Origin of the sequence: Phyllobacterium myrsinacearum, assembly GCF_002980555.1 — a bacterium.
In the GTDB taxonomy this organism is placed as follows: Bacteria; Pseudomonadota; Alphaproteobacteria; order Rhizobiales; family Rhizobiaceae; genus Phyllobacterium; species Phyllobacterium myrsinacearum.
Genome location: NZ_PVBT01000002.1, coordinates 115343 through 346028, shown reverse-complemented (window position 1 = coordinate 346028; position 230686 = coordinate 115343). Strand labels below are relative to the sequence as shown.

Annotated in this window: 211 protein-coding genes (2 of these 211 cut by a window edge); 102 read left to right on the top strand and 109 right to left on the bottom strand. The window is 58.8% G+C overall.

Annotated elements, in window-relative coordinates:
* A protein-coding gene (locus C5750_RS08525; protein ID WP_105733439.1) for a class I SAM-dependent methyltransferase crosses the window boundary here: on the bottom strand, window positions 1-31 show its 5' end (the start). Its footprint begins 449 nt before the window's first position; 31 of the gene's 480 nt are visible here — the first part of the coding sequence; its start codon is at window positions 29-31; its stop codon lies off the left edge, out of view.
* 323 nt (window positions 32-354) lie between these two features.
* Between C5750_RS08525 and C5750_RS08520 the strand changes: the two genes are divergently transcribed.
* The gene (locus tag C5750_RS08520; RefSeq protein ID WP_158531312.1) at window positions 355-873 is read left to right on the top strand and encodes a sigma-70 family RNA polymerase sigma factor; all 519 of its coding nucleotides are present in this window, start codon (window positions 355-357) and stop codon (window positions 871-873) included.
* 1 nt (window position 874) lies between these two features.
* On the opposite strand, the gene fhuB is transcribed toward C5750_RS08520, so the two are convergent.
* The 7 genes from fhuB to C5750_RS08485 all read right to left on the bottom strand — a co-directional run bounded on the left by fhuB (window position 875) and on the right by C5750_RS08485 (window position 10446).
* Window positions 875-2869, bottom strand: a complete 1995-nt coding sequence (fhuB, locus tag C5750_RS08515; RefSeq protein ID WP_105733437.1) for a Fe(3+)-hydroxamate ABC transporter permease FhuB — start codon at window positions 2867-2869, stop codon at window positions 875-877.
* Window positions 2870-3742 (bottom strand): ABC transporter substrate-binding protein, encoded by an 873-nt coding sequence (locus tag C5750_RS08510; RefSeq protein ID WP_105733436.1) that lies wholly within the window; start codon window positions 3740-3742, stop codon window positions 2870-2872.
* 13 nt (window positions 3743-3755) lie between these two features.
* Complete coding sequence (locus C5750_RS08505) at window positions 3756-4535, bottom strand: ATP-binding cassette domain-containing protein (protein WP_199538039.1); 780 nt, start codon at window positions 4533-4535, stop codon at window positions 3756-3758.
* 13 nt (window positions 4536-4548) lie between these two features.
* Window positions 4549-6711, bottom strand: coding sequence for a TonB-dependent siderophore receptor (locus C5750_RS08500; protein WP_158531310.1), 2163 nt, complete (start codon window positions 6709-6711; stop codon window positions 4549-4551).
* Window positions 6712-6896: 185 nt separating this feature from the next.
* Window positions 6897-8084 (bottom strand): PLP-dependent transferase, encoded by a 1188-nt coding sequence (locus tag C5750_RS08495; protein ID WP_105733433.1) that lies wholly within the window; start codon window positions 8082-8084, stop codon window positions 6897-6899.
* Window positions 8081-9508 (bottom strand): MATE family efflux transporter, encoded by a 1428-nt coding sequence (locus tag C5750_RS08490; protein WP_105733862.1) that lies wholly within the window; start codon window positions 9506-9508, stop codon window positions 8081-8083. The genes C5750_RS08495 and C5750_RS08490 overlap by 4 nt, the downstream gene beginning before the upstream one ends.
* Window positions 9505-10446, bottom strand: a complete 942-nt coding sequence (locus C5750_RS08485) for a GNAT family N-acetyltransferase (protein ID WP_165403439.1) — start codon at window positions 10444-10446, stop codon at window positions 9505-9507. The genes C5750_RS08490 and C5750_RS08485 overlap by 4 nt, the downstream gene beginning before the upstream one ends.
* Before the next feature lie 260 nt (window positions 10447-10706).
* On the opposite strand from C5750_RS08485, the gene C5750_RS08480 reads away from it, so the two are divergent.
* From C5750_RS08480 to C5750_RS08470, 3 genes are read left to right on the top strand one after another with little or no spacing between them, the layout of a single operon-like run.
* A complete protein-coding gene (locus C5750_RS08480) occupies window positions 10707-10913 on the top strand; it encodes an MbtH family protein (protein ID WP_245421046.1) in 207 nt (68 codons plus the stop codon).
* A gap of 39 nt (window positions 10914-10952) precedes the next feature.
* Complete coding sequence (locus C5750_RS08475) at window positions 10953-14936, top strand: non-ribosomal peptide synthetase (protein ID WP_105733431.1); 3984 nt, start codon at window positions 10953-10955, stop codon at window positions 14934-14936.
* Window positions 14937-14972: 36 nt separating this feature from the next.
* Window positions 14973-16319: a lysine N(6)-hydroxylase/L-ornithine N(5)-oxygenase family protein gene (locus C5750_RS08470; protein ID WP_105733430.1), complete on the top strand. Its 1347-nt coding sequence runs from the start codon at window positions 14973-14975 to the stop codon at window positions 16317-16319.
* Here the strand turns inward: C5750_RS08470 and C5750_RS08465 are convergent.
* Together C5750_RS08465 and C5750_RS08460 are read right to left on the bottom strand one after the other, a co-directional pair.
* Window positions 16316-17083, bottom strand: a complete 768-nt coding sequence (locus C5750_RS08465; RefSeq protein ID WP_158531309.1) for a 4'-phosphopantetheinyl transferase family protein — start codon at window positions 17081-17083, stop codon at window positions 16316-16318. The genes C5750_RS08470 and C5750_RS08465 overlap by 4 nt on opposite strands.
* Window positions 17084-17111: 28 nt before the next feature.
* A complete protein-coding gene (locus C5750_RS08460) occupies window positions 17112-18011 on the bottom strand; it encodes an alpha/beta hydrolase (RefSeq protein ID WP_105733428.1) in 900 nt (299 codons plus the stop codon).
* 441 nt (window positions 18012-18452) lie between these two features.
* On the opposite strand from C5750_RS08460, the gene C5750_RS08455 reads away from it, so the two are divergent.
* The 11 genes from C5750_RS08455 (at window position 18453) to C5750_RS08405 (ending at window position 31356) form a co-directional block, all read left to right on the top strand.
* A complete protein-coding gene (locus tag C5750_RS08455; protein ID WP_105733427.1) occupies window positions 18453-18725 on the top strand; it encodes a hypothetical protein in 273 nt (90 codons plus the stop codon).
* 459 nt (window positions 18726-19184) lie between these two features.
* Entirely contained in the window at window positions 19185-20207 is a 1023-nt protein-coding gene (locus C5750_RS08450; protein WP_170111933.1) for a helix-turn-helix transcriptional regulator, read from the top strand.
* 78 nt (window positions 20208-20285) lie between these two features.
* Window positions 20286-21473, top strand: coding sequence for a polysaccharide biosynthesis/export family protein (locus tag C5750_RS08445; RefSeq protein WP_245421045.1), 1188 nt, complete (start codon window positions 20286-20288; stop codon window positions 21471-21473).
* Window positions 21474-21582: 109 nt separating this feature from the next.
* Window positions 21583-22446: an FkbM family methyltransferase gene (locus C5750_RS08440; RefSeq protein WP_105733425.1), complete on the top strand. Its 864-nt coding sequence runs from the start codon at window positions 21583-21585 to the stop codon at window positions 22444-22446.
* A gap of 54 nt (window positions 22447-22500) precedes the next feature.
* Window positions 22501-23832, top strand: coding sequence for a glycosyltransferase family 4 protein (locus C5750_RS08435; protein WP_245421044.1), 1332 nt, complete (start codon window positions 22501-22503; stop codon window positions 23830-23832).
* Between the two features lie 9 nt (window positions 23833-23841).
* A complete protein-coding gene (locus tag C5750_RS08430) occupies window positions 23842-24984 on the top strand; it encodes a hypothetical protein (protein WP_130502092.1) in 1143 nt (380 codons plus the stop codon).
* 147 nt (window positions 24985-25131) lie between these two features.
* Window positions 25132-25836, top strand: a complete 705-nt coding sequence (locus tag C5750_RS08425) for an outer membrane protein (protein WP_105733423.1) — start codon at window positions 25132-25134, stop codon at window positions 25834-25836.
* A 60-nt stretch (window positions 25837-25896) separates the two neighbouring features.
* Complete coding sequence (locus C5750_RS08420; RefSeq protein WP_105733422.1) at window positions 25897-27075, top strand: Hint domain-containing protein; 1179 nt, start codon at window positions 25897-25899, stop codon at window positions 27073-27075.
* Between the two features lie 213 nt (window positions 27076-27288).
* The gene (locus tag C5750_RS08415) at window positions 27289-29556 is read left to right on the top strand and encodes a glycosyltransferase family 4 protein (protein WP_245421043.1); all 2268 of its coding nucleotides are present in this window, start codon (window positions 27289-27291) and stop codon (window positions 29554-29556) included.
* Window positions 29534-30514, top strand: coding sequence for a hypothetical protein (locus C5750_RS08410; RefSeq protein WP_105733420.1), 981 nt, complete (start codon window positions 29534-29536; stop codon window positions 30512-30514). The genes C5750_RS08415 and C5750_RS08410 overlap by 23 nt, the downstream gene beginning before the upstream one ends.
* Window positions 30511-31356: a tetratricopeptide repeat protein gene (locus tag C5750_RS08405; RefSeq protein ID WP_105733419.1), complete on the top strand. Its 846-nt coding sequence runs from the start codon at window positions 30511-30513 to the stop codon at window positions 31354-31356. Before C5750_RS08410 ends, C5750_RS08405 begins: the two co-directional genes overlap by 4 nt.
* A 23-nt stretch (window positions 31357-31379) precedes the next feature.
* Here the strand turns inward: C5750_RS08405 and C5750_RS08400 are convergent, their stop codons facing one another.
* Window positions 31380-32441, bottom strand: coding sequence for a KpsE/RkpR family capsule polysaccharide export protein (locus tag C5750_RS08400; RefSeq protein ID WP_205317734.1), 1062 nt, complete (start codon window positions 32439-32441; stop codon window positions 31380-31382).
* A gap of 275 nt (window positions 32442-32716) precedes the next feature.
* Between C5750_RS08400 and C5750_RS08395 the strand changes: the two genes are divergently transcribed.
* On the top strand, window positions 32717-33526 hold the full coding sequence (locus C5750_RS08395; protein ID WP_105733418.1) for an ABC transporter permease: 810 nt from the start codon (window positions 32717-32719) through the stop codon (window positions 33524-33526).
* Window positions 33527-33580: 54 nt separating this feature from the next.
* Window positions 33581-34339: a class I SAM-dependent methyltransferase gene (locus tag C5750_RS08390; protein WP_105733417.1), complete on the top strand. Its 759-nt coding sequence runs from the start codon at window positions 33581-33583 to the stop codon at window positions 34337-34339.
* Window positions 34340-34355: 16 nt separating this feature from the next.
* On the opposite strand, the gene C5750_RS08385 is transcribed toward C5750_RS08390, so the two are convergent.
* The gene (locus C5750_RS08385; protein ID WP_105733416.1) at window positions 34356-35102 is read right to left on the bottom strand and encodes an ABC transporter ATP-binding protein; all 747 of its coding nucleotides are present in this window, start codon (window positions 35100-35102) and stop codon (window positions 34356-34358) included.
* Window positions 35099-36301, bottom strand: coding sequence for a KpsE/RkpR family capsule polysaccharide export protein (locus tag C5750_RS08380; protein WP_105733415.1), 1203 nt, complete (start codon window positions 36299-36301; stop codon window positions 35099-35101). Before C5750_RS08380 ends, C5750_RS08385 begins: the two co-directional genes overlap by 4 nt.
* A gap of 366 nt (window positions 36302-36667) precedes the next feature.
* On the opposite strand from C5750_RS08380, the gene C5750_RS08375 reads away from it, so the two are divergent.
* From C5750_RS08375 to fae, 5 genes are all read left to right on the top strand, one after another.
* Complete coding sequence (locus C5750_RS08375; protein WP_245421042.1) at window positions 36668-38098, top strand: capsular biosynthesis protein; 1431 nt, start codon at window positions 36668-36670, stop codon at window positions 38096-38098.
* Window positions 38095-40218: a capsular polysaccharide biosynthesis protein gene (locus tag C5750_RS08370; protein ID WP_105733414.1), complete on the top strand. Its 2124-nt coding sequence runs from the start codon at window positions 38095-38097 to the stop codon at window positions 40216-40218. The genes C5750_RS08375 and C5750_RS08370 overlap by 4 nt, the downstream gene beginning before the upstream one ends.
* Window positions 40215-41480 carry a glycosyltransferase family 4 protein gene (locus tag C5750_RS08365; RefSeq protein ID WP_105733413.1) on the top strand — a complete coding sequence of 422 codons (1266 nt, stop codon included), beginning with the start codon at window positions 40215-40217 and terminating at the stop codon, window positions 41478-41480. The genes C5750_RS08370 and C5750_RS08365 overlap by 4 nt, the downstream gene beginning before the upstream one ends.
* Before the next feature lie 299 nt (window positions 41481-41779).
* A complete protein-coding gene (locus C5750_RS08360) occupies window positions 41780-42541 on the top strand; it encodes an FkbM family methyltransferase (protein ID WP_245421041.1) in 762 nt (253 codons plus the stop codon).
* 72 nt (window positions 42542-42613) lie between these two features.
* Window positions 42614-43096, top strand: coding sequence for a formaldehyde-activating enzyme (gene fae / locus C5750_RS08355; RefSeq protein ID WP_105733411.1), 483 nt, complete (start codon window positions 42614-42616; stop codon window positions 43094-43096).
* A 14-nt stretch (window positions 43097-43110) separates the two neighbouring features.
* On the opposite strand, the gene C5750_RS08350 is transcribed toward fae, so the two are convergent.
* From C5750_RS08350 to C5750_RS08335, 4 genes are all read right to left on the bottom strand, one after another.
* Entirely contained in the window at window positions 43111-44217 is a 1107-nt protein-coding gene (locus C5750_RS08350; protein ID WP_105733410.1) for a (5-formylfuran-3-yl)methyl phosphate synthase, read from the bottom strand.
* Window positions 44218-44318: 101 nt separating this feature from the next.
* On the bottom strand, window positions 44319-45356 hold the full coding sequence (gene tdh / locus C5750_RS08345) for an L-threonine 3-dehydrogenase (RefSeq protein WP_105733409.1): 1038 nt from the start codon (window positions 45354-45356) through the stop codon (window positions 44319-44321).
* Window positions 45357-45366: 10 nt separating this feature from the next.
* The gene (locus C5750_RS08340; protein ID WP_105733408.1) at window positions 45367-46557 is read right to left on the bottom strand and encodes a glycine C-acetyltransferase; all 1191 of its coding nucleotides are present in this window, start codon (window positions 46555-46557) and stop codon (window positions 45367-45369) included.
* 79 nt (window positions 46558-46636) lie between these two features.
* A complete protein-coding gene (locus C5750_RS08335; RefSeq protein ID WP_105733407.1) occupies window positions 46637-47815 on the bottom strand; it encodes an ROK family protein in 1179 nt (392 codons plus the stop codon).
* A 124-nt stretch (window positions 47816-47939) separates the two neighbouring features.
* On the opposite strand from C5750_RS08335, the gene C5750_RS08330 reads away from it, so the two are divergent.
* From C5750_RS08330 to C5750_RS08320, 3 genes are read left to right on the top strand one after another with little or no spacing between them, the layout of a single operon-like run.
* Window positions 47940-48677: a glucosamine-6-phosphate deaminase gene (locus C5750_RS08330; protein WP_105733406.1), complete on the top strand. Its 738-nt coding sequence runs from the start codon at window positions 47940-47942 to the stop codon at window positions 48675-48677.
* Window positions 48674-49693 (top strand): N-acetylglucosamine-6-phosphate deacetylase, encoded by a 1020-nt coding sequence (locus C5750_RS08325; RefSeq protein ID WP_105733405.1) that lies wholly within the window; start codon window positions 48674-48676, stop codon window positions 49691-49693. Before C5750_RS08330 ends, C5750_RS08325 begins: the two co-directional genes overlap by 4 nt.
* 30 nt (window positions 49694-49723) lie before the next feature.
* Window positions 49724-50920: an ABC transporter substrate-binding protein gene (locus C5750_RS08320; RefSeq protein WP_105733404.1), complete on the top strand. Its 1197-nt coding sequence runs from the start codon at window positions 49724-49726 to the stop codon at window positions 50918-50920.
* 5 nt (window positions 50921-50925) lie between these two features.
* Here C5750_RS08320 and C5750_RS08315 read toward each other — a convergent pair whose 3' ends face one another.
* Entirely contained in the window at window positions 50926-52776 is a 1851-nt protein-coding gene (locus C5750_RS08315) for an ABC transporter ATP-binding protein (RefSeq protein WP_105733403.1), read from the bottom strand.
* Window positions 52777-52816: 40 nt separating this feature from the next.
* The gene (locus C5750_RS08310; protein WP_105733402.1) at window positions 52817-54028 is read right to left on the bottom strand and encodes an aminotransferase class V-fold PLP-dependent enzyme; all 1212 of its coding nucleotides are present in this window, start codon (window positions 54026-54028) and stop codon (window positions 52817-52819) included.
* 113 nt (window positions 54029-54141) lie between these two features.
* Between C5750_RS08310 and C5750_RS08305 the strand changes: the two genes are divergently transcribed.
* On the top strand, window positions 54142-54975 hold the full coding sequence (locus C5750_RS08305) for an IclR family transcriptional regulator (protein ID WP_374042759.1): 834 nt from the start codon (window positions 54142-54144) through the stop codon (window positions 54973-54975).
* On the opposite strand, the gene C5750_RS08300 is transcribed toward C5750_RS08305, so the two are convergent.
* The 7 genes from C5750_RS08300 to C5750_RS08270 all read right to left on the bottom strand — a co-directional run bounded on the left by C5750_RS08300 (window position 54972) and on the right by C5750_RS08270 (window position 63663).
* Window positions 54972-55469 (bottom strand): RidA family protein, encoded by a 498-nt coding sequence (locus C5750_RS08300; RefSeq protein ID WP_105733400.1) that lies wholly within the window; start codon window positions 55467-55469, stop codon window positions 54972-54974. The two genes, C5750_RS08305 and C5750_RS08300, sit on opposite strands and share 4 nt — an antisense overlap.
* Before the next feature lie 9 nt (window positions 55470-55478).
* Window positions 55479-56690 carry an amidohydrolase/deacetylase family metallohydrolase gene (locus C5750_RS08295; RefSeq protein ID WP_105733399.1) on the bottom strand — a complete coding sequence of 404 codons (1212 nt, stop codon included), beginning with the start codon at window positions 56688-56690 and terminating at the stop codon, window positions 55479-55481.
* A gap of 2 nt (window positions 56691-56692) precedes the next feature.
* Window positions 56693-57562, bottom strand: a complete 870-nt coding sequence (locus C5750_RS08290) for an ABC transporter permease (protein ID WP_105733398.1) — start codon at window positions 57560-57562, stop codon at window positions 56693-56695.
* Complete coding sequence (locus tag C5750_RS08285; protein ID WP_162800202.1) at window positions 57562-58503, bottom strand: ABC transporter permease; 942 nt, start codon at window positions 58501-58503, stop codon at window positions 57562-57564. Before C5750_RS08285 ends, C5750_RS08290 begins: the two co-directional genes overlap by 1 nt.
* Window positions 58504-58584: 81 nt before the next feature.
* A complete protein-coding gene (locus C5750_RS08280; protein ID WP_105733397.1) occupies window positions 58585-60114 on the bottom strand; it encodes an ABC transporter substrate-binding protein in 1530 nt (509 codons plus the stop codon).
* Window positions 60115-60257: 143 nt separating this feature from the next.
* Window positions 60258-61550, bottom strand: coding sequence for an L-rhamnose catabolism isomerase (gene rhaI, locus C5750_RS08275; protein ID WP_105733396.1), 1293 nt, complete (start codon window positions 61548-61550; stop codon window positions 60258-60260).
* A 22-nt stretch (window positions 61551-61572) separates the two neighbouring features.
* Window positions 61573-63663, bottom strand: coding sequence for a bifunctional rhamnulose-1-phosphate aldolase/short-chain dehydrogenase (locus tag C5750_RS08270; RefSeq protein WP_105733395.1), 2091 nt, complete (start codon window positions 63661-63663; stop codon window positions 61573-61575).
* A gap of 213 nt (window positions 63664-63876) precedes the next feature.
* Between C5750_RS08270 and C5750_RS08265 the strand changes: the two genes are divergently transcribed.
* From C5750_RS08265 to C5750_RS08235, 7 genes are all read left to right on the top strand, one after another.
* Window positions 63877-64689, top strand: a complete 813-nt coding sequence (locus C5750_RS08265) for a DeoR/GlpR family DNA-binding transcription regulator (RefSeq protein WP_105733394.1) — start codon at window positions 63877-63879, stop codon at window positions 64687-64689.
* Between the two features lie 44 nt (window positions 64690-64733).
* Window positions 64734-65729 carry a rhamnose ABC transporter substrate-binding protein gene (gene rhaS / locus C5750_RS08260; RefSeq protein ID WP_105733393.1) on the top strand — a complete coding sequence of 332 codons (996 nt, stop codon included), beginning with the start codon at window positions 64734-64736 and terminating at the stop codon, window positions 65727-65729.
* Window positions 65730-65797: 68 nt separating this feature from the next.
* The gene (locus tag C5750_RS08255; protein WP_105733392.1) at window positions 65798-67318 is read left to right on the top strand and encodes a sugar ABC transporter ATP-binding protein; all 1521 of its coding nucleotides are present in this window, start codon (window positions 65798-65800) and stop codon (window positions 67316-67318) included.
* Window positions 67319-67329: 11 nt separating this feature from the next.
* On the top strand, window positions 67330-68328 hold the full coding sequence (locus C5750_RS08250; protein ID WP_105733855.1) for an ABC transporter permease: 999 nt from the start codon (window positions 67330-67332) through the stop codon (window positions 68326-68328).
* The gene (locus C5750_RS08245) at window positions 68325-69326 is read left to right on the top strand and encodes an ABC transporter permease (protein WP_105733391.1); all 1002 of its coding nucleotides are present in this window, start codon (window positions 68325-68327) and stop codon (window positions 69324-69326) included. Before C5750_RS08250 ends, C5750_RS08245 begins: the two co-directional genes overlap by 4 nt.
* Entirely contained in the window at window positions 69323-69646 is a 324-nt protein-coding gene (rhaM, locus tag C5750_RS08240; protein WP_105733390.1) for an L-rhamnose mutarotase, read from the top strand. Before C5750_RS08245 ends, rhaM begins: the two co-directional genes overlap by 4 nt.
* A gap of 6 nt (window positions 69647-69652) precedes the next feature.
* On the top strand, window positions 69653-71014 hold the full coding sequence (locus C5750_RS08235; RefSeq protein WP_105733389.1) for an FGGY-family carbohydrate kinase: 1362 nt from the start codon (window positions 69653-69655) through the stop codon (window positions 71012-71014).
* Between the two features lie 51 nt (window positions 71015-71065).
* Here C5750_RS08235 and C5750_RS08230 read toward each other — a convergent pair whose 3' ends face one another.
* Window positions 71066-72391 (bottom strand): dicarboxylate/amino acid:cation symporter, encoded by a 1326-nt coding sequence (locus C5750_RS08230; protein ID WP_105733388.1) that lies wholly within the window; start codon window positions 72389-72391, stop codon window positions 71066-71068.
* Window positions 72392-72637: 246 nt separating this feature from the next.
* On the opposite strand from C5750_RS08230, the gene C5750_RS08225 reads away from it, so the two are divergent.
* Both C5750_RS08225 and C5750_RS08220 read left to right on the top strand, forming a co-directional pair.
* Complete coding sequence (locus C5750_RS08225; RefSeq protein WP_245421040.1) at window positions 72638-74494, top strand: sensor histidine kinase; 1857 nt, start codon at window positions 72638-72640, stop codon at window positions 74492-74494.
* Window positions 74495-74496: 2 nt separating this feature from the next.
* Window positions 74497-75861, top strand: a complete 1365-nt coding sequence (locus C5750_RS08220; protein WP_105733386.1) for a sigma-54-dependent transcriptional regulator — start codon at window positions 74497-74499, stop codon at window positions 75859-75861.
* On the opposite strand, the gene C5750_RS08215 is transcribed toward C5750_RS08220, so the two are convergent.
* Window positions 75830-76981 (bottom strand): LacI family DNA-binding transcriptional regulator, encoded by a 1152-nt coding sequence (locus C5750_RS08215; protein ID WP_162800203.1) that lies wholly within the window; start codon window positions 76979-76981, stop codon window positions 75830-75832. The two genes, C5750_RS08220 and C5750_RS08215, sit on opposite strands and share 32 nt — an antisense overlap.
* Before the next feature lie 176 nt (window positions 76982-77157).
* Between C5750_RS08215 and C5750_RS08210 the strand changes: the two genes are divergently transcribed.
* The 7 genes from C5750_RS08210 to C5750_RS08180 all read left to right on the top strand — a co-directional run bounded on the left by C5750_RS08210 (window position 77158) and on the right by C5750_RS08180 (window position 84765).
* Complete coding sequence (locus C5750_RS08210; protein WP_105733385.1) at window positions 77158-78138, top strand: ABC transporter substrate-binding protein; 981 nt, start codon at window positions 77158-77160, stop codon at window positions 78136-78138.
* A 103-nt stretch (window positions 78139-78241) separates the two neighbouring features.
* Window positions 78242-79780 (top strand): sugar ABC transporter ATP-binding protein, encoded by a 1539-nt coding sequence (locus tag C5750_RS08205; protein WP_105733384.1) that lies wholly within the window; start codon window positions 78242-78244, stop codon window positions 79778-79780.
* Window positions 79777-80778, top strand: a complete 1002-nt coding sequence (locus C5750_RS08200) for an ABC transporter permease (RefSeq protein WP_105733383.1) — start codon at window positions 79777-79779, stop codon at window positions 80776-80778. Before C5750_RS08205 ends, C5750_RS08200 begins: the two co-directional genes overlap by 4 nt.
* A complete protein-coding gene (locus C5750_RS08195) occupies window positions 80775-81752 on the top strand; it encodes an ABC transporter permease (protein ID WP_105733382.1) in 978 nt (325 codons plus the stop codon). Before C5750_RS08200 ends, C5750_RS08195 begins: the two co-directional genes overlap by 4 nt.
* A 2-nt stretch (window positions 81753-81754) precedes the next feature.
* Window positions 81755-82777 (top strand): aldose epimerase family protein, encoded by a 1023-nt coding sequence (locus tag C5750_RS08190; RefSeq protein ID WP_245421072.1) that lies wholly within the window; start codon window positions 81755-81757, stop codon window positions 82775-82777.
* Window positions 82778-82846: 69 nt separating this feature from the next.
* The gene (locus C5750_RS08185; protein WP_105733381.1) at window positions 82847-84163 is read left to right on the top strand and encodes an NAD(P)H-dependent oxidoreductase; all 1317 of its coding nucleotides are present in this window, start codon (window positions 82847-82849) and stop codon (window positions 84161-84163) included.
* A gap of 242 nt (window positions 84164-84405) precedes the next feature.
* The gene (locus tag C5750_RS08180) at window positions 84406-84765 is read left to right on the top strand and encodes a hypothetical protein (RefSeq protein WP_105733380.1); all 360 of its coding nucleotides are present in this window, start codon (window positions 84406-84408) and stop codon (window positions 84763-84765) included.
* 17 nt (window positions 84766-84782) lie between these two features.
* Here C5750_RS08180 and kynA read toward each other — a convergent pair whose 3' ends face one another.
* Genes kynA through C5750_RS08165 form a run of 3 tightly spaced genes read right to left on the bottom strand, consistent with a single transcriptional unit; the run spans window position 84783 to window position 87620 of the window.
* Window positions 84783-85622, bottom strand: a complete 840-nt coding sequence (gene kynA, locus C5750_RS08175; RefSeq protein WP_105733379.1) for a tryptophan 2,3-dioxygenase — start codon at window positions 85620-85622, stop codon at window positions 84783-84785.
* Window positions 85619-86854, bottom strand: a complete 1236-nt coding sequence (kynU, locus tag C5750_RS08170) for a kynureninase (protein WP_105733378.1) — start codon at window positions 86852-86854, stop codon at window positions 85619-85621. The genes kynA and kynU overlap by 4 nt, the downstream gene beginning before the upstream one ends.
* Window positions 86855-86876: 22 nt before the next feature.
* Window positions 86877-87620, bottom strand: a complete 744-nt coding sequence (locus tag C5750_RS08165; RefSeq protein ID WP_105733377.1) for a GntR family transcriptional regulator — start codon at window positions 87618-87620, stop codon at window positions 86877-86879.
* 117 nt (window positions 87621-87737) lie between these two features.
* Here C5750_RS08165 and C5750_RS08160 point away from each other — a divergent pair, with 117 nt between their 5' ends.
* The 4 genes from C5750_RS08160 to C5750_RS08145 all read left to right on the top strand — a co-directional run bounded on the left by C5750_RS08160 (window position 87738) and on the right by C5750_RS08145 (window position 91438).
* Window positions 87738-88712 (top strand): ABC transporter substrate-binding protein, encoded by a 975-nt coding sequence (locus tag C5750_RS08160; RefSeq protein ID WP_105733376.1) that lies wholly within the window; start codon window positions 87738-87740, stop codon window positions 88710-88712.
* 110 nt (window positions 88713-88822) lie between these two features.
* Window positions 88823-89605: an ABC transporter ATP-binding protein gene (locus C5750_RS08155; RefSeq protein WP_105733852.1), complete on the top strand. Its 783-nt coding sequence runs from the start codon at window positions 88823-88825 to the stop codon at window positions 89603-89605.
* A gap of 5 nt (window positions 89606-89610) precedes the next feature.
* Window positions 89611-90525 carry an ABC transporter permease gene (locus C5750_RS08150; protein WP_105733375.1) on the top strand — a complete coding sequence of 305 codons (915 nt, stop codon included), beginning with the start codon at window positions 89611-89613 and terminating at the stop codon, window positions 90523-90525.
* Window positions 90526-90607: 82 nt separating this feature from the next.
* Entirely contained in the window at window positions 90608-91438 is an 831-nt protein-coding gene (locus C5750_RS08145) for an alpha/beta hydrolase (protein WP_105733851.1), read from the top strand.
* Between the two features lie 88 nt (window positions 91439-91526).
* On the opposite strand, the gene C5750_RS08140 is transcribed toward C5750_RS08145, so the two are convergent.
* Window positions 91527-91793 carry a helix-turn-helix domain-containing protein gene (locus C5750_RS08140; RefSeq protein ID WP_105733374.1) on the bottom strand — a complete coding sequence of 89 codons (267 nt, stop codon included), beginning with the start codon at window positions 91791-91793 and terminating at the stop codon, window positions 91527-91529.
* 265 nt (window positions 91794-92058) lie between these two features.
* On the opposite strand from C5750_RS08140, the gene C5750_RS08135 reads away from it, so the two are divergent.
* The 4 genes from C5750_RS08135 (at window position 92059) to C5750_RS08120 (ending at window position 95792) form a co-directional block, all read left to right on the top strand.
* Window positions 92059-92244, top strand: a complete 186-nt coding sequence (locus tag C5750_RS08135) for a hypothetical protein (RefSeq protein ID WP_105733373.1) — start codon at window positions 92059-92061, stop codon at window positions 92242-92244.
* A 145-nt stretch (window positions 92245-92389) separates the two neighbouring features.
* Entirely contained in the window at window positions 92390-93742 is a 1353-nt protein-coding gene (locus C5750_RS08130) for a sensor histidine kinase (RefSeq protein WP_105733372.1), read from the top strand.
* Between the two features lie 124 nt (window positions 93743-93866).
* Window positions 93867-94781 carry a 4-hydroxybenzoate octaprenyltransferase gene (gene ubiA / locus C5750_RS08125; RefSeq protein ID WP_105733371.1) on the top strand — a complete coding sequence of 305 codons (915 nt, stop codon included), beginning with the start codon at window positions 93867-93869 and terminating at the stop codon, window positions 94779-94781.
* Between the two features lie 378 nt (window positions 94782-95159).
* The gene (locus C5750_RS08120; RefSeq protein ID WP_105733370.1) at window positions 95160-95792 is read left to right on the top strand and encodes an outer membrane protein; all 633 of its coding nucleotides are present in this window, start codon (window positions 95160-95162) and stop codon (window positions 95790-95792) included.
* A gap of 648 nt (window positions 95793-96440) precedes the next feature.
* On the opposite strand, the gene C5750_RS08115 is transcribed toward C5750_RS08120, so the two are convergent.
* From C5750_RS08115 to C5750_RS08095, 5 genes are all read right to left on the bottom strand, one after another.
* Window positions 96441-97640: an ABC transporter permease gene (locus tag C5750_RS08115; RefSeq protein WP_105733369.1), complete on the bottom strand. Its 1200-nt coding sequence runs from the start codon at window positions 97638-97640 to the stop codon at window positions 96441-96443.
* Window positions 97641-97642: 2 nt separating this feature from the next.
* Window positions 97643-98362, bottom strand: coding sequence for an ABC transporter ATP-binding protein (locus C5750_RS08110; protein WP_105733368.1), 720 nt, complete (start codon window positions 98360-98362; stop codon window positions 97643-97645).
* Window positions 98359-99618, bottom strand: coding sequence for an efflux RND transporter periplasmic adaptor subunit (locus C5750_RS08105; RefSeq protein WP_245421039.1), 1260 nt, complete (start codon window positions 99616-99618; stop codon window positions 98359-98361). Before C5750_RS08105 ends, C5750_RS08110 begins: the two co-directional genes overlap by 4 nt.
* Before the next feature lie 295 nt (window positions 99619-99913).
* On the bottom strand, window positions 99914-100555 hold the full coding sequence (locus C5750_RS08100; protein WP_105733366.1) for a 3-oxoacid CoA-transferase subunit B: 642 nt from the start codon (window positions 100553-100555) through the stop codon (window positions 99914-99916).
* A 1-nt stretch (window position 100556) separates the two neighbouring features.
* Window positions 100557-101303: a CoA transferase subunit A gene (locus C5750_RS08095; RefSeq protein WP_105733365.1), complete on the bottom strand. Its 747-nt coding sequence runs from the start codon at window positions 101301-101303 to the stop codon at window positions 100557-100559.
* An 82-nt stretch (window positions 101304-101385) separates the two neighbouring features.
* On the opposite strand from C5750_RS08095, the gene C5750_RS08090 reads away from it, so the two are divergent.
* Window positions 101386-101973 (top strand): LuxR C-terminal-related transcriptional regulator, encoded by a 588-nt coding sequence (locus C5750_RS08090; protein WP_165403437.1) that lies wholly within the window; start codon window positions 101386-101388, stop codon window positions 101971-101973.
* On the opposite strand, the gene C5750_RS08085 is transcribed toward C5750_RS08090, so the two are convergent.
* Entirely contained in the window at window positions 101974-102522 is a 549-nt protein-coding gene (locus tag C5750_RS08085) for a cupin domain-containing protein (RefSeq protein ID WP_105733364.1), read from the bottom strand.
* 149 nt (window positions 102523-102671) lie between these two features.
* Here C5750_RS08085 and aptA point away from each other — a divergent pair, with 149 nt between their 5' ends.
* Window positions 102672-104000 carry an omega-aminotransferase AptA gene (gene aptA / locus C5750_RS08080; protein WP_105733363.1) on the top strand — a complete coding sequence of 443 codons (1329 nt, stop codon included), beginning with the start codon at window positions 102672-102674 and terminating at the stop codon, window positions 103998-104000.
* Here the strand turns inward: aptA and C5750_RS08075 are convergent, their stop codons facing one another.
* Window positions 104001-105215 carry an ROK family transcriptional regulator gene (locus tag C5750_RS08075; protein ID WP_105733362.1) on the bottom strand — a complete coding sequence of 405 codons (1215 nt, stop codon included), beginning with the start codon at window positions 105213-105215 and terminating at the stop codon, window positions 104001-104003.
* A gap of 223 nt (window positions 105216-105438) precedes the next feature.
* Here C5750_RS08075 and C5750_RS08070 point away from each other — a divergent pair, with 223 nt between their 5' ends.
* From C5750_RS08070 to C5750_RS08045, 6 genes are all read left to right on the top strand, one after another.
* Complete coding sequence (locus C5750_RS08070) at window positions 105439-106677, top strand: extracellular solute-binding protein (protein WP_105733361.1); 1239 nt, start codon at window positions 105439-105441, stop codon at window positions 106675-106677.
* Window positions 106678-106892: 215 nt separating this feature from the next.
* Window positions 106893-107774 carry a carbohydrate ABC transporter permease gene (locus C5750_RS08065; protein WP_105733360.1) on the top strand — a complete coding sequence of 294 codons (882 nt, stop codon included), beginning with the start codon at window positions 106893-106895 and terminating at the stop codon, window positions 107772-107774.
* Window positions 107774-108619, top strand: a complete 846-nt coding sequence (locus C5750_RS08060) for a carbohydrate ABC transporter permease (protein ID WP_105733359.1) — start codon at window positions 107774-107776, stop codon at window positions 108617-108619. The genes C5750_RS08065 and C5750_RS08060 overlap by 1 nt, the downstream gene beginning before the upstream one ends.
* The gene (locus tag C5750_RS08055) at window positions 108616-109638 is read left to right on the top strand and encodes an SIS domain-containing protein (protein WP_105733358.1); all 1023 of its coding nucleotides are present in this window, start codon (window positions 108616-108618) and stop codon (window positions 109636-109638) included. Before C5750_RS08060 ends, C5750_RS08055 begins: the two co-directional genes overlap by 4 nt.
* Window positions 109639-109642: 4 nt before the next feature.
* On the top strand, window positions 109643-110578 hold the full coding sequence (locus tag C5750_RS08050; RefSeq protein ID WP_105733357.1) for a PfkB family carbohydrate kinase: 936 nt from the start codon (window positions 109643-109645) through the stop codon (window positions 110576-110578).
* Complete coding sequence (locus tag C5750_RS08045) at window positions 110575-111651, top strand: ABC transporter ATP-binding protein (protein ID WP_105733356.1); 1077 nt, start codon at window positions 110575-110577, stop codon at window positions 111649-111651. The genes C5750_RS08050 and C5750_RS08045 overlap by 4 nt, the downstream gene beginning before the upstream one ends.
* A 3-nt stretch (window positions 111652-111654) precedes the next feature.
* Here C5750_RS08045 and C5750_RS08040 read toward each other — a convergent pair whose 3' ends face one another.
* From C5750_RS08040 to C5750_RS07985, 12 genes are all read right to left on the bottom strand, one after another.
* Window positions 111655-112557 (bottom strand): AraC family transcriptional regulator, encoded by a 903-nt coding sequence (locus tag C5750_RS08040; RefSeq protein ID WP_105733355.1) that lies wholly within the window; start codon window positions 112555-112557, stop codon window positions 111655-111657.
* Between the two features lie 136 nt (window positions 112558-112693).
* Window positions 112694-113620 (bottom strand): ABC transporter ATP-binding protein, encoded by a 927-nt coding sequence (locus tag C5750_RS08035; RefSeq protein WP_105733354.1) that lies wholly within the window; start codon window positions 113618-113620, stop codon window positions 112694-112696.
* Window positions 113617-114432, bottom strand: a complete 816-nt coding sequence (locus C5750_RS08030) for an ABC transporter ATP-binding protein (RefSeq protein WP_105733353.1) — start codon at window positions 114430-114432, stop codon at window positions 113617-113619. Before C5750_RS08030 ends, C5750_RS08035 begins: the two co-directional genes overlap by 4 nt.
* Window positions 114429-115307: an ABC transporter permease gene (locus C5750_RS08025; protein ID WP_105733849.1), complete on the bottom strand. Its 879-nt coding sequence runs from the start codon at window positions 115305-115307 to the stop codon at window positions 114429-114431. Before C5750_RS08025 ends, C5750_RS08030 begins: the two co-directional genes overlap by 4 nt.
* A 15-nt stretch (window positions 115308-115322) precedes the next feature.
* Entirely contained in the window at window positions 115323-116300 is a 978-nt protein-coding gene (locus C5750_RS08020) for an ABC transporter permease (protein WP_105733352.1), read from the bottom strand.
* Between the two features lie 55 nt (window positions 116301-116355).
* Window positions 116356-118008 (bottom strand): ABC transporter substrate-binding protein, encoded by a 1653-nt coding sequence (locus C5750_RS08015; protein ID WP_105733351.1) that lies wholly within the window; start codon window positions 118006-118008, stop codon window positions 116356-116358.
* Between the two features lie 33 nt (window positions 118009-118041).
* Window positions 118042-119067, bottom strand: a complete 1026-nt coding sequence (locus C5750_RS08010) for a glycoside hydrolase family 3 N-terminal domain-containing protein (RefSeq protein WP_105733350.1) — start codon at window positions 119065-119067, stop codon at window positions 118042-118044.
* Window positions 119068-119104: 37 nt separating this feature from the next.
* Complete coding sequence (locus C5750_RS08005; protein WP_105733349.1) at window positions 119105-119584, bottom strand: GNAT family N-acetyltransferase; 480 nt, start codon at window positions 119582-119584, stop codon at window positions 119105-119107.
* A 163-nt stretch (window positions 119585-119747) separates the two neighbouring features.
* Window positions 119748-120119 carry a YbaN family protein gene (locus C5750_RS08000; protein ID WP_105733348.1) on the bottom strand — a complete coding sequence of 124 codons (372 nt, stop codon included), beginning with the start codon at window positions 120117-120119 and terminating at the stop codon, window positions 119748-119750.
* 96 nt (window positions 120120-120215) lie between these two features.
* The gene (locus C5750_RS07995) at window positions 120216-120641 is read right to left on the bottom strand and encodes a hypothetical protein (RefSeq protein ID WP_105733347.1); all 426 of its coding nucleotides are present in this window, start codon (window positions 120639-120641) and stop codon (window positions 120216-120218) included.
* A 168-nt stretch (window positions 120642-120809) separates the two neighbouring features.
* Window positions 120810-121856, bottom strand: coding sequence for a glutamine synthetase beta-grasp domain-containing protein (locus C5750_RS07990; protein WP_105733346.1), 1047 nt, complete (start codon window positions 121854-121856; stop codon window positions 120810-120812).
* 352 nt (window positions 121857-122208) lie between these two features.
* Complete coding sequence (locus C5750_RS07985) at window positions 122209-122463, bottom strand: hypothetical protein (protein ID WP_105733345.1); 255 nt, start codon at window positions 122461-122463, stop codon at window positions 122209-122211.
* A 238-nt stretch (window positions 122464-122701) separates the two neighbouring features.
* On the opposite strand from C5750_RS07985, the gene C5750_RS07980 reads away from it, so the two are divergent.
* From C5750_RS07980 to C5750_RS07970, 3 genes are all read left to right on the top strand, one after another.
* Window positions 122702-123259 carry a TetR/AcrR family transcriptional regulator gene (locus C5750_RS07980; protein WP_245421038.1) on the top strand — a complete coding sequence of 186 codons (558 nt, stop codon included), beginning with the start codon at window positions 122702-122704 and terminating at the stop codon, window positions 123257-123259.
* 301 nt (window positions 123260-123560) lie between these two features.
* Window positions 123561-124493: a helix-turn-helix domain-containing protein gene (locus tag C5750_RS07975; RefSeq protein ID WP_105733343.1), complete on the top strand. Its 933-nt coding sequence runs from the start codon at window positions 123561-123563 to the stop codon at window positions 124491-124493.
* Window positions 124494-125082: 589 nt separating this feature from the next.
* Window positions 125083-126195: a porin gene (locus C5750_RS07970; protein ID WP_105733342.1), complete on the top strand. Its 1113-nt coding sequence runs from the start codon at window positions 125083-125085 to the stop codon at window positions 126193-126195.
* Between the two features lie 66 nt (window positions 126196-126261).
* Here the strand turns inward: C5750_RS07970 and C5750_RS07965 are convergent, their stop codons facing one another.
* Genes C5750_RS07965 through C5750_RS07950 form a run of 4 tightly spaced genes read right to left on the bottom strand, consistent with a single transcriptional unit; the run spans window position 126262 to window position 132673 of the window.
* Window positions 126262-127314 carry a CaiB/BaiF CoA transferase family protein gene (locus C5750_RS07965; protein WP_105733341.1) on the bottom strand — a complete coding sequence of 351 codons (1053 nt, stop codon included), beginning with the start codon at window positions 127312-127314 and terminating at the stop codon, window positions 126262-126264.
* A gap of 45 nt (window positions 127315-127359) precedes the next feature.
* Window positions 127360-130449: an efflux RND transporter permease subunit gene (locus tag C5750_RS07960; RefSeq protein ID WP_105733340.1), complete on the bottom strand. Its 3090-nt coding sequence runs from the start codon at window positions 130447-130449 to the stop codon at window positions 127360-127362.
* Window positions 130446-131531 (bottom strand): efflux RND transporter periplasmic adaptor subunit, encoded by a 1086-nt coding sequence (locus tag C5750_RS07955; RefSeq protein ID WP_105733339.1) that lies wholly within the window; start codon window positions 131529-131531, stop codon window positions 130446-130448. Before C5750_RS07955 ends, C5750_RS07960 begins: the two co-directional genes overlap by 4 nt.
* Window positions 131528-132673 (bottom strand): efflux RND transporter periplasmic adaptor subunit, encoded by a 1146-nt coding sequence (locus C5750_RS07950; RefSeq protein WP_245421037.1) that lies wholly within the window; start codon window positions 132671-132673, stop codon window positions 131528-131530. Before C5750_RS07950 ends, C5750_RS07955 begins: the two co-directional genes overlap by 4 nt.
* 103 nt (window positions 132674-132776) lie before the next feature.
* Between C5750_RS07950 and C5750_RS07945 the strand changes: the two genes are divergently transcribed.
* Window positions 132777-133430: a TetR/AcrR family transcriptional regulator gene (locus C5750_RS07945; protein WP_158531303.1), complete on the top strand. Its 654-nt coding sequence runs from the start codon at window positions 132777-132779 to the stop codon at window positions 133428-133430.
* Window positions 133431-133462: 32 nt separating this feature from the next.
* Here C5750_RS07945 and C5750_RS07940 read toward each other — a convergent pair whose 3' ends face one another.
* The 6 genes from C5750_RS07940 to C5750_RS07915 form a co-directional block, all read right to left on the bottom strand.
* Entirely contained in the window at window positions 133463-134437 is a 975-nt protein-coding gene (locus C5750_RS07940) for a beta-ketoacyl-ACP synthase III (RefSeq protein WP_105733337.1), read from the bottom strand.
* The gene (locus tag C5750_RS07935; RefSeq protein ID WP_105733336.1) at window positions 134434-135714 is read right to left on the bottom strand and encodes an adenosylmethionine--8-amino-7-oxononanoate transaminase; all 1281 of its coding nucleotides are present in this window, start codon (window positions 135712-135714) and stop codon (window positions 134434-134436) included. Before C5750_RS07935 ends, C5750_RS07940 begins: the two co-directional genes overlap by 4 nt.
* Entirely contained in the window at window positions 135711-136349 is a 639-nt protein-coding gene (gene bioD / locus C5750_RS07930) for a dethiobiotin synthase (RefSeq protein ID WP_105733335.1), read from the bottom strand. Before bioD ends, C5750_RS07935 begins: the two co-directional genes overlap by 4 nt.
* Window positions 136346-137491 carry an 8-amino-7-oxononanoate synthase gene (locus C5750_RS07925; RefSeq protein ID WP_105733334.1) on the bottom strand — a complete coding sequence of 382 codons (1146 nt, stop codon included), beginning with the start codon at window positions 137489-137491 and terminating at the stop codon, window positions 136346-136348. Before C5750_RS07925 ends, bioD begins: the two co-directional genes overlap by 4 nt.
* Complete coding sequence (gene bioB / locus C5750_RS07920; RefSeq protein ID WP_245421071.1) at window positions 137488-138447, bottom strand: biotin synthase BioB; 960 nt, start codon at window positions 138445-138447, stop codon at window positions 137488-137490. Before bioB ends, C5750_RS07925 begins: the two co-directional genes overlap by 4 nt.
* A gap of 220 nt (window positions 138448-138667) precedes the next feature.
* Window positions 138668-139336, bottom strand: coding sequence for a GntR family transcriptional regulator (locus C5750_RS07915; protein ID WP_105733332.1), 669 nt, complete (start codon window positions 139334-139336; stop codon window positions 138668-138670).
* Between the two features lie 375 nt (window positions 139337-139711).
* Here C5750_RS07915 and C5750_RS07910 point away from each other — a divergent pair, with 375 nt between their 5' ends.
* Window positions 139712-140788 (top strand): porin, encoded by a 1077-nt coding sequence (locus C5750_RS07910; protein ID WP_105733331.1) that lies wholly within the window; start codon window positions 139712-139714, stop codon window positions 140786-140788.
* A 141-nt stretch (window positions 140789-140929) separates the two neighbouring features.
* On the opposite strand, the gene C5750_RS07905 is transcribed toward C5750_RS07910, so the two are convergent.
* The 13 genes from C5750_RS07905 to C5750_RS07845 all read right to left on the bottom strand — a co-directional run bounded on the left by C5750_RS07905 (window position 140930) and on the right by C5750_RS07845 (window position 154792).
* Window positions 140930-142330 carry an amino acid permease gene (locus tag C5750_RS07905; RefSeq protein ID WP_105733330.1) on the bottom strand — a complete coding sequence of 467 codons (1401 nt, stop codon included), beginning with the start codon at window positions 142328-142330 and terminating at the stop codon, window positions 140930-140932.
* A 265-nt stretch (window positions 142331-142595) separates the two neighbouring features.
* Window positions 142596-144749 (bottom strand): carboxy terminal-processing peptidase, encoded by a 2154-nt coding sequence (locus C5750_RS07900; RefSeq protein ID WP_105733329.1) that lies wholly within the window; start codon window positions 144747-144749, stop codon window positions 142596-142598.
* Between the two features lie 195 nt (window positions 144750-144944).
* Window positions 144945-145844 (bottom strand): ribokinase, encoded by a 900-nt coding sequence (locus tag C5750_RS07895; protein WP_105733328.1) that lies wholly within the window; start codon window positions 145842-145844, stop codon window positions 144945-144947.
* An 18-nt stretch (window positions 145845-145862) separates the two neighbouring features.
* Window positions 145863-146510: a TenA family protein gene (locus tag C5750_RS07890; protein ID WP_105733327.1), complete on the bottom strand. Its 648-nt coding sequence runs from the start codon at window positions 146508-146510 to the stop codon at window positions 145863-145865.
* Window positions 146511-146514: 4 nt separating this feature from the next.
* Window positions 146515-147357, bottom strand: a complete 843-nt coding sequence (locus C5750_RS07885) for a BtpA/SgcQ family protein (RefSeq protein ID WP_105733847.1) — start codon at window positions 147355-147357, stop codon at window positions 146515-146517.
* A 52-nt stretch (window positions 147358-147409) separates the two neighbouring features.
* The gene (locus C5750_RS07880) at window positions 147410-148174 is read right to left on the bottom strand and encodes a glutamine amidotransferase (RefSeq protein ID WP_105733326.1); all 765 of its coding nucleotides are present in this window, start codon (window positions 148172-148174) and stop codon (window positions 147410-147412) included.
* A gap of 42 nt (window positions 148175-148216) precedes the next feature.
* Complete coding sequence (locus C5750_RS07875) at window positions 148217-149239, bottom strand: phosphotriesterase family protein (RefSeq protein WP_162800185.1); 1023 nt, start codon at window positions 149237-149239, stop codon at window positions 148217-148219.
* 50 nt (window positions 149240-149289) lie between these two features.
* Window positions 149290-150294 carry an ABC transporter permease gene (locus C5750_RS07870; protein ID WP_105733325.1) on the bottom strand — a complete coding sequence of 335 codons (1005 nt, stop codon included), beginning with the start codon at window positions 150292-150294 and terminating at the stop codon, window positions 149290-149292.
* The gene (locus tag C5750_RS07865; protein WP_105733324.1) at window positions 150291-151106 is read right to left on the bottom strand and encodes an ATP-binding cassette domain-containing protein; all 816 of its coding nucleotides are present in this window, start codon (window positions 151104-151106) and stop codon (window positions 150291-150293) included. The genes C5750_RS07870 and C5750_RS07865 overlap by 4 nt, the downstream gene beginning before the upstream one ends.
* Window positions 151103-152056, bottom strand: a complete 954-nt coding sequence (locus C5750_RS07860) for an ABC transporter substrate-binding protein (RefSeq protein WP_105733323.1) — start codon at window positions 152054-152056, stop codon at window positions 151103-151105. Before C5750_RS07860 ends, C5750_RS07865 begins: the two co-directional genes overlap by 4 nt.
* A gap of 39 nt (window positions 152057-152095) precedes the next feature.
* On the bottom strand, window positions 152096-153118 hold the full coding sequence (locus C5750_RS07855) for a LacI family DNA-binding transcriptional regulator (protein WP_105733322.1): 1023 nt from the start codon (window positions 153116-153118) through the stop codon (window positions 152096-152098).
* A gap of 186 nt (window positions 153119-153304) precedes the next feature.
* The gene (locus C5750_RS07850) at window positions 153305-153802 is read right to left on the bottom strand and encodes a GAF domain-containing protein (protein WP_105733321.1); all 498 of its coding nucleotides are present in this window, start codon (window positions 153800-153802) and stop codon (window positions 153305-153307) included.
* A 93-nt stretch (window positions 153803-153895) separates the two neighbouring features.
* The gene (locus C5750_RS07845) at window positions 153896-154792 is read right to left on the bottom strand and encodes a LysR substrate-binding domain-containing protein (RefSeq protein ID WP_105733320.1); all 897 of its coding nucleotides are present in this window, start codon (window positions 154790-154792) and stop codon (window positions 153896-153898) included.
* Window positions 154793-154981: 189 nt separating this feature from the next.
* On the opposite strand from C5750_RS07845, the gene C5750_RS07840 reads away from it, so the two are divergent.
* Entirely contained in the window at window positions 154982-155758 is a 777-nt protein-coding gene (locus C5750_RS07840) for a class I SAM-dependent methyltransferase (RefSeq protein WP_245421035.1), read from the top strand.
* 11 nt (window positions 155759-155769) lie between these two features.
* Here the strand turns inward: C5750_RS07840 and C5750_RS07835 are convergent, their stop codons facing one another.
* The 4 genes from C5750_RS07835 to C5750_RS07820 form a co-directional block, all read right to left on the bottom strand.
* Complete coding sequence (locus tag C5750_RS07835) at window positions 155770-156942, bottom strand: ABC transporter permease (RefSeq protein WP_105733845.1); 1173 nt, start codon at window positions 156940-156942, stop codon at window positions 155770-155772.
* 195 nt (window positions 156943-157137) lie between these two features.
* Window positions 157138-158148, bottom strand: a complete 1011-nt coding sequence (locus C5750_RS07830) for an ABC transporter substrate-binding protein (RefSeq protein ID WP_425350442.1) — start codon at window positions 158146-158148, stop codon at window positions 157138-157140.
* 52 nt (window positions 158149-158200) lie between these two features.
* Window positions 158201-159067, bottom strand: coding sequence for an ABC transporter permease (locus C5750_RS07825; protein WP_105733317.1), 867 nt, complete (start codon window positions 159065-159067; stop codon window positions 158201-158203).
* A 14-nt stretch (window positions 159068-159081) separates the two neighbouring features.
* On the bottom strand, window positions 159082-159858 hold the full coding sequence (locus tag C5750_RS07820; RefSeq protein WP_105733316.1) for an ABC transporter ATP-binding protein: 777 nt from the start codon (window positions 159856-159858) through the stop codon (window positions 159082-159084).
* A gap of 115 nt (window positions 159859-159973) precedes the next feature.
* Here C5750_RS07820 and C5750_RS07815 point away from each other — a divergent pair, with 115 nt between their 5' ends.
* The 6 genes from C5750_RS07815 (at window position 159974) to C5750_RS07790 (ending at window position 165841) form a co-directional block, all read left to right on the top strand.
* On the top strand, window positions 159974-160639 hold the full coding sequence (locus C5750_RS07815; RefSeq protein ID WP_105733315.1) for a response regulator transcription factor: 666 nt from the start codon (window positions 159974-159976) through the stop codon (window positions 160637-160639).
* Window positions 160626-161990: a sensor histidine kinase gene (locus C5750_RS07810; RefSeq protein WP_245421034.1), complete on the top strand. Its 1365-nt coding sequence runs from the start codon at window positions 160626-160628 to the stop codon at window positions 161988-161990. The genes C5750_RS07815 and C5750_RS07810 overlap by 14 nt, the downstream gene beginning before the upstream one ends.
* 103 nt (window positions 161991-162093) lie before the next feature.
* Complete coding sequence (locus C5750_RS07805) at window positions 162094-163608, top strand: sensor histidine kinase (protein ID WP_245421033.1); 1515 nt, start codon at window positions 162094-162096, stop codon at window positions 163606-163608.
* A complete protein-coding gene (locus C5750_RS07800) occupies window positions 163605-164231 on the top strand; it encodes a response regulator transcription factor (protein WP_105733312.1) in 627 nt (208 codons plus the stop codon). Before C5750_RS07805 ends, C5750_RS07800 begins: the two co-directional genes overlap by 4 nt.
* Window positions 164232-164313: 82 nt before the next feature.
* Window positions 164314-164850, top strand: a complete 537-nt coding sequence (locus tag C5750_RS07795; RefSeq protein ID WP_105733311.1) for a DUF1003 domain-containing protein — start codon at window positions 164314-164316, stop codon at window positions 164848-164850.
* A 55-nt stretch (window positions 164851-164905) separates the two neighbouring features.
* The gene (locus C5750_RS07790; RefSeq protein WP_105733310.1) at window positions 164906-165841 is read left to right on the top strand and encodes an alpha/beta hydrolase; all 936 of its coding nucleotides are present in this window, start codon (window positions 164906-164908) and stop codon (window positions 165839-165841) included.
* A 22-nt stretch (window positions 165842-165863) separates the two neighbouring features.
* On the opposite strand, the gene C5750_RS07785 is transcribed toward C5750_RS07790, so the two are convergent.
* The 3 genes from C5750_RS07785 to C5750_RS07775 all read right to left on the bottom strand — a co-directional run bounded on the left by C5750_RS07785 (window position 165864) and on the right by C5750_RS07775 (window position 170341).
* Window positions 165864-168164: an FdhF/YdeP family oxidoreductase gene (locus C5750_RS07785; RefSeq protein ID WP_105733309.1), complete on the bottom strand. Its 2301-nt coding sequence runs from the start codon at window positions 168162-168164 to the stop codon at window positions 165864-165866.
* Between the two features lie 109 nt (window positions 168165-168273).
* Complete coding sequence (locus tag C5750_RS07780) at window positions 168274-169497, bottom strand: oxalate decarboxylase family bicupin (protein WP_105733308.1); 1224 nt, start codon at window positions 169495-169497, stop codon at window positions 168274-168276.
* 325 nt (window positions 169498-169822) lie between these two features.
* Complete coding sequence (locus tag C5750_RS07775) at window positions 169823-170341, bottom strand: DUF992 domain-containing protein (RefSeq protein WP_105733844.1); 519 nt, start codon at window positions 170339-170341, stop codon at window positions 169823-169825.
* Between the two features lie 301 nt (window positions 170342-170642).
* Between C5750_RS07775 and C5750_RS07770 the strand changes: the two genes are divergently transcribed.
* The 9 genes from C5750_RS07770 (at window position 170643) to C5750_RS07730 (ending at window position 180523) form a co-directional block, all read left to right on the top strand.
* Entirely contained in the window at window positions 170643-171551 is a 909-nt protein-coding gene (locus tag C5750_RS07770) for a LysR family transcriptional regulator (protein WP_105733307.1), read from the top strand.
* A 188-nt stretch (window positions 171552-171739) separates the two neighbouring features.
* Complete coding sequence (locus C5750_RS07765; RefSeq protein WP_105733306.1) at window positions 171740-172684, top strand: ABC transporter permease; 945 nt, start codon at window positions 171740-171742, stop codon at window positions 172682-172684.
* Window positions 172681-173499 (top strand): ABC transporter permease, encoded by an 819-nt coding sequence (locus tag C5750_RS07760; RefSeq protein ID WP_105733305.1) that lies wholly within the window; start codon window positions 172681-172683, stop codon window positions 173497-173499. The genes C5750_RS07765 and C5750_RS07760 overlap by 4 nt, the downstream gene beginning before the upstream one ends.
* Complete coding sequence (locus C5750_RS07755; protein WP_105733304.1) at window positions 173496-175127, top strand: ABC transporter ATP-binding protein; 1632 nt, start codon at window positions 173496-173498, stop codon at window positions 175125-175127. Before C5750_RS07760 ends, C5750_RS07755 begins: the two co-directional genes overlap by 4 nt.
* Window positions 175128-175149: 22 nt before the next feature.
* Window positions 175150-176694 (top strand): ABC transporter substrate-binding protein, encoded by a 1545-nt coding sequence (locus C5750_RS07750; RefSeq protein WP_105733303.1) that lies wholly within the window; start codon window positions 175150-175152, stop codon window positions 176692-176694.
* A gap of 60 nt (window positions 176695-176754) precedes the next feature.
* Window positions 176755-178203, top strand: coding sequence for a M20 family metallopeptidase (locus C5750_RS07745; protein WP_105733302.1), 1449 nt, complete (start codon window positions 176755-176757; stop codon window positions 178201-178203).
* A 183-nt stretch (window positions 178204-178386) separates the two neighbouring features.
* Entirely contained in the window at window positions 178387-179016 is a 630-nt protein-coding gene (locus C5750_RS07740; protein WP_105733301.1) for a DedA family protein, read from the top strand.
* Between the two features lie 66 nt (window positions 179017-179082).
* Entirely contained in the window at window positions 179083-179745 is a 663-nt protein-coding gene (locus C5750_RS07735) for a GntR family transcriptional regulator (protein ID WP_105733300.1), read from the top strand.
* A gap of 88 nt (window positions 179746-179833) precedes the next feature.
* Entirely contained in the window at window positions 179834-180523 is a 690-nt protein-coding gene (locus tag C5750_RS07730; RefSeq protein ID WP_105733299.1) for a nitroreductase family protein, read from the top strand.
* 16 nt (window positions 180524-180539) lie between these two features.
* Here C5750_RS07730 and C5750_RS07725 read toward each other — a convergent pair whose 3' ends face one another.
* On the bottom strand, window positions 180540-180806 hold the full coding sequence (locus tag C5750_RS07725) for a helix-turn-helix transcriptional regulator (RefSeq protein ID WP_105733298.1): 267 nt from the start codon (window positions 180804-180806) through the stop codon (window positions 180540-180542).
* 259 nt (window positions 180807-181065) lie between these two features.
* On the opposite strand from C5750_RS07725, the gene C5750_RS07720 reads away from it, so the two are divergent.
* From C5750_RS07720 to C5750_RS07690, 7 genes are all read left to right on the top strand, one after another.
* Window positions 181066-181788, top strand: coding sequence for a FadR/GntR family transcriptional regulator (locus C5750_RS07720; RefSeq protein ID WP_105733297.1), 723 nt, complete (start codon window positions 181066-181068; stop codon window positions 181786-181788).
* Window positions 181789-181896: 108 nt separating this feature from the next.
* Window positions 181897-183402, top strand: a complete 1506-nt coding sequence (locus C5750_RS07715) for an ABC transporter substrate-binding protein (protein ID WP_105733296.1) — start codon at window positions 181897-181899, stop codon at window positions 183400-183402.
* Window positions 183403-183474: 72 nt separating this feature from the next.
* Complete coding sequence (locus tag C5750_RS07710; RefSeq protein WP_105733843.1) at window positions 183475-184422, top strand: ABC transporter permease; 948 nt, start codon at window positions 183475-183477, stop codon at window positions 184420-184422.
* Entirely contained in the window at window positions 184419-185294 is an 876-nt protein-coding gene (locus C5750_RS07705; RefSeq protein WP_105733295.1) for an ABC transporter permease, read from the top strand. Before C5750_RS07710 ends, C5750_RS07705 begins: the two co-directional genes overlap by 4 nt.
* Window positions 185295-185313: 19 nt before the next feature.
* Window positions 185314-187095 (top strand): gamma-glutamyltransferase family protein, encoded by a 1782-nt coding sequence (locus tag C5750_RS07700; protein ID WP_105733294.1) that lies wholly within the window; start codon window positions 185314-185316, stop codon window positions 187093-187095.
* Between the two features lie 4 nt (window positions 187096-187099).
* Window positions 187100-188932, top strand: a complete 1833-nt coding sequence (locus tag C5750_RS07695; RefSeq protein ID WP_425350428.1) for an ABC transporter ATP-binding protein — start codon at window positions 187100-187102, stop codon at window positions 188930-188932.
* 410 nt (window positions 188933-189342) lie between these two features.
* Window positions 189343-190503 (top strand): helix-turn-helix transcriptional regulator, encoded by a 1161-nt coding sequence (locus C5750_RS07690; RefSeq protein ID WP_130502091.1) that lies wholly within the window; start codon window positions 189343-189345, stop codon window positions 190501-190503.
* Between the two features lie 159 nt (window positions 190504-190662).
* Here C5750_RS07690 and C5750_RS07685 read toward each other — a convergent pair whose 3' ends face one another.
* The 3 genes from C5750_RS07685 to C5750_RS07675 form a co-directional block, all read right to left on the bottom strand.
* Complete coding sequence (locus tag C5750_RS07685; RefSeq protein ID WP_105733292.1) at window positions 190663-190938, bottom strand: type II toxin-antitoxin system RelE/ParE family toxin; 276 nt, start codon at window positions 190936-190938, stop codon at window positions 190663-190665.
* The gene (locus C5750_RS07680; protein ID WP_105733841.1) at window positions 190938-191198 is read right to left on the bottom strand and encodes a CopG family ribbon-helix-helix protein; all 261 of its coding nucleotides are present in this window, start codon (window positions 191196-191198) and stop codon (window positions 190938-190940) included. The genes C5750_RS07685 and C5750_RS07680 overlap by 1 nt, the downstream gene beginning before the upstream one ends.
* Before the next feature lie 182 nt (window positions 191199-191380).
* Window positions 191381-192034, bottom strand: coding sequence for a Crp/Fnr family transcriptional regulator (locus tag C5750_RS07675; RefSeq protein WP_245421032.1), 654 nt, complete (start codon window positions 192032-192034; stop codon window positions 191381-191383).
* A gap of 247 nt (window positions 192035-192281) precedes the next feature.
* Between C5750_RS07675 and C5750_RS07670 the strand changes: the two genes are divergently transcribed.
* Window positions 192282-193502 carry a hypothetical protein gene (locus tag C5750_RS07670; protein WP_105733840.1) on the top strand — a complete coding sequence of 407 codons (1221 nt, stop codon included), beginning with the start codon at window positions 192282-192284 and terminating at the stop codon, window positions 193500-193502.
* A 77-nt stretch (window positions 193503-193579) separates the two neighbouring features.
* Here C5750_RS07670 and C5750_RS07665 read toward each other — a convergent pair whose 3' ends face one another.
* The 5 genes from C5750_RS07665 to C5750_RS07645 all read right to left on the bottom strand — a co-directional run bounded on the left by C5750_RS07665 (window position 193580) and on the right by C5750_RS07645 (window position 198553).
* Window positions 193580-194377 carry a hypothetical protein gene (locus C5750_RS07665; RefSeq protein WP_105733290.1) on the bottom strand — a complete coding sequence of 266 codons (798 nt, stop codon included), beginning with the start codon at window positions 194375-194377 and terminating at the stop codon, window positions 193580-193582.
* A 48-nt stretch (window positions 194378-194425) separates the two neighbouring features.
* The gene (locus C5750_RS07660) at window positions 194426-195247 is read right to left on the bottom strand and encodes an acid phosphatase (RefSeq protein ID WP_245421031.1); all 822 of its coding nucleotides are present in this window, start codon (window positions 195245-195247) and stop codon (window positions 194426-194428) included.
* Between the two features lie 62 nt (window positions 195248-195309).
* Window positions 195310-196338, bottom strand: a complete 1029-nt coding sequence (locus C5750_RS07655) for a DUF1254 domain-containing protein (protein WP_105733289.1) — start codon at window positions 196336-196338, stop codon at window positions 195310-195312.
* A gap of 244 nt (window positions 196339-196582) precedes the next feature.
* Window positions 196583-197581, bottom strand: a complete 999-nt coding sequence (locus C5750_RS07650; protein ID WP_245421030.1) for a helix-turn-helix transcriptional regulator — start codon at window positions 197579-197581, stop codon at window positions 196583-196585.
* Between the two features lie 114 nt (window positions 197582-197695).
* A complete protein-coding gene (locus C5750_RS07645; protein ID WP_245421029.1) occupies window positions 197696-198553 on the bottom strand; it encodes a transporter in 858 nt (285 codons plus the stop codon).
* Between the two features lie 25 nt (window positions 198554-198578).
* Between C5750_RS07645 and C5750_RS07640 the strand changes: the two genes are divergently transcribed.
* The 4 genes from C5750_RS07640 (at window position 198579) to C5750_RS07625 (ending at window position 200436) form a co-directional block, all read left to right on the top strand.
* On the top strand, window positions 198579-198842 hold the full coding sequence (locus tag C5750_RS07640) for a hypothetical protein (RefSeq protein WP_105733288.1): 264 nt from the start codon (window positions 198579-198581) through the stop codon (window positions 198840-198842).
* A gap of 174 nt (window positions 198843-199016) precedes the next feature.
* Window positions 199017-199355 (top strand): ArsR/SmtB family transcription factor, encoded by a 339-nt coding sequence (locus C5750_RS07635; protein WP_105733287.1) that lies wholly within the window; start codon window positions 199017-199019, stop codon window positions 199353-199355.
* The gene (locus C5750_RS07630; RefSeq protein WP_105733286.1) at window positions 199352-199792 is read left to right on the top strand and encodes an SRPBCC family protein; all 441 of its coding nucleotides are present in this window, start codon (window positions 199352-199354) and stop codon (window positions 199790-199792) included. The genes C5750_RS07635 and C5750_RS07630 overlap by 4 nt, the downstream gene beginning before the upstream one ends.
* On the top strand, window positions 199789-200436 hold the full coding sequence (locus C5750_RS07625) for a glutathione S-transferase family protein (RefSeq protein ID WP_105733285.1): 648 nt from the start codon (window positions 199789-199791) through the stop codon (window positions 200434-200436). Before C5750_RS07630 ends, C5750_RS07625 begins: the two co-directional genes overlap by 4 nt.
* 382 nt (window positions 200437-200818) lie before the next feature.
* Here the strand turns inward: C5750_RS07625 and C5750_RS07620 are convergent, their stop codons facing one another.
* The 4 genes from C5750_RS07620 to C5750_RS07605 form a co-directional block, all read right to left on the bottom strand.
* Complete coding sequence (locus tag C5750_RS07620; protein WP_105733284.1) at window positions 200819-201814, bottom strand: zinc-binding alcohol dehydrogenase family protein; 996 nt, start codon at window positions 201812-201814, stop codon at window positions 200819-200821.
* Between the two features lie 12 nt (window positions 201815-201826).
* On the bottom strand, window positions 201827-202639 hold the full coding sequence (locus C5750_RS07615; protein WP_199538024.1) for an ATP-binding cassette domain-containing protein: 813 nt from the start codon (window positions 202637-202639) through the stop codon (window positions 201827-201829).
* A gap of 62 nt (window positions 202640-202701) precedes the next feature.
* Window positions 202702-203643: an ABC transporter substrate-binding protein gene (locus C5750_RS07610; RefSeq protein WP_105733283.1), complete on the bottom strand. Its 942-nt coding sequence runs from the start codon at window positions 203641-203643 to the stop codon at window positions 202702-202704.
* Window positions 203644-203676: 33 nt separating this feature from the next.
* Window positions 203677-204699, bottom strand: coding sequence for an ABC transporter permease (locus C5750_RS07605; protein WP_105733282.1), 1023 nt, complete (start codon window positions 204697-204699; stop codon window positions 203677-203679).
* A 132-nt stretch (window positions 204700-204831) separates the two neighbouring features.
* Here C5750_RS07605 and C5750_RS07600 point away from each other — a divergent pair, with 132 nt between their 5' ends.
* Complete coding sequence (locus tag C5750_RS07600) at window positions 204832-205734, top strand: GntR family transcriptional regulator (protein WP_105733281.1); 903 nt, start codon at window positions 204832-204834, stop codon at window positions 205732-205734.
* Between the two features lie 20 nt (window positions 205735-205754).
* Here the strand turns inward: C5750_RS07600 and C5750_RS07595 are convergent, their stop codons facing one another.
* Together C5750_RS07595 and C5750_RS07590 are read right to left on the bottom strand one after the other, a co-directional pair.
* Window positions 205755-206594, bottom strand: a complete 840-nt coding sequence (locus C5750_RS07595) for a methyltransferase domain-containing protein (protein ID WP_105733280.1) — start codon at window positions 206592-206594, stop codon at window positions 205755-205757.
* A 229-nt stretch (window positions 206595-206823) separates the two neighbouring features.
* Window positions 206824-207531: an FMN-dependent NADH-azoreductase gene (locus C5750_RS07590; protein ID WP_207223274.1), complete on the bottom strand. Its 708-nt coding sequence runs from the start codon at window positions 207529-207531 to the stop codon at window positions 206824-206826.
* 46 nt (window positions 207532-207577) lie between these two features.
* Between C5750_RS07590 and C5750_RS07585 the strand changes: the two genes are divergently transcribed.
* Both C5750_RS07585 and C5750_RS07580 read left to right on the top strand, forming a co-directional pair.
* Window positions 207578-208528, top strand: coding sequence for a LysR family transcriptional regulator (locus C5750_RS07585; protein WP_105733279.1), 951 nt, complete (start codon window positions 207578-207580; stop codon window positions 208526-208528).
* A gap of 100 nt (window positions 208529-208628) precedes the next feature.
* Window positions 208629-208934: a hypothetical protein gene (locus C5750_RS07580; protein WP_105733278.1), complete on the top strand. Its 306-nt coding sequence runs from the start codon at window positions 208629-208631 to the stop codon at window positions 208932-208934.
* A gap of 407 nt (window positions 208935-209341) precedes the next feature.
* On the opposite strand, the gene C5750_RS07575 is transcribed toward C5750_RS07580, so the two are convergent.
* The 8 genes from C5750_RS07575 to C5750_RS07540 form a co-directional block, all read right to left on the bottom strand.
* A complete protein-coding gene (locus C5750_RS07575) occupies window positions 209342-210643 on the bottom strand; it encodes an energy transducer TonB (protein ID WP_105733277.1) in 1302 nt (433 codons plus the stop codon).
* A gap of 163 nt (window positions 210644-210806) precedes the next feature.
* A complete protein-coding gene (locus C5750_RS07570) occupies window positions 210807-211583 on the bottom strand; it encodes an anti-sigma factor family protein (protein ID WP_105733276.1) in 777 nt (258 codons plus the stop codon).
* The gene (locus C5750_RS07565; protein ID WP_105733275.1) at window positions 211580-212110 is read right to left on the bottom strand and encodes an RNA polymerase sigma factor; all 531 of its coding nucleotides are present in this window, start codon (window positions 212108-212110) and stop codon (window positions 211580-211582) included. The genes C5750_RS07570 and C5750_RS07565 overlap by 4 nt, the downstream gene beginning before the upstream one ends.
* Before the next feature lie 145 nt (window positions 212111-212255).
* Window positions 212256-213719: a YncE family protein gene (locus C5750_RS07560; protein ID WP_105733274.1), complete on the bottom strand. Its 1464-nt coding sequence runs from the start codon at window positions 213717-213719 to the stop codon at window positions 212256-212258.
* A gap of 1 nt (window position 213720) precedes the next feature.
* The gene (locus C5750_RS07555; protein ID WP_105733273.1) at window positions 213721-214233 is read right to left on the bottom strand and encodes a DUF305 domain-containing protein; all 513 of its coding nucleotides are present in this window, start codon (window positions 214231-214233) and stop codon (window positions 213721-213723) included.
* Window positions 214234-214368: 135 nt separating this feature from the next.
* A complete protein-coding gene (msrQ, locus tag C5750_RS07550) occupies window positions 214369-215034 on the bottom strand; it encodes a protein-methionine-sulfoxide reductase heme-binding subunit MsrQ (protein ID WP_105733272.1) in 666 nt (221 codons plus the stop codon).
* Window positions 215034-215981 carry a protein-methionine-sulfoxide reductase catalytic subunit MsrP gene (msrP, locus tag C5750_RS07545; RefSeq protein ID WP_105733271.1) on the bottom strand — a complete coding sequence of 316 codons (948 nt, stop codon included), beginning with the start codon at window positions 215979-215981 and terminating at the stop codon, window positions 215034-215036. The genes msrQ and msrP overlap by 1 nt, the downstream gene beginning before the upstream one ends.
* A 371-nt stretch (window positions 215982-216352) precedes the next feature.
* The gene (locus tag C5750_RS07540) at window positions 216353-217267 is read right to left on the bottom strand and encodes a LysR family transcriptional regulator (RefSeq protein WP_105733270.1); all 915 of its coding nucleotides are present in this window, start codon (window positions 217265-217267) and stop codon (window positions 216353-216355) included.
* 96 nt (window positions 217268-217363) lie between these two features.
* Between C5750_RS07540 and C5750_RS07535 the strand changes: the two genes are divergently transcribed.
* The 8 genes from C5750_RS07535 (at window position 217364) to C5750_RS07505 (ending at window position 226036) form a co-directional block, all read left to right on the top strand.
* Window positions 217364-218557, top strand: a complete 1194-nt coding sequence (locus C5750_RS07535) for a MalY/PatB family protein (protein WP_105733269.1) — start codon at window positions 217364-217366, stop codon at window positions 218555-218557.
* A 162-nt stretch (window positions 218558-218719) separates the two neighbouring features.
* On the top strand, window positions 218720-218953 hold the full coding sequence (locus C5750_RS26520; RefSeq protein ID WP_146215449.1) for a hypothetical protein: 234 nt from the start codon (window positions 218720-218722) through the stop codon (window positions 218951-218953).
* Window positions 218898-219599 (top strand): creatininase family protein, encoded by a 702-nt coding sequence (locus tag C5750_RS07530; protein ID WP_105733268.1) that lies wholly within the window; start codon window positions 218898-218900, stop codon window positions 219597-219599. The genes C5750_RS26520 and C5750_RS07530 overlap by 56 nt, the downstream gene beginning before the upstream one ends.
* A gap of 85 nt (window positions 219600-219684) precedes the next feature.
* The gene (locus tag C5750_RS07525; RefSeq protein ID WP_105733267.1) at window positions 219685-220659 is read left to right on the top strand and encodes an ABC transporter permease; all 975 of its coding nucleotides are present in this window, start codon (window positions 219685-219687) and stop codon (window positions 220657-220659) included.
* Window positions 220656-221546 (top strand): ABC transporter permease, encoded by an 891-nt coding sequence (locus tag C5750_RS07520; protein ID WP_105733266.1) that lies wholly within the window; start codon window positions 220656-220658, stop codon window positions 221544-221546. Before C5750_RS07525 ends, C5750_RS07520 begins: the two co-directional genes overlap by 4 nt.
* Window positions 221543-223252, top strand: coding sequence for a dipeptide ABC transporter ATP-binding protein (locus tag C5750_RS07515; RefSeq protein WP_105733265.1), 1710 nt, complete (start codon window positions 221543-221545; stop codon window positions 223250-223252). Before C5750_RS07520 ends, C5750_RS07515 begins: the two co-directional genes overlap by 4 nt.
* A gap of 108 nt (window positions 223253-223360) precedes the next feature.
* Entirely contained in the window at window positions 223361-224938 is a 1578-nt protein-coding gene (locus C5750_RS07510) for an ABC transporter substrate-binding protein (RefSeq protein ID WP_105733264.1), read from the top strand.
* 183 nt (window positions 224939-225121) lie between these two features.
* Complete coding sequence (locus tag C5750_RS07505) at window positions 225122-226036, top strand: LysR family transcriptional regulator (RefSeq protein WP_105733263.1); 915 nt, start codon at window positions 225122-225124, stop codon at window positions 226034-226036.
* Window positions 226037-226054: 18 nt separating this feature from the next.
* Here C5750_RS07505 and cuyB read toward each other — a convergent pair whose 3' ends face one another.
* The 5 genes from cuyB to C5750_RS07480 form a co-directional block, all read right to left on the bottom strand.
* Window positions 226055-226780 carry a cysteate racemase gene (gene cuyB / locus C5750_RS07500; RefSeq protein ID WP_105733262.1) on the bottom strand — a complete coding sequence of 242 codons (726 nt, stop codon included), beginning with the start codon at window positions 226778-226780 and terminating at the stop codon, window positions 226055-226057.
* Entirely contained in the window at window positions 226773-227777 is a 1005-nt protein-coding gene (gene cuyA / locus C5750_RS07495; RefSeq protein ID WP_105733261.1) for a D-cysteate sulfo-lyase, read from the bottom strand. Before cuyA ends, cuyB begins: the two co-directional genes overlap by 8 nt.
* Window positions 227778-227945: 168 nt before the next feature.
* Window positions 227946-228611, bottom strand: a complete 666-nt coding sequence (locus tag C5750_RS07490) for a GNAT family N-acetyltransferase (protein ID WP_105733260.1) — start codon at window positions 228609-228611, stop codon at window positions 227946-227948.
* Window positions 228612-228706: 95 nt separating this feature from the next.
* On the bottom strand, window positions 228707-229888 hold the full coding sequence (locus C5750_RS07485) for an ABC transporter substrate-binding protein (protein WP_245421028.1): 1182 nt from the start codon (window positions 229886-229888) through the stop codon (window positions 228707-228709).
* A 363-nt stretch (window positions 229889-230251) separates the two neighbouring features.
* On the bottom strand, window positions 230252-230686 hold the 3' end of the coding sequence (locus C5750_RS07480; protein WP_105733834.1) for a GlxA family transcriptional regulator. It continues 504 nt past the right edge of the window; only the last 435 of its 939 coding nucleotides appear in the window; its start codon lies off the right edge, out of view; the stop codon is at window positions 230252-230254.

The window sequence follows — 230686 nt, the reverse complement described above, 5'->3', positions numbered from 1 at the left end:
CGCGGCGGATGAAGCTGTCAAGACGGCTCATGATGATCGGGTATCCATTGTCAATTCACTACCCGCTTGGCTTAGCAGGCCGATGCGGCCGGGTCGACCGCGCCAAGCGGCATATCCGGTAGATTCTTTTTGATCGCTTCGGGCGGAATCACGCTCGAATTCCCCGCTTGCGTCCGCTTTGAAGACGCCTCGTCAAATCGCATTTTCTTTAACTTGACTCTTTTTCTCATGTTCTTGTATAGCTGCACTCGCGATAGTTGCAAAGCTGGATATTTCAAAATTTGAAATATTTCTGGCGGTGTCTCATGTTGCCATGAACGGCAATACAATCCTATGCAAAAAAGAATAAAGATCATGCCAAAAGAAAAAAGTCTTTATGATGAAAATGTTCTTGTTGATGCACTGGTTAAATATAAAAATAAACTGATAGTTATTGCCGAAAGTGTAGTGCACTCCCATGCACAGGCAGAGGATATATTTCACGACGCCATCGTCAAAGCTTGCACAATGCAGACCAGTTGCATTCATTGCCCGGTCGGCTATGCCTGCCGCATGGTCTATAATCTTGCCCTCGACGAGGCACGAAAGCGCCAGCACGAGAAGAAGAACCTCATGCCGATGGATGGCGTGGATTCCGTGCCGGCCCCTTGCGTCAACGCGCTTGATTGTATCGTGATGACAGAGGCCCTCAACCGGGTCATGACATCGCTGAAGGATCTGCCCAAGCGCACCCATGACGCGTTCATCCGGCACCGCATCGAAGGTGTCCCGCAGAAGGACATTGCCGAAGAACTGGGCGTGTCGCGAACCCTGGTGAACTTCATGATCAAGGATGCGCACCGCTACTGCGAGCAGTCACTCAAGGCGGCCTAGGTCAGGACTTTGCGGCCTTGCGCGGGCGCAGGAGCAGCAGCGCAAACACCGGACCGCCCAGAAGCGTCGCGATCAATCCCGTCGGCAATTGCCACGGGAAATACGCCGTGCGGCCGATGAAATCCGCGATCGCCATCAAGAGCGCGCCGAACAAAGCCGTACCGAGAAGATGCGCAAATCCACGTGTCAGTCCGATGCGCTGGGCAAGGTGCGGTGCCATCAGACCGACAAAACTCAACGGCCCGACGACGAGCGTCGCGATAGCTGTCAACAGGGCGGCAAAGCCGAGGATAAGGATGCGGAATGTCCTGACATTGACACCATGGGAATGGGCGGACATTTCACCCAGAGCGAAATGCTGCAAGGGCCGCAGGAAAACCGGCACCACCGCCATTGCCACGACGGCGCAGACCAGCGATATGACCGCTGCGGAGGCCGTAACGCTATAAGTCGACCCCGTCATCCAGCTGATCAGCGACATGGCGCGCGGATCGCCCGAGGCCAGAATGACTGAAACAACCGCTGTCAGGAAGGCACTCAGCGAGACGCCTACAATGAGGAACTGGTTGCCCGACTGCGCCTTGCGCCAGCTCATGGCAAAGAGGGCAATAAGGACCGCAGACGCGCCGAGAAAGCCGCCAAGCAGCCTGTCGATGTAATCGGGTTGCGCCACCACGAACAGCACGCACAGCAGCCCGAAGGCCGTGCCCGCGCTCACACCGAGCACCTCGGGGCTGGCCATGGAATTGCTGGTCAACCGTTGCAGCAGGCTGCCGGCGAGCGCCAACATCATGCCGGCCGAAACGGCCGCAACCAATCTCGGCAATCGCCATGGCAACAGCGTATCCAACACGGCGCCCGTATGAATGGCCCAGGCGGAGTCGATGCCGCGGCCGACAAAGATGGCGGCAACACAGGCAAGCAGCAGCAGACCGGCCAGTGTGGTCAGGAGCATCACCGGATTCCGGCTCCTGCGCACCGGCGATGCAGCAGCTGTCGGCTGCCCGGCAGCCTTGCGCCGCAACATCACGATCAGCAAGGCCGGCACGCCGATCAGCGCCGTCACCGCACCGGTCGGAAGCAGAATGCCGGTCACCGCCGCCTGCATCTGCAGAATCTGGTCGATCAGAACAAGCAGCCCGGCACCGATAAGGGGCGCGACAATCAGCCGGTCGCGGATACGCCGCGCGCCGATTGCACGGGCAATGGCCGGCGAGGCAAGGCCGAGAAAACCGATGATGCCGACGACGCTCACCGTGAATGTCGTCAATGCAACGGCAACCATCAGGGTCAGGGCACGCGTGGTGTGAAGCTTCATGCCGAGCCCCTGCGCTGCATCACCGAGGGTCAGCACATTCAGTTGCCGGGCGAGAAGAAACGCCAGAAATGTGAAGAGAGCGATTTTGGGCATGAGCGCGCTGACGTCGCGCCAGTCGTTCTGATTGAGCGAGCCGCCGCCCCACACGAACAGGCCGGCGAGATAATGATCATTCATCAGCACCATGATGGTCGTGATCGCGGTGCAATATAGCCCCATGACAAGACCCGTGAGGATAACGGTGACCGGCTGGAACTGGAAACGCCAGGCCACGGCGAAAACGGCGGCCATGGCGGCAAACCCGCCAATGGCCGTGGTGAGGTCCCGGCTCCAGCCAAGCAGGGCCGGAAACCACAGGATCGCCACGCCAAGCGCCAGTTGCGCCCCGGCCTCGATACCCAGCGTCGAGGGCGATGCCAGCGGATTGCGCAATACGTGCTGGAAAAGCGCGCCGGAAAGCCCGAGGGCAAAGCCGCACACAACGGACATGGCCAGACGCGGCAGCAGGCTGTAATGCAGGAGGACAGCGTCGCCATCGCTCGCCAATGGAGGCAGGAAGACTGCTTGAACGCCAAGCCTGTTGATCATCGGCCACAGATTGAATGCCGCGGCTCCAAGCGCAAGCGACCATAGAAGGCATGTCCAGATGAGCCGTTGAGATGAGGATGTGCGCAGCATCTAGACCTTGACCTCTGCCAGGAGACGGGCGAAGCGGGAGACCGATGGCAAGGCACCGAACATCAGAACACTGGCCATGCGCTGCGCATGGCCCTTTTGAACAAACGGCATGGCCTGCCACAAAGGGCTTCCCGCCAATCCGGCGAGAACATCCGCTGGAACCGGGTCCATGTAGAAAATACGGCTGTCGCCGATGCCGATGAGATCGGCAAGCCCGGCATCGCTGAAACCCCATTCATTGGTCCGCCGTGTCCAGGCATTTTGCAGCTCAAGCCGGTCGAGAACGTCCTGAAAGATACCGCCCGGACCATAAACCCGAATGTTGCGGGCATCCATGAACGTCATGATGGCCAGCTTCTGCTCGGCAAGACGGCGGGTTGCCGCCTTTGCCGCCAGCAGGTCCCGCTCGGTGCGGTCAATCAGGGCCTGCGCTTGCTGCGGCTGCCCGACGATCTGCCCCAGCTCCAGCGTTGCCGCGATGATATGCGGATAGGGTGACGACCCCACCGCGTGGATGGGAAAGGATTTGACCGGCGCGATTGTCTCAAGCTGCGGCCTGATCCACTCGAGATAGGGTGTCGAAATGATCAAGTCGGGCTGCAGCAGCTGCAGCATTTCCATATTGATCTCGTAGTTGGAACCGACATTGGCGATGCCCGGCGGCAAGGGCGGCTCCATCACCCAGTCATACCAGCCCGGCGTGTCGATCAGGCCGACGGGCGGCGTGCCGAATTCGATCAGCGTCTGCGCCAGGCCGTAGTCCAGCGAAATGATGCGCGGCGACGCGGCCCTGGCGGCGCGCATGAAGAATGGCGATGCGAGCAGAAGGCTTGAGCCGAACAGAAAATCGCGGCGGCGCAGCGCGGCCATCATCAATATCCGATCCTTAGAGAACGTAGCTTATGGGCGATTGCGTTTCCGGATGGCGGAAAATACCCATGCGGACCCCGTAAATGGCATTGAGTTTGTCGGCCGTGATCAGCGCATCGGTTGCATCGTGAGCCACCAGCCTGCCGCCCGACAGGGCGATCAGCCTGTCGCAGAAACGCGCGGCCATGTTGATATCGTGCAGGACGATCAGGACCGAGCGATCATGCTCATGCGCCAGCATGCGGATGAGGCTCATCACTTCGATCTGGTGGTTGATATCAAGCGCCGAGATCGGCTCATCCAGCAGCAGGCACTCCGTATCCTGCGCAATGAGCATGGCGAGAAAGGCGCGTTGCCGTTCGCCGCCCGACAGCGTGTCCACGATACGATCGGCAAACGGCGTCAGCCCCGTCAAGTCAAGGGCTTCGGACACTTTGGTCCGGTCGGTAAGTGAGAAGCGGCCAAGCGCCCCGTGCCATGGATAGCGGCCGAGCGAAACCACTTCCCGCACGGTCATGCCATCGGTGTCCGGCGTCTGCTGCGGCAGATAGGCAACCTTCCTGGCATAGTCTTTGGGGCGGAACGATGTGAGCGGCTGACCGCGATAATCAGCCCGCCCCCGCGTCGGCGCCTGGAACCGGGCTAGGATTTTCAGGAGCGTCGACTTGCCGGAACCGTTATGGCCCAGAATGCCGACGACCTCCCCTTTCGGAACGTCCAGTGTCAGCGGATGAAGCAGAGTTCTTCCGTCGATGTCAAAACCGACACCACTGAGGGAAAAGGACGTTCCGTTCATTTTATCTTTGACCTTAGAATTTGACCGACAAGGTCCCTTTGATTGTCCGGCCTTCGCCATAGATGCACATCGGTGCATTGTCATAGTCGGTCGAGCAGGTGGAGTAGTAACCCTTGTCGAAGAGATTGCTGACCTTGAGAGCCCCCTTCCATCCGTTCTTCTCATAACTGACGGCGGCGTCGACCAGCGTATAGTCAGGAACGTTCACCTGCTTGCCATTGGCGCCGCTGCCGACGGAACTGCCGATATAGCGGATGCCGGAGCCGACGTTGAGCCCCTGAAGAAGGCCGGAGTCAAAGGTGTACTTGGCCCAGAGCGAGGCCTGGTTCTTGGGCACCATCGGCGTGCTATTGCCGACTTCAGGCAGGGAACTCGCGGTGATTTCAGCGTCAAGATAGGTGTAGCTGCCTGTCAGGCTGACATTGTGGAAAAGATCCACCGTGGATTCGAATTCAAAACCGCGATGGCGCACTTCCTCGATCTGGCGATATGCACCGTCGCTGACAAAGGCCAGAACATTGGTTTTGGTAATGTCAAACAAGGCGGCCGTAAAATGCGCCGGCATGAAATCAGGATCATATTTGACGCCGACCTCGTATTGCCGCGCCTTTGACGGCGCAAAAGGCGAACTGGTCAGGGCATCCTGGCCGATATTGGTCACGAACGACGTGGAGTAGCTGGCATAGGGCGTAATGCCATTGTCGAAGAGATAGCCGAGGCCGACATTGCCGGTGAAGGCATTGTCCGATGTATCCGTTCTCGTATTGCTCAGGCGGTCATCCGTCCTTTCCTCGAACCAGGACTGCCGCCCGCCGAGATTGAGCAGCCAGTGATCGTTGATCTTGGTCTGCGTCTGCGCGTAGATGCCGATCTGATCGGTCGTGGTCTTCCGGTCGACAATCGTGCCCGGCATCGGCACATCGATGCCGTAAACCGGGTTCTCGAAATTGAGACCGGGGCCGGCTGCGTATCCATTGTGACCGTCAACCGTATAGCGGCTGTAATCGAGGCCCATCACCAACGTGTTTTTAATGTGATCGGACTGGTAGTCGTACTGGGCGCTGTTATCGACGCTGAAGATGGTCGCCGTTTCGTCAACCGTGAAGGCGGCTCTGCCCAAAGTCTGCTCATCCAGCATCTGGGTGTAATACAGGTGCCGGTAATCCGTATCCTGCGAGGTGTAGCGCAGGTTCTGGCGAACCGTCCATGCATCGTTGAAACGATGCTCGAAGGAATAACCGATCGAGCCATGATTGGCGTTGAAGCGGTCGAAATCCGGGTCCGACGTGGTGAAATTGCGCGAGAATTTCGGCAGATTGGGATGAAGCGGGCTCGCAACGGGCAAGAACGCGTTGGGCGGAAGCTTGTCCCACTGATAGTTGGCGAAGACCGTCAGGGACGTGTCGGCGCTTGGCGACCATGTGATCGCCGGCGCGATGAACACACGGTTGTTCTTGGAAAAATCAATCGCCTCATGCCCCTCGCGGAAAAGACCGGTCAGGCGATAGGTCCACACACCTTCCTTGTCCAGGGGACCGCCGGCATCGAGACCGACTTCGTAGGTATTGTGCGAGCCGTAGCCGGCATAGGCACTATAGAGCGGGTCTTTGGTCGGCCGCTTGGTCGTCAAGTTGACGAGACCGTCAGCGCCGTTCTGGCCATAGAGCACCGATGCCGCGCCCTTGATGACCTCGATGCGCTCAAGACCGTACGGCTCGGCCTTGAAACCGGAGAAATCGACAGTTCTCTGCGGCAACCCGTCCCGGAACACGGAATAAGGGCCGACGTCAAAACCACGGATCATGAACTGGTTGTAGCGCTCGTCAACACCCCAGGGCGAACTGGTGACACCGGCCGTATAGGCCAGCGCGTCCTCGATTCGCTGCGACGGACGGTCGTCGAGCTGCTCGCGCGTGATAATGGAAACAGAACGGGGAACTTCGCGCAGCGGCGTGCTGGTCTTTGTTCCTGTCAAAGTGCTGTTGGCAAGATACCCCTTGCCGGGGCCGGTGGCATCGTCGCCGCTGTTGATGATGATCGGATTGAGTTCAATGGTGGGTGCCTGCTGCGCAGAGGCGAGATTGGCAGTCATGAGCGTTGCCAGCGATGTGGTCACCAGCAGACATTTGTGCGAACGCTGTTTGCGTCCGGCTGAATTGACCCCGTTCCAAATCATCGTCCTGCAACCCCGCATGACCTAACCCCCGTTAAAACCCTGAGACTGTTTGATATTTAATATGAGTATTATTCTCATATTCAAAACATGACTACATTTGTCATGTTGCCGGAGTCAAGGCACGTTCGACGAAATGTCCGTCTTTTTCACCCGCCTTGACCAACTTTGTTTTGCCAGCGCCTCGCTTACAACTTGGCGGTGTGGAGGGCTTGCTGGATGTCGGTCCAGATGACCTCGGGCTCTTCGAGACCGACAGCGAAGCGGATCGTCTGCGGATTGACGCCAAAGCGCACGAAGGAGGTCATCCGGTCGGGAATCTGCAAGGCGGCCTTGGCAGGGACCACCAGCGTTTCCGGTCCGCCCCAGCTGACACCGAGCCGGATGTGGCGCAGCGCATTGACGAAACGCGCGACATCGATGTCGGGGTTCAGATCAAAGGCAAAGAGGCCGGAAAAACCCGTCAGCGTCTTCTTGCCCGGATGGTCTGAAAAAGCGGGATGACGGACAAGGGCGATGTCGTCGTGCTGCTGCAGGTGCTTGGCAAGGACGAGCCCGTTGTGCATGTGTTCCTTCAGCCGGACTTTCAGTGTACGCATGCCGCGCAGCAGCAGCCACGCTTCGAACGGCGAGAGCTTTGCGCCGATATAGGGATAGGTCGAGCTGTTGATCTTGGCGATCAGGTCACGCGGCCCGACAACAACGCCCGCCACCGTATCGCTGTGTCCACCGAGATATTTCGAAGCGGCGTGGATGACGATGTCGACGCCGTGCTGAATGGGTTTCTGGAACAGCGGCGTTGCCCAGGAATTATCGATGACGGTCGTCACGCCATATTCCTTGGCCATCGCCGTCAGGGCTTCGATGTCCTGCAGTTCGAACACCATTGATGTCGGGTTTTCCAGATAGAGCAGTTTCGCACCGGGCAAGGCGGCGCGCACTTCGTCATGATTGGACGGATCGACGAAATCCACCGTGACGCCAAACCGGGCGAGCAGTTTTACGAAGAGCCGGTAGATATCGTTGTAGAGATGCTGGACGGCAACCACGCGGTCGCCGGACTCAACCAGACTGAGAATCGTCGCAGTGATCGCGGCCGTACCGCTGGAGAAGCCGCGGCCGTCTTCCGCGCCCTCCAGGCGGGCGGTCAGCAATTCGAATTCGCGTACCGTCGGGTTGTCGCCGCGCGAATAGATGTAATTGCGCGCGCGCCCGGCAAACACATCTTCCATGGCTTCATAAGTGTCATAGGTGAAGAGCGATGTCTGGAAGATCGGCGGCGAAACCGCATTGAAGGCAGCGGTATCGACCGGCGAAAACAGATCGTCCGGCATTTCCATTGGGTCGAATTCATGGGGTGGCATGGATTTGTTCATGATGCCCTCTCAGACACGGTGTTGGTGAAGGTTGCGATGGGAAGATCGGTATCGCCGCGCAGCTGGCGCAGCGTGGTGAAAAGAATGACGGCGGAGAGAAGTGCGGTCAGCGCCGGAGCAAGGAACAGACTGGCAAGAAGGCCTTCAAAGCCGAGGAAATGCGGCAGGACAAACAGCAGCGGCAGGAGGAAATAGCCGTTCTGCGCGATGCTGATCGTGGCGGCGAGCCGCGCCCTGCCCTGTGCCTGCAGCAGAACGACAAGGATTTGCCGCATGCCGAAAAAGATGAAGGGAATATGGGTGACGACGATGGTCAGCGCGGCGATCCGGGCGATCTCCAGATCATCGGTGAAAATGGCTGCAATGGGATAGCGCAGGAGAACGGCACCAAGCCCATAGGCCACGCAGAAAGCGGACGTCAGCAGCAGGAGCAGGTTCGATGCCGCCAGCAATCGCGGCGTCTTCCCCGCGCCCCATGCAAAGCTCAGGACCGCCTGGCCGCCCAGCGACAGACCGATGACGGGAAGCATACCCAAAGTGAGAACCCGCAGCGCGATACCAACACCGGCAATACCGGCGTCGCCGCGATAGAACCCGGCATAGGTAAACAGCACGGCAAAGCTGATGCTGCTCAGCATGCTGGTCAGCGTCGTCGGCAGGCCGATGGACAATACCGGCTTCAGTATATCCGCCCGGAACGCGGCAAAGCGCGCAGACAGGTGCAAGGTGCCGATCCGCTTGCGGAAATACAGCGCATAGGCCGCTATTGCCGCAATCTGCGAGAGGATGGTTGCCATGGCTGCGCCTGCAAGCCCGAAGCCAAACCCGAAGATCATGATCGGATCAAGAATGATGTTCAGGGCAAAACACCCGAGCAGCGTCCACATGCTGAAACGCGTATTGCCTTCCGAGATGGCGATGAAATCCGACAGTATCTGCAGCATCGTCAGCGTCACCGAGAAGGCGACGATGATCAGATAGTGTTCGGCCAGCGGCATGATCGCTTCGCTGGCACCGAACAGGCCGAGCAATTCGCGCCGGAAGACAAGGATGCCTGCGGTGAGCGCGATACCCATCGGCACGGCCAAAACCATGAATGTCGATGCCGTCACATTGGCGCGCTGCGGGCTGTTGCTGCCCAGGGCACGCCCGATGGCGGTCGCCACCCCCACACCAAGCCCCTCGCCGATGGCGCCGATCATCATCAGGATCGGCAGGACAACGGTGATGGCCGCAATCTCATGGGCGCCGATCATGCCGACAAACACCATGTTGATCGTGTGGTGCACCGCATTGATCGACAGGCCCGCCACGGCCGGCAGGCCGAGCCGGAAGATCAGGCGTGTCAGCGCCGGATCGTTGAGATCGTCGGGCGCAAAATAGGCACGCCCTGGCTTTTCCAGCCCGATTTCTTCGGGATTCATGGTGCGGGCACCCAAAGCCTGTCATCGAAAAAGCGTTCGCGCAGCAGCATGACCAGCATGGCCCGTTTGTGCGGGAAGTCGAAGTGCTTCACCTTGGAAAAACCCGAGCGGTCGAGATTGCGGATCTGCTGCTCATGGCTGGCACGCGGCTCGCCGACAATGCGCTGGGTGCGCGGATCATCGAGAAACATGAAATGCATCAGTGATGGCAGCCACGCCGTGATCCATTGCTTGCCGCGATAGGCCGGTTCGCCAATGGCCACATGCCAGCCGCGGTCGTAATCCTGCGCGTCGTAATAGGGCCCAAGACGGTTTTCCTTGGCCCAATAGACTTCGAAATAGCCGAACGGCACGCCGTTGAAACAACCGATCAGCGCAAGCACATGCGGATCATGCAGCCGCTCCTCAAGAATGGCCGCGTGCTTCTCCCTGTCGCCGCCATCTTCCCAGATCACATTGACCTGCTCATCATTCATCCAGCGATGGAAATGCTCGATATCCGTCTGCGGATCCGCAGCCCTGAACGAAAGCACCTGATCGAGCCAGGGAATGTAGCGTTCATAGACGACGCCGACCGGCTTGCGCCGGCGTTTGGGGTGATACTGGCCATTGGTCATGACGTGCACCTGCGGCTGCGGCCAGACGGGATTGGCAATCCACGGCATCGGCCATTGCCAGAATTCCCTGGTATCGACGGTCAAGGAATTGCCGCTGCACGACCCCAACGGAAAATCCGATGGCTGCACATTGTCGACGTCCACCACACCGATATTGCGCGACTGCGCCGACAGAAATTCGATAGCCGAGGCCAGAACTGAAACGGTTTCATCCGCATTCAAATCCGGCAAGCGAACCCGGACACGTCCGGCCCCCGGCTCAACATCCGCGAGATAGCGCCCCGCCACGGTCGAGATCAGCATCTGACCCGGCGTTTTCATTTCGGCAGATTTCAGGAAGCACGAGAGACCCGAGGCTGGAAAAGGCGAAACATCGGTTTCTCTGGAAACATTGGAAACAAGGGTCATGGTGCACTCCGCAGCCCGTTTGCTGGCAAGATTTGACAGGGTGGTTTCCAAAGAGACGGCTGAAGCAGGTGCTGATTTAGCCAAAACTTTGAAAAATTTTTCTCCCGTTCCGCTTAAATCGGCTGCGGGTTCATCCGTCTCTTGGGCATGTCTTTATTCTGCAAGGAGCCCGCATGATGTCGAATACCGAGACGTCGCCAGAAACCTGGAGCATCGTTCGCGATCAGGAACACCGCTATTCCGTCTGGTCCAATGACAAGGCTCTCCCGGCCGGCTGGAGCAAGGAAAGCTTCAGCGGCACCCGCGAGGAATGCCTGAGCGAAATCAAGAAAATCTGGGTTGATCCGCGGCCGCTTGCCCTGCGGCAAGCCATGGCGTGATTGCCGGATACCCCTTTCAGACAACAGATCGGTGACACCATGAACAAACTCTTCGCTCAACCCGAAACCAATGAACCGGTTTGCGTGGACGGCATCGCCAGCGGTGCGGTCGAAAGCTTTCCGCTGACACTCGCGCAAAAGCGCATCTGGTCGCTGGAGCAGATCGGCAACGCAACGGTTTTTCCGTTCCAGGTGCTTTGCCTGCAATGGGAAAAGGGCGTTACGCCTGATCAGGTGCAGAGCGCCCTCGACCGGCTGGCGCAACGGCACAGCGCCTTGCGCACACGCTTTCGCCGGTTTGCCGGTGGCCGCATCGAGCAGTTTTCCGTGCCGGGCGACGTTCCCTCCGGTGAGATTGTCGGCAGTGACAGCAATCCTCTGAGCGCGACGGAAGCCGAAACGGAAAAGGCGGGCTTCATTGCCCGTCCCTTCGATCTCCTGAACGGTGTTTCCGCCCGTTATCAATTGATTGCCGGAAACAACGGCCAACTGATCTCGACAATCGTGCTGCATCCCATCGTCTGCGATGAGGCAGCGCTTGCCACCCTGCGCAGTGATCTCATCGCGCTGGCCGAGGGCAAGGAATTGCCCGTGCTTCCCGGCGACAGCCTGCAGCGCGGCATGCGCGAAGAGGAAGCGCTGGAAACGCCGCACTTTGCGGCGGCCCTCGCGCATTGGCGCGATCTGATTGGCGAGGAGTACAATGCGACGACCCTGCCCACACGCTTCAATGCTGCTGGATATGCCGGTGCCAGACGCAAACGCATCCCGTTCACGATGGCGGCTGACCTCTGGGCAACCGTCGAATCCTATGCCCGTTCCAAAAGCCTGAACGCCGAGCATCTGCTTTCCGCGGCCTTTGCCATTCTCCTGGCCCGCTACAGCGGCACCTATTCGCTGCAATATGGCATTTTGCTTGGATCCACGAGCCAGCAGACCGTAGCGCGCAGCGAGCAAATCCTGCCGTTGAAGCTTGAGCTGACGTCCCGCGCTGCCTTCCTGGATGTTTGCAAGGCGCTTGCATCGGCGGTTGCGCTAGGAACGGAAAACCTTGTTCCGTTCGAGCGTCTCGTGCAGGAAATCCAGACGCATGAGGAACGCGAACAGGACGCCATCGTCAAATCCCTGTTCGAGTTCCGCCAGCCGCCCCGGCATTCCGCAATGGCGCAAGACCATGTGCCGGCCGTCGCGCCGCGCTCGGATGCGGAACTGGCACTGGTGCTGACCCCGAAGGCGGACGGCGCGCTTGCCGGCCTGTTCGATTATGCCGAAGACATTTATGAGCCGGCACTGATCGAGCGCGCCGCCATTCATTTCCAGCGCGTTCTCTCCCAGGCCATTGCCGGGGACGAGGTCCGCATCAAGGATATCGACCTCATCGCCGAGGATGAACTCGATGTTCTCTCGGCTCCCTATGAGGATGACGCTATCAACGACGACCGGGCGGTGCATGAACACATCGCCGCCCATGCCCAGCGCACGCCTGACAAGACCGCCATCATCTTTGCCGATGAAGTCTGGAGCCATGCCAAGCTTGACCGCAGCGCCAACCGGCTGGCGCACCGGCTGATCAAGCTCGGCATCGGTGCCGACATCAGCGTGGCGATTGCCGTCAAGCGTTCTCCCGAAGCCATCGTCGGCATTCTCGCCACGCTCAAGGCGGGCGGCGCTTATATCCCCGTTGAGCCGGATCATCCCACCAGCCGCAACCACCACATCCTGCGCGATGGCAGCGTGAAGGTCATCCTCACCCACAGCTGGCTGCTTGACCGCATTCCGGAAGGCCTTGATGCAGTCATCCTCGAACTCGACAAACTCGACCTGTCGGACGAGCCGGACAGCGTCCCCGACGTCAAGGTCCACAAGGATCAGCTCGCCTACATCATGTATACATCGGGCTCGACCGGCCTGCCCAAGGGCGTTGCCGTCGAGCACGGCCCCTTGACCCATCACATGCAGAACACATCGCGCGTCTACGGCATGAGCGCGGACTCGCGCGAGCTGCCGTTCCTGCCTTTCAGCTCCGATGGCGGACACGAACGCTGGATGAACCCGCTAATGGAAGGCGGCAGCATCATTCTGCCGGACCAGCCCCTGTGGACCCCGGAGGAAACATTGACCGCCATGCGCAAGCACGGCGCCAACAATGCCAGCATTCCCACCACCTATCTGCAGCAATTGGCCGAATGGGCTGATCTCACCGACAGCGCGCCGCCGATGCGGCTCTATTCCTTCGGCGGCGAAGGTTTGGCCCAGCAGACCTTCGATCTCCTCTCCACGGCTCTGAAGTCTGAATGGCTGATCAACGGGTACGGCCCCACCGAGACCATCATGACCCCGATGGTCTGGAAAGTGCGTGCCGGGCAGAAGTTCGAAGGCACCTATGCACCGATCGGCCGTGCCGTCGGCAACCGGCGCGTCTATGTTCTCGATCCCGACCTCAATCCCTGCCCCATCGGCGTGACGGGCGAGCTTTATATTGCCGGTGAAGGCATGGCCCGCGGCTATATCGGCAAAGCCGATACAACCGCCGACCGCTTCATTCCGGACCCGTTTTCCAAGGAAGGCGGGCGTCTTTATCGCTCCGGCGATCTGACCCGCTGGCGCGAAGACGGCACCGTAGAATTCGTTGGCCGCGTCGACCATCAGGTCAAGCTGCGCGGCTACCGCATCGAGCTTGGTGAAATCGAAGCAGCGCTGCTTGAGCTTGAGGGCGTCGGCGAGGCGCTTGTGGTCCTGCGGGACGACGAAGCCACCAGGCAAAAGATGCTGGTGGCCTATGTCGTGCCGAAACAGGGCATTGAGCTTGACGTGGCGCAAATGCACGCGGCGCTGGAACGCATGCTGCCCGCCTATATGGTGCCTTCGGCCATTGTTCCGCTGAAAGCCATGCCGATCAATCCCAACAGCAAGCTCGACCGGTTCGCCCTGCCCGCGCCAACACCGATGAAGCGCAACATCATCGAACCGGAAAACGCCATCGAGACAGAAATCCGCGATATCTGGCAGGACATCCTGAAAACCGGCCCGATCAGCGTCGAGGACAATTTCTTCGCCATCGGCGGCAATTCTCTTGGCGCCATCCGCATCCTCACGGCCCTGCGGCAGCGCAAACCGCAGAACCGCACGACCATTGCCGATCTCTTCAACAATCCGACGATCCGCTCCTTCGCAGAGGTCGTTGAAAACGGCAATAGCGAGGCGGGCAGCGAAGTCATCGTCCTGCGCGCATCGGGAACCAAGCCCGTGCTCTATTGCTTCCCCGGCCTTCTCGTCAGCACGCGCGAATACGTCAAGCTGGTCGACTATCTCGGCGCCGATCAACCGGCGACAGGCTTCATCTGCTATTCGCTCTCCGAACAGAAGGAAATCGGCTCATCCGTTGACGATATCATTCAGGGCTATGTGGACTACATCCGCCGCGAGAGCAAAGGCCAGCCCTGCTATTTCCTCGGCTGGTCCTGGGGCGGACTGCTGGCCTATGAAACCGCGCGCAAGCTCGGCGACGAGATCGACCTGCGGCTGATCACCATGGTCGATGTCTGCGATCTGGGCACTGAGTTCGCCATCGGCGCCAAGCCGCGCTTCAAGCCGGGCGAACGCGACCAGTTGCATGCGACCGTGCAGGAATGGTTGTCGCGCACCGCCATGCGCGCCGAATGGGACCGCCTGCTCAACGTCATGGACGAGGATACCTATGAGCAGTTCCTGCGCTTTGTCGGCGACGAGAAAGACACATTGCCGACGGACGGTCCGGATATCAGCAGCCGCGAACATACGTTCTGGATCCTGATCGACAATGCCCTGATTTTCAGGCGTCACGAACTGAAGCCGCACGACGTGCCGATCCATTCCTGGGCCGCCGACGACAGCCTGAATCGGGGTCTCAACCTCATCGACTGGCGGCGCTACTCCCCCCGGGCCAATCCGGCGGAAATCATCTCTGGCACCAACCATCTGCACGTAATCGGATCACAGGCATTCCACAGCCGTCTCTCCCACCGGCTGGACGAGGCCCGCTAGGGCCCTTTGGAATCAAGATCACGGAAAGGAATTCTGATGACTGCCATGTTTGCGAACAATGATCATACGCGCCAGCCGAACGAGACCCTTGATCTGGCGGGTATCGGTGTCGGACCTTCCAACCTGAGCCTTGCGGCGCTGCTCGACAGCGTCGGCGGCCTCAAGGCGCATTTCTACGAGCGCCGGGCAAATTTCGACTGGCATCCCGGCATGATGCTGCCCGACGTCGAATTGCAGTCGTCCTATCTGAAGGATCTGGTCACACCGGTCATGCCGACGAATCCATGGTCGTTCGTGTCCTATCTCGTCGCGCACAAGCGCCTCTATGCGTTTCTCAATGCCCATTATGACGCCGTGCCGCGCCGGGAGTTTGCGCAATATCTCGCCTGGGTTGCCGGACAGCTCGACAATGTCTCATTTGATGCCGCCGTGCGCGAGGTCAAACACGACAAGGACAGGTTCGTGGTGCAGTTCGACAATGGCAGTGTGGCGGCAAAGAACATTGTGCTGGGAACAGGAACCAGCCCCTTTGTCCCGTCATGGGCGACACCGTTCCTCGGCGAGCGCTGCTTCCACAATTCCGAAGCAAAGTTCCGGCTGCCGGAGCTCAATGCCGAGCGGATCGCGGTGATTGGCGGCGGCCAGAGCGGCGGCGAAGTGGTTGAATCCCTGCTCAACTCCAAAGCCAATCTGAAACAGCTCAACTGGTTCAGCCGCCGGCACAATTTCGAACCGATCAACGACACGGCTTTTTCCAATCAGGTGTTCTCGCCGGAATATGTCTATGCCTACCTCAACCTCAACAATGACCAGAAGCTCGAAGCATTGAAGGCTTCGATCCTGACCAGCGACGGGCTTTCGCTGTCGACGATCAATGCGATCTACCGGCGCCTTTACAGCCTGCGCTATCTCGAAGGCCGCAGCATCGAGGCAAAGCTTTCGCCCAATCGCGATGTGATTCAGGTAGAAGCGGACAAGGACGGCTACCGGCTGATCGTGCGCAACCGCTTTGACGGCGGTGTCGAGGTTGCCCACGCCGATGCCATTGTCCTCGCCACGGGTTACCAGTTCAAACTGCCCGAGGCACTCAGCGGATTGCAGGACCGTATCCAGTTCGACCGTCACGGCCGCCCCGCCCTCAATGACGAGTACTGCCTCAACTGGAACGGTCCGAAGCAAAACCGCATCTTTGCCCAGAACGCCGGGCGCTACAGCCATGGCATCGCCGATTCTCAATTAAGTCTGATGGCGTGGCGCAGCGCCCACATCATCAATACGCTCACAGGCCACGAGCACTTTGATCTGGAGCCGCATGACTCGCAGGTCAACTGGCTGTCGAGCGGACATGAGACTCTCGGCCAGTCCATTGCCGTAGATTATTAGAACCGGAAAATCGGATCGGGCAGGCTTTGCTGGCGAAAGACCAGCCCTGCCCGATCCGATTGCGCGGAAACCGCAATCATGTGCCCGCTTGGGGATCGAAACAGGCGGTGGTGCCATCCTGCTCCGTCGCCCGGCAGATCATGCTCTACGCGGATTGCCCGGCTTGCCGGATCAACCCGCACAGTCAGCCGGTGCGGTTCGACAGTCAGCCCATGGCCCGTCGCTTTCAAAAGGCTCTCCTTCAGCGTCCAGAAGGCGAGCAGCAGCGCCTGCCGCTCGGCGCCTTGAAGCATCGAGAGCGTCGCAGATTCAGCGGCCGAACAGATGATCTCCGCCGTTCCAGCCTCCAGCGCGACCGAATGCGCCTCGGCATCCATGCCAACAACGGAACAATCGCGGCTGACTGCGAGCACAGCAAGGCCGCTCGTATTGCTGAGATTGAATGCCAGCGCCGTTTCTCCGGCAAGATACGGCTTGCCGTGGTCGCCGGTAACGACGTTCAAATTCTCCGCTGCTTTTCCCGTATAGAGTGAAAGGACGCTGCGCTGGAGGTGGCGACCGGCCATGAACCCGATGGCATCCCTGTCGAACCTGAAAGACGACGTCCGTTCCTGTTCCGGCACGGTAAGTGCGGATCTGACCTTTCCCCAATCCGTTTGACTTTCGGCATAGGCCCACCACCAGATATCGATCGTTGGCGGCCTCCCGCTGATCCAGGCTGGGCTGGCCTCCGGCAAATCCGCGAGAAGATCGTATGGCAGCATCGGGCCTTCTCCCTCCAACGGGCGGTGTTCACCCGTCCTGGCGCGGCTTTGCAACGGCGAAGGCAGCCTGAATGGCACGATTGACCGCCACCGGCAGCAGAGACATGTGATTTTCACCGGCATGAATCTCGAACTGTGTTCTGACCGGCCGGTCAGGCAGGGCGTTCAACCGGCGCATGAGTTCAATGGAGTGATCGTCATTCAAGGTGATTTTCTTCTGCGCCAACCGCTCCGCCTCATCGGCCGCACCGCGCTGGAATGGTGCCAGCTTGCCGGTTTCATACTCGCCGCAGGAGAGATAAAGCGCAGCTCCCGGCCGGGTTGCATGTGCCGCTTCGAATTGGGGAAGAAAGGCGTTGATTGCGCAATTCTCCCAATAGATCGACGCGCTGGCCGCGATCCATGTGGTGAAGGCCGACGGACGGGTGAAGAGACTGTAGAGAACGAACAGCCCGCCAAAGGAATGGCCGAAGATCGCCTGGCGGCTGGGGTCGATTGGAACATCCGCCTCGATCATCGGCTTGATCTGGTCCTCGATGAACGACAGGAATTCCTCGGCGCCACCGGTCTTCACCTCGGGAGTATTCTCATAGAATGGCGGATAGGCCTGTCCGGGGGGCGGCCCGAGATCCCAGGAACGCCGCAACGGATCATAGGCGCCGTCTGTGGGATAGCCGATGGTGACAATCACGCCATAAGCCACATTGGTGCCGCTGGGGTAACTGGCCTGCGCCCGCATCGCGTCAACGGCCGTACCGATCACCGCATTGCCATCGGTCATATAAAGCACCGGCCATCCATTGCTTGGCGGCTCCCCGCCGGGACGGTAGACGAAAATGCGGTACACGAGGCCATTCCGGTTCGAGACCACGTCGTGAAAGGTGGTGTTGCCAATCATGGCCGGTGATGAATTGGAGAAGGCTGTCATTGGTCCGTATCTTGCGTGGAGAACGGAAAATCCTTCCGTCATTCTGCCAGTCTACAAAGTGTAGACACGGCCACCCTGTTATTAAACATGACTGTATTGGTCAATATTTATTATCCGCGACACCGGAAAGGCCGCGGAAACACGGGCCGATGGCCGTCTCTCACGCACAGATGGGTATGCAGCCGCGGGAAAGCGGAGGATGCATCAAGGAACATAACATCGCCAAATTGATTCGAAAGCATAGGATTTTGGGATATCAGAAAGCTGCGCTAACCATATATCCCATTTCCTATATGACATTTATGGAAACCCCTTGCGGCAATGCAGTTAATTTCCGATGTTTACTCCGATATAGGATTACTCTCTCTTCAAATGTATAACTAAATTACATATTGATTATTCATTTTGCCTTGGAGTGATCAAAGAAGTGAGAAGAAATATATGAGTACACATGAAAAGCTAATCGAATCCATGGCAAAGGCTATCCATGCCCAGAAATATACTGGGAACCAGAACTGGGACAGCATTCCGGACTTTGTCCGTCAGACATACCGGGAATATGCCAAGGCTGCGATTCCCATCGTGTATAATGTCATGCGGGATCCGACCAATGAAATGATTGATGCCGCCAACAGAGCGCGTCCGTCCGTCACGTCACGAACAATTCAGGCAGCTGTCGATGCATCGCCCCTCAATCCGAACGGCAAGCTCTAGGGTCCTCGACCAGTAGAATCGGTGCCGTCGGGCGCCCCTGCCGCTCAAAGGCGCCGATATTTTCATCGTGCAAAATGACCCGACAGAGCACCGGCAGGTGCCGCCATGATGGACTATCCAAGCATTTCATCCATACAAGATGACGCCGCCCGCATCGCGCGCGGTGTCGTATCACGCGTGTAATTTATACACATCGCGACAAACAGATATAATAAACGTCAGTTTCTTCCCGTTTACACTAATATATATATTGAAAAGAATGTTCAAAAATCTCATGCTTTGAACAATTGTTGTGTATTGTATGGGATATGTAAACTTGTATTTAAATTTCAAATTAATCAAAAAAAATGAAAAACTTGTGAATGCGATTTCTTTAGTTGCTATTTCTGCAAAACTTCTCGTAATCTGAATTACCTTGAACGTCTAAAGTTGATCTTCAACTACCTTTTCAGGAGTTGCTTGAGGTATTTGGGTTTTTTGGGGGAGTACATGTATAAAAATCCGATGGAACGTTCTGAATACAGATCTCTTTCGAGCTCGAGCGATGATACGTCCAGTAACGTTGAAAAGATGGACGAGAACTGGCGCTGGTCGAGCTTCCCCGACGAACAGGGTCGTTATGGTTTCAAACGCCAGGTGTGTACATTACAGCAGACATCCATCGTTTACGGCGAAACAAGTGGCCGGCTGGAAGTCGCCTCCAATGGTATCGGAGCGACCTTGAGCTTTGTATTCATGCTCAAGGGTGCGGTTGATCTCATCGATACCAAGAATCGCAAAATACAGAATATTGCCGCGGGAAGCGCCACCAGCGTGTTTGACCGCCCGGGGGTCAAGGCGAAGCTGTACTCCGGCAGCTCCTGGGTGAGCTATCTGGTTCCGGTGCCGACATTGCGCGAGCACTTCGAACGCTTGATGCGCCGCCCGTATTTTCAGGAGCTGGCATTCTCGCCCCTGCATGATTTCCGCACAGGCAGCGCCTCCGCTCTCTATCAGACACTTTGCTACGTGAGTGAGGATATAGCGGCGGCCACCAATTCGGGCCGCGATGTGCTGGCCGGCGTGTATGAGCGGTTGCTGCTTGCCAAGCTGTTCATGACAAAGCCCGACAATGTCAACGCCTTGAGCAACCAGTCCTCCCGGAGAATTTCGCCGCGTTATCTGCAGAGCGCCGAAGCCTTCATGCGCGAAAACATTCACAATTCGATTACGCTGGATGAAATTGCCGCGGCAGCGGGCTGCAGTTCACGCGCGCTGCAACGGATGTTCAAGGAGTATCGCGACACCAGCCCCATGCATATTCTGTGCGAGTACCGATTATCGGCGGCCCATGACGCAATCGTCAGCGGCAGTGCGCGGAATGTCACCGACCTGGCCATGCACCTGCAGTTTTCAAATCCGGGGCGTTTCTCATCCCTGTATCGGAATGCCTATGGAATGAGCCCGTCGGCAATGATGCGATTTCATGAAAAGAGCGCGTAAGACATGCTGAAAAGGCAAGTTGGACTTTCACTGCCAAGCAACATGATGCCGCTCTCTCCCTTACACCGGCATTTTGACGTGAGACGGTCGGCAACGGCCGGTCTGGTTCTCGTCATGCTGTCTGCAGGCATCCTCTCCGGCTGCGCACTTCCCGGCTCAGGCCCTTCGACCAAGCAGATCATTGAACAGCGCAAGACCGAAACCCACACCAATTATGCCATGGTTGATGTCAATGACGCCGTGCTTTCCTATGCGGCAACACGGCCGCGCGAAAGCCTCATCAATCGCTTTGGCGCGGGGCCGCGGACAAGCGATCTGCGTATCGCCGTGGGTGACGTGGTGGGCGTCAATCTGTGGGAAGCGCCTCCCGGCAGCCTGTTCGGCAGCAATATCACCGCAGCAGGCTTTCAACAATCATCCGGCGGCTCAACGGTCATCCCGCCCCAAACGGTCTCGGGCGACCGCACGATTGCCGTTCCCTATGCCGGACGCATTGCCGTTGCAGGGCGGACGCCATCCGAAGTGGAACGCCAGATTGCAGCGGCCCTCGAAGGCAAGGCGGTTCAACCCCAGGCTCTCGTCACCATTCAGCGCAGCACAGCCAACTCCGTCACCGTCACTGGTGAAGTTGCCTCCGGTGCGCGGATTTCATTGACCGGGGCGGGCGAACGCATCCTGGATGCCATCGCTTCGGCGGGCGGCATCCGGGCCGCGGCAAGCGAGAGCATCATCCGGTTGACGCGCAACGGCGTGACCGCGCGCATTCCGTTCGACGTGCTTATCGAAAACCCGGCCGAGAACATACGCCTGAAATCCGGGGACCTCATCACCGTCGTGCGCGAACCACGTACCATTCTCGTGCTGGGTGCGGCGGGGCGCAATGCGGAAATTCCATTTGAAGCATCGCGGATTTCGATGGCCGATGCGCTGGCCAAGGCGGCAGGCCTCAATGACAATCGCGCGGATGCCAATGGCGTCTTCATCCTGCGGTATGAACTGGCTTCCGTTGCCAGACGTTTTCTTCCCGCCGGCAGCCCGCTTCTCAACTCCGGGGAATATATCCCCGTGGTGTACCGCTTCAACATGAAGAACACGAGCACGATGCTGGCGATGCAAAGATTCGAAATGCAGCCGCGTGATGTCATCTACATCGCCAATGCATCCGGCGCCGAATGGCAGAAGGTCATGGCCATCTTCCAGGGCGTGGCATCCCCTGCCCTGTCTGCCACCTCGATTGGCATAAGTGCAGCGGCGGCAACGAAATGAAGCTGACAGGAGTGAGTGATATCTGATCCGTTGATGTGCGGGCACCGGCACAATCGAGACCATTACCGTCCTATTCCCCCTCGGGGAACAGCTGTCATGAGAGTAAACAATGTCATCCCAATCGTTGCTTCACCTGCATGAGATTGCCAGCCTCAAGCGGCCGGATTTGGAGCTGGCGGTTCAACGGCTCGCACGCAACGCCTATCTCGGCGACTACACGGCGGTTGCGCGCATTCTGGGCCGCTACAAATTCTATATCGACACCCGGGACCGCGGTTTTGGATCACACCTTCTCCTGGACGGGTACTGGGAAATCTGGTTGACGCAGTTTTGCGCGCGCAACGTGCGTGCCGGAATGGTCGCTGTCGATGTCGGGGCAAATTTCGGTTATTACTCGGTCCTGCTGGCGGAGCTTGTTGGCGCGTCGGGACATCTGCTTGCGATCGAACCCAATCCCCATGCCATGGATTTTCTCAGGCGCAGCATCGATCTCAATGGATTCTTGCGCCGTACTCGCCTCGAACAAGTCGTGCTCAACGATACGGACGACAAGCTGGCCTCCCTCTACATCCCTCATAATGAGCCCAAGAACGCGTCGGTCGTCGAACCCGGTTTCGTCGCAGACGCTGTCTTGGGATCGCTCATCAATGTTCGCACGGCGACACTCGATCAGCTTTGTCAGTCCTGCGAGCGGGTGGACTTCATAAAAATCGATGCAGAAGGCGCCGAGGAACATATTTTTGATGCCATGCAAGAAACCATAGAACGCCATAAGCCCATGATTGTTATGGAGTTTAACGTGCGCCGGTATCCAAACAGTGCTGAATTCGCTCGCCGGTTGAAGGCGGTTTACGGCACGTTGCGCCACCTCGATTTCAAGGGGCAGACGCATGTTGTGACACTTGAACAGCTCTCTGCAAACGACACTGGCGATGACTGGCTGCTTGTATTGTCTGCCCATGAACCGGCATGATTGCGCGATTTTGGGCTGATTTGCATGTCTGTGCTGCCCTGAAAGGAAGCCGATTTGGCAAGAACCATACTGTATGATGGTCTCAATCTCTCCATGCAAAAGGGCACAGGCGTGGCCACCTATACACGCGGTCTGATTCAAACCGCGCGCCAGCTCGACTACCAGACGGGCATTGTGCATTCGGTTCGCGGAAAGCTTCCCAAAGATCTGGCACTGAGGGAAGTTATCCTTTTCGACGACAATTCAAACAGAAAACTGGCGCCGGTTGCGTTGGCGAAGCGCTGGCTGCGCCGGCAGATTGGCGCCCCGCTGGGGGCGACCCCTACACCCATTCCGCTAACTGGCACGGTCATCGTCAAATCGCTGCAGGGAAACCTGATGGATTCAGAGTTTCTCTATGCGCACAATGATATCTTTGCGTTAGCCCGTCAGCACTTCAAGACTTTCGGGAAAAGCCTGCCGCTTTCGTTCGACAAGGCTCCAGATCTCCTTCACTGCACATACCCGCTGCCGCTCAAAGCGCGCAAAAGCCTGAACATCTGCACCATTCATGATTTGGTTCCATTGCGCCTGCCCTACCTGACCGAGGACAATAAGCGATACCACTACAAGCTGCTGCGTCATCTGACCAAATCGGCCGATCACATCGTCACCGTATCCGAGACCTCCAAGCAGGACATCATTCGCATTCTCGGGGTAGACGAGAAACGCATCACCAATACGTATCAGGCCGTGCACGTCCCTCTGGATTTACGTGAAAAGCCGGAGAGCGTAGCGGCCGATGAAATTGCCGGCATCTTCAATCTCGACTGGAAGAAATACTTTTTGTTCTTTGGCGCCTTTGAACCGAAGAAAAACCTGTCCAGACTGGTTGAGGCCTATCTGTCAGCCAAGGTGGATTTTCCCCTGATCATCGTCGGCGCGCCAGGCTGGAAAGGCGACCAGACACAGCTCCTCATCGACGACGAGCGATTTCGCTTCTACACACAAGTCGAAAACCGGGTTGTTCCTGGCCGCCGCATCCATCGCTTCGACTTCGTTTCCTATTCTCTTCTCATCAGTCTTGTGCGTGGTGCCCGCGCGGTGCTCTTCCCATCCCTCTACGAAGGCTTTGGTCTCCCGGTCCTTGAATCCATGCAGCTCGGTACACCGGTTCTGACATCGACCGAAGGATCCGTTCCAGAAATTGCCGGCGATGCTGCCCTGTTGATCGATCCCTATGATACCGATTCCCTGCGCAATGCGGTCAAGGCGCTTGCCCGCGATGACGATCTCTGCAACCATCTAGCCGATCTCGGACCGAAACAGGCTGAACTTTTCTCGCCTGAACGTTATCATCAGGCTGTCAGTTCGCTGTACGACAACGTCTTCAACGGCGGGAGGTAAACAGGCCAGATGACCCTTCAGATTGTTTTGGGGATACCAGGTCTGATGTCGACCTGGGGAATCCATGCCCTGAAAGTCATAGCTGACGAAGCATTCGATGATTACAATTACGCGTCCGTGGAAACATTGGACGACATGCGCAATGCCTGGACAGGCCGGAGCAGCCAGAACGTCATTCTGTCTTCACTCTATCCCGATGCGGATTTGTGCGCGTTTCTATGCCGGTCCAAGACTCCCTACATGATCTTTAGCGAGAGCGCTCTGGATTCCATTACGCACCTCATCCATCAGTTTGCGAAGGAGGATATAGCGCTGGTTCGCTCTCTTTCGGCCAGCATTGCCTGCATTTCGCAAATGCACCCGCATCCCTTTCTCGTCCATTTGGACCGCTCAAAAATCGGTGATGTGCGCATCCACCGCGTCATCGCTCAAATGTGCCGGCAGCTTGGTGTCTCGCTGACACCCGCCGGCATGATCCGGTGCCTGGAACAATTGGGCATGGACAGCACCGGTTCAACCACGCAAACCGGGCATATTCCGACCCTTGAGGAGTCTGCCGCCAAGATCAGCCCGCCCTGTGAGGATCAGCCGGATAAGCTAGAGGGGCTGTTGACGATTGCACGGCACGCGATTGAACCATTTGATGGTAAAATACTTAAGGGACAGGTCTCCTCTCTCACCTGGCCACAGGAAAGCTTCCTGCTTGCCGACAAGGGAGGCGAGACGGCCATTGGCGCAATCGAACTTGTCGGAAAGGCCCGTTGCCTTGTCTATGGCCCCTATTTTCATCTTCCGGCCGGCCGATGGAACGCCAGATTTTTCCTGGATATCGATGAGAATATCTACGGACAGATTTTTACGATCGAAGTCTTCAGCGAAGACATACTGGGTAAAATCCGCATCCTGCCATCGGGAACAGGGTCGTTTGCAGCCGAAACGACCTTCCGGATAGAACGGCCAAAAGCGCCAATTGAAATCCGCCTCTTTACAGAAACAGGTTCCATCGAAGGCGCAATCGCGCACTGGCATGTCGAGTTGCGGCCAATTGATAACGAAATCATTGCTCCGGATGACAGCCAATTCGAGTCGGGTTCGGAACCCGATCGGGATGCGCCCGCAATGGAACAGGAATTCGTTAACCATCAGAACTGACGCGCTATTTGCCAATGCAATACAGAACGCGACAAACATAGACATACAGCGACTATATTTAGATAAATCAATGTAATTAAAGTATATATCGTAATTATAATCTATGGCAATCTTCACCTCGAAGTTGGTCTCTTGAAGGTGAAAGTTATGCAGAAATTTGGTCCTATCGGTCTATTCTTTGCAGCCGCAGTTTTATCGGGCAATGCTTATGCCGCCGATGCCGTCACTGATACAGCTCCCCCGGAAGCAGTATTCACGGCACCGGCTTTTACCTGGACGGGTTTCTATGCCGGTGTGAACGCTGGCTATGCATTTTCTGGAAATGATCGCGTTGGATTCCGTGAGCGCGGAAACTTCCTCGGCAGCATCGGCACCCTGGAAGATAACGGCTTTCTCGGCGGCGCGCAGGTCGGCTACAACTATCAGATCAACAATTTCGTTCTCGGCCTGGAAGCGGATTTCCAGGGCGGCGACATCAGCGACAGTATTTCCGGTCCGCTAGGCAATCTGAACTTCAATGCCCATTCAAAGATTGACTGGTTCGGCACCGTTCGTCCGCGGCTTGGCTATGCATTTGACCGCACGATGATTTACGGAACGGGCGGCCTGGCCTACGGCAACGTGAAATACTCGATTTCCGACAATGTCGGCAACGCCGCCAGCGAGAGCAAGACACGGGCAGGCTGGGTCGCAGGTGCCGGTATCGAACATGCCTTTACAGACCACCTGACAGCCAAACTCGAATACCAGTACATCAATCTCGGCACGCACACGGTCGGGAATGATTTTATTTCGACAGACGCAACGTCTGACTTCCACAGCGTGCGCGTCGGTCTGAACTACAAGTTCTGATCCGCCCGCTCTGGGAATACAAGAAACGAACACTCAGCTCTTAATAGAGAGGGATTTGTCATGGCTCTCGTACATCTTGATCTCATAAACAATTCTACAACGACTATCGATAGTAGCTGGAATTCCAGTAATACTCTTGAACTTGGACTTGTATCGAGCGGAACGCTGATCGTTAACGGCGCAACGGTAAATCTTACAAGCCTTGTTGGCGGTGGTGTTGTTACCAACACGACAATTCAGTTGGAGAATGGCGCAAACGTCACCGTAAACCCGGCCCTTGCTGGCGTATCTGCGGGGTCTACATTTCATTACTTGATTGGCGCTGGAACCACGCTCACATTGCAATCCGGCCTCATCAGCGTAGATCTTATTCAGAATACGACCGTTGATTTTCTCGGTTCAGGAGGGACAGGGCACTTCGTCTTCACACCACCGGTACTCGGACTTTCCCTCAGCGCCGCGCCGAATATTATCAATGCCAATGCTGGAGATCAGGTAACTGTAACGGGCTCATCCAGCGTTACCCAAAACGGCAATGTCATCACTTTCCACGGTGGACTGGGTGGCTTGGTTACACTTGCCCAATATACTATTCCTGCTGGAGCGCAGTACACGTACAGCGATGCTTCAGATACGCTGACCTTTACACTCCCTTGCTTCGTGCGAGGCACGCGTGTGGCTACTCCTGAGGGGGAAGTTCCCGTCGAGTATTTGAACGTTGGCGATAAGATCCTCAGCTTCAACAATGGCGCTACAGAAGTAAAATGGATAGGAAAGCGGATAGTCGATCCGAAACTGATGGATAAGCCACGCGATGAACTCCCGGTGCATATCCACGCTGGCGCCATCGCTGACAACGTCCCGCATCGAGACCTCTTCGTTTCACCGGATCATTGCATGTTCATCAACGGCTCGCTCATTCCTGCGAAACTGTTGATAAATGGAACGACGATTACCCAGGAAATTGTTCTTGATCCGATTGAATACTTCCATATTGAGCTTGAAGAACACGATGTCATTTGGGCCGAAGGTGCCCAAGCGGAGACGTATTTGGATCTTGGAAATAGAAAAGCATTTCTCGAACCAGGTATCCTGCAATTCACGTCGATAAAGGCCAAGGAAGTAAAATCCAACTTCCCTCTTGCTTACTGGGGCCCTGCCGTCGACATGGCACGCGCACTCATCGCTGAACGCGAAACAGCCCTTGGTTACATCACAGACGAAGCAAAAGCGTCTTGATATCAATACAAAAGTACAGATCGCAGCGACATATGTTGCTGCGATCTGTCATTTTAACCAAAACCAATAATAATCTTCTGACAACGAGTAATATACTCCATTTACAAACTCTATTTTTCAGTATGAAATAAATTTCAGATATACCCTGGAGAGCAGTGAATGCGCAGTGAACTATTTGCTTCACCTTACTCGCTCGATGAAAATATAAACGATATGAGAGGTTTGCTTGGCAAGTTTGCGGGCAAGCGCATTTTTTTTGATGGCGTGTTCAAAGGCGACTACAGCCTGGCCATCGTCAACCGCTGCCTGGCGCAAGCACTGATTGCAACCGGCGTTGAAGTCGCCTGCTATACGCCGGAATCCGACTGGCAAACCGATACCCGTCTGGATGCCATGCCGGAGGTCAAGCGCCGGCTGCTCGCCCATTATCCGGCCGGCGAAACATTCGATATCCATCTGCGCAATACCTGGCCGCCGGCGACCCATGACATGGTCGGGCGGTTCAACGCCTATGTCAATTTTGCCTGGGAGGAACTGGAAGTTCCGCAATATCTCGTCTCGCGTTTCAACCGTGATCTCGACCTGCTGATGGTCACGTCCAACTTTGTCAAACAGGCCTTCATCCAATCCGGCTTGACCATTCCGGTCGAAGTTGTCGGAAACGGGACGGACCACATCCAGGCCCATGCGGGACTTGCCGCGGAATCGCCGCTGCCGCCCAATGGCAAGGCGCGGATTCTGCACGTGTCATCCTGTTTCCCGCGCAAGGGCGTCGACGCGCTTATCGAGGCTTACGCCGGGACATTCAAGCAGGATGAGCCCGTCGAGCTCGTCATCAAAACCTTTCCCAACCCGGACAATATCCTCAAATCCGTCATGGCCCGCTTCGACGAGCAGTTGAAACAGGCGCCACCCGTCATTCTGATCGAAGACTATTGCGATCCCGAGCAGCTGCTTGCGCTGTACCGGACCGCGTCGCTTGTCGTAGCGCCAAGCAGAGGCGAAGGATTCGGCCTGCCGCTGGCGGAGGCGATGCGGCTGGGCATCCCCGTCGTCACTACCGGCTATAGCGGCCAGGTGGATTTCTGCACCCCTTCCACCGCATGGCTGGTCGACTATCATATGGCGCCGTCACTGGCCCATGTATCGGGTTCATTGAGCTTGTGGGCCGAGCCTTCAACCGTGCATCTCGGCGCCCAGATGCGCGCAGCGCTCAATAATGAGGAGGAGGCACGCATGCGCAGCAAAAATGCGCAAAGATTTCTGGATGAGCACACCGGATGGAACTCGGTGGCTGCCAGGGTTCTTGCCGCAATCGCCAAACCGGTGAAGCTGATCGTCTCCCCCAAGCGGCCATGGACCGTCGACCTCGTCTCATCATGGCAACAGCAATGTGGCCTTGCCACCTATTCCGGACACCTCTTTTCCACCCCCGCACTGTCCGGCCGCTTCTCGCATATTTATGCACGCCGCATTCTCGACGATGCCCTGCCGGATAGCGCAGCCGCCAAGACGGCTGAAACCGCCGATATCACGTCGCGGCCATGGGGTTATGATCTCGCCTCGCTCATGCGGTTTATCGCGGAAATCGAAGAGGCGAAGGGTGACGTCCTGTGGATGCAGCATCATCCCGGCCACTTCTCGACCCCGGACATGGAACTGCTGCTGAAAACCCTGCTGCAGACCGGTCACAAACTGCGCGTCATAACCATGCACAGCGTGAAGGAAACGCTTCGCGGCGGCAATCTCGACTGGACGAAGAGTTTCGACGTCGTGTTTGTTCATTCCGCCGAGGATGCTGGCCTTCTGGCCAAGGCGGGACACCCCAACGCCGTTGTTGTTCCCCACGGGGTGCGTGAGGCTGGCGACGGAGAGTTGCAACCGGACCCATCTGCATTCACCGTCGGCTCGTTTGGCTTTTTAATGCCGCACAAGAACATCGATGTCCTGGTCCAGGGATTTGCAAAAGCGCGTCTTTTCGAACCGCGATTGCGCCTCAAACTGCTCAATTGCATGGTTCCGAACGATGAATCCCGGGCATCCAGGGTGCTGATCGAGAATCTCCTGACCCACTTTGGCTTGCATGACGTTGCAACAGTCCGCTTTGATTTCATCGACGAGAATGAGCTGAGCGATGAGCTGGCTCAATGCAACCTGCTGGCTTTCCTCTACGGCGCTTCAACCGAGACGGCGACGGGCGCTGCCCGGATCGCCATGACGGCGGATCGCCCTCTCCTGTGCTCCCGTTCATCCGTGTTGCGGGACATGTGGCCCATCAGCCACGTCGTGCGCTCGGTGGATGTGGATTGCGTTGCCGAAGCCCTGGTCAGTCTCGCCCAGAACCCGGACCTTCTGGGTCTGCGCGATGCCGACCGCCGGCAGGCGACGGAATGGAATTCCTATCCGCGCGTGGCTGCGCGGCACGTTGTGATTATCGAACAGATGTTGGGACGCAAACATGACAATCGCCGAGCTGCATAAGATACCGCTGCAAGCCTTGCCCAAGGACGTCTTTTCTTTGCCGGCGGACGCATTCGTCGACGCCTGGGCGGCTGCGTTCAACCTGGCAGAAACGGATTTGAGCGCCGATGAACGGCATGATCTGGCTCAGGCCATTCGCAATGGAACCAACAGGATGAAAGTCATCGATGCACTTCGGTCAGCTGCCCCCGAGACCACTGGGAAGATTGGCGACTTCTCGGCACAGGTCATACGCCGGCCCGCCGATCAGTTCGCCCTGATTGAAAGTTTTGCCCGTTTCGCACCCGACAGCGACGTGGCATTTCTGCGCTACAGCTTTTCCAAGATTCTCGGGCGCGAGCCGAGCGACAAGGAACGGCTTGCATTCGAATTCGACCTTCGGCGCGGCACGACGACGCGCGAAGAGGTCATCAAGATGATCGTGGGAATCGCCCGCCGCGACGGCCGGGTTTCACTTTGGGATACCCTTGCGGAAACCGGCGAGGCACAAGCGATGCAGGACGACAGCAGTGCCGCGCGAACCATGCCTGCGGGCCTTTCCTATGATCTGAATGGGCAGGAAACCCTGATTTTCGTGCGCGAAGTTCCGGGATCCGGCTGGATGATCGGGCCTGATCTGTTGCGCCAGCCGGTCAACGTTGTCGACAATGGATGGAAGGTCAGCTCCGGCTGGCTGCTCGTCGGGCCAAAACGCGGCTTTCAAGCGGGACCATGGCGTATTCAGATCGATCTGGTTCAGGAATTGAACGCCAAGCTGGCCATACAGCTGGTTGCCAATTCCGGCCTGGATATTCTCCAGGAAGTCACCATAGCAGGATCGTTCACCGGCAACCTTTCAACCGAAATCCGCGCCGAACACCGCTTTGTTGAGCTGCGTGTAAAAGTTATCGACACCGGGAGCGAGACGTCCTGGGTGCGGCTGCGTGATATATCGATGGTTCGTGAGGTACAATCATGATCCGCCTGCCATTCTCCGGGCAAGCAGCCAGGCGCCAACCCAAACTGGCAGACAACGGCACGGCAGCCGAGATGCCGCAGACCGCCGTGGCGCAGGCTGACGCCGCCCGCAATCGGGGTGACTGGCAAAATGCAGCGACGTTCTACCGGCGCGCCGTTGCCGACAGCCCGGCACGCACGGATCTGCTTGTGCAGCTTGGCCACGCCGAAAAGGAGCTTGGAAACTACGACCGCGCAGAAACGGCTTACCGCAAATATCAGGGCCTGCATCCGCGCAATGTGGATATTCACGTTCAGCTCGGCCATCTTTTCAACCGCAAGGGCGACATGAAGGCTGCGTTCACCTGGTATGAAAAAGCCCTTCAGCTCGCCCCCGATGACAGGGAAATCGTCCGCCACGTCAATATTGCGCGCAACGGCTCCAGCCGCCCCGGTCTCGACCAGAGCCGCCGTGATGCCATGCGGCTCGTGGAGGAAAACAAATGGTCACAGGCCCGCGCCGCCCTGCGTGAACTGGTCGTCGGCAACGGCCAGATCGACATGATTGCCGTTTATGCCAATGTCACGAAGGAAGACGGAGACTTTGACGAGGCGCTGACGCTTTATGGCCAGTACCGCGACTATGCCAGTTCCTTCAACCCCGACAGTCTGGAAGATGTGGAGATTCAGCTCGGGCATCTGCACAAGATTGCCGGCGATTACCGGACAGCCCTCGCGCACTACATCAAGGCCCGCAACCATCAGTTCAAACGTGCCGGTTACGTTGATCCATCATCGTCGCATGAGCACGAAATTCAAGCCTGCATCAGCGAGATATACACCTGCTTTTCGGCAGGCGCATGATTGGGCACTAAGCTCGAAACACCCTAGTTGCTGTGATCGCGGATTGCGGTGAGCAGCAGCCAGGCGAGCAGATAGCCGATAGACGTGACAAGCAGAACGATCGTGATGTTCCGTATTGCTGTCGGCAGTTCCGCCTTGTCAGGACGATTGGCAGGCACGACAACCTCCAGATAGAGCTGCTGGCGCCTAGCATCGGCTCTTGCGGTCTTGAGTGAATCAAGCGCGGAGAGAAGTGCCTTGTTGGAAAACTCCCGCTGCAGGATCAGCCCCTCATAATCCGCGATCCTGGGAGCGATGGAGCCGTCTGTTCCCGCAACTTTTTGCTGTTCGAGTTTCAGCTGTTCTTCCAAGGCGCTGATGCGGCTGGTGATGAACGGTATGGAGCTGGAATCCGGCGCCGTTTCCCGCGTCTCGGCAAGACTGGCGCGCGAAGCGGCCAGCTCGGCGCTCAGCCGGCTCATCAATTCAACCAGGGATACGGAATTCTGCCCCGGATCGATCATCAATTCCTTGTTGCGGAACAGCGTGATCGCCTTCTGCGCATCGATCATGCGGCGCTCGGCATTTTCCACTTCCGTGGCGGCGAAGCGAATGGCATCACCGCGAGCCCGCTCGTTCATTTTCGAGAGCCGTTCGCTGCCCAGCTCAATCAGCTTCTGGTTCATCTCATACGCATCTTCCGGCCGGAATGCCGATGTCTTGAGAACGGTGATGCCGGTTGTGTCGTTGTGAATAACCTGCACGCGCTGCGAGAAATACCGGTAGAGTTCCTCGAACAATCCCGTTTGCCAGGGCGCTGGAAAACGCGCGAGCACATCCGCTTCCGGACGATCGAAATAGGTGCGGATGGGCAGGTCATCGCTCATCCGCTGCAGGGCGTCGCGGGACCGTATGTACTCCTGCGCGGAAAATGTGTCGTCCTGCGATCGCGTGATCCCGCTGTTCTGCAGCAGATTGCCAAAACTCGACGATGAGGGCGGTGCTGAAACGCGCACGACAAAGGATGATTGTGAAACATAAATCGGCGCCGCGATGAGTGCGTAGTAGATGCTGACCAATAGAACAGGAAGCACAATGACGGCCAAGGGCAATCGAATTTGCCATAACTTGGCAAATATGCGCCGGTTTTTACTTCTTGATGCCGGAACGAAAGAACTGGGTGCCAGACTATTTATGATTTTAATCCTTTGCAGCAATGGAGCAAAATCTTACAGAACCCCATTTCATTCAAAATGAAACAAAAAGAGTATATGTCTAAAACATATGACTTGTGAAGTATTTAGATCGACCTTGCGTCATCGGAAAGAACGTATATTGTTTATTTTGACGCTCAGTAGATATAATTTGAAGAAGACATTCGATGAAGGCTGTTTTGTCTCAACCCAACAAAAGATATCTATTTTTGACGGGGTTGCGCGCGCAGGCGCGTGTCTTGGGCGCACTGGTCATGCGCGAGATGATAACCCGTTATGGGCGTGAAAATATCGGCTTTCTCTGGCTGATACTTGAGCCCATGATTCTGACATGCGGCGTCATGATCGTGTGGACCCTGATGCGTCATGAAGCGCATGGCCTGACGGTAATCGCCTTTGTTTTGAGCGGATACATGCCCCTGACCCTGTGGCGGCACGTGTCGTCTTACATGGTCAGTTGCCTGCGTCAAAACCTGCCTTTGATGTATCACCGGCAGATCGGTCTCGCCGATGCGTTGATTGCCCGGGCCCTGCTGGAGATTGGCGGAACGACTTTCGCTCTGCTGGTTGTCTATTATGGTGCCTATCTGGCGGGGTTCATCGAACCATTTGCCGATCTTGGCCTCATTCTGGCCGGCTGGCTCTTCATGGCATGGTTCGCGTTTTCCGTCGGGCTCGTCTTGGCCGCACTGGCGGAAATGTTTGAAGTCATTGAAAAGCTCGTCGCACCTTTTCAGTATCTGATGCTGCCTATTTCAGGCATGTTCTTCATGGTCTCCTGGCTCCCCCACGATGCCCAGAAGCTCGCACTTTATGTACCGACTGTGCATTGCTACGAGATGTTCCGGGCGGGCACTTTTGGCAATACAATCAAGCCCTTTTATGATGTCTCATACATTTTCACGGCGTGTCTGCTCACAAACGCGGTGGGCCTCTACCTCGTTGAACGCGTTAAGGCACATATCAAGTTTGAATGATGGCAAAGGCTTCCGTTTTGCCAGGTAATTTCAACAGCAACTGTGGAGGATCCCATGCGCGATACAAATGAAGATTGGGAAAAACTAGCGCAAGACAATGCCTATTGGGCGGTACTGACCGAAGACGAATTCAAATCGAAAAAACTGACGAAGAAACATCTGCAGACGTTTTTTGCCACGGGCCGCGCCGATATCGCGAATCTCAGGGCGAAGATCAAAAGCCTCATTCCGTCATTTTCGACGCCGGTGGAATCCGTCATCGATTTCGGCTGCGGCGTCGGGAGACTGCTCATTCCGCTGGCCGAGCAGGCCAAAAGCGCCATCGGCATCGATATCTCGGAGACCATGCGCTCGATCACCCTGCAGAACGTTGCCCGCCACGGCCTCGATAATGTCCGTTGCGTTGAAAGTGCTGAAACGCTCGTCAGGGAAGGCGTCAAAGTCGATTGGTTGAACAGCTACATCGTGTTGCAGCACATTGAGCCGCGCCGCGGCTATTTCATCATCAACGACCTGTTGCAATGCGTGAAAAGCGGCGGGGTTGCCTCGCTGCACATCCCGCTGTTCAAGACCGCGAACCGGGCCGAATATTACAATGACCGGGTCATGTATTTTCGCAATGACTACTACAAGAACGAAACAGTCTTTGTTGACCGGGATAATTACAGTCATCCGGACATACAGATGTATGATTATGACGCGAATACGGTTTTGGCTCTGTTCCACAAGAACCAGATGACAAATGTCCACCTTCTCCACGATCATTCGACAACGGGCATCCATGCCTATTACTTCATTGCCAGGCGCGCTTGACGTGCCGTCCCGGCGCTTACAATGAAGCGTAGATACTGAAGGCGAACTTGACGTCGTCGAAGACCCGCCCTCGCCCGCTTTTAAGGACAAGCGCCGATTTGCACTGGTCCGAGATGATATCCAGGCTGTGGCCAACGATAATCATCGCGCGATCCCTGCGCTTGACGAACAGCTCATCAAATGACCGGCGCTGAAAGCGCTGGTCGCCAACAGCAATGACCTCATCGATGAGATAGCAGTCGAAATCGATCGCAAGGGACAGACCGAAGGACAGGCGCGCGCGCATCCCGGAAGAATAGGTTTTGATCGGCATCTGCAGGTATTTGCCGAGATCGCTGAAGGTCTCGACACAATCGCGAATCTCGTCGAGTGGCCTGTTATAGATGCGCGCGAGAAACCGCATGCAGTCGAAGCCGGTCATCGACCCGCCAAAACCGCCGCTCAAGGCGATAGGCCAGGACAGCGACATGGAACGCACCACGCGGCCGGCCGTGGGCGGCTCTATACCTGCAATCAACCTGACCAGGGTGGATTTGCCCGCGCCATTGTGGCCGAGTATCGCGATCTTCTCACCGGGGCGCACTTCGAAGCTGATATCGTCGAGGACGCGCCGGGTTCCGCCACGGACCGGATATTCCTTGACCAGATTATAGACCCCGATGGTGCCGTCCTTCGACAATCCGCCGGGCGATGGGATATTGGCAGTGAACTGACGCGGCACATCGCCAGGATTGGAGAATGTGAGGGTGTCCAAAGGGTTCATGTCTCGGCGTGCTCGTAAATTTGGTTGAACATGAAACGGACGATCCAGAATGCGGCAAAGCACATCACGAAGGTAAGCAGGATCGACCGCAGGCGCTTTGGATACAAGGCATAGTCCGGTCGATTCGGGTTGACGATCCGCTCCAGGTAAAGCTGCTGCCGTTGCGCTTCGATCTTGGCGTTCTCAAGCGACGCCGATGATGATTCCAGCATGCGCATGCCGAGTTCGCGCTGCAGGAGCAGTTGTTCATACTGAGCGATCAACGGCGCCATGGACGCATCGCCGCCCACGACCCGGGCCCGCTCCATGCTGATCTGCGTCTCCATCGCATCGATGCTGCTGCGAAGCGACTGTATCTGCGGGCTTTGCGGCGCCTGCTGGATAAGCGCCGTATACTGGGCCTTGTTCTTCGCCACCTCATCCGACAACTTCGCAATCATGTCGAGCATGGCCGCCGATTGCTTGCTGGGATCGATCATGGCCACCTTGTTGCGGAATTCCGTCAGCGACTTCTGCACCTGCGTCATCCGGCCCTCGCTGTCGGTAACCTCAAGCTTGGCATAGCGTATGGCATCCTGACGCGCCCGCTCATTGAGCTGATTGATCAAAGCCTCCGCGCCATCGAGCAGCGCCTCCGCCAGCTGTTGCGCGTCCTCCGGGCGGGAGGCGCGCACTTCAAGGGTGGTTATGCCGCCGCCGGAATCCGTATCGATCTTCATGATTTTGAGATAGTGCTGATAAAGCGCTTCTTCCGTCGCATCGCCCCAGATACGGGGGAACCGGCTAAGAAAATCGAGGCCGGGCCGGGACAATATCTCGCGCAGATTTGTTTTCTCTTCGAGCGTGGCAACGGCTGCGCGCGACTCAATATATTCCATCACCACGTAGCTATCGTCCTGAGCGCGAACGAAGCCCGTGCTCTGCAGAAATCCGCTCAGGAGACCCGCTGCATTCCTGTTGGGACTGCGCACCACAAAGCGCGTTTCCGATACATATTGGGGTGAAGCAATGACACCGTAATAGACCGTGGCAAGCGTCGTCGGGAGTATCACCATCAGAACCAGCAATGCATGCCGGCGCAACAGTGCCACCAGGCGTATCGTCCAGTGGTCTTTGCGGGCCTTCTCGACCTCGGACTGACTGAGATCAACCAGCGTCAGGTAATCAAGGAATTCGTCGTTGGGACTGAGCCGCGTCATGCGAGGAGGCACCCGGCTGTCGAGAGTCCGGATTCAGAATCTTTGCCGGATAATGCCAAACCCATCGTCGCCTCCGCCAGCAGCCTCATGCCATCCATCACAAGACCAAGATATAGTGAAAATAAACATTCCGCAATTACAACTGCATGTAACTATTGGTATAATTAAAGTTATTAGAATACAAATGTACAACAGCAACCATCAAAAAACAAATACACACCTTATTGTCGTAAATATATCTGTTCTGGCGGAATTAGTATAGCGCCGCAAAAATCCCAATGAAATAACTATCTGAAATTGCGTTTGTTTTGGGTTCTGTTGGCGTAACGTCAATTGTGAACCGATTGCGAAGGGGCGTGACGACCTGTGAAGGAGAAATCCGGGCAATCTGGCACAATCGTTCCATTTCCGATCCGCGGACGTACAAGCCGTTGCATCTCCTCGCAAAAGCCCCTTATCCTGCTGCTTCAGGGTCCCGTCGGCCCCTTTTTCCGCACCCTTTCCGGCACATTTGAAGCGGAGGGCTTTGATGTCCTCAAGGTCAACTTCAACGGGGGCGACTGGCTGTTTTCGCACGGGCCCGGAACGCTGAATTTCTGCGGCTCCATGGATGCGTGGTCAGACTGGCTGGCGGCGTTCATCCGCAGCAGGCGGCCGGAGGCAATCGTCCTGTTCGGCGACAGCCGGCCCTACCACCGCCAGGCGATCATGGTTGCACTGCGCGCCGGCGTACCTGTCTCCTGTTTTGAAGAAGGCTATGTGCGCCCCAATTTCATCACCTGCGAATGGGATGGGAACAATGCGCTGTCACCTCTCCGCAGACCCCAGCCTGCGCGGTCCGCATCGTCCTCACTCCCGGTGGAGCCCGTCAGAGGCAACCTTTTCCGCGCCATGACGCTGTTTGCCGTCCGCTACTACCTGGCAAAGACGGCCGGCGCCGTTTTCTTTCGCGGCAATATCCATCATCGCAGCCGTGGCATTCTGTCGGAGACCATTCTCTGGACCCGGAATTTCTACCGGAAGATCCGTCATTATCCCGCAAACAACGAGCTGATGCTCAATCTGATCGAGAATCTGGAGAATCAGTATTTCGTCGTTGCCTTGCAGGTGCACGATGACCAGCAGCTCCTGCGGCATGGCCGCGGCTGGACCATGGAAAAGCTCATCACCGAAAGCATCCGCTCATTCCGGCGGTATGCCGCCCCGGCGCATCATCTGGTGATCAAAGTGCATCCGATGGACCGCGGCCACAAAAGCTACCGGCCATTTGCCATGGAACTGGCGCGGATCGCCGGCTGTGCCGAGCGCGTCCATATTGTCGACGATGGTTCCATCGGCTTGCTGATACGCCATTCCCTGGGCCTGGTGACGGTCAACAGCACCTCCGGGCTGCTGGCTTTGAACCATGGCAAACCCGTGCTTTCCCTCGGCGAAGCGATCTACAACAAGCGCGATCTGGTCTGGGGCCGTCACAGCGGCGACCTGGACGATACGGCTGGAATGGATGATTTCTGGACATATCCGGTTCCGCCGCGCCGCGACGCCGTCAAGGCATTCAATGCGCGCATGCATGAGGAAAGCCTCGTCAATGGCAGCTTCTACCTGCGCAATCTGATCGATGCCACAAGCAAGCGCGTCGTGCAACGCATTCAGCGGGACCTGAAGGTGATCCCTGTCGATATCCCCTCGCCGTCCTCCGAACCGTTGGCGGAAAAGCCAACCGAAATTGCGGGAGCCTCGCCACAACGCGAACCCTTCCCCCCGCTGTCGCCCGATATTCCGAACGGATCACCATGAATTTTGTGCGGTCGCTCCCCTTCCACGCAGCAGGACCGGCAAACGCCGGCGAGGCAGCAATTGCGGCGGCGATACAGGCGAACTGGCTGCCGCCGCAGGGTGCCACGCTGCTGGCATTCCTGCCGACGCGCTTGCGGTTCCCGCTGATTGGACCGGTGCTCGGTGCCGCCTCGATAAAACCGGCGGAAATTGCCTGGAGCGACGCCGATGGTGTTGTCGGCTGGGGCGAGAAGCCGCTCGCCCGCCTCGGAAGACGATTGGCAGCCATGCGCGGCATTCCCTATTGGTCGCTGGAAGACGGCTTTCTCCGGTCGGTGGGCCTCGGCAAGGCCGGGGCGCCGCCGGTTTCCATGGTGGCGGACGATCTCGGCATCTATTTCAATGCCGCGCAGCCATCGCGCCTGGAAGAATTGCTGCAGCGGGGTGCCGGAAAGCCGGATCTCGCCCGCGCCCGCACGCTGCGCGCCATGATCGTTGAACATCGGCTGACCAAATACAATCATTTTCCGGACCAACAGATTGCCCTGCCCGCCACCCATGGCAGGCGGATCCTGCTCATTGATCAGGTGGCCGGCGATTATTCGGTGACGGGAGCGGGTGCCGATGAACATGCCTTCCGGCATATGGCCAATGAAGCCTGCGCCGTGCCCGGGGCAACGGTCCTGGTCAAAAGCCATCCGGACATTGCTGCCGGTTATGCCAGGGGGTATCTCGGCCATCTCGCGGGAAGGCCGAACATCCGCTTTATCGATGAGGCCATATCGCCGCATGCCTTGCTCGACGTCGTCGATGAAGTCTGGACAGTGTCCAGCCAGTTCGGCTTCGATGCGATATTGCGGTCCATCCCCGTCACGACATTTGGTGTTCCCTTTTACGCCGGCTGGGGTCTGACGCGGGACTGGGCCGAGGGAGCCGTTGCCGATGCGGCATTGCGCCGCCGCAGGCGCCCGGTCAGCCTCGATGCCTTTGTCGCGGCAACATTGCTCCAGTATGCCCTCTATGTCGACCCGGTGACAAAGCAGCAAACCACGGCCGAAAAGGCCATCGACAGGCTGGTCGCCTGGCGGCACCGTGCGCTGCAACGGCGCGGCATCTATCTTTGTGCGGGGTTCTCGCGTCACAAGCGGCCCACGATCAGGCATCTGCTGCAGGGCCCCTGGTCAACCGTCAGTTTCTGCGGCGACAAGCCGACGAAAAAGCAGCTGGCACGGGCAGACTATCTCGTGCGCTGGGGCCAGAATGCCGAGATGCCGGGAAAGGGCGAGGCCCACGCCGCCACATTGCCTGTTCTGCATATCGAGGATGGCTTCATCCGTTCCGCCGGACTTGGCGCCAAGCTGACACCAGCTTCTTCGCTTTGTATCGACCGGGAGGCACTCTACTACGATGCCACCCGCGAAAGCGGCCTGGAGAGGCTGTTGCGCACGGCATCGTTCGATCCATTGCTGCTTGCACGGGCAGCCCGACTGCGCCAGCGGATCGTTCAATACGGGATCAGCAAATACAATCTCAACGCCACCGCGTCGCCGGACTACCGCACGCTCGCCGCCGGTCGCCGCATCATTACCGTGGCCGGACAGGTGCCGGACGACGCCTCCCTGCGGTTTGGCCTCACCGGCGGCCTCTCGAACCTCCAATTGCTGCAGATGGTGCGGGCACGCCGCCCGGACGCGTTCCTGGTGTACAAGGAACATCCCGATCTGCTGGCGGGAAAGCGGCAGGGCCTTTGCGATGCCGCCGCGCTTGACACCCTAGCCGACCTTGTCGCCGGCAATGTCGGGCTCGACGCCCTTCTGGACGCCAGCGACGAAGTGCATGTCGCCACGTCGCAGCTGGGCTTTGAAGCCTTGATCCGGCAACGGCCGGTCTGGTGCTACGGATTGCCGTTTTACGCGGGCTGGGGCCTGACCCATGACGCCGTCACGCCGCTGCGCCCGCGGCGCGCGCTCCCGCTCGATGCACTCATTGCAGGGGTCCTCATTCTCTATCCCAGCTATCTCTCCGGCGACACCGGTCTGCCCTGCGAGGTGGAAGACATTATCGATGAAATTCACGCGACACGACACAACAAGACTGGCCTTTTGCGCCGGTCGTTACGCCGGATTGGGTGGGCACGATGAATGCAATAGCCATGGACATCTCGCGCCTGATCGGGCGCTCGCATTATTCGACGCCGACCGGCATTGATCGTTTTGAACTGCAATACGCGCATTGGGCGAGAGCACGCAGCTCGCTTTTTGTCGAGATGGGCCGGAACAAGCCGATTGCGATCAATGAGGGGCGTGCGGCGGGATTGATAACCGACCTGAGCGCGCGCTGGTCCGGTACGGCATTGAGCCCAAAGCAGTCCGCCGAGCTGGAACAGATTTACGCGGCCATCGATGGCCGCATTTCCTGGTGTGATATCAGGCCTGCTCCAGCCGGATCGCAACCGGCGAAGGCGAAACAATGGGCGCTGGCGGCCAGAAAGACCTTGCGGACGTTGCTTCCGGCCGGACCGATGGTGCGCAACACCCCTTTCGTCCATGTATCCCACACCAATCTCGACAGGCCTGCCGCCTTTTCATGGCTCGACGGCAAACGCCGCAGCGGCGTTTTCTACGTCCATGACCTCATCCCCGTGACCCATCCGGAATTCGTCCGCAAGAACGAACCCCAGCGCCACCTGCAGCGGATGGAGACTGTTTTGCGACATGCCGGTCTCGTCCTGTGCAATTCCCAGACAACGGCCCGCTCGCTGCGTTCGTTTGCCGACGAACGCGGGCGCGTCGCACCGCCCACGGCGATACTGCCGCCGGGCATCGAGAACAGCTTTCGCCAGGTGCGCCGTGCGGGCGTCTCCCGTACCCGAAATCCCTATTTCGTCATTGTCGGAACCATTGAACCGCGCAAGAACCACATCCTGCTTCTGCAATTATGGCGCTGGCTCGTCGACCGCGATGGCGACAGCGCGCCGCGCCTGGTGATAGCCGGCAAACGCGGCTGGGAAAACGCGCAGGTCTTTGCCACGTTGGACCGATGCCCCCAGTTGCGCAATATGGTGATCGAAGTGTCGGATCTGGGGGATGCAGCTTTGGCCGATCTGATGTCCGGTGCCGCCGCCCTGCTCGCCCCGTCCTTCGTCGAGGGATATGGCATGCCGGTCGCCGAAGCCATGGCCACGGGCACACCCATCATCGCATCCGATATTCCCTCCCATAAGGAAATTGTCGGCGACCAGGCAACGCTGCTCGATCCCTGCGACGGCCTGGGCTGGCGGGCGGCGATTGAAGCGCATACCCGTGAATACCGCAGTCAATCGCGTCATGCATCGCAAGATTGGAGTGGACATTTTGAAGTATTGGATGAATTGTTGGCAAGTGCTGTTCAGACTGCGCGCTAGCAGGTTGAATTTCATTTCCGTAGCAGGTCAATCCGAATGAATGTGAAGGCGTCATGACGAGTTACAATGACATTATGAGTTGCTACAAATTTATCCTTGGACGTGAAGCAAATTCGGAAGAAATAAAACTAATTACCGATAATTTACTCGACATCTCGGATATAGCATTTGACGAACACCGGCGGCGCTTCCTGTCATCCCCGGAATTTCACCACAGGCATGCGGATGTTGTTTTCGAGAATTTCGTGCGCGAAAGCGTGGAGATACTCTATGAAACAAAAAATAACTTCAAAATTTATTTGGATCTTCGCCAGTATTACATGACCTTCGGCATTTTCAACGGCCAGCACAAGAAATTCGACCTCGAGATCATCAAGGCGATCACGCCGGATGACGGCCTGTTCATCGATGTGGGTGCCAATGTCGGATATTATTCATTGTCGCTGGCAAGCAAGCCCGGCTTCCGCGGCAAAATCCTGGCGTTTGAACCATTGCCGCATTTGTGGAATCTGTTCAGCAAATCGATTGCTGAAAACAGGCTTGCAAAGACCATAACGCTGCACAAGCTGGCACTTGCCGACGCGCCCGGCACCATGCAACTGAATGATGCCGAATATACGATCAATGCCGGGGCGACGAGCCTTGTTCCCGGTTCCAGGGATACCGATTGCACACGCAGCACGCGGGTGGAAACGCTCGATGCCATGGCAAAAAAACGCAAACCCGATTCCATCAAGGTTGATATTGAGGGCGCCGAAGGATTGTTCTTCGCCGGCGCCGCCGCCACGATAGCCGCTTCAAAGCCCGCGATCCTTGTCGAGATCAATCGTGAACTCCTTGCCAATCTGTCAAAATCGACACCCGGCAGGATTTTCGAACAACTGGCCGATCATGGTTACGACATGTGGGAGGTTCGTCCCGGAGCGCTCGCGCCCCTGCCGACCGCCCATGCTGCGAGCATGGCTTTTCCAGCCGAACACGTGGCGAACATCCTCGCCGTCCATCCCGATCGCAAGCCGGACATCGCGCGGCGGCTGCAGGCACTCGATCTGACGCTCTGACGGGCCGCCGAATACAGGCCGTTTCCCGCATCGGCATCTTGGGCTATAGCTGCGCGAGATGGAGGAATCGGCATGCAGATCATCAACAGAGTCATGGTGGGAGAATCCCTGGTCGGCGAAGGCAATGAGGTTGCCCATATCGACCTGTTGATCGGCCCGCGCGGCAGCGCGGTGGAAACCGCGTTCTGCAACGCCCTGACCAACAACAAGGATGGGTTCACGTCGGTGCTTGCCGTGATCGAGCCGAACCTGCCGTGCAAGCCCAATACGGTGATGTACAACAAGGTTACGATCCGCGGGTCCGGTCAGGCCATGCAGCTGTTCGGGCCGGCGCAATCGGGTATTGCCAAGGCGGTGCGCGATTGCGTTGCGGAAGGCGTGATCCCGCTCGAGGAAGCCGACAATCTGTTTATCTGCGTCGGCGTATTCATTCACTGGCAGGCGCGCGACGACAGCAGGATACACGACTACAACTACCAGGCGACCAAAGAAGCCATTCAGCGCGCCGTAACGGGCCGTCCGACGGCTGCCGAGATACTCAGCCTGAAATCATAGCGCAAGCCTGATGCTCAATGATCGCGCCTGCGGTGCGATGCGGGCACGTTCGCGGGCAGGACCGGCGCGATCTGCGTCTCGCGCCTGCGCTCGATCTCGACACCCACGCCCCCCGGCCCCAGCTCCAGCTTTTCGGCCCGTACCACCACACGGGTGACACGCGGATTCTCGAGGATGAAGGCGGCAATACGCTCGGCCAGTGTTTCCGACAGCTCGACATGACCACGGGCAACGATGGCGCGAATGCCATCCATGATCAGGTCGTAGGACACGATATGGCGCATGTCCTCAGGGTTGCGAGTGACACGCAGGACTTCCGCCGTTACGTCAAAACGCATCTTCTGGGCAATGCCGTGCTCGAAACTGTAAGCGCCGATATGAACAGGCAGGACGAAGTCACGCACGAAAATCTTGTCCGTACCAAGCCCCTCTTCGGCCGGATCGGGGAAATAGCCGCGCGCGGCCAGCAATTGATAGTCGACACCCGGCGCAAGACTGCCCTGCCGCTCCTGAGGAATGAGCTCGCGGATTCGCGACGCCGCCTCAACACTGATCGCGCCCGCATGTGCCGTGTCGAAAAGGGCTTCCCTGAAACCCAGAATATCGAGCTGGAAGCTAAGAAGCCGCGGAATATCCGGCGTTTCAAGCGCACCGGCAATGCCGACCAGAATCGAAAGCGCATGGCACTCCCGCACATAGGCGTCGATTTGGGCAAGCGACACATGGTTTAAAAGCCGCGATCCGTTGCTGGTATCCAGCATGATCGCGGCAAAACCCTGAGACGACAGGCCGGATATATCGGGCAGATCGCGCGTCCGGTCCACGTGAACGACCGCCATCCATCGTGTCGAACCGGGCAAATCGGGCAGCGAATGGAGCGGCGTGGACGCTTCGACCGGAATGCCGATGAAACCGAGCCCTGCACCGGCCAGTTCCCCGGCACGGGATGCAAGCGGCGCCTGTGGCAGCGTTGCACACAGCACGGCCTTGCCGCGCGCCGCCTTTGCATAGGGCTGCAGCGCTTCCAGATCAGATGCTGGTACGTCAATGATATCGGCACCGCACTGAAGGGCGATATCCGCTTCTTCAGGACTACGGACGGTGGCAAGCATCTTGGTCATGGGCAAAAACCTCCGGATGCACCATGAACTACATGTATCGGCGCATTGCTGCGCCGATCATGACGCCATGAAATGGCGTCATTGCGAAACAGGGCACTATTTCAGTGCCAGCTCAGGACAACCTTGCCCGAGCTTCCCGAGCGCATGGCATCGAAACCCGCCTGGAAATCATCGATCGGCAGGCGGTGGGTGATGATCTGGCTGAGATCAAGCCCCCCTTGCACGAAGGCAATCATCTTGTACCAGGTCTCGAACATTTCCCGGCCGTAAATGCCCTTCAGGTTGAGCATCTTGAAAATGACCTTGTTCCAGTCGATCTCGAAGCCCGTCGGCGCGATGCCGAGAATGGCAATCTTGCCGCCATTGTTCATCTTGTCGATCATGTCGCGGAAGGCCGGCGCGGCGCCGGACATTTCGAGGCCGACGTCAAAACCTTCCGTCATGCCGATCTGGCGCATGACGTCGGCGAGGTTTTCCTTCGATGCATCGACCACGTGATCGATGCCCAGTTTCTTGGCAAGCGCAAGGCGGGACGGATTGATGTCGGTGATGACGACCTTGCGGGCGCCCGAACGCTTGGCAACCAGCGCACCCATGATGCCGATGGGCCCGGCGCCCGTGACCAGCACATCCTCGCCCACCAGATCGAAACTCAGCGCGGTGTGAACCGCATTGCCGAACGGATCGAAAATCGCGGCGATCTCGTCGGAAATATCATCGGGAATCGGCACGACATTGTATTCCGGAATGCACACATATTCGCCGAACGAGCCGGGACGATGGACGCCGACACCCAGCGTGTTGCGGCAAAGATGGCCCCTGCCCGCCCGGCAGTTGCGGCAGGTGCCGCAGACAATATGCCCCTCGCCGGAAACCCGCTGCCCGACCTTATACTTTGTGACCGCCGAGCCGATGTCGGCAATCTCGCCGCAGAACTCATGCCCGACAACCATCGGCACCGGAATCGTCGCCTGCGCCCACTGATCCCAATTGTAGATATGAACGTCGGTGCCGCAGATGGCAGACTTCTTGACGCGGATCAGCACATCGTTGGGACCGGGCTCCGGCACGGGAACGTGTTCCATCCAGATGCCGGGTTCGGCCTTTGCCTTTACCAGTGCCTTCATCATGTTCGACATGGTGTGTTTCCTATTTGATGATGCCGAGATCACGCCCGACTTCGGCAAAGACGTCTATAGCGCGGGCGACATCTTCGGTGGTGTGGGCAGCAGACATTTGCGTGCGGATGCGCGCCTGGCCTTTCGGGACGACCGGGAAGGCAAAACCGATGACATAGACGCCCTTTTCCAGCATGCGCGCCGCCATGTCTTGCGCCAGCGCTGCGTCGCCCAGCATGACCGGGATGATCGGATGATCGGCGCCGGCAAGGGTAAAGCCGAGCTTGCTCATATCCCTGCGGAAATGCGCGGCGTTGGCGCTGAGGCGCGCCCGCAGCCCGGCACCCCCATCGATCAGGTCAAAGACCTTCAGCGAGGCAGCGGCAATGACCGGCGCCAGCGTGTTGGAGAAGAGATAGGGCCGCGACCGCTGGCGCAGCCAGTCGACCACCTCGGCCTTCCCGGAGGTATAACCGCCGGATGCACCGCCCAGCGCCTTGCCGAGCGTGCCGGTGATGATATCGACCCGGCCTTCGACGCCGCAATGTTCGGCCGAGCCGCGGCCATGCTTGCCGACAAAGCCGACCGCATGACTGTCATCGACCATGACCATGGCGCCATATTTTTCGGCGAGATCGCACACGCCGCCGAGATTGGCGATAATGCCGTCCATGGAGAAGACGCCGTCGGTGGCGATCAGCTTGAACCGGCTGCCTTCGGCTTTCTTCAGTTCTTCTTCCAGCGCCGCCATGTCGTTGTTGGCATAGCGGAAGCGCTTCGCCTTCGACAGGCGCACGCCGTCAATGATCGAGGCATGGTTCAGCGCATCGGAAATGATCGCATCCTCTTCGCCCAGAAGGGTCTCGAACAGGCCGCCATTGGCGTCAAAGCAGCTGGAATAAAGGATCGTGTCTTCCAGTCCGAGGAAGCTGGAAATACGCGACTCAAGCTGCTTGTGCTCTTCCTGCGTGCCGCAGATGAAACGGACGGAAGCCATGCCATAGCCGTAACGGTCGAGCGCGGCTTTCCCGGCCTGCGCCAGTTCCTCATTGTCGGCAAGACCGAGATAGTTGTTGGCGCAGAAATTCAGGACCCTGGCACCGCCGGAAACCTCGATTTGCCCGGCCTGCTTGGAGGTAATGACCCGTTCGGACTTGTAAAGCCCGGACGCCTTCAAGCCTTTCAGCTCGCTCGTGAGGTGATCGATGAATTGCTGGGTCATGATCCGTGTGGTGTCCTGCTGTGTTCTTCCGGCGGGGCCGTGGCGTTGGTGCAATCGGATGTTCGCAGCCAGTGTCATCTCACGATCGGATGAATGTCTCAAGCCCCAGATTGAACAGCGGCCGCACGGCACCGAGAATGGCGAACTCCTCGCTCGATTTGTCCGCGATCAGAACCGGCAGTTCCAGCGTGCCGATCAGCCCTTCCGCCCGAAAGGCCTGTTCGAACGCCTGCCAGACATCCGCATTGGCAATGAATGGTCCGGTCACAATAACCCGCTTGGGAAAAAGCAGGCGGCAGACATTGGCGAGGGATCGCGCCATCAGCTCGACCCCGGTGCGCATATCGTCCATGTCGAGCAGGGGCCGCCGGGCCATTTGCCCGGCCAGCACTTCCTCGTTCTCGGACAGGGACGGCCACCGTTCGAGCATCCGCGGCAGCAGCGCCCAGAGCGATGCCGCCGTTTCAAGACAGCCATGATTGCCGCAGCCGCAGGGGCGCTCTCCCAGCCGGTTGAAACGCCAATGGCCGATTTCACCGAACGGACCGCCCGCACGGATGAACGGATCGCCGTTCACGCTGTAGGCCAGGCCAATGCCCCAGCCCCAGTGCAGGAGCAAGGTATTGTCAGTGCCATAAATGGGGTCCTGCAGCATGCGGGCATTGAGTTCGGCATCAAGATGACGGCAGACGAGAACCTCCGGGGTCACCGGGGCCAGCGCCGCCGCCAGGTCAAAATCACGAATCTTCGGCCAGCGCGAGGTGAGCAGCCAGGTGCGGCTTTCGACATCGACAACGCCGGACACCGACACGGACGTCCCGATATGCTGCATATCAGCCGGGCATTTGCCCGCTAGAAACGTGACCAGATCACGCATGGCGGCCGTCATCTGGTCGCGGTCGGCGTCGGCCCGCATATCGAGGCTGAGGCGTTCCAGCGTCCGGCCGCCGAAATCCACCAGCGTGCCGCGCAGCGAACGGCTCGACACGTGAATGACCGTTGCGGCGAAACGCTGCGTGTTGAGGCCGATCCGGATGGCCGGGCGGCCCCGCCCGCTTTTTTCGCCCGCCGTTTCCACCAGCAGGCCGCGCACGATCAGGTCCCCCACCACCTTCGATGTCGTGGTCGAGGTCATGTCGAGCGCTTCGGCAATGCCCGGGCGGGAATGCTGACCGCCGCCGGAGACAAGCGCCACGACCCGGGCGCAGTCACGCTGGTGGGCATCGTCATAATGTGTCTCGTCAACCGTCAGAATCATGCGGAAACGCCCTCGTTCTTATTTTTGAACAATATTATTCTAAAATACCTTGCGGTGCCATGGACAGCTATGCTTACAATGGCGGCCACGGTGAAAAGCATATGCAAGAAGGTTGGTAAAGCCCATGGTCGATACGCGTATTTTATCTGACAAGCAGGCCCTCGGCGCGGCCGGCGCCGCGCTTGGCGCAGCGGCGATCCGCCAGGCCATTGCGCAGAAGGGCAAGGCGTCGATCATTGTGGCAACCGGCGCCAGCCAGTTCGAACTTTTGCAAAATCTCGTTGCGGCGGAGGGCATCGACTGGTCGCGGGTCACGGCGTTCCATCTCGATGAATATGTCGGCATGGACATCACCCACCCCGCCAGCTTCCGCAAATATCTGCAGGAGCGGTTTATCGCACCGCTCGGCGGCGATGTAACGTTTCATCCGGTCAATGCCGAAACCAATGCGCAGGCAGAAGCGGCGCGCCTTGGCGCTGTGATCGCCGAACACGATATCGATGTCTGCTTTGCCGGCATCGGCGAGAACTGCCATCTGGCGTTCAACGATCCGCCCGCCGACTTCGAAACGGACGAGCCTTACGTTGTGGTGACACTGGACGAGGCCTGCCGCAGGCAGCAGATGGGTGAAGGCTGGTTCCCGTCGCTGGATGCCGTGCCTGAGCAGGCCATTTCGATGAGCATCCGGCAAATCCTCAAGAGCCGCCTCATCATCCTTTCCGTGCCCGACGCGCGCAAGGCGCAGGCCGTCAAGGACGCACTGGAAGGTCCGGTCGACCCACGCCATCCCGCCTCGATCGTCCAGACCCATCCGCAGACAATCCTGCTGCTCGATCCGGACTCGGCGTCGAAACTGTCATGATCACTTCGGGCCTCGTCGATATCCAGGTCAACGGGTTTGCCGGGGTGGATTTCAACGCCGCAGACCTGACGCCGGACGCGCTTGATCACGCCTTGGAGGCCATGCTGGCAACGGGCGTCACCACATGCCTGCCGACGATCATCACCGCCCATCCCGATGAACTGGACGCACGCTTTGCCGCGCTCGACCGCTGCGTCAGCACGAGCCGTCTCGGCCCGCTGATGTGTCCGGGCTATCATCTTGAGGGGCCGTTCCTCAATCCGGCACAGGGCTTTTCCGGGTGCCATCCGGCGGGTGCGATGACGGCGGCTGATCCCGCATTGGTCACGCGCCTGCAGGACAGGATCAAACGGCCCATCCTGCTCGTGACCCTCGCGCCCGAAATATCCGGCGGCCTCGATTTCATCCGGGCCATGGCGGCGCGGGATATTCTGGTTGCAATCGGCCATTCGGCTGCAGATTTCGCCATGGTCGAAGCGGCGGCGCTGGCCGGTGCAACCCTGTCGACCCATCTCGGCAATGGCCTGCCGCAGATCATGCCCAAGCTCGACAATCCGCTCTTTGCCCAGCTTGGCGAAGACCGGCTGCTGGCGACCTTCATTGCCGATGGCATTCATCTTCCGCCCAAGGCGCTGAAATCGCTGATGCGGGCCAAGGGTTTCGAACGTTGCGCCCTGGTAACCGACGCCATCGCCGCAGCCGCCGTTCCCGCAGGCACCTATGATTTCGCCGGCATGCGCATCGAGCGCAGCGCAGACGGCACGGTGCGCCTGCCCGGAACGACGGGGCTTGCCGGATCGTCCCTCTGTCTCGATGACGGGGTGCGCAACCTTGTCCGTTGGGGCATCGCATCCTTCGAACAGGCCGTTGAAATGGCATCGACGCGGTTGCTGGTTGCACTGGAACCGGCCCTGCGTGCCCGCAACATCACCCTGCCGCATGCGGAAATCGACTGGTCGGACAGCATGGCCATCCGCAGCGTCCGCATCGGCGACGAGATCAGAAATTACCACTGAAATATCCAAGAACAATAAAGGGGAATGCAAATGGGAAATGACCAGTTTCGAATCAACCGCCGGGTGCTGCTCGGCGGCATGACCGCATCGGCGATGGCAGGCGCGATGCCCGCCTGGGCCAAGGCGCCCGCCCTGCCCGCGGCACCGGTTGTCATCACCGTGATGGATGTGGGCGGTGCACTGGCGTTGATCCAGCCTGCATTCGAGGACTATGCCAAGACCTATCCGGAGCGGGCATCGCGGATCATCTTCACCAAGGCGCCGGTGACGGAACTTGCCGGCAAGCTCAAGGCGCAGCAGAGCGCGGGCCGCGTCGATATCGATATCGTTCTGACCGGCAGCGATGGATTGGCGGCCGGGCTTGCCAATGAAACATGGCTGAAAATCCTGCCGGATTTCGCCGACACGTTTCCAGGCATCGAGGAAAACTACGAACCCGCCGCGCTCGCCCTGCACAAGGCGCAGGGCGACGGCTACGGTGTCGTCGTCAACTATTACCCCTCGGGCCCGCTGATCGAATATGATCCGGAACGGGTCAAGAAGGTCCCGACCAGCGCGGAAGAACTTCTGGCCTATGCCAAGGAAAATCCCGGACGCTTCATGTATGCCCGCCCGACCAATTCCGGTCCCGGCCGCACATTCATGATGGGGCTGCCCTATATTCTCGGCGACAAGGACCCGCAGGATCCGGTCAATGGCTGGGACAAGACCTGGGCCTATCTCGCCGATCTCGGCCAGTACATCGATTATTATCCGGCCGGAACCGGCGCGACGATGAAGGAATTCGGCGAGGGATCGCGCGACATCATCATCAGCACCACCGGCTGGGACATCAATCCGCGCGCGCTCGGCATCGTGCCCGAAACGGCGAAGATCGGCACCCTCAAGGGGTTCCATTGGGTTTCCGACGCCTTCTTCATGTGCATGCCCAAGGGCATCGCCGACGACAAGGCGGCCGTGGTCCTCGATCTGATGGCTTTCCTGCTCACCCCCAAGGCACAGGCCTACTCCTATGATGAGGGCTATCTCTATCCGGGTCCGGCGGTGAAGAACGTGCCGCTGTCCATGGCACCGCAGCACAGCCAGGACGTGATCAAGCAGTTCGGCCGGGAGGAATATGCCGGGCTTATCGCCAACAACCCGATCGAGCTGCCGCTGAAGCCGGACAAGATGGTCCTCGCCTTCCGCAAATGGGACGAACTGGTCGGTTCCAAGAAATCGAAGTAAGGGCGCTACTGCACCTGAACCAGATGCCCCGCCGAGACTTCATTGTATTGCCGCACTGGCACAATGAAGTCCGGCGTGCGCACCGGGCTCTTGATCTCGTCATTGGAGACCGGCCGCTTGATGCCGCGCCGTGACGGATCGGGCACTGGCACGGCTGAAATGAGCTTGCGCGTATAGGGGTGTTGTGGATTCTCGAAGATGGCTGCGCGCGATCCAATCTCGACGATTTCACCGAGATACATCACCGCAATACGATGGCTGACCCGTTCGACCACGGCGATATCGTGCGAGATGAAGAGATAGGCGAGGTTGAGGCTTGCCTGCAGATCGAGCAAAAGGTTGATGACCTGCGCCTTGATCGACACATCCAGCGCCGAGACGGATTCATCGGCAACGATCAGTTTCGGATCGAGGGCGAGTGCGCGGGCAATGCACACGCGCTGCCTTTGGCCGCCGGAAAATTCATGCGGATAGCGGCTTGCCATATCCGCCGTCAGCCCGACCCGCTCGAGGAGATCGGCGACACGCTCGCGGGCCTGCGTGCGCGTTCCCAGCCTGTGTTCGAGATAGGGCTCGGCAATCGCCGCACCTACGGTGATGCGAGGATTGAGGCTGGCAAAGGGGTCCTGAAAGATCATCTGCATGGTGCGGCGCATATCGCGCAGCCGCTTCGGCTCCATGGTCAGCACGTCTTCGCCGTTGAGCAGCACCTCGCCGCTGAGCGGCTGCACCAGGCGCATGATCGAACGCCCGGTCGTCGACTTGCCGCAACCGGATTCGCCGACGAGCGACAGCGTCTCGCCAGGCTGCAGGGTGAAAGACAGGTTTTCCACCGCATGCACGCGGCCTTCCAGCTGGCCGAACATGCCTGAATGGATATTGAAGCGCGTGGTGAGATTCTTCACCTCGAGCAATGGCCTGGCATCCGTCTTGACGGTGTCGGCGGCCTCGACAGGCACATCCGACGTGCCGGTTGCACGGTCCACCACCGGAAAGCGCAATGGACGCCTGTGTCCCTTCATCGAGCCGAGAATGGGAACAGCCGAGAGAAGCGAACGGGTATAGGGATGCCGGGGACGGGCAAAGATGTCCTCGGTTTTTCCGGTTTCCACCGCCTCGCCATTATACATGACAACGGTGCGGTCGGCGATCTCGGCGACGACGCCCATATCGTGGGTGATGAAGAGGACGGATGTGCCCTCCTCTTCCTGCAGCAGCTTGATCAGGTCGAGAATCTGGCCCTGGATCGTCACGTCAAGCGCCGTCGTCGGCTCATCCGCGATCAGCAGTTTCGGCTTGCTGGCCAGCGCCATGGCAATCATCACGCGCTGGCGCATGCCGCCGGAGAAGCGGTGCGGATATTCGTCGAAGCGCGATTGCGCGGCGGGAATGCGCACCTTTTCCAGAAGCCGGATCGTTTCGGCCTTGGCTTCCGCCCGCGACATGGCGGAATGGCAGAGCAGGGCCTCGCTGATCTGCTGACCCACGGTGAACAGCGGATTGAGCGAGGTCATCGGCTCCTGAAAGATCATGGCGACGTCATTGCCGCGCACCGCCCGCATCTGGTTTTCAGGCAGCGCGAGGATGTCCTTGCCGCCCAACACGATCCGGCCCTCGATGCGGCTCTTGTCCTTTTGCAACAGCCGCATGATGGACAGCGATGTCACGCTCTTGCCCGAACCGGATTCGCCGACGATGGCCACCGTCTCGCCCGGCGCCACGTCGAACGACACATTGCGCACGACCGGCCGCCACTTGCCGTCGGACTGGAAGGATGTCGTCAGATTGGAAACCGACAGGACCGGAGCAAGTGCATTACTCCCCTTGTCAGAAGGAGAAGGCTGACGGTTTTCCATGCTTATAAATCCTTTCCGTTGGCTGAGGGCGACGCGCTGATCAATCGGGCCAGCGCATGAGACCGGCCATGCGGCGGGTGTAGCGGTTTTCAACCGGGGTCGAGATGATCGCGTTGGATGCGCGTGCCTTGCCGAGTTCTTCGGTCAGGCGGCTGGCAACGATAGCCTCTTCGCCGGGATGCAGATTGCACGGGTCCATATAGAAATAGCCGTGCTCAACCTCGTGGTCCCGGACGATCACCGGGCGCGAGCCCTGTGCCAGCGCATCGGCGAGATCCCAGGCGGAGATATGAGCGGCCTGCGGATCGATGGTGACGCGCAGGCGGTCGAGCGGATTGTGTGTCGGATCGGGTTCGATGACTGCCGTGACGCCCGGCTTGCCCGCAAGCGTCTGCTGCCAGAGGTTGAGATAACCGGTTTCCCGCTCACGGATACCCGCATGGTCACGCTTTTCCCAGGCTTCCAGCGCGGCGATGGTTCCGAGAATGCTCTCCTTGCCCACTTTCATGCCACGGCCGATGCCCATGTTCTGCAGAAAGGTGTTGCGGACGAAATCCTTGGCACCGGCAACGATACCGCCCGTCGGGCCGCCGAGAAACTTGTGCGACGAGTAGAGCGCGATATCCGCCCCCTGCTCCAGAAAAATCCTGAGGTCATATTCGGAGGCCGCATCAACGATGACAGGCACGCCGCGGGCATGGCAGACTTCGGCAAATTTCTTCAGCGCAACCAGGCCGTATTGGACGGTGTGATGCGAGACAACGAACACTGCGGCAGCGGTGCGCTCGTTGATCGCCCCATCCAGGTGATAGGGATAGCAGGATGTTGCCTGACCGACCAGAATGGCCTTGGCACCGGCGAGCCGGATACCCTGATCGACCGGCGCGCCATAGCTGACCACGTGGCCCATCTGGATGATGACTTCGTCCTTCAACCCCGTGGTGTCGGGCAGGCGTTCGATGGCGGCAAGATCATTTCCCGTCATGGCTGCCGCCACCGCGAGGCTGATGCCGGCGGAGCAGGACGCCGTGACAAAGCCGGCTTCGCCGCCTGTCAACCGGGCAATCACCGGGCTTGCCTTCTTCTGCAGGTCGTTGACCTCGACGAACTGCGGAAGAATGCTTGTCATGGCGGCGACGGCTTGCGGGACCACGATCGACGCCCCCAGCGAGGTCATCGTGCCGGACACGTTGATAACGGGTCGCAAGCCGAGCGTTTCGCGAATATCGTCGGGATTGTGAGAGTCTGTCATGCTAATCTCCTCGAAATGTTGCCGCTTGCAACACATTCCATTTTCTAGGCATATATGCCATTATAATGTAATAAACTGTTTGACGATCAATCGAGCCTGCCAGGAGCCTGAACGTGGACGCAAAGACATCAGACATGGGCGCTGCCCCCGGTCTTGAGACAACCGAACAACCGGAAGCGACGGGCCGCCGTTCCCGTGTCAGCGGCATCGACCGTGCCTTGCAGGTCCTGGATTACCTCTACGAAACCGGCAGTCCGGCCGGTGTCTACGGCATTGCCAAGGCCATCGGGGCGCCGCTGTCGACCGTCTACGTCATCATTGACGATCTGGTTGAGAAGAACCTTCTCTCCCGCAACAATGACGGCTCCGTCTGGCTGGGTGCACGGCTTTACCACTACGGCCTCGCCTATGCCCGCTCGCTGGATTTTCTCGACGTCGCCAACCACGAAATGCACAATCTCAGCCGCGTATCGGGTGAAACGGTGCAGGTGTGCGGCCGCGACGGCGACCACATGATGGTTCTGGCCATGGCCGATGGTCCCGGCCATTTCCATGTCACCTCGCGCGTCGGCACCCGCGTGCCGCTGAACTGGACCGCATCCGGCCGCCTGCTTGTCGGCCATCTGCCGGAAGCCGAACGGCTTGATCTGTTCAAGCGCTGCGCCAAATCCTCGCCCACCGGCCGCGCCGTCATCGAACCGGCAGCGCTGTCGAAAGCCGCTGCCGAGGCGCTGCAATCGCGCATTTCCATCCAGGCGGGCGAATCCGACTACGCCGTCGCCTGTGTTGCCTCGCCCGTCTGCGACGACAAGGGCACCTGCGTTGCCACCATCTCCATCGTTCTGCCCGAGCAGAAGATTGCCGACGACCCCGAGCGCTATACGGCCGAGGTCAAGGCATCTGCCGAACGGATCGAAACGGTGATGGGCTGGCGCAGTCATTCCTAGTCCCTCAAGGCGATGATCGCCTCGATCTCCACGGTGATGTTGCCCGGCAGTGAGCCGAAGCCGACGGCCGAGCGGGCATGCTGTCCCGCGTCGCCGAACACGTCGATCAGCAGATCGGAGCATCCGTTGATCACAAGCGGATGATCGGCAAAGTCAGGCACGGCATTGACCATGCCCAGCAGCTTGACCACCTGCTTGACGCGGCCAAGATCACCCAGGGCGGAATGCAGGACCGCCAGCAGGTTGATGCCGGTCAGCCGGGCATGGGCATAGGCGTCCTCGATGCTGACGGTCTCGCCCACCTTGCCCGTATGCATGAAGCCATCATCCTCGCGCGGGCCCTGGCCCGACAGGTACAGCATATTGCCTTCCTGGATGTGGGTGACGAAATTGGCAATCGGACGCGGTGCCGGCGGCAGCACGATGCCCAGCGCCTTCAGCCTGGTGTAAGGAGATGTGCCGGCGTCGACAGCCGGACTGGATGAAGGATTCACGCGAGCTCCTTAGCGGTATGAATGGGTATGGCGGTGATTGACCAGTTCAGGCTTCACCGGTTGATAGCGGCTCGCCGCGATGGTTTCGGTGCCCAGAACCACCATGCGCGGTTCGAACAGTTTGTGCAGCGTCGCCTCGTAGCCCAGGGAATCGATGACGCTGAGATCAGAATCGACCAGTTCAAAGATGGTGAACTCGGCCGGCTTGCCGACGGAGAGGAGATTGTCGGTCGGCAGGCCGATGGCCGATGCCGGCGAAAGCGTCACGGCCTCGACAACCCTATCGAACGGCATGCCGACGCTCAGGAGCTTCGACATCGTCGTTCCCAAATCCCACACGGAATAGTTCAGGCTGTGCAGGTGGATATCAGTCGAGATGGAGAACGGCAGCAGGCCGCGGCTGATGGCAACCTCCGCCACGCGGAACGAGAACGACGCGCCGCCATGACCGATATCGAGCCGGATGCCTTCTCCGGCGCAGCGCTCCGCCAGTTCGAACAGATCCTCGTCTTCAATGATGCTGGCGCCGACCTTGCCGTTGAAGCAATGGGTGATGATGTCGCCCGGTCCCAGAATCTCCAGCACTTCGTCGTAGAGCGCGGGCGGTTCGCCCACATGCACCATCATCGGCAGTTTCAGAATCTTTGCCACCTTCTTGCCGACCTTGACCGGCGTTACGCCCCAGGAGCCGGTGATGACGTGGCTGGCTCGCACCTTCAGGCCGACAATGTGGTCGCGGTTCTCATTGACGCAGGCGACAGTGCGGTCGAGATCGATGGAGCGGATATCGCTGAGTTCGCTGACGCGGTTGCAGGCGACAAGACCAATCGAGCCGAGATTGAGGAAAGCCTTGATGCGCTCCTTTGCTGGTTCGATGATGTATTCGCGCAGGCCGTGGAAATTCGCTTCACCGGCCGAGCCCGCATCGACGATGGTCGTCACGCCGCGCTCGACACCGCAGATTTGCGGGCGAACCGAGATATCGGTTCCGCCATGCCAGACATGGGCATGCAGATCGGTCCAGCCGGGCGAAATCCAGGCACCCTTCAGGTCGACGCGCCTGATGTCGCCGGCGACGTTCAGGGAGGGGCCGAATTCGGCGATTTTTCCGTCTGCGCCGATCAGGATATCGATGCTGCCGGAAGGCGTGTTGGGGCCAAAGGCAACCGGCTTGACATTGGTCAGCAGCAAACGGCCATCGGTTGCGGAGGGGGCGGGCATGATCAGAGATCCTTTCTGAGGCGGGGGTCTAGGAGGTCGCGGAAGCCATCGCCGACCATTTGCAGGGAGAGAACGGAGAGCACGATGGCAATGCCGGGAAACAGGGTCATCCAGTCGGCCTGACCGACATATTGCCGGCCGGCGGCAATCATCGTGCCCCAGGTTGGCACCTCGGGACTGACACCGAGACCGAGGAAAGACAGGCCCGCCTCCGCCAGCATGGCATGGGCAAACAGGAACGTTCCCTGGACGAGGATGGGCGAGAGCAGATTGCGCAGGATATGGCGCGTCAGGATATGCGGCGTCGAAATGCCGAGCGCATGGGCGGCTTCCACATAGGGCAATTCGCGGATGACCAGCGTCGAGGCCCGCACCACGCGCGCCAGCCGCGGCGCATAAACGATGCTGAGCGCGATGATCACCGTCGTCAGCGAGGGGCCAAGCGCCGCAACCAGCGCAATGGCGAGCAGGATGTCGGGGAATGCCATCATCGCATCGATCAGCCGGGTGATCGGCGCATCGAGCTTGTGGAAAAAACCGGCGAGAATGCCGAGGGTCACGCCGATGAGCGAGGCAAGCACCACCACGGCAAAACCAACCAGCAGCGACAGCCGGGCGGAATAGATCGTGCGCGAGAACACGTCGCGCCCGAATTCATCGGTGCCGAAAATCCATTGGGCACTTGGCGGTTTCAGCCGGTTGACGATCGACAGCTTGTTCGGCGCATAGGGCGCAATGAGCGGCGCGAGAATGGCCAGCGTGATGAAGATTGCCAGAACGATCAGGCCAAACAGGACAGTCTTGCGGCGCAGGAGAACCCGCAGGAACTTGCTGCGCTCGCTGGCGGGAACGGGTGAAACGATATCGGTCATCAGTAGCGCACCCTTGGATCAACGACGAGGTAAAGCATGTCAATGGCGAAATTGATGAGGACGTAGAGCCCGGCGATGATGAGAAGCGCACCCTGAATGACCGGGTAATCGCGGCGCAGAACGGCAGAGACGACCAGATTGCCGACGCCGGGCAGGCCGAACACCGTCTCCGTCACCACCGCGCCGGAGATGAGCACGGCAGCCGTCAGGCCGACGACGGTGATGATCGGGATCAGCGCATTCTTGAACGCGTGCTTGAGAACGACGCTGCGTTCGACAACGCCCTTGGCACGGGCGGTGCGGATATAGTCATCGCCCAGCACGTCCAGCATCGACGCGCGGGTAAACCGCATGATCAGCGCCGATGAAACGATTCCCAGAGCAAAAGCCGGCAGGACAAGGTGATACAGCCGCACGCCCAGCGTCGTGTCCGGTCCGCCGTAGCCCGAGACCGGGAAAATGCCGAAACGGACGGCAAAGACCTGCATCAGGATCAGGCCGAGCCAGAAGCTTGGAATGCTGGCGGCCAGCATGGCAAGCGCCGTTGCGGCCTGATCAAAGACCGATCCGCGCCGGTAGGCGGCATAGACCCCGATGGGGATCGCGATGACACTGGCGATGAGGATCGAGAAAACCGTGAGGAAAAACGTCGGCTCGGCGCGCTGCGCCAATGCCGTCAGCACGGGCTGATCGAGAAAGATCGACCGTCCGAGATCGCCCTGCAGCAATTGGCCGATGAAATAGACGTACTGGACGAGGATGGAACGGTCGAGCCCGAGCGCTGTCCGCAGCTGCGCGATATCGGCGGCGGTTGCTTCCGGTCCGAGCATGACGGCCGCCGGATCGCCGGGCGTGACGCGCACGATGATGAACACGATGGTCACCACCAGGAACATCACGACAATCATGCCGACAAAGCGTTGGAAGATGTAACGAAGCATTGGGTCGGTTCTATCCTGCTACAGCGATGAGAATGGACTGCCAGCGGACGGCTTGCGCCGCCCGCCTTTGTTCACCTCGGATTACTGCTTGAGCGATACGTTCCAGAAATAGGGCCAGGGCGCCGGGGTAAAGTGCTCCAGCTTGGGCGATTTGGCCGACAGCGCATTGAAATCGCCGATCTTGATGATCGGTGCTTCCGCGTAGATCACCTTCTGCACCTCGGCCCACAATGCGATGCGCTTTTTCGGGTCCGTTTCAGCATTGAAGGCATCCACCGCCACCTTGCGGGCCGGCGTATCCCAATTGCCCGGCGCACTGGTCGACAGCGCTCCGATCAAGGCAGGCTCCGGCAGGAACGGGCTGTGGCTGATATAGATATCCCAAAGCGTAGGGTCGGCCCGGCGCTGGGTCAGCGTTGCCCAGTCGACGACCTGCAGATCGACATTGATCCCGGCGGCCTTCAGATATTCCGCCGCGACCTGCGCCATCTTGTAGTGGAATTCATACTGGCGGCTGGTGAGAATGCGCACCGGCTTGCCGTCATAACTGGCCTTCTTCAGAAACGCCGCAGCCTTTTCGGGATCGCCGATATTATAGCCATCCTTGACACCGGCATCGCTGGCCCAGCTATAGGATGCCGGATAGAACGATCCATTGAGCGCATAGAAATCCTTGCTGCCGAACGCGGCGGCCAGCATGTCTTCGACGTTGAGCGCAGCGCGGATCGCCAGGCGCATGTCCTGGCTCTTGGTCAGGCCCTGTGCCGTGTTCAGCACGAAGACCGGCCAGCCGAACGGCTTCAGCAGCACCGGCTCGGTGACCTTCTGGCCCTTCAGGCGGTCATAGGCCTCGACAGGCAGACTGTCGGCATAGTCGAACTGGCCGGAAATCGCGCCTTCAACCCGGGTATTGGCATCGGGGACGGGAACAAAGCGGATTTCGTCGAGATATTGATGGCGCGCGCCGCCATAGCCATTCTCGCGCCCTTCGGGAGACTTGTAGCCGTCGAAGCGCACGAGCTGGATATACTGGTCCGCCTTGCGCTCCTTCAGCTTGTAGGGGCCCGTTCCGACCGGCTCGGTCATCGGGTTCTGCTGCTTTTCGCTTGGGAGGATGATCGCTGCGGCATTGTTGAACGCCAGCAGCGACAGCAGCGGTGCATGCGGGGCATTGAGCGTGATGCGGACCGTCGAGGCATCAACCGCGTCAATCGACGTGATCAGGGGCGCAACCTGCTTGCCGCGCGAGGCGATCTGGGTCCAGCGCTTCAGCGACGCAACGACATCGGCCGAATCCATGTCGGTGCCGTCGTGGAATTTGACGCCGGTGCGCAGTTTGATCGTGTAGATTTTGCCATCGGCCGAAATCTCCGGCAGGCTTGCCGCCAGCAATGGTGTCGGGTTCCAGTTTTCATCGAAGGTGTAGAGCGTCTCGAAAATGTGCTGCGAAACAATGCCGACCAGATCCGCCGTCGATGCCATGGCATCGAGTGTCGGCGGCTCGCCGATGGTCGCGACATTGATGACGCCGCCCTTGGTCTGGGCAAAGGCGGCTGGGCTGAGGGCAACCAGCGCCGAACCCAACAGGAGTGCGAGTTTCAGTGATTTCATGACAGTCCCCTTTGTTATTCTATTATTATGTTATATAATGTTTTATAGTAGAATAAGACCAAATGTATAGGGCGCTGTCAAACAAAAAAGAAAAGGCAGCGCGAGGGGCGCTGCCTTGATCGTGCAACCGGCCGGTAATCCGTTCAGACAATGCCGCCGCTGCCGCCAGTGCTGGCCGGCCGGATTTTTCCAACCTTTTGCCGGTAACCGCTGGCCCGGTACGCTGCAATCGGATCAATGGCGCCCCCGGCCCGGCGGCGGGCTTCGGCGAGTATCGGCTCGACATCCGTCCGGTAGGCGCGCTTCAGCACATCCGACGCCATCAGCGCATCGTTGCCGTCCTGATAGCCATCGAGCGCCGCCCGGTCGACCAGCAGCGCCTGTGCATAGGCGCGGCGGATTTCATTGGCACTCGAGATCAGGCTTTCAATCGGGTCGGTCACATTGTGCGACTGATCGATCATATGCGCGGGGTGGAAATTCTCCGCGCCGCGCTCCTCCGCATCGACCAGTTCGTTGAAAACCAGAAACAGCCGGTACGGATCGATGGAACCCGCATCGAGATCGTCATCGCCATATTTCGAATCGTTGAAGTGGAAGCCGCCCAGTTTTTTGAACTGGATCAGTCGCGACACGATCATCTCGATGTTGGTGTTCGGCGCATGATGGCCAAGATCAACCAGGCAAAAGGCTTTCGGCCCCAGTGTCTGGGCGATCAGATAGTTGCTGCCCCAGTCCTGCACGACGGTCGAATAAAACGCCGGTTCGAACATCTTGTGCTCGGAGAAAATGCGCCAGTCGTCCGGCAGCGCCTTGTAGACCTGCGCCATGGCGTCGAGATAGCGCTCGAACGACCGGGCAAAATGGCTCTGGCCGGGAAAATTCGATCCATCGCCGATCCACACCGTCAGGGCCTTCGAGCCGATGGCATCGCCGATTTCGATGCACTCGATATTGTGCGCGATGGCCTGCTTGCGCGTTGCCGCATCCACATGGCTGAGCGAGCCGTATTTGTAGGAATGCGCCTGATCCGGCACATCGGAAAAGGTGTTGGAATTCATCGCGTCGAAGCCGAGACCGAGCGCATCCGCATGGGCTTTCAGCTGCTGCGGATCGGCCTTGTCCCAAGGGATGTGCAGCGAGACATTGGGTGTCGCACGGCTCAGCTGATGGATGACCGCACAGTCATCGAGCTTGTCGAAAATGCCGCGCGGCTCGCCCTGCCCCGGAAACCGGGCAAAGCGTGTGCCGCCGGTACCGACGCCCCACGAGGGAACGGCGACGAAGAAATCGGCCACCTTGGCGGTGATCGCCTCGATATCGATGTTGCGGCGGGCAAGATGCGCACCCAGCGCCTCGAAATCGCTGCTGTGCGCCGCACCGCGCCTGTCGTTCTCGGATGCGATGAGATCGCCGGAAATATGCTGTTCAGCCATGTTGTCCTCCCCAGGACTGTCTTTATCGCGTGAAGCTCTGCACGTTGCCAGCGTCGACATTGATGATGTTGCCCGTCGATTTGGCGGACGCATCGGAGGCCAGGAAATAGATGGCCTCGGCGATATCTTCCGGCAGCACGTTGAGCTTGAGCAGCGACCGCTTGCGGTAATGCTCTTCCAGCTCATCCACCTGCAGGTTGGACGAGGCGGCACGCTGTTCGCGCCATTCGCCGTTCCAGATTTTCGAGCCGCGCAGCACCGCATCGGGATTGACGGTGTTGACGCGGATGCCGGCTTCCGCTCCCTCCAGCGCGAGGCAGCGGGCGAGATGGATTTCCGCCGCCTTGGCAGCGCAATAGGCGCTGGCATTGGGCGAGGCGGCAAGCCCGTTCTTCGATGCGACGAAGACCACGTTGCCGCCGATCTTCTGGCGCCGGAACAGGCGGAACGCTTCGCGCGATACGAGGAAATAGCCGGTCGCCAGAATGTCCATGTTGCGGTTCCACATGGCAAGCTCGGTCACCTCTATCGGCGCGGACGAGGCGATGCCGGCGTTGGAAACCAGAATATCGATGCCGCCGAACTCGATCGACGCTTCGGCGAAACTCGCAATCACCGCCGCTTCGTCCGTCACGTTGAGCTGCACGCCGCGCACCGCGTCCGCACTGTAGCGCGCGGCAAAATCCTCATGCGCCGCCTTCAGGGCCTCCGCATCGATATCAGCCAGCACCACGCAGGCGCCCTGCCCGAGCAGCCGTTCCGCCGTGGCGCGGCCGATGCCACCGGCACCGCCGGTGACAAAAGCCACGCGGCCCGCCAGCGATTTCGGCTTCGGCATGCGCTGCAGCTTGGCTTCTTCAAGCAACCAGTATTCGATATCGAAGGCCTCCTGTTCGGGCAGACCCTGATAGTCCGAGACAGACGACGCGCCGCGCATCACATTGATGGCGTTGACGTAGAATTCCCCGGCAATGCGCGCCGTTGCCTTGTCCTTGGCAAAGGACAGCATGCCGACGCCAGGAATGAGAAAGATGACCGGGTTGGGATCGCGCATGGCTGGCGAATTGGCATGCTTGCAGGCGGTGTAATAGCGGGCATAGTCGGTGCGGTAGGCTTCCAGCGCCGCATCAAGTGCTTCGACAGCGGCTTCGGGATTGGCCGGATCGACATCCAGCACCAGCGGGCGAATTTTGGTGCGCAGGAAATGATCGGGGCAGCTTGTTCCCAGCGCCGCGAGCGGACGCAGGTTGCGGGCGTTGACGAATTCCAGCACCGCGGGCTGATCGTCGAAATGGCCGAGCTTACGCTCGGCTACACCGATCTTGCCGCGGATTTCCGGCATGAGCCGCGCGGCGATGGCGCGGCGCGCCGATGCGTCGAGGCTCGCTGTTATCTCCCCGCCGAATGCGGGCTTTCCCGCCGTCTTGGCGTCGAACCAGACAATCGCCCTGTTGATGATATCGAGCGTGAGCTCGTAGCATTCTTTGGCGTCATCGGCCCAGGTGAACAGGCCATGGCTTTCCAGCACGACACCCTTTGAACTCGGATGCGCGGCCGCGTATGCGCCGAGATCGAGGCCGAGCTGGAAGCCGGGGCGGCGCCAGGGCAGCCAGCCGATTTCATCACCAAACACCTCTTTCGTCAGCGCGCGCGAGTTCTTCGACGCAGCAATGGCGATGATCGCATCGGGATGCATGTGATCCACATGCCTGAACGGCACGAAACCGTGCAGGGGCGTATCGATCGATGCGGCACGGCTGTTGAGATTGAAGGTGCAATGGGGCAGGAAACCCACCATGCGGTCTTCGTCCGCAACACCCGTGTAGATGGACTTCAGCGATTCCAGCTTTTCCATATAGAGCGTGGCGAAACCGTCGAGCTTGATCGTGCCGACATCGCCGCCCGAGCCCTTCACCCACAGCACCTCCACCGGCTTGCCGGTAAGCGGATCGGTTTGCGTCACTTTGGCCGAAGTGTTGCCGCCGCCATAATTGGTGATGCGCTTGTCGGCGCCCAGAAGATTGGAGCGGTAGAGCAGCTTGCCGGGCTCATCCAGCGTGGCGGCCTTTTGATCATCCCAACGATTATCCAGAAGTTGGACCTTGTTCGCCATGCTTGCCTCCCGAAGACGATCTGATGGCCTGACAACACGCCGCAGCCATGTGAATTTTCTCTAGCTATGAAGCAGGGAGCGATTTGCTGTCAATCATAAATGATCAAATTCAATCATAAAATTGCAGTTGTGCAGTGCAATATGAATAATTTTGACTGAAGTTGATTGACATGATCGTTGTATTTGCGCAATGTTTGCGGTGTGGAGGGAAAAATGCACGAACGTGAGCGCCAACGAATTATCCTGAGTGCCGTTCAGGAAAAGCCGTTCATCACCATTCAGGACATTGCCGAACTGACGGAAGCGTCGGAAGCAACGATCCGTCGTGACATCGCCTCCATGCATGTCCAGGGCAAGCTGCGCCGGGTGCGCGGCGGCGCGGAAGCCATTCACCCGCCGCAGCAGACCGCGCTGGCCGGCCGTCCATTCCGCGTCTCGGAAGCCGAGAACATCGACAAGAAGCGGGCGATCGCCCGTGAAGCCGTGGGCCTGTGCAGCGAGGGCGACGCCATCATTCTCAACGGCGGCACCACGACGTTCCAGATGGTGCATTATCTCGCCACCCGCCGCCTGCAGATCATGACCAATTCCTTCGCCATTGCCGAACATCTGGTGAAGAACTCGAAGAGCACCGTCATCATACCGGGCGGCATGATCTATCGCGAGCAGAGCATGATCCTCTCGCCGTTCGACAATGACGTGACCCGCAATTTCTACGGCAAGCGCATGTTCATGGGCGCCGTCGGGGTCGGTCCGTTCGGTGCCATGGAATCGGACCCGCTGATCATTCAGGGCGAGCAGAAGCTGATCAATCAGGCGGATGAACTGGTGCTGCTGGTGGATTCCAGCAAGTTCGAGCGCCGGTCGAGCCTGATTTTGTGCCCGTTGCAGCGGGTTGCAACAATTATCACCGATGACGGCATTGCGGATGCCGACCGGAAGATGGTGGAGGATGCCGGGGTCGAGCTCATCGTCGCAAAGGTGGGAGCTCAGGACAAATCAAGGGATTCCGCTTCGATCGCATAAAAACCAGGCGCCGAAGCGGCGTATTTCAATCTAGGGAGGATGAAATGAAACTGTTGAAGACACTCGCGCTGGGATCGGCCTTGGCCCTTGCCATGCTCGCATCGCATGCACAGGCGGAAACGATCAAGATCGGTCTCGTCGCCAAATCACTCGGCAACGGCTTCTTCGAAGCGGCCAACAAGGGCGCGCAGGAAGCCGCCAAGGAGTTGGGCGGCGTCGAAGTCATCTATACCGGACCGACATCGACGACGGCCGAAGGCCAGATCGAGGTTATCAATGCGCTGATCGCCCAGAACGTCAATGCCATAGCCATTTCCGCCAACGATCCCGACGCTGTCGTCCCGGCTCTGAAGAAGGCCATGGCGCGCGGCATCAAGGTGATCTCGTGGGATTCCGCCGTCGCCAAGGACGGCCGCATCGTCCACCTCAACCCGTCATCGAACGAGCTGATCGGCAAGATGTGCCTGCAGCTTGCCGCCGCCCACCTGCCCGATGGCAAGGGCGACTTCGCCATCCTCTCGGCCACGACCACATCGACAAACCAGAACACCTGGATTGCCGAGATGAAAAAGCAGCTGCCGAATTTTCCCGGCCTCAATCTCGTCACGACGGTCTATGGCGATGACCTCGCCGACAAGAGCTACCGCGAAGCGCAGGGCCTTTTGACCTCGCAGCCGAATGTGAAGGTCATCGTTGCGCCAACCACGGTGGGCGTATTGGCCGCATCGCAGGCGGTATCGGATGCCAAGAAGATCGGCACGGTCTACGTGACCGGCCTCGGCCTGCCCTCGGAAATGGCCGGCGCCATCAAATCAGGCGCCACCAAGGAATTCGCCATCTGGAACCCGATCGATCTCGGCTACTCCGCCACGCAGATCGCCTATCACCTCGTCAAGGGCGATACCGATGGCAAACCCGGCAGCGACATCAGCGCGGGCCGCATGGGCAAGATCAAGATCGGCGACAATGGCGAGGCTGCCATGGCTGATCCCTTCGTCTATGATGCGAAGAACATCGATCAGTTCTCCAAGATTTTCTGATCCGGCAATCGCGCCGCAAAGCCCGGCAGGCCTTCTGCCGGGCATTTTTTAACCCTCCGGTATTGCCCATGATGACCGCAGCCCTTGCTGAATCACACCCGATAACCCCCATTCTGGAAATGCGGGCCATCTCCAAGACCTTTCCAGGCGTGAAAGCCCTTGACGACGTCAACATCGCCCTGTTTCCCGGCGAGGTGACGGCGCTCATCGGCGAGAACGGGGCGGGCAAATCCACGCTCGTCAAGATTCTGACCGGCATCTACCCGTCCGACGAAGGCGAGATCCATATCGACGGCAGGCCCGTCACCTTCGGCAACGCGCAGGCTGCCATCGATCACGGCGTGACCGCCATCCATCAGGAAACGGTGCTGTTTGACGAACTCTCGGTCGCGGAAAACATTTTCATCGGCCATGCGCCAAAGACATCGCTGGGTCTGGTCAACTGGAAGGGCGTCAACGCCAGGGCGCTCGCCCTTCTCCATTCGCTGGAAAGCAACATCGATCCGCGCACACGGCTGAAGGACCTGTCCATCGCCCAGCGCCATCTCGTTGCCATTGCCCGCGCGCTGTCGGTCGACGCGCGCATCGTCATCATGGACGAGCCGACGGCCGCCCTGTCGCGCAAGGAGGTGGATGACCTCTTCCAGATCGTCAAGCGGCTGAAAGCGCAGGGAAAGGCCATTCTCTTCATCAGCCACAAGTTCGACGAGGTCTATGAGATCGCCGACAATTACGCCGTGTTCCGCGACGGCAAGGCCGTGGGCAGCGGGGCTCTCGCCGACATCAGCCAGAACGACATTGTCCGCCTCATGGTCGGCCGTTCCATCGAGCACGCCTTCCCGAAAGTCGATATCCCGCTCGGCGAAACAGTGCTCAAAGTCGAGAACTACAGCCACCCCACCGAATTCCGCGACATTTCCTTTGAACTCAGGAAGGGTGAAATCCTTGGCATCTACGGGCTGGTCGGCGCGGGCCGCTCGGAAATCTGCCAGTCCCTGTTCGGTGTGACCCGCCCGTCCGGCGGCAGGCTGGAACTGGATGGCAAGGAGATCCAGATCCGCTCGCCCGGCGATGCGATCCATGCGGGCATCGTCTATGTGCCGGAGGAGCGTGGCCGCCATGGCGCCGTGCTGCAATTGCCGATCTACCAGAACATTTCATTGCCTTCGCTCGGCCGGACATCCCGCTCGGGTTTCCTGCGTGCTGCCGAAGAACTGGCGCTGGCACGCACATATGCCGAGCGCTTCGATCTCAGGGCTGCGGCGCTTTCGGTGCCGGTCGGCACGCTTTCCGGCGGCAATCAGCAGAAGGTCGTCATCGGCAAGTGGCTCGCCACGCAACCGAAAATCCTCATTCTCGATGAACCGACCAAGGGCATCGACATCGGCTCGAAGGCAGCGGTCCACGCCTTCATCAGCGAGCTTGCCGGCGAAGGCCTGAGCATCATCATGGTGTCGTCGGAACTGCCGGAAATCCTGGGCATGTCGGATCGCGTGCTGGTGATGCGCGAAGGCCTGTCCGCCGGTCTCTTCGAGCGGGCCGGCATGAGCGCCGAGACGCTGGTTCGCGCCGCAACGGGCAATGCGTGAGGATCGGGATGATCAAGCAACTGTTCAAATTTCGCGAAATGCTGCTGGTGGTGATCATCGCCGTGCTGCTCGGTGTTTTCTCCTCCCGCTCGCCCGGCTTTGCCAGCCCGTCGAACCTGTCGAATATTTTCAACGACACGTCGATCCTGATCATTCTGGCCCTCGGGCAGATGACCGTCATCCTGACGAAATCCATCGACCTGTCCGTCGCGGCCAATGTTGCCTTTACCGGCATGGCCGTTGCCATGCTCAACGCCGCGCATCCCGGCCTGCCGCTGGCACTAATCGTTCTCATCGCGCTTGGCATCGGCGCGATCCTCGGGGCCATCAACGGCCTGTTCGTGTGGAAGCTCGGCATTCCCTCGATTGTCGTCACGCTTGGTACGCTCACCATCTATCGCGGCATGGCCTTCGTGCTCTCCGGCGGCGGCTGGGTCAACGCCCACCAGATGACCGAGCCATTCCTGCAAACGCCGCGCCAGCTTTTCCTCGGCCTGCCGGTGCTCGGCTGGACCGCCATCGTCATCGTCGCCATCATCTATATCGTCATGTCGCGCACCTTCCTCGGCCGGGCGATCTACGCCTCCGGCGGCAACCCGACGGCGGCGGTCTATGCGGGCATTGATGTCGGGCGCACCCGCTTCTTCGCTTTCGTCCTGTCCGGCACGCTTGCCGGGCTCTGCGGCTATCTGTGGGTATCGCGCTATGCGGTGGCCTATGTCGACATTGCCGCGGGCTTCGAGCTCGACAGCGTCGCCGCCTGCGTCATCGGCGGCATTTCGACCCTTGGCGGCATCGGCTCGGTGGCCGGGGCGGTGCTTGGGTCGCTGTTTCTCGGCGTCATCAAAAATGCCCTGCCGGTCATCAATATTTCGCCCTTCTCACAAATGGCAATTTCGGGCGGCGTGATCATCGCCGCCGTAATCTTCAACGCGCGGCAGGAACGGCGGCGCGGCCGCATCATCCTGCGTGACCGCGGGGCATCGGAAACAATCGAGGGCATCGCATGAGCGCGGTCACTGAAAAACGTCATATCCCGGACCGGCTCGGCACCTCTGCAACGCGGCTGTTTGCCAGCTGGGAAGCGCTGCTGCTGGTTGTCGCGATCCTGATCTTCATCGCCAACTCCTTTGCATCCCCCTATTTCCTCAACGCATGGAACCTGTCGGACGCCACGTTCAACTTCACCGAGAAGGCGATGGTGGCCTTTGCCATGGCGCTCTTGATCATTGCCGGTGAAATCGACCTGTCCGTCGCGGCGATCATTGCGCTTGCCTCGACGGCCATGGGCGCCGCGGCGCAGATGGGCGTGGGCACGCCAGGCCTTGTTGCCATCGGCCTTGGGGTCGGCATCGGCTGCGGCGTGATCAACGGCATTCTCGTGGCCGGGCTGCGCCTGCCGTCTATCGTCGTGACCATCGGCACGATGAGCCTGTTTCGCGGCATCGCTTATATCGTGCTTGGCGACAAGGCCTATGGCGGCTATCCCGCTTCCTTCGCCTATTTCGGCCAGGGCTATGCCTTCTGGGTCATTTCGTTTGAATTCGCCCTGTTTGCTGTCCTTGCCATTCTCTTTGCCGTTCTCCTCCACGCAACCAATTTCGGCCGGCGCGTCTATGCCATTGGCAACAACGAGTTTGCCGCGCGGTTCTCCGGCATCAGCGTCGAGCGCATCAAGTTCACGCTGTTCCTGTTGACCGGGCTGATGTCCGGCATCGCCGCGGTCTGCCTCACCTCGCGTCTCGGCTCGACACGGCCGTCGATCGCGCAAGGCTGGGAACTTGAAATCGTCACCATGGTGGTTCTCGGCGGCATCTCCATCCTCGGCGGCTCTGGAACCATCGGCGGCGTGGTCATCGCCGCCTTTGTCATGGGGCTGGTGACATTCGGCCTCGGGCTTCTCAATGTGCCCGGTATCGTCATGTCGATCTTCATCGGCCTGCTCCTGATCATCACCATCACCCTGCCGATCATCATCCGCCGCTTCAGGCACAGGAAACACGCATGAGCACCCAGGAAACCCATGCATTCAAGATGACGCTCCTTCCGGGCATGGAAGAGGAATACCGCCGCCGGCACGATGCCATCTGGCCGGAACTGGCCGCACTCCTGCGCGATGCCGGTATCAGGAATTATTCGATCCACCTTGATCGCGACACCCGTACCCTGTTCGGTGTCCTGACCCGCCCGAAAAAACATGGGATGGCTGATCTTCCCGATCATCCCGTCATGAAGAAATGGTGGGCGCACATGGCCGACATCATGGTGACGAACCCCGACAATTCGCCGGTGCAGTCCGATCTGGTCTGCCTGTTTCATCTGGCCTGAACCGGCATGAGCAAACCGCGCCATATCGCTATCATCGACGTCGGCAAGACCAATGCCAAGATCGTTGTCGTGGATGCGGCGAGCGGCGTGGAACTTGCCGCACGCAGCACGCCCAACCGCGTGCTCACCGGCGGCCCCTACCCGCATTACGACGTAGACGCCCTCTGGGCCTTCTTCCTGGCCTCCCTGGCGGAACTCGCCGCAACACCCGGCTTCGATGCGATATCCGTCACCGCCCATGGCGCAGCGGCAGCCCTCATGGGCGATGACGGCCTGGCCATGCCCGTCATCGACTATGAACACAGTTATCCCGATGCGGTGCGCCGCGCCTATGCGGAGCTACGGCCGGACTTTACCGAAACCGCCTCGCCCTATCTGGCGGGCGGACTGAATGCCGGTGCGCAAATCCACTATCAGAAGACGCAGTTTCCCCAACGGTTCGGGGATGTCAGAACCATCCTGACCTATGCGCAATACTGGGTGTGGCGGCTCACCGGCATTGCGGTCAATGAAGTGACGTCGCTCGGATGCCATACGGATCTGTGGAATCCGCGGGAAGGTGATTATTCCAGCCTTGTCGACACGCTCGACCTGCGCCCGCTCCTGCCGCCGATCCGTAGGGCATTCGATCATATCGGCGATGTGCTGGCCCCTCTTCAACATCAGCTGGGCATTAAAAATCCTGTGCCGGTCTTTTGCGGCATCCACGATTCCAATGCATCGCTGCTGCCGCATCTGATGACGCGCAGCTCGCCGTTTTCCGTGGTCTCCACGGGTACCTGGGTGGTGCTGTTTGCCGTGGGCGGGCGGCTGGACAGGCTCGATCAGCAGCGCGATACGCTTGCCAATGTCGACGCCTATGGCAAGGCGGTGCCCTCCGCCCGGTTCATGGGCGGGCGGGAGTTTGACCTTTTGACGGGTGGCAATGCCGTCGCGCCCGATACCGTAACGCTCGACCGGGTCATCCGCGATCGCATCATGCTGCTGCCCAGTCTTGTCAAGGGAACAGGGCCCTTTCCGCACCGGGAGGCGATGTGGCCGAACGGCGAGGCCCGGACACCGGCCGAACGCACCGCCGCAGCCTCGCTCTATGCCGCTTTGATGACCCATGTCAGCCTGGGATTGATCGGGGCTGAGGGCACCACGATTGTCGAAGGTCCCTTCGCCCGCAATGCGGTGTATCTGTCTGCCCTGCGCAGCCTGACGCGGCGCGGCGTGGCGGCCTTGCCCGGCTCAACTGGCACCAGTCTTGGCGCGGCCCTTCTGGCGGGCGCGACAATCCCCGTTCAGGCAGAAGCCGGAAACGGGCAGCCGCTCGATGCCGCATTCGACACCTATGCGGCGATATGGCGGGACCACCTCGCATGAAAAAGGCGGGCTAAAAAGCCCGCCTTTCCCTTACATTCACTTATCCGGCTGTCAGCCGGCATAGGCAAGCGCCTCGTCTTCGCTGACGCCGCCATGCAGCGCGCGGTCAAGCTGGCCCTTGTCCAGTTCGCCTTCCCAGCGGGCGACAACGATGGTTGCGACCGCATTGCCGACGAGGTTGGTCAGGGCGCGGCATTCCGACATGAAGCGGTCGATGCCGAGGATCAGCGCCATGCCGGCGACCGGAACGGCGGGAACCACGGACAGCGTTGCCGCCAGCGTGATGAAGCCGGCACCGGTGATACCGGCAGCGCCCTTGGAGCTGAGCATGGCCACGAGCAGCAGCAGAACCTGGTCCATCAGGGTCAGCGGCGTGTTGGTTGCCTGGGCAATGAACAGCGCAGCCAAAGTCATGTAGATATTGGTGCCGTCCAGATTGAAGGAATAACCGGTCGGGATGACGAGGCCGACGACGGACTTCTTGCAGCCCGCCTTTTCCATTTTTGCCATCAGCGTCGGCAGCGCGGCTTCCGACGAGCTGGTGCCGAGAACGAGCAGCAGTTCTTCCTTGATGTAACGGATCAGGGCGAAAATCGAGAAGCCGTTATAACGGGCGACTGCACCGAGGATGATCACCACGAAGAGGATCGACGTCAGGTAGAAGGTTCCGATGAGGAACAGTAGGTTGGCAACCGAGGAAATGCCGTACTTGCCGATGGTGAACGCCATGGCGCCGAAGGCACCGATGGGAGCAGCCTTCATCAGAATGGCGACCAGCTTGAACACCGGTGCGGACAGCACATGCAGGAAGTTGGTGACCGGCGCGGCGCGATCGCCGACCATGGCCAGCGAGACACCGAACAGAACCGAGAAGAACAGCACCTGAAGAATGTCGCCCGAAGCAAAGGCACCGACGATGGTCGTTGGAATGATGTTCTGCAGGAAGCCGATGACGCTCTGTTCATGCGCCTGCTGCGTGTAGGTGGCGACCGAGGCCGGATCGAGCGTTGCCGGATTGATGTTCATGCCGGCACCGGGCTGCACGACATTCGCAACGATGAGGCCGACGATCAGCGCAAGGGTCGAGAAGGTGAGGAAGTAGATCATCGCCTTGCCGGCGACGCGGCCGACTTTCTGCAGATCGCTCATGCCGGCGATGCCGGTCGTCACGGTCAGGAAAATGACCGGAGCAATGATCATTTTCACCAGCTTGATGAAGGCATCGCCGAGCGGCTTCATGCTGGTGCCGACATCGGGATAATAATGGCCAAGCGCAATGCCGATGGTGATGGCAACGATGACCTGGAAATACAGATGGGTGTAGATAGGTTTCTTGACGCGCGGCTGCGGTGCTGCGCTGATGGTCACAGGACTCATGTCTTCCTCCATGGTGCGAGCCGCGTCTGGCAGAAACCCTGTCAGCCTCCCGGGCCCTCTTGTTCTCGAGAACAACCAGTTCGTTCTCTCAAAAGGCATAAGCAAGCACCGTGCCAGTCTCGACCTATTTATTAAACTATTGATTTTATTACATATTATCTTCACCCACCGACAACACTTCCTGAATATGTGCGGAATTTCGCACAAACTGATTGCCAATCGTGCGGATATATGCACAAATTATTCATGGACCGACCCACGCCACACGATGCCGATATGCTGCCCCGCACCGGGAGATTCAGCGCGTTTGGCAAAATCATCTACGGGGCTCTGGCCGTCATCATCATCCTTGGCGCCCTGCTGGCCGCCAATGATTACGGCCGCAACCGCGCCTATGTCGCGCTGGAAACCCGGGCGAGAAGCGCGGCGGAGCTCAATGCCGTCCTGCTGCGGACCGTGTTGGAGAAGCAACGCTCCCTGCCCTTCGTTCTCTCGCAGGACCGTGACCTCATCAGCGCCCTGTCATCCCGCAGCGAGAGCATGCTGCATCTTGTCGACCGCAAGCTGGAAAGCCTGATCGACGGCACGCATGCGTCCGTCATCTATCTCCTCGATGCGAAGGGCACTGCCCTGTCGGCCAGCAACTGGCAGGAACCGACAAGCTTCGTCGGCGTCGACTACAGTTTCCGCCCCTATTATCTGCGTGCGCTTGCCAATGGCAGTGCCGAGCACTACGCGCTCGGCACCATCAGCAAACGGCCGGGCCTGTATATTTCGCGGCGTATCGACGGTCCGTCCGGCCTGCTCGGCGTGATTGTGGTCAAGGTCGAGTTCGATGAGCTGGAGGCCGACTGGCGCCGGAGCAGCGACCCGTCCTATGTCATCGACCCCCGCGGTATCGTGCTCGTCACCAGCTTTCCTGAGTGGCGCTTCATGGTGCAGGCACCAATCCCGGCCGAACAGCTCGGCCCGATCAGAGAAAGCCTGCAGTTCGGCAGCGCGCCGCTCGCACCCTTGAGCGTCGCGCCCGCCCTGACAACCGCGACGCCGGACAGGGTGACGGCCCAGATGCCGGGTTCCAGCCAGGACGCCGAATATGTCCGGGTCCGCGTTCCCGTGCCGACCACCAGCTGGACGCTGCAGCTGCTGACCCCGGCCGGCGCGGCGGTGAGCGAAGCCATCCGCGCCGCGCAACTCGCCGCGCTGGCGGTCATTGCGCCTATCCTCGGCTTCACCGCGTTCTTCCTGCATCGTCGCGGCCTCGCGCTGCAGCGCCTACAGGAGCAGGAACTGGCGCGCCTGGAGCTTGAGCGCCGTGTGACGGAACGCACCGAAGCGCTGAGCACCGCCCATGCGGAACTGGTGATGCAGGCGGAGGAGCGGCAGAAAACCGAGAACAAGCTGCAAACGGTGCAGCAGGAACTGGTGCAGGCCAACCGCCTTGCCATTCTCGGGCAGGTGACGGCGGGCGTTGCGCATGAGATCAACCAGCCCGTGGCGGCCATCCGCGCCTATGCGGACAATGCCGGAACGTTTCTGTCGCGCAATCAGGTCGAACCGGCCAGGGAAAACCTGTCAGCCATCGCGGGCCTCACCGAGCGCATCGGCAGCATCACCGATGAACTGCGCACCTTCTCGCGCAAGGGCACCGGCGATGCCGGTCCGGCAGATGTCGGCGACGTCATCGAAGGCGCGCTGCTGCTGCTCGGCAGCCGTTTCCGCCAGACCGTCGGCAAGATCACAACCGAGACGCCGCCAGCCGGCCTGAAGGTGCATGGCAATCGCATCCGGCTCGAACAGGTGCTGATCAATCTGATGCAGAATGCGCTGGAGGCAACCGAGGGCGGGCCGTCCAGCCGGATCAGCGTCGGCTATGCGGTCGGCGATGACGAGGTGCAATTGAGCGTGGCCGATAACGGCCCCGGCATTCCCGAGGACATCATGCAGGCGCTGTTTACCCCCTTCAACACCTCCAAGGACCGCGGGCTCGGGCTTGGCCTGGTCATCTGCCACGACATCGTCGCCGAGTATGGCGGACGCATCGAAGTGGACAGCAGCAGCGCCGGAACCCGATTTACCGTTCATCTCAAAAGGGTTGCCTGATCATGGGATTCCAGCCGCAAATCGCCTTTGTCGACGATGATGACGACCTGCGCAACGCCAACAGGCAGACGCTGGAGCTTGCCGGATTCAGCGTGATTCCGTTTGCCGATGCCATGAGTGCCCTGCGCTTCCTGACGCCGGAATTCGCGGGCGTTGTCGTCAGCGATGTCCGCATGCCGCATGTGGACGGGCTGGAATTTTTCCGGCGCCTGCGCGCGATGGACGCGGACCTGCCCGTCATCCTGATCACCGGGCATGGCGATATCGAAATGGCCGTGGAGGCCATGCAGGAAGGCGCCTATGATTTCATCGCCAAACCCTATCCGGCCGAGCGCCTGGTCCAGAGCATCCGCCGCGCCGCAGACAAGCGCCAGCTTGTCATGGAAAACCGCCAGCTGCGGCAATTCATGGAAGCCTCCGATGAGACCGTGCCGCTGATCGGCCAGACACCCGTCATGCAGAATCTGCGCAAGACGCTGCGTCATGTGGCCAATGCCGATGTGGATGTGCTGATCGCCGGCGAGACTGGCAGCGGCAAGGACGTGGCCGCCGGTCTCCTGCATGAATGGAGCCGCCGCAGGCAGGGCAATTTCGTTGCGCTCAATTGCGGCGCCCTGCCGGAATCGGTGATCGAGAGCGAGCTGTTCGGCCACGAGGCCGGAGCCTTCACCGGCGCGCAGAACAAACGCATCGGGCGGATCGAACATGCCAGCGGCGGCACCTTGTTCCTCGACGAGATCGAAAGCATGCCCTTGGCCACCCAGGTCAAACTGCTGCGCGTTCTGGAAATGCGGGAAATCACGCCGCTTGGCACCAATGAACACAGGCCCGTGGATCTGCGCGTCGTCGCCGCGGCGAAGGTGGATCTCGGCAGCCCCGAACAGCGGGCGAATTTCCGCGAGGACCTGTTCTACCGTCTCAACGTCGTCACCGTCTCGATACCGCCCTTGCGCGAGCGCAAGGAGGATATTCCGCTGCTGTTCACGCATTTCCTGCACCGGGCGGCCATCCGCTTCAAGACGGAACCGCAGGACATAAACACGGCGATGCGCGCACGGCTGATGGACCATGACTGGCCCGGCAATGTGCGCGAACTCGCGCATTTCGCCGAGCGGGTGGCGCTGGGGCTGGATGAGATGGTCAGCGAACAGAGCGCGCCGCAGACCAGCACGCTCACTTTGCCCGAGGCGATGGAGCGCCATGAGGCAAGGCTCATCCGCGAGGCCCTGACGGGCAACAATGGCGATGTGAGGACGACAATCGAGGCCCTCGGCATTCCGCGCAAGACATTCTACGACAAGCTGCAGCGCCACGGCATCGACCGGGCCGATTATGTCAAAGGAAAGTCAGCCCCGGACCAGATCTAGCGGATGCCTGCTTGGTGCGCTCCGTCACCGAGAGACGTTCGACCAGCGGGCATTCGAGCTTGGTGATGGGATAGCGCGTGCCACTGCCCGCGGCATAGCTGTCGAGCTGTTCAATGGCCCAGCGGCCCATGGCCCGGTGCGGCAGAACGGATGTGGTCAATTGCGGGTGCAGGTGCCGTGAGATTTCCTCATCGTCATAACCGATGACCGAAATATCCTCCGGGATGCGGATGCCCGCTTCCTTCAGCGCTTCATAGCAGCCGATGGCGGTCCGGTCATTCTGGCAGAAAATGGCCGTGGGCCTGTCCTTCAGCGCCAGCAGCGTCTTCGTCGCCTTGTAGCCCGCGCTTGCCGACCAGTCGCCCTCGATCACCAGTTCCGGATCGAAGGGGATATCGGCGGTCGCCAGCGCCCGGCGATAGCCGCGCAGCCGGTCCTTTGCCGCCTCCATCCACGGCTCGCCGGTGATGATGCCGATGCGCCGGTGGCCGTGCTGGATCAGGTGGCGGGTCGAGTGCTGCCCGCCTGCAATCTCACTCGGAACAACCGCGGGAAAGGCATAATCGGCGGTATAGCAGTTCAGGAGCACCAGCGGAATGTCGAGGGTGTAGAGGTAGTCCGGCAACGTCACCTCGCGGGTAAAGATCGCCATATAGATCAGCGCGGAAACCCCCTGCTCGCGCAGGGCGCGGATGGTGCGCGGCTCCATCTCGGGATCGTTCAGCGTCTGGGCAACCAGAATGATGTTGCCGGCATTCCATGAGGCCTGCCGCGCGCCTTCAATGGCAACCACCGCTTCAGGACTGGTCGCCAACTGGTCGACCACGAAGCCGATCTTGCCGTCGACCGCGGGCGCATAGGCATCATGGCTGTCCAGATGGGCAAAGTTGGGCGCGGCATAGCCGAGCGAGCGGGCCGCTTCGATCACCCGTTCGCGCGTTTCCGCCGCCAGCTTGATGCCCGGCGTCTTGTTGAGCACGAAGGAAACCGTTGCCTGCGAACAGCCGGCGATGCGCGCGATATCGGTCATCGTCACGCGTTTGTTGACGCGTTTGCGCCGGGGCGTGACCCGGGCGGGCTTTTTCTTTTCAGTGGTCGTATCATCCACTGTATCATTCATTCGACAATCGCCCTTTGCCACGCTGCAGCGCCTCTGAATCAATCAGACGGCATGGGAAAGATTATGCAGCGAAACACCGACTAATCAACATAAATAATTATTGACTAATTTTTATAAATGAAGATGATCAGGCCAGTGGAATTTCCACGCTCTGAATTTCTGGGAGGAAAATTCGTATGTCCATCACCCGTCGTACCCTATTGCTCACCTCGGCCGCAGGCCTCGTCGCCGCCATGGCTGCGGGCAGTGTTTTCGCCGCGTCGCCGCCGCTGAAGAAGAAAGACACCTACAAGGTCGGCTTTGCCCAGACGGAAAGCAACAATCCGTGGCGCCTGGCCCAGACGGCCAGCATGCAGGAAGAGGCCAAGAAGCGCGGCTGGCAGCTTGTCTATACGGACGCGGCAAGCTCCGCGGCCAAGCAGGTCGCCGACGTCAATTCGATGATCGCACAGGGCGTTGACCTGATCTTCCTCGCCCCGCGCGAGGAAAAGCCGCTGATTCCGGCGATCAAGGCCGCCAAGAATGCCGGCATTCCGGTTATCCTGCTCGACCGCAGCGTCGATCCGTCCCTTGCCAAGGCAGGCGACGACTACGTAACCTTCATCGGCTCCAACTTCATCGAAGAGGGCCAGCGCGTTGGCGAATGGCTGGTGGCCAATGCCAAGGGCAAGACCAAGATCATCGAGCTGGAAGGCACGACCGGCTCCTCGCCCGCCAATGACCGCAAGAAGGGCTTTGACGACGTCATCGCCAAGCATTCGGATTTCTCGATCGTTGCCTCGCAGACCGGCGATTTTGCCCGTGACAAGGGCCGCCAGGTCGCCGAAACCCTGCTGCAGGCGCATCCCGACGCCAATGTCATCTATGCCCACAATGACGAGATGGCGATCGGTGCCATTTCCGCCATTGAAGCGGCGGGCAAGGTGCCCGGCAAGGATATCCTCGTCCTGTCGATCGATGGCGGCAAGGAAGCGGTCCAGGCCGTGGTCGACGGCAAGATTGCCGCGGTGGTCGAATGCAATCCGCGCTTCGGTCCCAAGGCCTATGATACGGCAGCCGCCTATGCCGCCGGGGAGAAAATCGCCCCGAAGATCATCAATCCGGACCAGTTCTACGATGCCGGCAATGCGGCAAAATTGTTGAGCTCCGCCTATTGATATCTGATGAAGCCAGCGCTTCCATGGGGCGCTGGCTTTTTCATGTCTGGTGCAACCCCGCATCCAGGCAAAAGCTCCGGATGATTTCAGAAACGGCTTTGCAATGGACACCGATATTCTTCTGTCGATGACAGGCATCGACAAGCGCTTTGCGGGCATCCCCGCCCTTTCCGCCGCCTCGTTCACCGTGGCCCGCGGCGAGGTGCATGCGCTGATCGGCCAGAACGGCGCGGGGAAGTCGACGCTCATCAAGGTGCTGACAGGCTATCACCGGCGGGATGCGGGCGAGGTGACGTTCGACGGCAAGCCGTTCGAAGTATCCTCGCCGCAGCAGGCGCAGGCAAACGGCATCAGCACCATCTACCAGGAAATCAATCTGGTGCCCTACCGCTCCCTGACGGAAAACATCTGCCTTGGACGCGAGAAGCGCCGCTTCGGCCTGCTCGACTGGGCGAGCATGCACCGGGAGGCTGAAAACCTGTTGCAGCGCTTCAATATCCGCGCCGACGTCCGCCGTCCCCTCATGGAATTCAATACGGCAACCCAGCAGATGGTGGCCATTGCCCGCGCCATCGGCTTTTCCGCCAAGCTCGTCATCATGGATGAGCCGACCTCCTCGCTCGACGAGCGCGAAGTCGGTGTCCTCTTCAACGTCATCCGCCAGTTGAAGCAGGACGGTGTTTCCGTGGTGTTCGTCAGCCACAAGCTGGATGAACTCTATGCGGTATGCGACCGCGTGACGATCATGCGCGACGGCAGAACGGTCAAAACGGCCCGCATGGATGACATTGAAAAGATCGATCTCGTCTCGTCCATGCTGGGGCGCAGCATGGAAAAGACCGAGGGCCACGCCACCGCATTCACCGCACGCGATGAAAAGAACATCGGCAAGGTCCTGCTGTCCGCCGACAATCTCGCCGTCGGGCAGATCGTTCAGGACGTCTCCTTCACCATCCGCAGCGGCGAGATTGCCGGTTTTGCCGGACTGCTCGGCGCAGGCCGCACGGAAACGGCGCGGCTGGTCTTTGGCATCGACCGCCTGAAGGCGGGCGCCATGACCTATGGCGACAAGCGTTTTGAACCCCGGCGGCCCTCCGACGCCATCGCCGCAGGCATGGGTTTCTGCACCGAAGACCGCAAGAGCGAAGGCATCGTGCCGGATATGAGCGTCGCGGAAAACATGATGCTGGCGCTGATGCCGAAACTCGCCAAATCCGGGGTGATCGACGAGAAGGCGCAGCAGGAGATCGTGAAACGTTTCATCAGGCAGCTTGGCATCAAATGCTCCGGCCCGGACCAGAAGGTGCGCGAGCTTTCCGGCGGCAACCAGCAGAAAGTCCTGCTTGGCCGCTGGCTGGCGATGAATCCGCGCCTGCTCATTCTTGACGAGCCGACGCGCGGCATCGATGTCGGCGCCAAGGGGGAAATCCAGTCGCTGATCAAATCGCTGGCGGATCAGGGCCTGGCGGTGCTGATGATCTCCTCGGAACTGGAGGAAGTCATCGAGGGTGCCGATCGGGTGTTCGTCCTGCGCGACGGCATCAGCGTCGCCGAATTCGGCCGCGCCGCCGCCACGGAAGATGCGCTCATGGGCGCCATGGCCCACGGCAATGCGCCTGTAGTCGCGGAGGCCCGGATATGACCGGCACTTCCCCCATGACGCGCACGACAGCCCGGCGTTTCGATCCCTTCGACTTCCTCGCGCGCTACGGCACGCTGATCGCATTGCTGCTGCTGATCCTGTTCAATCTGGTATTCACCCGCAATTTTGCAACGATACAGACGCTGAATGTCAATCTCACCCAGGTCTGCACCATCGTCATCGTCGCGGTCGGCATGACGCTGGTCATTGCGACGGGCGGCATTGATCTCTCCGTCGGTTCGCTCATGGCCATCTCGGGCGCCCTGGCGCCGATGATTTTCCTCGGCAAGATCATGCCCATCGGCAATATCTATCTCGCCGTTGCCGCCGCGATGCTGGTTTCCATCGCCGTTGCCGGGCTGTTCGGCCTGTTCAATGGCTGGCTGATCTCCGCCTTCCGCATCCAGCCCATCGTTGCCACGCTTGTTTTGTTCATTGCCGGGCGCGGCATCGCGCAGGTCATGACCAACGGCAATCTGCAGACATTCCGCGTGCCGCAGTTCCAGTTCATCGGGCTTGGCCGGGTGCTCGGCATTCCGGTGCAGGTGATCCTGATGCTGCTGATCGTCCTTGCCGCCGCGTGGATGCTGAAACGGACGGTGTTTGGCCGCCAGATCATCGCCATCGGCGGCAATGAGCGGGCGGCGGAATTGTCGGGCATTGCCGTCGCCAGGGTCAAGCTGCTGGTCTATGCCATCAGCGGCCTGTGCGCCGGGCTGGCGGGGCTTGTCGTCATCGCCATCAACTCCTCCAGCGACGCCAATCTGGTCGGCCTCGGCATGGAGCTTGACGCCATCGCCGCGGTTGCCGTCGGCGGCACGCTGCTGAGCGGCGGCAAGGCCACCATCATTGGCACGCTGATCGGCGCCATGACGATCCAGCTGGTGCGCTACACGCTGCTCGCCAATGGCGTGCCCGATGCCGCCGCGCTGGTGGTCAAGGCGGGGATCATCATCCTTGCCGTCTGGATCCAGCAGCAAGGCAGGGCGCACGCATGACCCGGACACGATGGATATCCCTGCTCGGCAGGTACGGTGTGGTGGTCGCGCTGCTGTTGCTCATCCTGTTCGGCTGGCTGCGCTACGATTATTTCCTCGGCTTTTTCAACATCTCCAGCGTGCTGCGCTACAATTCGATGTTCGCCCTGGTGGCGCTTGGCATGTGCTTTGTCATCATGACCGGCGGCATCGATCTCTCGGTCGGATCGACCGCGGCGCTCGGCAGCGTCGTCGCCGCGCTCTTCAGCCCGCAGGGCACCTGGATCGGTCTCGGTGCCGGGGTCGGTGCCGGGCTCTGCGTCGGTCTCGTCAATGCCACGCTGGTCACCCGGCTCAAGATCATGCCGTTCATCGCCACGCTTGCAACCATGCTGGCGGCCAGCGGCACCGCCCTGCTCCTTGCCGACAACCAGTCGGTTTCCGTCTCCTATGACAGCGGCTTTACCAGCATCGGCCAGGACAACTTTTTCGGCTTCCCCATCCCGGCATGGATTGCGCTTGCCGCCTATGTCGCCGGCTGGATCATCCTCAACTTCACCAGCACCGGACGCGGCGTGCTGGCCGTCGGCGGCAATGAGGATGCAACGCGCATGATGGGCCTGCCGGTGGGGCGGATCAAATTTCTGGTCTACCTTGCCAGCGGCGGGCTCGCCGGTCTGGCCGGCGTCATCCTCGCCTCGCAGTTCGGTGCAGGCCAGCCGATTGAGGGCGTCGGCTGGGAGCTTTTCGCCATTGCCGCCGTCGTCGTCGGCGGCACCCTTTTGACCGGCGGCGTCGGTTCGGTCGGGGCCACGCTGGCGGGCGTGCTGCTCCTCGGCATCCTTTTCAACGTTCTCAATTTCGAGAACGGCAAAGGCTGGATATCACTCTCCGCCTACTGGCAATCGGTCATTCGCGGCCTGTTTCTGCTCATCGTCGTTGTCCTGCAGGCGAAGCTCGCCGCGCGCGGCGATGCGGCCGTGCGGGATCATTGAGCGTGCGCGCGCTGCTCGGGCCCCAGCCCTTCGCCCTGTTTGCCGGGGAACCGGTGTTCCAGGCGACGATTCAGTCGCCGTCGGGGGCGCTGGCGCATGTGCTCAATTGGGGCGCGGTCATCCGTGACCTGCACATCCCCCTTACGGACGGCACGCCGCAACGGGTGGTGCTCGGCTTCGACCGCTTCGATCCCTATCCGGCCCGGTCGCCCTACTTCGGCGCGCTGGTCGGACGCTATGCCAACAGGATCGCCCATGGCCGCTTTACCCTTGACGGCCGGGAATACCAGCTCGACCGCAATGAAGGAGGGAAGCAGACCCTGCACGGCGGCGCGATGGGCACGTCGCAACGCCTGTGGGCCATCACCGGCTGGAGCGCCTCGTCGGTCACGCTCGCCTTGCGGCTGCCCGATGGCGATCAGGGGTTTCCCGGCGCAATGGAGGTGCGCTGCACCTACAGCTTCACTGCGGATTCGACGCTGCGCATGGACATCGAGGCAGCAACCGATGCGCCGACGGTCGCCAGCTTCGCCCAGCACAGCTATTTCAACCTCGACGGGTCGGACGATATCCGCGGCCACCGGCTGCAGATTTTCGCCGGCAGCTACACGCCGGTCTCGGACGGCCTCATTCCGACCGGCGACATCCTGCCGGTCGACGCGACGCCCTTCGACTTTCGCGCGTCACGCCGGATCGGTGCGCACCCGTCCACGGCCTATGACCACAATTTTGTGTTGAGCGGCGCGGCCGGGGACGGGCTGCGCCATGCCGCGTCGCTCGCCGCGGATAATGGCCTCGAATTGCAGGTCCATACCAGCGAACCCGGCCTGCAGTTCTATGACGGCCGCATGATCGATCCGTCGCTGACCGGCCTTGGCGGCAGGCGTTACGGCGCGCATGCGGGCCTGTGCCTGGAAGCCCAGCACTTTCCCGACAGCCCCAACCAGCCGCATTTTCCAAGGACCGTGCTGCGGCCCGGCGAGACCTACCGGCAGCACACGGAATTCCGCTTCTTCAACCGCTAACCTGTTGCCAAGCGCCCGCTCCCGTCCTATGCCGGAATGCAAAACTGCCTTTTGAGGAGCGATTTCAGCATGGCGAGCAATGTAGCATTGACGGGACTGGCGCGGGACATGCAGGCGCGGGCGGATGCGGGTCGTCCGATCCGCATCGGGCTGATCGGCTCGGGCGAGATGGGCACGGACATCGTCACGCGGGTGGCGCATATGCCGGGCGTCGAGATCGGCGCGATTTCCGAACTGAACCTGCCCAATGCGCTCAAAGCCGTCGACATCGCCTACCGGGAACCCGGCCATGCCAAGGAAGTGAGCACCGCCTCGGCCCTGACCGCGGCAATGGAGGGCGGCAAGATCGCCGTCACCGGCAATGCCGACCTCATCCTCGAAAACGGCCTCATCGACGTGGTGATCGATGCGACCGGCGTTCCGGCGGTCGGGGCCGAGATCGGCCTTCGCGCCATGGAGCACGGCAAGCATCTCGTGATGATGAATGTCGAGGCTGACGTGACCATCGGCGCGTACCTCAAAAGCGAGGCGGACCGCCTGGGCGTCACCTATTCGCTCGGCGCGGGCGACGAGCCGTCCTCCTGCATGGAGCTGATCGAATTCGTCTCGGCCATGGGCCATCCGATCGTGGCCGCCGGCAAGGGCAAGAACAATCCGCTCAACATCGACGCCATTCCCGACGATTACCAGGAAGAGGCGGCGCGCCGCCACATGAATGTGCGCATGCTGGTGGAATTCGTCGACGGCTCGAAGACCATGGTGGAAATGGCGGCCATCGCCAATGCCACGGGTCTCGTGCCCGACAGAGCGGGCATGCACGGCCCCGCCGCCACGCTGGACCAATTGAACAAGACGCTGATCCCGCAGAGGGATGGCGGGCTGTTGTCGCGCGTTGGCGTTGTCGACTATTCCATCGGCAAGGGCGTGGCGCCGGGCGTGTTCGTCGTTGCCGACATGTCGCATCCGCGCATTTCGGAGCGGATGGAGGATCTGAAGATGGGCAAGGGCCCGTATTTCACCTTCCACCGGCCCTATCACCTGACCTCGCTGGAAGTGCCGCTGACCTGCGCGCGCGTCGTGCTCTACGGCAAGGCCGACATGGTGCCTTTGGCCAAGCCCGTCGCGGAAGTCTGCGCGGTGGCGAAGAAGGACCTGAAGGTTGGCGACACGCTCGATGCGATCGGCGAATATTGCTACCGCGCCTGGATCATGACGGCGCCGGAAGCGCGCGCCGCCGGAGCCATCCCCTGCGGCCTTCTCCAGGGCGGCACGGTGACGGCACCCATCGCCAAGGGCGCGCTCATCACCAGCGCCAACGCCGCCCCCATCCCCGGCTCGAAAATCGTCGAACTCAGACAACGGCAGGACAAGCTCGTTTATGGCTGATCCGCGTCAAGCCGATTGACGCCATTCTTGCGCCGTTCTGACCCGAGGTCAGGACGGCTTTTTATTTCGGCCATGGAACAAATTCGTTTTATCGTTTCAAAACAATATGTTGATGAAAGTGCGGATAGGGATAACCGCATGCAAATAAATCTGTATAAAACCCGGCTCTCCTTGAAAAAACCGTGTCAAGCGCCAATATTAATAAATGGTTAACGACTGAGTCTTTGGTACAGGAGAATGAAGTGCCAGCGTATCAAGTCAAATTCGCCTATCTGACCAAGTACAAACAGACACGTCATCTGTTTCATCAGCTTGTCATTGCCGAAGACGAGGCCACTGCCCTCGCCGAAGGCCGCAAGATGATGAACAGGCGCTCCCCCAATGCCCGAATCATGCATGAGTCCTGCGTGCTGCGCCCCGACAGCCAGGAGGTTGAAAGCGCCACCGCCCAGGGCTGGGTGCTCAACGACAACTGGTGGTCACGGCCGATCAAGCCGGACGACGATCTGGCGGCCATTGCCAAGCATGGCTTTGCCCACAGCAACCACATTCACGCCAAGTCGGCGATGGACTGCGTTGCCATCGACAAATTCGCCGCCTGAGTCGCCGCGGGCCGCGCTTACAGCTCGGTCCGCATGCTCCACAATTCCGGAAACAGCACGACATCGAGCATCTTGCGCAGGTAGTTGACGCCGGATGTTCCGCCCGTGCCGGTCTTGAAGCCGATGATGCGCTCCACCGTGGTGACGTGGTTGAACCGCCATCGGCGGAAATAGTCCTCGAAATCCACCAGCTTTTCCGCCAGTTCATAGAGCGGCCAATGGGCCTCCGGCGCGCGGTAGACCACGAGCCAGGCATCGCGCACGCTGTCGTTCGCCTCGTAGGGCAGCGCACAATCCCGCTCCAGCACCGCCGCGTCGATGGCAAAGCCCTTGCGCGCCAGCAGGCGGATCGACTGGTCGTAGATGCTGGGCGCACGCAGAATACCCTCAAGCCAGGCATGAATCTCGGGTCTGTGCACGTGCGGGCGCATCATGGCGGCATTCTTGTTGCCGGCCAGAAACTCGATGGCCCGGTACTGGAACGACTGGAAGCCCGAGGACATGCCAAGCGCCTCGCGGAAGGTCGTGTACTCGCTCGGCGTCATGGTCCGGAGCACGTCCCAGGCGGAGTTCAGCTGGTCGAGAATGCGCGAGACGCGGCTCAGCATCTTGAATGACGGCGCGAGATCGTCCTTGGCAATGTGTTCGCAGACCGACATCAGCTCATGGATGACCAGCCGCATCCAGATTTCCGACGCCTGGTGCTGCACGATGAACAGCATCTCGTCATGGGCATGGGAGAGCGGCGCCTGTGCCGTCAAAATCTTGTCGAGGCGCAGGTAGTCACCATAGGACATGCGCCCGTCGAAGGACATCTGCGCGCCTTCCGTCTCCGGGTTGTAGGGTGTGCGGCTCATGTGACGGCCTCCCTCACCTTGTATTTCGGCGCATCCCAGGCCCGCGTGGACAGAATATCCCGCAGGATGGCAACCGCTTCGGACACTTCGGCAAAGCTGAGATACAGCGGCGTAAAGCCGAAGCGGATGATATCGGGTGCGCGGAAATCACCGATGACGCCGCGGGCAATCAGTGCCTGCATGATGGCATAGCCATTGTCGCAGGAATAGGAGACCTGGCTGCCGCGCTGATCGGCCTGGCGCGGCGTGACCAGCGTCAGGCCGAATTCTCCGGCAAAACTGTCGACTTCCTGAATGAAGAAATCGCACAGCGCCACGGACTTGGCCCGCAGCGCATCCATGTCTACCTCGTCCCACAGCGCCAGCGCCTCATCCATCGCCACCATGCCAAGCACGGAGGGCGTGCCGCACAGATACTGGTCAATGCTGTTCGACGGCGCATAGGACGCCTCGAAGGCGAAGGGCGCGCGATGCCCGAACCAACCGGACAGCGGCTGGCGAAAGCCGCCGTGATGGCGCGGATTGACATAGAGAAACGCCGGGGCACCGGGACCGCCATTGAGATATTTGTAACCGCAGCCAATGGCAAAATCCGCGTCCGCACCCGTGAGATCCACCGCCATGGCACCGGCGGAATGGGCGAGATCCCAGATGACGAGAATGCCCTTGTCATGCGCCGCTTCGGTGATCGCGGCCATGTCATGGCGATAGCCCGTGCGATAGTTCACGTGGGTGAGCATGAGAACCGCAACGTCGTCCGCCAGCATCGCCGGGATATCGGCAGGTTTGTCAGCCAGAACCAGCCGGTGGCCCTGGCCGATCTGCCTGGCAACGCCCTCGGCGATATAGAGATCGGTCGGGAAATTCTCCCGTTCCGAGACAATCTTGCTGCGGCCGGGATTGAGGCTGAGCGCGGCGGACAGCACCTTGAACAGGTTGATGGAGGTGCTGTCCGCAGCCACGACAGAATTCTCCTGCGCCCCGATCAGGCGGCCGATCCTGCCGCCGACCTTTTGCGGCAGATGCACCCAGCCCGCCGTGTTCCAGCTGCGGATGAGCTGAGTGCCCCATTCCTCGCTGATTGTATGGGCCACGCGGGCTTTCACCGTCTTCGGCAGGGCGCCCAGTGAATTGCCATCGAGGTAAATCACCCCATCCGGCAGATCGAACCGCTCGCGGAAATGGCGCAGGGGATCCGTCGCGTCCGACTGTGTTGCATTGATCCTTGTCATCGTCACTCTTCTCTTTGATCTGTCAGGCAGCCGTATCGAATCCGGCGATGCCACTGGCTTTGGCGAGTTTCAGAAAGGCGTCCTTGGCAAGCCGCACATGGTCCAGCATCAAGGCCGCCGCCCTGGCCTTGTCACGGGCCAGCGCCGCTTCCATCAGCGCGGTATGGGCATCGATCCCCAGCGCTTCACGCGACAGGTTGCCAAGCGATTTGTCGCTGTTTTCCTGCGCAACGCGGGTCAGGTGATCGATCCGCAGGATGATGTGGCGGCGATAGCGGTGCAGCTGTGCATGCAGCTGCTGGGCAAAGTTGAGCAGCCACTTGGATGACGCCCCGGCGATGAGCGCCATGTGAAATTCGGTGTGGGCGATGTCCCAGATATCGATCGCCTCGAACTGGGAAAAGGAATTGGGCACCTCGCAGGTCGACAAGCGGTAATGGGCCCCGACAAGATTGGCTTCCCAGTCCCGGTCGCCATTCTCTATGGAACTGACGAGAAGCTGGGTTTCGATGACGGAGCGCGCCGCTTCGAGATCCTGCAGTTCCTCCAGGGTGACGATGGCCACGCGAAAGCCCTTGTTGGCCTCGGTGGTCACAAAGCTCTCCGCCTGCAGCCGGTTCAGCGCTTCCCGGACCGGCGTGGCACTGCTGCCGAGTTCGGCCGCCAGCGTGCGCAGGCGCAGGGATTGCCCTGGCTGCAGGTCGCCGTTCAGGATGCGCGAGCGCAACGCTGCATAGAGGTTTTCCGACTTGATGCTTTCGGCCATTGCGTTCCCTCGGCCTTTGCCATTTTCTGTTTGTATATCATTTCACGTTTGTTATATTATTTTCAAGCCTGAGGAGGCGAGGCCAATAAAAAGCCAACAAAAAATGGAGAACAATCGATGATCGGTGTGAAACACGTCGTGCGGACAGCGCTTGCTGCAGCACTGGGAATGGGGCTTGGGCTCAGCGCAGCCTATGCGGAGACGAAGATCGGCATTGCGCAGTTCGGCAAGCATCCGCAGCTGGACGAAACCGTTACCGCTTTCAAGGCCGAGCTGGTCAAGCTTGGCATTGCCGATGCGGTTTTCGATGAGCTGCAGGTGAATTTCGATGCGACGCTCATCCCGCAAATGGTGACAAAACTGGCTTCAGCCAATCCGAAGCTGATCCTCGCCGTCACCACGCCGGTGGCACAGGGCGCCCGCCAGATCGTCGGCAACACCGGCACGCCGGTTGTTTTCGCCGCCGTCACCGATCCGGTCGTCGCCAAGCTGACCCCGTCCTGGGAGGCCGGCGACAAGAACATGACCGGCGCGTCCGACCTGCAGGATGTCAATTCCGTCGTCAAGTTCATCAAGCAGCTGCTGCCCGATGCCAAGCGTCTCGCCTATCTCTACAATCCGGGCGAAGACAATGACGTTGCCGTGCTGAAGCTGATCAAGGAAGCCGCGGCCGCCCAGGGCCTGACCGTCGTCGAAGTCGGTCTCGACAACACCAATGACATTCCGATGCGCGTAAGCTCGCTGGCCGGCAAGGCCGATGTCATTTACGTACCGGCCTCGAACCTGGTGCAGCCGGCCGTTCCTGCTGTTGCCGCCGCAGCGCTCAGCATCAATATCCCGATCGTCAATGCCTCGGCCCAGGCCGTGCGCGACGGGCTTGTCGCCGCTGCCTTCGAAGTGTCCTACACCAAGGTTGGCCAGAACGCCGCCAAGCTTGCCGCCGAGATCATTGCCGGCAAATCCGTCGCCACCCTCGCACCGATCAAGCCGTCCTATGCGGATCACACGGCACTGATCAATGAGAAGGTTCTGGAAAAAGCTGGGCACAAAGCCCCGGATTCCTTCAAGGATTGCGGCTGTTTCGTCAAATAAGCCTTCTCCTATCGTCTGCAAACATATAGTTCCTGCGCCATCACAGGCGCAGGAACTTTTGACACGGGGCGTTTCGTCCTGGTTTGAGGGGCTCAAACATGACCACCGACATGCTTGCCGTAACGGGCGGCACAAAGATTTTTTATCGCGGCACGCTGGATGAACGCCGGGCGCTTGACGGCTTGAACATCGCGCTCAAACCGGCAGACTTCTGCATCGTCATCGGCAGCAATGGCGCGGGCAAGTCCAGTTTTCTCAATGCCGTCTCCGGCAAGCTGCCGCTCGATGCCGGACGCATCAGCATTGACGGGCAGGATGTCACCAAGCTCAACGCGCATCGCCGCGCCCAATTCATTGCCCGCGTGTTCCAGGACCCGATGATCGGCACGGCGCCGACCATGACCATCGGCGAGAACATGCTGCTGGCCGAACTGCGCGGCAAGCCGCGCGGCTTCTCCTACGGGCTGACCACGCCGCGCAAGGCCCGGTACCGCGAGCAGCTTTCCGAACTCAATCTCGGCCTGGAGAACCGGCTGGACATGCCGGTCGGGCTTTTGTCCGGCGGCCAGCGCCAGTCCCTGTCCCTGGTGATGGCGGTGTCGACCCGGCCCAAACTGCTGCTGCTCGACGAGCATACGGCCGCGCTCGATCCGCGCACCGCCAAGCTGGTGATGGACACCACCGTGCGCGCCGTCGAGGAACTGAAGCTGACCACGCTGATGGTCACGCACAATATGGAACATGCGATCAAGTACGGAAACAAGATCGTCATGATGGATGCGGGCAAGGTTCTGCTGGAGATCGGACAGGAAGAGAAACGCGGTATCACCGTACCCGACCTCATCGACCGGTTTCACACCAAATCCGACGCCATCGCATTGCAGGGGAGTTGAGCAGCATGCTGGACATTCTTACCAGTTTCTACGGTCTCATCCCCGTCACGATAGCGCAGAGCCTGATCGTCGCCTTCGTGGTGCTCGGCGTGATGCTGCCGTTTCGCATTCTGAATTTCCCGGACCTGACGTCGGAAGGCGCATTTCCGCTCGGCGGCTGCGTCTGCGGCACGCTGATCAGCATGGGCGTCAATCCGTTCCTTGCCTGCGGTGTAGCGCTGGTCTGCGGCTTCCTTGCCGGTTGCACCACGGCGTTCATCCATCTGCGCTTCAAGATCAACACGCTGCTCGCCGGCATTCTGGTCATGACGATGCTCTACAGCATCAATCTGCGCATCATGGGCCGCACAAACATTCCGCTCTTCACTTATGACACCGTCTTCACCATTCTTGCCGGCCCTTCGGCCAACGTTCCCTGGGTGAAAATCCTGATCGTCGGCGCGCTGATTGCCCTGGTTGTCGGCCTGATGCTGTATTTCTTCATGTCTGAAAAAGGCACGTCGATGCGTGCCGTCGGCGCAAGCCCCGACATGGCGGAAGCACAGGGCATCAATGTCGGCATCGCCACCATCATGGGTGTCGGCGTTGCCAGTGCGCTTTCGGCAACCGGCGGCAGCATCATGGTACAGACCCAGGGCTTCGTCGACGTCAATATGGGCTTCGGCATCCTGATCAACGGCCTTGCCGCACTGATCATCGGCGAAGCGGTCACCGGACGGCAAACGATCCTGCGTCAGGTCATGGCGCCCGTGGTCGGTTCGATCGTCTATTACCAGCTGATCTCCTTCTGCCTGACGCTTGGCCTTGCCCCCGCCGATCTGAAGTTCGCCACCGGCGCATTCGTTCTGCTCATGCTGGCCCTGCCGAACCTGCGCAAGTCCGGCTCGGGCACGCAGATTCGCGAAAAGGTGCGGGAATAGGCATCCGCCTGACGGGCCCGGCATTTTGCGCCGGGCGCGGCCTCTGATAGGCTTGGGCAACGGCATCGATGGGGGAACCGTCATGGTTGCAATGAAGAAAATCGACTGGGACGCAGCCTATTCCAACGGCGCCTATATTCCCGGCGGCAATGATTTTCCGCCGAAATGGAAAACGCTGGCCGCGGATTTTCGCGCCGAAATGACGGATGCCGGCCGGCTCAAGGCCGATATCAGCTACGGTCCGCACACGCGCAATGTCCTGGATCTCTTCATGCCGCGCGGCGAGATGAAGGGCCTTGCCGTGTTCGTGCATGGCGGATACTGGATGAGTTTCGACAAGTCGGCGTGGTCGCATCTGGCAAGAGGCCCGCTCACGCACGGCTTTGCCGTTGCCATCCCCTCCTATGAGCTGTGTCCGCAGGCCCGCATCAGCGACATCACCGTGCAGATTGGCACCGCCATCACCCATGCCGCAGCAGAAGTCCCCGGCCCGATCCATCTGACCGGTCATTCGGCCGGCGGGCAGCTCGTCGCGCGGATGGTGTCGTCCACCTCTCCGCTCGGGCAGCCGATTCGCCATCGCATCCGCAAAACCGTGCCCATATCGGCACTCGGCGACCTGCGCCCCCTGATGAGGACGCGGATGAATGAAACGTTTCATCTCGATGCCGTCGAGGCACGGCTGGAGAGCCCTGCCCTGCTCGAACCGCAGGAAGGCATTGATGTGACGGCCTGGGTTGGCGGTGCGGAACGGCCGGAATTCCGGCGCCAGAGTGCGCTGCTGGCCAATATCTGGTCAGGCTTCGAGTGCTGCGCCGATATGGTGGAAGAGCCGGGCAAACATCATTTCGATGTCATTGACGGCCTTGCCGATGGCGAGCACCCGCTGACGCGCGCACTGCTCTGCCTGTAGCCAGGGAGCCACCGGAATCAAAAGACTGCCAGAGTTGGGATTTAGCTCTGGCAGTCTTTTGGATTTTTGATTTAAAAAATCAGTTATTTCATGCGCTTAGACGTTTTGAAACGTCAGGCGTCATGGCATTTGCCGGCAGCCCGAGGGCATGGGCAATGCGTTCCAATTTCGTCGGGTCCGAATTCTGCCCGCTCTCAATTGTATCGATTTCGAGGGTTGTAAGACCGCACGCAACGGCCAAATCCTCTACGGAATATCCGAATTGTTCGCGGAACGCCCTAACAATGTTTGTACCATTGGCTATCGCCGTGGAAATGGCTTCTGGCAATGAATAGTCGCCGACGGTTGTGCTCATCGCTTTGCTCCTAACGTGAATGGTTGGTTAACAAATCGGAAGGCAGAACTTATACGTCCATCATCTTCGATCAAGCCTTTTATCGGCGATCACAGAAAACGTGATCGCAAAGGTCCGCCCGACCATGCCTTATTTAGGCACCAGATGTCCGTAGAATACTGTAATTCGTGGAATGTTAACTCGACCAATTCCTAAAGAATATCAGTGGATTGTTACGCCACTGTGTCACATGTGACAGGCTATATATAGGAAAGATGCGACGGAAATGAACCATCACGCCCTGAAATATTTCAAACCGGTATTTTTGACGCTGGCTGCAAGCCTTCCCCTGCTGACAGGATGCGCCGGCGGTGTTTATTACGATACATTCCGCTACGATGCGACCTGTGTCGACACGGATTCGCGCCATCCGGACCGGGGTCCGGTCTGCGTGGTGAAAAAGACCCGTTAAGCCCTTCCGGGAATGACAGCGCCAGCGGGGACAAGGCGCAACTTGCGTCATATTGCGGCAATGGTGCGCACTATGATGCGCCCCAACGAGTCCAGCGACGGGAACAGGGAATGCGCATTTTCCCCACAGATTTTCGAACAATACGATGAGGTTTTTCCGCAAGCGTTCGCTCAAGCGGCGGCTCATATGGCAGCTCCTGTTTCTGCAATCGGCCATCCTGATCGCGGTTGTCGTCGCCCTGATCATGCTGCTGGTGCGCGCTGATCTCGGCGGCAAGTTCATGGATACGGACGGTGTCGACGTGATCGGCGCGGCCATAGAACGGCATCCGGACGGCAAGCTTGTTGTCACAGACACGGCTGATGTGCTTGCCCTCAAGCAAACCTCGCCCAATATCTGGTTCATCGCCCGCAACAAGGCTGGCGAGGTCATTACCGGCGGTGCCGTGCCCGAAACCTACCGCCCCTTTGCCGCGGTCCTCGATCGGCTCAGCTATGGCGAAATGCGCGATACGGTCGAGCCGTACAATCTGGCGGTGGTGGTGCGCACGGTCAGCACCGATATTGGCGACTTCACCATCCTTGCCGGCAATGGCTCCATGGTGAGTACGCTGTTTGTCATCGTCCTGCTGTCGCACCTGTTCATGGTGCCGATCCTGCTGCTGCTGACCCTGGTTGCCCTGATTGCCATTCCCATCATTGTCAGCCGCGCGCTCTCCGGCATTGCAACGGTGGCAGCGCGGGCCGAACAGATCGATATCGACCGCCGGGGAACGCGCCTGCCTGAAGACAAGATACCCGTCGAGGTGCAGCCGATGGTCAAAGCCATCAATGGCGCGCTCGGGCGGCTCGACGACGGTTACCAGCGCCATCAGCGCTTTCTCATCGACGCGGCACACGAACTGCGCACGCCGATAGCCATCCTGCAGACGCGCCTAGAAACCATGCCCTCCGGCGCGCTGCGCACCCGCCTTTTGCTGGATGCAAACCGCGTCGCCGGGCTGGCGGAGCAGATGCTGGATCTGCAAAGGATCAATCAGCCCGGTGAAACGTTTCACGACGTCAATCTGGTGGAGCTTTGCCAGCGTGTCGCTGCGGATCTCGCGCCGATTGCCATCACTGCCGGTTATGAACTTTCCCTCGAGACGACGGAAAGGCGGGTGATTGTGCGGGGCGATTCCGGAGCGCTGGGCCGCGCCGTGACCAATCTCGTGCAAAATGCCATTGAACACGGAGAACACCGCGGGGCGATCATCATTCGCGTTGAGCAGGATGGCACCCTGGAGGTTGCCGACGAGGGTCCCGGCATACCCAGCGCGGAACGCGCATTGATATTCGAACCGTTTTACCGGCTGCATCCGCGCGAGCGCGGCGCCGGACTGGGCTTGAACCTTGTCCGGGAAATCGTCACGCGCCACCAGGGGCATGTGGCCGTGGTCGAAGAAGAGACTGCAGGCGCCTGCTTCCGTATCACCCTGCCGCTTGCGCCGAAAGGCTAGGTCCAGACCCATTAATCTGGACCCTCGGCCGGTGCTGCGACGTTGCGGCCCTCACATTGGGCTGGAAAGGCAGTTCCAACCCGGAATAAGATCGCCAATCGGGATTGCAAAGGGGGAGTCCAGCATGCCTGCAATGAGCCGCCCTGACCTGAGCGATATCCATCCCGGCGACTGGGTTGATCGCCGGCTGCCGTCCGCCTGGCGGCCCTATACGCGGCTTGCACGCCTCGACCGGCCGGTCGGCGTGTGGCTCACGCTGTTTCCTTGTCTCGCCGCACTCATCCAGGCGGCGCACGGATTTCCAGCGCTCTGGCAGCTCACCGTCTTTTGCCTCGGCGCCCTGCTGATGCGCAGCGCCGGTTCCACGGTCAACGACATTGCTGACCGCAGGTTCGACGCGCATGTCGAACGGACACGCTTTCGCCCCCTCGCCAGCGGCCAGATCGGCACGGGACAGGCCGTGGCATTCCTGCTTGCCGAATTGGCGCTCGCTGCATCGCTGCTGGTGTTTCTGACACCCTATACACGTCTGATTGCCATCGCCGTCGTGCCGCTCGTGTTCCTCTATCCGCTGTGCAAGCGCTTCACCCACTGGCCGCAGGCGGTGCTGGGCGCGGCATTCAACTGGGGCATGCTGATGGCATGGGCCGAGGTGGCAGGACACATCCCGGCTGCCGCCATTCTCATGTGGATGGGCGCCATCGCCTGGCAGATCGGTTACGACACCGTCTATGCCTATGTGGACGTAAAAGACGACACGCGCCTCGGCTTGAAGTCGACAGCCATCCTGTTCGGGCGGAGAGGAAAGGCCTGTATCGGCCTGTCCTACGCCTTCGCCATCCTGTGCTGGTCACTGGGCGGCTGGCTGTCGGGCATGTCGGTGGGCTATGCCATGGGAATGACGGTCATCGCCGGGCATCTGGCCTGGCAGGTCTGGCGTCTCGACCTTGGGCGCCCGGAGCTGAATTTCAGGCTCTTCCTGTCGAATATTCTGACCGGTGTGCTTCTGGCGTGCACGGCGCTTGCCGGAACATGGTAGCTGCCCGCTGGTGTGCCCAATCGGCCCAAAGACCAATTTACTTAAGAAATCGTAAACAAAAAGTATTATAAATTATTGAAATATATAATAAAATACTCGACTTCTCAATTCTGTGCAATGTGCATGCAATCTTCAATTGCAAAATAAACCATGTCTTCCGGCACAAGAGTCATTGCTGGAAATGGGGTGGTCGATTGCAGGGGTTTTGCGTCAGTTTCGGTGGCCATTTCATGGATCAGGCGACCAGTGCGCCGGAAGACACCTGTACCAGAGCACGATCAGCCCACGTGTATCAGGCTCTCAGGAGTTGAACCCGCGCATCAACATGTCGCCGGACAGTTCGGTGGATCATGCGCTTGTATGTTTGGAGTAATGCGAATGTCCTCTCAGAGAACGACTGTCTTGCTTGCCGGCGCCTTTGCGCTGGCAGCCTTATCAACCGGGTCGGCGCGAGCCGCCGATCTCTACAATTCCGCACCGGCCTATATTGACCCGCCCGCATTCCAGTGGAGCGGTGCTTATATCGGCGCCCATGGCGGAACCGCCTTCACCAAGTTTCCCAACCCCTTTGCCGACAGAAACGGCTGGAGCGGCGGCATCCAGGGCGGCTACAACTACCAGATGGGACCGGCTGTCCTCGGTGCCGAACTGGAAGGCTCCTATCTCGGCGGCGCCGAACACAAGGTCCTTGGCGGCAAGGTCGAGGAAAAATGGCGTGCTGCAGCCAAGGCCAAAGCGGGCCTGACCTTCGACCGGACGCTCGTTTTCGGAACGGCCGGCGTGGCCATGACCAAATTCGATTCCGGTGACGGCGTGCGCGACACCAGCGGCTGGAAGACCGGTTATCTCGTCGGTGCCGGCGTCGAACGGGCCTTTGCCGGCGGCATCTCCGCCAAGGTTGAATACAACTACATCCGCACACCCAATGTGAAGGCAACATCGGACCTCGGCCGCAGCGAGACCGACATCGGCAGTCACGAGCTTAAAGCCGGTCTCAACTACCGGTTCTAATGACGATGCATGATCCCGGCGGCGCCAGTCCTGCCGGGATCATGTCTGACTACACTCCGCAACGGTGTGGATTTCAGTCCCGTTCACACGCTTGCGGTGTAGAAGTGCCTATCCGTGATGGGCACTGTTCGGAGAGAGAATGGTCAAAGTGCCGGCAGCGATCCCGCCCATCAGTCCCTGCCCGCCTGAGACTGTTTTCTCTCCGTTCATGTTTAAAGCAGGTTTCGCCATGACAGAAAAACGAACAGCGCAGCTGTCCTGTCTCGGGAGCCATGAGTGCGGGGGAAACTCCGAAAAGAGCGCTTGAAAAATATGTCCGGCAAAGATCTTTAAAACGATAGAATCGCCCGGATGTTAAATCTTAACATCCGGGCGAAGATATTAGATTGGCAGGCTGCCGAGTATACCAGCGATAAGATGGGCAACAGCCTCAAGAACACCTTTAATGAGATCTCCAAACATTAACATTCCTCCATGTTAATAAATTTGCGCCTCCATTATTACTCAATAGTAATCCTCATCTCTAACAAATTGTTATAATTCATTTTTGCTGATAATTTTGAATTACTTTGACTTAACCGTATGTTTTGAACAGTAAATACCAAAAATCCGCATTTTGTATTTTCAAGACCACATCATTTTATTTGATTACTCGTAGCGCAATGCATCGATGGGGTTCATTCGCGCCGCACGGCGTGCCGGGAAATAGCCGAAGAGCACACCGATCAGGGCGGAAAAACCGAAGGCGATAAGAACGATCGACGGATCGAACACGAACGGCGCGCCCATCAAAGTCACCGCCGTGAAGGCAAGCGCCAGCCCGATAATCATGCCGATCAGGCCGCCGAACAGGCAAAGCACGATGGCCTCGACCAGAAACTGCGTCAGCACCTGCCGTTCCGTCGCGCCGATGGCCAGGCGCACGCCGATCTCACGCGTGCGCTCGGTGACGGAGACCAGCATGATGTTCATGATGCCGATGCCGCCGACGAGCAGGCTGACCGCAGCGATGGACGATAAAAGCCCGGTCAGGATCACCGTGGTCATGGAAACGATGCCGAGGATCTGGCTGAGATCGGTCACCTCGAAATCCCTGTCGCCAGACTGGCGGATTTTGCGGCGCTCCTTGAACAGGTCCTCAAGTGCCGCCTTGACCGGCGCCGTCGCTCCATCTCTCGCCGATATCGTTATCAGGGAGACGTCGGTCGAGCCGGCAATACGCCGCTGGAACATGCGGAACGGGATGAGGACTATATTGTCCTGATCCTGCCCATCGATCGCCTTGCCCTTGGAAAGCAGCGTACCGATGACTTCGCAGGAAATGCGGTTGATGCGGATCCGCTCGCCATCGGGCACGCTGTTGCCGAAAAGCACCTTTTGCACCGTCGGGCCGATAATGCAGACGGAGCGGCCGCTGCGCTCCTCCGATTCCAGGAAGTTACGGCCCGTGGCAAGCTGCCAGTTCATGGTGGTGAAGTAGTCATTGGTGGAACCGACGATCGATACGGTCCGGCTGCTGCCCTCGCGGATGGCGGTGCCCGAGACCTGGCCGAGCGGCGCAACTGCAGCCACGCCCGGCACCTGGTCGCGGACCGCATCGATATCACGGATATCAAAGGGGCGCGGCGGAAGGGTTGACCGGCGTTCGGGATTGCCCGGCGACACGAAGAGAAGATTGGTCCCGAGCTTGGAGATTTCGCCGGTGACCCTCTGGCGGGTGCCATTGCCGACGGTGACCATGGCGATCACCGCGCCGACGCCGATGACAATGCCCAGCATCGTCAGGAAGGAGCGCATCATGTTGCGCGACATGGAGTGCAGTGCCAGCCGGAACGCTTCAAGCAGCATGGTTATATATCCTGTCTGCGTTCGTCGCTCTGGATGTGGCCATCGACAAAGCGGATGATGCGCTTGGCATAGGCGGCAATATCCGGCTCGTGCGTGACCATGATCACGGTAATGCCGTTGTCGCGGTTAAAGCCGGAGATCAGCTCCATGATCTCGACGCTGGTCTTGGTATCGAGATTGCCGGTCGGCTCGTCGGCAAGCAGCACCTGCGGGTTGGTGACGATGGCGCGGGCAATCGCCACGCGCTGCTGCTGGCCGCCCGACAATTCCGAAGGGACGTGATTGGCGCGGCTGGCCAGCCCCACCTGCCGCAACGCCTCCAGCGCCCGCTTTCGCCGTTCCGCACCGCCCATGCCGCGATAGATGAGGGGCAGCTCGACATTCTCCACGGCGGATGTGCGCCGCAGCAGATTGAACCCCTGGAAGACAAAGCCCAGCAATTCGCGCCGCAGCGTCGTCTGCTGATGCCGGTCGAGCTGGTCGATGCCGGTGCCGCCGAACAGATACTGCCCCGTGCTCGGCCGGTCGAGACAGCCGATGAGGTTCATCGCCGTCGACTTGCCGGAACCGGAAGGCCCCATGATGGCCACGAAATCCCCCCGTTCGATGGCGAAGTCCACCCCGGCCAGCGCGTGGACTGCCGCCTCGCCCGCACCGTAACTCTTGGTAATCCGGCGGAATTCGATCAGCGGCACGGTCTTTTGCACGGACTGGATGGTCATTTGGGCGGCGTGCTCGCTGCCACGATGACCTGATCGCCTTCCTTGACGCCGCCGGACAGAACAATCGTGTTGCGCCCATCCGTCGACCCCGCCCGTACCTCGATTTTTTCCGGCTTGCCGGCACGCAGCACCCAGACCGACCGCTGCACGCCGGCTTCCTTCTTCGCCGTATCGGGCGTGCTTGCCGTCTGCTCTGGACTGACGGCCGCCTCGGTTTTCGCCGGCTCGTTGGGCGGCGTGAAGCGCAGGGCGGCATTCGGCACCAGCAGGGCATCCTTGACCTCCCTGACCTTGACATAGGCCGTCGCCGTCATGCCCGGACGCAAGGCCAGATCGTCATTCTCCACGGCCAGCATCGCCTTGTAGGTTACGACGTTCGACACGGTTTCCGGCTGGAAGCGGATATTGACGATCTTCGCCGGAAATGTCCGGTCCGGATAGGCATCGACGTTGAAGGTCGCGTCCTGCTGCGGCTTGACCAGACCAACATCGGCTTCATCGACATTGACCTGAAGCTGCATCTTCTTCAGGTTGCCGGCAAGCTTGAACAGAACGGGCGCCTGGAAGGCGGCCGCCACCGTTGCCCCCGGATCGACCGAGCGGCTGAGCACGACACCGTCAATCGGCGAAACGATCTTGGATTTGCGCAGGGAGGTCTCGTTGACCTGCAGGTCCGCTTCCGAAACCGCCACCTCGGCATTGGCGACATCGAGCGCCGCAACTGCAGAGTCATATTCCGACTTGGCCACATCCAGCTCGCGCACCGATGAAACCTTGCTGTCCTGCAGCGAGGTCATGCGCTCGAACGCGTTCTTCTTGGCCTCAAGCGTTGCCTGCGACTGCACGACCCGCGCACGCGACGCCAGAAGTTTTGACTTCGAGCTCTCGATGTTGGTCTTGATCGTGTCGATATCCAGCGTTGCCAGCACGTCGCCCTTGGCGACGAAACTGTTGTAGTCGACCAGAACGGTGCGCACGGTGCCGGAAAGCTCGCTTGATACATCCACCTGTTCCGTGGGCTGAACGGTACCGGTCGCCGACACGGTGATGGACAGGGTGCCCTTCGTCAGCGGCTTCTGGGTATATTCATAGTGTGTTCCGCGTGAAAACCAGCTCAGGCCCAGCAAAGCCAGGATGATGAGAAATCCGCCGCCAAACAGAATGGGATGCCTGCGAACGATATTGCGCCGGCTTTTGTTGTCGACAATGGACGCCAGAGTCTTGCTCAGATCAGGTTGATTGCTTGAGGAGTCCACGCCGTTACGCCATTCGCTTGATGGGTTGCACAATGCGCCTAAGCGCTCGGGGTGACATAAGCGCATAAAAAACCGACTTCAATGCGATGAACCTTTTTACTATCGACCGCGCGCCGGGGCAACGGCCGTCATTCTATCCTGGTTTCGATCATCGCAGGACGAGATTGCGGCAGCATTGCAGACCAAATGCCGATGGAATCGAGATAAAATGGCGTTAACGCCCGCCAGGAAAGAAAAGAGCCGGCAAAGGCTGATGCCCTGCCGGCTCGCATATCGCACCGAAGATCGGCCGCCTTTACAGGGCGACGTCGAATGCCGCCTGTGTCTTTGCCTTGATTTCGTCCACGGTGACGCCAGGCGCAATCTCGATGAGAGTCATTTTCGGCTCGCCGCGCCGTTCAAGGGTGAAAACACCAAGATCGGTGATGACGAGATCGGTGACGCGCTGTCCCGTGAGCGGAAGCGTGCACGCTTCCAGAAGCTTGGCTTCGCCCTTGGCCTCATGTTCCATGACGACCACGACCTTCTTGACACCGGCCACCAGGTCCATGGCGCCGCCCATGCCCTTGACCATCTTGCCCGGAACCATCCAGTTGGCCAGATCGCCATTGCGCGCCACCTGCATGGCACCAAGGATCGACAGGTCGATGTGTCCGCCGCGGATCATGCCGAAACTGTCGGCACCGGAGAAATAGCTGGTTGTCGGCAGTTCGGTGATGGTCTGCTTGCCGGCATTGATGAGGTCGGCATCTTCCTCGCCCTCGTAGGGGAATGGCCCCATGCCGAGCATGCCGTTCTCGCTCTGCAGTTGAACGCTCATGCCGGTCGGGATGTAGTTGGCGACAAGGGTTGGAATGCCGATGCCGAGATTGACATAAAAACCGTCCTGCAGTTCCTTCGCGGCCCGTTCGGCCATCTGATCACGTGTCCAGGCCATCTCAGTTCACCTCGCTTGCAGCGACAAGACGCGGACGTGTCGTCCGTTGCTCGATATGTTTGACGGGGTTCGGCACATGCACGATGCGCTTGACGAAAATGCCCGGCGTATGGACATGGTCGCCGTCGATCTTGCCGGCATCGACCAGGTTTTCCACTTCGGCGATCGTCACCTTGGCGGCTGTCGCCATGATCGGATTGAAATTGCGTGCCGTCTTGCGGTAGACAAGATTGCCTTCAGTATCGCCCTTGAAGGCATGAACGATGGACAGATCGGCAAACAGGCCGCGTTCCATGACATAGGACTCGCCATCGAACTCGCGTACATCCTTGCCATCGGCAATGATGGTTCCAACGCCTGTCTTGGTGAAGAATGCCGGAATACCGGCGCCACCGGCGCGGATGCGCTCGGCCAGCGTGCCCTGCGGATTGAATTCCAGCTCCAGTTCGCCCGAGAGATATTGCTGGGCGAACAGCTTGTTTTCGCCGACATAGGACGAGATCATCTTGCGGATCTGCTTGGTTTCCAGGAGCACGCCAAGACCGATGCCATCAACGCCCGCATTGTTGGAAATGACTGTCAGATCCTTCACGCCGGAATCGCGGATCGCATAGATCAGGGCTTCCGGAATGCCGCACAGGCCAAAGCCTCCCGCCATGATCGTCATGCCGTCAAACAGCACGCCGTCCAGCGCATCGCTTACATTTGATCGAACTTTTTTCAAGAACACTCTCCCATTGTTCTGCATCCTCTGCGGCAGGGTCTGAACGCTGCCGTTGCCGCAACGGTATGGCTTGTCTTGATGGCACTGGTAGTCGTATTAATACTGCATGACCACAGCCGAGTTTCCTATCTCCGACATTGCCGTTGCAGGAAGCGCAAAACGCTTCGTACTGACCGACATGCCCGTGCCGATGGTCTATGCGACACACCGTATCATACGCGATTGCAATTTCGAATTCGCCGAGACCTTCGGCTATGAACGCGGCGAACTGATCGACCAGAGTTTTAGCCGCCTCTATCCCAAGATCACCGATTTCGTTCGTACCGGAGAAATGTGGCGAACAAATTTCGCCGGCGGCCGCGTCTATTACGACGAGCGGGTGATGCGGCGGCGCGACGGCGCCAGCTTCTGGTGCCGGGTGCGCGGGCGTAGCGGCAACCACGCCGATCCCTTTGCCGAGGCGCTCTATTGTTTCGAGCCCATGAACCGGACGGTGGCTGGCAATGCCAACCTCATTTCAGACAGGCAGAAGCAGGTGCTGACGCTGGTCTCGCAGGGCAAGACCAATGCGCAGATCGCCCAGGAAATAGGCCTGTCCAAACGCACCATCGAGGCGCATCGCGCCCGCATCATGCGCGCGTTCGGGCTGCGCAACAGTGCCGAGCTGATCGCCTGGTTTTCCTCCCTGCGCTGATCAGAATGTCGGCGGCGTGCAGGCGCTGACGACTTCGCAGGGATTGGGGCCGACACAGCGGAAGCGGTGCGGCTGGCGGCTTTCAAAATAATAGGCGTCGCCCGGACCGAGAATGCGCCGCTGGTCATCGACGGTGACTTCAATCCGGCCGCTGATGACGACGCCGCCCTCCTCCCCCTCGTGCACGAGCATGATACGGCCGGTATCGCCGCCGGGTTCATAGCGCTCTTTCAGGATCTGCAGGGCACGGCCGAACAGGTTCTCGCCGATTTGCAGATAGGAGATGTTGCCCTTGCCGATTTCGACCAGCTCGCCTGCCTCGTAGAACACCTTCTGCTTGCGGTCCGGTTCAAGGGCGAAAAATTCAGACAGGCCGATGGGAATGCCATCGAGAATGCGCTTGAGCGCACCGACGGACGGATTGGTCTGGTTGGACTCGATCAGCGAGATGGTGGAGTTGGTCACACCCGCCCGCTTGGCCAGTTCGCGCTGCGACAGGTTGTGCCTTTGCCGCAGGAAACGCAGACGCCCGCCCAGATCTATTTGCACCGGATGCTCCTTTGGCTGTTCTATATGTTCGATATAATGAATTTATGAAAATCAATATAAGTAAAATCAATATCTTACGTCAACGCAGAAAAGGACTTGTTGGTCAATAGAAAGCATGGCTCCCTGTGATAAGAAGAGGAGAAACCCGTATGCTCATGAGCAATACCCCATCACTCGAAAACTATTGGATGCCATTCACGGCGAACCGGCAGTTCAAGGCAGCGCCGCGCCTGCTCGCCTCCGCCAAGGGCATGTACTACACCGACGTCGATGGCGGACAGGTGCTCGACGGCACGGCGGGCCTCTGGTGCGTCAATGCCGGGCACGGGCGCGAAAAGATCGCCGATGCCGTGGCGCGCCAGTTGATCACCATGGATTATGCGCCGTCCTTCCAGATGGGTCATCCCCTGGCCTTCGACTTTGCCGAAAAACTAGCGGCGCACGCACCGGGCGGCAAGAAGGCCGGCCTGACAAAGGTGTTCTTCACCGGCTCCGGCTCGGAATCCGTCGACACTGCGTTGAAGATCGCCATCGCCTATCAGCGCGCCATCGGACAGGGCACGCGCACCCGGGTCATCGGCCGCGAGCGCGGCTATCACGGCGTCGGCTTCGGCGGCATTTCCGTCGGCGGCCTTGTCAACAACCGCCGCGTCTTCCCGCTCCTGCCGGGCACCGACCATATCCGCCACACGCACGATCCCGTCCGCAATTCCTTCGTCAAAGGGCTGCCTGAACACGGTGCCGATCTGGCCGACGATCTGGAACGGCTGGTCGCGCTGCATGGCGCGGAAACCATTGCCGCCGTCATCGTCGAACCGGTTGCCGGGTCGACCGGCGTTCTTCTGCCGCCGAAGGGCTATCTCGAGCGTTTGCGCGCCCTCAGCCAGAAACATGGCATCCTGCTGATTTTCGATGAAGTCATTACCGGCTTCGGCCGCCTCGGCACCCCCTTTGCCGTCGATTACTTTGGCGTGGTGCCCGATCTCGTCACCACGGCCAAGGGCCTGACCAACGGGGCGGTGCCCATGGGCGCCGTGTTTGCCAGCGAGACCATCTACGGCGCACTGATGCACGGCCCCGAGAGCCAGATCGAGCTTTTCCACGGCTATACCTATTCCGGGCATCCCGTCGCCTGTGCCGCCGGTCTGGCCACGCTGGAAGTCTATCAGGAGGAAGGGCTCCTGACCCGCGCTGCCGCCATGGCCGACCATTGGCAGGACGCGATCCACAGCCTCAAGGGCCTGCCCGGCATTGTCGACATCCGCACCATCGGCCTTGTTGCCGGCATCGAACTGGCATCGCGTCCAGACGCTGTGGGTGCGCGCGGCTACGATGTCTTCACCGACTGCTTCAAAAACGGCCTGCTGGTGCGTGTCACCGGTGACATTGTTGCTCTTTCTCCGCCCTTGATCATCGAGAAAGAGCAGATCGACACCATCGTCTCCATGCTGGGCGACGCCATCAAGAAAGCAGCCTGATCAGGGCGTTTTCAGAATTGCCGAGAAGCGCGGGTCAAAGGCCCGTGCAATCGGTTCCGCTGCCGCTCCCAAGGCGACCGACCAAGGATCAGCGAGCCCTGCCTGAAGGCGGGGCTCAGGGTAACGCTGGGCCCGGTCCGCTATCGACGGCATCAGCGGTCCCATCCGCTCTATCAGCCGGTCAATCAGTGCTTGCGGTGCACCGCCGCACAGAATGGTGGTCTGCGGATCGAAGATCGATTCCAGCATCTGCACAGTCCGGCGCAAGCGGTCCGCCGCATTGTTGATCCAGCGCTCCACCGCCGGGCCGCCATCGGCCACCGCATCGGTGACGAGGGCAAAGAGCCGGGGATCGGAGGGGTCGATACCCAGCACGTTGCACAGGGAGGCCATGGATGTGTAGTGCTCCAGCGGCTCGACATTCGCATCGTCGCCGGGAGCCAGCGCCAGCATCATGCCGATCTCACCGGCATTGGAATAGGCGCCGCCGTAGATCTCGCCATTGAGGATCAGTCCGGCGCCAAGGCCATAGCCGAGATAAATGCACACGACGTGGTCAAGGCCGTGGGCAGCGCCCAGCAGCCTTTCCGCCGTTGCGGCCGCCGAGGCATCGTTCTGTAGCGCAACTTCGAGGCCGGTGCCCTCCGCGATCCGTTCGGCCAGCGGAAAGTTCTGCCAGGCCGTCATCATCCACGGATCGTCATAAAGTTCATTGATGCCGAAGGGGCCGGGCATGGCAAGGCCAAGACCGACAAGCTTGCCCGCCGCATGCGGGAACTGCGCCATCAGCGTTTCGCAGGCCTTCCCAACGATATCGAGAATGACAAGAACCCCTTCCGCAGGACCGCCGGAGGGCAGCTTGGATTCCGTCTGCACCAGCACGTCGCCAACCAGGTTGACGATGACGGTGCGCGTGACATGCCGGTCGATCTGCAGGCCGATGGCAAAAGCGCCATCGGGCACGAGATGATAGGGCGTGGCGGGCTGGCCCCGCCCTTTGCGGACACTGGCCTGCGACTGCACAAGCCCGTCGCGGGCCAGTTCCTCGATGATGTTGGACACGGTCTGCGGGGTCAGCCCCGTGGCACGGGCAAGGTCGGCGCGCGACAAGGCGCCATTGATCCGCAGCGCATCGATCATGATGCGGCGGTTATGCGCGCTTGCGCCACCCAGATTGGTTCCGCTCTTGGCCCGGATCGATTTTCTCGCGTCCATTCCGCCCCCTCTTGACACCAGATCAATATTGATCAAGAAATAAGTCAAGACAATTGATTTAATACAAAAGACCGCAAGAGTCTTGGGGGAACGTGAGCACTGGCTGGACGTTGGCACGTCGCGGACAGGTCCTGAACGACAAAGCTCCCGCGCATAATGACCATCAACCGGCGCCGGTTCGTCACGGACAGGTTCCGGCCACAAGAGCCAAATAGGAGGTACCATGTTGAAATCCATCCAGACCGCGCTGCTTGGCGCAACACTTCTGGGAGCCGCACTTGCCTCTCCCGCCCATGCAGAGACCAAGATCAATGCGCTTTTCATGGCGCAGGCTGCCTATAGCGAAGCCGATGTCCGCGCCATGACCGAGGCCTTCACCAAGGCCAATCCGGATGTCACCGTCAATCTCGAATTCGTGCCCTACGAAGGCCTGCATGACAAGACCGTGCTGGCCCAGGGTTCGGGCGGCGGTTACGACGTGGTTCTGTTCGACGTGATCTGGCCGGCGGAATACGCCACCAACAAGGTGCTGCTTGACGTCTCGGACAAGATCACCGGCGACATGAAGACCGGCGTGCTGCCGGGTGCATGGACCACGGTCGAATATCAGGGCAAGCGCTACGGCATGCCGTGGATTCTTGACACAAAATACCTGTTCTACAACAAGGAAATCCTCGAAAAGGCCGGCATCAAGACGCCGCCGAAGACCTGGGCGGAACTGGCCGAGCAGGCCAAAATCATCAAGGACAAGGGCCTCCTGGCCACGCCGATTGCCTGGAGCTGGTCGCAGGCGGAAGCCGCGATCTGCGATTACGCCACGCTGGTCAGTGCCTATGGCGGCAGCTTCATCAAGGACGGCAAGCCCGTCTTCCAGTCGGGCGGCGGCCTCGATGCGCTCAACTACATGGTCGACAGCTACAAGTCCGGCCTGACCAACCCCAACTCCAAGGAATTCCTCGAAGAGGATGTGCGCCGCGTGTTCCAGAACGGCGAAGCTGCCTTCGCGCTCAACTGGACCTACATGTACAACATGGCCAATGATCCGAAGGACAGCAAGGTTGCCGGCAAGGCCGGCGTTGTTCCCGCTCCGGGTATCGACGGCAAGAGCACTGTCTCCGCCGTCAACGGCTCGATGGGCCTTGGCATCACCTCCACCAGCAAGCACCCCGATGAGGCGTGGAAATATATTGCCTTCATGACCTCGCAGCAGACGCAGAACCAGTATGCCAAGCTGAGCCTGCCGATCTGGACGTCATCCTATGCGGACCCGGCTGTCTCAAAAGGTCAGGAAGAACTGATTGCGGCGGCCAAGCAGAGCCTTGCGGTCATGTATCCGCGCCCGACGACGCCGAAATATCAGGAGCTGTCGACCGCCCTGCAGCAGGCGGTGCAGGAATCGCTGCTCGGCCAGGCCAAGCCGGAAGATGCGCTCAAGACAGCCGCCGCAAACAGCGGCCTGTGATACCGCGACGTGCTGCTTCACCCCCCTCTGCCCTGCCGGGCATCTCCCCCACAAGGGGGGAGATCACATCGACATGAAGCTCTTGAGCGATTTGTCATGGTGAAGTGTGCTTGATGTCGCTTAAGCTGGCTGATCTCCCCCCTTGTGGGGGAGATGGGCGGCAGCCCAGAGGGGGGTGAATTGACACCACGAATTGATGAAACAGGCGTTCCTTCATGACGAGCAATTGGATTACGACACGCGCGTGGCTCCTGATGCTGCCGCTCCTTATCGTCATGATTGCGATTATCGGCTGGCCGCTGGTCGATACCGTACGCCTCTCCTTCACCGATGCCAAACTGGTCGGCACGGCGGGCAGCTTCGTGGGCCTCGACAATTATGTGAAAATGCTGTCCGGCTCGAATTTCCAGCGAACCCTTGTTACCACCACGCTCTTTGCCGTGCTTTCGGTCGCGGCGGAAATGGTGATCGGCGTTCTCGCCGCCCTCCTCCTCAACCAGCAGTTTTACGGCCGCTCCGTCTTGCGGGCGCTGATGATCCTGCCATGGGCTCTGCCGACGGTGGTCAATGCCACGCTGTGGCGGCTGATCTACAACCCGGAATATGGCGCGCTCAATGCGGCGCTCACACAGATCGGCCTTCTCGACACCTACCGCTCGTGGCTCGGTGAGCCCGGCACGGCGCTGACCGCCCTGATCGTTGCCGACTGCTGGAAGAATTTTCCGCTGGTGGCGCTGATCGCGCTGGCCGCGCTGCAGGCCGTGCCGCGTGATATCACCGCCGCATCGATGGTGGACGGCGCCGGTGCCTGGGCCCGGTTCCGTTTCGTCATCATGCCCTATCTCGCCGGTCCGCTGATGGTGGCACTGGTCCTTCGCACCATCGAAGCATTCAAGGTTTTTGACCTCATCTGGGTGATGACGCGCGGCGGCCCGGCCAACAGCACCCGCACGCTGTCCATCCTTGTCTATCAGGAAGCCTTCTCGTTCCAGCGCGCGGGGTCCGGTGCCTCGCTTGCCCTGATCGTCACGCTTCTCATCACCATTCTTGCCGTCGCCTATGCCGCCCTGATCCGCAAAAGCGCAGGAGCCTCCTGATGGAACGCCGCAGCCTGACAGCCACCATCCTTGTCCATGCCGCAGCGCTTATTCTGGCGGCGGTCATCCTCGCGCCGGTGGTCTGGCTGTTCATCATGAGCATTTCCTCGACCACCGACCTCATCACCAAGCCGCTGCGCTGGTGGCCCGAAACCATCGACCTCTCACGCTATGGCGTTCTCCTGTCGAGCGTTGCCAACAGTGCCGGAGAAGCGTTCGTCGCCTCGCTTTTCAACAGTCTCAAAGTGGCGGGGATGGCAACTGCGGCAGCGCTTGTCGTCGCCATACCCTCGGCCTGGGCGGTCTCGCGCACGCCAAGCGTCGGCTGGTCGCTTTATGCGGTTATCGCCACCTACATGCTGCCGCCGGTGGCGCTCGCCGTCCCGCTCTATATGGCCCTGTCAGCCCTCGGTCTTCTCAACAATGTTTTCGGGCTGGCTCTTGTATATCTGACCATCCTTGCGCCCTTCACCACTTGGCTGATGAAATCCGGTTTCGATTCCATTCCGCGCGAAATCGAAAGTGCCGCGACGGTCGATGGCGCGCGGCTTGACCAGATACTGCGCCTGATCACCCTGCCATTGGCTGCGCCGGTCATGGCGACCGCGGCGCTCTTTGCCTTCCTGCTCGCCTGGGATGAATTCTTCTACGCGCTGCTGTTCACCTCCGACCAGCGGGCCAAGACCCTTACCGTCGCCATTGCCGATCTGGCGGGCGGCCGGGTTTCCGATTACGGACTGATCGCCACAGCGGGTGTGCTGGCCGCCCTGCCGCCGCTGATCATCGGTCTGTTCATGCAGCGTGCCCTGATTTCGGGCCTGACCAATGGCGGCGTCAAGGGATGAGCATGACATCTGACCCGAACCTGCCCGCCGGCCTTATGGCGATTGAACGGGAAATGGCGCGGCAGAATGCCGATGCAATCGCGTCCTTCGAAGCGGCAAAGCCGCTTGCCGCGACAATCGCCCAGTCGCTGCGCCAGACCGGACGTCTCCTGCTGCTCGGCATGGGCGGCTCCCACGCGGTCAGCCGGGCCGTCGAGCCGCTCTATCGCAGCCTGGGCATCGATGCGGTGGCACTGCCCCTGTCGGAACAGCTTGGGCAGCCGCTGCCGACAAGCGGCAAGACAGTGTTTGTAACCTCCCAGTCCGGTGAAAGCGCCGAAGTGCTGCGCTGGTTCGCCGAGACAGGCGTGGCGCCCGATACGTTCGGTCTGACGCTCGAAGGCGGATCGACGCTGGCCCGCACCGTTCCCTCGCTTGTGGGCGCGGGCGGCACGGAAAACGCCTTTGCCGCCACCCGCAGCCTGACTGTCAGTTTTGGCCTGCATCTCGCCATCCTCGCGGCGTTGGGCGATGATCCCTCGGCGGCGCTCGCGCGCCTTGAAGGCGGCAGCACAGCGCAGATCGATGCGGCGGTCAAAGCCCTCTCCCATGTTTCCTCGGTTGTAACCTCCGGCCGCCGGTTGCAGGGTGTCGCCGAAGCCATTGCATTGGGACTGACCGAACTGTCGCGCATCCCCTGCTTTTCCCTGGAAGGCGGGCAACTGCGCCACGGGCCGATGGAAATGCTTGGGCCAAGGGTCGGTGTCGTGCTGTTCCGCGGCAAGGATGCCACCGCCGGACTGGTTGCCGGAATGGCTGTGTCCGCGTGCGAAGCAGGATCGCCTGTCGTGGTGTTCGACGCCTTGGGCGAAAAGCCGATTGATGGCGCCACCACCGTCAGCACAGGTGAAGCCGCCGGCATCGCCGCGATTTTCGCCCTGCTGCCTGCCGCGCAGCGTTTCATGATCGCCTTTGCCGGTGAACGGGTTGCCGACGTCGGAACGCCTGTCCGCTCGACCAAGATTACGCGGAGCGAATAGGATCATGCGCCCGCTGGCCGTCATTGGAAATGTCAACGTGGACCTGATCCTCGGCCCTGCCGATCCATGGCCGACGCCCGGCACGGAGATCATGGTCGACTACGACGAACTGCGCGTCGGCGGTTCGGCCGGCAATTCGGCTTTGACCTGGGAAGGGCTCGGCATCGACTTCCAGATTGCCGCCAATGTCGGCAGCGACCAGTTCGGCCAATGGCTGCGCGAGGAATTCGGCGTGCGCGGCCAGCGCTGGCCTGTCGCCCCGATGGGAACAACCCTGTCCGTCGGTATTACCCATCCCAATGGCGAACGCACATTCTTCACGACGCGCGGCCATCTCGGCGCGCTTTCCTGGCCGGATGTCCTGTCGATGCTGGACACGCACCGGCTGCGTGGCGGCTATGTCCTCCTGTGCGGCTCGTTCCTGACCGATACGCTGGTTGCGGATTACGACGCGCTGTTCGACTGGGCCGATGCCAACGATATCCGCGTCGCGCTCGACACCGGCTGGCCAGCCGGCGGCTGGAGCGAAGCCAACCGTGCGGCAGCACGTCAATGGCTGTCGCGCTGTCACTGCGCCCTGTTCAACGAGGTGGAAACGACGCGGCTTGCCAACAGGATCGAGCCCGCAGACGCGGCGCACGCGCTGAAGGCGCTGATGCCGGAAAACGCCATCATCGTGGTCAAAAGCGGAGCGGATGGCGCCCTGGCCGTCGGTCCGGACAATCAGCTGGTGACAGCCGATGCGCCGGTGGTATCCGTTGCCGACACGATTGGCGCGGGCGACGTTTTCAATGCAGCTTTCCTCGCCGCCCTCGCCCGGGACATGCCCTTGCAACACTGCATCGCCGCCGGTGTCCATGTGGCATCCAAAGCCATCTCCACCGTACCCCGCCGCTATGACAGCCATGACCTCGACACCACGCCGGAGAATGCGCAATGAGCGCCCTTGAACTCATCGACATCAGGAAACGCTATGGCGCCATTGAAACCCTGAGAGGTATCGACCTGTCGCTTGCCAGTGGCGAGTTCCTGGTGCTGCTCGGCTCCTCCGGCTGCGGCAAGTCCACGCTTCTCAACATCATCGCGGGGCTGGCGGAAGCAACGGAAGGCGATGTGCGCATCGGCGACCGCTCCGTGACCGGCGTGCATCCGAAGGACCGGGACATCGCCATGGTCTTCCAATCCTACGCGCTCTATCCGAACATGTCGGTGGCGCGCAACATCGGCTTCGGGCTGGAAATGCGCAAGGTTGCGGCGGCCGAACGTGCGGACGCCGTGCACAAGACCGCGAAAATGCTGCAGATCGAGAATCTGCTCGAACGCAAGCCTTCCGAACTTTCCGGTGGCCAGCGCCAGCGTGTCGCCATCGGCCGGGCTCTGGTGCGCGATCCGCAAATCTTCCTGTTCGACGAGCCGCTGTCCAACCTCGATGCCAAACTGCGCATGGAAATGCGCACCGAACTGAAGCGCCTGCACCTGATGCTGGGAACGACGATTGTCTATGTCACCCACGACCAGATCGAGGCGATGACGCTGGCAACCCGCATCGCCGTGATGCGCGACGGCCAGATCGAGCAATTGGCAACGCCCGATGAGATCTACAACCGCCCGGCCACCCGTTATGTCGCCAGCTTCGTCGGCTCGCCGCCGATGAACATGCTGGAAGCCACGGTGGCCGAAGGTATCGCCCATATTGACGGATCGCTGAGCGGCTTTGCCCTTCCCGCCGATATCCGGGAAAAGGCCGGTCAGGTACGCGATGTCATCATCGGTATCCGCCCTGAAAGCCTCAGCCTTGCTCCGGCGGGTGATGCAGCGCTTGGCATCGATGCCATGGTCGAGGTGGTGGAACTGACCGGCCCCGAGCTGGTGGTCACGTCGACCATCGGCAGCCAGCGCCTGACCGCCAGCCTGCCGCCGAAATCGACGGTGACAGCCGGGATGGCCCAACGCTTTGCCATCGATGCCGGTGCCTTGCACATATTCGACAAGGCAACCGGCAAGCGGCTTTAATCTTCAGCCTTCCAGCAGATAGTCCGGCATGTCCTTCAGCCGGGCGATATCGCGCAGCGGCGGCTGGCCAAAGAGGCGCGCATATTCGCGGCTGAACTGCGACGGGCTGTCATAGCCCACCGCATGGCCCGCCGTTGCCGCGTCCAGCGACTGGCTGAGGATCAGCCGCCGGGCTTCCTGCAGCCGCAGCTGCTTCTGGTATTGCAGCGGGCTCATCGACGTCACCGCCTTGAAATGCTGATGGAAGGAGGACGGGCTCATATTGGCTTCGGAGGCCACATGCTCGATGCGCAGCGTCTTGCGAAAATTGCGCTTGATCAGTCCGATGGCCTTGTTCACCTGATGCAGGCGGCTTTCCGACTGGGCGATCTGGCGCAGGCGGCCGGACTGTTCGCCCGTCAGGAGCCGGTAGAGCAGTTCACGCTCGGTCAGCGGCGCCAGCATGGAAATGTCCTTCGGCGTATCGAGAAGGCGGACCAGCCGCACGACATTGTCGAGCAGGTCCGGCCCCATCGGATTGAGCGACATGCCGCGGTCGGGCAACTGGTTGCTGAAACTTTCCTTCGGCGCTTCCAGCAGCAGTGCGCTGAGCATGGTGGGATCAAGGTCAAGGCGCAGCGACAGATAGGGCTCGTCTTCCGACGCTTCGATGACATGCCCGACAATGGGCAGGTCAACGGAAACGGTCAGATAGGTTGCCTTGTCGTAATAATAGACCTCGTCACCCAGCATGGTGCGCTTGCGGCCTTGGGCGATCACACAGACCGCCGGTTCATGCACCACATGGTTCGGCTCGGTCGGCGCCGTGGCACGGGCAAGGTTCAGGCGCGGAATATCCGTCGAAAACAGCCCATCGGCACCCGTGTGCTTTTCGATCAATTGTGCAAGCTCGGTAATTTTGTCCACGGCAGCTCTCCTCGGATAATGCCCACCCTATCTAGGTGTCATCCCGCGCGCGCACCAGTGCCGAACCGCCAGCTATGATCCGCTTTGGAGGATTGTGCAATCATCCGGCAGTTTTGGTCAATCGCGACCGCGCGTCTTACGCCGCCCTGCCGCTCGCGATCTGGCGGATGAAATGGCCGGGCTCGACAGCGACGATGCGATCCTGCGGCACCGCCGATAACCGCCGGACTTCGTCGACATCGGCCGCCTTCAATTGCGCCTTCGGATCGTCAAACCGCATCTCCGGATCGGGCACCGCCGAGAGGAGAAGCCGGGTATAGGGATGCTGCGGGTTGTCGATCACCTTGTTGACATCGCCCCATTCGACGATCTGTCCGGCATACATGACGACAATATCCTCGGCGACGTAGCGGGCAGTGGCGATATCATGGGTGATGTAAAGCAGCGCAAGTTTCATGTCCCGCTTCATCTCGTTGAGCAGATTGAGAACACCGAGACGCACCGACACATCGAGCATCGAGGTCGGCTCGTCTGCCACGATCACTTCAGCACCGACCGCCAGCGTGCGGGCGATGTTGACGCGCTGGCGCTGTCCGCCCGAAAGCTCATGCGGGTGTTTGCGCGCGACGATTTTCGGGTCGAGCTTGACCCGGCTCAGCAATTCCTCAACGGCCGCATCGATCTGTTTTCCCCGGAGGTCGCGCCGGTGCAGCTGCAGCGGGCGGCGCAGGTGATAGTCGATGGTATGGGCCGGGTTGAGTGAGGAAAACGGATCCTGGAAGATCATCTGCACCGAACGGCGATAGGCGGCGAGCGCCTTGGCATTATCGGTCGAGACAGGTTTGCCCTTGAACAGCAGCTGGCCTTCGCTTGGCATATATTCCCGCATCACCAGCCGGGCACAGGTGGTCTTGCCGCTGCCGGATTCACCGACAAGCGCAAGGGTCCGGCCGGCATGCAGTTCGAAGGAAACCGACTGCGCCGCATTCACCTTGTAGGGCGCCGTGCCGAAGGACTTCGATACGCGGTCGAGCGCAAGGATAGCCGTTTGCGGATCGCTCATATCGATACCTTTTCCATCACGGGTTCTCCATGCAGCGAGGGGAAGGAAGCCCAGAGCTTTCTGGTGTAGTCGTGCTGTGGCGCGCCATAGATGTTTTCCGCCGTGTTCTGCTCAACCAGTTTGCCCGCCAGCATGATGCCGATGCGGTCGCAGAACTGCACCATCAGGCCGAGATCATGGGTGATGAACAGCACGGAAAAACCGAAGGTGCGGCGCAACTCGTTGATGCGCTGCAGGATTTCGCGCTGCACCACCACATCGAGCGCGGTGGTCGGCTCGTCCATCACGACAATCTTCGGGTTAAGCGCAAGGCAGATGGCAATGACGATGCGCTGGCGCATACCACCGGAAAACTGGTGCGGATAATCCTTCATCCGGTCGGGCGGAATATCGACAAGGCGCAGCATTTCCGCCGTCCGCTCGCGCGCCTGCGCCCGGTTCATCTTCTGGTGCGTGCGCAGCACGTCATAAAACTGTTCCTGGACACGCAGCACGGGATTGAGCGAATTCATGGCGCTCTGGAACACCATGGCGACTTCGCGCCAGCGGAAATCCCGCAGCTGCGCGGGGTTGAGATCGAGCACATCCCTGCCCTCCAGCAATATCCGGCCCGAGCGGATCAATGCCGGCGGCTTGTGCAGGCGGCTGATGGCAAAGGCAATGGTGCTCTTGCCGCATCCGGACTCTCCGGCAAGACCGAAGACTTCCCCGCGGGCGACGTCGAAGCTGACATCGTCCACTGCGCGGAAATCCGTGCTGTCGCCGATATAATCGATGGTGAGGTTCTTCACCTGAAGCAGCGGCGCGGTCACAGGCGGCCCTCCCCGGAGCGGATCAGCGCCGACCAGCGGCTCATGCTGTTTCCCGTGCGAAGGCGCGGATTGGCGATCTCGTCGACGGCAAAGTTCAGCAGCGACAGGCCGATCCCCAGCAAGGCGAGAGCAAAACACGGCGTCAGGATATCCCACCAGGCGCCGACGGACAGGGCCGACGCTTTTTGCGCGTTGTACAGCATCATGCCCCAGGACACGGTCTTGGGATCGCCGAGGCCAAGGAATTCCAGCGTTGCCTCCGTAATGATCGCAAAAATCACGCTGCCGATGAAATTGATGCCGACAATGGAAATGAGGTTCGGAAAGATTTCAAAGGTCATGATGCGCCAGCGCGGCTCGCCCATCATTTCGGCCGATTTGACGAAATCCTTCTGCTTGACCGACAGGGTTTCGGCGCGGGTGACGCGCGCGCCCCAGGCCCAGGATGTGCAGCCGAGAATGACGGCGATGACCAGCGGGCTGGCCTGTCCGATAAAAGAAGCAAGCACCAGCAGCAGCGGCAGGTTGGGCACCACAAGCACCATATTGGTGAAGAAGCTGATGGCCTCATCCGTCTTGCCGCCGCGGTATCCGGCAATGATGCCGAGCGCCGTGCCCAGCACCGTGATCAGGAGCCCGGCGCCGAAGCCGACGGCAAGCGATGTCCGCGCACCGTAGATCAGCCGGGCAAACACGTCCTGACCGATACGCGTGGTGCCGAGCCAATGCTCGGCCGATGGCGGCTGGTGCGGCCGGCCCACGCGGGCAGCGGGATCATATTCCGTCAGCAGCGGTGCAGCGAGCGCAATCAGGACAATGATCAGGAGGATGATCATGCCAACCAGAGCTTTGCGGTTGCGGACAAGTCCGGCGATGAGAGGTTGCATGGCTCATGTCCTCCGCAGGCGTGGATCGAGCAGCACATAGCTGATATCCACGATGAAATTGGCGACAAGCATGGCGATGGTCATGATCAGGAGCTGGCCCTGGATGACGGGATAGTCGCGGGCGAGAATGGCCTGGTAGAGGATATTACCGAGGCCGGGATAATTGAACACGACTTCGGTCACCAGCGAGCCACCGAGCACGGTGCCGATGGCGATGGCAAGACTGCTGACCGTCGGCAGGAGCGCATTGCGCGCCGCATACCAGATCATCACCCGGCTATCGGAAAGCCCTTTGGCCCGCCCCATGACAATGTAATCCTCGCCAAGAAGATTGATCATGTTGTTGCGCATGGTGACGGCAAAGCCGCCGGTCAGCACCGTACAAAGGGTCAGCATCGGCAGGATGCCGTGATAGAGCACGCTGAGGATATAGGTCAGGGAGAACGCGGGATCGAGCGCCGGATCGGCGGAATAGCCGGTCGGAAACCAGTTAAGCGTGAAGCCGAAGAAGAAAAGCACGATCAGCGACGTGACCACCGCCGGAACCGAGGTGGCAAAGATCGCGCCAACGGACACGACCACATCAAAAACACTGCCGCGCCGCCAGGCGGCGAGAATGCCGAGGAATGTCCCAAGCGTGAAACTGATCAGCGTGGCGGTTCCCATCAGCGCCACGGTCCAGATCAGGGCATGGCCGAGCACCTCTGTGACCGGCAGCGGGAAATACTTGATCGACCGACCGAGATCGCCGGTAAAAATGCTCTTGAGATAAGTGAGATACTGCTGCCAGAGCGGCCCGTCGACAAAACCGAAGGTCAGTTTCAGCGATGCGAGGTTTTCCGCCGACAGTTCCGTGCCAGTGCTGGAAAACATGATCTGGATCGGATCCCCCGGCATGAGGCGCGGCAGGAAGAAATTGATCGTGGCAGCTGCAATAAAGGCAGCCAGATAGAATCCGAGGCGTCGAAGCAGAAAGGCCATATGCATCTCCCATCGCAGCGGGGACAGGTTTTACCCGTCCCCGCCTGTGCGATGCCTATTTGACCGGCTCGAGCGCCAGGAGGTGAATGAGACGCGCCGGGTTGTTGCGGGTGATCGACGGATTGACGAAGGGGTGCTCCTTTGTCGACCAGCCGGTGAACCGCTTGGTGTTGTACTGATACCAGTTCGGATTGTTGAACACCGGCATCATCGGCAGGTTTTCCGCAACAATGCGCTGGGCCTTGTTCATCACGGCCTTCTGTTCGGCCGGATCGGCGGTGCGTGTGAAATCCACCAGCAGCTTGGCAAGATCAGGGTTGAACCAGCGCTGCGCGGTAAAGCGGGTCTTGCCCTTGTCCTGTTCGTTATAGGCGCGCTGATAGGGATAATAGGGCGAGGCAGCCGCCGGCAGGCTGTTGATGGCCATGTCGAAATTGCCATTGATCAGGCTACCCGACCACACGGCTTCTTCCGGCGTCGCAATCTTCACGTCGAGCCCGGCTGCCTGCATGCCTTCAATGGCGATCTGCACCGTGTCGATCCAATCCGTCCAGGCATTGGGCACGATCAGCGAGAACGACAGCTTGGTGCCATCGGGATTGTCACGGAAACCGTCGCCGTCTTTGTCCACATAGCCCGCCTCGTCGAGCAGAGCCTTGGCCGCATCCGTGTCATATTTGCCGTATTTGCCGAAATCGGCGAGCACGGACGGATCGGACCAGTTCTTGTACAGTTCGCCCATGCCCGAGGGATCGTCGTTCAGCGTGGGATAGCCATAACCGGCCACGTCGATCATGCCCTTGCGGTCAAGCGCCATGCTCACGGCACGGCGGAACTTCACGTCGTTGAAAGCCTTGCGGTTGTTGGCATTGGCCGTTTCCAGGTTGAACAGGAAGGCAACCATGCTGCCCGGCGTGTACCAGTAGTGGAAGTTCTTCGGGTCCTTTGCCACATAGGTGTTTTCGATATCCGGCAGGAACGACACACCCCAATCGAGCGTACCATTCGCGGTTGCGGTCAGGATCTGGTTGTTATCGGCCAATTGCGGGAAGCGCATGCAGTCGATCTTGAGGTCCTTGGCATCCCAGTAGTTTGGGTTGCGGCACTGGTCGTAGGTCTGGCCGGTAAACCGCGCAATCTCGGTCATCGGGCCGCTGCCGACCGGGTTCTCGTTGGCGAAGGTCACCGGATCGGCAATCTCCTTCCAGACATGTTCCGGAATGATCGGAACCTGCACCAGCTGGTCGGCGGCCAGCGAGCTGGGATTGACCAGCGTGAACCGAACGGTCTGCGCATCGACAACCTCGACGCCGCTGATGAATTTCCAGATGCTGACGAAATCCAGCGCCGGGAACTTCTGCAGATAGTCATAGGTGAATTTGACGTCGGCGGAGGTCAGCGGCTTGCCATCCGACCATTTCATGTCCGGCCGCAGCTTAAACTCGATGCTCTTCAGATCGTCCGCCAGCTTGAAACTTTCGGCGAGGCGATAGTTCGGCTTGTTGTTGTCGAAGCGGTTGAAGATGACAAGCGGCTCGTAGATGAAATCAAGCGTGCTCTGACGCGCCGATGTCTGATTGAACGGATTGAAATTGCGCACCCAGGTGGTGGCCGGCTCGATGTTGACGGTCAGCACTGTCTGCGCCATGGCAGGCGCAGACAGGAGCATCATTGCAGAAGCTGCTGCAAACAGACGGTTTCTCGACATGCGTATTCCCCTATTTTTATTGATTAAAGACGATCAGCTGACCTGCGCGCCGGCAAACATGTCTTCGACTTCGGCGTGCACTGCCTTGACCTCCACTTTCAGCGATCCAAGGCGGGCATTGGCCGTGGCAATGCGGCGGGCTGCGTCATCCGTCAGCGGACGCGATGCCTTTGCTGCCGCTTCGCTGTCGGCGAGATCGCCGTGACTGTGCAGGGCAATGTCAAAGCCCGCATCGAGAACCTGCGCAACCCGCTCCGGCATGGTACCGCTCAGAGAATTCATGAAAATGCAGTCGGAGATAAGGACGCCGTCATACCCCAGATCCTTGCGGATGATATCGAGCATGACGGGAGAGACGGAAGCGGGCCGCTCCTTGTCATAGGCCGAATAGACCACATGGGCCACCATTGCCCAAGGCGTATCCTTGAGATCGATGAAGGGTTTGAAGTCCGTGGCAAGGAGGGTCTCCCTGCTCGCATCGACAACAGGCCGCTCCTTGTGCGAATCCAGCGTGGCGCGGCCATGGCCCGGAATGTGCTTCATAACCGGCATGTTGCCCGTTTCCAGCAGACCGTCGATCACCTCGCGGCCGAGCAGCGTCACGAGTTCCGGATCAGCCCCGAACGACCGGGCGCCGATGACATCGCTTGTGGTATCGAACACCAGATCGAGCACTGGCGAGCAGCCGCTGGAAAGACCAAGCTCGGTCATCATCGTGCCCATCGCACGTGAAGACAGACGCAGCGCCTTTCGCGCCACCTCAAGGTCATGCCGCGCGAGGCGGGCAAACTCGCCAAAACTGCGGAAGAGCGGCCATGGACCGGCATCAAGGTGCTGAACGCGGCCGCCCTCCTGATCGGTGAAGACCGGCGCATCGGCGCGCCCGACAGCCTCGCGGAAACTTTCGATCAATGCCTTGACCTGTTCGGGTTCGCGCTGGTTGCGGCGGCCAACAAAAAGGCCGAGCGGATTGGTCTCGCGAAACAGCGCGATCTCATCGGGCGACAGGACCGGATTGGGGATGCCGACGAACAGGGCGAGAGGCAATTGGCTGGACACTGTATTCACTCCATGGAAACTGTGATTGGGGAGAGGCCTATGTCCGCTTTACGCGCAACATGCCCTGATAGATGCCTTTGTCGTCGGCCGGGATCTCAATGGCGCCGGCGGCTTTCACATAAAAGTCCACCGGACCCGCATCGCCGATGAACGCATAGGCATGGCCGAGCGCCTTCATGGTTTGCAGAGTTGCCGAGAAAAGCGCCAGTCCGATACCTCTGCCCTGCTTGTCGGGATGCACGCCCGTCGGGCCGAAAAAGCCGCGCGCAATCGCGTCGTAACAGGCAAATCCTGCAAGCGCGCCATCCTCGATGGCGATAAGACAGGCGGAAGGCTGGCGGGTGATAGCAACCGTGACTTCGCTCGCCCAGTTGGCGCTGAAATGCTCGCGGACCCAGTCTGTGACCAGTTGCGCCTCGGGCGCAAGCACCGGACGGATGGTGACAGCCACAGCTTCAGCCCGGTTCTTCAGGTCGGCCAGCTTGCCGGTGTACAAGCTTACAAGTAAATCAGACACCGCCGCTCCTCATCCAATAATTCCATTACAATGGAATATATCCCCTTTTAATGTAATAGAGTTGGATTTTTGCACGCGCTTGTCAACTGTTTTTCGGGACGGCGCTGCTCCCTCATGCCCAATGTCCACCCGTTTCCTGCACCTTTTCGTTCACCGGCGCGGGTCATTGTCCGTTCGGACGGGACGCGACATACAGGGCGCAGGCGATGAAGAACAACGCCACAACGGCACCCAGAAGCGGCGTTGGCCGGGCGAAATACCAGAACGTGGCAAAACCGAATGCCATGCCGCCACAGGCAATCCATTTTATCCGGAGCGGAATGGCGCCATGGCGCTGCCACTGCACCAGGGTCGGGCCGAAGACCGGGTGTTCCAGCAGCCATTTCTCGAAACGCGGCGAAGAACGGCCGAAACACCAGGCGGCAATAATCAGGAAAATGGTGGTGGGCATGACGGGAAGCAATGCGCCGATAAAGCCGAGCGCAACCATCACCCAGCCAAGCGCGAAGTAAAACGCGCGTCGCGTTCCGTTCATCCTGCCCGCTCCTTCGCATAACCCGTGGCGATACGAGAAGCGGTTTATCCGGTGATGCGGCGGTTGTCAGCTGGCAACCGCATCAAAGCGTTTGCTTCACAGGCCAAAATGCCCTTTCAGGCCGGGGACCGATGCAACAATCTTGTCGACCAGCTGCGGATCGGCGGATTGTTTGGCATGGGCGATCACGGCGGTACCCGCCTGTTGAATCTGCTCAACCGTCAAGCCGCTGGCCTTGAGCGCAGCCATGCCATTGACGAGCGCGCCGACTTTTTCACCCGCAGCGCCGCCGAGAAACCCGGTTATGCTGGAGATGAGCCCGCCCGACTGGTTGCCCGGAGCCATGACATCAAAACTCTGCGCCAATTGCGCGGCGCCCGGCATTTTTGCAAAAAGGCTGGCGGCCTGTTCCGGGGCTTCATGCTGGAGCACGGACAGCACGGTTCCCGCTGCCTTTTCCGCGGCCTGCGGATCGAGATTGGCTTGGGTCGCGATGGTGGTCACCAGATCCTGGATCGGCATGGCATTCTCCTGTTTGCGCGAGCAGAGCCGGATACTATACGGCCTCTGTGAGCATTGGATGACGCCAGAAAAGGCGTGAAGTTGCAAGCAGAAACGCCCGGACAGGCAATTGAACTGTCCGGGCGCACAAGCCACTATAGAGCCGGTAATCTGCTGCCGTTCATATAATCAAGCGACGGCGGCGAGCCTGTCTTCGACCGGTTCAGGAACCGATCCGATCGTGCGCAGAATCTGCGCCGCGATCTGGTAGGGATCGCCCTGAGAATTGGGGCGGCGGTCTTCGAGGTAGCCGCGATAGCCATTGGCGACAAAGCTGTGCGGTACCCGGATCGACGCGCCGCGATCGGCAACGCCATAGCTGAACTGATGGATGGACTGGGTCTCGTGCTTGCCGGTCAGCCGCAGGTGATTGTCCGGCCCATATACGGCGATATGATCGTCGCAGGCGCCTTCAAATGCCGCCATGACCTGTTCGAAATATTCCTTGCCGCCGACTTCGCGCATATAGGCGGTCGAGAAGTTGGCATGCATGCCGGAGCCATTCCAGTCGGTATCACCAAGCGGCTTGCAATGGTATTCGACGTCAATGCCGTACTTTTCGCACAGACGCTGCAGGAGATAGCGCGCCATCCAGATTTCATCGGCGGCCGTCTTGGAGCCCTTGCCGAAAATCTGGAATTCCCACTGTCCCTTGGCCACTTCCGCATTGATGCCTTCGTGGTTCAAACCGGCAGCCAGGCAGATATCGAGATGTTCTTCGACGATCTTGCGGGCGACGTCGCCGACATTGCTGTAGCCAACACCCGTATAATAGGGGCCTTGGGGTGCAGGAAAACCGGTTTCGGGGAAGCCGAGCGGACGGCCATTCTTGTAGAGGAAATATTCCTGTTCGAAGCCGAACCAAGCGCCCTCATCATCATTGATGCTCGCGCGCATATTGGAGGGATGCGGTGTCTTGCCGTCGGGCATCATCACTTCGCACATGACGAGAACGCCATTCTTGCGTTCGCTGTCAGGATAAACCGCAACCGGCTTCAAAACACAATCCGAACTTCTGCCCTCGGCCTGCATTGTCGAACTTCCGTCAAAGTTCCAGAGAGGCAGCTGTTCCAGCTTGGGGAAAGCATCGAATTCCTTGACCTGCGTCTTGCCGCGAAGGTTTGGGACCGGCGTATAACCGTCGAGCCAGATGTATTCGAGTTTGTATTTTGTCATTATGGCTTCTCTCATAGGTAGGTGTGCGTGCTGATCCTTTTTGCGGGTGCTGCGCCCAATCGTGCGCCATCACCTGCGGATACACTACCCAAAGCAATTTGCGTGCCACTTTCAGCGGAGACTTTATTGCGGCCCTGCCCGCACGCGCAAAAACAGCACATGATAGCTTGCCAGCAAACAAAACCAGGCCGCCAAGGCAAAAACCCGCGCTCACCGATTGCACAGTGTCTGCCGATATTTTGTGCAACTGCGAAAATCCTGTGCAGCAGCGCTCGCCGCAAAACAAAACCGGCAGCTCCCGTGGGAACTGCCGGCGATCATTCACATTGGCAATCCGCGGACTGCCCGAACGCTAAACGGAACCTTCGCAGCAGGCGGAGCGAACGCGCGCGCCCATGGCAAGCAGGCTCTTGGATACGGCGGGCTGGTCTACCGTAAACGGGCGTTGCCACGTATTGGATGTGGCAGCTTCAATATTTTTTCGCGCCACAGACTTCATAAGGAGTTCAAGCTCGCTGCGGGTCACATGGTCAGCGCGCATGACGGCGTTGATCATGGGATCTGATAAAGCTTCAGCAAGGGTAAGATCGGCATATGTCTGTGGCATGATGCTCTCCTTCTCAGCGGCAATCGCGCCGCAACAACGAATAGAATGGTAAATCAGTACTTTTGTAAGGCGCCGGCCCGAACACCAATTTGAAAAATTGACATGAGAACCAAATGCGTGTTACCGGTAAGTAACAACCCACAGTTACTGGACGGTAACATCTATGTCAAGCGCGCCTACGCAGGAAATTTCGAAACCTCACGATACTGTTATATCAGGGGAATCCGACGGCGGCCGAATGCCGCCGCGCGCCCGCATCGTGGCCAGCGCCATTGAGCTGTTTCGCCAGCAGGGCATCAAGGGTGTCGGTGTTGACGCCATTGCCGAGGCCGCCGATTCCAACAAGATGACGCTCTATCGCCATTTCGGATCCAAGGACGATCTGATCTGCGAATGCCTCAAACAGGTGTCCGCACGGCGTGAACAGATCTGGCGCGATCTGGAAGCGGCCTTTCCGGATGATCCGCTGGCGCAGATACGCGGCTGGATTCATGAAGCCGCCGAATGCGTGTTCAGCGATCCGCGCGGATGCGACCTGGCCAATGCCGCCATTGAACTCAAGGAAGCGAATCATCCGGCGTTCAAAGTGATCGTCGATGCCAAGCAAGTGCACAAGCAGCGCCTGATCGATCTTTGCCGCATGGCAGGCATCAGCCAAGCCGAACAATTGGCGGATGCCCTTGTGCTGCTTGTCGAAGGCGCGCGCGTGTGCGGCCAAAGCGCTGGCGTGGAGGGCCCCCAGCAACAGTTGAAACGGGCGTGCGATGCCATGATTGCCGCCTACTCCGCCAAATGACGGCCGCGGGCGCCCAGCCTTCGCCGCCATAACCCTGATAATCCAGCCGCGAAAAGCCGCGCGCCAGGCAAGATCGATTGCCTGGGGCTGGAGGCTGTTCGCCCTATCCCCGGGAAGCCGGACAACCTTCAAATGAGCCCGTTCTGATTCACGCACTTGTTATCAGCGTTCGTCGCAGGAGCATGTACATTACGCAATCAGGACAGGGCTTCCCGACACCCGCCGAACCAACTGCCCGCAAGGGGCAAAATCATACTGGTGCGAATCCAGACGGAGTGGCAATCGAATGGGAATAGCCTTCATGAACGACCGGATGCCGGAAACCCTTCCTTTCATAAGCCATGAAACACGGTCCCAGTGGCTGCTGCAGCGCGTTGCGATCCTGCGCCAGCATCCGAACTTCAGCAAAGCGGCGGCTGACTATGCCGAGGATGCCGTCGGAATTTTTGAAGGCCGGTACATGGCCAACAAGGTTATGGCCAATGTGGCCCGCCAGGTCATCTGCATGTCGATTCTTGCGCTGCATTTCACCCGTGACAACGGCCATCACGGCGCAACCATTTCCAGCATCCAGAACATCACATCGAGCCTGAAGCTCTGCAGCAAGAATACCACGTCCGCGACGATCGATCTCCTGGAGAATATCGGCCTTGTCAGCCGCGTCCTTGATGAAACCGACCACCGGAACCATCTTATCCAACCAACCGACAAGCTGATATCCGGCATGCGCAGGATTGTCGGCGTTGCCATCGCTGCGGCCGACAAACTGTTTCCTTCGCGGCACTACAAGCAGTTGATTGATGGCACCGACGGTTTCGTTGAGCGCTATTTCGCCTCCAGCCTGCACTCGCTGCTCAATGTCAGCACCATGATTTCCAATCTGCACAGTTCCCAGCTCTTCGCCATCAGCGATGGCGGCGGAGTCCTTCTGTGCAAGCTGATGACAATGAAGGAACAGCAAACGGCAGACCGGGAGAACATTGTCAGCTTTCCCTATGATGAAATCGGCAATCTCTTCGGTGTGTCACGCACCCACATACGCCGGCTCATGAAACGGGCTGAAGCGGAAGGGCTCGTCCGTCTGCTGGAAGATGGCGGCCGGCAGATCGAGATATTGCCGGCCCTTGATGATGTCTTCGAAAACATGGTCGCCGCCCACATAGCCCGCGCCCAATTCGACCTTCATCTCGCCAACGAGGATTATGATCTGCTGCCCATAGACCGCAACGCCTGAGTGCGGCCGCTCTGACAGAGCAGATTCTCCGGCCACCCAACCTCTTCACGCTCAAATGAAATGACCCCGCCTCAAGGAATGGGGCGGGGTCGCTGAGCATTGACTGGAGATCAATTAAACTCATTTGCCTTCCGTCCGACGCAGTCCTTCTACGCGGACGAGAATTTGCCTCGTCACGTTGCATCCGATTTCCAAGGCAGTCAAAGGATAAAACTGGTGGCTTTTTGCTACCAATTTTGCACCGCACAATCGTTCCAAACACCGCTTTCCCGCGCCATTTACCGAAAACTGCGGTTTTCATATGCGGGTTCTGTTGGCATCCCCTGGCGTGGCTCAAGCCTTACAAAGATTTGATTTGCATCGAAAAACTCTAAGCCGGCTGGGCGTTTCGCTCGGCCTGAAAACCAAAACAGGTTCGCAATGATGCCATTTTGGACATGAGCGATTGATGCAAATTGGCAACAATGCTTCTAGTAGCAATATACCACCAGTTATGTCCTTTGACCAAAAGGGTACCAAAGTAAGACATAAGTGAGGCATTGCGAATTTGGCTTGCCCCTAAAACAATGATCCTTAACTGGAGATCAACATGAATATCAAAAGTCTTCTTCTTGGCTCCGCTGCTGCGCTTATCGCGGTATCGGGGGCCCGCGCTGCCGATGCAGTCGTTGTCGCTGAACCGGAAGCCGTCGAATACGTCAAAGTGTGTGACGCATATGGTGCCGGCTTCTTCTATATTCCGGGCACGGAAACATGTCTGAAGATCGGCGGCTATCTGCGTGCTGACGTTCAGGGCGGTGACAGTGTTTACACCGGCGGTCACGTCAATCAGGGCAGCGATCCCAACGGTGACGGCACATACGACTTTCTGACCCGTGCCACGATCCGCTTTGATGCCCGTACGGAAACTGAACTTGGCACATTGCGTTCGTACATTGAAACCCGTTTCAACTACCGGAACGGTTCCAATGGCACTTCCATTCCGCAGGCCTTTATCGAACTGGGCGGTTTCCGCATCGGCGTCGCCGATGAAATCTTCGGTTCGTGGGTTGGTTATGCCGGCGATATCATCAACGACGACGTGATCCAGTACAACAGCTTTGCCAGCAACCAGGTCAGCTACACCTATACGGGCGGAAACGGCTTCTCGGCCATCATCGCCGCTGAACAGGGCGAAGCTGAAACGCTGAATGGTCAGAGCTACGACTACCGCATCGATGACTACATGCCCCATGCACTCATTGGTGCGAAGTGGGAACAGAGCTGGGGCAAGATCTCCGGTATCGCCGGTTATGATTCTGCCGTCGAAGAGTGGGGCTTCAAGGCTCGCTTGGACGTGAAGATTACCGATGCCGTTACCGCATGGGTAATGGGTGCCTACCAGACCAACTATGACGACAGGTCTTTCAACACCAACGTCCATCGCAACTGGTTCGGTACGTGGGAAGGCGATTACGCCATCTGGGGCGGCTTGGCTGCCAAGGTTTCCGACAAGGCAACGGTCAATGCACAGGTTGCTTACGAAGAACAGGGCACCCTTGCTGCTGCTTTGAACGTGGCCTACGAACTTGTTCCTGGCTTCACGATCACACCGGAACTCAACTACACCAAGTTTGACGGTGCGCGTAAGGACTACTCGCTTGCCCATGGCGGCAACGACGATGCCTTCGGCGGTATCATCCGCTTCCAGCGCAACTTCTAATCATCGCAAGATGGGACAGTCCGGGGCCGCAAGGCCCCGGATTTTTATTGGCGCCAATTTCGTCTGTCAGTCGGGTTTGGAATAGGAAAACCGCGGCGCCGGAGCGGTTTCTATCAGGCCGGAAGACATCTGCCTGTAGATTTCACGCGCCTTGTTATGGGGGTGACCGACGGCTTCGGCGATGCTGAGGACCGGTGCGAAACATACATCGCTTCCCTCCAGAAGTGCACACCAGTGCTCGCGCGGCTGGCTCGCGAACAGGTCAGTGAATCTTCTTTTCAGCCCTGCCCATTGCGTCCGGTCGTATTGGGACGCGGGATCAATATCGGCAAGCCCGAGTTTGGCAAGCAGCAAAGCATAGAACTGGTTTTCAAGCGCCCCGACCGTGATGAAGCGCCCGTCGGCACAGATATAGCTGTCGTAGAAGGGCGAGTCGTGGAACGGGCTTGCGGAGGCGCTGTCGATCTGTCCGCTCGATCGCGCCAGCTGAACAATTGTTCCGAGCATGGCAACCACGTCGACGATGGCCGCATCAACCACCCTGCCCTTGCCCGACACGCGCGCATCAAGCACGGCGCTGACGATACCGAAACACAGGCCAAGCGCGCCCGCAGCGTCACCGGTAACGGTTGGCGGAACCATGGGCCGCTCACCCGGACGGCCTGCGAGCGAAAGAAGCCCCGTCAAAGCCAGATAATTCAGGTCGTGACCAGCGGCCTGCGCCAGCGGTCCCGTCTGGCCCCAGCCGGTCATGCGTCCATAGATCAACCGTGGGTTATGAACCGCGCATTCGGCAGGCCCAAGACCAAGACGTTCCATCACACCCGGCCTGTTGGCTTCGATCAGCGCATCTGCGCCCGCGATCAGGGCAAGCGCCTGTTCAACACCGGCCGGCGTCTTGAGGTCAAGCGGAATGACCCGCTTGTTGCGGCGCAGGGGATTCTCATCCGCATCGCCGCCAAACGCCCGCATGAGCTGCTGTTGCACCGGGCGGGTGATCACCGTCACCTGTGCACCGAGATTGGCGAGCATGAGTCCGGCAAGCGGCCCCGGCCCTATTCCCTCGAACTCGATGACGCGCAGCGTGTGAAGAGGATGGTCGGGTGCCGGGTTACTCATGCTGTTTCCATTCTCTGGCGGGAGCACTTGGCGCCCGCCTATCCGTCATGCGTTTACACCTGCCGGTTCCTGATGCGCTTGCGGCGGGGCAGTATTGTCCGGCGCCTTGATGCGGAACCATGCGATGTAGAGAGCAGGCAGGAACAGAAGCGTCAGCACCGTGCCCACGATAATGCCGCCCATCATGGCATAGGCCATCGGACCCCAGAATATTTCCCGGGCGATCGGAATGAGCGCAAGGCTGGCCGCGGCAGCCGTCAGCATGATCGGCCGCATGCGATGCTCCGTCGCTTCGACCACCGCGCTCCATGGATCCTTGCCTTCCCGTCTGAGATCCTCGATCTGGACGACAAGGATCACCGAATTGCGGATCAGAATGCCGATCAATGCGAGGACGCCAAGCAAAGCCACAAAACCCAGCGGGGAATTGCTGGAGAGCAACGCGGCAACGACACCGATGATGGCCAGCGGCGCCACCGCAAAGACCAGGAACAGCCTCTGGAAGCTTTGCAACTGGATCATCAAAAGGGTCACCATAGCAAACAGCATGAGCGGAGCAACCGCCGCGATGGGCGCCTGGGCCTTGCCGCTTTCTTCCACCGCACCGCCAACGACGACGCCGTAGCCGGGCGGCAGCTTGCCGGCGAACTCGGCAACCCTGGGTGCGAGTTGCGACACCACTGTTGCGGGTTGAAGGTCGCCGAGGATGCCCGCTTTCAGCGTGATGGTGGGTTGACGTGCCCGGCGCCAGACCACGGACTGCTCGAGTTCATAGCGGAAGTTTGCAACAGCGGCAGCCGGCACGGACTGGCCGTTGCTGGTCGTCAGCTGGATATTGCGAAGCTGATCGATCGAGCCGCGTTCATCGGCGCGGGCCCGCGCAACCACATTGATGAGATAGATCGAATCCCTGACCTGCGTGATCGTCGAACCGCCGACAACGGCATTGAGCGACGAGGCAATCGATTCCGAGGTGATTCCGAGCTGCCGCGCCTTGTCCTGCAGCACGTCGACCTTGATGACGCGGGAGGGCTCGTTCCAGTCAAAGGTGATGTCGCCGATGGACGGATTGCCGGCAATCAGATTGGCCATGTCGTGGGCGTAGTCGCGCACCTTCTGCACGTCAGGACCGCTGACCCGGTACTGAACCGGGCGGCCGACGGGCGGGCCGATATCCAGCAGATGCACAAAGGCGTCCGTGCTCGGAAACTCGTTCTTCAGCCAGGCCTGCAATTTCGTCCGCAGCCGGTCGCGGGCCTCCAGGCTCTTCGTTACGATCACCGTCTGCCCGAAGAACGGATTTGACGGCTGCACGTCGAATGACAGAAGGAAGCGGATGGCACCCTGCCCGACATAGGAACTCCAATGATCAATATCGGCGTTGCCGGCCAGTTGCTCCGCCTCGAACTTATCCATCTGCGCCTTGGTTTCGAGGATCGAGGCATTCTGCGGCAGGTTCCAGTCGACGATCAGCTCATGACGGTCGGAGTTGGGGAAGAACTGCTGCTGGACGTGACCCATTCCGTACAAAGACACCGCGAAAATCACGACAGTGGCGGCGATGGTCACCCAGCGGAACCGCATGCAGAGCAGGAGAATGCGCTGGAACCACAGGGTAAACCGCCCAGGGTTCTCGTGCTTGTTCTTCATGGTCTTCGGCAGCAATGTCACGCCGAGCAGCGGTGTGAAAATGACCGCCACGATCCACGAAACAATCAGCGATACGGCGATCACGACGAACAGCGTATAGGTGAATTCACCCGCCGCGCTGCTGTTGAGGCCAACGGGAATGAAGCCGGACACCGTCACCAGCGTGCCCGTCAGCATTGGAAAGGCTGTGTGCGTGTACACATAGGTGGCGGCCTTGCGCAGATTGTCTCCTGCCTCAAGCCGCGCCACCATCATCTCGACGGCGATCATCGCATCATCGACGAGCAGACCCAGCGCGATGATCAGCGCGCCCAGTGAAATACGCTGGAGCGAGATGCCCATATATTCCATCACCATGAAGGTGATCGCCAGGACAAGCGGTATGGCCAGCGCAACCACGAAACCGGCACGCATGCCCAGGCTGACAAAGCTGACCGCCAGCACAATAGCGACGGCTTCAAACAGCGCGCGCGTAAAGCCCGATACGGCCTCCTCGACGATTTGCGGCTGGTCCGAAACCAGATTGACGCCAACGCCCACGGGCAAATCGGCCGTGATCTGCTGCATCTGCGCCTTGAGGTGTTCGCCAAACTTCAAGAGGTTGCCGTTCGGCTTCATGCCGATGGCAAGACCGATGGCTTCCTTGCCGTTCACGCGGAACAGACTCGTCGGCGGATCGATATAGCCGCGGGTAACCCGTGCGACATCGCTCAGCCGGAAGAAGCGGTCATTGACGCGAAGGTTGATGGCCTGCAGGCTCTTCTCCGATACGAACTGGCCGTTCACCCGGATCATCACCCGTTCAGGGCCGGTTTCGATGACGCCCGACGGGGTAATCGCATTCTGCGCCTGCAGGGTGCTGATGATGGCCTGCTGGTCGAGCCCGAGGGCCGCAACCTGCTTGGGCGAGAACTCCAGATAGATCGCCTCGTCCTGCGCACCCACAAGCTCGACCTTGCCGACATCCGGAACTGTCAGGATTTTCCGTCTGATGTCCTCGACGTAATCACGCAGTTGCCGCCGGCTCAACCCGTCCGAAGTGAAACCGTAGACATTGCCATAGACATCGCCGAACTGGTCGTTGAAGAACGGGCCGACAACACCTTGCGGAAATTGCGGGGAAATATCGCGGATCATGTTGCGGACACGGATCCAGGTTTGCGTGACGGCATCGCCGCGCACAGTATCCTTGAGGTTGAGGAAAATCGTCGTCGATCCCGGCGAACTGACACTGCGGGTGTAGTCCAGCGTATCGAGTTCCTCGAGCTTCTTTTCGATCCGCTCGGTGACCTGAGTCGTCGTGTCGTCGACCGAGGCTCCCGGCCATTGCGCCGAGATCACCATGGTCTTGATGGTGAAGTTCGGGTCTTCTTCACGGCCGAGATTGAGATAGGAGAAAATCCCTGCAATCGTGAAAACGATCATGAAATACCAGACGAGAGAGCGGTGATCGAGCGCCCATTCCGAGAGGTTGAACTTCTTCATAGCGGATTCCCGTCAGTCATCTTGATTTTCTGGCCTTCGGCCAGGCTATGCGCCCCGGCCGTGGCGATCCGGTCGCCGTCGGCCAGCCCGGACACGACAATGGCATCCGCATGGGTGCGGTCTTCCAGCTTGACTTCCCTGGCCGAAACCGCCGCCTGTTTTTCATCGATCAGCCAGACGAAGGCCTTGCCATCCCTGTCGAGGATTGCCGTTGCCGGAATGCGGATGCGCGGATCGGCGGCGGTGGTGAGATACGCCGTCACCGTGGTTCCCAGGCGGAACCCTTCCGGCGGCTGCTGCAGCGTGATGCGTGTCCGGCGTGTGCGTGTGGCTTCATCCGCCTGCGGCGCGATTTCCCGGACGACACCCGCCGTCTGTATGGTCGGATCGGTTTGCAGCGAGACACCGAACTTGCTTCCGGCTGTGATCGCGCCGGCCACCGTTTCGGGAATATCGACAACCGCCTCACGCACATCAGGCCGCGCGACGACGGCCACCAGCTGGCCAGCGGTCACCGTCTGCCCGACATCCGCCTGCAGAGATGTCACCACGCCATCGAAGTCGGATCGCAGCACCGCATAACCGAGTTCTTCGCGCGCCTTCGTCAGGTCAGCCTCTGAGCGCACAACCGAGGCGACGGCGGCTTCATAGGCCTGCTGCGCCTGATCGACGACAGCTTCCGTTGCCGAATTCTGGCTGAGGAGTGCCTTCTGCCGGTCGGCCGTTGATGCCGCATTGGCCAGCTGGGCCTTGGTCGATGACAGGTTCGCCTGCGCCGCCTGCACGGCCAGTTCCAGCGCGAGCGGATCGATTGCCGCAATCTCCTGTCCGTTTGAAACCTGGTCTCCGACCGACACGTCGCGACGCACGATACGGCCAAGGGTACGGAAGCCGAGCTGGGTTTCAAAACGCGGTTCGATCTTGCCGGCAAATCCCCGGACCTGCAGTGTTTGCGATTTGACGACGACCGACAGGACCGGACGCACGACTTCCGGCTGCTTGGCCTCGCCTTCCCTCTGGCAGGCACTGAGAGCAACACCCAGACACACAAGGCTTGCGCCGCAAACGAGAACACGCCTCATGACGGATCACCACTCTTGATTGCTACAATCTCGGTTGGCCGCAACCGCGTCCCACCTGTCGTCACGACCTGTTCGCCCGCCTGCAATCCGCCGCCGATGGCGACGGTCAGCGACTCATAGGCCGTCACGGTCACATTGCGCAGGCCGACGGCACTGGTCTGCGGATCGATGACCCATACGGCAGGCTTGCCATTGTCCGATGTCAAGACTGACGATGGCAGCACGGCTGCCTTGACGGCCGGCAACTTCACCGTTCCGATCACCACGGAACCAAGGGCCATCTCAGGTGCCGGGTTTTGTACCGCGACCTTGACCCGCACGGTACCCGAGGCACCGTCGACCGTCGGGGAGACCTCGCGAATGGTTCCGGCAGCCGTTACGGCGGGGTTGTCGAACAGAACAATCTGGATCTGTTGATTGCCGATATTGCGCGTCACCAATCCTTCATAGACGTTGAAGATTGCATCGCGCGGACCATCCACCGCCACCGTGAAAGCGGTCGATGCGATCTGCGTCACCTGCCCCACTTCGATATTGCGCGCGGTCACCACGCCGGGAGCATCAGCTTTCAACTCCGTATAGGACAGGGTTTCGCGCGATGTCTGCAACTGCGCCCTGGCCGCATCGAGAGAGCCCTGTGCCGTACGCTGGGCTTCCTCGGCACTGTCATAGGCGCTCCTCGTGGTGAAACCCTGTGCGAGCAGCGCTTTTTGCCGGTCGAAGGCGGAAGTGGTCTGGCGCAGCTGCGCCTCGGCGGAGCGAACCGCCGCATCGGACGCGGCAACGTCGGCCTGCTGCTGGGCCGGGTCGATGCGCGCAAGCACGTCGCCCGCAGCAACATGGTCCCCTACATCCACAAGCCGTTCGGTCACCTTGCCGCTCACCCGGAACGAAAGATTGCTGTCGATCTTCGCCCTGATCTCGCCGGTCACCGAAACACTCTGCGCATAGTCGGTGAATTCAACCTTCGCAGCATTCACCTGCGCCGGTGGCTTCTGTTCAGCGGCCTTTTGCGGCTGACAACCCGCCAGCAGGACAAGCCCTAAAACCAATCCCAGCACCTTGGGCACTGCAGACGGATCATACCATTGCCGCTGGCGCTCAACCACAAATCCAGAGGAGTAAAAGTCAGGCCGCATCATTCAACCAATCCATGAAAAGGTGTGACGGGTATATTATTGACTGGTTGTTCAGTCAATGTATAATGTTATCCAAGTCGACTTCAAGGCTCCATTGGATGAAATCATGGCCGAAATAAAAAATGCGTCAAGCGCAACCGGACCAGGCACCGGCGTGCGGGCCCGCCGCAAGGCGCAGCGTCCGCAGGAGATTCTGCACGCGGCGTTCGATGAATTTGTCGAGCGCGGCTATACGGCCACCCGCATCGAAGATGTGGCCAGGCGGGCGGGCGTGACCAAAGGCACGATCTATCTCTATTTCCAGAACAAGGAAGAGTTGTTTCACGATGTCGTGCGCAAACTCTCGCAGCCGATTTTCAACGAGGAACAGTTTCTGAGCGAGCATCAGAACCGCCCGCCGCATGAACTCATCCGGCTTTTCCTCGATACGGTCTACGAGCACATGACCGTCAATCCTTACTCGCGGGAAATCCTGCGCTTTCTGATTTCCGACGGCCGGAGTTTTCCCGAGCTGACTGCGGCTCATTACAATGAGTTTGTCCTGCCCATGCTGACCATGTTTCAGAACCTCATTGAAAAGGGTGTCCGGGAAGGTGTTTTCCGGCCGGGAGCTGCAACCAGCGAGAGCAGCCATATCCTGCTCAGCCCCGCACTGACATTGACGATCGACAAACTCCTGGACTGCCAGACCAACCTGCCGCAACTCGACGACTATGTGAACGCGCATTACGACATGATCATGCGCAACATTCAGAAATAGTGCGGCGCGTGCCAGCTCACTCGGACACCGGCCTAGACACCCCAGACAACGGCACCGCCGGTCAGACCGGCACCGGCAGCCGTCAGTAATAGCCGTTCACCGCACGTGAATTGCCGGTCGCGATGCGCCAGCGACAGGGACAGCGGAATGGTGGCCGCCGAGGAATTGCCGTAGGCCGCTATGGTGCGGACCGTCCGCGCCCCGTCAATGCCAAGATTGCCGCTGACGAGATCAAAAATACGCGCATTGGCCTGGTGCGGCACGAACCGGCTGACGTCCTGCGGGCCAATACGCGCATCCGCCATTGCCCGTTCGGCGCAGCGCGTCATCATATGCACGGCCTGCGCGAACATTTCCTTGCCGTTACGCATGGTCATCAGGCCGTCCGCTGCCGCCATGTCAGGCGAAAACGGCCTTTTCGATCCTCCGGCGGGAATGGAGATCAGGTCATAATGGCTGCCATCGGCGGCCAAATCCACACCGAGCAGACCTGCGTCCGGTTCTGCCGATGGCGCCAGAATGACCGCACCTGCCGCATCGGCAAAGAGGACGGCACTGGCCCGCTCGGCCGGGTTGATGCGGCGGCTTAAGATGTTGGCGGCAACCACGAGAGCCGGACGCTTCTGCGTGCGCACGAAACCATCCGCGAGTGTCAGCGCATAGAGGAAACCCGAACAGGCGCCCGCAAGATCAAGGGCACCCGAATTGACGAGCTTGAGCCGATGCGCAAGCAACGGCGCCGACGGTGGCAGAAGATGGTCGGGCGTTGAGGTGGCCAGCAGCGTCAATGCGATATCGGCCGGTTGCAGCCCGGCGTCATCGATTGCCGACTGCCCGGCCTTTGCGGCGAGGTCGGTGAGCCGTTCGCCATCCCTAGCCCAGTACCGGGTGCGGATACCCGTCCTTCGCTCGATCCAGCCGGGTTCCAGCCCAAGGTTGCTCTCTATCTCCGCGTTTTCCACGCGGCGCTCCGGAACGTAATGGCCCAAACCGGCGATACGGCTCATCGTGCGCCTGTCGCAAACAAGTCCGCGGCCTCGTCAATCGCGTCATAGGCACGATCAAGATCGGCCTCCCCCACGCCATAGGGCGGCATCAGATAGACGACATTGCCGAGCGGGCGGATCAGCAGGTTTCGGGAGCGGAAGAACGCCCGCAGTTTCGGTCCGGCATCCGAGAGATAACCCGATGCGGGAACGTCCAGATCAAGCGCTGCAATCGTGCCCGTCTGCCGCACATTGCTGAACCGGTCATCGGCCGCAAACCGTTTGAGTTTTTCGCGATGCATGGCTTGCAGCGCTTGAATACGCGCCTCGACCGGCTCGTTTTCCCACACGGCAAGGTTGGCGAGGGCCGCTGCGCAGGCAATCGGATTCGCGGTGTAGGAACTCGAATGAAAGAACATCCGGCTGCGGTCTGTCGACAGATGCGCCTCAAAGACCGGCGCTGAGCACAGCGTGGCGGCCAGCGGCAGGGCACCGCCGGTCAGGCCCTTTGACGTGCACAATATGTCCGGCGCAATGCCAGCTTGATCACAGGCAAAGAGCGTTCCGGCACGCCCCCAGCCTGTCATCACCTCGTCGGCGATGAGCAATGCGCCATGCCGCCCGGCAATCCGCTTCAGTTCGGCCAGCACAAAAGCCGGATACATCCGCATGCCCCCTGCCCCGAGCACCAGCGGCTCAACCAGCAATGCCGCGACCTGACCGCCCAGGCACAGCCTTTCAAACGCATCGAGCGTGGCCTGTTCGCAGCCGGGCGATGGAAACGGCAGCCGGTCGACACTGAACAACAGAGACTGGTAGGGCGCATTGAAGGTGCCGCGCTCCCCGGCCGACATGGTTCCAATCGTGTCGCCGTGATAGCTGTCTTCCATGACGACAATGCGCGAGCGCGGCGCACCGGTGTTGTGGAAGAAGCCGAGCGCCATCTTCAGCGCCACTTCCACGCAGGTCGACCCGCTGTCCGAATAGAACACATGCGCTAGGCCTGCGGGCGCCACGGCCAGCAGGCCGCGCGCCAGCTTTTCCGCCGGTTCATGGGTGAATTCGGCAAAGATGATCTGGTCGTAGCTGTCGCAGGCGGTGCGGATCGCCTCCATGATCAGTGGATGCCGATGGCCGTGCGTGATGACCCACCAGGAAGAAATCGCATCAAGGATGGCATTGCCTTCCGCATCGAACAGCCAGGCTCCCTCCGTTTTGACAATGTGTTTCATTGCGGGTTCAAGCGCGTGCTGCGTGAATGGATGCCAGACCGGCGATGATGCGAGGGCGCCGGTCATGCGGTTACCGTCCGGAAATGCGCAATGTCGAAATGCCGCCGAAAGGCTTGACGCAGCGTGTCGAGTGTCATGGCTTCAAGCAGCGGCAGCCGTCCGAGGCAGCGGACCCGCCCCAGTGCGCCGATGATGTGCTGGCTATCCGCGACCTCATCGCCAATGAAGGCGACGCCGAAAACCGGTACCGAGCGCTGCCGCAAGGCCTCCAGCGACAGCAATGTATGATTGATCGTTCCCAATCCCGTGCGGGCGCACAGAATGACCGGTATCTGCCAGCGGGAGAAGACATCGGCGAACACCATGGTTTCCGTCAGGGGAACCAAGACGCCGCCGGCACCCTCGATAATCAGCGGCGACCGCATCGGGGGCGGAACCAGCAATTCTGGCTGTATCCGGACATTGTCCAGCCGGGCAGCGAGATGCGGAGATGCCGGCGTACGCAGGCGCCATGCCTCGGGCATGATCCTTTCGGCAGGGATCCCGCCGAGGCGCTTGACAGCCTCGCTATCCGTTTCCCCCTCAAGACCGGCCTGGACCGGCTTCCAGTAAGAAGCGCCGAGCGCATCGGCCAATGCGGCGGAAAAGACCGTCTTGCCGATATTGGTATCGGTTCCTGTCACGACAAAACGCTGTGTCATGCGGCCTCCTCGGCAAGGGCTGTTTTCAGGCAATCCAGCATCCGGGCGATGGCGGTTTCATCGACATTCAATGTGATCGCTATCCTCAATCGCGCGGTGCCTTCCGGCACCGTTGGCGGGCGGATCGCGCGGATGTCGAACCCTTCCGCGCGCATGCGCTCGGCGACACGCAAAGCACGGATCGCATTACCGATCATGACGGGCAGTATTTGCGAGCCGCTGCCTCCCCTGCCGGTTGTTTCGGCAAGATATGTCCGCGCAAACATCGCAAGGCGCTGCAGATCCAGGCGGCGCCCGGGTTCTTCGGCCAGCATTTTGAGCGCTTCGCGCACCCCTGCCGCCATCAGTGGAGACGGGGCGGTTGAGTAGACGAAGGAGCGGGCGCGGTTCACGAGGTAGTCGCAGACCATAGCATTTGCCCCCAGGAGCGCACCCGATACCCCCAGCGCCTTGCCGCATGTATGCAGGAGGACAACATTGTCCCGCCGTTCAAGTCCGGTTGCGAGACCACGGCCATCCCTGCCGAACACACCGGTGGCATGCGCCTCGTCGATCACAAGAAAGCTGTCATAACGGTCCGCGAGCGCCGCAAGTTCAGCAAGCGGCGCGCGGTCCCCATCCATCGAATAGAGGCTTTCCACTGCGATCCAGCCATGGCCGCGCCCGCCCGCTTTGCGCCACTTGGCCAATTCATTTTCAAAGCTTTCGGCATCATTGTGCCGCGCCGCCACCGCCTGCGCCCGGCTCGCGGCAATGCCTTCACGCGCGCTTGCGTGGATAAGCGCATCATGGACGAGGAGATCGCCGCGTTGAGGCAGGGTTGAAAACAGCGCGGCGTTGGCGGCGTAACCGGTTGAGAAATACAGCATCCGCGGCGAGCCGAAGAAGGCCGCCGCCTCTTCTTCCAACAAGGCATGTTCCGCATGATTTCCGCGTAGGAGACGCGAGCCGCCTGACCCAGCCGGGACGCCGCGCTCCATCGCTGCAGCGATAGCGCTTTTGATGCGCTGTGAATGGGCAAAGCCGAGGTAGTCATTGGACGTAAAATCGACCCCGCCATGGGGCACGAGCGAACGCCGCCTCCCCCTCCGGTCCAGCCCGGCCAGGGATTTTTCGTATCCAGCGAGAAATCCGGACGTCATTCCGATGCACCCAGCGGCATGGCCTTCAGACCCAGCCGGCGAAACAGGGCGGCATCGTGGTCTTCGCCGGGGTTGCCGGTTGTGAGCAGCGTGTCGCCGACAAAGATCGAATTGGCGCCGGCAAGGAAACACAAGGCCTGCATCTCGTCGCTCATGTCCGAGCGCCCGGCGGAGAGACGAACATGGGTTTCAGGCATCAGGATGCGGGCAAGGGCTATGGCGCGGACAAACTCGATGGGATCCACCGGCGCAGCATTGGCCAGCTTCGATCCTGGAATGGGGATGAGCATGTTGATCGGCACGCTCTCAGGCGGCACGGGCAGGTTCGCCAATGTGACCAGCATGGCGATATGGTCATCCACCGTCTCGCCCATGCCAAGGATGCCGCCGGAGCAAACCTTGATGCCGGCATCGCGCACATGCGCCAGCGTTTCGAGGCGATCGGCAAAGCTGCGGGTGCTGATGATCGCGCTGTAGAAGCGTTCCGATGTATCGATGTTGTGGTTGTAATAGTCGAGACCCGCACCGGCCAGCCTTGCTGCCTGCTGCGGCGAGAGCATGCCCAGCGTCATGCAGGTCTCCATGCCAAGTGCGCGGACACCTTCAACCATGGCAACGACCATGTCGATGTCGCGGTCCTTGGGGCTTCGCCACGCAGCGCCCATGCAATATCGCGTTGCACCACTGTCACGCGCCTTGCGCGCCTCTGCCACAACCTTTTCGACCTGCAGGAGCTTTGAAGCCTTGAGCCCGGTGGGATAATGCGCCGACTGGCTGCAATAGCCGCAATCCTCAGGACATCCGCCGGTTTTGATCGACAGCAGCTTGCTCAACTGGATGGCATTGGGATCGAAGCGCTGCCTGTGCACCGTCTGCGCTTGGAACAGCAGATCGTTGAACGGCAAATTATAGATTTTTTTCGCTGTATCGACGTTCCATCGCTCCTCCACCTCCATTGCGGGCGGATATTCGTCTGGCTTCTGCGTGGACAGTTCCAACATTTGCGTGCGACCTCGTATGTTCATGCGTCATTTGACGGGATATTATAGATAGAATCATAAATTATCTATAATTTTATGAAAGACGCACGAAAACGCAACCACCGCGAACGGCAGGCACAATCGGCAATGTCGGTTTGATCAGAAAAGTTGAAAGGCTGACGAAGTCCTGCCTCGGTCAGCCGACGATAGCGAAAACGTCGCGCGTCGAGCCCGTCGGGCTTTTGACCGGCTTTTGTCCGATCCACTGCACGTGCCGCTCAAGCACAGCAACGGCATTTTCGATATTGCCCTGGCGCAGGAAACCCAGGATCGCCCTGTGATCGTGGTCGGTTCGAACTTCCCACTCCGATCGCCAGGCGGAAAACAGAAAGCGGGCGCTGACCGCATGAAGGTCATCGATGGCCGCCAAGAGACGCGGCATGGCGCATGGCGTGAGGATCAGCCGATGAAAACGCCGGTTGGCCTCCTCCCAGGACCGCACGTCGCGGGAATTGTCACCGGCAACGGTGGCCTGTTCTGCCTCGTCCAGAATGGAGGATGTCAGATGCGGCGCAGCGTGGCGGAGCGCCAGCCCCTCGAGCTCGGCGCGCATCAGGGCAACCTCGCGCACTTCCGCCAGATCAAACGACGCAACGCGCACGCCCCGGCGCGGCTCGCTGACGGCAAGGCCCTGTGCTTCAAGTTTGCGAAAGGCCTCCCTGACCGGTACGTGACTTGCTCCGAATTCTTCCGCCACATGATCCTGCCGCAGCTTTGCACCCGGCTCCAATTGGCCGGTCACAATCCGGTCCGCAAGGATGCGGCTAATGCGATTGGCGATGGTGTCTTCGTTGGCTGCGGTCATGGTTCAGTGTTATTTTGCTTCATATCCCCTGTCGAGCCCGCCGCTGTGTTTTACCGGCGCAATCAAACAGTTCTCATTGCAAATGTTTTGCCGCGGCCGGCAGGTCGTGCTCGGCGACCGACTCACCGCGTTTTCAGTCACGGTATTGCATTGGCCTGACCTCAAATGAGCGGCTCCCGACTGTTGCAGGAAAGGCACACAGACCGAGACATGACATGGTTTTTATAAGAAACCACATTGGCTCGCCTGCCCAGATCAGTTGCGTGATAAAACCGTTACAAATCTCCATTACGGACTGTGCAGACAGCGATTTCATCTGTTCGTTGCAAGGCAATACGGCTGAGCAACTTCTTCAATAGATTGTGGAGATCCCCCATGACGATCAAGAGCTTTCTACTCGGCTCGGCTGCAGCGCTCGTTGCAGTATCCGGCGCACGCGCTGCTGACGCAGTTGTCGTCGCCGAACCAGAAGCCGTTGAATATGTTCGCGTTTGCGATGCCTATGGCAAAGGCTTTTTCTACATTCCCGGCACCGAAACCTGCCTGAAAATCGGCGGTTATCTGCGTTACGACGCCAAGGGCGGCGATAATGTCTACAAAGGCGGAGAATTCGGAACCTGGCAAAAGAAGACGCGCGCCACGCTGCGTTTTGACGCTCGTTCGGAAACTGAACTGGGCACATTGCGCTCCTATATCGAGGCGCGTTTCCAGTATAATAATGGTGCTAACGATACCTCCATACCGAATGCCTACATCGAACTCGGTGGCTTTCGTATCGGTGTGGCCGATGAAATCTTCGGCTCGTTTACCGGCTATGCCGGCAATGTCATCAACGACGACGTGATCAATTATCAGTCGGACCACAGCAACCAGGTCAGCTATACATTTAACGCTGGAAATGGCTTCTCTGCCATGATCGGCGCTGAACAGGGCGAAAGCGTCGGCAACAATTATTACAGCTATGACTACCGCATCGACGACTACATGCCGCATGTGCTGGCCGGTGCGAAGTACGAACAGTCCTGGGGCAAGATCTCCGGTATCGTCGGCTACGACTCCCGTGTCGAAGAATGGGCTGGCAAGCTGCGCCTGGACGTGAAATTCACCGACACGGTGTCGGCATGGGTCATGGGCGGTTATCAGACCAATTATGACGATGCACCGCTCGGCCGCCGCAACTGGTTCGGCACCTGGGAAGGCGATTATGCCATCTGGGGCGGCCTGGCTGCCAAGGTTTCCGACAAGGCCACCATCAACGCACAGCTCGCCTATGAATCCGAAGGCACGCTGGCTGGCGCTTTGAACGTTGCCTATGAAATCGTTCCGGGCTTCACGATCACGCCCGAATTCAACTACACCAAGTTCGATGGCGCCCGTAAGGATTACTCGCTTGCCCATGGCGGCAACGATGATGCCTTCGGCGGTGCGATCCGCTTCCAGCGCAACTTCTAATACCCGATGCAAGAAATTTGGCGATGCTGACATTCAGCCAGCATCGCCAAGTGGCAAAGTTGATACGATCTCCAGTCAAATCCTTTGCACAGAACGGCGGGCCATACCGGTCCGCCGTTTTTCATGTCCGGCAACCTGCCATCAGCTGGCGGTCAGTAGGGGCACCCGCTGCCGTCGCGTGAACTGATAGGCAATCGCCAGCAGTCCGAACCAGATCGGGGCAACATAGAGCGCAACCCTGGTCGACGGGTCGAAACCCAGGAACACGGCCACCATCACCAGAAACGCCACGACCAGCCAATTGGCAACCGGCGCACCCGGCATGCGGAAATGCACGGCCTTGGCTTCACCCCTGGCAACCGCACGGCGATATCCAAGATGGGCAATCATGATGATCGACCACGTCCACAGGCTGCCGACAAGCGAGATGCTGGTGATCCAGATAAAGGCCTGTTCGGGCACCACATAGTTGAGGACAACACCGATCGACATCACCGCCGTCGATGCAGTGATCCCCAGGAACGGGATATGATTGCGGTTGACGCGACCGAACATGCGGGGCGCCTGACCGGCCCGGGCCAAGGTGAACAGCATGCGGCCATTGCTGAAAATACCGCTGTTGCAGGAGGAGGCCGCCGCCGTGATGACGACGAAATTGATGACATCGGCAGCGATGCTCAGTCCGAGTTTGTCGAAAACGAAAACGAACGGACTGGTGTTGGGATCGAGCTGGTTCCACGGCAACAAAGCCATGATGACGGCCAGGGCGCCAAGATAGAAAATCAGGATTCGCCAGATGATGCCATTCGTGGCCCGCGGCAGCACCTGTTCAGGATTCTCGGCTTCTCCGGCCGTCACCCCGATCAGTTCCACACCCTGATAGGCAAACATCACCATCTGCAGGGCCAGCACCGCGCCCAAAACGCCAAACGGTAGGAAACCGCCATGTGTCCACAGGTTCGAAAAACTGGCCTTCTGTCCAAGCTCCCCGATGCCGAAGACAATAACGGCAAGACCGCCGAGGATCAGCGCCACGATCGTTATCACTTTGACCAGCGCGAACCAGAATTCCAGTTCACCAAACAGCCGGACCGCAACGACGTTGACGATGTAGAGCGCTGCAAGCGTTATCATGGCGGGGATCCATTGCGGCACGTTCGGCAGCCAATAGTGAATGTAGACGCCGACAGCCGTGATTTCAGCCATGCCGATCACGACCCACATGAACCAGTACGACCAGCCTGTCGCAAAACCCGCAAACGGGCCGACATATTCCTCCGCATAGGTAGCGAAAGAGCCCGCAACCGGCTTGTGCAGAAGAAGTTCGCCCAGCGCGCGCATGATGAAGAAAACGGCTATGCCGCCAGCGGCATAGCTGAGCAGCAGCCCGGGGCCGGCCATGGAAATGGCCTTGCCTGATCCAAGGAACAAGCCCACGCCGACGGCGCCGCCAATGGCGATCATGTGTATGTGGCGGCTCTTGAGTTTGCGGGCAAGATCGCCCTCTCCAGGCAAATCCTGTGATTGGCTCGACATAGTCATAGCGGTCCCTCCTCCTGGCTGATGTCATCAAGCAATCGTCGATGCGACTCTGAAGTCGGCGGGATATTACATGGATCGGATGAGACTGGAGCGGGGTGTAGGTCAATAATATTGACCTATTGAAACCTAACTTGATGAACACTTGTTCATTAAAAAAGCGCAGTGAATCCATGCAATATTTCATGGAAAATATCATCGGCAGTGCCATGCCGCCCCACCCGGCCTGACCGGGCGGAGCAGCATCGCAAAAACGGTGTCCGGCCGTTTACTTGCCGGTTGTATTGTTGGCCGGCTGCTGTGCGGCAAGTTTCGGAACGCCTGCCAGCAAATCCGCTTCATCGCCGAGAATATGGGCCGCCTCGTTCAACAGCACATCCTTGGCGCTCTTGCGGGCTTTCTCAATGGCGATATCAGCGCTCAGACTGCGCTCATTGGCCTGCAGGCCGTCATCCTGGGTCGTCGCGTCGGCTGAATCGTCATCGTCGCCCGTGCCTGTCCCGTCATTCACCTTCTCGCGCGACTTGACGCGGCTGGCCTGCGCCGCCATCTCATCGCGGCGTTCGGTTTCATTGAGCGAGATAACCCGCTTCTCCCGCTGCGCTTTCAGGTCGGCCATATCTTCCACGAAACGCTGGAAGTCCGGATCCTTTTGCACCCGCGCGTCATGCAGGTTCTGCAGTTGCGGCAGCAATGCCTTCACATCGCCGATCGGCGTATAATCAGCTGGTTTGACCTGCGCCCACGGCAAAGCATTGTCGTAGCTCGACTCGCCGAAACTCTTGGGATCGGAGAAGCCAGGCAGGGTGATATCCGGGGTGACGCCGCGCAACTGCGTCGTGCCGCCGTTTATCCGGAAGAACTGTGCAACCGTCATCTTCAGTTCGCCGAATTTCGGCTTGCTGTTGCGGGCGATCTGATCAAGGTTGACGACGGTCTGAACCGTGCCTTTGCCGAAACTGGGCTCACCGACGATGACACCCCGGCCGTAATCCTGTATCGCCGCCGCAAAAATCTCGGATGCGGAAGCAGAACCGCGATTGATCAGGACGGCAAGCGGGCCGGTCCATGCCGGCGCGGGCAGATTGTCCTTCTCGACATTGACCTCGCCGCCGGCATTGCGCTCCTGTACAATCGGCCCCTTGCCGACGAACAGGCCTGTCAGGTCAATGGCCTCGGCCAGCGAACCGCCGCCATTGTTGCGCAGATCGATGAGAACGTTATCGATCTTGTCCTTCTTCAGTTCTGCCAGGAGCCTGGCCACGTCGCGGCTGGCGCTCCGGTAGTTCTTGTCACCCTTGCGGCGCGCTTCAAAATCCTCGTAGAAGGCCGGCAGCGTAATGACGCCGATCTTGCGCGTGGCATCACCATCCTTGATCGACAGAATGGTCTTCTTGGCGGCCTGCTTGTCGAGGCTGATCTTGTCACGCACGAGGCTGATCACCCGGTGCTTGCCGTCTGGACCGGCATCGGCGGGCAATATGTCCAGCCTGACAACGGAATCCTTTGCGCCGCGGATCATCTTGACGACTTCGTCGAGGCGCGTGCCAACCACTTCCTTTATTGGACCACGCTCGCCCTGACCCACACCGGTGATGCGATCGCCAACAGCCAGCTTGCCGGACAGCTGTGCGGGACCGCCCGCCATCAGCTCGCGAATGGTCGTATAATCTTCACGCTCCTGCAGGACCGCGCCGATGCCCACCAGCGACAGCTTCATCGAAATATCGAATTCGGCTGATGCTGTTGCTCCGAAATAATCCGTATGCGGTTCGATCGAGGTGGTGTAAGCATCCATGAAAATCTGGAACACATCGTCGCTCTTGTACTTGTAAGCGCGTTCCAGCGAATTCTGATAGCGTTTGTCGAGCGTATCACGAATGGCAGCGTCGGTCTTTCCGGCGAGCTTCAGGCGGAGCCAGTCATTCTTGACCCGCTTGCGCCAAAGCTCATCGCTCTCCGCTTCGGATTTCGGCCAGGGCTCCTTGTCCCGGACAAAGGGATAATCTTCCTTCACGCTGAAATCGAAATTCTGCTTGAGCAGCGAACGGGCATAGGTCAGACGGTCGACAACGCGCTGCTCATAGACGTTGAAAATGGAAAAAGGGATGCGCAGATCTTCCTTGTTGATCGCGTCATCGATCTTCGTGCTGTCGCCCATGAACTCGTCGATATCAGTCTGGACGAAGAGGAACCTGTCGGGATCAAGCGCCTTGAGAAACCGCTCCATGATCTTGGCGGACAGGGCATCGTCCAGCGGAACAGGCTTGTAATGATAGCGCGACAGAAACTCTGCGCTCAAGCGGGCGGCCTGCGCCTGCTGCTGCAGCGGTGCCAGAACCGGCGGTGAACTTGCATCCAGTGCGTAAGCCGGAGGCGCAAACGCCAGAAACACACTGAGCAAACCATATTGTATACGCATTAAAGCTTCGATCCGATTTCAACGTTTCAGTTTCGCTGTTTAATGTTGGTGGAACAATTATGGTTTTTTGGCAACCAGACAGCAGATTATTCATGCCGTCATCCCGATAAATTCCGCTTCAGCCCGCAGGTGCTGCCAAATTATCCGCCGCAAAACGAGCGCTGACAATTCACAACGGCTTGAAGCTGCCGATTCTCAAGGCAGTGCCAGCAAGGCCTCCAGCTCCGGAGATGTCGGAAAAGCCGATTGGGTCCCCCGTCTGGATACGGTTATGGCGGCGGCCCGCACCGCATGCTCGATTGCCAGCCTGTCCAGACGGCAGTTGCGCCGGGCCGATGATGCAAGAGCCACGGACATGAACGTATCTCCTGCCCCGGTCGTGTCAACCACGATGGCGGGATGGGCCGGAACGGCGATGGTCTCCCGCTGGTTCGCAAGAATTGCGCCTTCGCGCCCCAGTGTCAGCACGACATCCCGGAGACCGCGTTCCAGAAGATGGCTCGCTGCAGCATTCCCCGTGGCTCCGGTCAAAGCCGCGGCTTCACCCTGGTTGAGAAATACGATGTCCACCAGTGCCCAGAGATCCGCGAAATAGGGGCGCAAAGGCGACGGGTTGAATGCAGTCACCATCTGAAGTCCCCTGGCCTGCCTGAGGATTTCACGCGTCGCCTGATGCGACAGGTTTCCCTGCAGGATCGCCAGATCGCCGGGTTGAGCGGCGGAGAGTTTCGCGGCAACGGCAGATGAGCTGAGGTTCTGTGCGGACTCGGTTGTGGTGACAATCGCATTTTCGCCGTCGGGCAACCGGAAGATGATGGAGGTATCACTCGACTTTCCATCCAGTTCGACCAGCTCCGTCGTGAGCGGCTCATCCTGCAAGCGCTGGCGGATCACGGCCGCGCGCGCATCATTTCCGACCGGCGCGACCAATGTCGTTGGCAGCCCGCACCGGGCCATGACGACAGCTTGGTTCGTTCCCTTGCCGCCCAGATCATGCGCTCCAACTTCGCCGAGGATAGAGGCCCCGGACGCCGGCAGTGAATCCACGATTATTGTTTCATCGATGGTGACATTGCCGATTACATAGGCGCGCATTGGCAGACCTTTTGAAGGTTAGAGATATGGCGCGTCATGAAAATCGATTTCGAGCTGCATGGCATGGCCGAATATACTGCTGAGCCGGACACGTCCCTGCTCGGAAAGACCTGGCCCCGCCAGATCAAGCTGATGCTTCAGCCACAATGCCTGTTCGGCAAACCCCTGGCTTACATGCAGATCAACCCACTCCTTGAGAAGCGGATCACTGATGCGATGCATCGAAGCCTCCTTTGACCAGGTCCAGTACATCCATTCCGCCGCAAACATCGCGGCAATGATGTCGAGAAACCCGCCCTCGGCAGCAATGCAGAGCATCCCCGACCGGAAGGCCTCAACCGCTGGAATCGTAACGTCGAATGCGGCGGGATCGATGGCCCGGCGCGCGAAGGTGCGCTCGAAATAGACAATCTGCTCATTGGCGAGCGCATCCAGCACCGCGATGAGCCAGCGCTTCTGCTCCATGGTTTGCGCCGTCGCCGCTGCATAGGCAAAGATCGAAATCGCCGTGTCGACAAAAGCGCCTTCATAGACGAGGTAGCGATCGAAGGCGTCCTTGCTCAGCGCGTCGTGCTTTATGTCCCTGACGAAACGGTGGTCCAGCATCGTCTGCAGGACCGCCGCATTTTCCCGCAGGATACGGTCGGAGAGGCTTTCGCTTTCCATGCCCTCAGCGCTCCAGCGCCGGTTCTGCGGCGGCACGGAACGCCTTGACCCGCTCAACGTCCACCGGGTTCCACCAGACACCGCCCTGCTTCAGCGAGGATGCCACGATGACGCCGTTGGTCCGCTTGAGTATTTCGACGATGTTGTCGCTGTTGACACCCGATCCGACCAGAAGCGGCAGATGCGTTGCCGAGCCGATTTCCTCGATCTCTTCAATTGTTGCGACGTTGCCCGTGCGCTGCCCCGTGGCGATGACACCATCGGCATCAAAGAACGCAAGATCACGCGTCAATTCTTCGATCGTCCGGTCTGCAACGATGGCGTGGCTGCCGTGCTTGACGTGGCTGTCGGCAAAGACCTTGATGTGCTCGGCGCGCAGCATCGACCGGTAGCGCATCGCCTCAGCCGCCCTGCCCTCCATGAAGCCTTCATTCGCCACATAGGCATTGGCCCACTGATTGACCCGAATGAACTTGGCACCGCCGGCCATGGCAATGGCAAAAGCCGGAATGGGCGCATTGGCAAGCACATTGATCCCGAGCGGGATGCCGATGGCCCGGGCAATGCGATCCGTGACAACGGACATGAATCCGGTTGTTTCGGGTCCGATATCATCGGGCTTGCAAAAGGGAATATCGCCATGGTTTTCAATGACCAGTCCGTGCAATCCTCCTTCCACGCAGGCCTCGGCGTCCCGCATGCAGGCATCATAGATCGCATCCATGTCAGCCCCCTTGTAGCGGGGGGCCCCGGGGAATGCCGGACAATGGATCATTCCAATGAGCACCTTGTTGGTGCCGAATATCTCCTGCACCGCGTTGGAGCTACGATCCGATATTTCCTGCATGTCGTTCCCTTTCATAGGTTTTGAGATAGCGGCTTGCGCGCTTCGAAAAAAATCAGCGCGTCAGCCAGGCCAGAATATTTTTCCAGAGTTTGCCGTAGCCTTCCCATTCGCAGAAGGCCGGGGACAACCAATGCGGCCCGATATCGGAGGTCCAGACGGCCGTGTTGCCCTTGCCATAGCGCCCGAGAACCAGCAGCGGATGGCCGCCCTGATCGTCCGGCAGCGTCGCAACCACTTCGACATCCGCTCCGTCACGAATTTCAACCTCATTGACCCCGAGAAGCACCGGCCATTCGCCGCCAAGACCGGCCATGACGGGATGGTCCGGCATGAGGATCTTCGCCGTCGTGCCTTCAGGAATTTCAACGCGGTCATCATAGGGAAGGCAGGTCACTGGCAATACGTCTTCCACGGGCGTCCGCCGCCAGCGCGCCTTGCCGTCGATGCCCTGGAACGAGAAGTACCCGCCGACCATCAGCAGCGCCCCGCCCTTTTCCACCCAGGCCTTGATCAGCTTCAACCGGTTGGGGACCGTGCGCGAATGCAGCCACACCTCTGGCGGCAGCAGCAGGGAGTTTGCGCCGATATCCGACAGGATGATGACGTCATAGACATCCAGCCCTGCCATCTCATAGGGGAATTTATCGACCGCTTCATGCGCCGTCATATAGGTCAGCTCGAATGCACTGCCCGCGAGAGCCTTGACCAGCGGCTCTGCGCCCAGGTGAAACGTTACACTGCCGAACTGATCGAAACCTTTGTAGTGCGTGGCCGAACTGACCCAGCTTTCACCGACGAGAAGGACTTTCTTTGTCATGGGATCACCAAACTTTCATAAATGTCAAAATAGGGGTTAGCGTCAGGCACCAGCCTGAAAAACAGCGCGCGGATTGACCCGCATCATCTGGTCGAGGGCCGTTTCGTCGAGGCCATGCCGCTTGAGGCGCGGCAGGAAATGGCGCAGCACATAGGCATAGCCATTACCGCCATAGCGGGTCAGCATCATCTTCAGAAACACGTCGTGCGACAGGAGAACCCGGTCGAGATAACCAGCCTCGGCCAGGCGTACGATGGCGCGGGCGGCTTCTTCATCGCTTGGGCATTGCACCTGCTGATCCGCATAGAAGAAGTCCATGCCGATCATGTCATATTCAATGAACGCACCGCGGGCGGCGAGTTCACTCTGATAGCTGAAATCGTCATGGGATGGGTTCATGTGGCAAAGAACCGTATGCCTTATATCGGCCCCCTCCTGCGCCACGACGTCGAGCACGCGGTGACCGAGCCGGAACCAGCCAGGCAAATGCACCATGAGGGGAAGACCCGTCCGCACCTGCGCCTGAGCTGCACCGCGCAACGACTTCTCCTCTTCTGCAGTGAAATCCGACGAAACGCCGATTTCGCCGATGAGCCCGATTTTGACGTCGGTGCCATCGACACCCTCCACCGCCTCCCGCACGATCTCGTTGGCGATATCGCCAACGGTCATATCAGCGACTTCGGCCGGATGAGAGGAGCCAAGATAATAGCCGGCCCCCATCACCACATTGAGACCCGCGGCTTTGGCAATACGCCGGAGAGCCAGCGGATTGCGGCCTATGCCCCGGCATGTCGGCTCCACCACGGTCTGACCGCCGGCATTGGCAAAGGCGCGCAGTTCTGAAATCGCCAGCGGTTCGTCATCAAGCGTGATGTTGTGCTTGTTGACGAAAGGGTCCTGCTTGAGTTCGCCCAATATTTCCATGCAGACGAAGCCACCGGCGAGGTACTGCCGTTCCGGCGTCTTCGGCGCATGCCACCAGCAGCGGCAATCGTTGAGGATGTGCTCATGCATCAACGTGATGCCGAGCGCTTCCGCTGCGATGGGGCCATTGACCGTCATCACCTTGCCGGAACGGATATGAGCTTCTGACAGATCGTGGCTCACGGCGCTCACCTCTTCCTGCCGCTGCCAAAGCGGAAGTTTGCCGTGAATATCCGTGTGTTCAGCCAGATGGCGATCAGGATGATCGCACCGGTGACGATCTGCGTGAAGAATGGCGAGATGTGCATCAGGATCAGCCCGTTGCCGATCACCGCGATGGTCAGCGTGCCGAGAACCGTTCCAAGGATGGTGCCGCGCCCGCCCATCAGCGATGTGCCGCCGAGAACGACAGCCGCGATCACCTGCAGTTCGAAACCGACAGCCGCATTGGACGATCCGGACCCCAGTCGTGCCGCGATCAGCAAACCGGCCACGGCGCAGGCCACGCCGGAAATGAGATAGACCGAAGCGATGATCCACTTGGCAGGCATGCCGACCCGGCGGGCGGCTTCCGCGTTGGAACCGACCGCCACAACCTGACGGCCATATTTGGTCGATGTTATCGCCACGTAGCCCAGAACGGCAACGACGGCGGCGATGATGGCCGGAACGGGGACACCCCCAATCACGCCGCGACCCAGCGCAAAGAAGCCCGGCGCATCCTGAATGGGGATCGAATAGCCCTGCGTCAGGTAGAGCGCAAATCCCCGCAGGATGGAAAGACCGGCAAGTGTAACGATGAAGGCTGGAATGCCCTGATAGGCGATGAACCAGCCCTGAACGAAACCAAGGCCGCCGCCGAGCACAATCATTGCAACCACGACCAATGGCCAGGGATATCCCATCGCCATGACGACAGCCGCAACCGCATTGATAAGGGCGACTTGCGAGCCCACCGACAAATCGATGCCGCCGGTGATGATGACGAAGGTCATGGTGATCGCAACAATCAGCAGCGGAGCCGCCTGCCGCACGATATTGAGAATATTGCCAAGGGTCAGGAACGTATCGCTGCCGATCGAGAAAAACACCATGCAGGCGATGAAAAACACGGCGATCGACAGAACCTGCGCGTGCTCGCCGAAAAAGTCAGCAAGGCGCGATCCGTGACCGCGTTCGGTATAGACGGTCATTGCTTCGCTCCTTCGCCAACGATCAGTTTGACAAGGTCCTCAAGATTGGTGCCCCCGATCTGGCGTTCTGCAACCTTCGTGCCCTCATACATCACGGCAATCCGGTCGCAGACGCGAAAAAGATCCTGGAGGCGGTGCGTGATGAGGATGACCGAGACGCCATTGGCCTTGACGCGATTGATCAGGGAGAGAACCGCTTCAACTTCGGCCACGGCGAGCGCCGATGTCGGCTCGTCCATGATCAGGACGTTCGGCTTGAACGACGCTGCACGGGCAATCGCGATGGCCTGCCGCTGGCCGCCGGAGAGATGGGCAACCTTGCTGGTCAATTTGGGAATACGGATTTCCAGCGCGTCCAGCATTTTGCGCGCTTCGGCCAGCATGGCCTTGCTGTCAAGGAACATGCCCTTGCTCAGCTCGCGGCCAAGAAAGAGATTGCCGACCACATCGATCTCGTCGCAAAGGCTCAGATCCTGGAAGACCATTTCGATATGCCGGCTGCGCGCGTCGCCAGGGCCGGTGAGATGAATGTCCTCACCCTCGATGGACATGGTGCCGCCGTCCGGAATGTAGGTGCCGGAAATGATCTTTGTCAGCGTCGACTTGCCCGCGGCATTGTCACCGACAAGGCCGAGGCATTCGCCGGGATAAATATCGAGATCAACTCCACGCAATGCCTGGTGCGAGCCGAATGATTTGCGTATGCCGCGCAGGGAAATACGCGGGGTGGAATGTGCGTTGCCGATGTGTCCGGAGGGAATACCCCCTCCGGAACCGGTGGCAGCAGATCTTTGCTGACCGACCTCGATCATTTGAACACGGCCCTGTATGGATCAACATTCGCCTTGGTGACGATGGTGACGGGAACGGCGATGTTTTTCTCGACGGTCTGGCCAGCCGCAACCTTCTGCAAGGCATTCACGGCGGCGGCGCCCATTGCTGACGGGTCCTGCTGGATAACCGCAGCGACAAATCCGGCATCGATGCCGGCAATGGCTTCCGCAGTCAGATCCCAGCCGAATACTTTGATGGTGCCCTGCTTGCCCTGGCTTTGCACGGCGGCGATGGCGCCCATCAGGGCAGGCTCGCCGGTTGCATAGATCGCTGTCAGGTCCGGATTGCCGGTAATCAGGTTCTCGGCTGCCGCAAGCGCATTGTCCTGCACATTCTGGCCGTCGACGACACCGGCAATCACAACGCCGTCAGCACCCTTGATCGTCTTTTCAAAGCCTTCCTGCCGGACATTCTGAATATAGGAGTTCAGCGCGCCGACAACACCGATCTTGGCCTTGCCGCCCATATTGGCTTTGACGTAATCAAGGAAGAACTTGCCCATATCGGCACCCGCCTTGGCGTTATCGACGCCGATCTGGGCTTTCTGCGGACCTTCGGGAAGGATCGCGTCGATGGCGACAACCGGAATACCCGCGTCGGCGGCCTGCTTGACGGCGGGCATCAGGCCGTTGACGTCAATGGCGACGACCGCAAGACCCGATACCTTTTCCTGAATATAGGTCTCAACGGCACTGTTCTGCGCCGTTGGTTCATTGTTGGAATTGAAAATAACCAGCTTGACGCCGGCGGCGTCGGCGGCCTTCTGCGCGCCCTGGTTCATCTGGTTGAAGAAAAGCGCCTGCTGGTTGATCTGCACCAGCGCGATCGTCTTCTTCTCCTGTGCGATTGCTGTCGATGCGCTGGCGCAGCTCAATGCCGTGAAGCCAGCCAATGCAATCAATGTTCTCCTGCTCAAATTCAAAGTCATGTTCTCATCCTCTGTTGGTTTTCTTACCGTTCCATCTTGTTATTTCGCCGGCGGGGCAACGGAGTTCCGCACGACGATTTCGACCGGCAGCAGCTCTTCCGAAGCGGAAGGCTTCCACTCCTGCCAGTTTGTTTCCAGAAGCAGTTCGAGCGCCCGCCGTCCGAGCTGGCGGACCGGCTGACGAATGACGGTCAGCGGCGGCGCAAAGAGATGCAGCGGCCCGACATCGTCGAAACCGATGATCGAGACATCGCCGGGAACCGACACATTGCGATCTTTGAAAACCTCAATCAGGCCGATGGCAATTTCGTCGGAGCTGGCAAAAATGGCGGTTGCCGCGTGCTGTTCTTCCAGATAGCGGATGGCGGCCTGCCGTCCATAATCGATGGTGTATTCACCGGCGTACCGGTCAACCTTCGCCATATCGCCATGCTGTCCGCGCAGCGCGCGCATCAGGCCATCGAAACGGCGGCGCGCACTGATCATGCGCTCGTCGCCGCCGATGAACAGAACATGGCTGTGCCCCTGTTGCGCAAGGTGCAGACCGGCGAGATAACCGCCGTGATCATTGTCGCAGAACAGTTTTGGCGCTTTCGAACCCGGAACGTCTTCATCGACGATGATGACCTTGCCCGAGCGGTTGATAAGGCCCGCAAGCGCACCGTCATCCGGGTGGTTGGTGATGAAGATGAGCCCGTCAACATGATTGCGCTCGATCAGTTGCAGATACTCGATTTCACGCCCCGCCCGGTTGAGTGTCGCATGCAGCGAGACCGCCAGCTTGCGCTCGTCCGCTGCCTGCTCGACGGCAGCAACCAGGGTTGAAAAGAATGGATTGGCAATTTCGGGAACGACCAGACCGATAGTGTCCGAGCGGCCCATGCTCAAACGCCGCGCATGCGGGTTGGGAATGTAGTTCAGCGATTTGATCGCATCCTCGATGCGCTTCTTGGTGTGGTAGGGCAGATCAAGACTGCCATTGACCAGCCGGGAAACGGTGGTCACGGAAACACCGGCAGCAGCAGCGACGTCTTTCAGACTGGGCGTTGTCTTCTTGATCACAAGCGCTTTCCCCATTTGTAAAGCGGTTTAGTAAATCGCTTTACAAGACAACTGCACTTCACGGTTCTTGTCAACCGGGATTCAGAACCGGCCGCAAGAACCTGTGGGATTCCCGGTCACAGCCGATCCAAAAATCGAAAAATATGGAATTTTAACAAGATGTTGGCCGATGCGAAAAATTATCGCTCAATCGTCCCAATTGCACGCGGCCACATAGATTGCGGCGAGTTTTTCCATGCCGAACTGATCGATGCTGTCAAACCGGCCGGGTATCGGACTGTCCAGATCAAGAACACCCAGGATGCGTCCATCATGGAAAAGCGGCACGACAAGCTCCGAACGGGATGCGGCATCGCAGGCGATATGTCCGGGAAAGGCGTGGACATCCTCGACGAGAATCGAGGTTCCCTGCACAACCGCTGTTCCGCAGACACCATTGCCGACAGCGATACGCACACAGGCTGGCTTGCCCTGAAAGGGACCGACAACAAGTTCGTCATCGGAATAGAGAAAATAGAATCCGGCCCAATTGAGATCGGGCACCATCTGGAAGATCAGGGCCGAGGTATTTGCAGCATTGGCAATGGCATCGTTTTCACCAGCGAGAAGGCCGCTCAACTGATCGCAGAGTTCGCGATAGAACTCGGTCTTGTCAGTGTGATCCATCGTCTTTGCCGCAAACATCGGATGCCTATCCTTTTCGTGCCAACCATCGTGGCTGCAATCCGCCGCCTCGCATGGGAGAACGGCTATCCGGACAGAGATACAGCGCGAATCTCACCTCTGCAACAGCACCGCTTCCGAGGCGGCGGTGAAGGCCTGCGCCTCCATGGCAAGCCACGCACAGAAGAGCGACGATTTGCGGTGACGGCGCGCCCGGCGCAACGCGACATAATCCTGCCCGCTGCCGATGAAGCGATGCGGCGCGACGAGACGGCCGGCTCTTATATCGTCCGCAACGAACGGCCAGGGCGCAATGCAGACACCAAGGCCGCCCATCGCCGCTTCCAGCATGAAATAGAAATGCTCATATTCCCTGCCCGGTGCATGGCCTATGGCTATACCTGACCGCGCGCACCAGTCCGGCCACGCATGCAGACGCGTTTTCGAATGCAGCAGCGCAATGCCGGCAAAACTTGCTGACGCCATGGGTGCGAGCGATGATGCCAGAACCGGGCCGATCTGCTCACTGAAAAGCGGAATGACATCTGCCGCTTCCGGCCACGGACCCGATCCAACACGGATTGCAACATCAAACCCGTCACGGGAGAAATCAACCGCTTTGCTTGAGGAGGTCAGACGAACGTCGATATCAGGATGCGCCGCCTGAAACCGGTACAGGCGCGGGATGAGCCACCGCATCGTGAATGTGCCGGGACAAGAGACGTCAAGCGGCCCGTCTTCTGTATCCGCCACCAACCGCACGGCAAGGTCGATCTGGTCGAAAGCCGGGACAAGTCCCGACAGCAGCCGCGTTCCGGCGTCGGTGAGACGAAGAGCATTTTTCGGCCCCTCGAACAGCGGAACGCCCAACACATCCTCCAGATGCTGAACCTGACGGCTGATCGCACTGTGCGTCACATTGAGTTCGTCGGCGGCCAGGGTCATGCGCCCATGCCGACCGGCGGCCTCGAACGCACGCAGCGCCGTCAGGGAGGGAATTTTACGAGCCATGTGCGTTTTCCGAACAATACTTGTTCAATCATATCGCTTTTCAGCAAGGCTTCAACAGTGTTTTCTCCACACAAACCTGCAGATTCTCTGAATATGGATACGCGACCTCGGGACTAACCGCCGCCGGGCCCGTCGGGCGCCATGTGACTAAATCTGCAACTGCAATCCCCTGATCGAGGAGACATGATCGTGCTGAACAGACATAAAGACGGCAGTGCCGGCGATGCCAATTACGGCGTGATCGGCGCAGGCTACACACAATACCGCCAGCCGGACCCGCACATTGCGGAATTCATTCGCGCGGCCCTTGGAGATGCACGGACTGTTCTCAATGTCGGTGCCGGTGCAGGATCGTATGAACCCGTCGACCGGGAAGTGACGGCCCTTGAACCCTCCGCATCCATGCGCGCGCAACGGCCACCTCATCTGCCCATTGCCGTCGACGGCGTCGCCGAAAACCTGCCCTTTCCAGATCAAAGCTTCGATGCGAGCATGGCAACCTTCACGGTGCACCAGTGGCCCGACCTTGCCGCTGGTCTGGCGGAAATGCGCCGGGTGACGCGTGGCGTCATCCTGATCCTGTCCTGTGATCCCGATGAACTGCACCGGTCATGGCTTGCCGAATACGCGCCGGAAATGATTGCGGTCGAAGCGCGGCGCTATCCCTCGATGCGGTCGATCCGGGACGGGCTTGGCGGCAGGGCCGAGATCATCCCTGTCCCTATACCGCTCAACTGTATCGACGGCTTTGGCGAAGCCTATTACGGGCGCCCCGAACGCCTGCTGGAAAAAGGTGCGCGGCTGGCCAATTCAGCCTGGAGCTTTGTCGACCCGTCCGTCGCCGAGCGGTTTGTCGACAGACTGGGTGACGATCTTGACACGGGCGTCTGGAACGCCATGTACGGAAGCCTGCGCAAGCAACCCTTCTTTGAAGGGTCCCTGCGGCTCATCATCAGCCGCAGGTAAACCGGCAGGTCTCAGAAATTGATCGACGCGTAGAAGATGGCAAAGACGCCATCGAGGACGATGACGATGAAGATCGACTTGACCACCGACGCTGTCACGCGCAGACCCAGCGACTCCGCGCTTCCGCCAACCTTCATTCCTTCAACCGCGGCAATGGTACCGATGATCATGGCCATGAAAGGGGCCTTGATCAGGCCGGCGAGGAAATACTGGACCGTGATGGCATCGCGCAGATTGGCGACATAGATGCCGGGCGATACGTCCGAATAGAGCCAGAGGGCGACGGCGCCGCCCGCAAGCCCGGCGAAATCCGCGATAATTGTCAGAAGCGGCAACGAAATGCTCAGCGCAACCAGGCGGGGGAACACCAGAACGCTGATCGGGTTGAGACCGATGACGTGCAGGGCGTCGACTTCCTCGCGCATTTTCATCGACCCGAGTTCCGCGGTGATGGCGCTTCCCGAACGGCCCGCGATCATGATCGCCGTCAACAGGACGCCGGTCTCGCGCAGGACCAGCACGCCGACGAGATTCACCGCGTAAGTTTCCGCGCCATAGGTGCTCAGCATGTAGGCACCCTGCTGCGCGACAATGGCACCCATGATGAACGAAATCAGCACCACGACCGGGATTGCCCCGACACCCAGCCGGTCGATCTGGTGGAAGAATGCCGGATACCGGATCGGGCTTCCCTTGCCGCCCCGCATCTGGGACCCGGTGACAACCGCACCCAGCACATGCATGGATTTGATAAAATCATCGCCGAAATTGACCACTGTCCGGCCAATTGTGTCGAGAATCTGAATTCCAAGATTCGGCTTGTGCAGCGGCGGGTTTGCATCAGCCTGAGCAGATGCGGTTTTCCCGACAGCATCAAAAAGCGTTTCCCAATGCTGTTTGAGTCCCCGTATCTCGACCTGCTTGCCGGCGGTTTCCAGCGCAACGCGCATGCGGTCGACGAGCCAGGCACCCGCCGTATCCAAGGCGTCGACACCGGACAGATCGATGACGGCGGTGGAGAAATCCTTCCGGTGCTCGATCTTGCGCATTTGCGCGTTCACACGCCCGACATAGCGTGTAACCCAGGAGCCGGCCAGGACAACCATGGCCTGACCATCTTCAGTGTTGAAGCTGACATTGAGCGGCTGGCCTGACGTGCCGTGTTCGTGTGTCGCATCAACCATGGCCGCAATACTTTCGCTTTGTGAAGTCGCTGCTTTATCCCCCGGCTGGTCGATTCTGGCAAGCAAAACCCAAAACATAGATCCTGCCGGTCATCACGTTTCCGCCACCAGCGGCGTCAAAAAGCCGGCCGTTATCGCTGATAACAACCGGCTCTTGTTGGTCAACTTGGCGGGTCGGTGAAAGGCAGCCCTGCCTTAACTCCCGCTGCGCGCATGGAGCTGCGGAATGAACAGGTCGGTCCAGCTTGCAGGCTTGACCTTGATCGTACCGGCCAAATGCATGAACTCGGCGAACTGCATGACACCATTCGGCGTCGTCGAGAATTGCGAATCCTTGTCGTTCAGCATCTCGAGGACCTCGTCGACGGACACTTTCACCTTCGAACTCTTGGCGAAAATCTCCGCGGCGGCTTGCTTGTTGCCAGCAATGAAAGCATTAGCCTCATCCAGCGCTGCCAGGAACGCTTCTGTGGTCTTTGGATTGGCATCGACGAACTTCTTCGGCGCAAAGGTCACATCAAGCGTGATATTGCCGATGACATCAACGGAATTGACCACCCGGTGAATCTTCCGGTCTTTCAACTCAAGATAGGAAAACGGCGGCGAGGTGAAGTGGGCCGTAATCTCGGTCTGGCCGCTTGTTACCGCAGCCAGGGCTTCCGGATGCGGCAGGCTGACCGTCAGCGGGTCGAGCTTGGCATAGTTCTCGCGTCCGAATTCATGCGCCGCCATCATCTGCAGGACAACCGCCGAGAGCGAAGTCTTGATTCCCGGCAGGGCAATTTTGTCCTTGGGTGTCAGATCTTTCAGCGTCTTGACCTCGGGATTGTTCGAATTCAGCCACAGCGACGTCGCGCTGAGACCGCTGATGCCGACAACTTCGACATTCGGAATGCCCTTGGCCTTGGCCCAGAGGGTGACAAAGCCCGGCGCGCCCGTTCCGGCAAAATCGAGCGAACCGGCCATCATCGCATCGTTGATGACATTGCCGCCATCCAGCATCAGCCATGTCACCTTGACGTCGCCAAGACCGGCTTTTGCCGCCTGCTTTTCCATCAGCTTCTGGTTTTCCATGACGATCAGCGGCAGATAGAGAATGCCGTATCCCTTGGAAATCCGCACTTCGCTGACTTCGGCGCGGGCAGCACCCGTTGCGCCTGCCAATCCAAGGCCAATGCCGAGCACGGCGGCACAGAGCTGCTTCATCATTTTCATCGTAGTCCTCCCTTGATACATACCGGTTCCCGGCGGTTTAAACTCAAGCCTGCATTCCCCAGCGGCGAATGGTTTTCTTTTCAATCGTGGCAAAGATCAGGTTCTCGACGGCAAGGCCGATCAAGATAACCGTGAACAGGCCTGCAAAGACATTGGCGGTTTCCAGCTGGTTGCGGTTCTCGAAGATGAACCAGCCAAGACCGCCGGAACCGGACGATACGCCGAACACCAGTTCGGCGGCGATCAGCGTGCGCCATGCAAAGGCCCAGCCGACTTTCAAACCCGTCAGAATGGATGGAAAGGCAGCCGGTATCAGGATATGGCGGACGAGCTTGAGACCGCGCAGGCCGTAATTCAGGCCGACCATCCGCATCGTGTTGGAAACGGACCGGAAACCGGCATGGGTGTTCAAGGCGATGGCCCACAGCACAGAGTGCACCAGCACGAAGATCACGCTCCCCTGCCCCAGACCGAACCAGATCAGTGCCAGCGGCAGCAATGCAATGGCCGGGAGCGGATTGAACATGGAGGTCAGTGTTTCCAGCAGATCGGCACCAATGCGCGATCCAATGGCGAGGGTGGTCAAGAGCGCAGCCAGCACGATGCCGATGCCATAGCCGATGAGCAGCGTTTTGATGGATGCGAGTGCTCTGGCCGGAATGGTGCCGTCAGCAATATTGGCAGCGAAAGCCGTCACCGTCTCGGAAAAACTCGGGAACAGCAGCGGGTTGCCAAGCCAGCGCCCGTAAATCTCCCAGGCCGCAGCGAGAACGAACAGGATAAAAGCTTTTCGCACCGCACCGATGCGATAGATGCGTTCGAAAGCGGAGAGCGTCTTCTCGACCTGCAGGAAATCCTTCTTGCCGTCGCCGCGCACAATCTCCGGACGTGTGTAGAGAACTTCAGTCATCGAATCTTCCAATCTCAACTGGCGAACAACATGTCGTTGATGCGGGTTTCGAGTGCCGCCTGCGTACCGGTGCCAAGCTCGCTGGGCGGTATGCTGTTCAGCTCGGCTTTCACCTGACCCGGGTGGGGCGAAAGCAGCAGAATGCGGGTGCCGATGCGGATGGCCTCCTCGATGGAGTGCGTCACGAACAGGACGGTGAAATGTGTGTCGTCCCAGAGTTGCAGCAATTCATCCTGCATCTTGCGGCGCGTCAGTGCGTCGAGCGCTGCGAACGGCTCATCCATGAGAAGCACATCCGGTTCCATGGCCATGCCGCGCGCGATAGCCACACGCTGCTTCATGCCGCCAGACAGCATATGGGGATAGCTGTCGATGAATTTCGTCAGACCGACCTTGTCGATATAGCTTCGGGCGCGTTCGCGTGCCTCTGCCGGCTTTGCCCGTCCGCTGGCAGTAAGGGCGAAGACGACATTCTCACCGACCGTTTTCCACGGCAGAAGCTGGTCGAATTCCTGAAAGACCATCATCCGGTCCGGTCCGGGTTCGGTGACTTCCTTGCCCTTGAGCGTGATCTGGCCTTCGGTCGGCGTGAGATAACCGCCGATGGCCTTGAGCAAGGTCGACTTGCCGCAGCCCGATGGCCCGAGCAGTACAAAGCGGTCGGATTGAAAAACCTGAAAATCGACGCGATGCGTGGCGGTCACCAGCGCATCTTCCGTCTTGTATTGCAATGTGACGCCCTCGACGCTCAATAATGCGCCGCGAGCATCAAAGGACTGATGCAAAGTCATACTTCCTCCCAATGCGTCGTCTCTTTTGCACAACGCCGTAACGTTGACAAAACTCCCACCTCGACTGTACTTGCGGTAACTGACACATACCTGACTCACGTTTCGGGGGCACGATTTGCGCATTCTTGTCGTGGAAGACATGCCCGATATCGCCAAGGCGATTGCCCAGCGCTTTGAAAAGATCGGCCATGCCGTTGATTGCGAAACCGATGGCCGTACGGCCAGCGAAGTGCTGCAGGTGCAGGATTATGATCTCATCATCCTCGACATGATGCTGCCCGGTGCCGATGGTTTCGAGATACTCAAAGGACTGCGCGGCCGCAAGGACAAGACGCCCGTCCTGGTCCTGACCGCGCGCTCGGCGGTCGATGACCGCGTCGATGTCCTTGATCTTGGTGCTGACGATTATCTGACCAAGCCGTTCGATTTTCGCGAGCTGGAAGCACGCGCCCGTGCGCTGCTGCGCCGGAGCGCCGGGATGTCCGACAATGCCCTGCGCTTCGGCGACCTCGTCATTGATCGCGCCGGGCGCACGGCCAGCGTTGCCGGTACCGCTCTTGATCTGACTCGGCGTGAACTGATCGTTCTCGAGATTTTGGCAGCACGGCCCAAACGCTTCGTCTCCAAGGAAGAACTGGTAGAGCAGCTTTTCAACTTCGACCAGGAGCCGAGCGCCAATGCCGTCGAGCAATATGTGACACGGTTGCGGCGCAAGCTCGCGGACACTTCGATCGAAATTCGCACCTCGCGCGGGCTGGGCTATCAACTTGCAAGCAAATGATATCCGCTACTCCCTGCACATCCGGATTATCGTCTTCATTGCGCTCATTCTGGGTGTCGGCGCCATCGTCCTTGCGCTTGCTGCCTGGCAATATGCCGGCATTGCCGCGCGCGATGCCTATGACAAGCTTTTGATCGGCGGGACAATACAGGTTGCGGAAAACGTCTACATACAGGGCGGGGTTGTAACCCTCGACCCGCCAGCGGCCGCGTTTGCGACACTGTCGGCTTATGATCTCGTTTTTTACCGGGTAACCGATCCCCGCGGTGTCGTTGTCGCCGGCTATGGCGATCTTGCACCGAAAATTTCGACGGAAAGCATTCGCAAAGGCGTGGTCCTTGCCGACGACACCTATCAGGGGCAGCCGGTCCGCGTTGCGGCAATCGGCAAGCAGATTGATACCGGCTCCGGCAACGGCTGGGTGGAAATCGTCGTGGCACAAACCTTACGGGCGCGGGAATCCCTCGCCTGGGATCTTGCCGGCAAGGCTGTCGGCATGATCGCCATCATGAGCCTCCTCGCCCTGATCGCCGGCGCCATTTCCGTCCGTATTGCCTTGAAGCCGCTGACGCGCATCGAACGGGAAATCGCAGCGCGCAAACCCGACGACCTGCGCGCCATACAGGTTACGCCGCCCTATGAAATCCGCGCATTGGTCAGCGTTCTTGATGACTTCATGCGCCGGCTTGCCGATCGCATAGCGCTGATGCAGCGCTTTATCGCCGACGCCGCCCATCAGATGCGTACCCCTCTGGCCGAACTCAATGCACAGGTGGAAATCCTCTCAAACGACGCCGGCCCGGGACTGCAGGAACAGATTCAGAAATTGGGCACAAAAGTGAACGCGCTCGGCAATCTCACCGGTCAGCTTTTAGACCATGCCATGGTCATTCATCGCGCCGGCACCGTTGGCTTTACGCCGATCGACCTGAACGCACTGGCGAAAACCACGCTGGCTCAAGCCGTCCCGCTGTCACTGGAACGGGAAGTGACAATCGCATTTTTGCCCTCCCCGGCAGAGCCTCATATCCAGGGCGATATGATCAGCATCCGCGAGGCACTGACCAATCTCATCCAGAATGCTCTGACCCACGGCGCATCGACGCGCCTTTCTGTCGAGCTGGGCCGCAATGAGAACAAGGCATGGATCAGCGTGCTTGATGACGGCCCCGGCATTTCAAGCGCGGAACAGGCGCGGCTGCTTGAACCCTTCGAGGTCGGCTCGGGTTCGGCATCGGGTTCGGGTTTGGGCCTCGCCATTGCGGCGGAGGTTGCCAAGGCGCATGGCGGAGAGCTTACTTTTCCCGTTGTCGAGAACGGTTTCTGCGTGCGGCTGGTGTTGCCGTTGTGACGGTTGACTGTCTTTGGCATGTCGCCGGCTGACAATATTTCTCGCTCATTGTGCCATTGATCTGCTAATGCCGGTTCACATGATCTCTCGTTCGGGGAACAGCATGTCACGATTTTCGCCGTTTGTTGCAATGTTCATTGCCGTCGCGATATTCGCTCTCGACACGCTGACGACCTTTGATATGGCCATCGCCGTGCTCTACGTCACGGTCGTCCTGCTCGCTCTTTCCTTCGCCACCAAGAAGAACCTGCTTGTCATTGGCGCCGGTTGCATGGGGCTGACGCTGCTGAGCTTTGCCGTTTCCCATGGCGAGGATCCCACGTCTGATGCCACGGCACGCTGTTTTGTCAGCCTGTCCGCCATCGGAATTACGACGTTCCTCGCCTACCAGGTCAAAACGGGAATCGCGATCCTGCGCGAAAGCGAGCAGCGGTACCGCACAATCTTTCTGGCAACCGGCGTTGCCATACTTGAAATGGATTTCACCCTGGTGAAGGCAGCCGTCCATCAGCTGAAAAGCCAAGGCTTTGCCGACATCCGCGCCGTCGCAGCGAAGGATCCCAGCTTCGCCAGCAAGGCGATCGCAATGATGAAGCTGACAAAGGTGAACAATACAGCTCTGACAACATTCAGCGCAAAGGACTTCAATACGCTCAAAGCTGCCTTGCCGACGCTGATCGGCGAGGACATGGAGGGCGCCATCTGGGCTCTGCTCGAAGCCATATGGGACGGGCGTCCAGTCTACGAATCCGAAACCATGATGAACGATGTGAATGGTGACCGTATCGCCATTCTTTACAATGTGGCCATGCCTGCCGATCGTCCTCTGCTCGATACCGTCCTGGTCAGTATCGTGGATGTTACGGCCCGGCGCCAAGCGGAGAACGAACTGCATGCAGCCCACACCGAACTCGCCCACGTGACACGCATAGCAACGCTTGGCGAATTGACCGTCTCCATAGCCCATGAAGTCAATCAGCCGCTTGCCGCCATTGTCACCAATGGCGGAGCAGGTTTGCGATGGCTCAAACGCAGCGCGCCAGACCTCGGCGAGGTGGAGACTGCGATGCAGCGTATGATCGCCGATGCTGGCCGGGCCAGCGAAGTCATCAAGCGCCTGCGGACGCTCTCGAGCAAGACGACACCCCAGGCCGCCCCCGTCAATCTCAGTGAGATTGCTGCGGAAAGCATCGCCCTTGTCCAGCGCGAAATCACGAGCCACAAGATCAGTCTTCGCACCGAACTGGCGCGAAAATTGCCCCTCGTTATCGGCGACCGGATACAACTGCAGCAGGTAATCATCAACCTGATCCTCAATGCCATACAGGCAATGGCCGATCCTGCCGTTGCAACACGGACACTGCTGATCGCAACCACAAGAGCAGGCGACGCCGTCCAATTGAACGTGAGAGATAGCGGCACCGGATTCGCCGCGACGAAAGCCGCGCATTTATTCGATGCATTTTATACAACCAAGGCTGATGGCATGGGCATGGGGCTCTCCATTTGCCGGTCGATTGTCACGGCGCACGGAGGCCGGATCAGCGCGCATTCGGAGCCTGGCAACGGGGCCAGTTTCGAGTTCACGATTCCATTGCAAGAGGAACCAGTGTCATGACCGGGACCCCATCTCCGTTGGTGTTTGTCGTCGATGACGACGTCTCCCTGCGTGAAGCGCTTGGCAGCCTGTTCCGTTCCGTCGGCATGCAGGTTGAGCTGTTCGGTTCGCCGGCCGAATTTCTAGCGCGCGGCCCGGCAACTTGTGAAAGCTGTCTGGTGCTCGACATACGTTTGCCCGGTGTCAGCGGGTTGGATTTCCAGACCCAGCTGGCAAAACGCGGCAACACCATACCCATTGTCTTCATGACCGGCCACGGCGACGTTCCTATGTCCGTACGTGCCATGAAAGCCGGAGCGCTGGATTTCCTCATGAAGCCGTTTCGCGATCAGGACATGCTTGATGCGGTGTCGAATGCCTTGGCGCTGGACCGGGAGCGCCGTGCGGCCGAAAGCGAACTGTCCACTTTGCGGGCGCGCTACGACAGCCTGACAGCGCGGGAGCGTGAGGTTATCGCCCTGGTCACCACCGGGCTGATGAACAAGCAGATTGCCGGACAACTCGGGGTCAGCGAAATCACCGTCAAAATCCACCGGGGGCACCTGATGGAAAAAATGGGAGTGAGGACATTGGCTGAACTGGTCAAAATCTACCAAATGCTTCGTCCCGAACGCGGCATCTAACGGGTGAAGCGGATCGGGCGCTGCATTGCCTGAAACGCGTTTGTTAGGCACTGTTTCCAGATGAGTCACAGGGAATGAAGCGATGACACACACGGACACTGAACACAGGGGCCTTTGGGAAACCGAACGGGCGCTGCTGCATCATTTACGCACGCTCCGCCGGCGGGACAGAAGCCTCAAGCCCGAGGAAATAGGCGACAGGCTGACCAGCGGCCAGAGAATTGCCGATCAGGTGGCTGCGACGATGGGGTCATGGTCATTCATCATCATCCAGACCACGATCCTGTTCTTCTGGATCATATTGAACGTGACGGCCTATATCCAGCATTGGGACCCCTATCCGTTCATTCTCCTTAATCTCGCCCTCTCCTTCCAGGCGGCCTATGCGGCGCCCTTCATCATGATGAGTCAGAACCGGCAGCAGGATATTGACCGCAAGGAAGCCGAGCACGATTACCGCATCAACATCAAAGCTGAACTGGAAATCGAATTGCTGCATGAGAAGATGGAACTGCTTCACCAGAAGATCGATCTTCTCAGGGACAAGGAAGTCCTGGCTTTAACCGAGTCGATCCAGAGGCTTTGCGACCAGGGACAAACACCAACGGCTCAACCGTGAATTGCAGGGATGATAAAATCTGCCGCTGCGGGGCAAACAGGTAAGGAAGCGAATGATGGTGACCCGTCGAACGGTAATGGCTGCAATCGGTATCGCCGCATATCCGGTAAAACTCTTTGCCAGCACCGCCGACACGATAATTCCGCTCTGGCCCGCAACGCCGCCCGGTGGGGGCGGACCGGCAGGGCCGGTCAATGAAAACGCGCGCGGGGCGATCAGCAATATCGGCGTTCCATCGATGGAGGTTTTCCAGCCGGAAAAACCCAATGGCGCGGCCGTTCTCGTCGCGGCGGGCGGCGGCTACAAGCGCATCGAAATGAAGAAAGAGGCCCTTTCGGCTGCCCGCTGGCTGACCGGCCGGGGCTTCACCGTCTTCACCCTGACATACAGGCTCCCCGGAGAAGGATGGCATGCCGGACCGCTTGCGCCCTTGCAGGATGCGCAACGCGCATTGCGTTTGATCCGCCAGAACGCTGGCCGCTTCCAGATCGATCCGGAACGCCTTGGCGTCCTTGGATTTTCTGCGGGCGGGCATCTGCTTGGAATGGCTTCCGTCCGCTCGGCTTTTCCGTCCTACGAGCGGATCGATGCGGCGGACAGCCTGTCTGCCCGGCCGTCGTTTTCAGCACTGATCTATCCCATCATTACGCTGGAGCCGCCCTATGACCATACCTCGACACGGCGCATCCTGATTGGCACGCATCCAAGCCCGGAACGTAGTGCGGAATGGTCGGTTCAAACCCATGTTCGCGACGGCTGCCCTGCCATGTTTCTGGTTCAGGCGCAGGATGATCCCATTTCCGACCCGGCGAATACCCGCATCATGGCAGACGCCTGCAAACGGGCAGGCATACCTGTGGAACTGCATCAACTGGCCAGCGGCGGTCACGGTTTTGGCATGGGCGAGAAGGATACGCCGACCGGCCTGTGGCCGGATTATTTTTCCGCCTGGCTGGCACCCTTCACGTCAGCGGCACCAGCGCGCCGCTGACGATCGATACCCCGCCTATGGATCAGGCGGCACGGGTGATCCGGATGGGAATCGATTTGAAAGACGGCGTTCCCGACTGCCGGTCGTAGTGGGACAGTGCGACCAGCGTGTTGAGTTCCGGATAATAGCCAGCGGCCGAACCGCGCGGAATATTGTAGGCTACCGCAGTCAAGCGCTTGACCCGGCGCGGCCGGTCATCGGGATCGGCATGATCGCGCGCTGCTTCAACATCGAGCGTATCACCGTCGGCCAAGCCTCTTTCGGCCAGGTCCTTCGCATTCAAAAAGATCACATCCCGCCGCCCGAATACACCGCGATACCGGTCATCCAAACCATAGATCGTTGTGTTGTACTGATCGTGGCTGCGAATTGTCGTCAGCGTCAGCACATTCGCTTCCAGAACGCGCGGGTCCTCGCTCAAGCCTTTCGCCACCAGGAAACAGGCTTTCTGGTTCGGTGTTTTCCATTCGCGATGCGCGGCAGGCACGCTCAGGCGAAACCCGCCAGGCTCCCGGATGCGCGCATTGAAGTCCTTGAAATCAGGAAAAACAACTTCAATCTTGTCGCGTATCCGGCCGTAATCCGCGATCATGGCGTCCCACTCGATACCGTAACGATCACCCAAAGTCGCCTTTGCCATTCCCGCTATGATAGCGGGTTCCGACCGCAGATCGCCGCTGGGAGGATTGAGGAAGCCGCGCGAGGCATGCACCATCGACATGGAATCTTCAACCGTAACGGATTGCCGGCCTGTGGCCTGCACATCCGCATCCGTGCGCCCAAGCACGGGCAGCACAATGGTGGTCTTGGCCGTCAAAAGATGCGAACGGTTGACCTTGGTCGTCAGATGCACGGCAAGATCAAGTTTGCGCATACCTGCAAATGTTGCATCGGGATCGGACATGGCGACAGCCAGATTACCGCCAAGACAAACCAGCGCTTTGGACCTGCCGTCGATGATTGCCTCTATCGCTTCGATGGCGTTGTGCCCCTTGGCGGCGGATGGCCGGAAGCCGAACGCCCGCTCCATACCGTCGATGAGGGCAGCATTGGGAATTTCGGTAATGCCGACCGTGCGGTCACCCTGCACATTGGAATGACCGCGCAAAGGGCATATGCCTGCGCCTTCCCGGCCGATATTGCCGCGCAGCATCAGGAAGTTGGCTATCTGCTGAACGTTCGCTGTGCCATTCCTGTGCTGGGTGACGCCCATGCCGTAGCAAAGGATGACATTTTTGGATTTTGCATAGACATCGCCCGCACTTTCGATTGCACTGCGGGTAAGGCCCGACATGAGCTCTATATCTTCCCAGCGCGTTGCATCGATATCCTCTCTCAGGGCCTCGATGCCGGATGTGTGTCCGGCAATGAAATCGCGGTCGAGGACTCCCTTTCCACCGCGCTCCAGATCACGCCGGTCGAGCTCGAAAACCCTTTTCATCATGCCCTTGAGCACCGCGACGTCGCCGCCAATACGAACCTGATGATAGGCGGACGCGATATCCGTCGAACCGAGCGTGGCCATCTCCACCGGGCTTTGCGGCGAGGCAAAGCGTTCGAGCGCCCGCTCCTTCAGCGGGTTGAAAACGATAATCGGGGCACCACGCCGCGCCACATCGCGCAAAGTCGCCATCATGCGCGGATGGTTGGTGCCGGGATTGTGGCCAAAGCTGAAAATGGCATCGGCATGATCGAAATCTTCCAGGGTGACGGTTCCCTTGCCGACGCCGATTGAATGCGGCAGTCCGACGCTTGTCGCCTCGTGGCACATGTTCGAACAATCTGGAAAATTGTTGGTCCCATAGGCCCTGACGAACAGCTGAAACAGGAATGCGGCCTCGTTCGAGGCTCTGCCGGAGGTATAGAATTCGGCCATACCGGGATCGGGCAGAGCATTCAATTGCGCACCGATCAGCGCGAAAGCCCTGTCCCACTCGATGGGAACATAGGTATCGGCCGCAGCGTCATAGATCAGCGGATGGGTCAAGCGGCCCTCATCTTCCAGATCGTGATCGGACCAGTTCCACAATTCCGAAACCGTATGCTCAGCGAAGAAGGATGGCCCGATACGCTTGGCTGTCGATTCCCAGGTGACGGCCTTGGCCCCGTTCTCGCAGAATTCGAAAGAAGAGGTGTGCTTCGGGTCCGGCCAGGCACAACCGGGACAATCAAAACCATCGGGCTGGTTGGCCTTCAGCAGCGTTGCCGCCCCCTGGGCGACAATCTGCTGACGGGCAAGGCTCTCTGCCACCGCCTTCAATGCCCCCCAGCCGCCTGCCGGTGCGTTGTAGCGTTCAATACCCTCCGGTCGCTTTCTGGACATGTCATACTCCTCGGAATCTGGTCAATGATGGGCAGATAGGCATGCGCCATTGTAGCAGATAACCGGGATGCCGCATGCCGTTCTTCCGGGGTATGCCGGCGAAATCACATCAGCCGCCGCTCACCACGGGTTCCTTGTTCTTTTTCAACGCCGCCATTGTTGCGGCATCGAAATTGAGATGACCCGAAACCACTTCCGGTGGTGTCAGCGCCAGCCACTGGTTGAGTGACACGTCGGCATAATGATCGCTCTTGAACATTTCGAGAAACCTGAGCGGTGTATCGCCGGTGTTCTCGATGTAGTGGCCCATGGCGAACGGCACATAGCCAACGTCGCCTGCAGCAAAATCAAATGTGCGGGAATGGCCGTTTGCGGCGAAAACACCCATGCGTCCGACACCTTCGATATAATACTGCCATTCGTCAGTGTTCGGATGCCAATGCAGTTCACGCAGGCCGCCCGGCTCAATTTCAACAAGTGCTGCAGCAATTGTCTTCGAAACAGGAAAGTTCTTTGAATCGGCGATACGAACCGTGCCGCCGCTCGATTTGATCGGTTCCTGCGCGCTCATCCGATGCACCAAACCGCTCGAGACAGCCGTTGCACCAGCGATCTCATCGCTTTTTAGACTGCCTGGGATGGGAAGGGGGAAGATATAGCGTTCGCTGGGTGACGGGAGGCTGTTGAAATGCGTTTCCGCTATGCCGAAATTCTTGCCCAGGACGCTCTTGGGTACATGCTTGAACCAGTCGCTCACGACGAATGTGCTGTCCTCGTCAAAGCTTCCGTCATCAAAGACAAGCAGGAACTCGCAGCCATCTGGTCCCAATCCCTGAATGGAATGCGGTATTCCGGAGGGAAAGTACCATATGTCGCCCGGCCCGAGATCGCCGACAAAATTCTTGCCATCGGCATCAACGGCGGTAATGCGGGCGTTTCCATAGAGCATGAACGCCCATTCCCCCTCCTTGTGCCAGTGCAGTTCTCGCATGCCGCCGGCATTGAGGCGCATGTCGACGCCGGCGATGCTTTTGGAGATTCCAAGTTCGCGGATGGTGATCTGGCGTGTCCAGCCCGCCGGATATTCCTTGGTTGGTGCATCGGCAAACGAGAAGCGCAGATTCGGCAGGGTCCCGGCATCGGTGATGGGCTGGTTGAGAATATCCGGGTTCTGGATGTCACGCCCGACATTGCGCGGCCCAGGATCATCACCGCCGGCGCCAGCACGGCGCGGTTGCGGTACGTCAGCAGCAAATGCCTTCGACGAAGCAGCAGCGGCAATGCTCCCTGCCGTCAATGTTACGAGAGCGTCGCGGCGATTGAATATTGTCATGTTCGTTTCCTCCTCGGCCAGGTGAGCCACGGGATGAAAGAGATGGACAAGCAACCATGAACGGCCCGCGCCTCCCCTTCGCAGGAGTGCCTTAATCGTGCTGTCAGTCCGTTTTGGCTGGTTGCCCGGTGAGAACAGTCTACAGCCGCCAGCCTATGCCGCGCCGTTCAGCCGGGATATCGGCTGTTGGTTTCGGCTCGCCTATACCTTGGTATAGGTTCATTGGACGGGCTCGCATAAAGAAAATGGGCACCACCGAAACCTGTTCGGTGATGCCCATTCCAATGGAACCCTCGCACCGCAGCGCGAGGAAAACCAGCCAATCTTAGTTGGCCGAAGCAAGCGTCATCGACGTGCCAGTAGCAGCAATGTTCAGGCCAATCTGGCCTGTTACGCTGATTGCCTGCAGATGAACGGAGCCTGCGGTACCGCCAAACAGCACATTGGTGCCGATACCGGCGCCAAGTGTGGCTTCCGCTGTCGCACCGCGGTAAACGCCGCTCAGCGACCCCTGGTGATACCCGGCGGTCGGTGCAAACACGGCCCAGACGAGGCGGCTGCGTGTCGTAAAGCCGAGATCGACACCGAGTTTCTTGATTGCGCCGGTATAGTGATCCGAACGCTCACGGCCGACTGTCGAACGGAAGACACAATCGACTTCCTTGGCCGACCCAAGCACATAGCCAACGCCGCCATCGATATCGCAGGTGAGATAACCGATCCTCACGCCATTGCGCGCGTCTGGCTCCTGGTAGGTCGCCGGCATATCCGCTGCAACAGCAACCGTTGCGCCAGCAATTGCCAACGACGTGGTCGCAAGTGCCATAGCAAGTGTCTTCTTCATCATACTCTCCTTCTCAAATTGTGACCGGTGCACCGCAATCGATCCTCCAGCCCACAAATTCAGCAACAGGTTACAAAAGGTATCGCCGGGCGATCTCATTCGATAGACCTGAAGCAACACATGTGAAGGCGTGCCGGAATGCGCAAGTGACAGACCATTCACAATTCGCCTCCCAATGGGACATTTTGAAGGCACATGAAGGATTGTTTACGCAAAATTAACAGTTTAGCTTCGACGAGGCTCAGCCTATTCCATCGAATCGAGACACAATCACCCTGTCCATGAGACCTGTGAGAATCCAATGAATGTCCGGCAGCTCGAAGTCCTGCGCACCCTGCTCGTCACCGGCTCGACGATCGCAACGGCGCGCGCCATGGGCCTGAGCCAGTCCGGTGTCAGCCGCCTGCTGCAGCAGCTCGAGGCCAACCTGTCGATGCAGCTCTTTGCACGGGACAAGGGTCGGCTGATCCCGACACCCGAAGCGGAAAAACTCGCCTATGACGCCGAACTTGTCCTTGCCGGCATAGACCGCTTCACCAACCTTGCGCAGGATCTGCGCAGCGGTGCCGTTGGGCCCGAATCGGTGCGCATTGCCCTGCCCAACAGTCTTGCCGACCAGTTTACCCCGGATCTTCTCGCGGATTTTGACAGGGACTTTCCGCGGGTGCGCATAGAAACATTCTTCGACACGTCGGGCGCCATCACGCGCCTCATAGAACAGCGCATCGTGGATTTTGGCTTCCTGCGCTATGAGGGCCAGCAGAGCAGCAGTGTCGAACTTGAAGTGGTTGTTAGCGGCCGGAAGGTCTGCGTCATTCCTGCCGGCCATCCTCTCGCCGGGCTGGACATCGTCACACCCAGGGATTTACGCAATATTCCTTTGATCCTGACCGGCCGCAACCGGCCCACCCGCATGAAACTCGACGAGATTTTCCGCCAGGCCGGTGTCACGCAGACCGTCAAGATTGAAACGCACAGCAACAATTCCGCCTTTTCCTATGCCGCCAATGGGCTTGGGATTGCGATCATCAACAGCTTCTTTGCGCACCTGACCAAGGATGCAAGGATTGTCATACGCCCCTTCGATCCGCCGCTCACGCAGAGCTTTGGCCTTGCCAAGGCGGCTGGCGTTCCGCTTTCCATCGCTGCCGAAGCGCTCAGCAGGCGGATGAAGCACATGCTTCGAAATGTCGAGGGGCCGCAAAACTGAAAGCGCACAGGTTCCGTCAGCGGCATGGGTAGCCCCGATGACCGGCACGCAAGTACCCGTTTGCATAACACTATGACATTTACTCATAATATTGCGCATGGTTTTCACATATGCTCATAGTCCGGCACACAATGGCCAGATGACTGCGGGGAACTCCCCCGCAGCCAAAAGAGCAGAATGGGAACCACGTGATCAAATTTATACTCGGCCGAATGCTGATGGCTGTGCCCACGATTGTCATCGTGGCAGTGGCAGTGTTCACCCTCATACGCCTCATTCCCGGTGACCCCGCAGCCCTGATGCTTGGGGATCTTGCCGAACCGCAGCAGATCGCCGCCCTGCGTTCCACGCTGGGGCTCGACCAGAGCATACCGATGCAGTTCATGATCTGGGTCGGCCACCTGTTCAACGGAGACTTCGGCAAGTCCATCGTTACAGGCGAACCCGTCCTGCACCTTGTCCTCTCGCGCTTTTTCATCAGCGCCCAGATCGTTGTGCTTGCCGTGTTCATTGCCAGCATTATCGCTGTCCCGGCCGGTGTTATCGCGGCATGGAAACAGAACAGCCTCACCGACCTTGCCCTTGTCGGCACGGCAACGGTTCTCCTGTCCATTCCCACATTCTGGCTCGGACTTCTGCTGCTGCTTTTCTTCGGGCTGAAACTCGGCTGGGTGCCGGTGCTCGGTTACGTCTCGGTGACAACCGACTGGAAGGCCGGGCTCATCTATATGGCCTTGCCGGTTGCCACTCTCTTTATCCATGAGATGGGTGTGATCATCCGCATGGCCCGCGCATCGACGCTGGAAGTTCTGCGCCTTGACTACATCACCCATGCCCGCGCCAAAGGCCTGTCGGAACAGGCCGTTCTCTGGCGTCACGCCTTCAAGAACGCTTTCGGTCCGACATGGACGATGATCGGCTTGATTCTCGGCAATCTGCTTGGCGGCATCGCCGTCATTGAAACCGTCTTCTCCATACCGGGTCTTGGCCGCCTGCTCGTCGACAGCATTTTCCAGCGCGACTATCCCGTCATTCAGGGCTGTCTCCTGCTGGTCGCGGTTGCCTATGTTCTGGTCAACCTCGTCGTGGACCTTCTCTATCCACTCTTTGATCCGCGCGTGGTGGCAGAATGAAAAAGCTTACATTCAACGGGGTGATTGGCGGCACCATTATCACCCTCCTCTTTATCGTCGCGGCCATCGGCATGTTCTGGACGCCGTTCGATCCGATGAAACTCAGCTTTTCCGCGCGTCTCGCCGCACCGAGCGGCGCGCATCTTCTGGGCACGGACGAGTTTGGGCGGGATGTCCTGAGCCGGCTGATGGTCGGGGCACAGGCAAGCGTCTGGATCGGCTTTGCCACTGTCTGCTTTGCCGTGTTCTTCGGTACACTTATCGGCCTGATCAGCGGTTATGCCCGCGGCTGGGCCGATGGCATCATCATGGCGTTCAACAATGCACTGCTGGCCTTTCCCGGCATTCTTCTCGCCCTCGGGCTGCTCGCGGTTTTCGGCGCCAACCAGTACGGCATCATCTTTGCACTTGGGATCGCCTACACCCCCTCAATGGCACGTATCGTGCGCGGTGCCGTCCTGTCCCTGCGCGAACGGGAGTTTATCGAAGCCTCCAAGGTCATGGGCAACAGCGAAATCTATACGATCCTGCGCCACATCCTGCCCAACTGCCTGGCACCGATTACAGTTCTTGCGACGTCCATGTTCGGCTGGGCAATCCTTTCGGAAAGTGCGCTGAGCTTCCTTGGCCTTGGCGTTCCACCCCCCGCGCCAACCTGGGGCAACATGCTTGCCGCCGGCCGGCCATTCATCGAACAGGCAGCCTGGCTTGGCTTCTTTCCCGGCCTTTGCATCGCGCTGACCCTTCTCGGCATCAACCTGCTTGGCGATGCGCTGCGCGACAAGCTCGATCCCCGCATGAGAGGTTTGAAATGAGCGATCAAAACGCACTGCTTAGCGTTCGCGGACTGACGCTTGAGGTCATCCACAATGGCGGCGCCGTTGTCAAAGATGTCAGCTTCGATGTCTCGCCCGGAGAAATTGTCGGCATCGTCGGTGAATCCGGATCGGGCAAGACACTGGCGACACGGTCGATCATCGGACTGATTGCGCCGGGCATCCGGCATGCCAGCGGTTCGATCGTTTACAAGGGGCAGGATACGCTGCAGGCCGGTGACCGCACGTTGCGGCGATTACGCGGCGGTGAAATCGGCGTGGTCTTTCAGGAACCGATGACCTCCCTCAATCCATCGATGACCATTGGCCGCCAGTTGGAAGAAGGGCTCATTCTCCACACCAAACAGACAGCCGAGATGCGCCGGACCAACATCCTGCACATGCTGACCCGCGTCGGCCTGAAGGACCCGGCCGGCGCCTTGACCGCCTATCCGCACGAGTTTTCCGGCGGCATGCGCCAGCGTATCATGCTGGCCTCGGTCATGCTCCTGAAACCGGCCTTGCTGATTGCCGACGAACCGACAACCGCGCTTGATGCCGTCGTCCAGCGCGATGTCATGGAACTGATGGTTGAACTGACGAAGGAGCAAGGAACGGCCGTCCTCCTGATCAGCCACGATTTGCCGATGGTCGCCCGCTACACCCATCGTTTTGTGGTGATGGAACGGGGTGTGGTGGTCGAGCAGGGAACGACCGAGGAAATCCTCTCAAGACCGAAGCATCCCTATACGCGCAAGCTTCTGTCCTCCCTGCCGTTCCGCGGCGACGTTCGGGCCATCGACACCAACGTCAGCCCGATCGTTTCGGCGCGCGACATCGTCGTAGACTATCCCGGACGCAAAAGCCTGTTCAAGAAGGGTGCTGCCAAACGCGCCCTGCATGGCATCAGCATCGATATCCATCCCGGCGAGGTGGTGGCTTTGGTCGGCGGCTCGGGTTCGGGGAAAACCACACTTGGCCGCACCATTGCCGGACTGGTCAAGGAAACCAGCGGCGAGGTCCTGTTTCAAGGCAAGCGCCGCGACAATGATTGGTTCCATTACCGCATGAACTGCCAGATGGTGTTTCAGGATCCCTACTCCTCGCTCGATCCACGCATGACCATTCTTTCGCTTGTCGAGGAAGCATTGCGGCTTATCCCCAGTCTGACAGCGGCTGAAAAGAAGCAGCGCGCCGCCGAGACACTTGAGGAAGTCGGCCTCGGCGAGGCTTTTGCCGGCCGCTATCCGCACCAGCTTTCCGGCGGTCAGCGCCAGCGCGTTGCCATCGCCCGGGCCATTGCCCGGCGACCCAAATTTCTCATTGCCGACGAACCGGTATCCGCCCTGGACGTGACCGTACGTGCGCAGGTTCTCGATCTCTTTTCAAACCTGCAGAAGCGCTACGGCTTTTCCTGCCTGTTCATCAGCCATGATCTTGGCGTCGTCGAGCAGATCGCCGACCGTGTGATCGTTATGCAGGATGGCCGGATCATCGAACAGGGCGACCGGAACGCGATCTTTGATGCGCCGAAGGAGGCCTATACGCGCAAACTGCTTTCAGCCATTCCCGCACTGGATCTCAACGACAGTGGCGGCGTCAAACTCAAATGGCGGCTGGACGCCTGAACCCATGGAAAAAGAGTGGAACATGAAAAAAATACTTCTCGCAGGAACAATCCTGATGACGGCCGGCGGCTTCGCTCAGGCCCGTGACATCAATGTCGCGCAAAGCTCGGATATTCGCAGCAACGTCCCCGGCGTCAACCGCGACGGCAACACCGACTCCGTCATATTTCATCTGGTCGAAGGGCTGGTGGGCTATACGGAGAACGGCGATGTGAAGCCGCTTCTCGCCCAATCCGTCAATGTGTCGGCGGACGGCCTGACCTATACATTCCCGTTGCGCGACGATGTGAAATTCCACAATGGCGACGCGCTGACCGCCGCCGATGTGGTGTGGAACTGGAACCGTTACATGGCGGAGGACACAAAGTGGACCTGCCGCGCTGATTTCGATGGCAGCCGTACCGTCAAGGTCACCGGCATCGAGGCAGTCGACGCCCATACGGTGGCCATGAAGATCGCATCGCCTTCGGCCGTTTTTCTCGGCCTCATGGCACGGCCGGAATGCGGTTACACCGGCATCATCAGTCCCAAATCAATCGCCGCCGATGGCAGTTTCGTGGCTCCCATCGGCACAGGACCATTCAAATGGGGTGAATGGAAACGCGGCGAATATGTCCGTCTGGCAAAATTCGACCAGTATGTATCGCCGCCGAACGACGGCAAGCCGGATGGCATGGTTGGTTCCAAGCGCCCCCTGGTGGACGGCGTAAAATTCACGGCGGTTCCCGATGCGTCCACGGTCAAGGCAGGCCTGCTGTCAGGGGCGCTGGATGCGGCGGAAGTGCCCGCCGATCTCGTCCCCGAACTGAAGGACAATGGTGCGATCCAGCTGATCATGAAGCGCAACAACGGCAAGAATCTTCTCTACATCCAGACCCGCGATCCGGTGCTGAGCAAAGCAGGCGTTCGCCGCGCCATGGCCGCAGCCCTCGATCTCGACGATCTGGTTGGAGCCGTTTCCAATGGCACCGGCGCTGCCAATGCCTCCATGGTGTCGCTGGACTCGATCTACTATTCCGACGTGCAGAAAAAACGCATTGCCGCCGATCTTGAAAAGGCGAAGAAAGAGCTTGCCGAGTCCGGTTACAAGGGCGAAGTCATCAAGATCATCGCCAACAAGCGCGGCAATGTTCCAAGCTATCCCGTCGCCGTTGTCGCGCAGGCCATGATGCAGCAGGTTGGCCTCAATGTGCAGATCGAAGTGCTTGACTACGCCACGCAGGTCGACCGCCGCCGCAGCGGCAACTATCAGGTGATCTCGCAGTCGGTGACGCCACGTCTTGATCCGGCGCTGATGTACAGTTTCTATGTCGGCAACAAGGACAAGAATGCCTCCCTCATGTGGGACAACCCCAAGGCGATCGAACTGATGGATGCGGCCTACCGGGAAGCCGACCAAAGCAAGCGCCAGGCCATCTTCGACCAGTTTCACGAACTCATGCTGCAGGATGTACCGGGCATCTTCCTCTATGATCTGATGGACCTCTGGGGCGCATCGAAAAAGGTGCACGGCACGCCCGTGTGGCAGTCCAATGCGCGGGTTTGGGAAGTATCGCTCGACGATTAATTCGAAGGTTTGTTTGCGGGCCATTGTGCCCGGACATTGAACAACCAAAGGGAAGACATGATGACCAACAAGCAAACTGTTGCAGCCATTGCTGCAACCGTCGACCAGTTGCAGCCTGAATTTGCTGTCATGAGCGACGCCATCTGGGACTATGCGGAGCTGAGCTTTTCCGAACGCCATTCAGCACAGACGCAGATTTCCATGCTGGAGAAGCATGGGTTCCGCATCGAGCGTGAAATCGCCGATATCGAAACGGCATTCATTGGCGAGTCCGGTCATGGCAAGCCGGTCATCGCCTTTCTCGGTGAATTCGACGCCCTTGCCGGATTGAGCCAGAGAGCGGGTATTGCCGTTGAGCAACCGGAGAAACCGGGGGGGACGGGACATGGATGCGGGCACAATCTGCTCGGCACCGGCTCGATGCTGGCCGCCGTTGCCCTCGCCAAGCACCTGGCGGACAACAAACTGTCAGGCACAATCCGCTATTATGGCTGCCCCGGCGAAGAGGGCGGCTCGGGAAAAACATTCATGGCCCGTGCGGGTGCCTTCGATGATGTGGACACCGCGCTGACATGGCATCCTGCGCCGTTCAACGGCGTACGGTCCACCAACAATCTGGCGGTGCTGGAAATTTACTATCGCTTCAAGGGCGTGGCGGCCCATGCCTCCAACGGTGCCCATCTCGGCCGCAGCGCGCTCGATGCACTGGAACTGATGAATGTCGGCGTCAATTTCCTGCGCGAGCACATGCCGCAGGATTGCCGTGTCCACTACGCCATCACGGACGCCGGCGGGAAAGCCGCCAATGTGGTTCAATCCCGCACGGAAGCGCTTTATCTGGTGCGTGCGCCGGAACTGCCGGTGGCGCTTGATCTGGCGGCGCGCGTTGACCGGATCGCCAAGGGCGCGGCGATGATGACGGATACAGAGGTCGAAATCGTGTTTGACCGGGCGGCAACAAACCTTTTGCCCAACATCACTCTCGAAAGTGCAATCCACGCCAATATGGTCGATCTTGGTCCGGTCCCGTTTGACGACAGGGATGTTGCCTTCGCCCAGGAAATACAGAACACGCTGACACCGGAAGCCATCAAGAGCAGTGTCCGGCTCTATCAGATCAAGAAAGACGTATTCCTCAACGGCAAGGTCGACGGTTCAAGCCCGCTGCATCTCGGACTGCGCGACTTTGAAGGCGAATCGCATTTCCGTGCAGGCTCGACCGATGTCGGCGACGTCAGCTGGGTCACGCCGACCGCGCAGTGCTGGGCGCCCGCATGGGCCATCGGCACCGCTCCGCACACCTGGCAGGTGGTGGCCCAGGGCAAGAGCCCGGCAGCGCACAAGGCTTTTGCTCACGCCGCAAAGTCCCTGGCTTCAACCGGCCTTGATCTCATCCTCAACCCCGATCTTCTGGCCCAGGCAAAGGCGGAATGGCTGGAAAAAACCGAAGGACGCCCCTATCAATGTCCAATTCCGGCGCATATCGGGCCGAAGATCGGCCATCCCTAGTTTTTGCTGCGAACCATGATTATCTCCGGTACAACCTGACGGGCTGAATTGGGCGCCAGCACATTGCTCTGGAAGTTGTGCTACAATTGCCGTAGAGGTTCTGGCGCAACAGGACCTCGACGGGCCCGTGTTGGAGGAAAGACACTACACCGCCGACCCCGGCATAAAAGATCGTGAACTTGAATGCCTGCAGCCGATATAGCCGCCGAAGCACCCGCAACCATCGCGACACTCCTGAGCTTTGGTCTCGTCGGCTTTGGATCTCTGGCATTGCTTGAGAAATTCATTCCGGTCATTCCTTCCTACGTCCTGTTCATGCTTCTGGGAATGACGGTGCCCGATGGCAGCGGCCTGGGCCTGGCCATTCTCGTCACGACAATCGGTTCCGCCGCCGGGGCCTTGGGCTGGTTTTCTCTGGGATGGCTGCTCGGACCGGAGAGAGCAAAGGCTATCGTCGCGCGTTACGGCCGATATGTTTTCCTTAAGCCTGCCTTCTACGAACGGTTGACCAATTCGTACCGCAGCAATCATTTCTGGGTGACCTTGACCGGACAGGTCATTCCTACCGTCCGGATCTACCTCGCACTGCCCGCGGGCGTTCTGCGGCTCGATCCGCGCTCATTCACCCTGGCCACCGCGGTCGGCACATTTCTGTGGAACACGCCGTTTCTTTGCCTTGGCTATGCGCTGCGCGGAACCCCTTACGATCCCATCCATGTCGGCTTCTGGGCATCCGTCGTCTTGTTCATTGCCGAGGGCTCGATCATCCTGTTTTTCAGCCTTCGCCGAAAGCGCCGCGCAGGCCAGAGTTAGAATCTGGTTCCGATGCGCTTCGGCACAGGCCCGGTACAGACAACGACATGAGGGCAATATCGCACCATGCGTGACCATGCACACGCTTCCACCGTTGAAAACGTGGTCACCGCCATTACCGCGCGCGTTCGCTCAGGCAATCTGGCACCGGGTCAGCGCCTGACGGAAAGCGAATTTACCCAGCGCCTCGGTGTATCGCGGTCGACGGTCCGGGAAGCCTTTCAACGCCTGGCTTCCGACGGTCTCCTGGCCTTTGAACCCAATCGCGGGGTAACGGTCAGACAATTGTCACGCAAGGGTGTGGATCAGCTGTTTCAGGTTCGCGGGGCGCTTGAGGTGCTGGCCGTCCGTCTGGCGGCTCCGGTCATCCTGGCCGAGCCGGCAAAGCTTGAGACCCTGCAGACAGAGCTGGATAAAGCGGTTTCCAGCGGCGACATGCAGCGATTCTCGGATCTGAACCAAGAGTTCCACGGTTTGTTCGTGAAAAGTGCCGGCAATGCGCTTCTGGCGGAAACCTTGCGACGCCTCAACAACTCAATCTATTGGCTGCAGTTCCGCATGCTGGTTCACCGCCAGGAAGTGTTGAACTCCAATGCCCAGCATCAGGCACTGGTAAGAGCCATTCTTGACGGACAGCTGCAGCGCGCCGAGGTCATCATGTTCGACCATATCGAAGCATCACGCACACTCATACAGTCGCTGGCCGACGACCATTTCACCGCCGATTAGGGATAAAGGCCAGCCTCCTATACGAAGAGGGATTGCTTCGCAGAAATTGTCTGACAATATAAGCGGACAATATGCGAGGATTTTCACCATGAGCCAAACCAAGCCCGCGGCCTATCAACCGATCCCCCTGCCGGACTATCAGGAACTTCCTGTCGACCTCATGCGCCGCAATGCACTTGATTTCTACGAGGAAATTCGCCGTCGTCATACCGTGCGGGATTTCGATACAAGGCCAGTACCTCGGGATATCATCGAAAGCTGCCTGCTTGCAGCGGGCACAGCACCCAATGGTGCCAATCACCAGCCATGGCATTTTGCCGTCATCGGCAATCCCGCTATCAAGCGACAGATCCGCATTGCTGCGGAAGAAGAGGAGCAGGCTTTCTATGCCGGCCGTGCCGGTGAAGAATGGCTTGAGGCACTGGCACCGCTGGGAACCGACAGCAGCAAACCCTTTCTCGAAGACGCTCCCTGGCTCATCTGCATTTTCGGCGAACGAAAGAGTCGCTCCGCCGACGGGGTATTGCGCAAGAATTATTACGTGCCGGAATCGGTCAACATCGCAACCGGCTTTCTCATCGCCGCACTGCACAAGGCCGGCTTGGCCATGCTGACCCACACGCCCAATCCCATGGGATTCCTGAATGAAATTTGCGGGCGCCCTGCCCAGGACAAGCCCTATATCATGCTGGTTGTCGGCTATCCCAGTCCAGGCGCAACCATTCCCGCGCATGCGACGGAAAAACGGCGGCTGGAAGACATCGCAACTTTTCTATGACCCCATTCGGAGCGAGCTAGGACGCCTTCTGCTGGCGATGCCATTTCGACTGCAGGATGAACCAGAGATCCGGCATGATGCCCAGCGAACGCTCGATGCGTACGGCGATATCGAGCGTAATGGGGTGCTGACCGCCAATGATTGCATCGATGGTTTCCACGGGAATGTCGGCGACCCGGGCGAACCTCTCGCGCGAAAGCCCATGCGATCCGATACAGGCCGCCAGATGCTCGCCGGGATGTACGGCCCAGTGCGGATTCCATTGATCAGTTGTGGCGCGCATGTTCGTCACCGATTCCGTTTCGCTTCGGTCAAGGATTCCTACCAGCGCCTCATGTCAGACCGATGTAAAAAACATGGCTTCAAAGTGGCAAGTCGCGAACAAAAGTTTCTGCCGCAAAACGTCTGATTCCAAGGAGTTAGCCAGCACGCACATGCCCACAATTTGAGCAGAGGCATAAATGCTTAAAATAACATCTTGACGTCATCGGAAAAATACCGTCGACTGAACCAATATCATAATTGGTCCGGACCAATACCGCATGGCAAGCAACCAGTCTCAGGAAAACTCGAACTACGCGCTTGACCGGTTGCGGCGGCTTCTTGCGTCCGACGAATTCGGAAAAGACGGCAAATTGCCAACTGAACGCGCGCTGTCGGAATCGCTCGGCGTCAGCCGCCGCTCGGTCCGGCGGGCACTGGAAGTGCTGGAGGCAGAAGGCCGGATATGGCGGCGGCAGGGCCAAGGCACATTTGCCGGACGCGAACCCGATGGCTGGGGCGAGCACGTCGACACCATTATCGCCGGGACCAACTTCATGGAAATCATGGAGGTCCGCCTGAGGATAGAACCGCAGCTGGCACAGCTCGCGGCCATGCGGGCCAAAAAAACAGATATCGACCGCATGCGTGAACTGGCGCTGAAATCGCGCGAAAGCCAGGACGCCGACTCGCACGAGCTGTGGGACGGTTCATTGCATCGGCAAATTGCCCAGAGCGCCGGCAACCCGTTTTTTCTGACCATTTTCGATGTCGTCAACCGGGTTCGCCAGGACGAAGCATGGCAGGTCATCCGTGAGCGCGCGCGCAGTGGCAACAACGCTGCGGCAACATCCTACGACCATCACTCAGCCATCATCGACGCCATCGAATCCCGCGACCCGCTGAAGGCGGGCGAAGCAATGCGCCAGCACTTGCTGATGCTGCAGGAATGGCTGATCCGCCTGACATCGCTGGACGGATTCGAAACGAAGCAGCCGGGATAAATACCGCAGGCACGGACCACCATCGCGATAAGGACCGGAAAATAACCGGCCATCAACACGGAACAAACAAGCGGGTTTCACCGCTCTGACGAAAAGAGGAGAACTTCAATGCAAAAGACCAGACTTCTTGCAAGCCTGCTAGCCGGTATTCTCATTGCGGCGCCCGCGAGCGCCAGTGAATTGCGCATCGGCCTTCAGGACGACGCCGACGTCCTCGACCCGGCCCAGTCGCGAACCTTCGTTGGCCGCATCGTCTATACGGCCCTGTGCGACAAGCTGGTCGATGTCAGCCCCACACTCGAGATCGTACCGCAACTGGCCACGGACTGGAAATGGTCCGATGACGGTTCCGAATTGACCATGAACCTGCGCAAGGACGTGGTTTTCCATGACGAGACGCCGTTCAACGCGGCGGCCGTCGTCGCCAACATCCAGCGCTCGCAGACACTGCCGGAATCGCGCCGCAAGAGCGAACTGTCATCCGTGAAGAGCGTCGAGGCAATGGGCGACTATCAGGTCAAATTCACCCTCAAGAGCCCCGATGCGTCCCTGCTTGCGCAGCTGTCGGATCGCAGCGGCATGATGGTTTCGCCAAAGGCCGCAGCGGAACTGGGGGCGAACCTTGGCAACAAACCGGTCTGCTCCGGTCCCTTCAAGTTCGTCGAGCGCGTGCAGCAGGATCGCATCGTGCTTGAGAAATTTCCACACTACTGGAATGCGGCCAACGTCTTCATCGACAAGGTGACGTTCCTGCCAATTCCGGACTCGACCGTCCGTCTTGCCAACCTGCAGTCCGGCGATCTCGACATGCTGGAACGTCTTGCCGCCACGGACGCGGCAGCCGTCAAAGCGGATCCGAAACTGACCTATGCCGATGCGATCGGTGTCGGATATCTGGCCATGATCGCCAATGTGGGCAATGGCCCGCGCGCCGACAATCCATTCGGCAAGGATAAGCGGTTGCGGCAGGCCTTCTCGCTGGCCATCGATCGCGAAGCTGTCAACCAGGTTGTTTACGAAGGCACGTCGGTTGCCGGCAACCAGCCCTTTCCGCCCAACAGTCCCTGGTATGACAAGGATATTCCCGTACCGGCCCGCGATGTCGAAAAGGCCAAATCCCTGATGAAAGAGGCTGGCTTTGCAACGCTCGACATCGAATTTTCAACGCCCAATAATCCGGTGACCATGCAGAGAATGCAGGTTATTCAATCGATGGTTGCGGAGGCCGGGTTCAACGTCAAACTGAAGACAACCGAGTTCGCGACACTCCAGTCAGAATTACCCGCCGGAAAATTCCAATTTGGCCATGCCGACTGGTCAGGACGTGTTGATCCGGATGGCAATCTGCGCGAATTTGTCACCTGCAAGGGTGCCATCAATGATGCCAAGTACTGCAACCCTCAAGTGGACACCCTTCTCAACGAGGCCCGCAGTTCCACGGATAACGCCGTGCGTAAACAGAAATACGATGCGGCAGCGCAGATTCTCAATGACGCCATGCCCATTATCTATCTTGGCCATCAGGCTTGGATCTGGGCGCTCAAGAAGAATGTGACGGGCTTTGTGCCAACCCCTGACGGCATGATCCGCCTGCAGGGCGTCAAGAAGAGCTAACGAAACGGCTTGGGGCGAGACTGCAGAGTACCGCAGCCTCGCCGCCAGGCGATGAGTCAGGATTTTCAGCCCATGTATACTTACATCGGAAAGCGGCTTCTGCTGGCCATACCGACACTGATCATCATATCGATCTTTGCATTCTCGCTGCAAAAGCTGCTGCCGGGTGACCCTATTCTCGCCATGGCCGGCGAAGAACGCGATCCGCAGGTGCTGGAACTCCTGCGCGACAAGTACCGCCTGAACGACCCCGTCATCATTCAGTATCTCTATTGGGTGGGCTCCGCCCTCCGGGGAGATTTCGGCATATCCTTGCGGACCAACCAGCCTGTCCTTTCCCTGATTGCCGAAAAGCTGCCCGTGACAATCCAACTGGCCATCATGGCCATGACCTTCGCCTTCGCGATCGGCGTGCCCATCGGAATAATAGCCGCAGTGAAGAAGAATACCGTTGTCGACTACATCGCCAACATTGTTGCGCTCTCGGGCCTCTCCGTGCCCAATTTCTGGATGGGCATCATGCTCATTCTGCTCGTGTCGGTGAAACTGGGCTGGCTCCCCGCATCGGGCTACGAGCCGTTTTTCCGGGAGCCGCTGCGGTCGCTGCAGACTATGATCATGCCGGCCTTCGTTCTCGGGCTGGCACTGGCGGCAACCCTCATGCGCCACACGCGCTCGTCCATGCTGACCGTGCTGGGTGCCGACTACATCCGCACAGCCCGCGCCAAGGGCGTTTCCGAACGGTCCGTTATTCTGCGGCATACTTTCCGCAACGCGCTCCTTCCCATCATCACCATGACCGCGCTTCTCTTTGGCGAACTGCTGGCGGGCGCCGTGCTGACGGAGCAGATTTTCACCATCCCCGGTTTCGGCAAACTGATCGTCGATGCGGTCTTCAACCGGGACTACGCGGTTGTCCAAGGCGTTGTCCTGTGCACCGGGGCAGGCTTCATCCTGATGAACCTCGTCGCCGACGTGCTCTCCATCCTGCTCAACCCCAGAATGAGAGCCGCGCTATGACGATACAGCAGACAATACCGGCTGCGCGCCCGCAAAGCCGTTCAGGCAACCGTGCGTGGAAAAAGCTGAAGGCGAACAAGAGCGCCCTCGCTGGGCTTCTGATCATCAGCGTCTTCCTGATCCTCGCCGTCGCGGCGCCGTTTTTACCCATCGCCGACCCTGTCGCCACCAGCTGGTCCGCTATTCGCAAAGCTCCCTCCGCCGCGCATTGGCTGGGAACCGACGATATCGGCCGCGATATTCTTTCGCGCATGATCTGGGGTGCCCGCGCTTCGCTGATGGCGGGCGTTTTCTCCGTGGGCATCGCCGTTGCCATCGGCGTGCCGCTGGGGCTGATATCCGGTTATTTCGGCGGCTGGATCGACGTCATTATTTCGCGCATCACCGAGGCATTTCTGGCCATGCCGTTCCTCATCACGGCCATTGCCCTTGCCGCCTTTCTCGGACCAAGCCTTGGCAATGCAATGATCGCCATCGGGTTTTCCGCCATGCCGCTTTTTGTCCGGCTGACCCGCGGACAGGTGCTGACCGTGAAAACCGAAGACTATGTGGAAGGCGCGCGTTCCGTCGGGCTTGGCCACTACCGGATCATCACGCGGTACATCCTGCCAAACGTGTTCTCGCCGCTGCTCGTACAGGCGAGCCTCACCATCGCGACCGCCATCATTGCCGAGGCCAGCCTGTCCTTCCTCGGGCTCGGGCAGCAGCCTCCCGCCCCAAGCTGGGGTTCGATGCTCAATGTCGCCAAGAACTTCCTCTCCCAGGCACCCTGGATGGCCATGTGGCCGGGTGCCGCCATCTTTCTCGTAGTTATCGGTTTCAACCTCCTTGGCGACGGCCTGCGCGATGCCCTCGATCCGCGCGAAGCATAATATCTGAAAGGACGACACTATGACCCGTTTCACCACCCGGCCCGAGATTCTTGGAACCTTTGGCGTTGTCACATCGACCCACTGGATCGCCACCGCCGTCGGCATGAGCATTCTGGAAAAGGGCGGCAATGCGTTTGATGCGGCCGTCGCAACAGGCATGGTCCTGCAGGTGGTGGAACCGCACCTGAACGGTGCTGGCGGTGACATGCCGGCAATCTTCTACTCAAAGAAGAAAAACAAGGTTGAAGTCATCTGCGCACAGGGCCCGGCGCCGGCAGGCGCGACGATCGACCATTACAAGCGCGAGGGACTGGATCTGATCCCCGGCGATGGCCTGCTGGCCACCGTCATACCCGGCGCATTCGACGGCTGGATGCTGATGCTGCGCGACTATGGCACGATGTCGGTACGGGACGTGCTGGAACCCGCGATCTATTACGCCGAAAACGGGCACCCCGTTCTGCCGCGGGTCGCCGCGACCATCAGCGGTTTGGGAGAGTTTTTCCGCACGCAATGGCCGACCTCCTTCGCCACATGGCTGCCGGGCGGTGCGGCCCCGGCGCCGCATGCCAATTTCAAAAACCCGGTCCTTGCGGCAACCTGGAAGCGCATTATTGCCGAAGCCGAAAGCAGGAAGGAACGCGAAAGCCAGATCGAAGCCGCGCGCGATGCGTTTTATCGCGGCTTTGTCGCCGAGCATATTGCCGGCTATCTGCACAGCGCCGAAGTCATGGATGCCAGCGGCAATCGCCACAGGGGCGTCCTGACCGCCGGCGACATGGCGAACTGGCACGCAACGATCGAAGCGCCGCAAACCTACGACTATCATGGCTGGACCGTTGCCAAGACGGGCCCGTGGGGCCAGGGACCTGCCCTGCTGCAATCGCTTGCGCTGCTGAAGGGCTTTGACATTGCGGCCATGGACCCGAACAGCGCGGAGTTCGTGCACACGGTGGTTGAGGCAATGAAACTCGCTTACGCGGACCGGGAAGTCTATTACGGCGATCCAATGCACGCCGATGTGCCGATCGACCATCTCCTGTCCGATGCCTATACGGATGAGCGCCGCAAGCTGATCACGGGAGAAGCCTCCCGCACGCTTCAACCGGGCAGGATACCGGGCTTTGACGCACAATATGACCTGACCATGCAGATGTTGAAGGGCATGGGCGGCGGTGTTGTTTATGAACCGACCATGGCGCACCTGTCGGAAAAGCGCGGGGATACAGTCCATATCGACGTGATTGACCGGGGCGGCAATCTGGTCTCGGTCACCCCATCCGGCGGCTGGCTGCAATCCTCGCCCGTCATTCCCGGTCTCGGTTTCTGTCTCAACTCGCGCGCACAGATGTTCTGGCTGCGGGAGGGACTGCCGACATCGCTTGCGCCTGGCAAGCGCCCCCGTACCACGCTGACCCCCACCATCGCCCTGTTTGAAGGGCGGCCAGCCATGGCCTTCGGCACACCCGGCGGCGACCAGCAGGACCAATGGCAGCTGCCGTTCTTCCTGCGCCACGTCCATCACGGCCTGAATCTGCAGGAAGCCATCGACCAGCCGCTGTTCCACACGGCGCATTTCCCAAGCTCCTTCTATCCGCGCACGAGCGAGCCTGGAAACATCACCATCGAGACCAGCATCGGAGCGGACGCATTGACCGCGCTCAAGCAGAAGGGCCATCTGATCACCCCCGCGGACCCATGGACCGTGGGCCGCCTGACCGCGGCGAAACGCGAAGCAGACGGACTGCTGCGCGCCGCTGCCACTCCGCGCCTGATGCAGGCCTATGCGGCAGGACGCTGACAGAATGACGATGCCCCCTTTGACGGCACCCGCAACCAGCCCCGTGCTGTCAGTCGAAGGACTGACCACGTCCTTCCTCGTCGACGGCAGCTGGAAAAGCGTGGTGCGCGACGTATCCTTTGAGGTTATGCCCGGCGAGACCGTTGCCATCGTCGGGGAATCCGGCTCGGGAAAGAGCGTCACATCGCTCTCCATCATGCGCCTGCTGGCAAAGGCAACCAGCCGCATCGAGGGCAGTGTCATCCTCAACGGCCGGAACCTGCTGTCACTCTCTGACCGGCAGATGCGTGATATCCGGGGCAATGACATCGCGATGATCTTTCAGGAACCGATGACCAGCCTCAACCCGATATTCACCATCGGACGGCAGATCTCGGAGGCCTTGACCTGTCACCGCGCGATGACACCGACGGAGGCGCGGGCTGAAACCATACGCCTGCTGGAAAAGGTCCGCATTCCCAATGCTGCGGCCCGCTTCGATGAGTACCCCCATCAGTTCTCCGGCGGAATGCGCCAGAGGGTCATGATCGCCATGGCGCTTGCAAGCCGCCCCAAGCTCCTCATTGCCGATGAACCGACAACGGCCCTTGATGTCACGATCCAGGGACAGATTCTGGACCTGATCAAGGTCCTGCAGGAAGAGGAAGGCATGGCGGTCCTCTTCATCACCCATGACATGGGCGTGGTCGCCGAAATCTCCGATCGCACCATTGTGATGTATCGCGGGGAAGCGGTCGAGAGCGGACTGACCGCCGACATCTTTCATCGCGGCAAGCATCCCTATACGCGGGCACTGCTTTCAGCCGTGCCTCGCCTCGGGTCCATGAAGGGGCAGCGCTGGCCGCTGCGCTTTCCCATTGTCGACATCAAAACCGGCGAAACCACCATTCCAGCCGCAGCGGCCGATACGGTCGGCAGGCACAAAACACCGATCCTCGAAGTCAGGAACCTGACCACCCGTTTCGATATCCGCTCCGGCTTGTTCTCGCGCAAGACCGGCGCGGTTCATGCGGTCGAGAATGTGTCGTTTGACCTGTTCCAGGGCGAGACGCTGTCCCTCGTTGGCGAATCCGGCTGCGGAAAATCGACCACCGGCCGGTCCATCACACGTCTCGTGCAACCCAACAGCGGCGAAGTGCTCCTCGACGGCGCCAATGTCCTCAGCCTTGACCCGACAGCTCTGCGCACTATGCGCAAGAGCATCCAGATGATCTTTCAGGATCCCTTCGCCAGCCTCAACCCGCGCATGAGCGTCGGCGCAACCATTGCCGAGCCATTCATCGTCCATCGGCTGGGCACTCAGAAGCAGGCGCGCGAGAAAGCCGTGGATCTGCTTGAACGGGTTGGCTTGTCTGCCGACATGTTCAACCGCTATCCGCACGAGTTTTCCGGCGGGCAGCGCCAGCGTATCGCCATTGCCCGGGCACTTTCGCTTGATCCCAAGGTCATCGTCGCTGATGAGTCGGTGTCCGCGCTTGATGTGTCGATCAAGGCGCAGGTGGTCAACCTGCTCCTTGATCTGCAGCAGGATTTCAACCTGTCATTCCTGTTTATTTCGCACGATATGGCCGTTGTCGAACGGGTGAGCCACCGCGTGGCCGTTATGTATCTCGGCGAGATAGTCGAGATCGGACCGCGCGCCGCAGTTTTCGACAACCCGCAACACACCTACACGAAAACATTGATGAACGCCGTCCCCGTCCCCGACCCGGCCCGGCGCGCAATCAAACGCAACACCGTCGTCAGCGAATTGAAAAGCCCCGTGCGTCCTGTCGGCTACAAGGCACCCCGGCGTGATTACGTGGAAGTAACGGAAGGCCACTTTGTTCAGCAGTGAGCGAGCCATCTGATCGCGGTATTCCACTCATCCGGCATGCCCATTTATGGCAGAAAATACCAGCATCGGAGCATATTCGATGACGCCAATAGAAAACCACCGTTGTATAGAATATAACCGCACAGGAATATATCTTTACCTTTAACGATCAGGGAACCAAGAATAACGCACCAATATTAATGCTTCTCATCTTCTACAGCTTTCATCCCTGAACGGCACTATTTACAACAAGCAACGCCCATTGCTTGCATCACTCTTCTTCCCATTTTTTGAACTCCTCGGCCCTCTACCGCGATGAACGCTTCCGGCCTACTATATTTCCGGAGGCGGGTTGGTACATCCATACGTTTGGGGGAGGCAAGGCGTGCCTTTTCGCCAAACCAGATCATCTTGTGGCGAGGGAGACGGCAGTGACAACACTATCGAACCAGGAATTGTCTGCGTTGATCGGATCAATATACGACTGCGCTCTCGATCCACAGCGATGGAACAACACGCTGGCTGAGGTGGCACAGGCGCTCGAATGCGAGCACGGAATATTATCGCTCAACGATATTGAACGCGATCGCATCCTGATCAATCGGAGTACGGGCTGGGAACCATACTGGCTGGAACAACGGAATAAACATCTTCCGGAGATCCACGCCAAACTGACTCCATGGCTCCTACGCCAAACATCACTGGATCAACCGTTTGTCGGTTCCATTGAAATTCCGGCGTCCCAAGCTGAGAATTCGGCTTATGTTCGTGAATGTTTGCAACCACTTGGCATCATAGACATCGCCCATTATTTTCTGGTTTCAACACCCGCACATTTCTCGGAACTGGTACTTGCCAAACAAAATCGGCGCGGGATTTTTACCAAGCATGAAATTGAAGATGGCATGCTCTTGCTGCCGCATCTGCGCCGTGCGGTAACGATCAGTAACGTTCTTGACGTGAGAACAGTAGAGCGGGACCGCATGGCAGAAACGCTGGACGCACTTCGCAACGCGGTCATGTTGATCAGCGAGCGTGGAGCAATATTGCACGCAAACCGGTCGGCGGAAGACATGCTCCTGAACCGGCATCCCATTGTGAGCAATGGCGGCTCGCTCATCGCTACTTCGCGCTCGGCGAACAACGAATTGCAAAAAGCAATCAAGCTTGCATCACGCGATGAATCCAAGCTTGGCCGAACAGGCGTTTCTATCCGGCTGACGGAGACCAACCTGCACCCCATGTTCGCGCATGTTCTCCCCATGACCGGTGGCGATGTGAGAACAAGATTACATCCTGCGGCTGTCGCCGCGGTATTCATCGATGCAAATTCCGACGACAAGCATGCTGCTGTCACATTTGCGGCGGCCTTTAAACTGACACCCGCTGAAACGAAGGTGACAAACTGCCTGGTGGCCGGCCGCACACTTGCGGACACAGCGGAAGAGCTGGGTATCGCCATGACGACGGTCAAAACTCATCTCAACAATATCTTTCAAAAGACCGGCGTCCGGCGGCAGTCTGAGCTCATGCGGCTTGCTACTCTGGCAGTGCCTCCCATCCAGATGCATTCTCTGCAACAGACCGATTGAAACGGGCCTGCTGCAAAAAATATCACGCTGTTTGAAGAACACAATGTCTCGTGGGCAGTACTGCTATCGTACTGGGCACCGCGTCGTGCTCGCCACCAAGCGGTTTTGATCAAAGACAAAAATCAGCGTTTGCCGATCAGCGCTACAAACCCTCACCATTCAACGGTCTTCACGCGTGTGCCATATCCGCAAGACATAGATTGTCAGGTTCTGGATCTCATAGCGTATTTCGTAACGGCCAATCAGAATCCTGCGAACCTCACGCGGCTGGAATTCATCAAGCCCTTCACCCAGGCGAGGATGAAGCAGCAACTGTTCCGGCGCCGCGGTAAGTGATTGAACCGTCCGCGCCGCAGCAGCTGGATTGACGGGCTCAAGGAAATCATAAAGCCGTGCCAGGTCAGACAGTGCAGCAAGTGTCCATTCGATTTGCATCAGCGCGGAACAGGCAGCGGCTTATCTGTTGCAAGACTTGCGGCCCAGGCCTTCACAGCCTGATGATCTATCGCGTTGCCGGCGTCAACGTCGGCAAGGGCTTCAAGTGTCAGTTGATGCCGTTCCTCTTCCTGTTCGATCCAGGCCGCCAAGGCCTGTTTTACAATCCAGCCCCTTGACCGGTCCAATCGGCCAGCCAGTTCGTCAACCTTTTGAGCAAGCGGCAGAGGGACATGCGCAGTCAGTACTTTTGTTTGCATCGGATAGCTCCATGTCGTCATGTTTAATCATAGTGATTAATAGTGATTAAACAATATCCGCCATCTAAGTTTATGATCTTGGGGCCATCGGAAAATGAATGAAAAGTCCGATCGAGCATGGCATGCGAACGGCGACAGCCGAACTCGACGTTTCGCCGCGGCGCTCCGGTCGCTGAAACAGATCAGTCCACAACGTCCTGTTCGGCATGCCGCCGCAAAGCCAGGGGATTGGTGACGGTTATGGAGCGATAACCGGTTTCAATCCAACCCGCCTCAATGAAACGTTGGATGGCGTTATTGACCTGCTTGCGTGAGGTGTTTGTCAGGATACCGAGATTTTCCTGGGAAACGGAAATCGGAACGTCCGTCGCCCATGACATGCGGTGCAGGACTGAAGCGATCCTGGAGCTGACACTTTTTTTCTGCAGATCATGCACGATCCTGAGAAGCTTGTCGGCCGCCAAGATCGAAATGACGCCGAAAGCGCGAATGTTGCCGGGATCGGAGGCGGCCATCTGCTCCATCGTCTCAAGTGGCACATGCATCACCCATGTCTCACTGCGCGCGAACAGCTCTATCCGTCTCGGCTTCCCAGTCATGAAGCTGTCTTCGCCGGTCCATCCGCCGGGTACGGCGATATGGATCAGGCGCGGCGTTGAGTCGAGGGGTGCGGTATCCACCGTCACAGTTCCTGAGACGAGACCATAGATGCCGCCGGCCGGGTCGCCCGGACGGAATATGACCTGGCCTGCGTCAAATTTCTGAAGCAGCGCATTTTGGAACAAGCGGACCCGGAAGGCTTCGGGCATTTGAGCCAGCCAGCCGGCCTCGCACATGATGCGTTCCGCATTCGCTCGTGACATACGCGCCATTTTCTTCTCCCGATTGTGCGGTTTGACACAATGCCCCGTTCAAAAGCCTTGTATCAACTTTGTGACAAGAGAAAAGAGGATGCGATGGCTTATGGCTGTTCGCGTCCTGATGCCTGCTCATGCCCATTGAATTGCTCGGCCGCCCGCACAGCCGCCCTGAGATCGCAGCTGGTGTTGTCGAGGGTCGCTCTTTCAACAAATGGATTGGGAAATGAACGATACATCGAACCAGAGCCCCGCGAATACGCAAAATCCGCCCTCGAGTGGCGCGCCTGATCTCGGGGATTTTCTTGTCTCCCATGGCGGGCCCTTTTTCGAACTTCAACGGCAACTGAAATTGCTCCGCCACAATACGCTCCGCGTCGGGCCCCGTGCCGCCCTGTTTGTGGCCTTGGCCTGGGGAGGCCCCTTTCTGCTTGGCTTGCCGCGCAATTTTTCTTTGGAGCACAGTCCCGAAGCCTATCTTGCCGATCTCGGAGTATGGGCAAAGTTCTTCAGCGGGATCGGTGCATTTGTTCTGGCCGAACAACAGGTCGAAGCGGGCCTGAAGGCCAGACTGTCCCATCTTGTGCGCACACCCATCATAGCTCCGACATTCATCCCGGCCGCCGCAAGCATCGTAGCCTCTACGCTTCGCGAACGCGATTCCCGCATGGCTGAGTTTGCCTGCCTGGTCCTGGCGCTTTTCGCCTCGATCCTCTCTTATCTTAACCTCCACGCGGCTCAAGCATCGTCGTGGGCGGTCGAACATCTCGCCGCCGGCAATCGTGTGACGCTTGCCGGCTGGTGGTCGATCTGCGTCAGCCTTCCATTGTTCGTCTTTCTTCTTCTGCGGGGAGGATGGAGGCACCTCTTGTGGGCGCGCATGCTGCGCAAACTTGCAAAGCTTGATCTCCGGCTGGTTGCAACCCACCCCGACGGCAAGGGCGGATTGGCCTTTCTGGGACGCTATCCCAATGCCTACGCCATTTTTGTCTTTGGATTGAGCTGCGGCATTGCGTCGGTCGTCGCCAAGAGCCTGGCTCACGAAGATCCCTCCATAACAATGCTCAGTATGGTCATGAGCGGTTGGCTTGCGATCGTCATCGGTTTCTTCGCCTATCCGCTATCTGCCTTCACCCCTCCACTTCTTCGATTGAAGGAGGAAAGCCTTTCATTGCTGGCAGCTCAGGCAACGCAATTTTGTCGATCTGCGGAGCGGAAGACTCTTGGCCGGAACGTGTTTTCCGATTCCGCGAACGAGCCTGATACGGAGCTTTCGGACCCAAGCAAGCTCTATGACGCGACACGCAAGCTTTCAACGATCCTCGTTGATAGAAGCGCCGTGGTGCCGGTTGCGGCCGCAGCCCTCATTCCTTTCGCAGTGGCGGGCGCGACAAAACTACCCTTCAAAGAGGTATTATCACTCGTGAAGAAATTGCTGCTTCTTTGATGCGCAAGACCGATCAACAACAACGGTGAACGCGGCCTCCATAGGAGAACGGCCGCTTTCCCTTCCGTTCGCCAGAGCTAGAAATGGAACACCATCCCCAATATTGGCCCCTTTTGAACCACGTCGTAGACGAAGCCATCGTGACTGTAGTCGACACCAAGTGCGCGATAGCCTGCGACTGCCGACAGGTTGTCCCTGAATTGGTATCCGATTGTTCCGGCCACATCCCAATCGATCTTTGCCTGTCCGGCCCCCACGACGCCCCAGCCACTGAAATACAGATCGTCTGTGAGGAAATATTTTCCCCTTATGCCTGCGACGGCGTCAACCCATGCGGCGCTGTCGCGTCCGCTGTGTCCGTCGAACAATCCGCCATTAAAGGAGATTTCCGTGCTTGCATACCAGACGCGTCCTCCCACCACAGCATCAAGACGGCTTCTTCCATTTTCAAGCAGACTGTAACCTCCGCCGAAAAAGCCGGAAAAGGTCTGAGATGTAACATCGACGCTTTTGCTGAATACACCAAGAGGGGTCTGACCACCTGTCGATATTTTTGTATAAATGATATCGCTGAACAGACTGTAGCGATCATAATGCCCTTCGATGATACCCATGAACGAGAAGTCCAGATCATTGAAAAGACTGCCGAAATCTGATTGCATTTTTGCAGGAGGCAACCCGAATTGCCCTGCAGTGCCGCTGATGCCAGCGGCCCAGAAATAAGGACTTGCACTAAAACGCCATCCATCCGGTTTGATCTCCTGCTTGTCAAACTCAGGTACGGCGGGCGTCAGCGGAATATCTGCGGCGACAGCCGCATGCTGGCTGCCGATGAACGCAGCCAGCGAAAACGCGAATAGCCTATGGTGATGCATTGGTCCCCCCGACATCAAGCTCTGGTGATGTGTTTAGAGAAAGAATTGTCAGCGCTTTTGTTCTGAGAGCACTTCGTCCTCAACGGCACAATCGGCGGCCGGGGAACTGGCTGTTTCCAGTTCCTTGCGCGCTGCTTGAACATCGGCAAGGAATTCGGCATTGCTATGGAGTTTGGCAATCGTTGCAGCGCCCATAATGCGTCCCCCATCGACATCGCTTTGCCAATGGGCATTACAGATCACCCGGCTCTGCCCAAACGACAATCCGCGCTTGAGCAGGTTATCGGCTTGTTTTGGGTTGACTTCGGCCAAAGCGAGCGCCCAGGCCCAGCCCGCAGCAGTGTGCCCCGATGGATAGGAACCATCCTGGCGCAGCACAGCTTCTTCGTCTGGCTGACACGTGCCCTCATTGTGCACGACGAAAGGACGGGTTCTGTTGTACCGGTTCTTGATGCCATAGGTCGACAACCCAGCATCCGTCAGCACTCGCTGCATCAGACGATAGAGATGCGGTGTTTTCCCTTCGCTGATATCAGCGCCCAAAGCACAAGAAAAATTCTTTGCGGGCTGGGGAAACTGCAAATCGGCATCTTTCCGCGCGAGATTCCAGCGCGCTTTTCCGCGCAGCGCCATCGTAGCTTCTCTGGCAGCCTCGTCACGCGCCAACGCCGCACTTCCGTCTGCCGGAGGAGGCCCAAGTAAAACGAGACTGTTGGGCAGCTCGCTCGACTGCAGATAGCCCGGAATCAGATGGAAATGTGGGTCCGTCACCTTCGGCCCAACAGCCGTTTCCGCCACAGCAGAACTTATGCTTTGGCCAGATAAGGCGACGGCGGTGAGCAAGGCCATCTGACGGATTTTTGACAACATCCAACTGTTCCTCAAGATATGGCTCCGGGCACCCTCGGCGTGTGGTTCCCCTGGGATTCGGTTTAGTGCTTGGCCTCTGGAAGCTTCCACTCACCACTCACAAGGGTTGGCTCCGGACGATAAAGCCGTACGGTGTAGTTCCAGCCCTCAACGATCGGCAGGCAGTTCGGGATTTTGCCATCACAGCCTCCGAACTGGGCAGTCACCGATCCGTCGGCATTTTTCGTCGCAGTGATGTCGTTGATCGAATAAGCGTTGTAGTCGTTTTTCTCGAAGAAGCCTTTTGCGTTGTAGACGCTGATCGACCAGAATGCCTTCACCGGCACGCTCTTTGGCACGTTAAGGGTGTAAACCGTTTTGCCATCGTTTTTCTCGGGAGTGAAACTCGGGTACATGGCGTCCTTTTCCGGAATGCCACCCCATCCGGAGGCTGTACCGATCAAGTGCTGGATCGGATCGACCTCGCCGCGCGCTCCAAAGGAATCGTGATACGACGTCTGATGTTTTGCCAGCGAAAGCAGCGCATTGCGAACATCCGTGAGGCCCTCTTCATCCCAGTTTGGAAGATCGAGCTTGCCTGTGTCCTTCTGGCTGACCTTGATGGCATCCTGAAGCTTGTGAACCTCGTCGAGATCCTTCGGATCATTGGGGTCAACCAGCGTCCGGATGGCCACGAAGGCATATCTGGTGCCAACCGATTTCTGTGTCAGCGTAACCGGCTTCGTTCCGTAGGCGACGATTGGCAGATAGTGATCCTGATCAACAACCATCATCGACATATAGCGCTTGCCCGCGTCAGGCAGCGACAGCGTTACCGGCCCGCCAGCAAGATCAAAAACTGCAAACGAATAAAGCGTATCCCGATTCATGCGGATGACCGTTTGCTTATCAACCGGTACGGGCTCCCGCGAGTGCTTGAACTTGCCCAGTCCGCCTATGTCCTTCGTATTGGCTGCAAGGTAATGGTCGGTCTCCGCGCGAATGAAATTGTCCACTGTGACCGGCATTTTGCTGCCTGATGTTTCGGCAAATGCTCCGCTGGCCCATACCACCGAAGCAACTGCTAGACTGATCTTAACCGAGCGGAACATGGATATACCTCTTCTTCAAACTGATTAACGACCCCATGCCATTCCACTGGGGAGACACGGAGCATGCAAACACCATCTGACCGATCATCATGTGATCGACCGGCAAATTCTGATCTGTCCGTTTTAGGCGCAGGCGGGTCACCGGTCTTGCCATTTTGTGCCAAAGTCTGTCCGGCGACGGCATTTTCCATTCGCGCGAAAAAGGCGCGATATGGCGACAAATATTCTGGGAGAAACGCACCTCTCACAACCGCGACTGCGCGCGAAACTGCTGTGGCGTAACACCAGCTATTCGCCGGAATGCACGGCTGAAATGTGCTGGATCAGAGTATCCAGAAGCAAATGCGATATCGATAATCTTGGAATCAGTATCACGTAAAAGGGCGCTCGAGCGCTCAAATCTGACGCTGTCGAGTATATCGGAATATGCAAAATCAATGTGAGAGAGTTTGCGTTGAAAGGTGCGCGTGCTGACCCCCGCCATCTCCGCCACCTCGGGAAGCGTTGGAACGGCTCCGTCGAGATAGGATGGCAACATCAGTTTGAGCACTTCAACGATATCGTAGCCTGAAGGCCCATCCTCGTGCTCCTGCGACGAGGGAAACAATTCGGCCGAACGATTAGAGAGACTAAGGCATGCGATCGGTATGCTGATCCAAGCGGCACGCTGTTCGGACAGGAAGCGCACGTTTGGCCAGAAAGATTGCGTCGCCGCACTCGGCGTGTAACGCGCTTCAAAAGCCATCGCCGGCGGCATCCAGTTGAGCCCCGCGAATTGCCGGACGATGTAGACAGAGAAAATATTCTGGAGCCATTGCGCATGCTCCAGGTGCAAGAGCGCACTTGATCTGCCCAGTCTGCTGCAAACCCGCACGTGATCGTTATCGTGTTCGATCCACATGCTCAGGATCGTATCCTCCCGTGACGCCCAGTTGCAGGCGTGCCGCAACGCAACCAGCAGTGTCGGGGAGTGAGCGATCAGCGCTCTGGTCTTTTCCCTAAGATGCGAATAGTGCAGACGTTGGCTGGCCAAGAAGCCAAAATCCTTGATGCCCTGGGTGCTCTGGGCGGTCTCAATAAAGTGGATCGCAGGCAAGAGCGGGACGTAGAGATCGCTTTTCGCTTCCAGAGACGATGGTAGCCGGAATTTTTCCAGAAGCGAATTTGTCGGCGCACCAATTTCATCAAGAATCCCGACAAAAGGAAGAAGAAACTGACTGCGCGTTATAGGGATGGTGGCCATTGCATCTCGTCGCGCTCACGTGGTTGACGCTATCACTTGCCAAAATCGCATGGGAATTACACCTTTTTGGGAGTGGTGAATTTCGCTGTTATATTGCCAGCACAGTCGGCTCGCTTATTTGGCAAACATAAATGTTAGGGTTGTGCGCAGGCCCCATTCCGGGCTGCCCTCGGGCCCATCGGCGTAGTAGCGCCCGCCCAGTTGAAGGCTCATGGCCTGATCATTGATCTTGAAAACCTGGCTAACGCCCAAATTGATTGGCACTGTCCATTGATTAGCCTGCCAGTCATAGGTCGAATCCACGCTAAGCGACATCGATCTTCCGTGGCCAAAACTATAGGAAACGAATGGCTGCAACAGACTGGCGCTGACATCCTGCCTGCTCGAAGAGCCCGCGACGGACCAAATATGATTCCCCAATGCGCCAACCGTCCACTCTTTTCGCTGGACAAGCGCTACCGCAGTCGGCCCAAGACCAAATTTGCCGCTGCCAAGATATTCATCAGTGGCCGTGGGAAGAAGAAACACGGGACCGGCACCCCATATCAAACCGCCAGGCCCTGCATTTTTGGGAGATAGAAAAAGGCTGGCATTTATATCGCCCAAACCGGAAACGCTTCCACCTGGCGTATAATCACGATAGGCAATCGGTATAATTGTACGTGATATGATGTTCCACTCATCGTTCAGACTGAATGGAACAACCGGCTGAATGTTGAGCCCGTAGGCAAAGCCGCTCTTGCTGGCACCGGCTTTAAAATCAAAATTACTTTGGAGGGGAACGCTGATAAGACTAGCCAGAGGATTGGCCAATTGCTGCGACAGGTCGTCGGCCGAAGGTTGCGACCAAACCGCACCAGGGTTGATTGTGACAAAGCCAATAATCGAAATAATCGTGGCGCAGAGCCGTTTAAGCCCACTGAACAGATCATTTGTGTACTGCATTTTCCACCCTTCCCCTAAATAGATCATGAACTAATCTTGCACTAGCAAGACCATGCTGTTTGTAATGTTTCACATTTTCCCATTGGCAACTGTGCTGATCGGCACAGTTGCCAATGGGAAAAATTGGAGAAAAAGTGCCGCGTATGTCACGGGCGAATACCCAGCACACAGCCCTTTTTTCATGACCCAGCTCACAATGTTCCCCCTGACGAACGGCTCCCACGCCATTCCACCGGAGATCGGCACGGGGCAAGAAAACGCCATCCAACCGATCATTGCGCGATCGACCGGCAAATTCCCATTGGATCGTTTCTAGCAGAGGAAGACCATCGGTCTTGCCATTTGGTGCCAATGCCTGTCCGGCGTTGGAAACCGTCGTAGTCGACCTGATTGCCGTCGAGAGCTATCGACTTGCGAGGGTTAAATATTTTGTGGCAGAGCCCTATCAAATGGTTGACTCCACCGGTGTAAAGGTTAAACACTTCGCTACATGGCGAAGCTTAAAACATCAGGAATCGATCGCACATTCTGGGCGCTGGCCGATCCAACCCGGCGGGGCGTCCTGCAGCGCCTGATGGTGGAACCGGGGCTTTCGGTCAGCGATCTCGCGGGGCGCTTTTCGCTAAAGCTTCCCGGCATGACGAAGCATCTGGACGTCCTGTCCGATGCCGGACTGATCACGCGGACCAAGACAGGCCGCACCGTGGCGGTGAACCTGTCAGCCGCCCCGATGCGGGAGGCGATGACTTGGCTCAACCAGTATGAACGCTTCTGGGCGGTAAGTCTCGACCGGCTTGTCGCACTCGTTGAAGAGGATGGGGAACAATGACTGACCGGCTCCCGAGCGTGACCATCGTGCGCCGGATCAATGCTTCGCCCGCCAAGGTGTGGGCGGCCATTACGCAACCTGATTTGATGATGCAATGGTGGGGTCCCGATGCGGGACCAACCATCAGCGTGGTGGCCGATGTGCGGCCGGGCGGCCGCTTCAGTGTCGTGTTCCGGTTGGTCAATGGCGACGAGCACAATCCAACCGGCATCTATCAGGAGGTAATTCCCGAAAAGATGCTTGTTTTCACTTGGGATCTGCCCGGGACGAAGGAACGGGAGTCCCTGGTGACGTTCCGGCTTGAACCGTTCGACGGCGGGACCATGTTGACCCTGACCCACGAGCACCTGCCCGACGAAGAGGCCCGCAATAGTCATGAGCATGGCTGGAACGGCCTTCTCGACAAGCTTCCCGTATTCCTTGGAGACGACAGATGAGCGACATAATTCTCACCACCTTCGATTGGGTTCCCGAAATGCCGCGCGGCATGGTGCGCGACCTGCGGGTGCGTTGGGCTCTGCAGGAGGCCGGGCTGGCCTATCGGGTGGAGAGCACGCCGTTTCGAGATCGAGGCCCCGACCATTTTGCAGCGCAGCCGTTCGGCCAGGTTCCGTGGCTGACCGATGGAGACCTCATTATCTTCGAGAGCGGCGCCATCCTGCTGCACCTCGCCGAGAAAAGCGCAGCGCTCATGCCCACCGATTCGCGCAGCCGGGCCGAGGTTGTGGAGTGGGTGATCGCCGCGCTGAACTCCGTCGACCTGCCGAGCCAGCCGTGGGCGCTTTTCCGCTTCATGGGCTATCCCGGTGAATCGCCCGAGGCTAGGTTTGTGGACGACTTTCTGAAGGCCAGGCTTGAACGGATGGAAGCGGTGCTGGCCAGCAGGGACTGGCTGGCGGCCGGTCGATTCACCGTGGCCGACCTTCTGATGGCGGACGTACTGCGGCAGGTAGACCGATTTGACGGGCTCACAAGGTACCCTGCTTGCTGCACCTACGTCGCGCGCGCGACGGCGCGGCCGGCATTCCTGAAAGCATACGACGAACAGATGGCCCACTTTGCTGCGGGAGATGCAGCTTGATTCAGGTGGCGAGGCAGCTGACCGCGCTACGGCTTTTAAAGCGCGGCGACCGCGTTGCTTGCCCATATGGCGTGTTCCCCGAGCCAAACGTCCCAACAGGGGTGCAATTGTTGATGTACAATGGCGATCGCAGCCAAACTGCAACCAGCACGCTCAACGAAATCATCGGCTCAAGCTCGTTTGAGGTTCACGTCGCCGGAACATTCCCACTCTCAACAAAGCTGTGGAGGCACACCGGATGCTAGGCACACACTACGTGGGGAAGCTGGCGTGTTGCCGAGGTAGCAATGCTCGATACCCCAGCTGACCTGTCATGATCATGCAGCCCATATTCGCCGATGCAAGCATCGCAATAGGATACCCGCTTTCGGGATCGGCACCGTCAGACCCTAACGATCGCCTTGATCAGTCCGCTCCTGTCCCGGGCGAGTTCGGGAAAGCGTTCCGGCAGTTCGGCCAGCGACAATGTCACCGAACAAAGAGCATCCGTAGGGATCTTGCCGGCACGCATGGCCGTCATGACGGTTTCGAAATCGGATTGGACGGCATTGCGGCTGCCGACAATACGGGTTTCCCGCTTATGGAATTCCGCATCGTCGAAACGAATATGATCCTTGACGACGCTGACGAGCACATAGCTGCTGCCATGCGCGAGGAATGGAAAGCCTGCTTCGATGGCTGCGGCAGCCCCCGTCGCATCGAAGACTGTATCGAAGCCGTCGGCACGGTCGCCGTCGAGGACCCGCGATGGATCGTCATACGAATCTTGAAAACCGAATTTCTCGCCGGCTATGGCGAGCCGCTGCGCGCTCACGTCCAAAAGATGAACCTCGGCGCCCGCGAGCCGGGCAAAGAGCGCGGTCCCGATGCCGATCGGTCCGGCGCCTGTGACCAGCACACAGTCACCGGCAGCCAGACCCGACCGGGCCACTGCATGGGCGCCGATCGCCAGAAACTCAACCATGGCGGCCTGAATGTCATCCAGTCCGTCGGCAGCGATCAGATTTTCCGCCGGAACGGCGATACGCTGGCAGAGACCGCCATCGCAATGAACACCCAAGACCGCGATGTTCGCACAGCAATTGGGCTTGCTGCGCAGACAGGCGCGGCATTTGCCGCACGCGATATAAGGATTGATCACGACAAGTGTGCCTGCCTTGAGGCCACCGGCAGGGGTGACCAGCCGGCCACTCAGTTCATGGCCGATAACACGCGGATAATTGAGAAAGGGGTGCTTGCCGGCATAGATGTGATAATCCGTACCGCAGATGCCGACCGCCGTGATGTCGACAAAAGCCCAGCCTTCCGGCAGGGCCAATGGAAGGGGCCGTTCGATGAGTTCGAACCGTCCCGGTTCGACACAGGTGCCGCACAACATTCATTATTCTCCTCAATTTGAATCCAAACCAGGCTGCAGTCTGCTTGCCGCATCACGCGGCCGCCAGCCGTCGGGCATCTCACCTTTGATGATCAGGCTCAGCACGTCATCCTTGGTCACTTCCTTGACGTGGTAGGCGCCAACATTGCGCCCCCGGTTCATCACCACAATGCGGTCGCAGAGATCGAAAACGTCATGCATGTCGTGGCTGATGAGGAAGATGCCGATACCCTCACGCCGCAATTGCCGGATGAGATCGGCGACCATGGCTGTCTCGGCCGGTCCAAGCGCAGCCGTCGGCTCATCCATGATGAGAATCTTCACATTGAAATAGATGGCGCGGGCAATGGCAATGACCTGCCGCTGACCGCCGGACAATTGAGAAACAGGATCGCTCAAATTCTTGAAGTTGGGGTTGAGCCGGTGCAGGATCCTGCGCGCTTCCTCCAGCATTTTCCTGTCGTCAAGATTGCCCCAGCGCGTTTTCAGCTCACGGCCGAGAAACAGATTTGACGGTGCATCAAGGTGGTCGGCAAGCGCCAGCGTCTGGTAGATGGCCTCGACCCCCTTGCGCCGCGCGTCTTGCGGCGACAGGAACCGGACATCCTCATCCCCGATCCTGATTCTGCCGGTGTTCGGTGTCATTGCACCCGAAAGAATCCGCATCAGGCAGGATTTTCCAGCACCATTGTGGCCCAGGACTCCAACGACCTCTCCGGGAAAGAGATCAACCGACACATGTTCCACGGCGTGCACGCCGCCGAAACTTTTCTGGATATCGATCATCTCGACCAGCGGCTGCAATTTTGAGACTTGCGCGTTCATGGGACTTTCCTGATGGGAGGAGAAGGCAGAGGCCGAAGCCCTGCCTTCTCCCGGCTGGCCGTTCAATAAAGAACGTTCTTGGCCTCGGGAGCACTGATGTTGTCTTTGGTGACGGCGACAACGCCCGTATCAATCTTCGGCTCGACCTTCTTGCCGCCGATGATGTCGAGAATGGCCTTCACGCCGAGTTCTCCCATCTGGTAGGAGCCCTGGACCATGGTTGCAGCGAGCGTGCCATCCCGGACAAAGGCCTGCAGGTCTTCGTTGCCATCAAAGCCGATGGCGACGATCTGCCCCGTCTTGCCAGCCTGGACGATTGCCCGGCCCATGCCGACCGCCGTCGGCTCGTTGGCACCGAAGATACCTTTGAGATCCGGATGGGCGGAGAGCACGTCGGTCGTCTGGTTGAGTGCCGTGGCCATCTGCGATTGCGAATAAAGCGGGCCAACGATTTCCAGCTTGGAATTCGCCTTGAGATAATCAATGAAGCAGCCGACGCGGCCCACTTCCGAACCGACGCCCGCGACGTAGGACATCACGGCCACCTTGCCTTCGGTACCGACCTTTCCAATCATCATGGTCGCGGCAAGCTTGCCTGCCGCACAATTATCGGTCGCAAGGAAGGTTTGATAGGTGTTCTTGGCGGCGTCCGAGAGCGCGGAATCAATGATTGCGACGGGAATACCGGCTTCATTGGCCTTCTTGACGGCCGGCGCAAGCGCATCGGGATCTGACGGCGCAAGCACGATGCCAACCACGCCGCGATTGATGGCGTTTTCGACCATGCTGAGTTCATCGGCGATTGCGGATTCAGCCGCCGGGCCGTTGAAGGTCATGGTGTGTTCGCTATGGCCAGCGATCGCGGCCGAAGCGCCCTTGTTGACGTTCTGCCAGAAGTTCGAATTGGTCGTCTTGACGATCACAGCGATTTCGCCCGCCATAACGGTGGCGGGGGCAGCGATCATCGTGCTTGCCAGAAACAATGCTTTCAAGGTCTTCTTCATGTTCTCCTCCTCCAATGAAGACAGTTGTGCCGGTTAACGGCGGCTTCTCAACTGATCGACATAGACCGCCATAATCACGACAAAGCCGATGATGATCTGCTGAATGAAGGCTGAGACGCCAGCCATGTTCAAACCATTGCGCAAGACGCCGATGATGAAGGCACCGATCATCGTTCCTGAAACGGTTCCGACCCCGCCCATAAGCGATGCCCCACCGATAACGGCCGCAGCGATCGCGTCGAGTTCATACATGACGCCCTCATTGGGCTGCGCTGTGACCAGGCGGGACATTAAAACAATCCCAGCCAGTCCGGCGAGGGCACCGGTCATGACGTAGGCGACAAACTTGGTCCGATCGACCTCGACGCCCGAAAGCCGAGCGGCCTCCTCATTCGAGCCCGTGGCATAGATATGGCGGCCGATCGAGCGACGGCGCAGCATGAAGGCGACGGCTACGGCCACAACCAAAAGCAGGATCGCGGGGTAGGGAATTCCCGGGAAGATGACTTTCGGCAGGCCATTTGCACCCATGCCGATCACACGAAACAGCGAACCATTTCCCAGTCTGCCGAATGCCTCGCCCAATTGTGAAATCGGAGCGGCGCCGGTGATTTGCAAGGCAATGCCCCGCGCCATCAGCATCATGCCGAGTGTGGCAACAAAGGGCGTGATGCGCATTTTCGTAATCACAATGCCATTGACCGCACCACACAGCGCGCCCACACCAATTCCCATGGCCATGCCGAGCGGTACGGGAATTCCGGCCTTCACAGCAAGACCGGCCACGGTTCCCGAAAGCGCCAGCACCGAACCCACGCTGAGATCTATCCCGCCAGTCACGATTACCAGCGTCATTCCGATTCCGAGCAGGCCGATTACCGACGTTTGCAACAGCACTGTGAGCCCGTTGCCGACGCTCAGAAAGGCCGCATTGCCGAAAGCGAAAAGTGCAACCAGCATGAACAGCGTAAACAGTGCAGAAAGCTTGTGCAGGGCATCGGATGAAATTTTGAACCCGGCCAACCGGCCTACAAGCCGGTCCGCTTCAACTGACATGGTGCCCCTCCCGAGCGGTATAAAATTATTAAATGCAGACTGCAGGTCGCGAAATCCGCTGTCAATTGTTTTTAATTATTGTCGACTATTCACTCTTGATGTATCGAAGGCAGCGACAGGGAGGTGCGCGCGATGGCACGGACGGACGAGCGCTTCAGGGCGGCTTTCAATGCGGTTCTCGATGAGTGTTCCGCGTTGAAACCGGGGGATCTTCTGGCTTCGGAACTGGTGCTTTCGGCGCAGTTTGAGGTGAGCCGTACGGTGATCCGTTCAATCCTCGAGCGTTTGGATATGATTGGGGTGGTCAAATGGAGGGGAAGGCAGAAAGCGCTCTTGCGTGCGCCATCTCCAGACGATTGGCTGACGGTAAATGCCAGTCAGGTTTCTCCCGAAGAGCTCGAACGTCAGTTCCTCTACTGGATCCTGCGCTTTGACGTGCCGCCGGGCACACCGCTCAATGTTGCCGAACTTGCACGGCAGTTCCGGGTCAGCGTCTACGGCCTGCAGGAGTTCTTGGCCTCGCTCAGCCGGTTCGGACTTGTCAAGCGGCGGCCCAAAAATGGCTGGGAGTTGGTTGGATTCACCTCTGATTTCGCGATTGAGCTGTCTGATTTCCGCATGATGATCGAGCTTAACGCGGTTTCACAGCTCATTGCACTGCCCGACAGCCACCCGATCTGGCGCAAGATCGAGGAACTCGAGGCGGCGCATCGCGCGCTGGCAGCAGCAATCGATGAGCGCTTTCATGATTTCTCCCTGCTGGACGAGCGCTTTCATCTGGCAATAGGCAGCGTCACGCGCAATCGCTTCGTCGCCGAATTCCAGAAGGTGATCTCCTTGATTTTCCACTACCATTATCAATGGGACAAGAAGGACGAGCGCGCGCGCAATGCTGCGGCGATCGGAGAACATCTAAGACTGATCGCGGCCCTGAAATCGCGCGACGAAATCTCGGCGCTTGCTGCGGCGCGCGATCATCTGCGTACGTCAAAGCAGACGCTCCTCTCCTCGCTGCGCATTCACGCCCTGCCCTAGCGCCGTCCAAGACGGCGTTGCTATCCCTTACGGCGTATGAATCGCGTCGAGATTGCACGGCGATCGAGGTCGCCGGGACGCCGTGGTCTTTCCCCCCTGTCAGCGGTAATGATCCAGGCGCGCGACTCAAAGAGTACACCTTCTGTGGTCATATGAGACTCCAGTAAAGCGCGCAGCCGCTGCAATGCCTTATCGGGCGCTTCATCGGTTCGCATCAGCGCGTCCTTCACCAGATAGAGGTTGATGAGCGCGTCAAACGCACTGTCGGCGTCAGGCCCATAGAAGACCGGCTCTTGCACATCGGTAAAATCGATCGAAACAAAGCCAGCCCTGCTCAGAAGTTCTGTAACGATGGTGGGATCGCCAAGTGAAAATGGCGACAAAGCACCTGCGGAAACCGCGGTTCCCGGGGCCAACGCTTGCCGAATGGCACCAGACCATGCGTTGCGCTCCTGACTCTGCCACACCATCCATACGAGGCGCGCGCCCGGACGCATCGCGCGAGCGATATTGGCAAACGCTGCCGCCGGATCAGCAAAGAACATCACACCAAACCGGCTGATACAAAGGTCGAAGCTGGCGGCAGGAAATGCATGATGCTGGGCATCACCCTGCTCAAATGCAACATTTCGCAACCCCGCTTCGTTGGAACGCCGTCGCGCAACCTCGAGCATGTCCGGGGACGTGTCCACGCCCATCGCGTTGCCTTCCACCGCGACACGGGCGGCGTCGCGGGTCGATTGTCCCGCCCCACAACCGACATCGAGCACACGGTCACGGACTCCAACCCTGGCAGCGGCGCGCAAATGTTCATTGTGCCGCTTTAATTCGGCATCATAGAAGTCAGCACGATCCAACATCTCCACCCTCACCCGGCGCCGTTCCCTTATGAACTCTTACCATAAGTCTGATCGGCCTGCTCTCACGCGATTGAGCCGCGAAGCGTTGCCGTAGATTGTGCCCGCTTTATGTGACGTGCCCAACCAACTCCAAAAGCGTCCACGACGAAAACAGACAAACATCGGGCATTCTTGATTGCAATCCAATTGTCTGCAGGATGCGGCTGCCGAGCCCACCCCGAAGGCAGCATTACGAAGCCCCAGCCTCGATTTCACCATGGAACTTGTTCAGAAAATCATCTCGCCCGATCTCGCCCAAATCAACTGCCTTTGCTCCACCCGCCGCAATGAACGTTACCTCGGTGATACCGACGATGTTCAGGATCAGGCGCAGATACTGGGTCGCGATGTCTCGATCGCGGATTGGCGACCCTTCTGTGTAAACGCCTCCGGAAGCCATAAGCACAGTAGCCCTCTTGCCGCTAACAAGGCCCTTGCCGTCCATCCCAAGCGTCGCCCCCTTGCGGACGATGTGGTCAACCCAAGCCTTGAGCGCCGCCGGAATGTTGTAGTTGTACACGGGCGTGGCAATGACGAGATGATCGGTCGCCAGCAGCTCCGCGACAAGTTCGTCCGACAGCCGGAGCACTTCTTTCATTTTGGCTGAATGCTGCTCGGGCGGCGTAAAATAAGCCTGGAGCCATGGCGCGTTCACAAACGGCATGTCTGTTTTCATCAGATCACGGGTAACCACCTGCCCGCCGGGATGTGCTGCCTGCCATTTGGTGACGAAGCGACGGGTGAGATTGCGCGAGATCGAAGAATCGCCGCGCGGGCTGGTTTCGACAACGAGAAGGCGGGGCATGAAACTATCCTTGGATTTGAGGTGGCCGAAGCGGAAGCCGGAATTCGGCGCGCCAAGAGCATGGCTGTAGCTTGCACACTGGACGGTCATCATTGAAAGAGATATTAATCTTATAATCTCTATCGGTTTGGATGATGGAATGTTGGGCAGTCTGACCCTGGACCAGTTGCGTGTGCTGGTGGCGATCACCGAAACCGGCAGCTTCTCGGCTGCCGGTCGCAAGCTCCATCGTGCCCAGTCCGCGATCAGCCAGGCCGTTGCAACGCTGGAAGACGTGCAGGGTGTGATCCTGTTCGATCGGAGCAGCTATCGCCCGCACCTGACGGACGCAGGCCGCGCGCTGGTCGCTCAGGCCCGTGTCGTCCTGTCGGGCACGGCACGTTTCGAGGCGATGGCCGCCGCCACGCGCAATGGACTGGAGCCCGAGCTTGCAGTCGCAATTGATCCGCTGGTACCCACTGCTTCGTTTATCGACAGTCTGCATGCGCTCCGCGATACATTTCCTTACTTGCCGGTGAGCTTCTCGACAGAGGGCCTCGGCGGCGCCGAGCGACGATTGCGCCGGGGAGATGCTGCGCTCGCATTCTGCGTGCTTCTGCCTGATGTGCCTGAAGATGTTGTGGCTTTGCCATTGCTTGGCGTGCGCCTGCTTCCGGTCGTGTCGCCAGCCCATCCGCTCGCCCGGCTCGGCCGGCCGGTAACGCATGCGGACCTGGATGAGCATGTTCAGCTTGTACTGTCTGATCCGTCCACACCGGACAGTCCCGGCTATGGCATTCTTGGAACGAAGGTATGGCGCTTCATTGATCTGGGGCGCCGGCTGGATTTCCTTCTCGCAGGACTTGGCTGGTGCCGGATGCCCGAACATCTGGTGAAGCCGCTTTTGGCCGAAGAACGTCTCGTTCCGCTGCAAATTGAGGACGATCCCGCCAGCGCTCACAGCCCTCTGACCATTTATGCCGCGCATATGCGCGATCGTTTTCCGGGCCGCGCAGGCGCTTGGCTCCTCGACAATCTCCAGACCCGGTTCATTTCAGTTTCGGCACATCCGCGCTCACAAGCGGACATAGCAGTTTCCACCCATCGCTGAGTCGCGGCGAATTCGCGGGATGACTGTGTAAAAGTTTGAGTTGACGGCTTTCAGCGGTGAGGCGACACTTGCAATCCATAGCAATACAAGAGGAAAAACGATGGATGAGCCAAACCGCTGGCGCCACATGGCAAGCGCACCGAAGGACGGCAGCCGAATCCTCGTAACGATCCGTCCATCCGAACAGGGGCAGGCAGAAGTTGATCTTGCATATTGGTCCCGTGCTGACCAGTTTGGGGCCGAAGGCTGGCGCGCCTCCGATTCCTCACCCGGCCGCATCGTCGAATATGCCGAGCCGGAATTGAAGTGCTGGATGCCGATGCCCTCGGCTAATCTGGATCGTACGTCAATGCCCCCACCCTGGGAAGGCGAAGACGCCGAGCAGCTCGACGGTTCAGGAATTTGAGAACTCGCGTTCTTGCGAAAATTCCATACCCAGATCAATGCCGTGATGCGTCAAATGGCAGCCGAACTGTGCGCTCGAGGGACAACTCTGAAGAGCACTACAATCTTTGACCGCGAAGAGAATGCTGGGTGGCGGGCAGGTACTACTGTCGAAGCGGGTCCGTCCCGGTGCGTGACCATCCTGGTCAGTCGCCTAAGCAGATAGCATCTCCGTCTCCGTCCATCAGTCCGCCCGATTGTCAAAGCTGATGATACATGACTGACACGCTGTGGTTATTTCCAATACCGCGCTCAGAAGATCGCGCTGGTACAGGAGGTCGGCGACTTCCAACACTGTGTCAATCCTCGACAGGTCTTGGTCTGGTTAGGATTGGCACCTCGCAAGCATTGCACCAGTGCTCAGTGCGGCTATCGTCCCGTAACCTGAACGTCTTGTGCAAAGGTCCAGCTCGGCTTGCTCCACTTGGACGGCAGCGGGGGGTACGGCGCTGCGCGCCGGACACCTGCTACCACAGCACTGTCAAGTGCCGGAATTCCTGAACTCTGGACGACCGAGACTTCCGCGAGTGAACCGTCCCGGCTGATAGTGAGACGCACTCGCACATTCATTGAGGCCAACATGCGCCTGTTCCCCAAGGGATATCTGACCGCACGGCGAATACGCGACTGCACCTTGCCCGGATAGTTGTCTATGTCCGCATTGCCCATTCCGTCCGAACGTGCAGCAGAACGGAAGCTTTGGTCGGAAGATACCGCTTTGCTGTCATTGTCCTCACCATGTCCGGAATCCCCCTTCTTCCCGCTTTGAGAACCGGGAGGTTTCTTTGTTGTTTTGTTTTTCGGCTTTTTCTTCGCCGTGGCCTTCAATTTTTCGATGGGATGTACGATTTTGGAGGCTGGCATCAAGCCGGGCGCGTTCATAGAACTTGATTGTTCTTTTTGCCCTTCGCCCATTTCAACGGGGGCAACGGGCTTGGGATCTTCTTGCCCCTGCGTTGCCACCGCCTGTAACGCCGCCGTCTCAGCGGGAGCGTTCGACGTCAGCGGCAGCGGTTCGGCAGCATCCGGCATCGATGAACCAAGCGCAGCCTCCTGCTCGAATTGACTTTTCCTGTCTTCAATTGCCGGCATCGCGTTGGGCTGCACTGCCGCTGATTGCGTATTTGCAGGCACGTCTTCTTGGTGCAGGGGATCAACCTGCAAATCTGGATCACCTGCAACAGTGCTGTTGGTTTCGGAATCGCCAACTATGATCAAACTAACGACTGAGCCAGCTTCCTCCTGCACTATGGGTGCCGTCAGGCTAAAGGAAAGAGCAGCAAGCAAAGCGAGGTGGACCGCAAGTGAAGTGAACCATGCATAGGCGATGCTCAGACGACCACGCTTTGGAACATCCCGCCGCTTTCCCATGTCGATATCGCAGACCGGTGGTGTTTCAGCGGCAATACCGGAACTCTGAAATGGATAGTCAATGATCCCCATCTTCAAACAACGGCTGCGGGCAAAAATCACATCATCAACCGGCTGACGTGATGAGTTACGACAATCGCAACTCCCCTGCCCGGCAGATTGCCAGCGCAGATCGTCATTCAAATCGTTGGCATCCCAATCAACAAAAATATCGGCATGCCGGTTGGATTTCGCTGAAAGCGCTGCCCGCTCTAACTCTGCGAGGTTGAAATTAAATCGCGGCCAAGTCGCAAGCTTCATTTTCTACCTCGTCGCGCGCTCGTACAGTCGATGAGCCATCTCATCGGCTTCACCAGCCGGACGGTCAGATTTCGTCAGCTTCAATGCACGATAGTGTGCGACGCGGTGACAACAGCTTTTCCGATCCCCAATTTAGCCGCTGCGCTTTCTGCTCACGATGGACCTACGCATTTGTTTCGATTTGCCGGCGCATTTCATTGGCAAGCGGATTGAGCACCTCGGTGGAAAGAGGCCCGACCAGGCTGTAGCCGATGCCCGCCTTTGACCAGCTGATCCTCTGCACAAGGCCGGCGGATTGCGACAACATGGGAGAGTTTTTATCCGCTGCCATGGCCCGTGTGAGCATCACCAACCGGGTGCCATTGTCATCGTCATACATGAACATACCCGCAGGGCCGTGGGCTGTGGCAACAACGCGCCCTCCCATGAACCGGTAGCCGGAGCCTGTCAGGTCAGGCACGGATACATTGTGGCCCAGACGGTTCGAAACCCATTTGACCAGGCTATCCTGATCGGATGCTTTGATTTCCACTGGCCGTCCCTTATCTCCAGCATAGACCTGATAGCTGTATGTCGCCTCGTCAGCGAGCGCTATGATGCCGCCGGTAGCTGGTTGAGACAGAGTCTGAAGCGACCAGCCGCCGGTTAGGCCAACTGCAAGCAATACAACAGCGGCAGCAGCGGAGCGCCAAACCGGAAATCTTGGACGCCGCGCGCTATCAAGCATGCGCGCCAGATTAAGCTCAGGAGGTACCGGTTCTTCGCTTATTGGTGCGAGTGCAGACCGCAGTTGATCCCGCTGCTTTCGATAACTTGCGATCCGCTCGGCCTCATCAGGGTGTTGCTCAAGATACTGGGCAACCTGATCCCGTCTGGCCGTGCTAAGAGCCTGGTCGACATAAGCGTGCAGATCGTCTTCCGTGATCGGGCTGTTGTTCATTTTACTCTCCTCAAATGAGGACCGTTTTCAATCTTGTTGTTCACTTCACCCTCAAGAACCTGCCGCAACCGTTCACGGCCTCGCGCCAATCGCGACATAACCGTACCTATAGGAATTCCGAGAACCTTTGCGGTTTCCGCATAGGATAAATCTTCAACCGAAACGAGAAGAATGACATTTCTCTGCTCTTCCGGCAAAGTTTTCAAGGCACGCAAAACGTCCTGTTGATGTAAGCCATCCTCTTGCGTCGGCCTCCCCGAGAGGGCCGGATCAGATGCATCGTCAATATCCAGATGAACTCCGCGCCGTGCGGTTTTCTGTAGGCGGTTGATGGCCAGATTGTGCAGGATCGTAAACATCCATGTTCTGGCGTTACCATCATCACGCCGCTGATGCCAATGACTGACGGCCCGCTCCAGACAATCCTGCAGCAGGTCATCGGCAGCCGAACGATCCCGCATCAAGCTACGCGCATATCGCCGCAATGCCGGAATGAGGGGCTCGATCAAAACGATCATATCTGTCATGTCAGAGCCCCTTCTGCTTCAAGGCGTTGCACGACGCCGCTGACGGTAGCCATTGTACCAATACCATTCTGCCGTACCGTCTCGATATGTGACCGCTGCCCGCATCTCGCTGCCTGATGGAAAACCGAATGCGGGCAGCGCCTTATCATTTCGTCTGCACCTGCACGAGCTTACCGATCTTGGCGGCTGTGCCGGACGCAACCACCAGATAGCGGCTCGGGACGTCCTGTCCACTCTCTGCCAATTGACGAATGGGGCCAACCGCATTGACGATTGCCGAACCCGCGGGGTTGGTCATGAAGGCTGCCAGCGGCTGGAGCGCACCACCACCATCCGGCTGAGATGCCAGTGCCAGCACATAAGGCTGTTTGGGCTCCAGACCCGTCACTGCAGCTTGCAGAACCTGTGTAAGCCCCTGATCAAAGAGGGTCACACTCGTCGGCTTTGCCTCCGCAGATGCAGCAGCCGACACCGAAGCGAGGGTCAACTGAGCCGCTTGGCCAGCAACACCGAGAGGTTGCAAATTCTGCATCCCGTCACCTTCCGGAACAGCATTGGGAACATAGGTCAAAGCCTGCGGCGCCTGTCCAATGGGAATGGTTGCGATCACCGTATTGGTCAGCGTGTCGATGGCCGCCAGTGCATCGGCATTTTCCAGGCCGACGTAAACACGTGTGCCATCACCAGCGGGCCACAGCCCATGCGGGAGCTTACCGACCGGGATCGTGGCCACTTGCTCAAATGTGTCGGTGCGGAAAACCTTGATCTGGTTCAATCCGCCAACAGTCACGTAGGCAAACATGCCATTGGCATTGCGGACGATGTTGACGTGATTGGTGATCGGCCCCGTATCCAGCGTTTTGATGAGTTTGAAGGGTGGCTTGGCGTCAAACACCTGTGTCCTGCCCACGTCTTTCAGAGTGAACCAGACTTGCTTGCCATCAGGCGTTGCTGCGAGATCGGGACAGAACGGGCTTTCCTGCTTCACATGGCCGACGATTTTGTGATCGGCAACGGAAATGACGACGGTTTCCGGATTGAATGACGAACAGACATAGCCGTATTTGTTGTCAGGCGAGAATATCTGCATGCCCGGTCCTCCGGGCACCTTGATCCGCGTCTTTTCTGCAAATGTATGTCCATCCAGAACGGCGATGTAATCTTCACCCCGAACCGTGACCCAGACTTCCTTACCGTCAAGTGTGAAAAATGCCTCATGCGGTGCCCGCCCGAGGTACGTGACGTGTTTGATCGCGTTGGTGGCCGTGTCGATAAACGTAACAGAATTGGTGCCGATCGAGACAACCGCGAGCGTTTTGTGATCGGGGGAAAAACCCATGCCGTGCACAAGCACCTGACCGCGATAGAGTGGGGCAAGATTGCCTGGCTGCGGATCTCCGAGCCGGATGACGCCCAACAGCTTGTTATCGGCAGGATCGGTGACCGATACCGTATTTGAAAACTGTTCGGCCGCGTAGACACGGTCGCGATGACTGACGGGGATGTCCGGCGCCGAGGCTGGTCCTGGGACCTGCCCGGCGAATGCCGATCCGAGCCCTGCTGCTGCAGTGCCAATCAATAGCGTCAAGGTGAAAAGCTTCGATCTCATTTTAAATTCCTTGTTGGATGTTAACGGCTGACGACACGGATATTGCTTGAGTTGACGGCGAGTGCGTATCCAGATCAGGTATGAACGCGGTTTGGGTTGAAGATGGCTTGGACGATGGCAGCGGGTCGCCGATCGCAAGGCGCATCGCGGCAATTTCCTGTTGCTGCGTAACGATGATTTCCTGCGCCAGACGTCTTATTTTCTCGTTTTTGCCGTAACGCAGAACTGCCAGAGCCATGGCAATCGCTCCCTGATGGTGCGGCACCATCATTGCCACAAAGTCACGATCAACGTCGCCCGTAGGCTTGACGTTCATATCCGCCATCATCTTTGTCATGGCGGCATCGTTTCGCGTCAGAAACGGCGTTTCGTCCGCTTCACCGCGTGGCGCCACATTTTCCGTACTGGCCGCGATATGGGACAGATCGTGTGCCGACGCGATGGCGGAGCAAGCCACTGCAAGTGTTCCAGCGATGAGCAGTGCGCGGTGACCGTCGAGATATCCATGGGACATGTCTTTTATACTCCGATCAGATTGTGTGTTCTGGCGGTAAGACAACCCAGGCGAGGGTTTATTCCGCGCCCTGACATTTTTTGCGTCAAAAACGGGGAGCACTTCACGACCAGTGTCTTCAATCCATAATAGTGATCAGTTGCCAAGCGCACTGTTCGTACGGGACTGATAGCGCTGCGCCGAATTTGAGGCCCGGCGCCGCCTCTTGAGGATTGGACGAAGAAGCCGATAGCCGAGCATCAGAACTATCAGAGCCAGATAGAAATACTGCTCACCAGAAAGCACCTTCGTTGACAGCGCAAAATGGATTCCTCCGCAGACTGTTGCAGCGTAGATCAATCGGTGCAAGCGAAGCCAATTCTTGCCGAGCCTGCGAATAGAGAACGCATTCGATGTCGCTGCGAGCGGTACAAGCAACAAGAATGCCGCCATGCCCAACATGATGAATGGACGCTTTAGGATATCAGCAAGAATGACCGACAAAATCGGCGGCTGGTCAAATACAACATAGACCGAAAGATGTACCAATGCATAGTAGAAGCACAGGAGTCCCAATGCGCGGCGATAGCGGATGAAATTCAAGCCGAAAAGCTCACGTGCCGGCGAGACGGCAAGTGTTAGAATGAGAAAACGGACCGTCCAGAGCCCGAGAAGCTGCTCAAAGGCCTTGACCGGGTTGGCTCCAAGACTGTCGGTTGCCCCCAAGTAAAAATACCAAACCCCTGGCGTTAGGCCGATGATGTAAAGCAGCCAGACCGAGGCGCCCTTCCAGTGTCTTGTGCCAGTGAACATGACGGCCATCAGAAGTTCTTCCGCAGGTCCATGCCGGCGTAAAGGCTGGCAACGTCTTCCGCATAGCCATTGAACATCAAGGTTGGACGCCGGTCCGAACTGAAGAAGCCCCCTGTCCCGATGCGTCGCTCAGTTGCCTGGCTCCATCGGGGATGATCGACCTCAGGATTAACGTTGGCAAAAAAACCATACTCGCTTGGCGCGACGATATTCCAGGTGTTCTTTGGCTGCGTATCGGTCAACGAAATACGAACAATCGATTTGCATCCCTTGAAACCGTATTTCCATGGCACGACCAAGCGAATGGGAGCGCCGTTCTGGTTAGGGAGTGTCTCACCATAAAGACCAACCGCCAGGATCGTCAAAGGATTGCGAGCTTCGTCAAGGCGGAGACCTTCGATATATGGCCATGGCAGCGGTTGAAACAGGCCGTTTTGTCCCGGCATCTGCTCTGGCCGCACGACTGTTTCGAAGATGACGTACTTGGCGCTTCCAAGGGGTTCGACTTTGTCAAGAAGTGCTGACAGCGGAAAACCCTGCCATGGGATCACCATGGACCATCCTTCGACGCAACGCATCCTGTAGACACGCTCCTCCGCCGGATATTCCTGCATGATCTGATCAATGTCGAAGGTTCTGGGATTGGCAACCATGCCATCAACCTTGATGGCCCATGGCCGTGGCTTGAAATCCCCGGAATAGCTCATCGGATCCGATTTGCTGGTGCCGAATTCGTAAAAGTTATTGTAAGCTGTGACATCATCGTGGGGTGTCGGTTTTTCCGATACCGTGTACCCGCTCTTCTTCGCCGAGAGAGGTGCGGCATCAGCCTGATCAGGTGCAAGGATCGAGAGCCCGGACATGGCTACGGCCGCAAGAAAGTCGCGGCGCTTGAGGTAAATACCGCGCGGTGTGATTTCTGAAGCCGGGATTCTCGGCGGATGATAGATCGACATTGACTACCTCATGAGTAATGGCTTGTCGGCAAGGCGTTGCCGCTGGAAAGGAAAGCTGGGAGAAAGGCCAGAGCAATCAAATGCATTGCCTGGAAACTCCAACGCGCACTCCACCTGTTGAAGACACGCGGCACGCGGATTTATTCCATCGACGTCAAAATTACCGTCGCAGGACAATTACGAAGCTATGATCCCAACCCATCGATTATTCGTCAGAAGAATAGCGCAAGGTGCTAGTGCTGCGAGCATGGCACGTTGCAATGCGTCTCTCTTCGGAAGGCGGGCAGGATAGTCAATAGCCTGTCCCGATCCTGTTTACCCAAAGGAATACAATTCCATTCGATAAACCAAGGGATATTCCAAACAGTTTTCTACCAATCCCGATTTGTCTGGATGTCTGTCTTGATGAAATCGACAAAGGTGCGGATGAGCGGGTTTTTATATCGGCTTTGAAAATACATGGCGTAAAGCGTGTGAACACTCGCCGGCTCGTAATCGGGCAAAATCACCTCAATTGCGCCATTGGCGATATGGGTACTGGCAACATAGAGCGGAAGGCAAGCAATCCCTTGATGCGCTAGGGTGAAATTCAGCAGCGCCAGGCTGCTATTGCATTCGAGCGCCGCGTCAACCCTTATCCGTTCCAGGGTTCCCTCACGCCAGTAAGTCCATGCCCCGCTATTGGTCATCGCAGGATAGACCAGCAATTGATGCCGCTGATTTGCCAGATCCTGCGGTTTCTGCGGCCGTTCAAATTTATTCAGATAGAATGGGGTCGCACAATAAACCCAACGGATCTGTGCAAGCTTGCGGGCCGCATAAGGGCCGTCAGTTGCATCTGTAATGCGCAGGGCCACGTCGATCTGCCCCTCGCTGAGATTGACGAGTTTGTCATCAAGCGAGATATGAATGTTAACCTCTGGAAAGGCTTGCTGGTATCGGCCGACGATACCAACAAGCTGAGAACAACCAAAGGCAATCGAGCAGGAAATATGCAGATCCCCCTTGGCCCGGTTACTCAAGCCGCCCACCTCGTCGAGTGTATCCTCCACCTCTGCCAGAATATGGGAAATACGCCGGAAAAACAGTTTGCCGTGAGTGGTCAACGTCACTGCCCGCGTTGTCCGGCGTACCAGGGACACACCGAGTTGCTCTTCGAGCAAGGTCAGGCTTTTGCTGACGGCCGACGGGGTCATGCCCAGTTCTCGGGCAGCCGAGGAAAGGCCGCCGGTTTCGGCGATTTTGGCAAGGACGACAAATTGCGTGAGGGAGGCGGCTGGCTTCATTTGTGAATATATATCATCATAGTTTGCAAAAATAAACTAATTCTCACAAACGGCAGCCGCGCTAATATAACCGCAACCGGGAGGATGACTTTGAGCATGCATTTTGATCTGGAGGTTGATCGCCGTCATACGAGTTCGATCAAATGGGCTCCCCAAAGAAACCTGACCGCGGACGAAGCCGCCGCCGACCCCTTGCCCATGTGGGTAGCCGACATGGACTTCCCAGCGCCTCCACCGGTTGTCGAAGCCCTCGGCAAGGCTGTCCGCGATGGCATCTTCGGCTACACGTTCCGCACGAAAAGCTACGAGGAAGCCGTCTGCGGCTGGCAGAAAAAACGCTTCGGATGGGATGCGCAGCCGCAATGGCTGGTGCAAATACCCAGCGTGGTCACAGCACTCAATCTTATTGTCAAGACCTTCAGTCATCCCGGGGATGCCGTCCTTGTGCAACCGCCGGTATATGCGCATTTTTTCACGAGCATTGTTGAAAACGGCCGGCACGTCGTGGAAGCGCCGCTTCAACTGGATGAGGGCACGCGTTCCTACGGTTTTGACGCGGAGGCTTTTGAGGCGGCCATCACGCCGAAGACCAGACTCTTCTTTCTGTGCAATCCGCACAATCCAACAGGCAATATCTGGTCGAAAGCCGATTTGCGCCGCATGGGCGAGATTTGTCTGCGCCACAATATTCTGGTCGTATCGGATGAAATCCACCAGGATATGATCCTTACGCCGCACCGTAAACATATCCCCTTTGCCGCGCTCGGCGACGAGTTCGCACAAAATTCGATCGTCTGCACGGCGCCGAGCAAGACATTCAATCTTGCGGGGCTGAAATGCTCCAACATGTTTATCGTCAACGAAAAACGCCGGAAAGACGTCCAGAGTGCGCTGGCCCGGGGCGGTATGAGCTTTGTCAACATGTTGGGCGCGGTGGCCTGCGAAGCGGCCTATCGGGATGGTGAGCCGTGGCTCGAGGAGCTGTTGGCCTATATCCGGGGAAATCAGCGCCATTTTGCGGCGGCCGTTCATCAGGCCATTCCTGCCTTGCGCGTTTTCGAGACCGATGCCCTTTATCTGGCGTGGATGGATTGCCGCCGCCTTAATATGCAGGGACCGGAACTGGAAAAGTTCATGCTGACCAAGGCACGGGTATGGTTCGATCGCGGGCCCAGGTTCGGCAGGCAGGGCCAGGGCTTCATGCGGGTCAATCTCGCCTGCCCGCGCTCCCGCGTCCAGGAAGCCATCGAAAGAATGAAACGGGCTTTTGGTCCCAAAGCGCCGTTATGAGGAAGCGGGCGCTTTGCTAACCAGCGTCGAAACTGTCCGAATGGCCAGAAGACGCGACTGTAACGATGAGAGGGATGAACCGCACGCGCCGGAGGAGAATGGCACGAGCGGATAAAACCGGAATAGGGAGGACCATGCCGGACTTTCGAAGGCAATCGGGACGTGCTGCTGCATACAGACCTGCGCAGACAGCTGCTTCGTGCAAAAATTCCGCACGTGACCGATCAGGCAGAGTTTCCGGCAACCATGTCTTTTTCACAGGCCTATGAAGCAGTGGTTTTGTTCAGCTTCATCGGACTCGTCAAAGTCATAAAAATGGAAGTATTGGGAGGATTTGCAAATGTATATCAACGCGATGAACTGGAGCCAAGTCGAGGAACATATCAAGAAAGATGATCGATGCATCTTTCCGCTTGGGTGCATTGAACAACATGCGCACCTCAGCCTGGGAACCGACATGATCCTCTCGGAGAAAATTGCAATGGACGCGGCGGAGCCGCTGGGCATTCCCGTTTTTCCGGCGATGCCTTATGGCCTGACAGCTGGCTTTGTTGATTTTCCAGGCACGATATCACTGCGCATTCGCACCTATATCGCGTTCATCGAGGATATACTTGACGGTCTGTACCATTCAGGATTTCGCCGTATTCTTATCGTCAACGGGCACGGGGGAAATGCGCCGGCGGGAGTCGTGATATCCGAATGGATGAACCGGAATCGTGACGCCAGTGTCAAGATGTATGACTGGTGGCGTGCCCCAAAAACCATGGCAAAGGTGCTTGAGATCGACAGCCGTGCCTCGCACGCCTCCTGGATGGAAAACTTTCCGTGGACACGGCTGGAAGGTGTCGTCCAGCCGCAGCACGTGAAGGATTGCGTCGACTTGAACGGGCTCGCCCGTGTCGATGCTGGCCGCAAACGCGAGCGTCTTGGTGATGGCTGTTGCCATGGCCTCTATGAGCGACCGGATACGGACATGCTGGCCATATGGGAAATCGCGGTCGAAGAGACGCGCGCGCAACTGGAAAATGATTGGCACTGACCGGTCATGGGACAGATAGCTTAGCCAACGACAACATAATAGCTGGGCATCTGCCGTTTTCAACAACGCGAATGGGAAGAGCGTGATGGTTGCATTTATTGTTCGGAGAATGTGGCAGGCGTTGCTGGTCATAATCGTGATGTCGATGCTGGTGTTCTACGGCGTGTTCGTCATCGGCAATCCCATCGACGTATTGATATCGCCAGATGCCACACAGGAGATACGCCAGCAGATTATAACCCAGTACGGGCTCGACCTTCCGATCTGGCAGCAATATCTCCATTTCATGAACGCGCTTATCCATGGCGATCTTGGCCGTTCCTTTGTCTACAATATGCCGGTCGTGGAACTGATCGCTTCCCGTTTTCCCGCAACGATGGAACTGGCAACCATGGCCATATTGCTGGCCAGCGCAATCGGCATCCCGCTTGGAATCTACGCTGGCTACAGGCCCAATGGATGGCCATCAAAGGCTATCATGGCGGCATCCATTCTAGGGTTTTCGGTACCAACATTCTGGATTGGCCTGATGATGATCATGGTCTTTGCGGTCGAACTAGGTGTCCTGCCAGCCGGTGGACGCGGTGAGGCCGTCTCGATTTTCGGAATCCCCTGGAGCTTCCCGACGGCCACTGGCCTGCAGCACCTGATCCTTCCTGCTGCGAATCTGTCCCTGTTCAAGATGTCGATGATGATCCGGCTGGCGGCATCCGGCACGCGCGAAATCATGCTGACCGATACGATCAAATTCGCGCGCGCGGCAGGTATCGACGAATTCACAATTTTGCGCAGGCACGTGCTTCGCTTGATCTCTATTCCCCTGGTGACGGTTTTTGGACTGGAATTGGGTTCGACAATCGCGTTTGCGGTTGTCACTGAAACCATTTTTTCCTGGCCGGGCCTGGGCAAACTTATCATCGACAGCATCACATCACTCGATCGCCCGGTCATGATTGCCTATCTCATGATGGTGTCGCTTCTGTTCATCACAATCAATCTGGCCGTTGATCTCGCTTATGCAGTGCTTGATCCACGCATGCGCCAAGGAGACGGCAAATGACTGAGTCGGCTATAAAGCCTCGTTCGCCAGGCGGATTTTGGACGGAGTTCTGTCAGCATCCCGTAGCGGTAGCTGCCGCATGCGTTGTGATTGCAGTCACGCTGTTGGCCATTTTCGCGCCGCTCATTGCTCCGCAAAATCCCTATGACCTTGCCGGGCTCGCGCTGAGAGACGCACGCCGGCCACCGGGCTTCGTAGGAATTGGCGGATACACCCATATTCTCGGCACCGACAGTCAAGGCAGAGATCTTTTCTCCGCCATTCTTTATGGCCTGCGAATTTCACTCCAGATGGGACTGCTGGCAGGAGCCGTCGCTTTCTCGATCGGGGCTCTGGTTGGCTCAGCCGCCGCTTACATTGGCGGACGTGTAGAAGCTTTCGTGATGCGTCTGGTCGATCTTCAACTATCGTTCCCGGCCATTTTGCTCGCTTTTGTTGTGGCCGCTCTTCTCGGTCAGGGAAAATTCCAGTTAATTATTGCGCTCACCTTTTCCCAATATGCCTATTTCGTGCGCACAGCTCACGGAGCCGCGTCTGCGGAATGCAACAAAGACTATGTGGAAGCAGCACTTTCCATCCCGATGAGCGGTTGGTTTGTCGTAACTCGTCACATCCTACCCAACACCCTGCCCCCATTGATCGTCGTTGCGACGGTACAGGTGGCGAGCGCCATCTCCCTTGAGGCCACGCTATCATTTCTCGGCGTGGGCCTGCCGCCCACCGAGCCTTCCTTGGGCATGCTGATCTCAGGCGGTTTCCAATATCTGCTTTCGGGCCGTTACTGGATTTCGATCTATCCGGGCATCGCGCTCATCGTGCTTGTTATGGCGATCAACATTGTTGGCGATCAGGTGCGCGAACAGCTAAATCCAAGGCTAAAAAAATGACAGATCCTGTGCTTAAGGTTACCGACCTCTACACGCATTTCGAAACCCAAACAGGGACAGTGAAGGCCGTCGACGGGATATCGTTTCATCTCAATCGCGGGGAAGTCCTTGGCCTTGTTGGGGAGTCCGGATCCGGAAAATCGATCACGGGGTTCTCGATCATCGGATTGATAGACAGACCCGGACAGATCAAGGGCGGCTCCATAAAGCTTGAAGGGCGAGAACTCGTTGGACTCGCCGAGGATGGGTTGCGGCACATCCGGGGCCGCGAAATTTCCATGGTTTTTCAAGACCCCATGATGACGCTCAATCCGGTACTCACCGTTTTCGAACAAATGGCCATGGCTCTTCGAGCCCACGAAAACGTGTCGAACACCGAAGCGCGGGCCCGCTGTATCCAAGCACTGCGGCAGGTGCGAATTATCGATCCGCAACAGAAAATAGACTTTTATCCGCATCAGTTCTCCGGCGGAATGCGTCAGCGCGTGGCTATTGCCATTGCCCTGTTGCACAGGCCGAAAGTGATTATCGCTGATGAACCCACAACCGCGCTCGACGTCTCGGTTCAGGCGGAGATCCTTGTTGAAGTCAAATCTCTCGTTGCCGAGCTTGGCATCTCTCTGATCTGGATCAGCCACGACCTCGCGACGGTGGCATCGATATCCAACCGCATAGCTGTGATGAGGTATGGAAAGATCGTGGAAACTGGCCCGGCTGCGGAGGTACTTGGGGCACCAGCCCATCCGTACACGCAAATGCTGCTCAACGCCCTTCCCTCACGGTCCAGGCCTGGACAATTGCTCGCCACTCAGGAAAGCCATAAACCGGGCGGCGAAAGCAAGACCGCCGGCTGGATTGAGCAGAAGAGCCCGAATTTTGTCAGCGTGAAGCACGTCGTCAAAAAATTCGAACGAGCCACGGGATTGTGGAGCCGTATCGGCGTCAAGTTAAACCTTATGCAGCCTCCCAAAGCGGTTCTGGCGGTGAATGATGTCTCATTTACCATTGCTCAAGGTGAAGCGCTGGGACTGGTTGGGGAATCCGGTTCCGGAAAATCGACACTGGGGCGGATTGTGTGCGGAATTTATCATCCCACCCAGGGAGAGATAAAGCTCGATGGCGCTTCTGTCGTGTCAGCATGCCAACGGGGCCGGAAACTGACGACAAAGGTCCAGATGATCTTTCAGGATCCTTTTGCTTCCCTGGATCCACGGCGGACGATCGGCCAATCGATTGCCGAAGGTCCAATCGCTCATAAATTGACCACGAGAGCAAATGCACGCGACTACGTAGCAAGATGGCTTGAGGCCGTCAGTCTGGATCGGGCAATGGCCGACCGCTATCCGCATCAATTCTCCGGTGGACAAAGGCAGCGCATTGCGATTGCCCGAGCGCTTGCAATGCGCCCGGACGTGATTGTCTGCGACGAGCCGGTGGCGTCGTTGGACGTCTCTATTCAAGCACAGATCCTCAATCTGCTGCTCACTTTGCGCAGTGAGTTTGGACTGACGCTGCTTTTCATCAGCCATGACCTCGGCGTCGTTCGCCATCTTTGTGATCGCATAGCGGTGATGTACCGCGGACAGATCGTTGAGGTGGGTTCTGCCGAGAGCATCTTCGAAGCACCCAAACAACCCTATACCAAGATGTTGGTCGATGCGATCCCGAAACTAATTTCGAAACGGCCTGCCCTGCAGGACGCGTGATGCTGCCGGGCCGTCCTTTATTGCCATCGTTCACACGATTGGACAGAAAAATCTTCCGGTGTTTCGCCGGACGATGAACAGCCAGAACAAACCAAAGGGGAGAAACTCATGAGAAAGCAAATACATGCGAGCCTGTTGGGGATCGCTTTTCTAATGACGGTCGCGCAGACGAACGCCGCCGATCTTGTCATGGCCATCAAAGCGGGGCCGGCGTCGATGGATCCTCATTTTACGGCAACAGCGGCCAATGCGGACGCAGTGAAGCATATCTTCGATACCCTGATCCGCTCCGGCAACAACCTCGAGCTGGAACCATCTTTGGCTCTCAGTTGGACGGCGCTGGACCCGACAACATGGGAATTCAAGCTGCGAAAGGATGTGAAATTTCATGATGGTTCAGATTTCACCGCAGAGGATGTCAAATTTTCGATAGAGCGTATTCCCAGTGTCACAGGCCCCAATCCGACCACGATCTTCGTACGCCGTGTAAAAGCGGTGGAAATCATCGATCCGTATACGATCCGCATCAAAACCGATGGCCCGGCTCCAAGTTTGCCGAACGACTTCGTGCGTTTGTTCATCGTTTCGCACAAGGCTGCTGCCAGCTATTCCACCCGTGACACGGCAGCGCAGGGATTCAACAGCGGTAAGGCAACTATAGGAACCGGCCCATACAAATTCGTGTCCTGGGCCCCGACCCAGGATCTCGTTCTACAGCGCTTTGATGGGTATTGGGGTGGTACCGAGCCATGGGATCGCGTGATAAGAAAGGAAATTCCAAACGATGCCGCCCGCGTTGCCCAACTGAAGGCGGGCCAGGTCGACATTATTTCCAAAGTTCCAGCGTCGGATGTTCCCGTGCTCGAGCGAGACTCGTCTCTTGCGGTGGTAAAGAACGAAAGCATCTATGTCAGTTATCTCGAGTTCGATTTTCGCGAGAACAGCCCGCAGATTGTCGCCAAAAATGGCGCAAAATTGGACAAAAATCCCCTGCGTGATCCTCGTGTACGAGAAGCAATCGACGCTGCGCTTGATCGCGAGACGATCGTGGCCTATGCGCTTGAGGACTTGGCCATTGTTCCAACGCAGCTCGTATCGTCCAATATTTTTGGGTTCAACAAAGCGCTTACAGCCCCGAAATATGACGTCAAGCATGCCAAGGAATTGCTTAAGGATGCTGGCTACGGCGATGGATTCAAGATAACCCTGAGCTACGCCAATGATCGCATGCCGATGGAGCTTGGCCCCACGGTCGCCCAGATGCTGTCGATGATCGGTATCACGGTCGAGGTCAACGGCGTACCAGCCGCCGTTTACAACCCTGCGCGAACCCGCGGTGAGTATTCGCTCAATATGGCAAGCTGGGGGACGCTCACGGGAGAGTCCAACTACACATTGTCGTCTCTCGTGCATTCCTATGACCCCGATCACGGGTTGGGAACCTATAATGTGCGCGGCTATTCCAATCCGGACATGGACAAACTTATCAAGAGCGCCAGTGATGAAATGGATACCAGCACTCGCCGCCATTTGTTGGAGGAGGCCAACAGTCTGGTCGCAAGCGACCGTCCGGAGCTGGCGCTTGCAACACTGCTCAGCGCCTGGGCCATGAAAAAAGATAAGGTCGTTCTTACACCACGAGCCGACGAGGATACTCTGGCCATGAACATTCGTCCGGCCAAGTAAGCCGCAAAAGGTAAAGGAAGGCCGGGCGCATGCCGGTCCTTCCCCCTGTGAAGCACGAACAATGTTCAGCGGTCAGATGGATGCTTGGGCTCAAAAACAGAAGATTCTCAACCAAACTAACGCCGGTTGGCCAATCATGAAGAATGGCATATACAATGCAGAAAATGCATCGAGGAACGTGTGATGGAGCTAGGCTGGCTTGAGGACTTCTTGGCATTAAGGGAACTGGAAAGCTTTACAGCAGCAGCGGATCGGCGCAACATCAGTCAGTCGGCTTTTTCACGGCGCATTCAGTCGCTCGAAGATTGGCTCGGCGTGACGCTGATTGACAGAAGCGTACGCCCGCATCGTTTCACGCCTGTAGCAGCCGAGAATTACGGTGACTTCCAACGAATTCTCAATCAACTCTATGAGTTGAGAAGCCAGGTTCGTGGCGAACAGAGCAGAGCTTCACGACTGAGAGTTGCAATCCAGCATTCGCTGGCCTTCTCGATCTTTCCGCGGTTTGTCGAAACACTGCGGCAGCAAGGTTACCAGCCGGCATACCAGCTCAGCTGCGCAAATCGCTCGGACTGTATGGAAATGATGATGCGCGGTGAAGTCGATTTGATGATCTGCTATGAGATGCACCCGTCACCGGAGCCTATCATTCCCACGACGGCCGTGCGTGTGGCGAGCGCCAGGGACGATATGATCCTGGTCGGTCCTCCCACCCTCATTCCTGAAAAGCAACAAGTCCTGCCATTATTGACTTATCCCCAGAGGAGTTTCTTCGGCGACGTGATCTGGGAAAAGACCATGCCACAGCTGATGGAGTACTATCGCTGTGAGATCATTTGCCTGAGTTCATTAAGTGGGGCACTAAGGGAGATGATGTTGGCTGGGTTGGGATTTGCCTGGCTTCCACGAAGCCTTGTGTTAAGTGATCTGGCGCAAGGACGGGTTGTCCAACTTGACCCTGAAACTATCTTTCAACCGCTGCGGGTCGCAATATATTGTTGTCCGCAGGACTCCAGCGGGCTGACTGCAATTGCACTGAGTCACCTGCAATCCGTCAATCTCCAGGCCTTGATCGAACAACAAACTGAGTGCCTTTAAGGCAACCCGGAAGATTTATCAGGGGACGCGAGTTCTGCGCCCTCTGGCGACAATCTCCTCCGCGAGGACATCCAGAGCGTCGATAACGGGCACGGTCTTCGCAGTATTGTGTGTGAGGATTGACAATTCGGTGCAGGCGACCAGGACGATATCGGCTCCAGCGTTCGCAAGTTCGCCAGCGATAATGGCGAGAGAATTTTGCTGAGCTACACCTGTATCGCCCGCCTTGACGGCTCGTATCATCGCCATGACAGCGTCCTGCCGATCGGGGATGCGAACGGCGAACCCATGGCGACGCAGGGCCCGTTCATACAAGCCGATTTTCAGCACGGCGGTGGAAGCAAGCAAGCCCACCGTCGCGTTGGCCGGAGCCACTGCTGCGAGGCGCCTCCCCGTCAACTCAACCATATCGAGGAAAGGAACCGCCACGGCGGCAGCGATTTCGTCAGCATAGTAGTGGGCTGTATTACAGGGCATGGCGAGCATCGAGGCGCCACTGGCGACCAGTCCTTTAGCCATTCGAATAAGCTCCGGCAAAGGGCTGGGACCTGTCTCCTCGATCAACGCGGCGATGCGTGAGGGCACCGCCGGATTGTTGTCAACAAGCATATGGATATGGTCGGCATCGTCTTGAGCAGGGGTTAACACTATGACACGCCGCATCAGATCGACCGTGGCTTCGGGTCCCATGCCGCCAATGATGCCGACAGTCGGCCGATGGCTCGGTGCGGAGCTTTCAGCCATTGCTCAGAAAATCCTTGGCATAGGCAGTCAGGCCGATTTGTCCCCCGGTGTGAATAAAGACAACCGTTTCACCTTTACGAAAGTGTCCTTTCCGCACGAGGTCGATCAGTCCAGACATGCCTTTACCGGAATATACAGGGTCGAGGAGGATGGCTTCAAGTTTGGCCAGCATACGAATCGCGTCGATGGTGGCGGGAGGCGGGAAACCATAGCCCTCACCCACATAATCGCAATTTGCCATAACATGCTCGCGCTTTACGGCATCTGACATACCGAGAAGATCCGCAGTGGAACAAGCGAGCTTGAATACATTTTCCTCCTGCTTTTCCTTTGGTGCCCGCACGCCGATCCCGAGGAGCTTGATGTCGCTGTTCAGGCCAACAAGGCCTGCCACCAGGCCTGCCTGTGTGCCGGCGCTGCCGGTCGCGTGGACGATATGATCGACCTTCAGTCCCATTGTGTTGACCTGCACGACAAGTTCGAGCGCGGCATTGACATATCCGAGAGCTCCGACTGGGTTGGATCCTCCGCCCGGAATGGCATAGACCTTTTTTCCCGCTGCTTTGAGCTTCTCAGCAACTTTCATCATCTCCCCATTCATGTCGGGATGTGACGCGCATCTTTCGATCGTTGCACCATGCAGAACATCAAGCAGCACATTGCCATTTTCCGTGTAGTCAAAATCGGTTTTCTTCGTGCGGTCTTCAAGCAGCAGATGACAGCTCATACCAAGCTTCGACGCTGCCGCAGCCGTCTGGCGCGCATGATTGGACTGGGTCGCGCCCTGCGTGATGACAGTGTCAGCGCCTTCCGCCTGGGCTGCCGCCATGAGAAACTCGAGTTTGCGCGTCTTGTTGCCGCCGGTGGACAACCCCGTACAATCGTCGCGTTTGATCCAGATTTCGGGACCGTTGAGCACCCTGGTCAGATTGTCGAGTCTCTCCAGCGGAGTGGGTAAATGTGCCAGCGAAATGCGTGGAAAACGGGCAAGATTCATGAGGGTCACCTAGCTTGTTCAAAGCTCCCATTTACGGCATGCGGCACTTGAGTGTCTAATGCAAAGGTACGATGAAGTACATCATTACATGCAGTTTTTGCATATTATGGGTCGCCTGCCAATTCGCGACCAAAGATGCGCCATGGCGCAAACAAAATGATGTACGACTTAGCCAACTATGGCGGAATAGACAGGCATGCGCACCTTAAAGCCCAAACTTTCATAAAGAGAGATAGCTGCCTTGTTGGTCGCATACACATGCAGATACGGCGTTTCTTCCTGAGACCTTATCTGCTGGACGAGATGCATCGTTAATGCTCTCGCAAGCCCTTGGCCCCTGTGCTCCGGATGCGTACAAACAGCACTGATTTCTGAAAAACCCGGTTGCTTGAAACGTTCGCCTGCCATTGCTATCAAACGCCCTTCGGAGAGAATTCCCCAGAACTGCTGAATGGAAGAAGTCCCCGCCCTAACGGGAGCGGCATGGGTTAATGAACATAACTCCATAATCTGCGGAACATACTCTGAACCAAGTTTCACAATGTCAGGATGAAAGCCGCCTTGCACGCTCTCGGCGGCTACCATCTGCAAACCGCTGGCGAATGTTGCCGGAACTGACACTTTTACCGTAATAGGGTCCTTTTGAATCAGAATGCACTGATCGCCCCGTTCTAGAAGTTTCAGCAGAGCATCCCAATTTTCTTTTTCATTACCTGAAATGTCTGCAAAGGGAAGCAAATCACTGGGATATCGTTTGGCGAGAGCGTCCCCAACGGCAATACCGGCGTGGCGCGTGCAAAGCGCATTCCATATTGGATGATCAAGAACGTGCATGTGCTTCTCCTTGAGACGTTTTTCATTCGAAAATAGCCGGCTTTGACCGTACAAGACCGAAAACTGTTGGCGGTCGCGCAAACAGAGTAAAGCACTTACTTCTTGGCTTCAGTGGCGAGCGGACACTCGCTCTCACTGAGGGGAAAATAGGCGTCCTTCGGATCAATCTTCTCAATCACCTTGTAGTAAGCCCACGGCTTTTCGAGTTCGGCAGGTTCTTTCACCTGAACCAGATAGAAATCGTGAACGAGTTTATTGTCCGCCCGTAGCGTTGCCCCCGGAGCATAGAAATCGTCAACAGGCGTAGAGCGCATTTTCTCAAGTACCGTCATCGTATCGTCCGAGCCGGTTGCAGCAACCGCCTTCAAATAATGCAACACTGCCGAATATACGGCTGCCTGTGGGGCAGTCGGCATGGTGCTATGCTTATCGAAGAACCGTTTCGCAAAGGCTCTGGTCTCATCGTTCAGGTCCCAGTACCAGGCTGTGACGCCGGTAAGCCCCTTGGCAATGTCCAACCCCATACTGTGAACGTCGGTAAGGAACATGAGTTCGGCGACCGGCTTTTGTGAGCCTTCGCTCATCCCAAACTCGTTCCACTGCTTCATCGATGAGACAAGTTGGTCGCCAGCATTCGCGAACGCGACAACTTCAGCACCCGACGCTTGTGCCTGCAGCAGGAACGAAGCATAGTCAGGAGTACCCAGCGGATGGAAAACGGAACCGAGCTTCTTGCCACCCAATGAAGTCAGCACCTGCTCCGATTCAGCCACCATATTCCGACCGAAAGCGTAGTCCGCGGCAATGAAGAACCAGGTATTGAGCCCCTGTCCGACAAGCCTGCGCACCGGACCGGAAACTAGGTTGTAATTGTCGTGCAACCAAGATAGCCCGGTGGGCGAGCACTGCTTGCCTGTAATCTCGGTTGTACCGACGGCAGAATATATCACCAGCTTCTTCTTCTCACGGGCGATCGCTTGAATAGCCAGGGCTACGGCCGAATTGCTCACGTCAGCAATCATGTCAACGCCGTCAACGTCATACCAGCGACGCGCAACCTGCGCGCCAATGTCCGCTTTATTCTGATGATCTGCCGATACAATCTCGACTTTGATCGAAGGTGATACCTTGCGGAAATCATCGATCGCAAGGTTCGCCGCGACGACAGAACCCAGGCCCGCCAGATCGGACAACGGCCCTGATTGGTCGTTGATTATTCCAATCTTGACGGTTCCGTCAGAAATTTCGGCAAAAGCCGTTCCAGTCATCAAAATCATGGCCGACAGTACACCTGCCATAGACGTCAGGATTTTTGTCAGAACCCTGTACCGATAGGACGCAGTTCGATCGTGACTCATTTTATCCCCTAACGAGCCAGCAATCTCTTTGTCGTGGAGAGGGCATTTCGTAAACACCCAGGATGACCACGCACCTCTCGTCCACTCAGTCTGGCTAACCCAGATTAAGGTAGGGAACGGATATACAACAATGCCGAATTTCCATCATTTTCGGCCATAGGAAAACACGTCGGCTCGTCTTTCAGGGATGGTATGATCTACTGCCCGACCGTGCGCTTACGCCTTGAGTCACCGGTTGGGTTACTTCGGCCAAAACTGGCTGCGGTGGTCTGCAGAACCAATTCAGCTACTCCGTGAAGCCCGGCGAAGGGTTTGCGGCGACTGACCAAAGGCGCGGAGGAAAGCGCGCCTCATCCTTTCCGGATCGCGAAACCCCGTCGTGACGGCAACTCTTTCAATCAGCTCGCCCGAGGACAAAACCCGCTCTCGCGCCACTTCCAGCCGCAGCCTTTCTATGGCCTTGGACGGTGTCGAGCCGGTTTCAGCGGCGAAAATTCTCGTGAAATGGCGCGAACTGAGGCCGACTTGCTCAGCAAGCATTTCAACCGTGAGGGGCTTGTCCAAATGTTCGCGCACCCACGTCAGCAAGGCACTAAAACGACCGTTCGGGGGCTTTAGCTCCAACAGAGACGAAAACTGCTGCTGCGCTCCGCCGCGTCGATTGTAGAGCACAAGCTGGCGCGCAGTGTCTCGAGCAATAGCGTCGCCATGGTCTTC

Bases quoted from the DNA above. Each gene is read 5' to 3' on its own strand.
- C5750_RS08520 (WP_158531312.1), top strand. From the start codon at position 355: ATGCCAAAAGAAAAAAGTCTTTATGATGAAAATGTTCTTGTTGATGCA.
- fhuB (WP_105733437.1), bottom strand. From the start codon at position 2,869: ATGCTGCGCACATCCTCATCTCAACGGCTCATCTGGACATGCCTTCTA.
- C5750_RS08510 (WP_105733436.1), bottom strand. From the start codon at position 3,742: ATGATGGCCGCGCTGCGCCGCCGCGATTTTCTGTTCGGCTCAAGCCTT.
- C5750_RS08505 (WP_199538039.1), bottom strand. From the start codon at position 4,535: ATGAACGGAACGTCCTTTTCCCTCAGTGGTGTCGGTTTTGACATCGAC.
- C5750_RS08500 (WP_158531310.1), bottom strand. From the start codon at position 6,711: ATGATTTGGAACGGGGTCAATTCAGCCGGACGCAAACAGCGTTCGCAC.
- C5750_RS08495 (WP_105733433.1), bottom strand. From the start codon at position 8,084: ATGAACAAATCCATGCCACCCCATGAATTCGACCCAATGGAAATGCCG.
- C5750_RS08490 (WP_105733862.1), bottom strand. From the start codon at position 9,508: ATGAATCCCGAAGAAATCGGGCTGGAAAAGCCAGGGCGTGCCTATTTT.
- C5750_RS08485 (WP_165403439.1), bottom strand. From the start codon at position 10,446: ATGAAAACGCCGGGTCAGATGCTGATCTCGACCGTGGCGGGGCGCTAT.
- C5750_RS08480 (WP_245421046.1), top strand. From the start codon at position 10,707: ATGATGTCGAATACCGAGACGTCGCCAGAAACCTGGAGCATCGTTCGC.
- C5750_RS08475 (WP_105733431.1), top strand. From the start codon at position 10,953: ATGAACAAACTCTTCGCTCAACCCGAAACCAATGAACCGGTTTGCGTG.
- C5750_RS08470 (WP_105733430.1), top strand. From the start codon at position 14,973: ATGACTGCCATGTTTGCGAACAATGATCATACGCGCCAGCCGAACGAG.
- C5750_RS08465 (WP_158531309.1), bottom strand. From the start codon at position 17,083: ATGCTGCCATACGATCTTCTCGCGGATTTGCCGGAGGCCAGCCCAGCC.
- C5750_RS08460 (WP_105733428.1), bottom strand. From the start codon at position 18,011: ATGACAGCCTTCTCCAATTCATCACCGGCCATGATTGGCAACACCACC.
- C5750_RS08455 (WP_105733427.1), top strand. From the start codon at position 18,453: ATGAGTACACATGAAAAGCTAATCGAATCCATGGCAAAGGCTATCCAT.
- C5750_RS08440 (WP_105733425.1), top strand. From the start codon at position 21,583: ATGTCATCCCAATCGTTGCTTCACCTGCATGAGATTGCCAGCCTCAAG.
- C5750_RS08430 (WP_130502092.1), top strand. From the start codon at position 23,842: ATGACCCTTCAGATTGTTTTGGGGATACCAGGTCTGATGTCGACCTGG.
- C5750_RS08425 (WP_105733423.1), top strand. From the start codon at position 25,132: ATGCAGAAATTTGGTCCTATCGGTCTATTCTTTGCAGCCGCAGTTTTA.
- C5750_RS08420 (WP_105733422.1), top strand. From the start codon at position 25,897: ATGGCTCTCGTACATCTTGATCTCATAAACAATTCTACAACGACTATC.
- C5750_RS08415 (WP_245421043.1), top strand. From the start codon at position 27,289: ATGAGAGGTTTGCTTGGCAAGTTTGCGGGCAAGCGCATTTTTTTTGAT.
- C5750_RS08410 (WP_105733420.1), top strand. From the start codon at position 29,534: ATGACAATCGCCGAGCTGCATAAGATACCGCTGCAAGCCTTGCCCAAG.
- C5750_RS08405 (WP_105733419.1), top strand. From the start codon at position 30,511: ATGATCCGCCTGCCATTCTCCGGGCAAGCAGCCAGGCGCCAACCCAAA.
- C5750_RS08395 (WP_105733418.1), top strand. From the start codon at position 32,717: ATGAAGGCTGTTTTGTCTCAACCCAACAAAAGATATCTATTTTTGACG.
- C5750_RS08390 (WP_105733417.1), top strand. From the start codon at position 33,581: ATGCGCGATACAAATGAAGATTGGGAAAAACTAGCGCAAGACAATGCC.
- C5750_RS08385 (WP_105733416.1), bottom strand. From the start codon at position 35,102: ATGAACCCTTTGGACACCCTCACATTCTCCAATCCTGGCGATGTGCCG.
- C5750_RS08380 (WP_105733415.1), bottom strand. From the start codon at position 36,301: ATGACGCGGCTCAGTCCCAACGACGAATTCCTTGATTACCTGACGCTG.
- C5750_RS08370 (WP_105733414.1), top strand. From the start codon at position 38,095: ATGAATTTTGTGCGGTCGCTCCCCTTCCACGCAGCAGGACCGGCAAAC.
- C5750_RS08365 (WP_105733413.1), top strand. From the start codon at position 40,215: ATGAATGCAATAGCCATGGACATCTCGCGCCTGATCGGGCGCTCGCAT.
- fae (WP_105733411.1), top strand. From the start codon at position 42,614: ATGCAGATCATCAACAGAGTCATGGTGGGAGAATCCCTGGTCGGCGAA.
- C5750_RS08350 (WP_105733410.1), bottom strand. From the start codon at position 44,217: ATGACCAAGATGCTTGCCACCGTCCGTAGTCCTGAAGAAGCGGATATC.
- tdh (WP_105733409.1), bottom strand. From the start codon at position 45,356: ATGTCGAACATGATGAAGGCACTGGTAAAGGCAAAGGCCGAACCCGGC.
- C5750_RS08340 (WP_105733408.1), bottom strand. From the start codon at position 46,557: ATGACCCAGCAATTCATCGATCACCTCACGAGCGAGCTGAAAGGCTTG.
- C5750_RS08335 (WP_105733407.1), bottom strand. From the start codon at position 47,815: ATGATTCTGACGGTTGACGAGACACATTATGACGATGCCCACCAGCGT.
- C5750_RS08330 (WP_105733406.1), top strand. From the start codon at position 47,940: ATGGTCGATACGCGTATTTTATCTGACAAGCAGGCCCTCGGCGCGGCC.
- C5750_RS08325 (WP_105733405.1), top strand. From the start codon at position 48,674: ATGATCACTTCGGGCCTCGTCGATATCCAGGTCAACGGGTTTGCCGGG.
- C5750_RS08320 (WP_105733404.1), top strand. From the start codon at position 49,724: ATGGGAAATGACCAGTTTCGAATCAACCGCCGGGTGCTGCTCGGCGGC.
- C5750_RS08315 (WP_105733403.1), bottom strand. From the start codon at position 52,776: ATGGAAAACCGTCAGCCTTCTCCTTCTGACAAGGGGAGTAATGCACTT.
- C5750_RS08310 (WP_105733402.1), bottom strand. From the start codon at position 54,028: ATGACAGACTCTCACAATCCCGACGATATTCGCGAAACGCTCGGCTTG.
- C5750_RS08295 (WP_105733399.1), bottom strand. From the start codon at position 56,690: ATGCCCGCCCCCTCCGCAACCGATGGCCGTTTGCTGCTGACCAATGTC.
- C5750_RS08290 (WP_105733398.1), bottom strand. From the start codon at position 57,562: ATGACCGATATCGTTTCACCCGTTCCCGCCAGCGAGCGCAGCAAGTTC.
- C5750_RS08285 (WP_162800202.1), bottom strand. From the start codon at position 58,503: ATGCTTCGTTACATCTTCCAACGCTTTGTCGGCATGATTGTCGTGATG.
- C5750_RS08280 (WP_105733397.1), bottom strand. From the start codon at position 60,114: ATGAAATCACTGAAACTCGCACTCCTGTTGGGTTCGGCGCTGGTTGCC.
- rhaI (WP_105733396.1), bottom strand. From the start codon at position 61,550: ATGGCTGAACAGCATATTTCCGGCGATCTCATCGCATCCGAGAACGAC.
- C5750_RS08270 (WP_105733395.1), bottom strand. From the start codon at position 63,663: ATGGCGAACAAGGTCCAACTTCTGGATAATCGTTGGGATGATCAAAAG.
- C5750_RS08265 (WP_105733394.1), top strand. From the start codon at position 63,877: ATGCACGAACGTGAGCGCCAACGAATTATCCTGAGTGCCGTTCAGGAA.
- rhaS (WP_105733393.1), top strand. From the start codon at position 64,734: ATGAAACTGTTGAAGACACTCGCGCTGGGATCGGCCTTGGCCCTTGCC.
- C5750_RS08255 (WP_105733392.1), top strand. From the start codon at position 65,798: ATGATGACCGCAGCCCTTGCTGAATCACACCCGATAACCCCCATTCTG.
- C5750_RS08245 (WP_105733391.1), top strand. From the start codon at position 68,325: ATGAGCGCGGTCACTGAAAAACGTCATATCCCGGACCGGCTCGGCACC.
- rhaM (WP_105733390.1), top strand. From the start codon at position 69,323: ATGAGCACCCAGGAAACCCATGCATTCAAGATGACGCTCCTTCCGGGC.
- C5750_RS08235 (WP_105733389.1), top strand. From the start codon at position 69,653: ATGAGCAAACCGCGCCATATCGCTATCATCGACGTCGGCAAGACCAAT.
- C5750_RS08230 (WP_105733388.1), bottom strand. From the start codon at position 72,391: ATGAGTCCTGTGACCATCAGCGCAGCACCGCAGCCGCGCGTCAAGAAA.
- C5750_RS08225 (WP_245421040.1), top strand. From the start codon at position 72,638: ATGGACCGACCCACGCCACACGATGCCGATATGCTGCCCCGCACCGGG.
- C5750_RS08220 (WP_105733386.1), top strand. From the start codon at position 74,497: ATGGGATTCCAGCCGCAAATCGCCTTTGTCGACGATGATGACGACCTG.
- C5750_RS08215 (WP_162800203.1), bottom strand. From the start codon at position 76,981: ATGAATGATACAGTGGATGATACGACCACTGAAAAGAAAAAGCCCGCC.
- C5750_RS08210 (WP_105733385.1), top strand. From the start codon at position 77,158: ATGTCCATCACCCGTCGTACCCTATTGCTCACCTCGGCCGCAGGCCTC.
- C5750_RS08205 (WP_105733384.1), top strand. From the start codon at position 78,242: ATGGACACCGATATTCTTCTGTCGATGACAGGCATCGACAAGCGCTTT.
- C5750_RS08200 (WP_105733383.1), top strand. From the start codon at position 79,777: ATGACCGGCACTTCCCCCATGACGCGCACGACAGCCCGGCGTTTCGAT.
- C5750_RS08195 (WP_105733382.1), top strand. From the start codon at position 80,775: ATGACCCGGACACGATGGATATCCCTGCTCGGCAGGTACGGTGTGGTG.
- C5750_RS08185 (WP_105733381.1), top strand. From the start codon at position 82,847: ATGGCGAGCAATGTAGCATTGACGGGACTGGCGCGGGACATGCAGGCG.
- kynA (WP_105733379.1), bottom strand. From the start codon at position 85,622: ATGAGCCGCACACCCTACAACCCGGAGACGGAAGGCGCGCAGATGTCC.
- kynU (WP_105733378.1), bottom strand. From the start codon at position 86,854: ATGACAAGGATCAATGCAACACAGTCGGACGCGACGGATCCCCTGCGC.
- C5750_RS08165 (WP_105733377.1), bottom strand. From the start codon at position 87,620: ATGGCCGAAAGCATCAAGTCGGAAAACCTCTATGCAGCGTTGCGCTCG.
- C5750_RS08160 (WP_105733376.1), top strand. From the start codon at position 87,738: ATGATCGGTGTGAAACACGTCGTGCGGACAGCGCTTGCTGCAGCACTG.
- C5750_RS08155 (WP_105733852.1), top strand. From the start codon at position 88,823: ATGCTTGCCGTAACGGGCGGCACAAAGATTTTTTATCGCGGCACGCTG.
- C5750_RS08150 (WP_105733375.1), top strand. From the start codon at position 89,611: ATGCTGGACATTCTTACCAGTTTCTACGGTCTCATCCCCGTCACGATA.
- C5750_RS08145 (WP_105733851.1), top strand. From the start codon at position 90,608: ATGGTTGCAATGAAGAAAATCGACTGGGACGCAGCCTATTCCAACGGC.
- C5750_RS08140 (WP_105733374.1), bottom strand. From the start codon at position 91,793: ATGAGCACAACCGTCGGCGACTATTCATTGCCAGAAGCCATTTCCACG.
- C5750_RS08135 (WP_105733373.1), top strand. From the start codon at position 92,059: ATGAACCATCACGCCCTGAAATATTTCAAACCGGTATTTTTGACGCTG.
- C5750_RS08130 (WP_105733372.1), top strand. From the start codon at position 92,390: ATGAGGTTTTTCCGCAAGCGTTCGCTCAAGCGGCGGCTCATATGGCAG.
- ubiA (WP_105733371.1), top strand. From the start codon at position 93,867: ATGCCTGCAATGAGCCGCCCTGACCTGAGCGATATCCATCCCGGCGAC.
- C5750_RS08120 (WP_105733370.1), top strand. From the start codon at position 95,160: ATGTCCTCTCAGAGAACGACTGTCTTGCTTGCCGGCGCCTTTGCGCTG.
- C5750_RS08115 (WP_105733369.1), bottom strand. From the start codon at position 97,640: ATGCTGCTTGAAGCGTTCCGGCTGGCACTGCACTCCATGTCGCGCAAC.
- C5750_RS08110 (WP_105733368.1), bottom strand. From the start codon at position 98,362: ATGACCATCCAGTCCGTGCAAAAGACCGTGCCGCTGATCGAATTCCGC.
- C5750_RS08100 (WP_105733366.1), bottom strand. From the start codon at position 100,555: ATGGCCTGGACACGTGATCAGATGGCCGAACGGGCCGCGAAGGAACTG.
- C5750_RS08095 (WP_105733365.1), bottom strand. From the start codon at position 101,303: ATGCAGAACAATGGGAGAGTGTTCTTGAAAAAAGTTCGATCAAATGTA.
- C5750_RS08090 (WP_165403437.1), top strand. From the start codon at position 101,386: ATGACCACAGCCGAGTTTCCTATCTCCGACATTGCCGTTGCAGGAAGC.
- aptA (WP_105733363.1), top strand. From the start codon at position 102,672: ATGCTCATGAGCAATACCCCATCACTCGAAAACTATTGGATGCCATTC.
- C5750_RS08075 (WP_105733362.1), bottom strand. From the start codon at position 105,215: ATGGACGCGAGAAAATCGATCCGGGCCAAGAGCGGAACCAATCTGGGT.
- C5750_RS08070 (WP_105733361.1), top strand. From the start codon at position 105,439: ATGTTGAAATCCATCCAGACCGCGCTGCTTGGCGCAACACTTCTGGGA.
- C5750_RS08065 (WP_105733360.1), top strand. From the start codon at position 106,893: ATGACGAGCAATTGGATTACGACACGCGCGTGGCTCCTGATGCTGCCG.
- C5750_RS08060 (WP_105733359.1), top strand. From the start codon at position 107,774: ATGGAACGCCGCAGCCTGACAGCCACCATCCTTGTCCATGCCGCAGCG.
- C5750_RS08055 (WP_105733358.1), top strand. From the start codon at position 108,616: ATGAGCATGACATCTGACCCGAACCTGCCCGCCGGCCTTATGGCGATT.
- C5750_RS08050 (WP_105733357.1), top strand. From the start codon at position 109,643: ATGCGCCCGCTGGCCGTCATTGGAAATGTCAACGTGGACCTGATCCTC.
- C5750_RS08045 (WP_105733356.1), top strand. From the start codon at position 110,575: ATGAGCGCCCTTGAACTCATCGACATCAGGAAACGCTATGGCGCCATT.
- C5750_RS08035 (WP_105733354.1), bottom strand. From the start codon at position 113,620: ATGAGCGATCCGCAAACGGCTATCCTTGCGCTCGACCGCGTATCGAAG.
- C5750_RS08020 (WP_105733352.1), bottom strand. From the start codon at position 116,300: ATGGCCTTTCTGCTTCGACGCCTCGGATTCTATCTGGCTGCCTTTATT.
- C5750_RS08015 (WP_105733351.1), bottom strand. From the start codon at position 118,008: ATGTCGAGAAACCGTCTGTTTGCAGCAGCTTCTGCAATGATGCTCCTG.
- C5750_RS08000 (WP_105733348.1), bottom strand. From the start codon at position 120,119: ATGAACGGAACGCGACGCGCGTTTTACTTCGCGCTTGGCTGGGTGATG.
- C5750_RS07995 (WP_105733347.1), bottom strand. From the start codon at position 120,641: ATGCCGATCCAGGATCTGGTGACCACCATCGCGACCCAAGCCAATCTC.
- C5750_RS07990 (WP_105733346.1), bottom strand. From the start codon at position 121,856: ATGACAAAATACAAACTCGAATACATCTGGCTCGACGGTTATACGCCG.
- C5750_RS07985 (WP_105733345.1), bottom strand. From the start codon at position 122,463: ATGCCACAGACATATGCCGATCTTACCCTTGCTGAAGCTTTATCAGAT.
- C5750_RS07980 (WP_245421038.1), top strand. From the start codon at position 122,702: ATGCCGCCGCGCGCCCGCATCGTGGCCAGCGCCATTGAGCTGTTTCGC.
- C5750_RS07975 (WP_105733343.1), top strand. From the start codon at position 123,561: ATGAACGACCGGATGCCGGAAACCCTTCCTTTCATAAGCCATGAAACA.
- C5750_RS07970 (WP_105733342.1), top strand. From the start codon at position 125,083: ATGAATATCAAAAGTCTTCTTCTTGGCTCCGCTGCTGCGCTTATCGCG.
- C5750_RS07965 (WP_105733341.1), bottom strand. From the start codon at position 127,314: ATGAGTAACCCGGCACCCGACCATCCTCTTCACACGCTGCGCGTCATC.
- C5750_RS07960 (WP_105733340.1), bottom strand. From the start codon at position 130,449: ATGAAGAAGTTCAACCTCTCGGAATGGGCGCTCGATCACCGCTCTCTC.
- C5750_RS07955 (WP_105733339.1), bottom strand. From the start codon at position 131,531: ATGAGGCGTGTTCTCGTTTGCGGCGCAAGCCTTGTGTGTCTGGGTGTT.
- C5750_RS07950 (WP_245421037.1), bottom strand. From the start codon at position 132,673: ATGATGCGGCCTGACTTTTACTCCTCTGGATTTGTGGTTGAGCGCCAG.
- C5750_RS07945 (WP_158531303.1), top strand. From the start codon at position 132,777: ATGGCCGAAATAAAAAATGCGTCAAGCGCAACCGGACCAGGCACCGGC.
- C5750_RS07940 (WP_105733337.1), bottom strand. From the start codon at position 134,437: ATGAGCCGTATCGCCGGTTTGGGCCATTACGTTCCGGAGCGCCGCGTG.
- C5750_RS07935 (WP_105733336.1), bottom strand. From the start codon at position 135,714: ATGACCGGCGCCCTCGCATCATCGCCGGTCTGGCATCCATTCACGCAG.
- bioD (WP_105733335.1), bottom strand. From the start codon at position 136,349: ATGACACAGCGTTTTGTCGTGACAGGAACCGATACCAATATCGGCAAG.
- C5750_RS07925 (WP_105733334.1), bottom strand. From the start codon at position 137,491: ATGACGTCCGGATTTCTCGCTGGATACGAAAAATCCCTGGCCGGGCTG.
- bioB (WP_245421071.1), bottom strand. From the start codon at position 138,447: ATGGAGGTGGAGGAGCGATGGAACGTCGATACAGCGAAAAAAATCTAT.
- C5750_RS07915 (WP_105733332.1), bottom strand. From the start codon at position 139,336: ATGACCGCAGCCAACGAAGACACCATCGCCAATCGCATTAGCCGCATC.
- C5750_RS07910 (WP_105733331.1), top strand. From the start codon at position 139,712: ATGACGATCAAGAGCTTTCTACTCGGCTCGGCTGCAGCGCTCGTTGCA.
- C5750_RS07905 (WP_105733330.1), bottom strand. From the start codon at position 142,330: ATGACTATGTCGAGCCAATCACAGGATTTGCCTGGAGAGGGCGATCTT.
- C5750_RS07900 (WP_105733329.1), bottom strand. From the start codon at position 144,749: ATGCGTATACAATATGGTTTGCTCAGTGTGTTTCTGGCGTTTGCGCCT.
- C5750_RS07895 (WP_105733328.1), bottom strand. From the start codon at position 145,844: ATGCGCGCCTATGTAATCGGCAATGTCACCATCGATGAAACAATAATC.
- C5750_RS07890 (WP_105733327.1), bottom strand. From the start codon at position 146,510: ATGGAAAGCGAAAGCCTCTCCGACCGTATCCTGCGGGAAAATGCGGCG.
- C5750_RS07885 (WP_105733847.1), bottom strand. From the start codon at position 147,357: ATGCAGGAAATATCGGATCGTAGCTCCAACGCGGTGCAGGAGATATTC.
- C5750_RS07880 (WP_105733326.1), bottom strand. From the start codon at position 148,174: ATGACAAAGAAAGTCCTTCTCGTCGGTGAAAGCTGGGTCAGTTCGGCC.
- C5750_RS07875 (WP_162800185.1), bottom strand. From the start codon at position 149,239: ATGACGGTCAATGGCCCCATCGCAGCGGAAGCGCTCGGCATCACGTTG.
- C5750_RS07870 (WP_105733325.1), bottom strand. From the start codon at position 150,294: ATGACCGTCTATACCGAACGCGGTCACGGATCGCGCCTTGCTGACTTT.
- C5750_RS07865 (WP_105733324.1), bottom strand. From the start codon at position 151,106: ATGATCGAGGTCGGTCAGCAAAGATCTGCTGCCACCGGTTCCGGAGGG.
- C5750_RS07860 (WP_105733323.1), bottom strand. From the start codon at position 152,056: ATGACTTTGAATTTGAGCAGGAGAACATTGATTGCATTGGCTGGCTTC.
- C5750_RS07850 (WP_105733321.1), bottom strand. From the start codon at position 153,802: ATGTTTGCGGCAAAGACGATGGATCACACTGACAAGACCGAGTTCTAT.
- C5750_RS07845 (WP_105733320.1), bottom strand. From the start codon at position 154,792: ATGGCTCGTAAAATTCCCTCCCTGACGGCGCTGCGTGCGTTCGAGGCC.
- C5750_RS07835 (WP_105733845.1), bottom strand. From the start codon at position 156,942: ATGGTTGATGCGACACACGAACACGGCACGTCAGGCCAGCCGCTCAAT.
- C5750_RS07830 (WP_425350442.1), bottom strand. From the start codon at position 158,148: ATGAAGCAGCTCTGTGCCGCCGTGCTCGGCATTGGCCTTGGATTGGCA.
- C5750_RS07825 (WP_105733317.1), bottom strand. From the start codon at position 159,067: ATGACTGAAGTTCTCTACACACGTCCGGAGATTGTGCGCGGCGACGGC.
- C5750_RS07820 (WP_105733316.1), bottom strand. From the start codon at position 159,858: ATGACTTTGCATCAGTCCTTTGATGCTCGCGGCGCATTATTGAGCGTC.
- C5750_RS07805 (WP_245421033.1), top strand. From the start codon at position 162,094: ATGTCACGATTTTCGCCGTTTGTTGCAATGTTCATTGCCGTCGCGATA.
- C5750_RS07800 (WP_105733312.1), top strand. From the start codon at position 163,605: ATGACCGGGACCCCATCTCCGTTGGTGTTTGTCGTCGATGACGACGTC.
- C5750_RS07795 (WP_105733311.1), top strand. From the start codon at position 164,314: ATGACACACACGGACACTGAACACAGGGGCCTTTGGGAAACCGAACGG.
- C5750_RS07790 (WP_105733310.1), top strand. From the start codon at position 164,906: ATGGTGACCCGTCGAACGGTAATGGCTGCAATCGGTATCGCCGCATAT.
- C5750_RS07785 (WP_105733309.1), bottom strand. From the start codon at position 168,164: ATGTCCAGAAAGCGACCGGAGGGTATTGAACGCTACAACGCACCGGCA.
- C5750_RS07780 (WP_105733308.1), bottom strand. From the start codon at position 169,497: ATGACAATATTCAATCGCCGCGACGCTCTCGTAACATTGACGGCAGGG.
- C5750_RS07775 (WP_105733844.1), bottom strand. From the start codon at position 170,341: ATGAAGAAGACACTTGCTATGGCACTTGCGACCACGTCGTTGGCAATT.
- C5750_RS07770 (WP_105733307.1), top strand. From the start codon at position 170,643: ATGAATGTCCGGCAGCTCGAAGTCCTGCGCACCCTGCTCGTCACCGGC.
- C5750_RS07760 (WP_105733305.1), top strand. From the start codon at position 172,681: ATGAAAAAGCTTACATTCAACGGGGTGATTGGCGGCACCATTATCACC.
- C5750_RS07755 (WP_105733304.1), top strand. From the start codon at position 173,496: ATGAGCGATCAAAACGCACTGCTTAGCGTTCGCGGACTGACGCTTGAG.
- C5750_RS07750 (WP_105733303.1), top strand. From the start codon at position 175,150: ATGAAAAAAATACTTCTCGCAGGAACAATCCTGATGACGGCCGGCGGC.
- C5750_RS07745 (WP_105733302.1), top strand. From the start codon at position 176,755: ATGACCAACAAGCAAACTGTTGCAGCCATTGCTGCAACCGTCGACCAG.
- C5750_RS07740 (WP_105733301.1), top strand. From the start codon at position 178,387: ATGCCTGCAGCCGATATAGCCGCCGAAGCACCCGCAACCATCGCGACA.
- C5750_RS07735 (WP_105733300.1), top strand. From the start codon at position 179,083: ATGCGTGACCATGCACACGCTTCCACCGTTGAAAACGTGGTCACCGCC.
- C5750_RS07730 (WP_105733299.1), top strand. From the start codon at position 179,834: ATGAGCCAAACCAAGCCCGCGGCCTATCAACCGATCCCCCTGCCGGAC.
- C5750_RS07725 (WP_105733298.1), bottom strand. From the start codon at position 180,806: ATGCGCGCCACAACTGATCAATGGAATCCGCACTGGGCCGTACATCCC.
- C5750_RS07720 (WP_105733297.1), top strand. From the start codon at position 181,066: ATGGCAAGCAACCAGTCTCAGGAAAACTCGAACTACGCGCTTGACCGG.
- C5750_RS07715 (WP_105733296.1), top strand. From the start codon at position 181,897: ATGCAAAAGACCAGACTTCTTGCAAGCCTGCTAGCCGGTATTCTCATT.
- C5750_RS07710 (WP_105733843.1), top strand. From the start codon at position 183,475: ATGTATACTTACATCGGAAAGCGGCTTCTGCTGGCCATACCGACACTG.
- C5750_RS07705 (WP_105733295.1), top strand. From the start codon at position 184,419: ATGACGATACAGCAGACAATACCGGCTGCGCGCCCGCAAAGCCGTTCA.
- C5750_RS07700 (WP_105733294.1), top strand. From the start codon at position 185,314: ATGACCCGTTTCACCACCCGGCCCGAGATTCTTGGAACCTTTGGCGTT.
- C5750_RS07695 (WP_425350428.1), top strand. From the start codon at position 187,100: ATGACGATGCCCCCTTTGACGGCACCCGCAACCAGCCCCGTGCTGTCA.
- C5750_RS07685 (WP_105733292.1), bottom strand. From the start codon at position 190,938: ATGCAAATCGAATGGACACTTGCTGCACTGTCTGACCTGGCACGGCTT.
- C5750_RS07680 (WP_105733841.1), bottom strand. From the start codon at position 191,198: ATGCAAACAAAAGTACTGACTGCGCATGTCCCTCTGCCGCTTGCTCAA.
- C5750_RS07675 (WP_245421032.1), bottom strand. From the start codon at position 192,034: ATGTGCGAGGCCGGCTGGCTGGCTCAAATGCCCGAAGCCTTCCGGGTC.
- C5750_RS07670 (WP_105733840.1), top strand. From the start codon at position 192,282: ATGAACGATACATCGAACCAGAGCCCCGCGAATACGCAAAATCCGCCC.
- C5750_RS07665 (WP_105733290.1), bottom strand. From the start codon at position 194,377: ATGCATCACCATAGGCTATTCGCGTTTTCGCTGGCTGCGTTCATCGGC.
- C5750_RS07660 (WP_245421031.1), bottom strand. From the start codon at position 195,247: ATGTTGTCAAAAATCCGTCAGATGGCCTTGCTCACCGCCGTCGCCTTA.
- C5750_RS07655 (WP_105733289.1), bottom strand. From the start codon at position 196,338: ATGTTCCGCTCGGTTAAGATCAGTCTAGCAGTTGCTTCGGTGGTATGG.
- C5750_RS07650 (WP_245421030.1), bottom strand. From the start codon at position 197,581: ATGGCCACCATCCCTATAACGCGCAGTCAGTTTCTTCTTCCTTTTGTC.
- C5750_RS07645 (WP_245421029.1), bottom strand. From the start codon at position 198,553: ATGATCTATTTAGGGGAAGGGTGGAAAATGCAGTACACAAATGATCTG.
- C5750_RS07640 (WP_105733288.1), top strand. From the start codon at position 198,579: ATGCTGTTTGTAATGTTTCACATTTTCCCATTGGCAACTGTGCTGATC.
- C5750_RS07635 (WP_105733287.1), top strand. From the start codon at position 199,017: ATGGCGAAGCTTAAAACATCAGGAATCGATCGCACATTCTGGGCGCTG.
- C5750_RS07630 (WP_105733286.1), top strand. From the start codon at position 199,352: ATGACTGACCGGCTCCCGAGCGTGACCATCGTGCGCCGGATCAATGCT.
- C5750_RS07625 (WP_105733285.1), top strand. From the start codon at position 199,789: ATGAGCGACATAATTCTCACCACCTTCGATTGGGTTCCCGAAATGCCG.
- C5750_RS07620 (WP_105733284.1), bottom strand. From the start codon at position 201,814: ATGTTGTGCGGCACCTGTGTCGAACCGGGACGGTTCGAACTCATCGAA.
- C5750_RS07615 (WP_199538024.1), bottom strand. From the start codon at position 202,639: ATGAACGCGCAAGTCTCAAAATTGCAGCCGCTGGTCGAGATGATCGAT.
- C5750_RS07610 (WP_105733283.1), bottom strand. From the start codon at position 203,643: ATGAAGAAGACCTTGAAAGCATTGTTTCTGGCAAGCACGATGATCGCT.
- C5750_RS07605 (WP_105733282.1), bottom strand. From the start codon at position 204,699: ATGTCAGTTGAAGCGGACCGGCTTGTAGGCCGGTTGGCCGGGTTCAAA.
- C5750_RS07600 (WP_105733281.1), top strand. From the start codon at position 204,832: ATGGCACGGACGGACGAGCGCTTCAGGGCGGCTTTCAATGCGGTTCTC.
- C5750_RS07595 (WP_105733280.1), bottom strand. From the start codon at position 206,594: ATGTTGGATCGTGCTGACTTCTATGATGCCGAATTAAAGCGGCACAAT.
- C5750_RS07590 (WP_207223274.1), bottom strand. From the start codon at position 207,531: ATGATGACCGTCCAGTGTGCAAGCTACAGCCATGCTCTTGGCGCGCCG.
- C5750_RS07585 (WP_105733279.1), top strand. From the start codon at position 207,578: ATGTTGGGCAGTCTGACCCTGGACCAGTTGCGTGTGCTGGTGGCGATC.
- C5750_RS07580 (WP_105733278.1), top strand. From the start codon at position 208,629: ATGGATGAGCCAAACCGCTGGCGCCACATGGCAAGCGCACCGAAGGAC.
- C5750_RS07575 (WP_105733277.1), bottom strand. From the start codon at position 210,643: ATGAAGCTTGCGACTTGGCCGCGATTTAATTTCAACCTCGCAGAGTTA.
- C5750_RS07570 (WP_105733276.1), bottom strand. From the start codon at position 211,583: ATGAACAACAGCCCGATCACGGAAGACGATCTGCACGCTTATGTCGAC.
- C5750_RS07565 (WP_105733275.1), bottom strand. From the start codon at position 212,110: ATGACAGATATGATCGTTTTGATCGAGCCCCTCATTCCGGCATTGCGG.
- C5750_RS07560 (WP_105733274.1), bottom strand. From the start codon at position 213,719: ATGAGATCGAAGCTTTTCACCTTGACGCTATTGATTGGCACTGCAGCA.
- C5750_RS07555 (WP_105733273.1), bottom strand. From the start codon at position 214,233: ATGTCCCATGGATATCTCGACGGTCACCGCGCACTGCTCATCGCTGGA.
- msrQ (WP_105733272.1), bottom strand. From the start codon at position 215,034: ATGGCCGTCATGTTCACTGGCACAAGACACTGGAAGGGCGCCTCGGTC.
- msrP (WP_105733271.1), bottom strand. From the start codon at position 215,981: ATGTCGATCTATCATCCGCCGAGAATCCCGGCTTCAGAAATCACACCG.
- C5750_RS07540 (WP_105733270.1), bottom strand. From the start codon at position 217,267: ATGAAGCCAGCCGCCTCCCTCACGCAATTTGTCGTCCTTGCCAAAATC.
- C5750_RS07535 (WP_105733269.1), top strand. From the start codon at position 217,364: ATGCATTTTGATCTGGAGGTTGATCGCCGTCATACGAGTTCGATCAAA.
- C5750_RS07530 (WP_105733268.1), top strand. From the start codon at position 218,898: ATGTATATCAACGCGATGAACTGGAGCCAAGTCGAGGAACATATCAAG.
- C5750_RS07525 (WP_105733267.1), top strand. From the start codon at position 219,685: ATGGTTGCATTTATTGTTCGGAGAATGTGGCAGGCGTTGCTGGTCATA.
- C5750_RS07520 (WP_105733266.1), top strand. From the start codon at position 220,656: ATGACTGAGTCGGCTATAAAGCCTCGTTCGCCAGGCGGATTTTGGACG.
- C5750_RS07515 (WP_105733265.1), top strand. From the start codon at position 221,543: ATGACAGATCCTGTGCTTAAGGTTACCGACCTCTACACGCATTTCGAA.
- C5750_RS07510 (WP_105733264.1), top strand. From the start codon at position 223,361: ATGAGAAAGCAAATACATGCGAGCCTGTTGGGGATCGCTTTTCTAATG.
- C5750_RS07505 (WP_105733263.1), top strand. From the start codon at position 225,122: ATGGAGCTAGGCTGGCTTGAGGACTTCTTGGCATTAAGGGAACTGGAA.
- cuyB (WP_105733262.1), bottom strand. From the start codon at position 226,780: ATGGCTGAAAGCTCCGCACCGAGCCATCGGCCGACTGTCGGCATCATT.
- cuyA (WP_105733261.1), bottom strand. From the start codon at position 227,777: ATGAATCTTGCCCGTTTTCCACGCATTTCGCTGGCACATTTACCCACT.
- C5750_RS07490 (WP_105733260.1), bottom strand. From the start codon at position 228,611: ATGCACGTTCTTGATCATCCAATATGGAATGCGCTTTGCACGCGCCAC.
- C5750_RS07485 (WP_245421028.1), bottom strand. From the start codon at position 229,888: ATGATTTTGATGACTGGAACGGCTTTTGCCGAAATTTCTGACGGAACC.